The sequence below is a fragment of the Kaistella faecalis genome (assembly GCF_019195395.1).
Lineage (GTDB): Bacteria > Bacteroidota > Bacteroidia > Flavobacteriales > Weeksellaceae > Kaistella > Kaistella faecalis.
The window spans coordinates 917,486-1,125,769 of the sequence record NZ_CP078067.1 but is presented as its reverse complement, the minus strand read 5'-3'; the positions used below and the strand labels follow the sequence as shown (position 1 = coordinate 1,125,769).

General features: G+C 40.1%; 204 protein-coding genes, 2 tRNA genes, 2 pseudogenes and 1 riboswitch (1 of these 209 running past the window's edge). Of the genes and pseudogenes, 127 read left to right on the top strand and 81 right to left on the bottom strand.

Features of this window, described 5'->3' with window-relative positions; all coding sequences use genetic code 11:
* Window positions 1-220 precede the first annotated feature (220 nt).
* A complete protein-coding gene (locus KTV93_RS05415; protein ID WP_218250286.1) occupies window positions 221-1,825 on the bottom strand; it encodes a BamA/TamA family outer membrane protein in 1,605 nt (534 codons plus the stop codon).
* 207 nt (window positions 1,826-2,032) lie between these two features.
* Between KTV93_RS05415 and nadD the strand changes: the two genes are divergently transcribed.
* The 3 genes from nadD (at window position 2,033) to KTV93_RS05400 (ending at window position 5,632) form a co-directional block, all read left to right on the top strand.
* Window positions 2,033-2,617 (top strand): nicotinate (nicotinamide) nucleotide adenylyltransferase, encoded by a 585-nt coding sequence (gene nadD / locus KTV93_RS05410; RefSeq protein ID WP_218250285.1) that lies wholly within the window; start codon window positions 2,033-2,035, stop codon window positions 2,615-2,617.
* 25 nt (window positions 2,618-2,642) lie between these two features.
* Window positions 2,643-2,987 (top strand): DUF3817 domain-containing protein, encoded by a 345-nt coding sequence (locus KTV93_RS05405; RefSeq protein WP_218250284.1) that lies wholly within the window; start codon window positions 2,643-2,645, stop codon window positions 2,985-2,987.
* Between the two features lie 356 nt (window positions 2,988-3,343).
* Window positions 3,344-5,632: a TonB-dependent receptor domain-containing protein gene (locus KTV93_RS05400; protein WP_218250283.1), complete on the top strand. Its 2,289-nt coding sequence runs from the start codon at window positions 3,344-3,346 to the stop codon at window positions 5,630-5,632.
* 77 nt (window positions 5,633-5,709) lie between these two features.
* Here the strand turns inward: KTV93_RS05400 and ctlX are convergent, their stop codons facing one another.
* Window positions 5,710-6,636 (bottom strand): citrulline utilization hydrolase CtlX, encoded by a 927-nt coding sequence (ctlX, locus tag KTV93_RS05395; RefSeq protein ID WP_218250282.1) that lies wholly within the window; start codon window positions 6,634-6,636, stop codon window positions 5,710-5,712.
* Window positions 6,637-6,707: 71 nt separating this feature from the next.
* Between ctlX and KTV93_RS05390 the strand changes: the two genes are divergently transcribed.
* Complete coding sequence (locus KTV93_RS05390; protein ID WP_218250281.1) at window positions 6,708-7,370, top strand: copper homeostasis protein CutC; 663 nt, start codon at window positions 6,708-6,710, stop codon at window positions 7,368-7,370.
* Between the two features lie 11 nt (window positions 7,371-7,381).
* On the opposite strand, the gene KTV93_RS05385 is transcribed toward KTV93_RS05390, so the two are convergent.
* Window positions 7,382-8,296, bottom strand: coding sequence for a dimethylarginine dimethylaminohydrolase family protein (locus KTV93_RS05385; RefSeq protein ID WP_218250280.1), 915 nt, complete (start codon window positions 8,294-8,296; stop codon window positions 7,382-7,384).
* A gap of 285 nt (window positions 8,297-8,581) precedes the next feature.
* Here KTV93_RS05385 and KTV93_RS05380 point away from each other — a divergent pair, with 285 nt between their 5' ends.
* Window positions 8,582-10,090, top strand: coding sequence for a trypsin-like peptidase domain-containing protein (locus tag KTV93_RS05380; protein WP_218250279.1), 1,509 nt, complete (start codon window positions 8,582-8,584; stop codon window positions 10,088-10,090).
* A gap of 31 nt (window positions 10,091-10,121) precedes the next feature.
* On the opposite strand, the gene KTV93_RS05375 is transcribed toward KTV93_RS05380, so the two are convergent.
* From KTV93_RS05375 to KTV93_RS05365, 3 genes are read right to left on the bottom strand one after another with little or no spacing between them, the layout of a single operon-like run.
* A complete protein-coding gene (locus KTV93_RS05375; RefSeq protein ID WP_218250278.1) occupies window positions 10,122-10,580 on the bottom strand; it encodes a hypothetical protein in 459 nt (152 codons plus the stop codon).
* Window positions 10,581-10,961 carry a RidA family protein gene (locus KTV93_RS05370; RefSeq protein WP_218250277.1) on the bottom strand — a complete coding sequence of 127 codons (381 nt, stop codon included), beginning with the start codon at window positions 10,959-10,961 and terminating at the stop codon, window positions 10,581-10,583.
* Window positions 10,962-11,008: 47 nt separating this feature from the next.
* The gene (locus KTV93_RS05365; RefSeq protein WP_218250276.1) at window positions 11,009-13,600 is read right to left on the bottom strand and encodes a putative LPS assembly protein LptD; all 2,592 of its coding nucleotides are present in this window, start codon (window positions 13,598-13,600) and stop codon (window positions 11,009-11,011) included.
* A 55-nt stretch (window positions 13,601-13,655) separates the two neighbouring features.
* On the opposite strand from KTV93_RS05365, the gene KTV93_RS05360 reads away from it, so the two are divergent.
* The 6 genes from KTV93_RS05360 to KTV93_RS05335 all read left to right on the top strand — a co-directional run bounded on the left by KTV93_RS05360 (window position 13,656) and on the right by KTV93_RS05335 (window position 16,564).
* Window positions 13,656-14,939, top strand: a complete 1,284-nt coding sequence (locus KTV93_RS05360; protein ID WP_218250499.1) for an N-acetylmuramoyl-L-alanine amidase family protein — start codon at window positions 13,656-13,658, stop codon at window positions 14,937-14,939.
* Window positions 14,940-15,000: 61 nt separating this feature from the next.
* A tRNA-Glu gene (locus KTV93_RS05355) sits at window positions 15,001-15,072 on the top strand.
* Window positions 15,073-15,160: 88 nt separating this feature from the next.
* A complete protein-coding gene (gene rpsT, locus KTV93_RS05350) occupies window positions 15,161-15,415 on the top strand; it encodes a 30S ribosomal protein S20 (RefSeq protein WP_218250275.1) in 255 nt (84 codons plus the stop codon).
* 17 nt (window positions 15,416-15,432) lie between these two features.
* Window positions 15,433-15,504, top strand: a tRNA-Glu gene (locus KTV93_RS05345).
* A 64-nt stretch (window positions 15,505-15,568) separates the two neighbouring features.
* Window positions 15,569-15,979: a type II 3-dehydroquinate dehydratase gene (locus KTV93_RS05340; RefSeq protein ID WP_218250274.1), complete on the top strand. Its 411-nt coding sequence runs from the start codon at window positions 15,569-15,571 to the stop codon at window positions 15,977-15,979.
* Window positions 15,980-16,090: 111 nt separating this feature from the next.
* The gene (locus KTV93_RS05335) at window positions 16,091-16,564 is read left to right on the top strand and encodes a hypothetical protein (protein ID WP_218250273.1); all 474 of its coding nucleotides are present in this window, start codon (window positions 16,091-16,093) and stop codon (window positions 16,562-16,564) included.
* Between the two features lies 1 nt (window position 16,565).
* Here the strand turns inward: KTV93_RS05335 and KTV93_RS05330 are convergent, their stop codons facing one another.
* Together KTV93_RS05330 and KTV93_RS05325 are read right to left on the bottom strand one after the other, a co-directional pair.
* On the bottom strand, window positions 16,566-18,398 hold the full coding sequence (locus KTV93_RS05330) for a monovalent cation:proton antiporter-2 (CPA2) family protein (protein ID WP_218250272.1): 1,833 nt from the start codon (window positions 18,396-18,398) through the stop codon (window positions 16,566-16,568).
* Window positions 18,395-18,916, bottom strand: a complete 522-nt coding sequence (locus KTV93_RS05325; protein ID WP_218250271.1) for an NAD(P)H-dependent oxidoreductase — start codon at window positions 18,914-18,916, stop codon at window positions 18,395-18,397. The genes KTV93_RS05330 and KTV93_RS05325 overlap by 4 nt, the downstream gene beginning before the upstream one ends.
* 79 nt (window positions 18,917-18,995) lie before the next feature.
* Between KTV93_RS05325 and KTV93_RS05320 the strand changes: the two genes are divergently transcribed.
* The gene (locus KTV93_RS05320) at window positions 18,996-20,147 is read left to right on the top strand and encodes a hypothetical protein (RefSeq protein WP_218250270.1); all 1,152 of its coding nucleotides are present in this window, start codon (window positions 18,996-18,998) and stop codon (window positions 20,145-20,147) included.
* Between the two features lie 11 nt (window positions 20,148-20,158).
* Here the strand turns inward: KTV93_RS05320 and recJ are convergent, their stop codons facing one another.
* Window positions 20,159-21,868 carry a single-stranded-DNA-specific exonuclease RecJ gene (gene recJ, locus KTV93_RS05315; RefSeq protein WP_218250269.1) on the bottom strand — a complete coding sequence of 570 codons (1,710 nt, stop codon included), beginning with the start codon at window positions 21,866-21,868 and terminating at the stop codon, window positions 20,159-20,161.
* A gap of 105 nt (window positions 21,869-21,973) precedes the next feature.
* Window positions 21,974-23,596, bottom strand: coding sequence for an ABC-F family ATP-binding cassette domain-containing protein (locus KTV93_RS05310; protein ID WP_218250268.1), 1,623 nt, complete (start codon window positions 23,594-23,596; stop codon window positions 21,974-21,976).
* A gap of 164 nt (window positions 23,597-23,760) precedes the next feature.
* On the opposite strand from KTV93_RS05310, the gene smpB reads away from it, so the two are divergent.
* The 3 genes from smpB to KTV93_RS05295 all read left to right on the top strand — a co-directional run bounded on the left by smpB (window position 23,761) and on the right by KTV93_RS05295 (window position 26,595).
* A complete protein-coding gene (gene smpB / locus KTV93_RS05305) occupies window positions 23,761-24,219 on the top strand; it encodes an SsrA-binding protein SmpB (RefSeq protein WP_218250267.1) in 459 nt (152 codons plus the stop codon).
* A 77-nt stretch (window positions 24,220-24,296) separates the two neighbouring features.
* On the top strand, window positions 24,297-25,757 hold the full coding sequence (locus KTV93_RS05300; RefSeq protein WP_218250266.1) for an OmpA family protein: 1,461 nt from the start codon (window positions 24,297-24,299) through the stop codon (window positions 25,755-25,757).
* Between the two features lie 97 nt (window positions 25,758-25,854).
* Window positions 25,855-26,595 (top strand): YebC/PmpR family DNA-binding transcriptional regulator, encoded by a 741-nt coding sequence (locus tag KTV93_RS05295; protein ID WP_218250265.1) that lies wholly within the window; start codon window positions 25,855-25,857, stop codon window positions 26,593-26,595.
* Between the two features lie 60 nt (window positions 26,596-26,655).
* On the opposite strand, the gene KTV93_RS05290 is transcribed toward KTV93_RS05295, so the two are convergent.
* Window positions 26,656-26,946 carry a GNAT family N-acetyltransferase gene (locus KTV93_RS05290; protein ID WP_218250264.1) on the bottom strand — a complete coding sequence of 97 codons (291 nt, stop codon included), beginning with the start codon at window positions 26,944-26,946 and terminating at the stop codon, window positions 26,656-26,658.
* Between the two features lie 39 nt (window positions 26,947-26,985).
* Window positions 26,986-27,738 (bottom strand): RDD family protein, encoded by a 753-nt coding sequence (locus KTV93_RS05285; protein ID WP_218250263.1) that lies wholly within the window; start codon window positions 27,736-27,738, stop codon window positions 26,986-26,988.
* Window positions 27,739-27,760: 22 nt separating this feature from the next.
* Between KTV93_RS05285 and KTV93_RS05280 the strand changes: the two genes are divergently transcribed.
* The 7 genes from KTV93_RS05280 to KTV93_RS05250 are packed head-to-tail and all read left to right on the top strand — an operon-like array spanning window position 27,761 to window position 34,541.
* Window positions 27,761-28,768 carry a stage II sporulation protein M gene (locus tag KTV93_RS05280; RefSeq protein WP_218250262.1) on the top strand — a complete coding sequence of 336 codons (1,008 nt, stop codon included), beginning with the start codon at window positions 27,761-27,763 and terminating at the stop codon, window positions 28,766-28,768.
* Window positions 28,725-29,690, top strand: a complete 966-nt coding sequence (locus KTV93_RS05275; protein ID WP_218250261.1) for a DUF4013 domain-containing protein — start codon at window positions 28,725-28,727, stop codon at window positions 29,688-29,690. Before KTV93_RS05280 ends, KTV93_RS05275 begins: the two co-directional genes overlap by 44 nt.
* On the top strand, window positions 29,680-30,477 hold the full coding sequence (locus tag KTV93_RS05270) for a DUF4129 domain-containing protein (protein WP_218250260.1): 798 nt from the start codon (window positions 29,680-29,682) through the stop codon (window positions 30,475-30,477). The genes KTV93_RS05275 and KTV93_RS05270 overlap by 11 nt, the downstream gene beginning before the upstream one ends.
* 5 nt (window positions 30,478-30,482) lie before the next feature.
* On the top strand, window positions 30,483-31,646 hold the full coding sequence (locus KTV93_RS05265) for a DUF4350 domain-containing protein (RefSeq protein WP_218250259.1): 1,164 nt from the start codon (window positions 30,483-30,485) through the stop codon (window positions 31,644-31,646).
* 55 nt (window positions 31,647-31,701) lie between these two features.
* Window positions 31,702-32,721: an AAA family ATPase gene (locus tag KTV93_RS05260; protein ID WP_218250258.1), complete on the top strand. Its 1,020-nt coding sequence runs from the start codon at window positions 31,702-31,704 to the stop codon at window positions 32,719-32,721.
* A 21-nt stretch (window positions 32,722-32,742) separates the two neighbouring features.
* On the top strand, window positions 32,743-34,065 hold the full coding sequence (locus KTV93_RS05255) for a DUF58 domain-containing protein (RefSeq protein WP_218250257.1): 1,323 nt from the start codon (window positions 32,743-32,745) through the stop codon (window positions 34,063-34,065).
* Between the two features lie 56 nt (window positions 34,066-34,121).
* A complete protein-coding gene (locus tag KTV93_RS05250) occupies window positions 34,122-34,541 on the top strand; it encodes an OsmC family protein (protein ID WP_218250256.1) in 420 nt (139 codons plus the stop codon).
* A 69-nt stretch (window positions 34,542-34,610) separates the two neighbouring features.
* Here the strand turns inward: KTV93_RS05250 and KTV93_RS05245 are convergent, their stop codons facing one another.
* Window positions 34,611-37,223 carry an MGH1-like glycoside hydrolase domain-containing protein gene (locus tag KTV93_RS05245; protein ID WP_218250255.1) on the bottom strand — a complete coding sequence of 871 codons (2,613 nt, stop codon included), beginning with the start codon at window positions 37,221-37,223 and terminating at the stop codon, window positions 34,611-34,613.
* 110 nt (window positions 37,224-37,333) lie between these two features.
* Window positions 37,334-37,437: riboswitch (SAM riboswitch) on the top strand.
* A 53-nt stretch (window positions 37,438-37,490) separates the two neighbouring features.
* On the opposite strand from KTV93_RS05245, the gene KTV93_RS12580 reads away from it, so the two are divergent.
* From KTV93_RS12580 to metF, 7 genes are all read left to right on the top strand, one after another.
* Window positions 37,491-38,435 (top strand): alpha/beta fold hydrolase, encoded by a 945-nt coding sequence (locus KTV93_RS12580; protein WP_218250254.1) that lies wholly within the window; start codon window positions 37,491-37,493, stop codon window positions 38,433-38,435.
* Window positions 38,436-38,437: 2 nt separating this feature from the next.
* The gene (locus KTV93_RS12575; protein WP_218250253.1) at window positions 38,438-39,979 is read left to right on the top strand and encodes an ACT domain-containing protein; all 1,542 of its coding nucleotides are present in this window, start codon (window positions 38,438-38,440) and stop codon (window positions 39,977-39,979) included.
* 23 nt (window positions 39,980-40,002) lie between these two features.
* A complete protein-coding gene (locus tag KTV93_RS05230) occupies window positions 40,003-41,163 on the top strand; it encodes a trans-sulfuration enzyme family protein (RefSeq protein WP_218250252.1) in 1,161 nt (386 codons plus the stop codon).
* Window positions 41,164-41,413: 250 nt separating this feature from the next.
* On the top strand, window positions 41,414-42,424 hold the full coding sequence (locus KTV93_RS05225) for a homocysteine S-methyltransferase family protein (protein WP_218250251.1): 1,011 nt from the start codon (window positions 41,414-41,416) through the stop codon (window positions 42,422-42,424).
* A gap of 30 nt (window positions 42,425-42,454) precedes the next feature.
* Complete coding sequence (locus KTV93_RS05220; RefSeq protein ID WP_218250250.1) at window positions 42,455-42,829, top strand: four helix bundle protein; 375 nt, start codon at window positions 42,455-42,457, stop codon at window positions 42,827-42,829.
* Window positions 42,816-45,521: a methionine synthase gene (metH, locus tag KTV93_RS05215; protein WP_230259213.1), complete on the top strand. Its 2,706-nt coding sequence runs from the start codon at window positions 42,816-42,818 to the stop codon at window positions 45,519-45,521. Before KTV93_RS05220 ends, metH begins: the two co-directional genes overlap by 14 nt.
* Window positions 45,522-45,721: 200 nt before the next feature.
* A complete protein-coding gene (gene metF / locus KTV93_RS05210) occupies window positions 45,722-46,681 on the top strand; it encodes a methylenetetrahydrofolate reductase [NAD(P)H] (RefSeq protein ID WP_218250249.1) in 960 nt (319 codons plus the stop codon).
* 40 nt (window positions 46,682-46,721) lie between these two features.
* On the opposite strand, the gene KTV93_RS05205 is transcribed toward metF, so the two are convergent.
* From KTV93_RS05205 to KTV93_RS05185, 5 genes are all read right to left on the bottom strand, one after another.
* A complete protein-coding gene (locus KTV93_RS05205) occupies window positions 46,722-47,393 on the bottom strand; it encodes a hypothetical protein (protein ID WP_218250248.1) in 672 nt (223 codons plus the stop codon).
* 93 nt (window positions 47,394-47,486) lie between these two features.
* Window positions 47,487-48,275 carry an SDR family oxidoreductase gene (locus tag KTV93_RS05200; RefSeq protein WP_218250247.1) on the bottom strand — a complete coding sequence of 263 codons (789 nt, stop codon included), beginning with the start codon at window positions 48,273-48,275 and terminating at the stop codon, window positions 47,487-47,489.
* Window position 48,276: 1 nt separating this feature from the next.
* The gene (locus KTV93_RS05195; RefSeq protein WP_218250246.1) at window positions 48,277-49,512 is read right to left on the bottom strand and encodes a 3-phosphoshikimate 1-carboxyvinyltransferase; all 1,236 of its coding nucleotides are present in this window, start codon (window positions 49,510-49,512) and stop codon (window positions 48,277-48,279) included.
* 15 nt (window positions 49,513-49,527) lie between these two features.
* Complete coding sequence (locus tag KTV93_RS05190) at window positions 49,528-49,854, bottom strand: nucleotide pyrophosphohydrolase (protein WP_218250245.1); 327 nt, start codon at window positions 49,852-49,854, stop codon at window positions 49,528-49,530.
* Between the two features lie 3 nt (window positions 49,855-49,857).
* Window positions 49,858-51,240, bottom strand: a complete 1,383-nt coding sequence (locus KTV93_RS05185; RefSeq protein ID WP_218250244.1) for a hypothetical protein — start codon at window positions 51,238-51,240, stop codon at window positions 49,858-49,860.
* 183 nt (window positions 51,241-51,423) lie between these two features.
* On the opposite strand from KTV93_RS05185, the gene KTV93_RS05180 reads away from it, so the two are divergent.
* The 6 genes from KTV93_RS05180 to KTV93_RS05155 all read left to right on the top strand — a co-directional run bounded on the left by KTV93_RS05180 (window position 51,424) and on the right by KTV93_RS05155 (window position 56,424).
* The gene (locus tag KTV93_RS05180) at window positions 51,424-51,675 is read left to right on the top strand and encodes a type B 50S ribosomal protein L31 (protein WP_218250243.1); all 252 of its coding nucleotides are present in this window, start codon (window positions 51,424-51,426) and stop codon (window positions 51,673-51,675) included.
* Between the two features lie 94 nt (window positions 51,676-51,769).
* Window positions 51,770-52,930: a GlmU family protein gene (locus KTV93_RS05175; protein ID WP_218250242.1), complete on the top strand. Its 1,161-nt coding sequence runs from the start codon at window positions 51,770-51,772 to the stop codon at window positions 52,928-52,930.
* 72 nt (window positions 52,931-53,002) lie between these two features.
* Window positions 53,003-54,358 (top strand): oxygen-dependent tRNA uridine(34) hydroxylase TrhO, encoded by a 1,356-nt coding sequence (trhO, locus tag KTV93_RS05170; RefSeq protein ID WP_218250241.1) that lies wholly within the window; start codon window positions 53,003-53,005, stop codon window positions 54,356-54,358.
* Window positions 54,358-55,605, top strand: coding sequence for a peptidase U32 family protein (locus KTV93_RS05165; RefSeq protein WP_218250240.1), 1,248 nt, complete (start codon window positions 54,358-54,360; stop codon window positions 55,603-55,605). Before trhO ends, KTV93_RS05165 begins: the two co-directional genes overlap by 1 nt.
* Window positions 55,605-55,835, top strand: a complete 231-nt coding sequence (locus KTV93_RS05160) for a ferredoxin (protein WP_218250239.1) — start codon at window positions 55,605-55,607, stop codon at window positions 55,833-55,835. The genes KTV93_RS05165 and KTV93_RS05160 overlap by 1 nt, the downstream gene beginning before the upstream one ends.
* 1 nt (window position 55,836) lies before the next feature.
* Window positions 55,837-56,424, top strand: a complete 588-nt coding sequence (locus tag KTV93_RS05155) for a 5-formyltetrahydrofolate cyclo-ligase (protein WP_218250238.1) — start codon at window positions 55,837-55,839, stop codon at window positions 56,422-56,424.
* On the opposite strand, the gene KTV93_RS05150 is transcribed toward KTV93_RS05155, so the two are convergent.
* Window positions 56,361-56,945, bottom strand: a complete 585-nt coding sequence (locus KTV93_RS05150; protein WP_218250237.1) for a hypothetical protein — start codon at window positions 56,943-56,945, stop codon at window positions 56,361-56,363. The genes KTV93_RS05155 and KTV93_RS05150 overlap by 64 nt on opposite strands.
* A complete protein-coding gene (locus KTV93_RS05145; protein WP_218250236.1) occupies window positions 56,929-58,098 on the bottom strand; it encodes a hypothetical protein in 1,170 nt (389 codons plus the stop codon). Before KTV93_RS05145 ends, KTV93_RS05150 begins: the two co-directional genes overlap by 17 nt.
* A gap of 181 nt (window positions 58,099-58,279) precedes the next feature.
* Here KTV93_RS05145 and KTV93_RS05140 point away from each other — a divergent pair, with 181 nt between their 5' ends.
* Complete coding sequence (locus tag KTV93_RS05140) at window positions 58,280-58,549, top strand: hypothetical protein (protein WP_218250235.1); 270 nt, start codon at window positions 58,280-58,282, stop codon at window positions 58,547-58,549.
* 60 nt (window positions 58,550-58,609) lie between these two features.
* On the opposite strand, the gene KTV93_RS05135 is transcribed toward KTV93_RS05140, so the two are convergent.
* From KTV93_RS05135 to KTV93_RS05110, 6 genes are all read right to left on the bottom strand, one after another.
* The gene (locus KTV93_RS05135; protein WP_218250234.1) at window positions 58,610-59,377 is read right to left on the bottom strand and encodes a TrmH family RNA methyltransferase; all 768 of its coding nucleotides are present in this window, start codon (window positions 59,375-59,377) and stop codon (window positions 58,610-58,612) included.
* Window positions 59,378-59,397: 20 nt separating this feature from the next.
* Window positions 59,398-60,876: a DNA recombination protein RmuC gene (locus KTV93_RS05130; RefSeq protein ID WP_218250233.1), complete on the bottom strand. Its 1,479-nt coding sequence runs from the start codon at window positions 60,874-60,876 to the stop codon at window positions 59,398-59,400.
* Between the two features lie 50 nt (window positions 60,877-60,926).
* A complete protein-coding gene (locus KTV93_RS05125; RefSeq protein WP_218250232.1) occupies window positions 60,927-61,415 on the bottom strand; it encodes a YciI family protein in 489 nt (162 codons plus the stop codon).
* A 53-nt stretch (window positions 61,416-61,468) separates the two neighbouring features.
* On the bottom strand, window positions 61,469-62,647 hold the full coding sequence (gene pncB / locus KTV93_RS05120) for a nicotinate phosphoribosyltransferase (RefSeq protein WP_218250231.1): 1,179 nt from the start codon (window positions 62,645-62,647) through the stop codon (window positions 61,469-61,471).
* Window positions 62,648-62,734: 87 nt separating this feature from the next.
* Window positions 62,735-63,211: a Dps family protein gene (locus tag KTV93_RS05115; protein ID WP_218250230.1), complete on the bottom strand. Its 477-nt coding sequence runs from the start codon at window positions 63,209-63,211 to the stop codon at window positions 62,735-62,737.
* An 81-nt stretch (window positions 63,212-63,292) separates the two neighbouring features.
* Window positions 63,293-64,924 (bottom strand): leucine-rich repeat domain-containing protein, encoded by a 1,632-nt coding sequence (locus KTV93_RS05110; RefSeq protein ID WP_218250229.1) that lies wholly within the window; start codon window positions 64,922-64,924, stop codon window positions 63,293-63,295.
* Window positions 64,925-65,004: 80 nt separating this feature from the next.
* Here KTV93_RS05110 and KTV93_RS05105 point away from each other — a divergent pair, with 80 nt between their 5' ends.
* The 8 genes and pseudogenes from KTV93_RS05105 (at window position 65,005) to KTV93_RS05070 (ending at window position 78,161) form a co-directional block, all read left to right on the top strand.
* Entirely contained in the window at window positions 65,005-66,399 is a 1,395-nt protein-coding gene (locus KTV93_RS05105; protein WP_218250228.1) for a hypothetical protein, read from the top strand.
* Window positions 66,400-66,481: 82 nt separating this feature from the next.
* Entirely contained in the window at window positions 66,482-67,999 is a 1,518-nt protein-coding gene (locus KTV93_RS05100) for a hypothetical protein (RefSeq protein ID WP_218250227.1), read from the top strand.
* A gap of 123 nt (window positions 68,000-68,122) precedes the next feature.
* Complete coding sequence (rpsL, locus tag KTV93_RS05095) at window positions 68,123-68,536, top strand: 30S ribosomal protein S12 (RefSeq protein ID WP_031503575.1); 414 nt, start codon at window positions 68,123-68,125, stop codon at window positions 68,534-68,536.
* Window positions 68,537-68,561: 25 nt separating this feature from the next.
* The gene (gene rpsG / locus KTV93_RS05090) at window positions 68,562-69,038 is read left to right on the top strand and encodes a 30S ribosomal protein S7 (protein ID WP_122027051.1); all 477 of its coding nucleotides are present in this window, start codon (window positions 68,562-68,564) and stop codon (window positions 69,036-69,038) included.
* Window positions 69,039-69,044: 6 nt separating this feature from the next.
* Window positions 69,045-71,162: an elongation factor G gene (fusA, locus tag KTV93_RS05085; RefSeq protein ID WP_218250226.1), complete on the top strand. Its 2,118-nt coding sequence runs from the start codon at window positions 69,045-69,047 to the stop codon at window positions 71,160-71,162.
* Between the two features lie 19 nt (window positions 71,163-71,181).
* Window positions 71,182-71,487 carry a 30S ribosomal protein S10 gene (gene rpsJ / locus KTV93_RS05080; RefSeq protein WP_031503579.1) on the top strand — a complete coding sequence of 102 codons (306 nt, stop codon included), beginning with the start codon at window positions 71,182-71,184 and terminating at the stop codon, window positions 71,485-71,487.
* Between the two features lie 255 nt (window positions 71,488-71,742).
* A pseudogene (locus KTV93_RS05075) lies at window positions 71,743-73,880 on the top strand (TonB-dependent siderophore receptor).
* A gap of 456 nt (window positions 73,881-74,336) precedes the next feature.
* Complete coding sequence (locus tag KTV93_RS05070) at window positions 74,337-78,161, top strand: Ig-like domain-containing protein (RefSeq protein ID WP_218250225.1); 3,825 nt, start codon at window positions 74,337-74,339, stop codon at window positions 78,159-78,161.
* A gap of 80 nt (window positions 78,162-78,241) precedes the next feature.
* Here the strand turns inward: KTV93_RS05070 and KTV93_RS05065 are convergent, their stop codons facing one another.
* Window positions 78,242-79,933, bottom strand: a complete 1,692-nt coding sequence (locus KTV93_RS05065) for a tetratricopeptide repeat protein (protein ID WP_218250224.1) — start codon at window positions 79,931-79,933, stop codon at window positions 78,242-78,244.
* 345 nt (window positions 79,934-80,278) lie between these two features.
* Between KTV93_RS05065 and KTV93_RS05060 the strand changes: the two genes are divergently transcribed.
* From KTV93_RS05060 to rplQ, 29 genes are all read left to right on the top strand, one after another.
* Complete coding sequence (locus tag KTV93_RS05060; protein WP_218250223.1) at window positions 80,279-80,761, top strand: low affinity iron permease family protein; 483 nt, start codon at window positions 80,279-80,281, stop codon at window positions 80,759-80,761.
* Between the two features lie 261 nt (window positions 80,762-81,022).
* Complete coding sequence (rplC, locus tag KTV93_RS05055) at window positions 81,023-81,649, top strand: 50S ribosomal protein L3 (protein WP_218250222.1); 627 nt, start codon at window positions 81,023-81,025, stop codon at window positions 81,647-81,649.
* Complete coding sequence (gene rplD, locus KTV93_RS05050) at window positions 81,640-82,269, top strand: 50S ribosomal protein L4 (protein ID WP_218250221.1); 630 nt, start codon at window positions 81,640-81,642, stop codon at window positions 82,267-82,269. The genes rplC and rplD overlap by 10 nt, the downstream gene beginning before the upstream one ends.
* 3 nt (window positions 82,270-82,272) lie before the next feature.
* Window positions 82,273-82,563 (top strand): 50S ribosomal protein L23, encoded by a 291-nt coding sequence (gene rplW, locus KTV93_RS05045; protein WP_218250220.1) that lies wholly within the window; start codon window positions 82,273-82,275, stop codon window positions 82,561-82,563.
* 17 nt (window positions 82,564-82,580) lie between these two features.
* Window positions 82,581-83,402 carry a 50S ribosomal protein L2 gene (gene rplB / locus KTV93_RS05040; protein WP_218250219.1) on the top strand — a complete coding sequence of 274 codons (822 nt, stop codon included), beginning with the start codon at window positions 82,581-82,583 and terminating at the stop codon, window positions 83,400-83,402.
* Window positions 83,403-83,404: 2 nt separating this feature from the next.
* Window positions 83,405-83,683, top strand: a complete 279-nt coding sequence (rpsS, locus tag KTV93_RS05035) for a 30S ribosomal protein S19 (RefSeq protein WP_028122169.1) — start codon at window positions 83,405-83,407, stop codon at window positions 83,681-83,683.
* A gap of 2 nt (window positions 83,684-83,685) precedes the next feature.
* Window positions 83,686-84,087 (top strand): 50S ribosomal protein L22, encoded by a 402-nt coding sequence (gene rplV, locus KTV93_RS05030; protein ID WP_218250218.1) that lies wholly within the window; start codon window positions 83,686-83,688, stop codon window positions 84,085-84,087.
* Window positions 84,088-84,094: 7 nt separating this feature from the next.
* Complete coding sequence (gene rpsC / locus KTV93_RS05025) at window positions 84,095-84,838, top strand: 30S ribosomal protein S3 (protein ID WP_218250217.1); 744 nt, start codon at window positions 84,095-84,097, stop codon at window positions 84,836-84,838.
* 82 nt (window positions 84,839-84,920) lie between these two features.
* Window positions 84,921-85,346, top strand: a complete 426-nt coding sequence (gene rplP, locus KTV93_RS05020) for a 50S ribosomal protein L16 (protein WP_218250216.1) — start codon at window positions 84,921-84,923, stop codon at window positions 85,344-85,346.
* A gap of 9 nt (window positions 85,347-85,355) precedes the next feature.
* Window positions 85,356-85,547, top strand: a complete 192-nt coding sequence (gene rpmC / locus KTV93_RS05015) for a 50S ribosomal protein L29 (RefSeq protein ID WP_218250215.1) — start codon at window positions 85,356-85,358, stop codon at window positions 85,545-85,547.
* A gap of 10 nt (window positions 85,548-85,557) precedes the next feature.
* On the top strand, window positions 85,558-85,815 hold the full coding sequence (gene rpsQ / locus KTV93_RS05010; protein WP_088263399.1) for a 30S ribosomal protein S17: 258 nt from the start codon (window positions 85,558-85,560) through the stop codon (window positions 85,813-85,815).
* The gene (gene rplN / locus KTV93_RS05005) at window positions 85,815-86,183 is read left to right on the top strand and encodes a 50S ribosomal protein L14 (RefSeq protein WP_031503404.1); all 369 of its coding nucleotides are present in this window, start codon (window positions 85,815-85,817) and stop codon (window positions 86,181-86,183) included. Before rpsQ ends, rplN begins: the two co-directional genes overlap by 1 nt.
* A gap of 18 nt (window positions 86,184-86,201) precedes the next feature.
* Complete coding sequence (rplX, locus tag KTV93_RS05000) at window positions 86,202-86,528, top strand: 50S ribosomal protein L24 (RefSeq protein WP_218250214.1); 327 nt, start codon at window positions 86,202-86,204, stop codon at window positions 86,526-86,528.
* A gap of 12 nt (window positions 86,529-86,540) precedes the next feature.
* On the top strand, window positions 86,541-87,092 hold the full coding sequence (gene rplE, locus KTV93_RS04995) for a 50S ribosomal protein L5 (protein WP_218250213.1): 552 nt from the start codon (window positions 86,541-86,543) through the stop codon (window positions 87,090-87,092).
* A gap of 3 nt (window positions 87,093-87,095) precedes the next feature.
* Window positions 87,096-87,365 (top strand): 30S ribosomal protein S14, encoded by a 270-nt coding sequence (gene rpsN / locus KTV93_RS04990; protein ID WP_088358792.1) that lies wholly within the window; start codon window positions 87,096-87,098, stop codon window positions 87,363-87,365.
* Window positions 87,366-87,482: 117 nt separating this feature from the next.
* Window positions 87,483-87,881, top strand: coding sequence for a 30S ribosomal protein S8 (rpsH, locus tag KTV93_RS04985; RefSeq protein ID WP_218250212.1), 399 nt, complete (start codon window positions 87,483-87,485; stop codon window positions 87,879-87,881).
* Between the two features lie 17 nt (window positions 87,882-87,898).
* Window positions 87,899-88,444, top strand: coding sequence for a 50S ribosomal protein L6 (gene rplF / locus KTV93_RS04980; protein ID WP_218250211.1), 546 nt, complete (start codon window positions 87,899-87,901; stop codon window positions 88,442-88,444).
* A gap of 17 nt (window positions 88,445-88,461) precedes the next feature.
* Window positions 88,462-88,809 carry a 50S ribosomal protein L18 gene (rplR, locus tag KTV93_RS04975; protein WP_218250210.1) on the top strand — a complete coding sequence of 116 codons (348 nt, stop codon included), beginning with the start codon at window positions 88,462-88,464 and terminating at the stop codon, window positions 88,807-88,809.
* Window positions 88,810-88,827: 18 nt separating this feature from the next.
* On the top strand, window positions 88,828-89,349 hold the full coding sequence (rpsE, locus tag KTV93_RS04970) for a 30S ribosomal protein S5 (protein ID WP_088469637.1): 522 nt from the start codon (window positions 88,828-88,830) through the stop codon (window positions 89,347-89,349).
* A 10-nt stretch (window positions 89,350-89,359) separates the two neighbouring features.
* Window positions 89,360-89,536, top strand: a complete 177-nt coding sequence (rpmD, locus tag KTV93_RS04965; protein WP_031503420.1) for a 50S ribosomal protein L30 — start codon at window positions 89,360-89,362, stop codon at window positions 89,534-89,536.
* A gap of 77 nt (window positions 89,537-89,613) precedes the next feature.
* On the top strand, window positions 89,614-90,060 hold the full coding sequence (rplO, locus tag KTV93_RS04960) for a 50S ribosomal protein L15 (RefSeq protein WP_218250209.1): 447 nt from the start codon (window positions 89,614-89,616) through the stop codon (window positions 90,058-90,060).
* Window positions 90,061-90,069: 9 nt separating this feature from the next.
* A complete protein-coding gene (gene secY, locus KTV93_RS04955) occupies window positions 90,070-91,449 on the top strand; it encodes a preprotein translocase subunit SecY (protein WP_218250208.1) in 1,380 nt (459 codons plus the stop codon).
* Window positions 91,450-91,456: 7 nt separating this feature from the next.
* Window positions 91,457-91,672 (top strand): translation initiation factor IF-1, encoded by a 216-nt coding sequence (infA, locus tag KTV93_RS04950; protein ID WP_031503426.1) that lies wholly within the window; start codon window positions 91,457-91,459, stop codon window positions 91,670-91,672.
* A gap of 137 nt (window positions 91,673-91,809) precedes the next feature.
* Window positions 91,810-91,926 (top strand): 50S ribosomal protein L36, encoded by a 117-nt coding sequence (rpmJ, locus tag KTV93_RS04945; protein ID WP_007839480.1) that lies wholly within the window; start codon window positions 91,810-91,812, stop codon window positions 91,924-91,926.
* A 9-nt stretch (window positions 91,927-91,935) separates the two neighbouring features.
* Window positions 91,936-92,313: a 30S ribosomal protein S13 gene (gene rpsM, locus KTV93_RS04940; RefSeq protein ID WP_055041710.1), complete on the top strand. Its 378-nt coding sequence runs from the start codon at window positions 91,936-91,938 to the stop codon at window positions 92,311-92,313.
* 12 nt (window positions 92,314-92,325) lie between these two features.
* Window positions 92,326-92,715: a 30S ribosomal protein S11 gene (gene rpsK, locus KTV93_RS04935; RefSeq protein ID WP_088469642.1), complete on the top strand. Its 390-nt coding sequence runs from the start codon at window positions 92,326-92,328 to the stop codon at window positions 92,713-92,715.
* 18 nt (window positions 92,716-92,733) lie between these two features.
* A complete protein-coding gene (gene rpsD / locus KTV93_RS04930; protein ID WP_218250207.1) occupies window positions 92,734-93,342 on the top strand; it encodes a 30S ribosomal protein S4 in 609 nt (202 codons plus the stop codon).
* Between the two features lie 31 nt (window positions 93,343-93,373).
* Complete coding sequence (locus KTV93_RS04925; protein ID WP_218250206.1) at window positions 93,374-94,369, top strand: DNA-directed RNA polymerase subunit alpha; 996 nt, start codon at window positions 93,374-93,376, stop codon at window positions 94,367-94,369.
* A gap of 6 nt (window positions 94,370-94,375) precedes the next feature.
* Window positions 94,376-94,909 (top strand): 50S ribosomal protein L17, encoded by a 534-nt coding sequence (rplQ, locus tag KTV93_RS04920; protein ID WP_218250205.1) that lies wholly within the window; start codon window positions 94,376-94,378, stop codon window positions 94,907-94,909.
* Between the two features lie 85 nt (window positions 94,910-94,994).
* Here rplQ and KTV93_RS04915 read toward each other — a convergent pair whose 3' ends face one another.
* On the bottom strand, window positions 94,995-95,423 hold the full coding sequence (locus KTV93_RS04915) for a hypothetical protein (protein ID WP_218250204.1): 429 nt from the start codon (window positions 95,421-95,423) through the stop codon (window positions 94,995-94,997).
* A 174-nt stretch (window positions 95,424-95,597) separates the two neighbouring features.
* Here KTV93_RS04915 and eno point away from each other — a divergent pair, with 174 nt between their 5' ends.
* From eno to KTV93_RS04895, 4 genes are all read left to right on the top strand, one after another.
* Window positions 95,598-96,890 carry a phosphopyruvate hydratase gene (eno, locus tag KTV93_RS04910; protein ID WP_218250203.1) on the top strand — a complete coding sequence of 431 codons (1,293 nt, stop codon included), beginning with the start codon at window positions 95,598-95,600 and terminating at the stop codon, window positions 96,888-96,890.
* Window positions 96,891-96,972: 82 nt separating this feature from the next.
* Window positions 96,973-98,259, top strand: a complete 1,287-nt coding sequence (locus KTV93_RS04905) for a citrate synthase (RefSeq protein ID WP_218250202.1) — start codon at window positions 96,973-96,975, stop codon at window positions 98,257-98,259.
* A 252-nt stretch (window positions 98,260-98,511) separates the two neighbouring features.
* Window positions 98,512-101,004, top strand: coding sequence for a phenylacetic acid degradation bifunctional protein PaaZ (paaZ, locus tag KTV93_RS04900; RefSeq protein WP_218250201.1), 2,493 nt, complete (start codon window positions 98,512-98,514; stop codon window positions 101,002-101,004).
* A 1-nt stretch (window position 101,005) separates the two neighbouring features.
* On the top strand, window positions 101,006-101,692 hold the full coding sequence (locus KTV93_RS04895; RefSeq protein WP_218250200.1) for an SMUG2 DNA glycosylase family protein: 687 nt from the start codon (window positions 101,006-101,008) through the stop codon (window positions 101,690-101,692).
* Window positions 101,693-101,813: 121 nt separating this feature from the next.
* Here KTV93_RS04895 and KTV93_RS04890 read toward each other — a convergent pair whose 3' ends face one another.
* Entirely contained in the window at window positions 101,814-102,638 is an 825-nt protein-coding gene (locus KTV93_RS04890; protein ID WP_218250199.1) for a T9SS type A sorting domain-containing protein, read from the bottom strand.
* 38 nt (window positions 102,639-102,676) lie between these two features.
* Here KTV93_RS04890 and KTV93_RS12475 point away from each other — a divergent pair, with 38 nt between their 5' ends.
* The 3 genes from KTV93_RS12475 to KTV93_RS04880 all read left to right on the top strand — a co-directional run bounded on the left by KTV93_RS12475 (window position 102,677) and on the right by KTV93_RS04880 (window position 104,390).
* The gene (locus KTV93_RS12475) at window positions 102,677-102,808 is read left to right on the top strand and encodes a hypothetical protein (protein WP_256119011.1); all 132 of its coding nucleotides are present in this window, start codon (window positions 102,677-102,679) and stop codon (window positions 102,806-102,808) included.
* An 80-nt stretch (window positions 102,809-102,888) separates the two neighbouring features.
* Window positions 102,889-103,653 (top strand): enoyl-CoA hydratase/isomerase family protein, encoded by a 765-nt coding sequence (locus KTV93_RS04885; protein WP_218250198.1) that lies wholly within the window; start codon window positions 102,889-102,891, stop codon window positions 103,651-103,653.
* Between the two features lie 11 nt (window positions 103,654-103,664).
* A complete protein-coding gene (locus tag KTV93_RS04880; protein WP_218250197.1) occupies window positions 103,665-104,390 on the top strand; it encodes an SDR family NAD(P)-dependent oxidoreductase in 726 nt (241 codons plus the stop codon).
* 1 nt (window position 104,391) lies between these two features.
* Here KTV93_RS04880 and KTV93_RS04875 read toward each other — a convergent pair whose 3' ends face one another.
* Together KTV93_RS04875 and aspS are read right to left on the bottom strand one after the other, a co-directional pair.
* The gene (locus KTV93_RS04875) at window positions 104,392-106,665 is read right to left on the bottom strand and encodes a GH92 family glycosyl hydrolase (protein WP_218250196.1); all 2,274 of its coding nucleotides are present in this window, start codon (window positions 106,663-106,665) and stop codon (window positions 104,392-104,394) included.
* Window positions 106,666-106,736: 71 nt separating this feature from the next.
* The gene (gene aspS, locus KTV93_RS04870; protein ID WP_218250195.1) at window positions 106,737-108,491 is read right to left on the bottom strand and encodes an aspartate--tRNA ligase; all 1,755 of its coding nucleotides are present in this window, start codon (window positions 108,489-108,491) and stop codon (window positions 106,737-106,739) included.
* Between the two features lie 124 nt (window positions 108,492-108,615).
* Here aspS and KTV93_RS04865 point away from each other — a divergent pair, with 124 nt between their 5' ends.
* Window positions 108,616-109,107 (top strand): thermonuclease family protein, encoded by a 492-nt coding sequence (locus KTV93_RS04865; protein WP_218250194.1) that lies wholly within the window; start codon window positions 108,616-108,618, stop codon window positions 109,105-109,107.
* Window positions 109,108-109,171: 64 nt separating this feature from the next.
* Window positions 109,172-109,468: a 30S ribosomal protein THX gene (locus tag KTV93_RS12545; RefSeq protein ID WP_218250193.1), complete on the top strand. Its 297-nt coding sequence runs from the start codon at window positions 109,172-109,174 to the stop codon at window positions 109,466-109,468.
* Between the two features lie 35 nt (window positions 109,469-109,503).
* On the opposite strand, the gene KTV93_RS04855 is transcribed toward KTV93_RS12545, so the two are convergent.
* Entirely contained in the window at window positions 109,504-110,169 is a 666-nt protein-coding gene (locus KTV93_RS04855) for a DUF937 domain-containing protein (protein WP_218250192.1), read from the bottom strand.
* 95 nt (window positions 110,170-110,264) lie between these two features.
* On the bottom strand, window positions 110,265-110,774 hold the full coding sequence (locus KTV93_RS04850; RefSeq protein WP_218250191.1) for a DUF2480 family protein: 510 nt from the start codon (window positions 110,772-110,774) through the stop codon (window positions 110,265-110,267).
* A gap of 44 nt (window positions 110,775-110,818) precedes the next feature.
* Here KTV93_RS04850 and lpxB point away from each other — a divergent pair, with 44 nt between their 5' ends.
* From lpxB to KTV93_RS04780, 14 genes are all read left to right on the top strand, one after another.
* A complete protein-coding gene (lpxB, locus tag KTV93_RS04845; protein WP_218250190.1) occupies window positions 110,819-111,925 on the top strand; it encodes a lipid-A-disaccharide synthase in 1,107 nt (368 codons plus the stop codon).
* A gap of 54 nt (window positions 111,926-111,979) precedes the next feature.
* Complete coding sequence (locus tag KTV93_RS04840; protein WP_218250189.1) at window positions 111,980-113,749, top strand: ComEC/Rec2 family competence protein; 1,770 nt, start codon at window positions 111,980-111,982, stop codon at window positions 113,747-113,749.
* A 149-nt stretch (window positions 113,750-113,898) separates the two neighbouring features.
* On the top strand, window positions 113,899-114,561 hold the full coding sequence (locus tag KTV93_RS04835; protein ID WP_218250188.1) for a succinate dehydrogenase cytochrome b subunit: 663 nt from the start codon (window positions 113,899-113,901) through the stop codon (window positions 114,559-114,561).
* Window positions 114,562-114,619: 58 nt separating this feature from the next.
* On the top strand, window positions 114,620-116,632 hold the full coding sequence (locus KTV93_RS04830) for a fumarate reductase/succinate dehydrogenase flavoprotein subunit (protein WP_218250187.1): 2,013 nt from the start codon (window positions 114,620-114,622) through the stop codon (window positions 116,630-116,632).
* Between the two features lie 22 nt (window positions 116,633-116,654).
* On the top strand, window positions 116,655-117,422 hold the full coding sequence (locus KTV93_RS04825; protein WP_218250186.1) for a succinate dehydrogenase/fumarate reductase iron-sulfur subunit: 768 nt from the start codon (window positions 116,655-116,657) through the stop codon (window positions 117,420-117,422).
* Window positions 117,423-117,573: 151 nt separating this feature from the next.
* Window positions 117,574-119,121, top strand: a complete 1,548-nt coding sequence (locus KTV93_RS04820; protein ID WP_230259212.1) for a TlpA family protein disulfide reductase — start codon at window positions 117,574-117,576, stop codon at window positions 119,119-119,121.
* Between the two features lie 174 nt (window positions 119,122-119,295).
* Complete coding sequence (rlmD, locus tag KTV93_RS04815; RefSeq protein WP_218250185.1) at window positions 119,296-120,705, top strand: 23S rRNA (uracil(1939)-C(5))-methyltransferase RlmD; 1,410 nt, start codon at window positions 119,296-119,298, stop codon at window positions 120,703-120,705.
* 13 nt (window positions 120,706-120,718) lie between these two features.
* Window positions 120,719-121,198, top strand: coding sequence for a DUF6452 family protein (locus tag KTV93_RS04810; protein WP_218250184.1), 480 nt, complete (start codon window positions 120,719-120,721; stop codon window positions 121,196-121,198).
* On the top strand, window positions 121,164-121,823 hold the full coding sequence (locus KTV93_RS04805; protein ID WP_218250183.1) for a DUF6048 family protein: 660 nt from the start codon (window positions 121,164-121,166) through the stop codon (window positions 121,821-121,823). The genes KTV93_RS04810 and KTV93_RS04805 overlap by 35 nt, the downstream gene beginning before the upstream one ends.
* A gap of 252 nt (window positions 121,824-122,075) precedes the next feature.
* Window positions 122,076-125,009, top strand: a complete 2,934-nt coding sequence (locus tag KTV93_RS04800) for a reprolysin-like metallopeptidase (protein ID WP_218250182.1) — start codon at window positions 122,076-122,078, stop codon at window positions 125,007-125,009.
* A gap of 201 nt (window positions 125,010-125,210) precedes the next feature.
* Window positions 125,211-126,002, top strand: a complete 792-nt coding sequence (locus tag KTV93_RS04795) for a hypothetical protein (RefSeq protein WP_218250181.1) — start codon at window positions 125,211-125,213, stop codon at window positions 126,000-126,002.
* Window positions 126,003-126,142: 140 nt separating this feature from the next.
* Window positions 126,143-126,892, top strand: a complete 750-nt coding sequence (locus KTV93_RS04790; RefSeq protein WP_230259211.1) for a DUF6759 domain-containing protein — start codon at window positions 126,143-126,145, stop codon at window positions 126,890-126,892.
* A gap of 70 nt (window positions 126,893-126,962) precedes the next feature.
* Window positions 126,963-127,640, top strand: a complete 678-nt coding sequence (trmB, locus tag KTV93_RS04785; RefSeq protein WP_218250179.1) for a tRNA (guanosine(46)-N7)-methyltransferase TrmB — start codon at window positions 126,963-126,965, stop codon at window positions 127,638-127,640.
* A 16-nt stretch (window positions 127,641-127,656) separates the two neighbouring features.
* A complete protein-coding gene (locus tag KTV93_RS04780; protein ID WP_218250178.1) occupies window positions 127,657-128,289 on the top strand; it encodes a DUF6759 domain-containing protein in 633 nt (210 codons plus the stop codon).
* A 110-nt stretch (window positions 128,290-128,399) separates the two neighbouring features.
* On the opposite strand, the gene rpsB is transcribed toward KTV93_RS04780, so the two are convergent.
* From rpsB to KTV93_RS04760, 4 genes are all read right to left on the bottom strand, one after another.
* Entirely contained in the window at window positions 128,400-129,167 is a 768-nt protein-coding gene (rpsB, locus tag KTV93_RS04775) for a 30S ribosomal protein S2 (protein ID WP_218250177.1), read from the bottom strand.
* A 199-nt stretch (window positions 129,168-129,366) separates the two neighbouring features.
* Window positions 129,367-129,753: a 30S ribosomal protein S9 gene (rpsI, locus tag KTV93_RS04770; protein ID WP_218250176.1), complete on the bottom strand. Its 387-nt coding sequence runs from the start codon at window positions 129,751-129,753 to the stop codon at window positions 129,367-129,369.
* Window positions 129,754-129,758: 5 nt separating this feature from the next.
* Window positions 129,759-130,214, bottom strand: a complete 456-nt coding sequence (gene rplM, locus KTV93_RS04765; RefSeq protein ID WP_027376676.1) for a 50S ribosomal protein L13 — start codon at window positions 130,212-130,214, stop codon at window positions 129,759-129,761.
* Window positions 130,215-130,386: 172 nt separating this feature from the next.
* A complete protein-coding gene (locus KTV93_RS04760; RefSeq protein WP_218250175.1) occupies window positions 130,387-130,719 on the bottom strand; it encodes a hypothetical protein in 333 nt (110 codons plus the stop codon).
* 173 nt (window positions 130,720-130,892) lie between these two features.
* On the opposite strand from KTV93_RS04760, the gene KTV93_RS04755 reads away from it, so the two are divergent.
* The 3 genes from KTV93_RS04755 (at window position 130,893) to KTV93_RS04745 (ending at window position 138,486) form a co-directional block, all read left to right on the top strand.
* On the top strand, window positions 130,893-134,255 hold the full coding sequence (locus KTV93_RS04755) for a methylmalonyl-CoA mutase family protein (RefSeq protein ID WP_218250496.1): 3,363 nt from the start codon (window positions 130,893-130,895) through the stop codon (window positions 134,253-134,255).
* A gap of 78 nt (window positions 134,256-134,333) precedes the next feature.
* Window positions 134,334-137,267: a T9SS type A sorting domain-containing protein gene (locus KTV93_RS04750; protein ID WP_218250174.1), complete on the top strand. Its 2,934-nt coding sequence runs from the start codon at window positions 134,334-134,336 to the stop codon at window positions 137,265-137,267.
* 91 nt (window positions 137,268-137,358) lie between these two features.
* Window positions 137,359-138,486 (top strand): serine hydrolase domain-containing protein, encoded by a 1,128-nt coding sequence (locus KTV93_RS04745; RefSeq protein ID WP_230259209.1) that lies wholly within the window; start codon window positions 137,359-137,361, stop codon window positions 138,484-138,486.
* Between the two features lie 2 nt (window positions 138,487-138,488).
* Here KTV93_RS04745 and KTV93_RS04740 read toward each other — a convergent pair whose 3' ends face one another.
* A complete protein-coding gene (locus KTV93_RS04740) occupies window positions 138,489-139,418 on the bottom strand; it encodes an MBL fold metallo-hydrolase (protein ID WP_218250172.1) in 930 nt (309 codons plus the stop codon).
* 86 nt (window positions 139,419-139,504) lie between these two features.
* On the opposite strand from KTV93_RS04740, the gene ruvC reads away from it, so the two are divergent.
* Window positions 139,505-140,059: a crossover junction endodeoxyribonuclease RuvC gene (ruvC, locus tag KTV93_RS04735; RefSeq protein WP_218250171.1), complete on the top strand. Its 555-nt coding sequence runs from the start codon at window positions 139,505-139,507 to the stop codon at window positions 140,057-140,059.
* 47 nt (window positions 140,060-140,106) lie between these two features.
* On the opposite strand, the gene KTV93_RS04730 is transcribed toward ruvC, so the two are convergent.
* The 4 genes from KTV93_RS04730 to KTV93_RS04715 all read right to left on the bottom strand — a co-directional run bounded on the left by KTV93_RS04730 (window position 140,107) and on the right by KTV93_RS04715 (window position 144,286).
* Window positions 140,107-140,640: a hypothetical protein gene (locus tag KTV93_RS04730; protein ID WP_218250170.1), complete on the bottom strand. Its 534-nt coding sequence runs from the start codon at window positions 140,638-140,640 to the stop codon at window positions 140,107-140,109.
* Between the two features lie 16 nt (window positions 140,641-140,656).
* Entirely contained in the window at window positions 140,657-142,066 is a 1,410-nt protein-coding gene (locus KTV93_RS04725) for a hypothetical protein (RefSeq protein WP_218250169.1), read from the bottom strand.
* A 276-nt stretch (window positions 142,067-142,342) separates the two neighbouring features.
* The gene (locus KTV93_RS04720; protein WP_218250168.1) at window positions 142,343-142,876 is read right to left on the bottom strand and encodes a hypothetical protein; all 534 of its coding nucleotides are present in this window, start codon (window positions 142,874-142,876) and stop codon (window positions 142,343-142,345) included.
* Window positions 142,877-142,894: 18 nt separating this feature from the next.
* On the bottom strand, window positions 142,895-144,286 hold the full coding sequence (locus tag KTV93_RS04715) for a hypothetical protein (protein WP_218250167.1): 1,392 nt from the start codon (window positions 144,284-144,286) through the stop codon (window positions 142,895-142,897).
* 217 nt (window positions 144,287-144,503) lie between these two features.
* On the opposite strand from KTV93_RS04715, the gene KTV93_RS04710 reads away from it, so the two are divergent.
* Together KTV93_RS04710 and KTV93_RS04705 are read left to right on the top strand one after the other, a co-directional pair.
* The gene (locus KTV93_RS04710; protein WP_218250166.1) at window positions 144,504-145,598 is read left to right on the top strand and encodes a DUF4407 domain-containing protein; all 1,095 of its coding nucleotides are present in this window, start codon (window positions 144,504-144,506) and stop codon (window positions 145,596-145,598) included.
* 87 nt (window positions 145,599-145,685) lie between these two features.
* On the top strand, window positions 145,686-146,945 hold the full coding sequence (locus KTV93_RS04705; protein WP_230259208.1) for an MFS transporter: 1,260 nt from the start codon (window positions 145,686-145,688) through the stop codon (window positions 146,943-146,945).
* 3 nt (window positions 146,946-146,948) lie between these two features.
* On the opposite strand, the gene KTV93_RS04700 is transcribed toward KTV93_RS04705, so the two are convergent.
* The 4 genes and pseudogenes from KTV93_RS04700 to KTV93_RS04685 form a co-directional block, all read right to left on the bottom strand.
* Window positions 146,949-147,527: an SCO family protein gene (locus tag KTV93_RS04700; protein ID WP_218250165.1), complete on the bottom strand. Its 579-nt coding sequence runs from the start codon at window positions 147,525-147,527 to the stop codon at window positions 146,949-146,951.
* On the bottom strand, window positions 147,528-148,364 hold the full coding sequence (locus KTV93_RS04695; RefSeq protein WP_218250164.1) for a formylglycine-generating enzyme family protein: 837 nt from the start codon (window positions 148,362-148,364) through the stop codon (window positions 147,528-147,530).
* Between the two features lie 44 nt (window positions 148,365-148,408).
* A pseudogene (gene nirK / locus KTV93_RS04690) lies at window positions 148,409-149,428 on the bottom strand (copper-containing nitrite reductase); the annotation flags it as partial.
* 136 nt (window positions 149,429-149,564) lie between these two features.
* Window positions 149,565-150,008, bottom strand: coding sequence for a DUF6759 domain-containing protein (locus KTV93_RS04685; protein WP_218250162.1), 444 nt, complete (start codon window positions 150,006-150,008; stop codon window positions 149,565-149,567).
* Between the two features lie 199 nt (window positions 150,009-150,207).
* Between KTV93_RS04685 and KTV93_RS04680 the strand changes: the two genes are divergently transcribed.
* Window positions 150,208-151,110: a T9SS type A sorting domain-containing protein gene (locus tag KTV93_RS04680; RefSeq protein ID WP_218250161.1), complete on the top strand. Its 903-nt coding sequence runs from the start codon at window positions 150,208-150,210 to the stop codon at window positions 151,108-151,110.
* Between the two features lie 73 nt (window positions 151,111-151,183).
* Here KTV93_RS04680 and guaB read toward each other — a convergent pair whose 3' ends face one another.
* The 13 genes from guaB to hutI all read right to left on the bottom strand — a co-directional run bounded on the left by guaB (window position 151,184) and on the right by hutI (window position 161,687).
* Window positions 151,184-152,644 carry an IMP dehydrogenase gene (gene guaB, locus KTV93_RS04675; protein WP_218250160.1) on the bottom strand — a complete coding sequence of 487 codons (1,461 nt, stop codon included), beginning with the start codon at window positions 152,642-152,644 and terminating at the stop codon, window positions 151,184-151,186.
* A 229-nt stretch (window positions 152,645-152,873) separates the two neighbouring features.
* Window positions 152,874-153,395, bottom strand: coding sequence for a DUF4252 domain-containing protein (locus tag KTV93_RS04670; protein ID WP_218250159.1), 522 nt, complete (start codon window positions 153,393-153,395; stop codon window positions 152,874-152,876).
* A gap of 26 nt (window positions 153,396-153,421) precedes the next feature.
* Window positions 153,422-154,684 (bottom strand): DUF4252 domain-containing protein, encoded by a 1,263-nt coding sequence (locus KTV93_RS04665; protein ID WP_218250158.1) that lies wholly within the window; start codon window positions 154,682-154,684, stop codon window positions 153,422-153,424.
* A 47-nt stretch (window positions 154,685-154,731) separates the two neighbouring features.
* Window positions 154,732-155,397 (bottom strand): hypothetical protein, encoded by a 666-nt coding sequence (locus tag KTV93_RS04660; RefSeq protein ID WP_218250157.1) that lies wholly within the window; start codon window positions 155,395-155,397, stop codon window positions 154,732-154,734.
* Entirely contained in the window at window positions 155,372-155,881 is a 510-nt protein-coding gene (locus KTV93_RS04655; RefSeq protein WP_218250156.1) for an RNA polymerase sigma factor, read from the bottom strand. Before KTV93_RS04655 ends, KTV93_RS04660 begins: the two co-directional genes overlap by 26 nt.
* A 159-nt stretch (window positions 155,882-156,040) precedes the next feature.
* Entirely contained in the window at window positions 156,041-156,454 is a 414-nt protein-coding gene (locus KTV93_RS04650; RefSeq protein ID WP_218250155.1) for a PaaI family thioesterase, read from the bottom strand.
* Window positions 156,455-156,499: 45 nt separating this feature from the next.
* Entirely contained in the window at window positions 156,500-156,706 is a 207-nt protein-coding gene (locus tag KTV93_RS04645; RefSeq protein WP_218250154.1) for a hypothetical protein, read from the bottom strand.
* A 4-nt stretch (window positions 156,707-156,710) separates the two neighbouring features.
* Entirely contained in the window at window positions 156,711-157,859 is a 1,149-nt protein-coding gene (locus tag KTV93_RS04640) for a 3-hydroxyacyl-CoA dehydrogenase NAD-binding domain-containing protein (RefSeq protein WP_218250153.1), read from the bottom strand.
* Window positions 157,860-157,940: 81 nt separating this feature from the next.
* The gene (locus KTV93_RS04635; protein WP_218250152.1) at window positions 157,941-158,738 is read right to left on the bottom strand and encodes an enoyl-CoA hydratase/isomerase family protein; all 798 of its coding nucleotides are present in this window, start codon (window positions 158,736-158,738) and stop codon (window positions 157,941-157,943) included.
* Window positions 158,739-158,815: 77 nt separating this feature from the next.
* Complete coding sequence (paaD, locus tag KTV93_RS04630; RefSeq protein ID WP_425256093.1) at window positions 158,816-159,280, bottom strand: 1,2-phenylacetyl-CoA epoxidase subunit PaaD; 465 nt, start codon at window positions 159,278-159,280, stop codon at window positions 158,816-158,818.
* Between the two features lie 27 nt (window positions 159,281-159,307).
* Window positions 159,308-160,114: a 1,2-phenylacetyl-CoA epoxidase subunit PaaC gene (paaC, locus tag KTV93_RS04625; RefSeq protein WP_256119088.1), complete on the bottom strand. Its 807-nt coding sequence runs from the start codon at window positions 160,112-160,114 to the stop codon at window positions 159,308-159,310.
* A gap of 28 nt (window positions 160,115-160,142) precedes the next feature.
* Entirely contained in the window at window positions 160,143-160,424 is a 282-nt protein-coding gene (gene paaB / locus KTV93_RS04620) for a 1,2-phenylacetyl-CoA epoxidase subunit PaaB (RefSeq protein ID WP_218250150.1), read from the bottom strand.
* A gap of 39 nt (window positions 160,425-160,463) precedes the next feature.
* The gene (hutI, locus tag KTV93_RS04615) at window positions 160,464-161,687 is read right to left on the bottom strand and encodes an imidazolonepropionase (protein ID WP_218250149.1); all 1,224 of its coding nucleotides are present in this window, start codon (window positions 161,685-161,687) and stop codon (window positions 160,464-160,466) included.
* A gap of 149 nt (window positions 161,688-161,836) precedes the next feature.
* Here hutI and ruvB point away from each other — a divergent pair, with 149 nt between their 5' ends.
* Genes ruvB through coaE form a run of 5 tightly spaced genes read left to right on the top strand, consistent with a single transcriptional unit; the run spans window position 161,837 to window position 165,635 of the window.
* A complete protein-coding gene (gene ruvB, locus KTV93_RS04610; protein WP_218250148.1) occupies window positions 161,837-162,859 on the top strand; it encodes a Holliday junction branch migration DNA helicase RuvB in 1,023 nt (340 codons plus the stop codon).
* A gap of 15 nt (window positions 162,860-162,874) precedes the next feature.
* Window positions 162,875-163,483: a tetratricopeptide repeat protein gene (locus tag KTV93_RS04605; protein ID WP_218250147.1), complete on the top strand. Its 609-nt coding sequence runs from the start codon at window positions 162,875-162,877 to the stop codon at window positions 163,481-163,483.
* 25 nt (window positions 163,484-163,508) lie between these two features.
* Window positions 163,509-164,138 (top strand): FMN-binding negative transcriptional regulator, encoded by a 630-nt coding sequence (locus KTV93_RS04600; protein WP_218250146.1) that lies wholly within the window; start codon window positions 163,509-163,511, stop codon window positions 164,136-164,138.
* Window positions 164,135-165,001: an MBL fold metallo-hydrolase gene (locus tag KTV93_RS04595; RefSeq protein ID WP_218250145.1), complete on the top strand. Its 867-nt coding sequence runs from the start codon at window positions 164,135-164,137 to the stop codon at window positions 164,999-165,001. The genes KTV93_RS04600 and KTV93_RS04595 overlap by 4 nt, the downstream gene beginning before the upstream one ends.
* 1 nt (window position 165,002) lies before the next feature.
* Entirely contained in the window at window positions 165,003-165,635 is a 633-nt protein-coding gene (gene coaE / locus KTV93_RS04590) for a dephospho-CoA kinase (protein WP_256119001.1), read from the top strand.
* A gap of 68 nt (window positions 165,636-165,703) precedes the next feature.
* Here the strand turns inward: coaE and KTV93_RS04585 are convergent, their stop codons facing one another.
* Window positions 165,704-171,361 (bottom strand): T9SS type B sorting domain-containing protein, encoded by a 5,658-nt coding sequence (locus KTV93_RS04585; protein ID WP_218250144.1) that lies wholly within the window; start codon window positions 171,359-171,361, stop codon window positions 165,704-165,706.
* A 204-nt stretch (window positions 171,362-171,565) separates the two neighbouring features.
* Between KTV93_RS04585 and KTV93_RS04580 the strand changes: the two genes are divergently transcribed.
* Complete coding sequence (locus tag KTV93_RS04580) at window positions 171,566-172,831, top strand: alkaline phosphatase family protein (RefSeq protein ID WP_218250143.1); 1,266 nt, start codon at window positions 171,566-171,568, stop codon at window positions 172,829-172,831.
* Window positions 172,832-172,888: 57 nt separating this feature from the next.
* Here KTV93_RS04580 and KTV93_RS04575 read toward each other — a convergent pair whose 3' ends face one another.
* The 10 genes from KTV93_RS04575 to KTV93_RS04530 all read right to left on the bottom strand — a co-directional run bounded on the left by KTV93_RS04575 (window position 172,889) and on the right by KTV93_RS04530 (window position 184,223).
* On the bottom strand, window positions 172,889-173,947 hold the full coding sequence (locus KTV93_RS04575; RefSeq protein WP_218250142.1) for an NAD(P)-dependent alcohol dehydrogenase: 1,059 nt from the start codon (window positions 173,945-173,947) through the stop codon (window positions 172,889-172,891).
* Between the two features lie 95 nt (window positions 173,948-174,042).
* Complete coding sequence (locus KTV93_RS04570) at window positions 174,043-174,804, bottom strand: TIGR03915 family putative DNA repair protein (protein ID WP_218250141.1); 762 nt, start codon at window positions 174,802-174,804, stop codon at window positions 174,043-174,045.
* Window positions 174,804-176,060 (bottom strand): putative DNA modification/repair radical SAM protein, encoded by a 1,257-nt coding sequence (locus KTV93_RS04565; protein WP_218250140.1) that lies wholly within the window; start codon window positions 176,058-176,060, stop codon window positions 174,804-174,806. Before KTV93_RS04565 ends, KTV93_RS04570 begins: the two co-directional genes overlap by 1 nt.
* 114 nt (window positions 176,061-176,174) lie before the next feature.
* Complete coding sequence (locus tag KTV93_RS04560) at window positions 176,175-177,668, bottom strand: alpha-amylase (RefSeq protein ID WP_218250139.1); 1,494 nt, start codon at window positions 177,666-177,668, stop codon at window positions 176,175-176,177.
* A 160-nt stretch (window positions 177,669-177,828) separates the two neighbouring features.
* Window positions 177,829-178,248 carry a pyridoxamine 5'-phosphate oxidase family protein gene (locus KTV93_RS04555; RefSeq protein ID WP_218250138.1) on the bottom strand — a complete coding sequence of 140 codons (420 nt, stop codon included), beginning with the start codon at window positions 178,246-178,248 and terminating at the stop codon, window positions 177,829-177,831.
* 191 nt (window positions 178,249-178,439) lie between these two features.
* On the bottom strand, window positions 178,440-179,114 hold the full coding sequence (locus tag KTV93_RS04550) for a YceI family protein (protein ID WP_218250137.1): 675 nt from the start codon (window positions 179,112-179,114) through the stop codon (window positions 178,440-178,442).
* Between the two features lie 98 nt (window positions 179,115-179,212).
* Window positions 179,213-180,823, bottom strand: a complete 1,611-nt coding sequence (locus KTV93_RS04545) for an MFS transporter (RefSeq protein ID WP_218250136.1) — start codon at window positions 180,821-180,823, stop codon at window positions 179,213-179,215.
* Window positions 180,824-181,975, bottom strand: coding sequence for an HlyD family secretion protein (locus KTV93_RS04540; protein WP_218250135.1), 1,152 nt, complete (start codon window positions 181,973-181,975; stop codon window positions 180,824-180,826).
* 12 nt (window positions 181,976-181,987) lie between these two features.
* Window positions 181,988-183,298 carry a TolC family protein gene (locus KTV93_RS04535; RefSeq protein WP_218250134.1) on the bottom strand — a complete coding sequence of 437 codons (1,311 nt, stop codon included), beginning with the start codon at window positions 183,296-183,298 and terminating at the stop codon, window positions 181,988-181,990.
* A gap of 91 nt (window positions 183,299-183,389) precedes the next feature.
* Window positions 183,390-184,223 (bottom strand): helix-turn-helix domain-containing protein, encoded by an 834-nt coding sequence (locus KTV93_RS04530; RefSeq protein WP_218250133.1) that lies wholly within the window; start codon window positions 184,221-184,223, stop codon window positions 183,390-183,392.
* Between the two features lie 234 nt (window positions 184,224-184,457).
* On the opposite strand from KTV93_RS04530, the gene KTV93_RS04525 reads away from it, so the two are divergent.
* The 7 genes from KTV93_RS04525 to KTV93_RS04495 all read left to right on the top strand — a co-directional run bounded on the left by KTV93_RS04525 (window position 184,458) and on the right by KTV93_RS04495 (window position 194,235).
* Window positions 184,458-185,828, top strand: coding sequence for an ATP-binding protein (locus tag KTV93_RS04525; RefSeq protein WP_218250132.1), 1,371 nt, complete (start codon window positions 184,458-184,460; stop codon window positions 185,826-185,828).
* 37 nt (window positions 185,829-185,865) lie between these two features.
* Window positions 185,866-186,519 (top strand): response regulator, encoded by a 654-nt coding sequence (locus KTV93_RS04520; protein ID WP_218250131.1) that lies wholly within the window; start codon window positions 185,866-185,868, stop codon window positions 186,517-186,519.
* Between the two features lie 631 nt (window positions 186,520-187,150).
* The gene (locus KTV93_RS04515) at window positions 187,151-188,656 is read left to right on the top strand and encodes a tetratricopeptide repeat-containing sensor histidine kinase (RefSeq protein ID WP_482183701.1); all 1,506 of its coding nucleotides are present in this window, start codon (window positions 187,151-187,153) and stop codon (window positions 188,654-188,656) included.
* Between the two features lie 12 nt (window positions 188,657-188,668).
* Window positions 188,669-189,307: a response regulator transcription factor gene (locus KTV93_RS04510; RefSeq protein WP_218250129.1), complete on the top strand. Its 639-nt coding sequence runs from the start codon at window positions 188,669-188,671 to the stop codon at window positions 189,305-189,307.
* 96 nt (window positions 189,308-189,403) lie between these two features.
* A complete protein-coding gene (locus KTV93_RS04505) occupies window positions 189,404-191,290 on the top strand; it encodes a hypothetical protein (RefSeq protein WP_218250128.1) in 1,887 nt (628 codons plus the stop codon).
* Window positions 191,291-191,366: 76 nt separating this feature from the next.
* Window positions 191,367-191,813: a hypothetical protein gene (locus tag KTV93_RS04500; RefSeq protein ID WP_218250127.1), complete on the top strand. Its 447-nt coding sequence runs from the start codon at window positions 191,367-191,369 to the stop codon at window positions 191,811-191,813.
* A 70-nt stretch (window positions 191,814-191,883) separates the two neighbouring features.
* On the top strand, window positions 191,884-194,235 hold the full coding sequence (locus KTV93_RS04495; protein WP_218250126.1) for a T9SS type A sorting domain-containing protein: 2,352 nt from the start codon (window positions 191,884-191,886) through the stop codon (window positions 194,233-194,235).
* Here KTV93_RS04495 and KTV93_RS04490 read toward each other — a convergent pair.
* Together KTV93_RS04490 and KTV93_RS04485 are read right to left on the bottom strand one after the other, a co-directional pair.
* Window positions 194,178-194,612, bottom strand: a complete 435-nt coding sequence (locus KTV93_RS04490) for a hypothetical protein (RefSeq protein ID WP_218250125.1) — start codon at window positions 194,610-194,612, stop codon at window positions 194,178-194,180. The two genes, KTV93_RS04495 and KTV93_RS04490, sit on opposite strands and share 58 nt — an antisense overlap.
* A gap of 38 nt (window positions 194,613-194,650) precedes the next feature.
* Complete coding sequence (locus KTV93_RS04485; RefSeq protein WP_218250124.1) at window positions 194,651-195,037, bottom strand: rhodanese-like domain-containing protein; 387 nt, start codon at window positions 195,035-195,037, stop codon at window positions 194,651-194,653.
* A 284-nt stretch (window positions 195,038-195,321) separates the two neighbouring features.
* Here KTV93_RS04485 and KTV93_RS04480 point away from each other — a divergent pair, with 284 nt between their 5' ends.
* Together KTV93_RS04480 and KTV93_RS04475 are read left to right on the top strand one after the other, a co-directional pair.
* Entirely contained in the window at window positions 195,322-195,744 is a 423-nt protein-coding gene (locus tag KTV93_RS04480) for a DUF6078 family protein (protein WP_218250123.1), read from the top strand.
* A gap of 302 nt (window positions 195,745-196,046) precedes the next feature.
* Entirely contained in the window at window positions 196,047-196,373 is a 327-nt protein-coding gene (locus KTV93_RS04475; RefSeq protein WP_230259207.1) for a GIY-YIG nuclease family protein, read from the top strand.
* Here KTV93_RS04475 and KTV93_RS04470 read toward each other — a convergent pair.
* Window positions 196,341-196,517, bottom strand: coding sequence for a hypothetical protein (locus KTV93_RS04470; protein WP_218250122.1), 177 nt, complete (start codon window positions 196,515-196,517; stop codon window positions 196,341-196,343). The genes KTV93_RS04475 and KTV93_RS04470 overlap by 33 nt on opposite strands.
* A 188-nt stretch (window positions 196,518-196,705) precedes the next feature.
* On the opposite strand from KTV93_RS04470, the gene KTV93_RS04465 reads away from it, so the two are divergent.
* A complete protein-coding gene (locus KTV93_RS04465; RefSeq protein ID WP_218250121.1) occupies window positions 196,706-197,152 on the top strand; it encodes a hypothetical protein in 447 nt (148 codons plus the stop codon).
* Window positions 197,153-197,233: 81 nt separating this feature from the next.
* Window positions 197,234-197,596 carry a rhodanese-like domain-containing protein gene (locus tag KTV93_RS04460; protein ID WP_218250120.1) on the top strand — a complete coding sequence of 121 codons (363 nt, stop codon included), beginning with the start codon at window positions 197,234-197,236 and terminating at the stop codon, window positions 197,594-197,596.
* A 17-nt stretch (window positions 197,597-197,613) separates the two neighbouring features.
* On the opposite strand, the gene KTV93_RS04455 is transcribed toward KTV93_RS04460, so the two are convergent.
* The 7 genes from KTV93_RS04455 to KTV93_RS04425 form a co-directional block, all read right to left on the bottom strand.
* Window positions 197,614-198,066 carry a methyltransferase family protein gene (locus tag KTV93_RS04455; protein ID WP_218250119.1) on the bottom strand — a complete coding sequence of 151 codons (453 nt, stop codon included), beginning with the start codon at window positions 198,064-198,066 and terminating at the stop codon, window positions 197,614-197,616.
* Between the two features lie 21 nt (window positions 198,067-198,087).
* Window positions 198,088-198,684 (bottom strand): Tll0287-like domain-containing protein, encoded by a 597-nt coding sequence (locus tag KTV93_RS04450; protein WP_218250118.1) that lies wholly within the window; start codon window positions 198,682-198,684, stop codon window positions 198,088-198,090.
* Between the two features lie 72 nt (window positions 198,685-198,756).
* Window positions 198,757-199,359: a TlpA family protein disulfide reductase gene (locus KTV93_RS04445; RefSeq protein WP_218250117.1), complete on the bottom strand. Its 603-nt coding sequence runs from the start codon at window positions 199,357-199,359 to the stop codon at window positions 198,757-198,759.
* Window positions 199,360-199,379: 20 nt separating this feature from the next.
* Entirely contained in the window at window positions 199,380-200,087 is a 708-nt protein-coding gene (locus tag KTV93_RS04440; protein WP_218250116.1) for a thioredoxin domain-containing protein, read from the bottom strand.
* Window positions 200,088-200,090: 3 nt separating this feature from the next.
* Window positions 200,091-200,387: a thioredoxin gene (gene trxA, locus KTV93_RS04435; RefSeq protein WP_218250115.1), complete on the bottom strand. Its 297-nt coding sequence runs from the start codon at window positions 200,385-200,387 to the stop codon at window positions 200,091-200,093.
* Between the two features lie 40 nt (window positions 200,388-200,427).
* Window positions 200,428-200,685, bottom strand: a complete 258-nt coding sequence (locus KTV93_RS04430) for a hypothetical protein (protein WP_218250114.1) — start codon at window positions 200,683-200,685, stop codon at window positions 200,428-200,430.
* Window positions 200,652-202,043, bottom strand: a complete 1,392-nt coding sequence (locus KTV93_RS04425) for an MBL fold metallo-hydrolase (protein WP_218250113.1) — start codon at window positions 202,041-202,043, stop codon at window positions 200,652-200,654. The genes KTV93_RS04430 and KTV93_RS04425 overlap by 34 nt, the downstream gene beginning before the upstream one ends.
* 276 nt (window positions 202,044-202,319) lie before the next feature.
* Here KTV93_RS04425 and KTV93_RS04420 point away from each other — a divergent pair, with 276 nt between their 5' ends.
* Complete coding sequence (locus tag KTV93_RS04420) at window positions 202,320-202,949, top strand: Crp/Fnr family transcriptional regulator (RefSeq protein WP_218250112.1); 630 nt, start codon at window positions 202,320-202,322, stop codon at window positions 202,947-202,949.
* Window positions 202,950-203,012: 63 nt separating this feature from the next.
* Here the strand turns inward: KTV93_RS04420 and dinB are convergent, their stop codons facing one another.
* Window positions 203,013-204,095, bottom strand: coding sequence for a DNA polymerase IV (dinB, locus tag KTV93_RS04415; protein WP_218250111.1), 1,083 nt, complete (start codon window positions 204,093-204,095; stop codon window positions 203,013-203,015).
* 837 nt (window positions 204,096-204,932) lie between these two features.
* On the opposite strand from dinB, the gene KTV93_RS04410 reads away from it, so the two are divergent.
* The 6 genes from KTV93_RS04410 to KTV93_RS04385 form a co-directional block, all read left to right on the top strand.
* The gene (locus KTV93_RS04410; protein WP_218250110.1) at window positions 204,933-205,568 is read left to right on the top strand and encodes a Crp/Fnr family transcriptional regulator; all 636 of its coding nucleotides are present in this window, start codon (window positions 204,933-204,935) and stop codon (window positions 205,566-205,568) included.
* A 130-nt stretch (window positions 205,569-205,698) separates the two neighbouring features.
* Window positions 205,699-206,541: a DUF5777 family beta-barrel protein gene (locus KTV93_RS04405; protein WP_218250109.1), complete on the top strand. Its 843-nt coding sequence runs from the start codon at window positions 205,699-205,701 to the stop codon at window positions 206,539-206,541.
* A gap of 12 nt (window positions 206,542-206,553) precedes the next feature.
* Entirely contained in the window at window positions 206,554-206,907 is a 354-nt protein-coding gene (locus tag KTV93_RS04400) for a c-type cytochrome (protein ID WP_218250108.1), read from the top strand.
* An 18-nt stretch (window positions 206,908-206,925) separates the two neighbouring features.
* Window positions 206,926-207,471, top strand: coding sequence for a YceI family protein (locus tag KTV93_RS04395; RefSeq protein ID WP_218250107.1), 546 nt, complete (start codon window positions 206,926-206,928; stop codon window positions 207,469-207,471).
* Window positions 207,468-207,992 carry an ankyrin repeat domain-containing protein gene (locus KTV93_RS04390; protein WP_218250106.1) on the top strand — a complete coding sequence of 175 codons (525 nt, stop codon included), beginning with the start codon at window positions 207,468-207,470 and terminating at the stop codon, window positions 207,990-207,992. The genes KTV93_RS04395 and KTV93_RS04390 overlap by 4 nt, the downstream gene beginning before the upstream one ends.
* Before the next feature lies 1 nt (window position 207,993).
* Window positions 207,994-208,284 carry the start of a T9SS type A sorting domain-containing protein gene (locus KTV93_RS04385; protein ID WP_218250105.1) on the top strand. The gene runs 471 nt beyond the window's last position, so the window shows 291 of its 762 coding nt (coding positions 1-291); its start codon is at window positions 207,994-207,996; its stop codon lies beyond the right edge, outside the window.

Sequence of the window (208,284 nt, the reverse complement as noted above, 5' to 3'; positions counted from 1 at the left end):
TCATCAAGTCCCATAGTCAGTAGGAACTTTATCTGATTCTACAACTTAAATCTACAATATTAGAATCCTTAATTTCCGCATTGAATAATAAGCTGTTTAATCATATTTTTAAGCAGAATTAGCAGCTTAAAAAGGATGTGATTCCTTAAAGTTAATGTGTTATGTGATCGTTTTTAGAAATACAAAGCTTGCTCCTTATAGTAAATAGCACTAAGCTTAATTAAAATCTGCTCAGAATTCCCCAGTGAATCTTAGTGTCGCCAAACCTTACAGCGTTACCGAATTCGTTTCCGTTCGAAATCTGAAAGCTCATTAAGCCAATCGGTAAAAAGAAATTGAACCCCAATCCCAAACTGTATAATTTAGGCTTTACATTTAAACTTCTATTGTTAAGTGCTCCATATTGCCCAAAAACATCAAAGAAAGCCTGATTGTTGACCAGGTAACGGTATTCTGCAGTTCCGAAATAGTAGAAGTCTGCCAGCAGTGCATTTTCATTAAAACCCCGGAAAGAATTCCATCCGCCAAGCCGCAGTAATTCATTAGCTGCCAGTTCATTTTGTGAGTTTATTAGAGCGGTTTCGCCCTTCAGATTTAAATAATGGCTACCTTTTAGATGAAGATTTCGCTCACCGGAGAAAAAGATATTATTTTGGGTTACGCTGGAGTTTTCTTTTGAATAATGAGTGGAAATATAGTCAGCTTCTGCGCGAATACGGATTTTATATATAAAAAGGTCTACTTCTGAAGGTTCGGTGTAATCATACCAAACACCTACCCCTTTTTTGGCGAAATCCTTTCCTTGTACGTAGAGGGAATCCATTACGGAAGAAGTTTCAAAAGTTCCCCGTAATCCAATTTTTTGGCGGTTACTGAGATGAAGATATACACTTGGCAGAAACTTCACGGTTGCAAAAGTAGAATCCTGACGGTAAATATTCATATTTAAATTCAGGCCGATATTTGACTGAAGCAAATAAGGTATGTCGGTTTTTACATCAAATGTCTGAGCTTTATCCGGATTTCTTTGCCAGAATATGTTTACTGTTTCAAAGCCGTTGAACATATTCCTGAAATTCATATTTAAACTTCCGTTGAGTGAAAATTTCTCGCTCTTATCGTTTCCGAATCCGATAACTCCATCAAAAGAATTCGATTTTCTTTTCTGCATGAACAGGAAAATCTGTGTAGAATCCTTTGTAAAAAGAGTTTGCGGCGGTTTGTCTAACAAAATAAAAGGATGATTTTGCAGGGACTGATTAATCTGAATTAAGTTTTTGTCGTCGTAAACCCTTCCCAGGAAGTCTTTATTTAGATTTTTTATAAAACGTTTCGGAACCTTATCGTAACCTTTAAGCACAAAGCGGTTTATTTTTCGCTGATCACCTTCTACGACTGTAATTTCGATCTGCGGAATGTTGTTTTTCATACCTAGAAATTTAGATTTAACCCGGTTAAAAGCAAAACCTTTATTCCTGTAGTCATTACTTATTTTGTTCTTAAGTGAATCTAAGTTTTTAGTGTAAAATTCTGATTTAAGTCCGGATGTTTGGGCGATATCTTCAGTGATCTTTACAACTGCTTCATTAAAATTTATGCCTTTGTCAAAATAAATCTCAGTTTTGCTGTCTCCATTAATTACTTTTTTAAGCTCTGTGAGATAGTAGCTGTTTTGGGACAGTGAATCCAGGAATTTTACAGCAGCCAAAGAGTCTTTGACTATCGTTTTTTTGTTATCCTGTACATCGATAAGCCAATATTCTTTCTGCTGTGCTTGCACAAAAAAACATAGAAATAAGACGATTATATGGAAAAGTGATTTCAATAAAGAAGTTTAAAAATTGGAACTCAATTTACGTAAGTTTATTATACAGATGAAATATATTTTTTGGAGGTTAACGCGTTTGTTTTTAATCTATATCATATATAATTGTGTTTCTAAAGGCTTTTGGTTTCGGGCTAAAAATTAATTCTTTACCTTTATTGCTTCAATCAATTGTGTAGAAATCCATCTTGTTGTCACCGTGTTTTTATGAAGAAAATAGGTTTGTTTTTCGGAAGTTTCAATCCCATTCATATTGGTCATTTAATTTTGGCGAACTATATTCTCGAAAATTCTGATATGGATGAACTTTGGTTTGTTGTAAGCCCCCAGAATCCTTTTAAAGACAAAAAATCGCTGCTCAAAGATCATAACCGCCTAGATATGGTGCAGTTGGCCATTAAAAATTATCCGAATATGAGAGCGTCAAGTGTGGAGTTCTCGCTGCCTAAACCCAGTTATACGATTGACACGCTGGCTTATCTTCATGAAAAATATCCCGATTATTCCTTTGCACTGATTATGGGTGAAGACAATCTGAACGGACTGACAAAATGGAAGAATTCTGAAAATTTAATAGCAAATCACCAGATTATTGTTTATCCGCGCGCTTTTGAAGGGGAGAAAAAAGATCATGAGTATTTGCAACACGAAAATATCTCGCTAATTAAGGCTCCGGTGATCGAGATTTCAGCTACAGAGATCCGGAGTATGATAAAAGCAGGAAAAAATGTGAGACCAATGCTGCCGCCGGAAGTTTTTGAATATCTCGACGGAAGCGCATTTTATAAATAGAAAGAGACCAATACAGTAAGAAATTATGAACATCATAGAAAATTTTTTCGCTAAATATCCTCAGGATAAAATCGTGAAATGGTTTAAGCAGGTATGTCTTGCGGAAGCAATTTCATGGTTTTTCCTCTTCTCGGCCATGGTATGGATAAGATACGATAGAGAGGGAATTCTGCCTACAATTTATATCATCATTGTAGGAAACATTCACGGACTGTTTTTTACATTTTATCTGCTGCTGCTGCTGCCTGCAAGGAAAATTTTTGAGTGGGATGACGAGGATACCGTTTTTGCACTATTGGCTGCTTTTTTTCCTTTTGCAACCATCTGGGCAGATAAAAAACTTGGCAGATTTGACAGAGAAGGAAATTAAATATTTGAATTTCTGAAAGAAAAGATATCATGTAAAAGTGGAAGTTAACTTCCACTTTTTTTTATGAGGCGTGTAACAAAAGCATGTCTTGTGTTGTCTAATTGATAGGACAGTAAATTTTTTATAAAATTATTTAACTGATAATCAGAACGATAAAAGTTGAATTAAATTTATTTTACTACTTTGTATTGCATATTACTAAAATAAATATATATCTTTGCAATGCAAAACTAAGAATTCAGAAAACTAATAATCAAATTAAGAAAGGAGGAAGAAAAAACTAATAACTGCTTAACTGATAACCAAATCAAAAACGAATAACCATCATCTTCCTTCTTTCTTTTTAAAATTTAACCATGAAAAAACTTATTATTTCACTTTCACTTCTTACAGGAATTATAACCTACAGTCAGGAGACACCAAAAACGGATTCTGCAAAAGTGCAGAATATACAGGAAGTTCTGATGACTAAGAAAGTCTTCAAAAAAGAAAGCGACCGGTTCGTATATGATATTTCAAATGCACCTGTTGCTAAAGGAAATACGACGTTTGATATTCTTAAGCAGACCCCTCTTATTTCCAGCACTGATGAGAGTACCTTAAAAATCGCAGGTAAAAATAATGCTGTAATTTATATTGACGGCAGAAAATCGAATATGGATGCCCAATCTCTGGCTCAATTTTTAAAAAATACTCCAGCTGAAAATATTCAGAAAATAGAAGTTATTACAATGCCTGGAAGTGAATTTCAGGTGGATGCTTCAGACGGAATCATCAATATTGTAATGAAGAAAAAAATGACTAACGGTCTTAACGGAAACATGAGGATGGCGAGTACTGCAAATATTTACAGCGACAACTCAGGCAGTTTTTCAGCAAATTACCGAAAGGATAAGTTGGGAGTCTCAGCCAATCTGTCAGGCGGCGAAAATATCAGAGCCCAGTCCTACATTTTGAAAAACGGAAACAGTAATGCCACTAACGAATCTGTAGGAGACATTGTTGATCCTAACCAAAATCTCGGCGGATATCTGAATATCGATTATCAACTGACCGAAAAATCCAATGTAGCGTTAACCTGGAATACCTGGGCAAACAAGAGTTATAATTCTACGGTAGACCTTTTTAATACCATTAGAACTCTGGAAGGTAATATTTGGAAGACCAATTATACGAGGTCCAAAAATAAAGAAGATGCCCGCTCGTACAACAACAGTCTGAATCTGAATTATGAACTGAAAACCGACAGCCTGGGAAGTAAATTGAATTTGAACGCCGCATACTTAAATTATAAGAGATTCCAGACGACTGAAAATAATACTTTTGTTTCCACAGCAAACGGAACAGATCTGTATAAATCAAAGTATGTGGAACAAAATCTTCCCCAACTGATTGATAATTTTTCCGGGATGGCAGACTACATTCAGAAGTTTAATAAAGATCTCACCATTTCTGTAGGAGGAAATTACAACAAAACCAAAACGGATAATGATACCAAAAGTATAACTTCAGTACTAAATGAAGACGAATCTTTAGCCGTGCTTTACGATGAAAACGGAATTTTATTAGATAATCCGAAAAATGAGCCGAACCATTTTCTTTACGACGAAAATATTTATGGCATTTATCTTACTGTTGAAAAAAAGTTCTCCGACAAATTCTCCGGAAAGGCGGGTACACGTTATGAAATTACCAAAAGTGTGGGAACCTCCGACAATGCACAGGATATAAGCCTTAGACGTATCGAACGTAATTACAGTAATGTATTGCCTTACATAAGTCTGAATTATGCGATCAACGATAACAATAATCTTTCATACGCGTTTTCCAGCAGAATGAGGAGGCCAAGTTTCTGGGAGATTAATCCTGTGAAGAATATTCTTACCGAGAACAATTATGTACAGAACAATCCGTTTGTAAAGGCTTCTTCATCTTACAATCATGAACTTACTTATATGTTCAAGAACTCTTATTTTCTTATTTTAAATCACTCTCTGCAAAAAGATGTCATCACGCAGGTTCCGTTGCAGGGAATTCCGGTTCGTGCCGATGGTAAGGAAGAAACGCGGAATCAACTCCGCTATATCCGCACCAATTTTGGCGATAAGCAGGAAATGTCGGCAATGTTCGGTATTCAGAAGGCTTTCTTCAAGCAGGCGTGGACTACCAATTTTAATATTGGCGTTCAGCACAACAGAAATAAAGGAAGCTTAAGTGTGGACCCTACAACCGGAGATATTTTCCCGATGTATACCAATAACACCAACTCAACAAGTTTTGTGATTCAGATGAACAATAATATCCGTTTGGATCAAAAGAAAACCTGGTTCGCAGGAATAAACTTCTTTTATGTTGACCAGCAGCAGATTGAACTCGGAATGCTGAAAGATCTTGCAAGTCTGGATCTGAGTATAAAAAAGATATGGAATGCCTGGACTTTTACCGTGAACTTAAATGACATCCTGAAAACAAATATTGTTGAAGTTGAAGATTATCAGCAGAACGGTAACTATAATTATGTACAGAACAATATGTACAGACAAAGTGTCGGTGCAAGTATTGTATACAATTTCGGGAACCAAAAGGTTAAAAAAGTAAGAAACATCGAGAATGCATCAGATGAAATAAAGTCCAGAACCAGATAAATTTTTTCTAAACTCAATTATATTTTCACAAAAAATCCTCGGAATTTTTTCCGGGGATTTTTTATTGAACCATTTTGTTACTTACTCTTCGGCAAAAACACTTCCGCCAACATGCATCTTGCGCTTCCCCCGCCATTTGTTTCAATTGTATTTAAATCTGAATGGATGATTTCGCAGTATTTCTCTATAGCTGATATCTGTTCGGCAGCCAGTGATTTATACGCGCTTTCGCTCATTACTAAAAATTTATCACCGTCGTTATTTTGTACCTGAAGCATATTCCCGGCGAACTGCTGCAGCTGATCTTCGGAGATTTCAATGATTTCTTTTCCGGACGATTTTATAACTTCTTGAACTTTTTCACGCTCCAGTTCATCATCAATACATTCCAGGCAAATCACCACAAATTTATCGGCCACACACATCATTACATTCGTATGATAAATCGGCAGTCTTTCGCTGCCGGCATTCTGATAGGAATGAAAAACAACAGGCCTGAAACCGAATTTCGTACAAAACTGTCGGAAAAGTTCTTCATCTAACCTCAGTGAAACAGAACCGTAAGCAATTTTATGGTCATGATCGAAAATCATACTTCCGGTTCCTTCCAGAAATTTTTCCTGATTTTCAAAGTGGGATAAATCATCGATTTCTGAAATTTCAAAACCATTATCTTTAAGGATTTCTAAAATATCAGTACGGCGCTCAACCCTTCTGTTTGGTGCAAACATCGGGTACAGAACAACTTTGCCGTCGCTATGGAAACTTACCCAGTTGTTTGGGAAAATCGAGTCGGGAGAGTGTGGCTCCAAAGTATCTTTTACTGTAATAACATTAACTCCTTTACTCTTTAATTGAGCAACAAAATTGTTGAATTCCTGGAGTGCTTTGGTCTGGGTGTCAGCATCTTTCTGCTCGATCTGAAAGTAATTATTTTCCGCTGTCTGGGAATTGTATCCGAAAGCGACAGGTTCTACCATCAGAACGGTGCTGGCTGTTTGCATAAAATAGGGTTTTTATTAGTATTGATCTGCTATTGAACAAAAATACTTAAATTTATAGATATAAAAAATCCATGTTAGAAATTGCCTGTTTTGAAATCACTTCTGCTGAAACTGCCTTGAAGTCAGTTGCCGACCGGATCGAATTTTGCGCTGATATCGCGCTTGGCGGAACTACTCCCGATTTCTATGAATTCCTTCACCTCAAAAGAACTTTTAATACTCCGGTTTATGTAATGATCAGGCCAAAAGGAGGTTCGTTTTATTATTCCGATGCCGAATTTACAGCAATGAAAAGCAGTATAATTACTTTCAGGGAAGCGGGAGCTCACGGTTTTGTATTTGGAGTTTTAAATGCGCACAGCGAAATTGATGAACAGAAGAATTCTGAACTTCTTACACTTGCCGGCGATGTCCCCTGCACTTTTCACCGTGCTTTTGACCGGACACCGGATCTGGAAAAATCCATTAAGACATTAATAAGGCTCGGTTTTAAAACAGTTTTAACTTCAGGCGGAAAACCCACAGCGATTGAAGGGAAGGAAAACCTTAAAAAACTGATAGAAAAATATGGTGACCGGATTGAAATCCTGATTGGCGGCGGAGTACGTTCAGAAAATATTTCGGAACTTAAAGAGTTTACCGGCGGAACAAGTTTTCATTCGTCCGCAATTTTAAAGTACGAGTCTTTTGCCAGCGATGACGAAATTAAGAAACTTAAAATGCAGAGTTCTTAGCGGGTTGATATTTATTCCCGGGCAAGAGGTAAGGTAGAGCAACGCAGCAGACCTCCCATCTTCGATATTTCGCGGTACGGAATTTCCTCCACCGTTATCCCCCATTCACCTCGAAGATGATTGTTCATTCTGGTAAATGAACTGTCGGAAACTACAATATTTTCGGAAATCGAAAAGATGTTAGGATTCATTTCGAACATTTCCTGCTTCGTAACATGGAAGCAGTTTTCTTCTCCGAAAATGTCAATCAGAAGCCTGTAATCGCTCTCATCCACAAAGCCGTCTTTATAGATGATACATTTATCTTTCCCCACCGGATTGAAAGTGCAGTCCAGATGTAAAATCCCCTGGAACGGATCAGTATCGTTTTTCTTCAGTTCAAGATCTATGATTCTTTTCTTTGGGAAATATTCTTTAAGGATTTCAATCGCATATTCGTTGGTCCTGGCGGTTTTAAAGTTTCTGTAATCTTCAGAGAAGCAGGTTCCGATGAACAGAAAATCATTCCACACAATCACGTCACCACCTTCGATATGAGCGGTGTCGGGCAGATTTATAATTTTCTTCCAGCCTACTCGCGCAAATATTTTACGGTACGCATCCTGCTCATCGTATCTGTCTTGAATGATATTAGAGATAATCATTTTATCCTCAATAACAAAGGCAACATCGCGGGCAAAAACCTGATTGTAATTTTCAATAAGATGCGGGCGGTAAACTTCCACGCCGTGTTTCAAAAGTACTTTTTCGAACTCGGTCATCTCGTGAACGATGTCATTCTCTTTTGGATAAGTCCCGTTTTGGAGTGAGTGATAAGACTTCGCATCGAAGCTTTCTTTTAGAGAATGTGGGGTGCCAATGGAATTTGGCATTCCGAGTACAACAGATTTAAGTTTTGAGGTTTCGTTATGGATATTGAGTTTCATAGTAAAATGTGATGGTCCCAAATTTAAACAAACGAATTGATTTAAGAAAATTTTTGATTCCGGTACATAAATCCTAATTTAAAAGAGTATCTCGCGCAGTGTGACAGAATGTCATTTTCTAACTTCAGCATAAAATTTGTATCAAATATGAAAATATAATTAAAATCTTATAATTGTTGTTAATTTTTAGTTAAAACTGAAACAGACCGCTTTTCGTCAATACTTATTAAGTGCTAAATTTGATGCAATAAACAAATAAGAAAAATATTTAAATAATTTATGAAGATGACAGATACTCTTAAAAAACTTATTCCCTACGCTGTTGTTGGGGTAATCTCCGGAGCTACAACTTTCGGAGCGATCAATTTTTTCAATGTGCAGAATGAGGATTCACAGTTCTCTTATTTCGCACCCAAAAACAGCGATGCAAAGTATGCATCGTTTAATATGACCGGAGTTGGCGATGACTTTGTAAAAGCATCAAAAATGACTGTTCCGGCGGTAGTAAGTATAAAAAATTATTCAAATAGAACCTCTCAACGAAGCGAACAGGATTTGTTTGATCAGTTCTTCGGCAATCCGTTTGGCGGACAGCCAAAACAGCAGCAGGTTCCAAAAGACATGCCTTCTGGAATGGGTTCCGGAGTCATTATTTCACCAGACGGTTATATTATTTCCAATAACCATGTAATAGCGGGGGCTACTAAACTGGAAGTGGTGCTTTCAAACAAAAAATCATACGTTGCAAATCTAGTGGGGACTGATCCGACTACAGATATCGCACTTCTGAAAATAGAAGAAAAAGGCCTGCCGTACCTTAATTTTGCCAATTCTGATAATGTGGAAGTTGGGCAGTGGGTGCTGGCAGTCGGAAATCCGATGGGTCTGAATTCTACGGTAACTGCGGGTATTGTTTCTGCAAAAGGAAGAAGTATTGATCTTTTAAGCCAGCAGTCCAGAACACCAATCGAAAGTTTTATTCAAACTGATGCAGCGATTAATCCCGGAAACTCCGGAGGTGCACTGGTGAACCCGAATGGCGAACTGATTGGTATTAATTCAGCGATTTCATCTAAAACCGGGTATTACGAAGGTTATGGTTTTGCAGTGCCTTCTAATCTTGCGAGAAAGGTAGTGGAAGATATTAAGCAATTCGGTTTGGTTCAAAGAGGATTTTTAGGAGTTGAGACCCTCGATCTTTCTGACCAGAGACAGGTTGCCAATTACAATCAACAGAGAAAAACCAATCTTAAAGCTGGCGAAGGTGTTTATATTATTAATGTTTCTGAAAAAGGAGGTGCCGAAAGTGCGGGTCTGAGATCTGGAGACGTCATTACAAAAGTTGACAACACCGCAGTGTCCAGCTATTACGATCTGTCATTCGCCGTTGGAAGCCGCAGACCGGGAGATAAGGTAGCAGTAACTTACCTTAGAAATGGCAAATCGAACACCGTAAATGTTACGCTGCGTGACCAAAAGGGAGGAACATCTTTCAGAAGTAAAGCAGATTTAACAGTTACTGAAAAAATAGGGTCAGATTTCGAACCTTTAAGCGAACGGTTTAAAACTGATTACGGTTTGAACAGCGGTGTAATTGCCAAGAATGTAGCTGAAGGAAGCGAAATGGCAAAGATCGGTGTTGTAGATAATTATATCGTTATTGAAGTTAATGGAAAGCCGGTAAATTCCCAGAAAGATGTTGAAAAAATTCTTCAGGGATACAGTGGAAACGTACAGGTGAAATATGTTGATGAATACGGAAGAATTACCACAAGAGGCTTTAAAATGCCCTAATTAAATAGTAAAAAAAAGAAACGCAACTTGATTAAGTTGCGTTTTTTTTGTGCTGTAGTTTTTTTAATCTTTTCTTTTTCCGTTCATAAATCACTTCTGTAATTTTACCTCCAATCCATGAAAAAGGGAAGAAAGTCAAAAAGATTAAAATCTTATAAAATGTAGGATGGTAAGGGAAAATAATAATATCGAGCATCGCGATGAAAAGCAAAATAAAGCCGATTAATATCGCGTAGGCTACCTTCGCATACTTCACAATAATTGCTGTAATAACGCCCCCCACAGTTGCAGCGATTCCCGATGAAATCAGGAGTGCAACATAAAAGTAGGGTTTGTTTTTCATCGCTTGCAGAAGCTGTTCCCAATGACCGAACGGAGCATACTCATCATAGGTAATCCATGATGAATTCAGTCTTACACCCAAAGAAATTATGAGCGCTGCAACAGCGAGACCTACTAAAACCGCAATGGTGTTCCGAATGAAATTCATTTAAAACTGATGTGCAATCATTGAAATTTCAATATCAACATTTTTTGGAAGACACGAAACCTGTACAGTTTCTCTTGCCGGATAACTTTCAGCATCCAGGTACGAGGCATAAATATCATTCATTACCGCAAAATCATCCATGTTTTTAAGGAAAATAGTAGCTTTTACCACATTTTTAAAAGTCAAACCTGCTTCTGTTAAGATCGCCTCAAGATTTTTCATCACTTGATGAGTCTCTTTTTCAATGCCTTCTTCAAGTTTACCTGTTTGGGGATTCAGTGGAATCTGCCCGGAAATGTATAAAATTCCGTTGGCAAAATTAGCCTGCGAATAAGGGCCAATTGCGGCTGGAGCTTCAGAAGTAGAAATTATTTTTTTCATAACAATAATATTGGCAAATATAAAACTAATGTTTAAACCTTTAAAATTTAGAAGGGAGCATTTGGTTGGGTAAAACTACGGTCCTTATATTTCAGGGCGTCGCGAAGGATATTCGCCTTGATTCCGATAAAGAAATCGTAGACTTTATACTGTCCATAAGGGATCCAGTTAAAATTGATGGTAAAACTTCGTTGATCGCGGGAAAAACCTAACTGAGTATTCGCAATTTCTTTTGAAATGACGTCGTAATACAGGTTTCCGGTAATATTCCAGAACGGCGTAAGCTTTATACTGCCGTCTAACCCCACGGATGCCATTTTATTACCAAAACGGGTCAGACTTCTGGTATAACTGTACTGAGCATTAATGTTTAAAGTCCAGGGCTGGCTGAACCGCGCATAATTATCATCATCAAAATAATAATCCTCGTTACGGATTTCACCTTTTTTATTGTATTTTTTAGATAGATCTTCTTTATCTTTCTTCTGGAATATTTCGCTGCTCAAAGGGTAAGAAAGCTGAGCATTGAAGCCCTGAACACTAAAGCGCCCAAAGTTTTCGGTCCGGATTCCGGTGTCCTCACCAGGTGCGAAAATAATTTGGTAAGGTTCCAGATTTAATCCGGTATTAATATTAAGTTTTTCGAAAACCGTGGTCTGTCCACTGAAACTGAAGATCGACCATTTATGCGTCGGCGCTGCAAAATTATAATTGGTGTTGAAATTTAAACTTTCAAAGATCTTAATCTTTTTGATGCCGGTAGAATCTTTTTTAGACCGTACTTTCATCTCCAAGTTATTATTCACCGATAAACTCAGCGCCTGAACCAGCCCTGAATTTGGTGAGCCGATGATTCCGCGGTCGAAAATCGAATAAGGAGTCATCTCTCCACGGTCATTAGCGTAATTTTTATAATAGCCAAAACCTGGTGTCGAAAAATCCGGAGAGTAGCTGAAACCAATTTGCGGCGTCAACATGTGACGAATTGCCTGTATTGACGAATTTTTCTTGAAGTTCAGCATTCCGTAAAGTACAGTCTGCAAGCTGGCTCCCGTGGAAAATGAAGAATAGCCGGCAATCTTTTTATTCATAATATCATCAACACGGTTGGTGATTGGGTTGTAACTTCTTGTGAGCGTTTTTGTCGTTAAAGCATTGTCAATATTAGCTGATAGCGAGAAGGTAAAATACTTTGCAATCGTTGTATTGGTGCCAAGTGTAATATTGTTTTTCAGGCCGGTCTGCATTTTATCCCACATTGCCGGGGTGAAAAGTTCGCCTTCGTTGGTCTGTACGTAATTATTAAAATTCAGACCTGTATTTACTGTAATGTTTTCAAGAAGACCCTGCCTTACGCCCGTTTTAGGTTTAAATAAATAAAACTGGTTAATAGCAACATTCAGCACCGGCAGTTTTAAATCTGCCAATCCGGTGGAAAAATTCTGTGAGTAAGATGAAGTTCCGGTAATCGTAACCGGAAGCGTGAGAAACCTTTTAACCACACTTACACTCGAGTTTTGCTGCGCGTTAAGATTGTTCTGATTGAATGCGTAATTATTGTTTACGGTATTGTTATAGAATTTATTACTCACCACATCTACTGACGCTGAAAATGTAAGAAACGGGTTCGCTTTACTGTCCTGCTGATGGCGCCACGCAATCCTGTACGTACGGCTTTTGGAATAATCTGATAAACCTTTGATTCCACGCACAGTGTTCCCCACATCTGCAGAAAAGTTCCCGGAGTAGCGGTAATTTTTCTTGTAATTCATTTCCGGCCGCAGATTCCAGCTTCCTTTAGTATAAATGTCTGCAAGAATTTTCAAATCAAAATGTTCCCCGATAGGTTGATAGTATCCAAGGGAATTCAGGAAAAACCCGACATCCTCTCTTTCTCCAAAACTTGGAATCAGAATTCCTGCGCTTCTTTTATCTGAAAAAGGAAGTATCGCAAAAGGCATGATGAGTGGGGTGGGTACCTGCTCTATGTACATCTGAATCGGTCCCGTAATCACTTGCGATTTGTCTTTCCCTTTAATCAGTTTAATGTTTGGCGCGAGCAGATAATAATCGGCAATCGTGTCTTTTTTCTTGATGAAATATTCGTCGGTTGTATATTTTCCGCGACGCATGAAGAAAACAGAATCGTTGTATTTCTTGGTCTTTTCAGCGATAATTACGCCCTCGCTTTCTTCTGTTCTTGCGTTGAAGGCAATTGCCTGGCGGGTTTTGATATTGTAAGTAAACTCGTCGTATTCGTATTTTTTACCGCCCTGTACCGCAACTGCCGGATTTTTTATTCGTCCCAAAGAATCGAGTTCACCTCTTGCAAAAATCATCGATTTATTCCAGTCGATGGAAATATAATCGGCGTCAATCTGCATATCCTGATATTTTACCTGCGCCTTCTTATTAAGATAGGTCATCTTTTTGGGTATATCATTACGGATGTTGTCGGCTTTTGTTTCTACCACAGCTTCAAGTTGTTCCTGAGCAATAATAATTGTATCTGCCTTACGAATAGTATCATTAACTATCTTATTTTCAGGCAGAATTTGAGCATGCGTATGTGCTAAAAAACTGTTAAAAATTAGGATAATTAGAATTTGTAATATATTTTTGAAGCCGGTTTTGACCAAAGCGATATTTTCTGTAATTTGTGGTCAAAATTAGCATAATTTTTAAAATGTAATGATGATTGACTATAGTTTTTCTTTTAAAAAATATTTTTTCTTCTTTTTCATCCTTTTTTTCTCAATTACAAGTGCTCAGAAAAAATTCACGGTAGTTTTAGATGCCGGACATGGGGGATCTGATCATGGCGCAAACCGCAATTATAGTGAAACGGGGACTTTGCGGGAAAAAGACGTAACTCTTGCCATCGTTTTGAAATTGGGAAGAATGCTGGAAAAAAACAAAGACTTTAAAATTATTTATACCCGCAAAATCGACGAGTTTCCGTCACTTACAGAGAGAACTACTCTGGCAAACAGGAGCAAGGCGGATCTTTTCGTATCGGTACACTGTAATGCGAGCACCAAGACTGCACCGTACGGAACCGAAACATTTGTGCAGGGACCAGATCAGAATAAAACAAACCTGGAGGTGGCAAAAGCAGAAAACGATGTAATTTTTCTTGATGAAAGAGACAGGGAAATGTTTGCTTCCTATGATCCTAAATCACCCGAATCCTTAATTGCGCTGAAAATTCAGCAGAGCAAGTATTTGGAAAGCAGTCTGCTTTTCGGCAGTTTTGTAGAAGGGAATTTCGTAAAAAAGAACAAAAGATATTCGCGTGGTGTTAAGCAACAGAATTTACACGTTTTAAGGCTTAACGCCATGCCGTCTGTATTGATTGAGACTGGCTTCATCAGCAACTACGATGACGCCATGTATCTGGCTTCCGAAAAAGGACAAACAGAGATTGCAGAAAGTATTTATGATGCAATTACCGATTATAAGAAAGCGATTGACAGAAATGCCACTGCAGCACCTAAGGCCGAGCCGGTTCCTGAGGAAAAACCTCTTAAGAACGATTTCAGAATCTTACTGATGTCTTCGCCTTCGAAGTACAATTCTGGTGATCCTGCGCTGAAAGGGCTTAATTATGTTCTTCCAATTAAGGAGAATGGGCTGTATAAATATTACTATGGCACAACCAACATGGCATCGGTGCGGGATAATAATCTGAAAACGGCTAGAGATGCAGGGTTTAAGAATGCAACATCCATCTCATTCATTCCTAACCAAAAGTTGGGAATAGGCTATTATACTTTAGAAATTGCGGTAAGTCCACAAAAGTTGAGTTCTAACTCAGCGGTGCTCAATACGCTTAAAAATGTGAACCGCGTCAAAGAAAACGGAAGTTTTTATTATACCTACGGAAAATTTTCAAGTCTGGAAGAAGCGGTTAAAGAGCAGAAAGACATCGAGTTGAAGGGTGTAAAAAATACAGTTATTCAAAAAGTATTGAAATAACGTGCGCAGTAGTCTTGCAGGATTGAAAGTAAATTTATATTTTTGCAGTCCTCAAAACAAAGGCCTATTCGTCTAGTGGTAAGGACTCAAGATTTTCATTCTTGCAACAGGGGTTCGATTCCCCTATAGGCTACAAAAGATGAAAATTTAAAAAAAAAATTAAAAACTATTTGGTGCGATAAAAATATTTTATATCTTTGCACCCACATTTAGGAAACGATATGGCAAATCATAAATCAGCTCTGAAAAGAATCAGACAAAGCGAAAAGAAAAGATTAAGAAACAGATACTATCACAAGACTGCTAGAACAGCTTTGAAAGGTCTGAGAAATGAAGAAGATAAAAAAGTTGCAGCAGAACAGTTGCCGTTAGTGATCTCTTTGTTGGATAAATTGGTGAAGAAAAACATCATCCACAAAAACAAAGCTGCTAACTTGAAAAGTAAATTAACTAAGCACGTTAATAAATTAGCGTAACCTTATAAAAGACGCACGGCCCGTTCGTCTATCGGTTAGGACCTCAGGTTTTCATCCTGGTAAGAGGGGTTCGACTCCCCTACGGGCTACTTAACTTCCGAAATTAATTTTTCGGAAGTTTTTTTATGTTTATATTTGATAAGTTTTTATTTTATGAAGATACTTATACTTAACGGTCCAAATCTTAACCTTCTCGGAACCCGGGAACCTGAAATTTACGGAGATGTTTCTATGGAAGATTATATGAAAGATCTTCAGACTAAATTTCCCCAGCATGAAATACACTATTCTCAGTCTAATGTAGAGGGCGAAATAATTAATGTGATTCAATATGACGATTTCGATGCTTTGATTGTGAATCCGGGAGCCTTCACCCATTATTCTTACGCAATTGCAGATTGCCTTAAAAATATTTCGAAACCTAAAGTAGAAGTTCACATCAGCAATATTTACAAAAGGGAAGAATTCCGGCAAAAGTCGGTTACTGCATCGCATACGGATGGTGTCCTCAGTGGTTTCGGGCTGAAAGGATATGAGTTGGCTATTATTAGTCTAGGAAGTTAAATCCTAATAATACATCGCATAAAATTAAAGTTTTGAGCGCCTGCATTATTTTATATTTTATAAGAAGGAATGATTCTTGCAAATCCAAAAGCATAAACTATTATGAAAAAAATGCTTCACCTACTAACTTTTGCTGTACTTGCTTCCTGCGCTAAAGAAAAGGAAACTGTAGAAGTGCAGAACGCTACCGAAAATGTGATTAAGTCTGTGGACAGTTCACGAACTTCTACCATGCAAAATGCTGAATACGCGCCAGCATTTAAAATTATTCCTCTAGATATTGCGCCGGAAAAAGGTCGTTCTGTTTTTACGCAGGATGGCAAAACGCTCTTCTATTTTGACCAAAACTCCAATAAAGGTGTGATAAGAATTGACGGAACGGATTACGTACTCGACCGTTTTGACTTCAATGAAAACAATTACTCGCTATATGGCAATGGGGTAGTAATAGAGGCTACTAATGGCGATTTTAAGGAAATGGTAAGCGACTGTCTACACGGTAACTTCCCAGAGGTAAAGGTTTCAGTTAACGGTAAAGTTCTTAATCTTGTCAACATAAGTCTTCAGGACTGTCCCGCGTACTGATTTAAATCTCCTCATTATCCGTCCACTGTGATTCATCGAATGACTGGCTGTCTTCCGCAAGAAGTTCGGCTTCACGCTCCAGAGATTCCTTCACGGTGAAAGTAATTTTATCTTTCAACTGTTCTTTTGCGAGTTTCTTTACCATCGCTTTATCTATCACCATGAATCTTTTTCCCAGTCTTCTCGCTGCATAGGACCGCATACCTGTAGCTTTTAAGATGTCTACTGCCATGTCTACTGCTGTCCCTAAAGTCTCCCTGTAAATATTGTCAACGCCGTTGTTATAGAAATCGTACGCATCGAGCCTGTTCTTTGCACGGACAAATATTTTCAGTTGCGGATAATTTTTCCGGGCATATTCCAGAATAAATTTATTCTTTTCAGGATCGTCCAGACATAAAATCAAAAGATCGGCAGTTTCTGCACCGGCAGACCTGAGAATTCCGGGTTTAGTGGCATCTCCAAAATAGACCTTAAAATGATTTGACTTCAATAAATTAACCCTTTCGGCATCGTTGTCCAGAACCGTTGCCTGTATTCCGTTTACGCGCAGCAGCCGCCCAACAGTACTTCCAAAATGACCGAAGCCTACGATAATTATTTTGCGCTCTTTAATAGGTTGTATCGTCTCAGAATCATGAGTATCTGTAATGAAATGAGGTTCTATCAGTTTTTCATTTATAATGAGTAATACAGGCGTAACACACATTGTAATGGCAGTTATTGCCATAAGTTGTGCGTTGAGTTCGGGATTGAGAAGATATAATTTGGTGGAGTAGTTTACCAGTACAAAAGAAAATTCCCCGATTTGCGAGAGTGCAAAAGCTACGATTAAATTCTGATTCAATTTAAGTTTAAAAAATTTACCCACCCCAAACAGTACTGCGAATTTCACGATGAGTACAATCACCGTGGTAGTGAAAATGAACATTGGATCCTTTAGGATTACAAAAAAGTTTATGGTCGCGCCCACACTGACAAAAAACACTGCCAGAAGAAGACCTTTAAAAGGCTCAATCTGGCTTTCTAATTCGTGCCGGAATTCACTTGTAGCAAGCATCACTCCGGCGAGAAAAGCTCCCAGCGCAGGACTCAGACCTACCGATGCCATCAGTTCTGAAACACCGATTACGAGAAACAGTGATGAGGCGGTAAGCAATTCATTCATTCCGGAACGAGATACATAGCGTAGAAAAGGCACAAAAACATACCGTCCCAGGATTATGAGAATTAAAACTCCTATAATAATTGAAAAAGGTTGAAGCCAGTCGGGCAAGTATTGCAGCAGGATCTCATGCTCATTATCTTCGGGTCTTTTTGCCAAAACCGGTAGAAGTGCCAAAATCGGAATGACCGACATATCCTGAAAAAGCAGGATGGAGAATGATGCTTCGCCGGCATCGGTAAGGAAGATATTTTTTTCTTTTAGAGTCTGCAATACTATCGCGGTGGATGAAAGCGCAAAACAGATTGCGGTTACCAAAGCCTGATCTGTTTGCCATTTCGCAAAATAGAAAATCCCAAAAAGAACAATTATTGTAATAAGCATTTGGCTGAGACCCATTCCGATAATTTTCTTGCGGATTTTCCAGAATTTTTTCGGTTCAAACTCAAGGCCTACAAGAAAAAGCAGCATGATTACACCGAATTCTGTCGCGTGCATAATATCATCAGAGTCTTTTCCTGTAAGTTTCAAACCGAATGGGCCAATAATAATTCCACCTAGAATAAATCCGATAACTGAACTGAGTCCCAACTTTCGAACAAGCGGAACCATAATAATCGCTGCACCCAGAAATATGAGGGCGGTCATTGCCAGTGAATTTTCGCTCATGGTGTACGCAAGGTTTTCCGGATTTCTGTTGTATATTTTGCTAAATCTACCTCTGTTAATTCGTCGGCGTTATGTATCGCCAGTATTTCCTTTACTTGTATGCCGTTTACTTTCAGGGAAAGAATAAGGAATTTCATCAGCTCCGGAACCGTGGTTGTATAAAGTCCGTCTGGAGAATAATTTTCTTCTTTGCCACCTAAGGTTACAATTATGAAAGCATCTTTATTCTGTAACGGATGATTCTGTTCCGCCATCCATTTGATATCGAAAACTTCGTCAATCCAAAGTTTCAGAAGCGGAGGGCAGGTGAACCAAATCAATGGGAAATGAAACACCAACCTTTCATATTCACGGATTCTCTTCCTTTCGCGAAAACTTGCAATATGAAAATCTGGATATTCTTCGTACAAATCTTTGAAATCAACATTGTCAAGATTATCATAGGCTTTTACTAACTCTGCATTGGCATGTGAGTATTCGAAATGAGGATGTGCAAAAATGATCAGCGTCTTTTTCACCAACTAATGTTTTTATAAAATTATGAAAAAATCAAAATCATAACTGTTTATCACTGAAAATTATTCTTATTTTTGAGATATGAAGGTAGTACAAGTCGTTTCAGATCATCACGCTAAAATATTTCTGAATTTCCCTGCAGCACTTTTTGCTGATGACAAAAACTACATCCGCCCGCTCGATAAAGACATTGAGGCGGTCTTTAATCCCAAAAAAAATAAATTTTTCCGCTTTGGTGAATGTGAGAGATTTCTCTTCTACAACGAAAAAAATGAAACCATTGGTAAGATTGCAGTTTTTATTAATAAAAAATACCGACAATCACAGCCAACAGGCGGAATAGGTTTTTTCGACTGTATTAATGATCAGAACGCCGCCGATTTCATATTTAATTTTGCTAAAAACCGCCTTCAGGAAAAAGGTATGGAAGCGATGGACGGACCGATTAATTTCGGAGAGCGCGACCAATTCTGGGGTCTTTTGATCGATGGCTTTTCGGAGCCGCTGTATGCCATGAACTATAATGCCCCTTATTACCAGGAGCTTTTTGAGAATTATGGTTTCAAAATCTACTTCAATCAGTTGTGTTTCGGTAGAAAGATTCATGCATCTGTAAATGAAAATTTTGTCCGTATGCATGATAGAATTTCTAAAAACCCCGCCATTTCCGCTAGAAGAATGAAGGTGAATGAGCTGGAAAAATTTGCTGCGGATTTCACGGAAGTTTATAACAGAGCCTGGGCCAGTCATGGAGAAGGCAAACAACTTACTAAGGTACATACCTTAAAACTTTTTACTACACTTAAGCCTGTAATTAATGAGCATATTTCCTGGTTTATTTACGAAAATGAAAAACCAATTGCAATGTGGATGAATATTCCCGACCTGAATCAATGGTTTAAATTTCTCGACGGAAAATTTGGATTATGGCAAAAACTGAAATTTTTGTGGGTGAAGAAATTCAAAACCAACAAAAAAATGGTAGGATTAGTTTTTGGAATCGTTCCCGAATGGCAACGCAAAGGTATCGACGGATATATGATCTGGGAAGGCACGAAACATTTCCGGAAAACCACGCAGTTTGAAGACTATGAAATGCAGTGGATTGGAGATTTTAATCCGAAAATGATCAGGATTGCCGAGAATCTCGAAACAGAAGTTACCAGAAAATTAGCAACTTACCGATATCTATTTGACAGAAACAAAGAGTTCGAAAGGCATAAAACGCTTTGATTCTAAAAAGCTTAGTTGAACTTCACGTCACGGATATTCAGGTAGTAGGTAATATTGCCTTTCCAGTGATTTTCTTCTGCGGTGAATGCGATATCAAACGATTTCTCCCTGAACTCTTCAGCATATTTTCCAAGTTTAAAGCCTACGCATTCGATATTTCTACCCGATGATTCCTGGCGGATGTAGAATTTAATGTGACTGTTGTCTTTACCCATTGTTTTGACGTAGCCGGCAACTTTTTGGTTTTTCAAGACTAAAACAGGTTTCATATTGTGAGGTCCGAATGGTGCCAGTTTTCTGTGAAAGTTAAAGAAATCCTTGTTGAGGTCATCGATCTGCACAACTGAATCAATTTTTATACTGGGTTCTTTTTGATGTTCCTGAATTTTTTCGGCAACTATTTTTTCGAACTTTTCCCTGAAGAGTTCGAATTTGGCTTTTTCCATTGAAAGTCCGGCAGCTGCAGGATGTCCGCCGAATTTCAGGAAAAACTCAGAGCAGTTTTCGAGTGCATCATGCACGTCAAAATCAGCAACAGATCTTGCTGACGCCACCATTTCGCCGTTATTCCCATCGGTAAAAACCAAAGTGGGCTTGTAATAAGTTTCAATAAGTCTGGAAGCTACGATTCCGATAACGCCTTTGTTCCAGCTTGAACCATAGACTACCGTCGTGAAATTCTGAAGCTGGCCGGTTTCCTCGACCTGTAAAAGGGCCTCGGTTGTGCTGCTCATATCCATTTCGCGGCGCGAATCATTCAATGTAATGATATCGTTCACTATTTGCTGAGCCTGTTTCAGATTGTCTGATACCATCAGTTCAACCGCAGCTTTCCCGTGTGAAATTCTTCCGGCAGCATTTATTTTGGGAGCAATTTCAAAAACAATATTGGAAATTTCAAAAGTGGCCAATTTGTCTTCCGGGATCAGCATTCTTAATCCTAAATTACGGGATTTGCGCAATACTTTCAGTCCCTGTTTTGCCAACACCCGGTTTTCTCCGGTCATAGAAACAATATCTGCTGCGATAGAAATTGCAAGTAAATCTGTAAGTTCAAAAAGTTCTGCCTCGGGAATCTTATAAATGGTATTTAATCCCTGACAAAGTTTAAAGCCAACTCCACATCCTGAAAGTTCCTTGAATGGATATCTGCAGTCATTTCTTTTAGGATCGAGAACAGCTACTGCCTTTGGAATTTCTTCTCCAGGTAAATGATGGTCGCAGATAATAAAATCCACTCCGCGTTCTTTAGCATATTCAATTTTATCGATTGCTTTAATGCCACAATCCAGCGCAATAATTATAGAGAAACCATTTTCTTTTGCGAAATCGATTCCTTCTGTGGAAATTCCGTACCCTTCAGAATTTCTGTCGGGAATGTAAAAATCGAGATATTTTTTATCTACAATCTTGCTGAGGTAAAGGTACATGAGCGCAACAGCGGTGGTTCCGTCAACATCATAATCGCCGTAGACCAAAATTTTTTCGCCATTTTCAATTGCTGTCGCAATACGGTCTACAGCAAGCTGCATGTCTTTCATGAGGAAAGGATTGTGAATATCGTTGAGGTTGGGTTTAAAAAATTCCCTTGCTTTTTGATAGTTATCAATTCCTCTGAGAACGAGAATTTTGGATTCAAACGTGCCAAAACCAAGCGAGGAGCTTATTCCATCAACAATATCTTCATCTGGTTCAGGTTTGTATATCCACTTTTGACTCATAATCTCACAAAAATACAAAAAAAGGATGGAAGAGGAGCGAGGGCTTAAAGCAAAAAAACCGCTCAATATTTTGAACGGTTTTGTTTGTTTTAGAGTGCTTACAGTTTAAGAATACATCTGCTGCTGAAGTTCTTTTACTTTTTTATCTGCTAGATATTCGTCATACGACATTTCACGGTCGATGATACCTTTTGGAGTTAATTCGATGATTCTGTTACAAACTGTCTCAAGCATTTCGTGATCATGAGAAGCCAACAGAACTGTTCCTTTAAAATTGGTTAATGAGTTGTTGAGGGTTGTAATACTCTCCAAATCCAGGTGATTCGTTGGTTCATCTAATAAAAGGACATTTGCCTTCTGTAGCATCATTCGCGAGAACATGCAACGCATTTTTTCACCGCCGGATAGTACGGTACAGGATTTTAAAGCTTCATCACCGGAGAATAGCATTTTTCCCAGGAAACCTCTCATGAATTCCTCATGTCTTTCTTCATCGTTTTTTGTAAACTGTCTTAACCAATCTACTAAATTGATGTCTTCCTGAAAGAAACTGGTGTTATCCAGTGGCATATAAGACTGTGTAGTTGTAATTCCCCAGTTGAATGAGCCTTTGTCAGCAGTAGTGTTGCCACCAAGAATTTGGAAAAATTCGGTAATGGCCAAACTGTTTTTAGACAGGATTGCTACTTTATCACCTTTTTTAAGGTTCAGATCGATATTGGAAAAAAGAAGTTCACCGTCCTTGGTTTTTTCAAGGCCTTTTACCTCCAGGATCTGGTCACCGGCTTCACGCTCTGTATCAAATATAATGGCAGGATATCTTCTCGAAGATGGCTTAATGTCATCGATGTTCAATTTATCGATCATCTTTTTTCTTGCAGTTGCCTGTTTTGCTTTCGCAACGTTAGAAGAGAATCTTGCGATAAAGTCCTGAAGTTCTTTCTTCTTTTCCTCTGCCTTTTTGTTAGCCTGCTGACGCTGTCTTGTAGCCAACTGAGAAGCTTGATACCAGAAAGTGTAATTACCAGTGTAAAGATTTAACTTAGAATAATCTAAATCCGCAATGTTGGTACATACTGTATCTAAAAAGTGACGGTCGTGAGAAACTACAATAACGGTGTTTTCGTAAGTTGAAAGGAAATCCTCCAACCATGAAATCGTTTCGATATCCAGGTCATTGGTAGGTTCATCAAGAATTAAAACATCGGGATTCCCGAATAATGCCTGCGCAAGAAGTACCTTTACTTTATTTTGGTTCTCGAGTTCACCCATCATTTGATAATGCATCTCGTCTTTAATTCCTACATTTGAAAGCATTGTCATCGCATCGGATTCCGAATTCCAACCTCCCATTTCGTCATAAATAACGCCAAGTTCGCCTGCTTTGATGCCGTCCGCATCCGAAAAATCTTCTTTAGCGTAAAGAGCATCCATTTCTTCTTTGATTTCGAAGAGTTTTTTGTTTCCTCTGAGTACGGTTTCTAATACTGTGAAGTTATCGTAAGCAAAGTGATCCTGTTCTAAAACAGACATTCTTTTGCCGGGCTCAAGGGAAACGTTACCAGTGGTTGGGTCCTGCTGGCCAGTAAGTATTTTAAGGAAAGTAGATTTACCGGCTCCATTAGCGCCGATGATTCCGTAGCAGTTTCCTTTGGTAAACATGATGTTCACTTCGTCGAAAAGTACTCTTTTTCCGAATTGTAATGATAAATTAGATACTGTTAACATATAGTTTTGTAAATTTGGCGCAAAAATACGAAAAGAAATCGGGTTTTGCATTCGATTTAAATTTTCAGTTAAACGGAGGTGATTCACCTCTTTAAGATTATGAAAAATTTCGTTAAAAATTCTTAAAATTAACATTTATATCCGGCAAAGGTTTTTGCACTGAAATGAAGATAGAAAAAACAGTTAACATTTTCAATAAGCGGGCCCGATTCGAATATGAAATTTTAGAAGAAATCGAGGCTGGTATGGTGCTTACGGGTACAGAGATAAAATCTTTGCGATCTTCTAAAGCAAGTATTACGGAATCGTTTTGTCAGTTTATTGATGGGGAATTATACATCATCAATATGATGATTGATGAGTATAAATTAGGAACATTTTATAATCATAAAACAAAAAGGGAACGGAAATTGCTCTTGCACAAAAGAGAGCTGCAGAAGTTTGAAAAAAAACTGAAAGATGTTGGCAACACTATAATTCCTCTTAAGTTATATATTAATAACGCAGGGAAAGCCAAGATTCTTATCGCACTTGGGAAGGGTAAAAAACTCTTTGATAAAAGGGAAAGTATCAAAGAAAGAGAAAATAAGAGAAATCTTGATCGTATATTAAAGAAAAGTTAAAAAAACTCTAATATTCTTTGTTTATAACGAAAAATTATATTTATTTTGCATTATCAATTATTTAATCATTTAATTCTATGAAAAATCTAAAATTAGGAATTTCAGCATTGGCACTTACTGTTGCCTCTACTGTTTTCGCTCAGACGACCAGCAACCCGTGGCTTATCGGTGTTGGTGCTCACGGAGTAAATCATGTTGCAGCTGGAGGACAAGTGGGAGACTTTTTCCCACGTGCTTTTGGCGGTGGAGATGGTGGCGAGTTGTATAATATCGACAACTTTACAATTACACCTCCCCTTTCAAAATTAACTGTTGCAAGAAATTTAAACAAGTACTTAGTTCTTGATTGGCAAACTTCTGTAGGGAATGTTGACAATAAGAGAATCGGAATGGGGAAAGAATTCTTCCTTATGACAGGTTTAGGTCTTCAGTTCAAATTTAACGGACTTTGGAATGAAGATTCTTGGTTTGATCCTTATTTAAGAGTAGGTGCAAACTATTTGAGACATGATTATTCAGGTGTAAACTTCCCATTAACTGATGTTAACGGACAAACCTACTTAGGGTTTGCAGATAACACACCTTCAACTCAGAGAAGAAAAGATCACTTTACTGTAGCAACAGGATTAGGGTCTAACTTCTGGTTAACTAAGAATTTCGGTCTTGGTATCCAAGGTGATTATGTATCAACTCCAATTGATAAATCTGATGTCGCTAACTTCTGGCAAGCTTCTGCTTCCCTATTGTTTAGATTCGGTAACACAGACAGAGATAAAGATGGTATCTTAGATAAAGATGATTTATGTCCAGATACTCCAGGTTTACCTGAGTTCCAAGGTTGTCCTGATACTGATGGCGACGGAGTTCCAGATAAAGATGATCAATGTCCAGATGTTGCTGGTCCAGTTGAAAACAACGGATGTCCTTGGCCAGATACTGATGGAGACGGTGTTGTAGATAAAGATGATGCTTGTCCAGATGTTGCTGGTCCTGCTGAAAACAATGGTTGTCCTTGGCCAGATACTGACGGAGACGGAGTATTAGACAAAGATGATGCTTGTCCTACAGTTCCAGGTCTTGCTCAATACAACGGTTGTCCAAAACCTAAATCTGTAACTGCAACAGAAGTAGAAGCTGAATTGAAAAATATTTATTTCGATTTCAACAAAGCTACTATCAAAGCTGAATCAGGCCCAAGATTGGATGCTGCTGCTACAATTATCAAAGCAGATCGTGGTAACTACTTGTTAGAAGGTCAAACTGATAAAAAAGGATCTGAAGCTTATAACCTTAACTTGTCTAGACAGAGAGCTGCATCAGTAGTTGCTGCATTAGACGCTAGAGGTGTTGATCCAAGTGATCTTAAATCAATCGGAGTTGGTGAAGCTAAAGCTGTAGTTCCAGAAACTGCAACAGACGCAGAAAGACAACAAGATAGAAAAGTAGTTGTAAAAGCAATTGAAGATGCTACAGAATGGGCAACTTATCAGAAATCTGATATTCCTGTGAAGAAAGCACCTGTAAAAAAGAAAAAATAATTAATTATTTTTCTAGATAAATGAACGCTCTCAGTAATGGGAGCGTTTTTTTTTGATATAAATTCATTATTTTTGCAATTATTAATTCGTTAAAATTATGGGACGCGCATTCGAATACAGAAAAGCTTCAAAAATGGCCCGATGGGATAAGATGGCCAAAACGTTTTCAAAAATTGGAAAAGATATAGCACTTGCAGTTAAAGCCGGCGGACCTGATCAGGATACTAACCCCGCGCTGCGCCGATGCATTCAGAATGCAAGAGGTGCCAACATGCCAAAAGACAACGTAGAACGTGCGATCAAAAAAGCCAGCGGTGCTGACGCAGAGAACTATGAAGAAATTACCTACGAAGGTTACGGCCAGGGAGGTGTCGCTTTTTTTGTAGAATGTACGACAAACAATCCCACACGAACCGTTGCAAACGTAAGAGCGATCTTTAATAAATTTGATGGAAACCTAGGGAAGAACGGAGAACTGGCATTTATTTTTGACCGAAAAGGAATCTTCTCTATCGATAAATCTTCAATTAAAATGGAGTGGGATGATTTTGAAATGGAAATGATTGATGGCGGAGCCGAAGATGTTGAAAGTGATGATGAAGAGGTAATGATTACAACCGCATTCGAAGACTTCGGAACGCTTTCCCACAAACTTGATGAGTTGGGTATTGAAGTTAAAAGTGCCGAATTACAGCGAATTGCTAATAATACAAAAGAAGTAAGCGAAGACCAGTTCAAGGCAAATATGAAAATGCTCGACCGTTTCGAAGAAGATGACGATGTACAGAATGTTTTCCATAATATGGAAATTACCGATGAATTAATGGAAAGTATTTAATTCACGGTATCCTCTAAGAATAAAAAAAACTCAAAGATTAGCTTTGAGTTTTTTTTATTTTTATCGCTGAAGCAAGATGTCGTCAACATCATTCATCCGGTTCATTACTGACCGTGCGTAAGAACAATGCGGATAAATTTTCCAGTTATTTTCCCGGGCGAATTTTATTCCTTCTTCCACCAGGTACTTTCCCATACCCCGACCTTCAAATTTTGGATGAACCAACACAAATGAAATAATCAGTTTGCTATCGTCAGGGAAAATCGTGTAGGTAAGTCTTCCGATTTCCTCTTCATCGTTGTTCAGGGTAATTACTCCGCCGTTTCCGGATCGTTTATTTTCGTATTTCATATCTTTTTCTTTTTTGGATATTTAAATATACTGAAAATTTTAATGATCCTTCCCGGTGTAAAAGTTATAATCTTTAATGATGACATTAATGAACTGCCTTTCGGTGAATTTTACCGAGTCTGGCTCTAACTTCAGTATTTCCTTAATTTTATTAGAAAGCTTCGAGATAACCTGTCTGTCATCAATTTTAAGGGCCTTCTGGTAATTTTCTTTGATAATCCTAATGTCGTTGTCGGAAAGTGCAATAACCTGCGGAAAAACGGGTTTATAATCTTCTTTAAGATTTTCCAGGATCGTATGAGAAATATTGACTTGACTTTTCAGCGAAATAACAGCTGTGCCCGAAGCGATGTCTCCTAAACGCTGGTTGTTTTTCGATACAATCATGCTTATTAAGCCGATAATTCCTGAATTTGAGAAAACATCAATAAGACGGAAAAACCAGCGCATCAGATAATCGCCGAAACTTGCCTGAATACCATCTATTTTTACCACCTTAATTTTCATAAGTTTCTTCCCGAAAGTCTGTCCTTCCATCAAACTTTCGCAAACCAACGTGTAGATATGAATCGGAAAAGTAATAAGAATTATGATTGCCATTCTCGACCAGCTATCAAACTGATCCAACAATTGTCCCAGGTTAAATAACCGAAAAAAAACGAAATACATCAAAAGCACATAAGCAGCTTTTATTAATAAATCTACAAGAAAAGCCACTATTCTTTCGCCGATACTCGCTGTATTGAAATTTATGTTTACATTTTGTGAAGTATTTATAGCGATGAGCGACATATTTTTATTATTTTAGCTTCGTATGAGAGAGGTTGCATTTATAAAGCAAAATAAAGAAAAATGGTTGGGAATTGAGCGCGTAATTGAGGGAAAAATAAAAAAAAATCCTGATGATCTTTCGTCGATGTATATTAACCTGGTGAATGATCTTTCCTTCTCGCAAACTTACTACCCAAAAAGCAAAACCACCGTTTATCTTAACAATCTTTCCTCCCTTATTTTTCAGAAAATTTATAAAACCAAAAGAGCAGAACAAAATCGGCTGCTTTATTTTTATAAGACTGAAGTTCCTCTCCTTATGCATCAGTACAGGCGTTATCTGTACTACGCTTTTGCTTTTTTCATTCTTTTTACTTTAATAGGTGTTATTTCGGCGTATTATGATAAGGAATTTGTAAAAATTATTCTGGGTGAAGAATATGTAAATAAAACCATTGAAAATATCCAAAAAGGAAATGCTGTCGGGGTTTATCAGCAGGGATCTAATTGGGGAAGCACGATTGCAATTACTTTCAATAACCTTAAGGTTGGAGCCATTCTTTTTCTCTACGGAATTTTTGGCGGCGTAGGAACCCTATTCGCGTTGCTGCAAAACTGTATTATGCTGGGTTCTTTCCAGTACTTTTTCCACGAGCACGGGGCATTGAAAGACAGTGCAAAAGGCATCTGGGTTCACGGTGTTTTCGAAATCTTCAGCATGGTAGTAGAAGCGGGTGCGGGATTAATCCTGGGTGCATCTATTTTGTTTCCTAAGACTTATTCGCGTTTCAATTCATTTAAAATTGGGTTTAGAGATGCGTTCAAAATATTTTTAAGTACCGTTCCATTTACTATTATTGCAGGAATTCTCGAAGGATATGTTACAAGATATGCACTGCAGATGCCAGTTTTTCTTAATATCCTGCTCATCTTTGGATCCCTTTCTCTTATTGGTTTTTATTATTTTATTTATCCATATATTGTTTCAGCAAAAACACCATTAAGCCATGCAGTTTTACCAGAAAAGGAACTTCGGAACCATCGTAAGTGACACTTTCACTTTTTTTAAAGAAAACGGAAAAAATTACTTCAAAAATTACATTTTTATCAACGGACTGTTGCTGATTCTTATGGTGGCAATTTTCGTTTTTGGATATCGCGAATTATTTTCTCAGATCCTGGGATCAAATACTGCAGGCCAAAGTTATTACTTTGAGGCTTATTTTGCGGAGAACGGCGTCATGCTTATCATTGTTTCCTTGCTGGTTTTTATGCTTTTTATGCTTGTAACAATGGTCTCATATTCGTATCCCATTTTATATTTAAAAAGGCTGAGCGAAACCGGAAATAAAAACATAAAAGCTGATGAGTTGCTAAGGGATCTAAAAAACGGTTCCGGAAGATTTTTAATACTTTTCCTGGGGTTAATTTTTATTGTTACTCCTTTGGCGGCTATTGTTATTGGGTTTTCTTATGTTTTAGTTTTGTTATTAATAGGTGTGCCTCTGTTGATTTTGGCGATGCCGACGCTGATGAATGTTGTTAATTTTTTAATGTTCGATTACCTCCATACCCGAAAAGGTTTTTTCGAATCTTTAAGTTATGCCTTAAGATCCCAGTTTTCTTATCAGAACACTAATGAAAAATCACCTTTCTGGAAATATTGGGGATCGACATTAATCATGTATTTAATTATTCAGATAATTATGTCTGTTTTCACGGCAATTCCCATGGTCATTTTGATAGGGACGATGTATACCACTCAGCAAGCTGGTGGAGTGCAGGAAAATCCGTTTGCCGGAACATTGGGCATTCTGTTTTTCTTAATTTATGGTGTTGCAATTTTAGGGTCGTTCTTATTAATGAACTTTATGTTTGTAAGTTCAGGACTGCAGTATTACGACAGCAGAACAGATCTTCACAGGAAAGTTGGATTTACGGAAATCGATACCATTGGCACTAATGCAGGGTAAATTCACATTTTTATTTTTCATCATCGCTTTCTCCTTTCTGTTTTCTCAGGAAGGGAAAATTCCCGTGTCTCCCGATATCGATATTGTAGATTCAGCTGCAGTTTCTTTAGAAGATCAGATGGTTTCCACAGATTCTGTGTTAAAGCTGCGTCAGCCTACAGATAATGTGGTCTTTCCTAAAACATTTGACGCGAAATTTCAATCTGCATATCAGGGCGAAGAATTCGATTACACTAAAATAAAGCCAAGAGAATCTCTCTGGCAGAAAATGCAGAAATCAATTAAGAGAATACTCGAAGCGGTTTTTGGAGATATCGATCCGAATAAAACTGGCGATTATGCCGCAATCATTATGCGGGTTTTTGCCATTACCATTATCGGATTTGTTCTTTATTTCTTAATCCGTTTTTTAATGACCAAGGATGGGAATTTCTTTTTCAGCAGGAAAAACAAAAAAGTTGCTATCACGGGAGAGGATCTGCATGAAAATATCCACGATATTAATTTCGCTGAGGTAATCAGTTCTTTCGAAAAACAGAAAGATTACCGTTCGGCGATCCGTTACAGGTTTTTAATGGTGCTGAAAAATTTGGCTGATAAAAAGCTCATCAACTGGAATCCCGAAAAAACAAACAGAGATTATTTCGCAGAACTTAAAAATGCTGATTTAAAAGACCGTTTCAGTGAATTGATCTATATTTTCGATTACGTTTGGTATGGCGAATTCGAAATTAATGAAGACAACTATAATCATTTTAAAGAGAAATTTTTAAAATTTAAAGCTTAAATTTTTTGAACAAGACTTTCAAATTATACGGTATTATTTTCCTCATCGTTTTAGCGGTGTTGGCTTTGCTGGAGGTTAATAAAACGCATATCACCGATTGGCGGAAGAATTTTGATGTCGATAAAAAGACTCCGTTCGGTTTATTCGTTTTCAATAAAGAAGCCAATCGCATTTTTGATAATAAATTAAAGAAAGTTCAGCATTCCCCTTTCGATTATTATAAAAACAGCAAGAAAACTCCGCATAATATTTTGGTAATAGTGTCTGAAATTGATGATGTTTCCTGGGACAAAATTCTTGATCAGGTGGAGAACGGATCTGATTTAATGCTTTTTTCTGAAAGGTTTCCTAAGTATTTTTCGGAGGGTTTTGGTTTTCAGGTTTTATATGAAGCTTATGGTGAGAAGAACGTGTTATCGCTCACCGATAAAAAATTTGTAAATGATTCATTGGTTTTGGATAAACTTCCGTCCGAAAGAGGTTTTCTGAGAATTAATGAGGCCGATGAAATTTTAGGCGGAAATGTAACCTTAAAGGGCAATCACCGCGCTAACTTCATTAAAATAAATTACGGCGACGGAAATATTTATCTGCACGCCGAACCTTTGGTTTTAACGAATTATTACTTACTGATTCCGGGGAACGAGAAATATGTGCAGAATGTTTTTTCCTATCTGCCAAGCCGGGAGACTATTTGGTTTTCAGAAAAAAATGAAACGTCTACGGAATCATCCTCTCCAATGCGTTTTATCCTTTCGAAACCTGCACTCCGATACGCCTGGTGGTTGCTATTGGGCGGACTGGTGCTTTTCGTTATTTTCAATGCAAAGCGGAAGCAGAGAATTGTTCCGGTTATCGAACCGCTCAAAAACAAATCGGTCGAATTTGTGAAAAGTATTGGCAATTTGTACCTTCAGGAAGGCGATTTTCACGATATGATGGCTAAAAAAGCACAGTTTTTTCTGAATAAAGTAAGAATGGATTTACTCATTGATACCCAAAATCTGGACGGAGATTTTACTCATAAACTTCAACTGAAAACAGGAAAAAGTCTAGAAGAAATCAATGAAGCGGTAACGCTGATCAAAAAAGGGCAGGATCCGTATGCCAGCGTGATGAAGGAGGATTTAATAAGAATGAATCATTTATTGGATCAAATTTTAAAATAATTAACGCTAAAAGGATTCGTGATAAGTGCGGACAATTTTGGTAAAAAAAACAGATATGGATAACTTAGAAAATATTCAGGAAAATACAGACAATGTTAATTCTGCACCGGAATTTCACTCAAGAATTGATATGACTGAACTTCAGCAAAGTTTGGAAAAAGTAAAGACTGAAATCGGAAAAGTAATTGTCGGCCAGGAAGCGATGATAGAGCATCTATTGGCAGCTCTTTTGTCCAACGGTCATGTTTTGATTGAAGGCGTTCCCGGTGTTGCGAAAACCATTACGGCAAAATTGCTTGCGAAAACGATAGATGTCGGTTTCAGCAGAATTCAGTTTACGCCGGATCTGATGCCTTCAGATATTTTGGGAACTTCTGTTTTCAATGTTAAAAATTCTGAGTTTGAATTTAAAAAAGGTCCCATTTTTTCAAATTTTATTTTGATTGATGAAATCAACCGTTCGCCTGCAAAAACGCAGTCTGCGTTATTTGAGGTGATGGAGGAAAGGCAGATCACGATGGACGGAACGCAGTACGAGATGCAGGAACCGTTTCTTGTTGTTGCAACGCAAAACCCAATCGAGCACGAGGGAACTTACCGTCTTCCTGAGGCGCAGCTGGACCGTTTTCTTTTCAAAATAAATGTTGGTTATCCCAATCTTTCGCAGGAAGTCGAAATCATTAAAAACCAACACGAAAATAAGCTGGAAGATAAAACCGATGCCGTACAGAAAGTAATCACAGGAATTCAGCTGAAAAATTATCAGGATATCGTAAAAAACATTCTTGTTGAGCCGCAGCTTTTGGAATATATCGCTAAAATTATTGTGAACACAAGAGAAAATCAGTTTCTGTATTTAGGAGCTTCACCGCGTGCAAGTTTGGCTTTGCTCACCGCTTCCAAAGCTTTTGCGGCAATCCGTGGAAGAGATTTTGTAACTCCGGAAGATATCAAAGAAGGAAGCTATGCCGTTCTACGTCACCGAATCATGGTTTCGCCGGAACGAGAAATGGAAGGTTTAACTGCTGATGAAATCATCCGTCAGATTTTAGAAACCATTGAGATTCCACGATAATCTGTGCGTGAACTTTAATAAATGAAAAACCTTTACCTCAATAACCGTATTTTCTTCCTGCTTTTCGGAGCGGGATTTACTTACGTTTTGGCGTTTTTCTTTCCGGTTTTGATGTGGGCAGCTCATGGATTTTTAATTCTGATTTTTATCGCAACTATTATTGATTTTCTGTTGCTTTTTAATCAGAAAGACGCGGTCTTGGCGCAAAGAATTCTTCCGGAGAAATTATCAAATGGCGACAGAAATTCTGTAAAAGTAGATGTGAAAAACACTTATCCTTTTCAGATCAAAATTAAGGTGATTGATGAAATTCCATTTCAGTTCCAGAAGCGTGATTTTTTAATTGAAAGAACCATTGAAACCCAAAAAAATGTATTTTTTGAATATTTTCTTGAGCCTAAAGAAAGGGGAGAATACAGTTTCGGCAACCTGAATGTTTTTGTAAAATCACCGGTTGGCTTGGTTTCGCGAAGATTTACCTTTCAGAAAGACGCAGTTCTTCCAAGTTATCCTTCATTTATTCATTTACGAAAATATGAACTGATGGCCTTGCAGAATGAATTTTTATTGGGCGGAATTAAAAAAATCAGGAAGTTGGGTCACACGATGGAGTTCGAGCAGATTAAAGAGTATGTTCCGGGAGATGATGTGAGAACAATCAACTGGAAAGCAACATCGAAACGGAATCAGTTGATGGTCAATCAGTTTCAGGATGAAAAATCGCAGCGGATTTTCATGCTGATTGATAAAGGAAGAACCATGCAGATGCCTTTCAATGGGCTAAGTCTGCTAGATTATTCAATTAATGCAACCATGGCTTTAAGTCATATCATCCTCAAAAAAAGTGACCGCGCCGGAATGATGACTTTCTCCAAAAAAACCGAGAATAAAGTTGCGGCAGATAACAAATCGGGACAGCTGAAAAAGATATCTGAAGCTTTGTATAATGTTCAGACTAACTTCTACGAAAGTGATTTCAGCAGGCTATATCAGGATGTAAAATTCAGTATTGGGCAGAGAAGTTTAATTTTGCTTTTCACTAATTTTGAAACGCTTGATGCGGTAAACCGTCAGATGAAATATCTTCGCGGAATTGCCAGGAATCATTTGCTGGTCATTGTATTCTTCCAGAATTCTGAATTGCAGAATCTCATTCATAAAAATCCTGAAAACATGCAGGAAGTATATGACGAAATTATCGCGGAAAAACTGGAGTTTGAGAAAAAACTGATCATTCAGGAACTCCGGAAATATGGAATTTATACCATTTACACGCTTCCCGAAAATTTAAATATCGAAGTCATTAATAAATATCTGGAAATAAAAGCGCGCGGGATTTTGTAATTTTGTGAGGTAATTAGGTACTATAACAGCTTGAAAAGTTTTTAAAATTTAAATTAATGAAAATCACTCTCAACAGAATTAACGACGATTATTTATTCGAATGTGCAAACCAGGCCGGCAACAAAATCCTGCTTGATAATACGTCACAACCCAACGCACAGGGAGTTTCTCCAATGGAAAGTGTTTTAATGGCTGTTGCAGGATGCAGCGGAATCGACATGGTTTCTATCCTGAAAAAACAGCGACAGGAAATTACCGCTTTTTCAGCAGAAGTTGAAGGCGAACGTGTTCAGGTGGATGAAGCGAAACCTTTTAAATCTATCACAGTAAAGTTTTTTCTAAAAGGAGACATTGATCCTAAAAAAGCTTTGAAAGCCGCAGAACTTTCTTTTGAAAAATACTGTTCGGTTTCCAAAACCATTGAGCCTAACGTTACGGTAGATTATGAAGTGTATGTTAACAGCGAAAAAGCATAAAAAAGTCCGTAAGTTTCTACAACCTGCGGACTTTAGCTATGTTCTCATACAATCTCTTGAAGTAAATGTCTACGACATTTTTGGCTTAATGAGTTTGGCTACGGTTGCAGTCCATCCTGTTTGGTGAGAAGCACCAATTCCCATTCCTGTATCGCCGTTAAAATATTCATTGAACATGATGTAATTCTTGAAATGTTCATCATGATTAAGGAGTTTGTTTCCGCCATTAAAGGCACGTTCGCCATTTTCGTTCTGAAGAAATATCGAACAGAGTCGTTGGCTCAGATTGTCTGAAACAAACTCAAGATTTCTCATCTCTCCGCTGTTCGCAGGATATTCTATCTGAAGGCTTTCACCGTAGTAATAATGGAATCTCTGCAAGCTTTCGACAATCAGGAAATTGATTGGAAACCAGATCGGTCCGCGCCAGTTGCTGTTCCCGCCAAACATACGGCTGTCGCTTTCTGCGGGCGTGTATTTTACGGTAAAATTCTGTCCGTCAACGGTGAACTTAAAAGGCTCATCTTCATAAATTTTAGACATGGAACGGATTCCATAGTCGGAAAGAAATTCTTTTTCATCAACCATTCTTGCCAAAACCCTTTTAAGTCTGGTTTTTCGTAAGATACTTATCAGATGTTTACCGCCTTTACCTTCAACTTCCCAATGCGAAACCAGATTTGCAAGTTCTGGTTTGTTCTTTAGGATCCAGTCCATTCTTTTGGTGAAATTCGGGAGCTTTTCGAGGGTTTCGTGCTCGATAATCTCTACCGCGAACATGGGTATAAGTCCTACGATGCTTCTTAGTTTTAAGGAGATTGAGTCACCGTCATTTAATTGTAAAACGTCGTAGAAAAAGCCGTCTTCGTCGTTCCACAGCCCGCCTTTTGCACCCCCAATGTTTTCCATTGCTTCGGCAATATAAAGATAATGTTCAAAAAATTTGATGGCCATATCTTCGTAAACCGGATTATAAAGCGCAAGTTCCATTGAGATCCGCATCATATTCAGCGCGAACATCGCCATCCAGCTGGTTCCGTCGGCCTGTTCCAGATGATCCCCATTTTTAAACTGCATATTTCTGTCGAAAGCGCCAATATTATCAAGTCCCAAAAAACCGCCTCCAAAAACATTGTTTCCGTTCTTGTCCTTTCGGTTTACCCACCAGGTAAAATTAAGGAGCATTTTCTGAAAAACACTTTCCAGAAAAGGAATGTCGGGCTTCCCGTTCATTTTCTCATCAATTTTAAAAACCCTGAAGGTAGACCATGCGTGAACCGGCGGATTTACATCGCTGAAATCCCATTCATAAGCAGGTAACTGCCCATTTGGGTGCATATACCATTCCTTCGTAAGCAGTTTTAACTGATTTTTAGCAAAACCCGGATCGAGCAATGCAAAAGGCACACAGTGAAAAGCCAAATCCCACGTCGCAAACCAAGGATACTCCCATTTATCGGGCATCGATATAATATCCTTATTCTGCATATGCCGCCATTCCCGGTTTCGGACAAAATGATCGAAATTCCGCGGCGCATCATATTTCGGATCACCTTTCAGCCATTTCGAAACGTTGTAGTTATAAAACTGCTTGTTCCATAAAAGTCCGGCGAAAGCCTGGCGCTGGATGTTTTTTTCTTCCTCGTTTCTGATGTCGCACTGTATTTCCCCATAAAAGTCTTCAGCCTCATTTTTTCTCAGGTTAAAAATATAATCAAAATCAAAGAACGCATTCTCCATATCATGCGGACTTAACCTGAAATCAAAGCTTTTGCTTTCACCCGCCTCAAGTTCTGTATCAATAAAGAAGCTTGCTTTTGTTCCGTTTTTATCAGGATTTACTGTATTGTGGTTCCCGTGCACTAAAAAGTCATTAATGCCGTCTTTGAAGAACTTCGCGTCAGATGTTAGACTTTTAATTTTTTCGTAGTTGGTCTCATTGTCGCAGAATAGTGCTTCGGTATCAGGATTTCTGGAATAAAATTTCGTCTGGGAAATGGAATCGTGCTCAATATCGATAACACCTTTAACTGAACTTTTTAGTTGTGGCTGGTAAGTTCCATGACCCCAATTCCAGTTATTCCTGTACCACAGCGTCGGAAGAATTACCAATGGTGCTTTTCTTGTGCTTCTGTTAACCGCGGTTACACGGATGGCAAAATCATCATGATTGATTTTTGCGTACTCGATAAAAAGGTCGAAATATTCGTTTCTGTTCAAAATTCCGGTATCAACAAGTTCAAATTCCGGATCGCTTTTTGATCGGCGGGCATTTTCGTAAATCAGCTGTTCGTATGGAAACTGTTCGATAGGATACTTGTAGATCATCTTCATATAAGAGTGTGATGGCGTATTTTCTAGATAATAGAAGATTTCTTTGATATCCTCGCCATGGTTTCCCTCATGATTACTGAGCCCGAAAAATCTTTCCTTAATCATTTTATCCTTGCGGTTCCAAAATGAAAATGCAAAGCACAAAAGCTGCTTATCATCACAGATTCCCGCAATTCCATCTTCATTCCAGCGGTACGCTCTGCTGATAGCGTCATTATAGGTGGTATGCCCCCACGCATTTCCATTGTGGCTGTAATCTTCCCTTACAGTTCCCCATTGTCTGTTGCTCACATACGGACCCCATTTCTTCCATTGCTCGTCAAGCATTCTCTCTCTTTCAGCTATCATATTACAAATTTCAGTTGCGAAATTATGAAATAAAAATCTTTCCCATTTCTCTCGCGTTTAGAAAAAATACCTTACTTTTGCTGCAGATTTTGTTCATTTACATATTGAAAATGTTATCAAGAAAGGTGGAGAGATAAGACTCTATGAAACCTTGGCAACCCTTCGGAAACGGAGAAGGTGCTACATTCTTACCCAATTTGGGTGAAGATAACAGAAACTTTTTTTACCATTCTCAGGTAGCATTTTCAATTTTAATTTTATTATAAATTGAAAACTCCGCTACAAAATATCATTCTTCAAAACTTTAAATTAAAATCAGGAAAAATCCTTGATATTAATTTGTCCTACCACATTTTCGGTCGTGATTTATTTTCTGCACCCATTATCCTCATCAATCATGCCTTAACCGGAAACTCCAATGTGTCGGGCGAAAAAGGCTGGTGGAGAACATTAGTGGGCAAGGAAAAAATTATTGATACCGAAAGATTTACTGTAATCTGTTTCAATATTCCGGGGAATGGTTTTGACGGAATTTTAATTGAAAATTACGAGGATTTCAAAACAGTAGACATTGCCAATATTTTTTTAGAAGGTTTGAATTTCCTAAATATCAACCAACTTCATACGCTTATCGGCGGATCTTTGGGCGGTGCAATTGGTTGGGAAATGCTGACTGTTGAGCCAGATTTGGCTGAGAATTTTATCCCCATTGCCTGCGATTTCAAAACTTCAGATTGGCTTCATGCCCAATGCCTCGTTCAGAAATTTTTACTTAATCAAAAAGAGGAGCCTTTGCAGAAAGCCAGAATTCACGCCATGTTATGTTACCGGAGTCCGGAGTCGATGAATGTCCGTTTTAAGAATGAATTTGATACAGAAAAAGAAATTTTAAAATCGCACGACTGGCTCAACTTTCATGGAAAAAGTTTAAACGAGCGGTTTAGTTTAAGTGCGTATCATTTAATGAATCATCTTTTGATGAGCATTAACGCTGATACAAGAGTTCTTAAAAACATAAAAGCAGATATCCATTTAATTGCTGTGGATTCCGATTTGTTTTTTCCTGCTTTTGAAATAAAAAAATGTTACGGTCATCTCATCAAAACCAAAGGAAATACTTTTTACCACGAGATAAATTCAATGCACGGGCACGATGCTTTTTTAATGGAATATGAACAGCTGAACGGAATTTTAGAAAAAATAATTAAGTAAAAATGACAACGAATAATAATCAGATCAAAGTGTTGAAAAACCGCGCGATCATCAAATTTGAAGGTAAAAATTTCCTCGGTGAAGTAGGCGTGGACGGAAGAATTTTCAAAGCACTGACGTATGCAAGAATTAGTGTCGGAGTAATTTCGCAGCAGGCAATTGAAAACGGAATCTCTGTTTTGGTAAGTGATAATGATGCGGAAAATGCGGTGAACTGCTTAATTAACGAGTTTGAAGAGGAAAGAAAATCCGGAAAAGTAAGTATGATTTACAGCATTAGTAATGTTTCTGTGATCGGTTTTGTTTCCAAAGATTTCAATAAAATCATGTCTGAACTTGCCCGAAACAACATCTTCCCGCTGATCCTGAATCAGGTTGCAGCCGAAAACCGCGTGAATATTGTGGTCACCTCTTCACAGGACGAAAAAGCAAAAAATATCATCGAGGCAGAAATTTTCGCGAAGCCCAAAACTGTTCATCTTGCAATTATCGGTCACGGAAATGTAGGGAAAACCTTAATAGAACAGGTTTTGGAGAATGCCGAAGAAATCAGAAACAGAAAGAAAATTGATCTGAAAATTGTTGCGGTAGCCAATTCCAAAAAAATTGCCCTTAATAAAGCAGGTTTTAATGAAAACTGGAATGATGAAATTCTGGTGGCAGAACGCCCGTCAAAAGTAGAAGAATTGATTTCTTTTTCGCAGCAAAATCAGCTGGAAAATCTGATCGTTGTTGACAATACAGCGAGCAAAGAATTTGTGAAAAACTATCCGGTTTTGGCGGAAAACGGTTTCGATCTGGTTTCCTCAAACAAAATCTTCAATACACTTCCCATTTCAGATTACCGGAATTTCCGCCACATTCTGGCGAAACGGAATAAAAAATATCTTTATGAGACCAATGTCGGTGCAGGTTTGCCCTTAATTGACACCATTAAACTTTTGCATTTGTCGGGCGAAAATATCACAAGGATTAAAGGCGTGTTTTCAGGTTCACTGAGTTATATTTTCAATAATTTTTCAGTGCGTGACGAGAAATTTTCAACCATTCTGAAAGAAGCAATGGAAAAAGGGTTCACCGAACCGGATCCGAGAGAAGATTTATCCGGAAATGATGTTGCTAGAAAACTGCTGATTCTCGCAAGAGAGCTTGATTTAATTAATGAATTTAAAGACATCGACGTAGAAAACTTAGTTCCAAAGCAATTAAGAAATATCAGTAATTCTGAGTTTTCTTCGAAGTTAAATGAACTGGACGAAATCTTTGAAAACATCAAAAATGGCCAGGCTGAAAACCATGTTTTGCGTTTCGTTGGTGATTTACATGGCGATCTGCAGCAGGAAAAAGGACTTCTGGATGTGAAGTTGATTTCCGTCCCGGCCAACTCTGCGCTTGGACAGTTAAAAGGCTCTGATTCTATATTTGAAATCTATACCGAAAGTTATGGCGAAAATCCGATCGTGATCATGGGAGCCGGAGCCGGAGCAAAAGTTACCGCAAGAGGAGTTTTCGGAGACATTTTAAGACTTTCAGAAAATAAATAAGAAATAAAACCACTCACAATAATATGTCAGAACATTTTGAAACCAGCGCAATCCGCATTCAGTCCGAACGTTCACAGTTTGATGAGCATTCCACACCTATATATCTAACTTCAAGTTTTGTTTTTGAAGATGCAGAAGATATGCGGGCGAGTTTTGCGGAAGAAAAGCAGAAAAATTTATACAGCCGTTTTTCAAACCCAAATGTGAATGAATTCACCGAAAAAATGGTAAAACTGGAAGGCGCCGAAGACGGTTATTCCTTTGCAACAGGCATGGCGGCAATTTATTCCACATTTGCAGCGTTGTTGAATTCCGGTGATCATATTCTGAGCTGTCAGTCGGTATTCGGTTCTACGCACACGCTTTTTACCAAATATTTCCCAAAATGGAATATCGAAACAACCTATTTTAAAGCCGACGAAACAGATCTGGAAAAATATTTAACTCCAAATACAAAAATTTTATATGTCGAAACGCCAACCAACCCGGCCATTGAAGTTTTGGATTTAGAATTTTTGGGAAAATTTGCCAAGAAGCACAACCTGATTTTCATCGTTGATAACTGTTTTGCGACGCCTTATCTTCAGCAGCCGATAAAATTTGGGGCAGATTTGGTGGTTCATTCTGCGACAAAATTAATTGATGGGCAAGGCCGCGTTTTGGGCGGAATTGCAGTCGGCAGAAAAGATCTGATCCGGGAAATATATCTTTTCGCCCGAAATACCGGACCCGCAATGTCGCCTTTCAACGCCTGGATTTTAAGCAAAAGTCTTGAAACGCTTGCGGTTCGCGTAGAAAAACATTGCGAAAACGCACAAAAAATTGCCGAATTTTTGGAAACTCATCCCAATGTCTCCTTGGTGAAATATCCTTTCCTGAAATCGCATCCCAATTACGGGATTGCTAAAAATCAAATGAAACTGGGCGGAAACATCGTTGCTTTTGAAGTGAAAGGAGGCATCGAAGCCGGCAAAAACTTCCTGAATAAAATAAAAATGTGTTCCCTGTCCGCAAATTTGGGTGACACCAGAACCATTGTTACGCATCCTGCTTCCACAACGCATTCCAAACTTTCTGATGAAGAGAGAAATGAGGTGGGGATTACCGCAGGCCTGGTGCGCTGTTCCGTAGGTTTAGAGCATGCGGACGATATTATTGAGGATTTAAAGCAGGCCTTAGATTAGAAGTAGCAGAATGTTCAGGAGCAGGAATATTCCCGCTCCGAAGAACGACCCGTCCCGCTCTTCGCTATATCTTTTTGCTTTAAGAGAAATGTGTTTTCAATGGAAATTCTTTAAAAAGCAAAAAAGGATGCCGCTGCGATCGGGGCTAAAAATAAATTTCAGTTCTTCGATTCAAACGAAAAAAAACAGTTCCAAAAGGAACGACCGATACTACAACGTTAGAATTTATTCTAATGAAAAAAATAATAAAATGAAAAATTCAGAACATTTATATAAAGCGATTTCCGAACGAATCCTCGTGCTCGACGGAGCGATGGGAACGATGCTTCAGCGTTACAAATTTGAAGAAGAAGATTACCGTGGCGAAAGATTTAAAAACTGGGAACATCCTTTAAAGGGAAACAATGATTTACTTTCGCTTACGCAGCCGCAGGCAATTGAAGAAGTTCACCGCAAATATCTCGAAGCCGGTGCGGACATTATCGAAACCAACACTTTTTCCGGAACTACTATTGCCATGGCAGATTATCATATGGAGGATTTGGTGTATGAACTCAATTACGAATCTGCAAAAATTGCAAGAAAAGTTTGCGACGAATTCAGGGCAAAAAATCCGGAGAAACCTCGATTTGTCGCAGGTTCTATTGGGCCCACCAATAAAACGGCAAGTTTAAGTCCGGATGTTAATGATCCCGGTTTTCGGGCGATTACTTTTGATGAGTTAAGAATTGCTTACAAACAGCAGTCAGAAGCGCTTTTAGATGGCGGCGCAGATATTCTTTTGGTAGAAACGGTTTTCGATACGCTCAACGCCAAAGCTGCTCTTTTCGCCATTGATGAAATTCAGGACGAGAGAAATATAAAAATTCCAATCATGGTTTCCGGAACGATTACCGATGCTTCCGGTCGAACTTTAAGCGGACAAACTGCAGAAGCATTTTTAATCTCAGTTTCACATTTAAATCTTTTAAGCGTTGGTTTCAACTGTGCTCTTGGTGCAGAACAGCTTACGCCGTACTTGGAAACGCTTTCCAGTAATTCCGAATTTTATATTTCAGCCTATCCCAATGCCGGACTTCCAAATGCTTTCGGGCAGTATGATGAATCACCGGAATTTATGGCGGAACAGATTAAAGAATACGCCGAAAAAGGTTTAATCAATATCATCGGTGGCTGCTGCGGAACCACGCCGCCACATATCAAAGCAATCGCTGATTTGGTGAAAAATTATGAACCCAGAAAAGTAGTTTTTAGTGTGTAGTGTTATGTTTTTAGCTTTAAAAAATCACTTATGAGTTTTCAGGATTTTACCAAATTAGAAGTTTGGATTTCGGCAAGGAAAGTGACTAATTCCATTTATAATATTACCAAATTATTTCCTCAATCTGAGATTTTTGGTATTACAAATCAGATGAGAAGAGGCGCTGTTTCTTTTCCTTCCAACATTGCCGAAGGTTGTGGGAGAAGCACGACAAAAGGGAAATTAGTCTTTTTCTATATTGCAAGAGGTTCTCTTTTCGAACTGGAAACCCAGCTTTATATTTCATTAGATCAAAAATTTATCAATGAAATCACTTTCAGTGAGGTTCTGGAAGAAATTCAAATCTCAAAAAAATTGCTGAATGGTTTTATTAACTACTTTAAAAAATTAGATGATGCAAAATAAGGACGAGCTATATACCAAACACCAAACACCAAACACCAAATACCTAAAATTATCCGGTCTCGAACCTTTAATTATAACGCCCGAATCCAATTTTATTAACGTGGGGGAAAGAACCAATGTAGCGGGTTCTAAGAAATTTCTCCGTTTAATCAAAGAAGAAAATTTCTCGGAAGCACTCGATATTGCACGGCATCAGGTTGATGGCGGAGCACAGATTCTCGATGTAAATTTTGATGACGGACTTCTGGACGGAAAAGCCGCCATGGTTAAATTTTTAAACCTAATTGCTTCGGAACCGGATATTTCCAGAATTCCGATCATGATTGATTCTTCAAAATGGGAAATCCTGGAAGCCGGTTTACAGGTTGTTCAGGGAAAATGTGTGGTGAATTCCATCAGTCTCAAAGAAGGCGAAGAAGAATTTAAAAATCACGCAAAGAAAATAAAACGTTACGGCGCTGCGGTAATTGTAATGGCTTTTGACGAAAACGGACAGGCAGATAATTATGACAGACGGATTGAAATCTGCAAACGATCTTACGATATTTTGGTCAGCGAGATCGGTTTTCCTTCGGAAGATATTATTTTCGATCTCAACATTTTTCCCGTTGCCACCGGAATGGAAGAGCACCGGAGAAATGCACTCGATTTTATTGAAGCCACAAAATGGGTAAAAGAAAATCTTCCTAATGTTTCGGTAAGCGGCGGTGTTTCCAATGTTTCCTTCTCTTTCCGCGGAAACGACCGGGTGCGCGAGGCCATGCATTCAGTTTTTCTGTATCACGCGATTAAGGCAGGAATGAATATGGGAATCGTGAATCCATCGATGCTGGAAGTGTATGACGAAATCCCCAAGGATTTATTGGAATTGGTTGAAGATGTAATGCTTGACAGGAGTGATGACGCTACGGAAAGACTTCTTGAATATTCTGAAAGGGTAAAATCAACAAAAAAAGAAGTCACAGAAGAACTCGAGTGGCGGAAAGAGCCTTTGCAGGAAAGAATTACACACGCGCTGGTGAAAGGAATTGACCGTTTCATTATTGAAGATGTAGAGGAAGCTCGACAGCTTTCTTCAAGACCTTTGGATGTTATTGAAATTAATTTGATGACCGGAATGGGCGTTGTAGGCGATCTCTTCGGAAGCGGAAAAATGTTCCTTCCTCAGGTTGTGAAGTCCGCCAGAGTCATGAAAAAAGCTGTGGCTTATTTGCAGCCTTTTATTGAAGCTCAAAAAGACCAGACCCAGAAAGCGAACGGAAAAATCTTAATGGCAACCGTAAAGGGCGATGTTCACGATATCGGTAAAAATATTGTGAGCGTAGTTTTGGGCTGTAATAATTATGAAATCGTGGATTTGGGAGTGATGGTGCCGGCTGAAAAGATCATTCAGGCAGCGATCGAACACGAGGTGGATGTTATTGGTCTAAGTGGATTAATTACGCCAAGTTTAGATGAAATGGTGCATGTCGCGGATGAACTTCAGCGTAAAAACTTAAAGTTCCCATTAATGATAGGCGGTGCAACGACATCTAAGGCTCATACTGCGGTGAAAATTTTCCCAAAATATTCGCAGCCTGTAGTTCATGTTAACGATGCTTCCCGTGCCGTTGGCGTTGTATCCCAGCTTTTGGATAGAAACAGCGAACAGTTTAAAGCTGATCTGAAGATCGATTACGAAGATTTCAGAGAGAAGTTTCTTAACAGGCAAACTGACAAAGAATATATTACCATCGAAGAAGCCAGAAATCAGAAATTCAAAATAGACTGGGAAAAAGAAGAAATTAAAACTCCTAATCAGCTCGGCATTCACATCATCGAAAATCAGGACTTAAAGGAACTTCTTGATTTTGTGGACTGGACACCTTTTTTCAGAAGTTGGGAACTTTACGGAAAATATCCGCAGATTTTAACCGATGAGATTGTTGGTCAACACGCGACAGAACTTTTCAGTGATGCACAGAAAATTTTAAATAAAATTCTGGAGGAAAAACTCTTTACGGCAAAAGGAATATTCGGAATTTTTCCTGCAAACTCACTTGAAAATGATGATGTTGAGGTGAATGACGAAAACGGAAATGAATTGGCGATCTTCAGGACGCTTCGCCAGCAGCACAAAAAATCAGAAGGCAAGGAATATCTGGCTCTGAGCGATTTCATTGCGCCCAAGACCTCAGGAAAACAGGATTATGTCGGGGCTTTCTGCGTTACTACAGGTTTCGGTACTGAAGAATTGGCTCAGAAATATTACGATGATCAGGATGATTATAATGCGATTATTGTAAAAGCTTTGGCAGACCGGCTTGCAGAGGCTTTCGCGGAGTTTTTGCATCATAAAGTCCGAACAGAATTCTGGGGTTATGCAGCAAATGAAAACTTGGAAAACGAAGATTTAATTGCAGAGAAATATTCAGGAATCCGTCCGGCACCGGGATATCCAGCCTGTCCGGATCATTTGGAAAAACTTACCATTTGGGATTTGCTGAAAGTGAAAGAAAATATTGGAGTAGAACTCACCGAAAGCCTCGCGATGTTTCCGACAGCTGCAGTTTCGGGATATTATTTTGCGAACCCAAAAGCCAAATATTTCGGCGTGGGAAAAATCGCCGAAGACCAACTGAAAGACTTTGCAGAAAGGAAAAATATCGATTTGGAATTTGCCAGAAAATGGCTAAGCCCGAATCTGGCGTAATTCCCGCACGATAATAAAAATATTTAAAAAAAACGAAAAACCCTAGCCCCGATGGAAGTGGCATCCTTTTTTGCCGGCAAAATTTTTCAATTAAGGACAAATATTTCTGGCAAAAAAGATATAACGGACAGCGGGAAAAAGCTTCAAAAATATAATAATTAAAGACTGAGAGATTGCTTGGCTTCGCTCACAACTACAAAATGAAAATTACAGAACATATAAAAAACGCAAACGGAAAAACATTATTCTCCCTCGAAGTTGTTCCTCCCCAAAAAGGAATGGGCATCGAGGATCTCTATAAAAACATTGACCCTCTGATGGAGTTTAAACCTCCGTTTATTGATGTGACCACCTCGCGCGAAGAATATATTTATCTCGACAAAGGAAACGGCCTGATGGAGCGTAAAATTACCAGAATGCGTCCCGGAACGCTGGGTATCTGCTCTGCCATTCAGCATAAATATAATGTGGATACCGTTCCTCACGTTTTATGTGGAGGGTTTTCGATGGAAGAAACCGAGTATTTGCTGGTCGACTGTATGTATCTGGGAATCGAAAATGTAATGGCGTTGCGTGGTGACGCGATGAAAGGGCAGCAGTATTTTGAACCTTCGCCGGGCGGACATAAAAATGCGATGGATCTGGTAAATCAGATGAATGATCTCGGTCGCGGAAAATATCTTCATGATGACGGAAAAATCTGCGATGAGCAAAATAAATTCTGTATCGGTGTGGCGGGTTACCCTGAAAAACACATTGAGGCGCCGTCAATGAATTATGATTTGAAATGGCTCAAAGAAAAAGTGGACGCTGGAGCGGATTATGTCGTAACGCAAATGTTTTTCGACAATAAAAAATTTATTGAATTTGTAAAACAGGCGCGGGAAATTGGGATTAATGTTCCTATAATTCCGGGAATAAAACCAATTGCGGTTAAAAGTCATTTACAGATGCTGCCAAAAGTTTTCAAAATTGATCTGCCGGAAGATCTGATTTCTGCCGTAGAAAAAGCAAAAGACAACACCGCAGTAAAACAGATTGGCATTGAATGGGCGATTAACCAGTGCCGCGAACTGATGGATTTTGGAGTTCCGGTGCTGCATTTCTATTCTATGGGGAAAAGCGATAATATTAAGAAAATCGCAAAAGAGTTATTTTAACAAAAAAGAGGTGAAAATAACTTTTCACCTCTTTTGGTTTCTATTGGTTTAAGAACTTTCCCAGTTTTACCAAATCAGGTTCACTGTTCAGTTTAATCTTATTGTTTTTCAGAAAGTCGTTCAGCGCCTCCTTTTGGGCCGGGAAACTTCCAACCAGATCTTTTGTATTTTTGGGAATTCTCACCATTCCATCTTCAGTTTTAATGAAGTAAATGGGTTTCAATGTTTCAAATTTTGCAGGTGTGCCCGGAATCATTGTATTGGGCGCGGGAACTGCATCGTGAAATTTGGTGATCACTTTCTTCAGAATCCGGTTTTTACCAGATACAATTTCGAAAAAATAGCCGGCAAACTCGTCGCGGGTATTGACCAAAACTAATGTTTTACCATCCTCAAAAGTGAATTTAGGATAGGATTCTTCTCTGGGGATTTCGTAGACATCGTTGTTTGCTACGATTTCTACGGTATCGAGAAAGGTATTATATCGGATAGGAACCGAAGACGATGTATCACCAACTCTTGCGTTTGCAAAACCGGCAGAATAATAAGGAATCCCGTCGATATCCGAATATTTTATTTTCTGCTTGCCATTGTTTACTTCATCGATGAGTTTATCCCATTTTGCATTTCTGGCGATTTCGCTCACGCTGATCTGTTGAGCCTGAAGCGCTAACACGGTAAGCAAAGATAGTAATGTGAAAAATATTTTCATTTTTTAAGTTTTGGGGTTGTACACAAATATACATTATTTGGAATATGTACGGAGACAAAAATTACATGCTGACAAAGCTATATAATTATTTATCTAATCCATCTGGTTATACTTACGCATAAGGTTTTCATAAAAATTCTGAGGAAGGATCCATTTCAGTGGAACGCCAATTTTCTGTCCGAACTTACCAAAATAGTAATGCGCTTTCCACGATTTTTTGGTCAGCAGTTTTTCAATGTAAGCAGCAACTTCTGCTGGTTCTGTGCCGTTATCAACATGAGCATTCATAATTGCGTAAATTTTATCGAAAGTCTTTAGGTAAGGTTCAGAAACTTTTGTTTTTACACGGTTTTCAGCAATTTTTGTTTTAATGTCACCTAGATGAAGTGTACAGACATCAACGTTCCAAGGCGAAACTTCGTAACGGATCGCTTCTGTCACTTTGTCTAGTGCTGATTTTGAGGCAGAATAAAACCCACGGAACGGCAATCCCATTTCACTTCCAATACTCGAGATGTTGATGATTTTTCCGAGTTTCTGTGCACGCATTGATGGTAAAACAGCACTCATCATTTGAACAGAACCTACTAAATTCAGATTAAATAATTTAAGGATTTCTTCCTGCGTGGAATCTTCTACCGCTCCAACCATACCCATTCCGGCATTGTTAATCAGGACATCAATATTTTTTTCTGTCTTTAAAATTTCCGATATGGCATTCTGAACCTGCAGGTTTTCGGTAATATCTGTCGGAATTGTTTTAAAATAGGCGGATTCTACATTTTTGCGGCTTAATCCGAACACGTTGTGTCCCTTTTTGCCCAAGTATTCCGCTAATGCGAATCCGATACCTGTAGAAGTTCCGGTAATTATTATTGTCATTTTACGAGTCGGTTTTGTCTGTAAGTGCTCTGAAATCCTGCCAAAAATCAGGATAGGATTTTTCAACAACTTCAGGATTTTCAATCTTTAAATCTTTAATAAGGCAAAAGGGAGCGAAACTCATTGCCATTCTGTGATCGTTATACGTTTCGATCGATATATTCTCATTAGGTTCGAAAAATTTCACGGAATGGATAGAATCTTCGGTGATTTCGGCGATACATCCGATTTTAAACAGTTCATTCTTCAGTGCCAGCAAGCGGTCGGTTTCTTTTACTTTCAAAGTTTCGAGTCCGGTAATTTCAAAAGGAATATTCATAGCAGTTGCAGTTACGCAAAGGGTTTGTGCAATATCCGGACAGTCATTCATATTTAATGAAATAATTTCAGGGAAATTAAAATAATTTTCGGGCAGCAATGAAATCCTAGATTCTGCACCTTCGGAAATCGTATTTACGCCGAAAAATTTCCAGTAGATTTCTTTAATGATAGAATCTCCCTGGAGAGAATAGGGCTTAAAGCTTTTTAAGTTAATGGTTTCGCGGGAAATAGCCGCCAGTGAATAAAAATAAGAGGCCGAGCTCCAGTCGCTTTCCACGACGAATGGAATGCTTTGAGACTGCTTCTCTGTATGAATATTGGGATCTATTTTAATGATATTTCCTTCCCAATGATTGGTTATTCCCACAGTACGCAGGATTTTCAAGGTCATTTCAAGGTACGGTCTCGAGGTGATTTTTCCGTTAAGCGTTATTTCCAGACCGTTTTCAAGCTTGGCAGCAATCAACAATAGCGATGTAATGAACTGGCTGGAAATATGAGCTGGAATCGTGACGCTGTTTTTTTGAATCTTTTTTCCGGTGATTTTCAACGGCGGATAGCCTTCTTTTTCAAGGTAAGAAATTTCGGCACCCAAATGCCGTAACGCATCGACCAGAAATTTAATCGGACGGTTTTTCATTCGCTCAGAGCCTGTTATGACCACAGTTTTACCTTCCTGGATCGCACAATAGGAAGTGAGAAACCGCATCGCAGTTCCGGCGTGATGAATATCAATTCTTTCGGAATTACTCTGCAGAGCAGCTTGAAGCAACTGGGTATCCTGAGAATTCGACAGATTTTCGATGATAATGTTTTCAAAAAGCTGATGCAGAATCAACAAGCGATTCGAAATGCTTTTCGAACCGCTTATTTCTATAGTTTTGTTCCCAATAACTCTGGATTTTTCTAAAAACATTTAATAAGTTATGTGTTATTTCAGTTTCTCGTTATTCTGGTGACGTGCTGAATCTCTTTCGGTTTTAAGTTTCATTTTCTTATCGAAAGCTTCCTGCAGGTTGGTTCCGGTTTGGTTGGCCAAACATAAAGTCACGAATAAAACATCGGCCAGTTCTTCGCCCAAATCCTTGGTTTTATCGCTTTCCTTTTCGCTCTGTTCACCATATCTTCTGGCTATAATTCTGGCAACTTCGCCTACTTCTTCGGTCAGCATTGCCATGTTCGTGAGCTCGTTGAAATAACGGACCCCCACAGTTTTTATCCATTCATCTACCTCTTTCTGAAGTTTGGTAATTTCCATATATTATTGATATGCACCCATCGTTGGGGAAGCGGTTCTGGAAATTTTCACAACGTCTAGAGGAACCGTCGCAGCTACAGCAGTACTTCCTTCCCCCTTCGCAGGCGAATCTTCACTTACCCTTAAATTCATTTTTTGGGTAAAATAATTCATAAATTTCGGATCCTTATTCGTAATGGAATTTGCAGTTGCGTAAGTTGCTTTTGCACCGTACTTAAGCAGCGAATAATTGAATTCTGTGGTAAAAACCTGCCCGGAAATTGGTTTAAGTTCAACCATGTTTTCAGCGTAACCGTAAATAATTGAATTATTCACCTTTAAAGTTAACGGCCCGTTTTCCAAAGTTGTTCCGTTCTGGTATTCGTTGGTTGCATAAATTCCGAGACCGGGAAGCGCAGCGTTAAAGTCCCAGTAATTCGCCAAAGTGGAATGCGTGATATTGTAATTTCCGCCTTTGAAAATCCCCACCGCTGCTTCGCCACAGTTATTCATAACTAAATTTGATGCATTGATGTTTGATTTCACTGCGAAAATCCCGTATTCCTGGAAAGTGTGAACTATGGTGTTGGTGATTACTGCCTGTGTTTCGTTCATTTCCAGACCTCTTGTTCCGCCGAAAACTTTTGCATAATTCATATTAAGGTGAGAACCGGTTTCGAATCTAATTCCGTTCCAGTTTTTCGGGATGGTATCGTATCTTGAATCGTTTCTGTCACCACGGAAGATTACTTCCTGATTCAGATCTCCCAGCACATTGAGGTTCGCATTTTTAGAAATCTTCAAACCGCTGTTTTTATGGAAATATACTTTCGTTCCTTTCTGAATATCTAAAGTTTTGCCCTCGGCAACCGTGAGGTCGCCAAAAATTATTTTTGCTTTTTCCTTCGTCCAGTTGGTGTCTGTATCTAAAACATTAGGATTTGTTTCGCTCTGAATATAGAACTCCGCATCCTGAACTACCGAAAATAAGGTTACATGCTGGTTTCCTGCGGGAGTTTGGATCTGAATCTGGTCTTCTGCAATCGCTTCGGGCGCGTTGGCAACCGGCGCAATTTCTACAAAAACATATAGACTGTCTTTTTTTCTCAGCGGAATATTGCTGAAATCGGTACCGGCTTTCCCATCCACATTAATTCTGTAAAGAGAAGAAGAGCCGCTTTGCAAGGCAATACGCGGAATCATCACATCCTTATCTTCGTCATTGTAAATTTTCACCGCATAAGTTTCGGATCTCACCTGGTTGTACACGGTATCCAGAAAAACGGTATCCGCCGAAAAACGCAGCAGTTGAGAAGGACTGTCGAAGGTGATGTCGTCTCTGTTGCACGATACTGCTGTTAACAGCATCCAGAATGAAAAAGCGAAAAGGATTTTTATTTTATTCATTGAATGAGCGGAATAGATATAAGTTTCAAATTTAATTAAAAATGTTGAACCTAAAAATTTTAAAATTATCAATCTGAGTATTTGCAGATTAAAAAATTAATTGTACTTTTGCCGTCTAAAATTAGCAGAGGAATATCCATTACTACTTCTGAAGCAAAACTTTAATTTATTAAAATTTTTATTATGAAAAACGGAATCCACCCGGAAAACTATAGACTTGTTGTTTTCAAAGATATGAGTAACGACGAGATGTTTCTTTGCAAATCTACTGCAGATACCAAAGATACAATTGAATACGAAGGAGAAACTTTCCCATTGGTGAAAATGGAAATCTCTTCAACTTCTCACCCATTTTACACTGGTAAAGTGAAATTGGTTGATACTGCAGGTAGAGTTGATAAATTCATGAACAAGTACAAAAAATTCTCAAAATAATATTGAGGTTTTTTACCCATATAAAGGTCTTTCAGGTTTCTGAAAGACTTTTTTTATTGTAATTTTGAAATCATAGAACTTAAATCTTATTTTTATGCAGCTTGTTTTTTCTGATGCCCAGTTCTGGGAAGATTTTTTACCGCTTACTTTCACACGACCCGTAGCAGAAATGCGTTGCGGCATTTTAACCTTCAGCGAAAGATGGCAGAAACTGTTAGATATAAGTTCAGTTTCGTTTCTCACGGAAGACTATCTGCAGGAAAAATTCAGAAAACCCGAAGATGTTGAAAGTCTGTTTGTTGTTCCTAATTTTCTTCCTGAGGCTGAGGTTTTAAAGCAGATTAAGGATTTGAAATTAGGCGAAGCTCTTGTATACGAAAACGAACTCTTGGCCGCCAGAATCAATATGAAGAATTTTTCTCTGAACCAAATCGAGAAAATGACCGATGTTCACGAAGGCGTGCTTTTCTTCAAACAACCGACGGATCTATTTTCATACAACGAAAAAGCCATCAATTTCGATTTTGAGTTGCTGACAAGAGGAAGAGTTTCCGCCGAACTGTCAAATACCAATGGCTTCCTGGGTGAAGCACAGGATCTGTTTATTGAAGAAGGCGCTTCTGTAGAATTCTCAACTTTAAACACCAAAACCGGGAAAATTTATATTGGCAAGAACGCAGAAGTGATGGAAGGCTGTAATCTTCGTGGCCCAATCGCGCTTTGCGAAGAATCGAAGTTTAATTTGGGAGCAAAAATTTACGGTGCAACCACCATCGGTCCACAGTCAAAAGTGGGCGGTGAAGTGAATAATATTGTGATTTTCGGATATTCCAATAAAGGTCACGATGGATTTATAGGAAATTCCGTGATCGGCGAATGGTGTAATCTCGGTGCAGACACCAATTCATCGAACCTTAAAAACAATTATGCTGAGGTTAAACTTTGGAATTACAGAACCAAAAGATTCGCCAACACAGGTTTACAGTTTACCGGATTAATTATGGGCGATCATTCGAAAAGTGCGATTAATACACAGTTTAATACAGGAACAGTAGTGGGAGTGGCAGCCAATATTTTCAAAAGCGGCTTTCCGGCCAACCTGATCGAAAGTTTTTCCTGGGGCGGAATGAAAGGCGATGAAAAATTCAAACTTGAAAAGGCGTACGAGGTTGCCGAACTCGCAATGGCACGCAGAAAAGTTCCATTTACCGAAAAAGACAGGAATATTTTAAAATATATCTACGCCGAATATTAATTCCGCGGGTTTTTCGGCAAAGCTCAAATTGCGTATCTTTACAAAAATTTTCTCACTTAAACCGTTTATAGCATGCAACTGTACAACACTTTAAGCGCAGAAGAAAGAGCTCAGTTAATTGATGAAGCCGGTAAGCAGCGCCTTACTTTGTCTTTCTATGCGTACGCCAAAATCTCAGATCCCAAAAAATTTCGCGACGAATTATTTATAGCCTGGAACGCACTCGATGCATTAGGCCGTATTTACGTTGCCCATGAAGGAATCAATGCTCAGATGAGTATTCCTGCAGAAAATCTGGAAGCTTTCCGCGATACGTTGGAAGTATACGATTTCATGAAAGGAATCCGCCTGAATGTCGCTGTAGAGCATGACGATCATTCGTTTTTGAAACTTACGATTAAAGTCAGACATAAAATCGTTGCCGACGGTTTAAACGACGAAACTTTCGATGTAACCAACAAAGGAGTTCATTTAAAAGCTAAAGAATTTAATAATTTACTCGAAGATCCGAATACGATTGTGGTTGATTTCCGTAATCACTACGAAAGTGAAGTCGGTCATTTCGAAGGCGCGATTACTCCTGATGTCGAAACGTTCAGAGAAAGTCTGCCGATTATCAACGAGCAATTACAGGATTTTAAAGAAGATAAAAACCTTTTAATGTACTGTACTGGAGGAATCCGTTGTGAAAAAGCGAGTGCTTATTTCAAACATCAGGGGTTCAAAAATGTATTTCAGCTTGAAGGCGGAATCATCGAATATACGCGCCAAATCAAGGAAGAAAATATTGAAAGTAAATTTATAGGGAAAAATTTTGTGTTCGATCACCGCTTGGGCGAGAGAATTACAGACGATATTGTTTCCCAGTGTCACCAGTGCGGAAAACCGTGTGATAATCACACTAACTGCGCGAATGACGGCTGTCATTTACTTTTTATCCAGTGTGATGAATGTAAAGCGGCGATGGAAAACTGCTGTTCGGAGGAATGTCAGAATATTATTCATTTGCCTTTAGACGAGCAGATTAAATTAAGAAGAGGAATTCAGGTTGGAAATAAAATTTTCCGGAAAGGTAAATCTGAGGCTTTGAAGTTTAAAAAGAGCGGTGATCTTCCAAATAAACCTTTGGCAAAAGCTGAAACAACCAATATCCGCCAAAAAATTTCGGTGAAAAAAGTTCTCCTCGGAAAAGCTGAACATTACTATACAAAATCTAAAATTGCTCAGTTTTTAATTGAGAATGATGAGCTTTCAATTGGAGATAAAGTTCTGATTTCCGGTCCAACAACAGGGGAACAGGAAATGATCATTACTGAAATTTTCGCGAACGGAAACTCGTGTGAGAGCGCGAAACCCGGAGATCAAATTACTTTCCCCATTCCTTTCAGAATTCGCCTGAGTGATAAATTATACAAAATTTTAGCGTAATGACAGCAAGAGGAACGATAGAGTTGATGTCACCTGCAGGTGATTTTACTTCGCTGCAGGCAGCATTGGATAACGGTGCGGACTCGGTTTATTTTGGAGTTGAACAGCTGAACATGCGGGCAAGAGCTTCCATGAATTTCACTATTGATGATTTGCCGGAAATCTCCAGAAGATGCGCTGAAAAGGGCGTAAGAACTTATCTCACTTTAAATACAATCGTTTACGACCACGATTTATCAATCATTAAAGTGCTTTTGGATAAGGCCAAAGCCGCAAATCTTACTGCGGTTATTGCGATGGATCAGGCGGTGATTTCTTATGCGAGGCAAATAGGAATGGAGGTTCATATTTCCACCCAAATCAATATCACTAACATAGAAACCGTGAAATTTTATGCGCTTTTTGCGGATACAATGGTGATGAGCCGGGAACTTTCCATTTCTCAAATCAAAAAAATCTGTGATCAGATCGTTAAAGACGATGTTCGTGGTCCATCAGGAAATTTGGTTGAGGTTGAAATTTTCGGTCATGGAGCTTTGTGCATGGCGGTTTCCGGGAAATGCTATTTGAGTTTACACTCTCATAATTCATCCGCAAACAGAGGTGCCTGCAAGCAGAATTGCCGTAAAAAATATACTGTAATCGATCAGGAATCCGGCTTTGAAATAGAGCTTGATAACGAATATATGATGTCGCCGAAAGACCTTTGCACCATTGGCTTTTTGGATCAGATCAATGATGCCGGCGTGAAAGTTTTAAAAATCGAAGGCCGCGGAAGAGCCCCTGAATACGTCGCCACCGTAACTAAATGTTACAGAGAGGCAATCGACGCACTAGCGGACGGAGCTTTCAGTCAGGAAAAAGTTGACGAATGGATGAAACAGCTGGGAACTGTTTACAACAGAGGATTTTGGGACGGTTATTATCTCGGTCAGAAACTGGGCGAATGGTCCGATACTTCCGGTTCAAGTGCTACGCAGAAAAAAGTATATGTAGGAAAAGGCAGGACATTTTACGCCAAATCAAATATTGCAGAATTTTTAATCGAAGCTTACGATGTCAATGTAGGCGACCGCGTTTTGATTCAGGGACCAACAACCGGTTCTCAGGAAATGGTTCTGGAAGCGATGCAGGTAGATCAAAAACCGGGTGATTTAAAAGCTTCGAAATCTGATATTATTACATTTAAGACAGATTTCAGAATACGCCCTTCAGATAAACTTTATAAAATCGTTGAGAATAACTGATGGTGATTGTTACGCTGCAGCGCGAAAAATGTATCGGGTGTAATTACTGCGTCGAATTCGCGCCCGAATATTTCCGGATGTCGAAGAAAGACGGGAAATCTGTACTGCTGAAAACTGAGGACAGAAAGGGTTTTTATACTTTGAAAACACCTCATTATTCGGCTTTTGAAACTTGTGAGAAAGCTGCGAAAGCATGTCCCGTAAAAATAATTTCGGTAAAAGAAATCTGATATGATAAAATCTGAAATCAGGAAAAAATATCTTCACAAGCGTGAAAATCTGTCGCAAGGCGAGGTTACGAATTTATCAGAGAAAATATTTAAAAATTTCACTGAAAAATTTGCGCTTAAAGAAAATCTGAAAGTTCACTGTTTCCTTTCCATTCCCGAAAAAGGCGAAGTCGATACGCAGTTGTTTTTGAATGAATTTTTTAAAAATAAGATACGTGTTTTCGTTCCTAAAATATATAAGAAGAAATTAATTTCGGTAGAAATCACACAAGAAACCCCTTTATTAAAGAATTCGTGGGGAATTTCAGAACCGGAAAGCAATGAAGATTCTAAAGAGAGAAATTTTGATTATGTGCTGACGCCACTGCTGTATTGCGATATCCACGGAAACAGGGTGGGTTATGGAAAAGGATATTACGATGGTTTTTTCGAGACCGTGAGTCCTGAAACATTAAAGATTGGACTGAACTTTTTTGGGCCGGATGAAAATATTGACGACGTTTGGGAAAATGATATTGCTCTCGATTATTTGATAACACCTGCAGAAACACTGTCTTTCTTAGGAACTGCGTCAAAATCAATAAAATAGAACCTGAATTCCTTCTTGAATTTTACAGGAAAAAGTTTCAGAATATATTGTGCATTCTTTTCAAAAGTACCGATTGATCTGTTTTTCTGGTCAAAATATTCTACCTGAAATTTTGCAAAATCTAAGGTATCGGTTCCGATAATTTTTTTGCTAACCTCGATGTTTCCAACTTTGGCCGTTTTTACTTTAAAACTGTCGAGTTGCTTTAAAATAGGTTGAAGTTTTGCAGAATCATCTTCTACAAAGTAACTTTTCATTTGCGAGTAAATCACAGAATCAATCTCTGTATCACGGTTCCCGGATGTATATAGCGTTGAAAGATCGAGTAATTCCTGGATCTTCTGTTTTGTAATAAAGGAAATGGCCTGTGCACTGTCCATTTTAGTAACGGGATAAGAAACGGTGTTATTGTTTTTTCTAACCTTCTCAAGATCAGACAATTCGGTGGTTTCTTTAGTGCACGAAAGAATGATAAAAAACAGGGCCACGAGCACTGTTGAGACTTTAATTATTTTTTTCATCGGTGTCGATTTTAAATTTAATCATTACAATTTTGCCTGACTTATCGGTTTGGGTATCAATTACTTCCAGTTTTTCCAAAGACGTTGATGGCAGGGTAACCAGATTGATATAGCGCTGCTTATCCATTGTTTCCACGCCGTAAAACTGGTTATCGAAGACCTGATAGATTAAAGCCTGATCGCTGATCAGATAATTGAGACTAATCCTTTTCTTCTTTAAATCTTTCAGGGATTTTGAATAGTAGAAAAGCATAATTGCGTAATCGTTAGGCTTCAGTTCAATGTTTTCTGCTTCCGGCGCTGTCTCCAGATTTCTTTGAATGGTGTCGGTCCGGTAATAAGGCGACGAGACAACCATTGTAAGTGTTTTGGATTTTGTAGTGTAAACGAACGGTTCGTTAGGTTTTGCTACATATAGAATCGGAGTTTCGTTGTCTTTCAGGATTTGAACTTGAAGTTCGGCATTTATTTTTGAGTTTCTGTCCGCATCAATAAAACTGTAGTAATATTTTTTACTGAAAATTTCATCTTTAAAACCTAAAAGCCCAACAAGTACCGCCAGAATTGCAGAAATTCCCAGCCAGATATACTTTTTTACAAGAGATAAAGTTGTTTTACTGTCGCTCTCATCATAGGTCGATAAATTTGTGCTTTTTGATTTAACTGTTTGATTATCAGTTAATGATTTTTGTAAAATAGAATTTTCGTTAGGGATATATTCCTCTTTTTGAGGGGAAATTTGAATTTTTTCTGACTTCTCGGAGTTGTGCTCTATTATTTCTGCATTTTCAACCGATTTTTCCAGTTCTTTGATTTCCTCTTCTTGTAAATCTTCATAGTCTTTAAGAATTTCATCTGCGAAAAGATGGTTTTTTTTAAAGTCGTACCAAGACACGTATCCTGCATAAACAGAAAGGATATTGAGCATATCAATACGCGGAAGTTTCGTGACTGGAGAGTTTTTAAAGTAAGTGTAAAAAGACTTTTCGCTGATGTTTCCCTTCGCTTTTTTTCTCAGGTCTTCCTGGAAATAAATGATATCAATTCCCTTCCATTTTGAAATATCATCAAACGAAGGGGTGTGATCTGCCAAATATTGAGATTGAACCTCGGATTTCAGCTGTTCAAAGTGTAATAAATCTAAATCGCTCAATTGCTATAAATTACGTAATGAATTGATTATCAATATTGTTTTTTTGTAAAACTTTTTTACAAATATATTACAATTAATTTTCTAACACAAATTTATTTACCGCTATACCTTTGTCCTGTTCGAAATGATAAATGAGAACACAAAAAAGAATTTTAAACAAAACAATTAAATTTAATTTATTATGAAAAAGTCATTATTCGTAGCTGGTATCGCTGCTTTAGCTCTTGTAGCTTGTAAAAAAACTGAAACTGTAGAAACTGCTAACGCAACTGATTCTGCTGCTGCTGTAACTGTTGATTCTGCTGCTGCTGTAGTTGATTCTGCTGCTGCTGTTGTTGATTCTGCTGCTGCTGTTACTGCTGAAGCTGGTGCTGCTACTGTAGAAGCTGCTGGTGATGCTGCTAAAGCTGCTGGTGAAGCTGCTACTGATGCTGCTAACGAAGTTAAGTAATTAACTCACCAAGCTTAAAAAAATAACCGTTTCTCCCAGAGAAGCGGTTTTTTTTTGCTCTTAAGTTAACTTTTGCCGGAGTATTTCGTAACAGCTTATCGCTACGGCATTGCTTAAGTTCAGTGAGTCGATACTTCCTGACATCGGAATAAGCGAGTTTTTCCCTTTACCCACCCAAAAGTCACTAAGACCGGAATGTTCTGTTCCGAATATCAGTGCACTGCGCTGTTTTAAATCTTTTTTATGTAGATGCTCAGCACTTTCATCCATTAAGGTCGTGAAAATATTAAAACTGTTTTGCTCCAGAAATTCATAAAGTTCATCGTTACCTGACTGGAAGAAGTTCATTCCAAACAAGCATCCAACACTGGATCGGATTACATTCGGGTTGTAGAAATCGATTCTTGGATCAGTAATAATTAGCGCATCAATTCCAAAAGCTTCGCAACTTCTCAGTATTGCGCCCAAATTGCCCGGCTTTTCAATACTTTCAACAATAATAAGTGAAGAATTTCCTTTTGGCTTAAAGTCTTGAAGGTTTGGATTCTTTGTTTTGAAAATACCGATTATTCCTTCCGAAGTACCACGGTAAGCAATTTTTTCGTAAACTTTCTCTGATACCAAATGTATCTTCCCTTTCGGAAAATCTTCATTAAATATACTTTCACAGATATAATAATCCTGTACCTCGAATCCAAATTTGGCAGCTCTTTCATTTTCCTGCCGTCCTTCTACCACAAAACTACCGGACTTCTTCCGAAATCTGTTGTCTGTAATAAGGCGGGTAAGGTTCTTTATTTTCTCGTTCTGAAAACTTTCAATTAACATGGTGCAAATTTATATAATTTCTAGTCGTTGAAATCAATTTGATTTTCAGCATTTTCTACCAGCACAGAAGACAGCTTTTTTCTGTTTTTTGCCCCAAGCTGCTTTAATTTTTCAGTTTGCGCAACAAGATTGTCGTTCCCAGTGGCTAACTGCTTATAAGCATCGTTATAAGAGTTTCTTGCCTGATCGATATTTTTTCCGACCTTCTCCAGATTCTCTACAAAACTCACGAATTTATCATAGAGTTTACCGCCGCGCTCAGCAATTTCCAGAGCGTTTGAATTTTGATCTGCGCGTTTCCATACGTCAGAAATTAGCTTCAGATAGGCGATAAGATTCGTCGGACTTAATAAAATGATGTGTTTGTGATAAGCGTAGTTCCAAAGCTGAGAATCAAAATGAACCGCTGCAAGAAATGCGGGTTCTACTGGAATAAACATGATTGTAAAATCCAGCGAATCTTTCAAATCATCATATTTCTTCTGCGAAAGCGTGTCAATATGCTTTTTTAATGCAGCAACATGAAGCATTAAATTTTGTTTTCTTTCTGCCTCGTTTTGCGCAGAAACCATTCTTTCGTAAGCATTAAGCGACACTTTTGAATCAATTATTACAAGTTGATTTCCTGGAAGCTTCAGCACGAAATCTGGTCTCTGGTTTTCTCCGTGCTCGTTTTTAATAGTGTACTGGGAAAAATATTCTCTGTCTTTGGTAAGTCCTGAATCTTCCAGAATCCGCTCCAGAATCATTTCTCCCCAATCACCCTGAGTTTTGGTCTGTCCTTTCAACGCTGCAGCAAGATTATTTGCTTCCTGACTCACTTTACTTGTTTGCTCCATCATCAATTTGATGGTGCTGTTAAGGGAAAATCTTTCGCGCGCCTCATTCTCATACACTTCATTTACGCGCTTTTTGAAAGTCTCCAGGTTTTCACCCAATGGTTTGAGTAACTGATCCAGATTTTCTTTATTGGATTCTGTGAATTTTCTGGATTTCTCTTCGAGAATTTCATTGGCGAGATTTTTAAACTCCGTTTTTGCGGTTTCCTGAATCTGTTCAATTTCTGCCCTTTGAGTTTTAAGAGATTGCTGCAGACTGCTATTAATAGCAGAAAGTTCAGCATTGCGTGCGAAAATTTTCTGGTTTTCAGTGGTTAAGAATTCAATTTGAGCGTTCTGTTTTCCGGCGATTTCTCGCTGTTCCCTGAATTGATTCTGAAGTGAAAAATAATCTGCGGAAACGGTTGCCATTTCATTTTTGAGATTGTTTAGAATTTCTGTCTGCTGGAGATTGGTTATCTTTTCGGATTTGTATAAATCATTTAATTCGCTGATTTTCAGTTGTGAGTTTTGTAATTCCGCTTTTGTGCGAATGTAATTGTTGTTCATTTCATCGAAAACAGTCCGCGAAATATTTACAGATTTTAATATGAAATATAGAACAACGGCGCCTAATACTGCACCGAAAATAAATCCAACAGATAGGGAGGTGATTTCCATATTTCAAAAATAGGAAGAAAAAAGGTGATTTGATCTGTTGTGGGAAAGTTTTAAGGCGTCTCTTTCGAGATCTGTTTATGATATTTCAAATGCATAGGAATAGCTGCCGATCCGTACCAAGGCAGGATTTCGACTGTAAAGACCCCGGATTTTATCGTAGGGTCATTCTGCAGAATGGATTTGGCTTCTTCCTCGGTTTTCACGTCGAGCAAAAAGATTCCTCTGTATCCCAGATCATTTTTAGTGGCAAAAGGTCCGGCCATTTTAAGGATTCCCATTTTTTCCATTTCGGTCATATTAGAGAAGTGACCTTTGAAGAGTTTTTCTCTTTCTTTTTTATCAGTTATTATGGCATCTTTAGGTCCCGTTTTTAAAATAACCAGGATGTAATTTTTCATCCCGCGCTGATCCGCACCTAAAGAATCTGCGAGTTTCTGGCTGAATTCAGGTTCGGAAGCGGTGTTTTTCGGAACTGTGTTTTGTACATTACAGGAAATTACAAAAACAGAGAGGATAAGAAGACAAAATAGTTTTTTCATGGGTCTGGTTTTTAAATTTTTAGACTTGCAAAAATTATTTACCTGAGAGAAATCTAATCTTTAATCCTTAGAAATTCTTTTGCCAATTCAATCATTTTAGGATCGCCAGTATATTTTCCGTGTTCATCTGAAAGTTTCACGGTAGGAATCCATTCTCCGTTAACCGACTGCGCTGCGATGAGTTTCATGACAATATTCATTGGTTTTACACCGACATCATTGGTAAGGTTGGTTCCAATTCCGAAGGAAATTCCGATTTTTCCTTTACAGGCGGCTGTAATTTCAGCAACTTTTTCAAGGTTTAAACCGTCGGAGAAAATGATATATTTGAATAGGGGATTAATTCCGTTTTTTTCGTAATGCGCAATGGTTTTTTCGGTAAATTCAATGGGATCTCCGCTGTCGTGACGTACACCATCAAAAAGCTTTGCAAATTTTTTGTCGAACTGTTCGAAGAAAACCTCGGTAGTATAAGTGTCCGAAAGTGCCACTCCCAAATCCCCGCGGTAGACATCAACCCAATGCTCGAGAGAAAGCGAATTCGCCATCTTGAATCCATATTCTGCAGCATGGAACATAAACCATTCGTGAGCGTGCGTTCCGATAGGTTTCACTCCGTATTTCATCGCAAAATGTACGTTTGATGAACCGGTAAATTTTGATGATTTATTTTGTGTCAATGCGTTTACCACTAAATCGTGTACCTGATAAGAATGTCTGCGACGTGTACCAAATTCTGCGAAATTAACTCCCAGGTCATCAAGTTCTTTGGCTTTGTTCAGCGTATTTTGAACTACAGTATGGTCGGGATCCCTCTCCATGCCGTTCATCACATAATGCAGTTCAGAAATCAGAGCCAGAAGCGGAACTTCCCATAAAATCGTACGGTACCATTCGCCCACAACTGTAACTTCCAGATTATTTCCGGCCTGAACGATGTGAACTTCCGAAGGGTCATAATGGTAACCCGCCAGAAAATCGAGGTAAGGTAAATCGAGGTAAGGGCAAGTGATGCGCAGAAACTCTTTCTCTTCTTTTGTAAGTTTCATTTCTGCCATCGCATTCACGGCTTTGCGAAGTTCAACATCAAAACCTGCGGGGAAATGGTGTTTTCCGCGGTTAATGAAACTGTACTGCACCTTTTCGTTGGGGAAAAGTTTCACCACAGCATTCTGCATTGTGATCTTATAAAAATCGTTGTCGAGGATTGATCTTAACCGGACTCCGCTCATTTTTAGAAATTTCTTTAAACAAATGTAAAGATTCAAAACAAAAAATCGCCTTTAAGAAGACGATTTTTAGAGAAGATAAGCGGTTTGCTATTTTCCTAGGTACGAGTTATACATCCAAACTTCTTTTTCCTGCTCGGTAATGTAGTCGCTCATTTGGGAGTTGGTACCTTCGTCGCCGGCCTCTCCTGTAATGTCTAGAAGTTCCCGCTGCAGGTCAATCACAATCTTAAACGATGCCAGAATATTTTCCACACATTTCGTCCCGTCAGAAACTTCCTTGCTTTCTTTGATGGTCGATAGGGTCAGATAATCAGAATAGTTGTGGTGCGGTGTAGCGCCCAGTGTTAGTACTCTTTCTGCAATCTCATCGATCTTCAGAACAAGATTATTATAGAGTTCTTCAAATTTCGGATGAAGGGTGAAAAAATCATTTCCCTTGATGTTCCAGTGTGCACCTCGTGTATTTTGATAAAATACCGAATAGTTGGCCAGAAGCTGGTTTAGTTTTTCAGAAATTTTGTTGCAGTTGGTCTCGCTTAAACCGATAATGTTAGCGTTTATCATAATTTTTTACTTTATACAAAAGTAAGAAACTATAAACTCAATAAAAAATTTCAACGATTGAGATTGACTATCTCACAAATCTTAGTGTTTAATGAATTTGAACGATTTTAAACCTTCGGGAGTTTTCACAGAAATGATGTAGGTAGCACCCGGTAAATGCGCAACATTAATCCTTAAACCTTTGGAGGTGAGGATTAGTTTTCCGCTGAGATCAAAGATGAAAATGTTTTCAACCCTGGATCTGGTCGACTTTACGTTGATGAAATCTTTTACAGGGTTCGGATATACAGTTAAGCCGCCGCTTACTTCCTCTGTACTTAGATTTTTCACGAGCGTTACCGGTTCGCGGAAAAATGAAATTTCCATAAGTTCGGCAGGCAATTTTTCAAAAACGTAGGCTTCACAGGTATATTCATCAAAATCCTCATCTTCCACGTTGCTTATATAAAAACTTTCTGCAGTAGTTTTGGTTTTCTCATCCAGATTTTTAAACCATGCGAACTGATAACCATCGCCGGTAAGTGATTGAGGTAATGTTGCTGAGTTTCCCAAGTCCGCGTAAAGCGTTTTTGCTTCATCATATCTTTGAGGCGAATAGGTGAAATGTGCAAGGTTTTTTTCCTGCACCATGAAGTTTTTGATTTCCTGTTTCGTAAACCTGTTATTTTCAAGAAACGTGAGCTGAGGGATATTTGCGGGAATTTCTCCGGAAAGCTGGTTTCCGGTCAGGGAAAGCATTTGAAGTTGATTCAGCTGGAGCAATGCTGAAGGAAAGCTGCCAGAAATAAGGTTTTTATCAAGGTAAATCTGCTCGAGTTTACTTAATGGCACCAGACTTTCAAAACCACCGGAAATTTTATTGTCTGCAATATTGAGGTGTACTAATTTTTTTAATTGCCCTAATTCGGTGGGGAAAGTCGTAATCTGATTGCTCTGCAGCGAAAGCCACTCAAGATTCTTCAGGTTCGATAAAACTGATGAATAGTTGTTGGAAAAAAGATTATGGCTCACGTTCAGGGAAATTAAAGCGCTTAAAGAAGAAAGTTCGGAGGGGATCTTTGTAAGCTGATTTCCGGCGAGATTCAATTCCGTAAGTTTTATCATATTTGATAAGTTGCTGAAATTTTGGGAAATACTGTTGTTGCTCAAATTAAGCGATTCCAGATTGGTGAGTGAAGAAATTTTCTGGGGAACTGAATTGAGGCCGATTTTTGACAGGTCTAAAACTTTCAGCCCGGTAAAATTCTGCAGAAAAGTATCAATATCACCAAAGGTAAACTCATTATTCCCCACAGAAAGTTCCTGAAGATTCGAGAGCGGCAGAATAGCTGCTGTGGGATCTCCTGTTAAACGGTTGTTGCTGATGTCGAGTCTTAACAAACTGCTGAGGGAAGATACCGAAGGTGCGATTTCGCCAGTAATTTGGTTGGAACTTAAATCGAGTTTCTGAAGTTTTGAAAAGGTTGAAAGGGAAGTGGGAAAATTGCCCTTCAGCGCATTGCCGCGAAGGTTGATTTCGATGACATTTCCGTTTTTAATTTTTACGCCGTACCAGGTTTTGGGGTCTTTTTCCAGGTCCCAAGTCTGGCTCCAGTGTTCCCCATCATTGGTGTTATATATATTGACAAGCGCACTTCTCTCTGCAAAAGAAATGCTCCACTTCTGGGCGAAACATAGCTGCGACAAGAATAGAAAAAAGAGTAGTTTTTTCACCAGATTGTGTGTTTTTTGGAGTACAAATATATATTAAAACTTATAATACACCGGTTACGATAATAAAAATTTGCATATTTGTGCAGAAGAACATTTATGCTGCTATGAGGAAATATGTGTATTTGGCTGTTGCAGTAACTGTCATTTATTTTTTTCAGTCTTTTTTTCTGCCTACTGGCGGAATCGGCGCCGACAGCCTTTCTTATTTTGGGATTGCGTCGGATTTACCAGGAATAGAAACCAATCTTTTTCCGTTGGGTTTTCCGGTTTTAATTAAGATTTTCTATACTTTTTTTCAGGACTATTTTTGGGCTGGCAAAATGCTGAATATTTTTATGGTTATTTTGCTCCTGCTCTTTTCGTATTTCAGAAAGTTTTATTTCCGAGAAACCGTATTGCTTTTTACAGGTAAAACGCTCTTCTTTGCTATGAATCTTGTTGTATCAGAAGGACCTTTCATCTTTTTATTATACTTTCTGATTTATTTTTTTCATGAAAGAATCAGTGAGAAAATTGCTTCTAAACAGTTCGTTTTTTTTACCTCTGCCCTATTATTACTTCTTTTTGCCGTTCGTTATTCAGGTATCTACATATATATGGGTATTGGAGTTTTCTGGTTATGGATGATTCTGAAGAAAAAATATTCTGAGGTCCAAAAGGATTTTTTGCAGGTTTTAATAGTTGCTGGGCTGGGAATTGGGTTATATTTAAGTTTTAACCACTTTAATTTTGGAAGTTTCACAGGCGAACATCTTCGTGGAACTCCGGCACAAATCCATCCGATATACTTATTACGGAATTTTTTGGCGATGACGAATGTGACTGATCCTTTTATTGGGATTAAACCGGCTTCCAACAGTTTTATAAGTGTTGGTTTTCAGGTGGGTCTGATGATTTTTGATTTGCTGCTTCTGAAATATATCATCAGGTTAGTCCGGCAGAAAAAAGCATTGCTCCAGTTGGAGTTTCACTATCTGTTATGGATTATAGCTGCAGTATATACAGTTACGCTTTTTATTTCGGGCCTTTTCCAGCAGATCGAAGAAATGAATGTAAGGATGCTTGCAGCGGCTAACTTTTGTTTGTTCTTTTCTTTTCTGGTTATTTATTTTAAGAATTTAAGATCCGACAGATTTATTTTCGGATTAGGTTGTTTCTTTCTGCTGTTTTTAACGGTGTACAGTTTAAAAAATCCATCAAACTATCTGAGAAACAAAAGTATTATTGAGCCGCAGATGCTGAAATTTAAAGATAAAATTTATCTTTTTGATGACGAAAAAACCGTAAAGAATGTAACTGTTTATCATATTCCTGTAATCAATAAGACTTTTAATTACCAACATACCAGCGGTCAGAAAGGAGAGTGGAAGCAGTCGATCGGTGGAACCGTAAATCCACAGATTAAGTGGCTGAAATATGATACCATTAAAGATAAAAGTAAAGTTTTATATACTTCTCAGCTGATGTTGAAGTAAGACTTAATGTATGATTAAAATGAAGAATTTCCTTGTATCAGCCGCAGTTTTTTTTGGCCTCTGCATCATTTATTTTGTGATAATGACCTCCAAAACGGAGTGGAATTTCACCTATCTGCTTGATGATGCTTATATTCATCTGGCTTTGGCAAAAAATTTCGCTTTGCATGGAGTATGGGGAATGACGCCTCATGAATTTTCATCCTCGTCTTCATCACCGGTTTTTACATTTTTAATTTCAGTTTTAATGTGGATTTTTGGTAATTCTGCCCTGATTCCATTGGTTATTAATCTCCTCTGCGCTGTTAATATTCTCTGTTTTCTTACAAAATACTTCAGGCGTTTCTCGATTAAGACAAACTTTATTCTGTTATCGGTTCTTTTTACGGTTTTTTCGGCAGCTCTTCATCTTCAGTTGTTTTCAGGCATGGAGCATCTTATGCAAGTTTTGCTTGTGATTCTCAATATTTACTTCTTCACAGATTGGATTTCTGGCAATTTTACAAAAAGAAATTCACTTTACTTTTTTTATGGAACTATTTTGCTGTTGGGATTAGTGCGATTCGAAATGATGTTTTATTTTGTTTCAGTTGCTTTCTTTTTAGCTTTACTAAAGAAGTTTAGAGAATCACTTCTAATTCTGATTTTCGGCCTTGGACCTGTTTTGATATTCTGTTATTTCAATTACCAGCAGACTGGTCACTTGTTTCCGAATTCCGTTGTAGTGAAGGGCGCACGCATCGATTTCTCAGGTAATGTTTTCGAGCAGATTAAGGATATATTGCTTTCTGCACTACAAAACCGAAGTTTTTACAAAAGATGTCTTCTTCCGCTCTTATTGCTTGGCGCTTTGCTTTTTGCCGATTTCAAAGAAAGAAGATCTTTGCAAGAATTTTATCTGAAAAATTTTCTTCTGCTTGCCTGGGCTGCAACTTTATTGCTTCACAGCGTATTTGCTGATTTAAAAAACATTCTGCGGTATGAAGCTTATTTAATGGTTGCATTTGCTATGTTAACCCTGCCCCGACTTACCAGTTATTTCGAAGATTTTAAAATCGCCTCTAAAAAAAATTACATTCTTACATTTTTGGTCTTGGGAAATATCGTCCTGATGTTTTCAAAAATGGTTTTTTCTCATAAGATTTTAATGTATGGATCGAAAAATATTTACGAACAGCAAGTTCAGGCAGGTGAATTTTTGCATACTTATTATAATGATACAAAAGTAGTGGCAAATGATATCGGGGCGATGTCGTACTTTACAGATATTCATTTGTTTGATATTGTGGGACTGGGTTCGCCACAAATTATGGAGTTTAATCAAAGAGCAGATTATTCTGAGCGCGCATTTGGTAAATATGTCGGAGATTACAGCATAGAACAGAATTATCAGCTTGCAATAGTTTATAAGGAATGGCTGCGGGGCTTTGTTCCGGCTGAATGGGAGGAAGTCGCTGTGCTGACGATTGAAAGCAATGCAGTGGTCTCGCAGCCCGATGTTACCATTTATTGTATTAATCCTGCAATTAAAGAGTCTTTAGAAAACAATATCCGAAAATTTAACTGGAATAAAAATGTGAAAGTGAGGATAATTGAATAGCATTGAACTTCACAGCGTTATATTATGATAACCTTGCTTTTAAATATAAATATATTTAGTGGCAACTTATTGCAGATTAAAAAATATTACTTACTTTTGCACCCTAAAATAAAAAGCAATTAAATGCCTACTATTCAACAATTAGTTAGAAAAGGAAGAGTCGCACTTACCAAGAAGAGTAAATCGGCTGCACTTGATTCCTGTCCACAAAGACGAGGTGTATGTACAAGAGTATATACTACCACACCTAAGAAACCTAACTCTGCACTTAGAAAAGTTGCAAGGGTAAGACTTTCTAACGGTAAAGAAGTCAACGCTTATATCCCGGGCGAAGGACATAATCTTCAAGAGCACTCGATAGTATTGGTACGCGGAGGAAGGGTGAAAGACCTACCGGGAGTACGTTATCACATTGTTCGTGGAGCTTTGGATACTGCAGGAGTAAACGGAAGAACTCAAAGAAGATCCAAGTACGGAGCTAAGAGACCAAAACCAGGTCAGGCAGCTGCAGCACCTGCAAAAGGAAAGAAAAAGTAATCATTAATTTTAAAGAAACGAAACAATGAGAAAGACGAAAGCGAAAAAAAGACCGTTGTTACCGGATCCTAAATTTAATGATCAGCTGGTAACGAGATTTGTGAACAATTTAATGCTTGACGGTAAAAAGTCAATCGCATTCAAAATATTCTACGATGCTTTAGATATCGTAGAAAGCAAAAAAGGAGAGAACGAAAAAACTTCTCTTGAAATCTGGAAAGATGCTTTAACCAACGTTATGCCGCACGTAGAAGTACGTTCACGCAGAATCGGTGGTGCTAACTTCCAGATCCCAATGCCAATTCGTGCAGATAGAAAAATCTCTATGGCAATGAAATGGTTAATTAAATATTCTAAAGCAAGAAACGATAAATCAATGGCTCAGAAATTAGCTGCTGAAGTTATCGCTGCTGCTAAAGAAGAAGGTGCTGCTTACAAAAAGAAAACAGACACTCACAGAATGGCTGAAGCAAACAAAGCATTTTCACACTTTAAATTCTAATCTGAAATGGCAAGAGATCTTAAACTTACAAGAAACATCGGTATCGCTGCTCACATTGATGCAGGGAAAACCACCACTACAGAAAGAATTTTATTTTATTCCGGAAAGAATCACAAAATTGGTGAAACTCACGAAGGTGGTGCTACTACCGACTGGATGGAGCAGGAAGCTGAGAGAGGGATTACCATTACATCTGCAGCAGTAACTGTAGACTGGAAATTCCCAACCGAACAAGGCAAACCGCTTCCGGAAGCTAAAGATTATCACTTCAACATTATTGATACACCGGGACACGTTGACTTTACCGTAGAGGTAAACCGTTCACTTCGTGTATTAGACGGACTTGTATTCCTTTTCTCTGCAGTTGATGGTGTTGAGCCTCAGTCTGAAACCAACTGGAGACTTGCGGACAACTATAAAGTTGCTCGTATGGGCTTCGTAAACAAGATGGACCGTCAGGGAGCTGACTTCCTGAACGTTTGTAAGCAGGTAAAAGAAATGCTTGGTTCTAATGCAGTTCCAATCGTATTGCCTATCGGTGACGAAGCTGATTTCAAAGGTGTTGTAGATTTGGTAAAAAACCGTGCGATTGTATGGCACGATGAAAACCATGGTTCTACCTTTGATATTGTAGATATCCCGGTTGAAATGACCGACGAAGTTAGACAGTTCAGAGCACAGTTGATTGAAGAAATCGCTGCTTATGACGAAAATCTTCTTGAGAAATTTATGGAAGACGAAAATTCCATTACTGAAGAGGAAATTCACGCTGCACTTAGAGCTGCAACTTTGGATATGAGCATCATTCCGATGACATGTGGTTCTTCATTCAAAAACAAAGGAGTGCAGTTCATGCTTGATGCAGTTTGTAGATACCTTCCTTCGCCAATGGATAAGGAGGCAATCGACGGAACAGATCCAAGAACAGACGAGCCTATTTCAAGAAAACCTTCAGTAACTGAGCCTTTCGCGGCATTAGCTTTTAAAATTGCAACAGATCCTTTTGTAGGAAGACTGGCATTCTTCAGAGCTTATTCAGGAAGACTTGATGCTGGTTCTTATGTTTTGAACACAAGATCAAACAATAAAGAAAGAATCTCCCGTATCTTCCAGATGCATGCTAACAAGCAGGAGCCAATCGAGTATATCGAGGCTGGAGATATTGGTGCAGCAGTTGGATTTAAATCTATCAAGACGGGTGATACCCTTTGCGATGAAAAACATCCTATTGTTCTTGAATCTATGGTTTTCCCAGATCCGGTAATCGGTATCGCGGTAGAGCCTAAGACTAAAGCTGACCAGGATAAAATGGGTAACGCTTTGGCTAAATTAGCTGAAGAAGATCCAACTTTCCAGGTTAAAACTGACGAAGCTTCAGGACAGACGATCATCTCAGGTATGGGTGAACTTCACCTCGACATTATTGTTGACCGTATGAGAAGAGAGTTCAAGGTTGAAGTTAACCAGGGACAACCTCAGGTTGAGTACAAAGAAAACCTTACAATGTCTGCTAACCACAGAGAAGTTTACAAAAAACAATCTGGTGGACGTGGTAAATTTGCTGATATCGTGTTTGAATTGGCTCCGGCTGATGACAACAAACCAGGTCTTGAATTCATCAATGAAATCAAAGGTGGTAACGTTCCGAAAGAATATATCCCATCTGTAGAAAAAGGTTTCAAAGAGGCAATGAAGAATGGTCCTTTGGCAGGTTTCGAAATCGAAGGTATTAAAGTAACTTTGAAGGACGGATCTTTCCACCCGGTGGATTCAGATGCATTATCTTTCGAACTTGCTGCGAAAATGGGCTTCAAGGAAGCTGGTAAAAAAGCAAAACCAGTGATCATGGAACCTATCATGAAAATTGAAGTGGTAACACCGGAAGAATATATGGGTGATATCGTTGGTGACCTTAACAAGAGACGTGGTACCATTAATGGTATGGACGACAGAAACAACGCGAAAGTGATCAAAGGATTCGTTCCGCTTTCTGAAATGTTTGGTTATGTTACTACATTGAGAACACTTTCTTCAGGTAGAGCAACATCTTCAATGGAATTCGAAAAGTATGAAGCAGCTCCAACTAACGTTGCTGAATCTGTAATCGAAAAAGCAAGAGGTTAATCTTTAAATCTAAATTAAAATGTCACAAAGAATCAGAATAAAATTAAAATCTTACGATTACAATTTAGTAGATAAATCTGCTGAGAAAATCGTGAGAACGGTAAAAGCAACCGGCGCTGTGGTAAACGGCCCGATTCCTTTGCCAACGAACAAGAGAATCTTCACCGTATTGAGATCTCCGCACGTAAACAAGAAGGCAAGAGAACAGTTCCAGCTTTCAGCTCATAAGAGACTGATGGATATCTACTCTTCATCTTCTAAAACTGTAGATGCGCTAATGAAATTAGAGCTTCCTTCAGGAGTTGACGTAGAAATTAAAGTGTGATAATTTGCACTTCGCTATGATAGAAATTCCCTTTTCGCGAGAAAAGGGAATTTTTTTTGTGCCAAAATTTCTTTTTTTAAGTTGCACGATTTGCGCTTCTTGCTCATTATGGTTCCGTTTTCCATTCCGTTTTTTTTTTGTTGACTTCAGAAATATGACATTTGTCACCCCTCTAATGTTATTTAGAATAATTAAAAATAAATATATTTGTGGCATCAAATTTAAACTATGAAGAATGTATTGATGCCAGTGGTAATGCTGGTTGGACTTAATGTTAGTTACGCACAGCAAACCGAATCTCCACGTGATTCGCTAAAGCAAGCCGAAATTACGGAGGTTGAACTTTTCGGTGTGGCAAAGCAACAGCCCGTTAAACTTGAAACAATTACCCGCCTTCCTCTTAAGACACGAGATCAGATCCAAAGTATCTCCGTAGTCTCAAATAAGGTAATAGAGCAACTCGGTGGACTGACCGTTACTGATGTAGCAAAGAATATTCCCGGTGTTACCCAGTTCGGAAGTTACGGTGGTACCAAAGAAAGTATGTCTATTCGTGGATACCGCGGCGTACCCGTGCTAAAAAATGGCGTAAGTATGGATTCTGACTTCAGAACCGGATCAATGCTTACCGATATGCAGGGTGTAGAAACGGTTCAGGTTATTAAAGGTTCGGCGGCAGTTACTCAGGGGATCGGTGACGGTCTGGGAGCAGCCGGTGGAGTTATTAATGTGGTAACTAAAGTTCCGAAATTTTACAATGCAACCAATGTAGGTTTCCGATAGGCAGCTGGGATTTTTACCGCCCGACCGTAGATTTCCAAAGAGTATTGGATTCTGAGGGAAAATTCGCTGTCCGTTTCAACGGTGCTTACCAGAACAGCAACAGTTTCAGAAAATACGTGAATACGGAGCGAATCTACATTAATCCATCCATCGCATACAAACCGGATGATAAAACATCGGTTATTCTGGAGATGGATTATATGCATAACGACGTTACTCCGGATCGCGGAACAGTGAATCTTGCAGATGGCGATTTAAACGCGATCTATGAAATGCCTGACGGTAAATTCTTAGGTTTCCACACGGATAACAATAATTCAAAAACATTCAACTTCTCCTCAACAGTCATTAGAAAACTAACAGATCAGCTGAAGCTGAGAGCTGCTTATATGAACTCTTCTTATCAGCAGGACAATATTGGCGCGTCGCTCGCTACAGTCCGGAACCAGCCATGGGAAATCCGAAGACGTTCATTATCCCGTTCCCAAAGAGACGACCGCAACCAGGTTTTTCAGGCCGACTTTATTGGGGAGGATGTAAAAACCGGTTTTCTGAAGCACACTTTCCAGATTGGTTTTGATTGGAAGGAGTCTAATGTGACCACAACTTCATACGGTGCCTTAGCTGTAGATCAAATTAATGTTTTGCAGAATATCAACAATACATTACCTAATGCCGTTAATTTCGGAACGGGTACTGATGTTAATGCGAAGACTCCTTCAATCGGATTGATGGCGCAAGATCTAATAACCTGGAACAAGTACATTAAAACCCACCTTGGGATCCGTTACAGCAAATTGAACGATAACCCTGAAGGTCATGAAAGCGCAACATGGAATCCGTCTCTGGGATTAATTATTTCTCCACTGGAAAATGTGAATCTTTTCGGATCCTACACCACTACTACCAGTCTCCGAAGCGCCAACAACCGATTACTCGATGGAGGAACAGTAGGCGCCGCCGATGCATTGCAGTTTGAAGCGGGAATTAAATCTGATTGGTTGGACGAAAGATTAAGATTCAATCTGACTATTTTCGACATTAAAAATGATAACCTTTCCTACAGCATCCTTAATGCAGATGGCACCGCGACCGGTTTTTACGGTTTAGCAGGCCAGCTGCGCAGAAAAGGAGTTGAAGTAGAATTAATTGGAAAAATCTTACCGAATCTTCAGGTGATGACGGGTTGGGCATATCTCGATGCGCAATATCACAACAGCCCCGCATACGTTGAAGGTTCTGCACCGATGAACGCGCCTAAACACACCGCAAACGGATGGCTGAATTACAGATTTGATTCAGGATTACTGAACAGATTCGATATTGGCGCAGGTATTTATTATGTTGGTGAAAGACCGGTAGATGAATTCACCCAGACAACAATTGTCACAGGTCATGCCAATTCTGTAACGCCGGGACTGAAGCCTTTCTTAATGAATTCTTATACAACTGTGGACGCGCAGATAGGTTACAGCCAGAATAATATTGGTGTGCGTGTGTTCTTCAATAACATTTTCGATGCGTTGGGCTATAACTCGTACTTCAGAGGAGGTTATTTGGATCAGATTCAGCCCCGCAACTTCTCAGTCCAGTTAAACTATAAATTTTAACAATATCTAAAAGCCTAGTGAGCTTGATAAGCATTAAAATATCCGCTTAAAAAAAATATCAGGCATTGGGCAATGAATGATGTTGCGCAACATAAAGTTCCAGAAAGCGACCCCGAATCATATCATCGAAGATCCAACACTGAGTGACAACGATTAGAAATTCGGGGCTAAAAACAGAATTACGAATTATTTGGTAACCTTTGGAATTGAGGCTGAAGGTTGATTTGCCTGACAAATAATTAATTTTAATCATATCCCTTTTTCAAAAGAAAAGGGATTTTTTTTGTCGAAAAAAGGATCTTAATACACCAATTGCCGGCTTTAAGCACCGAAACAACTCTGCTATAATTGCCTGTATATTAAACATGTAAAATTTGTCCACCCCTTTGTCCACCGCCCTTTTTAGGTATTTTTTCTTAGTAACTTTAGTTTTGTTAGCAATTAAAAAAAACTATTATGAGAAAAATTTTGTTACTAATTGTAATACACCTGAGCTTTGGATATATCTGGGCTCAACATGACCTACCTCCGATTGCTAAGGATATTTCCGCGTACAAATCGCAGGCGGGGAAATCGAATGCGTTTAAAACGGTCTCCTTATTTACACAGGCCGTTGCTAACAAGCAGCAGAAATATCAGACTTCTTTTTCCGAAGGTGTCGTGTTAGAACTCAATAAAGCCAGCTTATCTTCCCTCATTCATACTAAAGATGAAGCCTTGAGTTTGACTCTTCCATTTAACAAAGGAAACATTAATGTAGAACTTTTGAAGGTTGTTCAAAATGATATCCTGGTAGAAACGAATGTTTCCGCTACTCAAAAATATTCAACGGGGATTTATTACCGTGGTATTATAGATGGTGATCATCATTCTACTGTAACGCTCAGTATTTTTGACGATAATGTAGCAGGCATTATTTCTTCGCCAAGTCTGGGTAATATCGTTTTAGCCAAAGCTAAAAACTCTGATGAATATGTTTTTTATTCATCCGCTTCATTGAAGGATAACTTTGGTTTTGTTTGCGGCACACCCGAGGACCAGGAAATTATGCCTGTGTATCCAACACAAAATATTAGTGCCGACAAAGCTTTGCATACTAATAAACGGGTTAGAATTTATTATGAAGTCGCCAATGATATTTATAGAGCCAAAGGAAGTTCCGTGGAACAAACCGTGAACTGGATTAATGCTATTCACAATAATGTAAGTACGCTATATTATAACGAAGGATTGCGGGTAGATTTGCACAAGGTCTACGTATGGACAACTGTAGATCCGTATGCAAACGAAACTAGTTCAGCTAACTTATTGCCGAAATTCCGACAAAACCGAGCAAGCTTTGACGGAGATCTGGCACACTTCGTCAACTTGAAATCTCAGTTTGGAGGCCGTGCTTATTATAGTTCTTGTACTAGCAGTAACAAACACGCGTTTTCAGGCCTATTCGATTCTTATAGTAATGTTCCGACTTATTCCTGGACTGTGGAAGTGATCACTCACGAGATTGGTCATAATCTGGGTTCGCCTCATACACAAAGTTGCTTTTGGAATGGTAATAATACCGCAATTGACGGGTGTGTGCCATCGGAAGCCAATCCGTGGAACACTTCTATTACGTGTCCTAATGGTCCTATGCCTGCGGCTAATGGCGGAACCATTATGAGTTACTGTCACACACAGCCTTCCGTGGGCATTAATCTGTCATTGGGATTTGGCACGCAGCCGGGAAATGTAATCAGAAACAATGTAGCTGCTGGAACTTGCTTCACCAGTTCAAGGATTTATTATGTGAAACCAGGAGCTACCGGAGACGGAACTTCCTGGACCAATGCCGGTAATCTAACCGATGTATTAAAATATTTGCACAATAACCAGTCGGTAAGCAATTTTAATGCTACTATACCTGTTCAGGTTTGGGTGCAAAAAGGAACTCACGTCCCTACCCATCAATATGGCGGCGGAGCGACCAGAGACAGAGCTTTTGTACTCGTGAAGGATGTACAGTTATATGGTGGTTTCAATGGTGATGAAACAAGACTGGAACAAAGAAAAACCGGTCAAAATGAAACGATTTTAGATGGCGGAAAAGTAAGCGCGCATGTAGTAGTAAGCGCAGGAGATGTTGGAGCAGCTTTGCTTGACGGATTTACAATAATGAATGGTAATGCTGTAAACGATAACAGTTTTAGCATCAACGGTCAAACAATCGATCACCGGTATGGCGGCGGAATACTGATGAACAATTCATCTCCAGCTATTACCAACAGTATTTTCAAAAATAACTATTCTGTAAACCGGGGAGGTGCGGTGTACATGCTTAATGACTCAAAACCTGTTTTTCAGAATGTAGTCTTCACCCTGAATGAAGCCGGTAGTAATGGCGATGGTGGAGCAATATATACGGATACGAATAATAACAGAGGCTTTCTTACATTGATCAACTGTACAATTGCTAATAATAAAGCCAGCGATGGTGGTGCGATCCGTTTTAATCATAATATTACGGTGAAGTTCTCGAATAATATTTTTTACAATAATACGAGCACCAATAATAGCGGAACATTAAACAGTGAGTTTTCTTTCAATTTTTCTGAAAGTGATTTCTCTACCAGAAACAGCGGCAACATTAAGTCTAATATTTTCCAATACTATACAAAAGGAGCCGATACTTACAATCAAAATCCGCAACTGGAGAATACCTATAGATTGTCAAGTTCAAGCCCGGCGATAAACAAAGGTAAAAATGAACTTTACATAAATGTGTCTGCCAATATTGTAAAATCCCCAAAGGATGTTGAAGCTAAAACGAGAATCGTAAATAGCACTATCGATTTGGGCGCATCGGAAAGACAATGCACAATATCCGCGCCGGTTACGGCGAACCAGACGATCGTGCTCTGTGGTGTAAATAAAGTAAGTGATTTAATATCTAAAATAAACTCACCCACGATATTGGTGTATGCAAGCACTACAGCTTATGATCCTTTGGCCTCCACCGCAACTCTTACCAATGGTCAGACTTATTACATTACTAAAGTCGATACCGGTGGTTGTACCAGTAGTTTAGTTCCTGTAAAAGTCAGTATTGTTGCTGTTCCTGCCGCACCAGCGGTTACACAGCCTGCAGTAATCTGCGCGGGTCAGGTCACTCTGGGTCAGCTAAGTGTCGCGGGTACCAATCATAAATGGTATAGTGCCGCAACAGGTGGAAATGTTTTACCTGCAACCACAGTTATTGAACGTAACAAGACCTATTACGTTACTCAAAACCCTAACGGTTGCGAATCGGCAAGAGCTGCTTTTTCCGCGACTCAATTCTATGATCTACCTGCCGCACCTTTAGTAACACAACCAGCTGCAACTTGTGCTGGTCAGTTCACATTGGGTCAGCTTAGCGTTACAGGTGGCAATCTTAAATGGTACAACAGTGCGACGGGTGGAAATATATTACCCGCAACTACAGTTATCGAACCTAATGAAACTTACTACGTCACTCAAAATCCAAATGGCTGCGAATCGGCAAGAACTTCGTTTACCGCGACCAGCATTTATGAGATACCCGCTGCACCAACCGTAACACAGCCAGCCGCCGCTTGCGAAGGCGCTTTAAGCTTAAGTAATGTTGTTGTTTCGGGTACGGGAGAGGTAAGATGGTACGACGCAGCTGTTGCCGGTAATCAACTGGAATCCTCTACCATTGTGAAAGAAGGTGTTACCTATTACGTAAGCAGAAGAACCAATAACTGCGAGTCTGTAAGAACATCTTTTGTGGCACTGAACATAAAGGCTTATCCTGATGCACCTACGGGAAATACCAACCAAACATTGCCTTATGGCAGTAAAGTATCAGATATTGAGATCTCAAACCCTAGTAACGTAACTTGGTATGCAACCCAAAGTGATGCTAATGCTAATATAAATCCGCTGGCAAATAATCATATTTTGGTGACAGGAAAATACTATCCGGTTTCATCCAACGGTAACTGCAGAACGATGGGAGCAGAGTTTAATATTACCATAGAGGCGGTTTTAGGCACATCCCAGGATGTTAATAAAGCAGCGGCGATCTATCCAAGCCCTTTCAGAGATGTGCTTTATGTAAAGAATGATGCAATGATTACCAATATTAAAATTTATTCGGCCACGGGCAGTTTAATTTTTAATAAAAACCTAAATGCTAAAGAATCCAGCATCAATACACAGCAGTTTCCGACAGGTGTGTATACGGTAAAACTCACTTCCGAAAACCGGGAAGTCATTAAGAAAGTGATTAAAAAGTAATTACTGAAAAATCCACATTTTTAAGATAACGACAAGTCCGCTTCAAACTGAAGCGGACTTGTTATTTTTTGCAGAGATGATTATTGATAAAGCTCGTCGAACATACCGGAATATTTTTTCCGCAAACGTTGTTTGGATTTTTTTACCGCTTCCAAGGTAACACCTAGAATTCTTGCAATTTCGGTATTTTTAAGGTCCAGCTTGGTAAGAAAGATCATCCGAAGGTTGGCTTCGGTAAGATCATCAAAATTATCAGTGATGTTTTTATAAAATTCCGGATACTCCTGCATGAAATTGGTTTTGAAAAGATCCCAGTTTTCCGCTGTCATCAGGTGAGATTGCAGGAGGCTTTGCAACACGGTTGTTTTCTCTTCCATGTAAGACTTGGAAAAATTATTGATGTTAGAAACTGTACTTTCTAGTTCTTCAATTTGTTTGTTTTTTTCTCTGAGATAAGTTTTGAAGGTATCAATGGTTTTTCGGGAAGTATTGAGTCTGTTTTCGGAGTTTGCTTTTTCAAGCATTAATGCGAGTATTTTTTTATCATATTCAGACTTGTCGATTTTATATTTGTCTTTGATACGATGCCTGAAAAAAAACACAGTAAGCAGCAGACAGCCCGAAAGTATAATGGCTAAAGTCTTTTGAATAGATGCTTTTTCGGCTTTTGATTTTTCCGCATCAATTTTTAACTCAAAAATCTCTTGCCGGCTTTTCCAGTTGATTTGATTGATATTTTCCTGCCCATCCATTTTTTTGAGGTCTTCGGAGGTGCGATCCATTTCTCTTCGTAAAAAAAGTTCCTCTTGAGCATCTTCTTTAATTTTCGCCAGCTGAAATCTCAGATCAAGTATTTCGAGCTTTTCGCTTTTGTAATAGGGGCTGGAGTCAGCTATTTTTAACGCTTCATCTGCATACTTTTGGCAATCATTGTATCGTTTTATTTTCAGATATAGTCTGGCTAATAAAGCCTTGGCAAACATCATATTTTTCTCATCCTGTATCTTTTCGGTGATATTAATATCCTTCAATAAGAAATTCTCGGCTTCGTCATATTTTTTCAGATCAATAGAGATCAGGGCACGGTTGCCCAAAATTTTTGCATAACGTAGTTTATCGTTGGTTTTTAAAGCAATTTCTTCAGCAATATTATAATGGTATCCTGCACTGTCATACTTTTTCTGATGCCAGTAATTTATAGCGATATTATCGTGCAGAGCAGATTTGATTGAGGTCGGGTTTGCAGATATTTTTTCTGCCCGCAGAAGATAAACGTTGGATTTTTGAAACTCATTAATATTATTGAGAAAATAGCCAACTTTTTTATAAGATACAGCAGGTGAAATTTTAAACTCGTAATCATTCATCTCTACGCGTTTTATATTTTTCAGAAAATACGGATAAGCGTCTTTTATCTCTCTGTAGGTATAGAGATAAAAAGCATACGAGATCTCCGACCAGGTTTGCAGATGCTGTAATTTTTTCTTTTCCGCCAGATTGATGGCTTTGAGAAATTGTGTTGTACTTTTTGTGTTTATACCTTTAGAAAGATCTGCAGTTTTTTGAGCCTCAAGATTATATACGATAATTTGTTGGATCGATTTATCTTTTAATCCGTGTTTTTTCGCCTCTTGATTTATAAACGAGACAATATCCGGTATTTTGTCGTAAGAGGTTTCTATGCCCCCAAGTATGGAATTTATCTTTTCTATCTCATTTTTTGTCTGAGCATGAGAGTGAAGGCTGAAGAATACAAAACCTAAAAAAAGCATCTTTAAGTTTCTTACTGGTAAAGCTAAATTCAAATGGATAAAAATTTAATTAGACAGGTGAAATTTCGAACGTAAAAATACATTAAAAAATAATTATTGATGGTTTTAGATTATTAATGCTCTTTTTTACGAACTTCTGATATTACTATTTTAGTAAATACAGTGCAGCAAACGTCCCATAAAAACAATAACGGTTACGGCACATTTATGGTAATGGGAATGCAGGTAAAAGTGTTAGACAGTTTGATGAACTTAGCGAAATCTTTTAGGAGATGCACCGCAGGAAGAAATCCTATTCAGATTAATAACGCTTTAATTTATCCGATTAAGAAAAATAAATAAGAAATGGAGACAAGTGAAAATAAAAGTTTTTTCGATCGCTTTTCCGATTGGTCAACTGCGGCCGCAGGCAGTCCGTCTGCTTTTTTAATTGCATTGGCTTTAATAATTATTTGGGCAGGAACAGGTCCGATTTTTAAATTTTCCGAAACATGGCAGCTGGTGATTAATACCGGGACAACAATTGTTACGTTTCTCATGGTTTTCCTCATTCAGAAAGCACAGAATAAAGACTCTAAAGCCATACAGATTAAACTGAATGAACTTATCGCCGCCCACGAAAAAGCGAGCAACAGAATTGTGGATATTGAAGACCTTACAGAAAAGGAACTCGATAAACTCCACCGCTATTATCAGAAACTTTCCGATTTGGCGGAAGAGGATACGGATATTCACCAATCGCATTCGATTGATGCCGCCGAAGATAACCACGAGCATAAAATGCGTAATAAGATCATTCAGCAGCAGATTGAAGAGGAAGATAAATAAGCTTTTCTTGACATTGGAAAAAGAAGATTAGCACGAAAAATCAGCGAAATCCTTTTGCTTTAGTAATCAACGACTTCAGAACTTCAGTTACGGCTGAAGTTTTTTGCATTTTTCGTAAAATATTTTTAACTCGCTGTTTGTCAATTCAAAAAAACTTCATACATTTGCACACTCAATTTAGGGAAGAAGTATGCCTATTTCAGAAATAGAAATCACCTAAACCTCGATTGGCAAACGTGAACTTAATATAATATATAAATAATGTCAGGTATTATTGGTAAAAAAATCGGGATGACTTCCTTGTTTGACGAAAACGGCAAAAACATGCCGTGTACAGTTATTCAGGCTGGTCCTTGCTCGGTTTTACAGGTCAGAACCGTAGAAAAAGATGGGTACAAAGCTGCTCAGCTAGGTTTCGATGACAAGAGTGAAAAGAACGTTGGTAAAGCGTTAGCCGGCCACTTCAAAAAGGCTGGTTCTGCTCCAAAAGCTAAATTGGTAGAATTCTACAACGAATTTGTAGACACTTTAAGCGTAGGAGATGAAGTGAAAGTTAACCTTTTCGCGCAAGGCGAATTTGTTGACGTAACAGGAACTTCAAAAGGTAAAGGTTTCCAGGGGGTTGTTAAAAGACACAACTTTGGTGGTGTAATGCAGGCAACTCACGGACAGCACAACAGACTTAGAGCCCCAGGTTCTATTGGTGCAGGTTCCGACCCGTCAAGAGTATTCAAAGGAATGCGTATGGCTGGTAGAATGGGTGGTAAGCAAGTTACCGTACAAAACCTTCAGGTGTTAAGAGTAGATGAAGAGCAAAATCTTTTAGTAGTAAAAGGTGCTGTTCCGGGAGCAAAAAATTCTTATGTAATTATCAGAAAATGGAACTAGTAGTATTTAATACATCAGGAAAAGAAACCGGAAGAACTGTTCAGTTAGACGAAGCGATCTTCGGAATTGAGCCTAACCAGCACGCGGTTTACTTAGAAGTGAAACAATACCTTGCTGCACAAAGACAAGGAACACATAAATCAAAAGAAAGAAGCGAAATTACAGCTTCTACCAAGAAACTTAAAAAGCAAAAAGGTTCTGGTTCTGCAAGATACGGTGATATCAAGTCGCCAACTTTCAGAGGTGGAGGTAGAGTTTTTGGTCCAAAACCAAGAGACTACAGATTCAAACTGAACAAAGCTTTGAAGAGATTGGCAAAAAAATCTGTGCTTTCTCAGAAAATGAGAGACAATTCTATTAAAGTTCTTGAAGCATTCAACTTTGATGCTCCTAAAACTAAAGAATTTATCACACTGAACAACGCATTAGGATTTGAAGGTAAAAAATCACTGTATATTTTACCGGAAGCTAACAAAAATGTATATCTGTCATCAAGAAACTTACCTAAAACTACAGTATTGACTTATAACGAGATCAGTTCTTACGATTTGGTACACGCTGGCGAGATTGTATTTTTAGAAGGTGCTATCGAAAAATTTCAGGAAAACTTAAGAAAATAAATCATGTCTATTATTATTAAACCTATCATTTCAGAAAAAGCAAACTATCTTACAGATTTGAGAGGAGCTTATTCTTTTTTCGTGAATACGAAAGCGAATAAAATCCAGATCAAAAAAGCGATAGAAGAGGCTTATGGTGTAAAAGTAGCAGACGTAAGAACAATGATTTACGCTCCTAAAGTTTCATCGAAACACACCAAAAAAGGACTACAGGTTGGGAAAACCAACAAAATGAAGAAAGCAGTTGTTTCCCTTGCAGAAGGTGAAGTGATTGATATTTTTGCAACGAATTAATTAAATAATCAATAGTAATGTCTGTTAGAAAATTAAAACCTATCACCCCGGGACAGAGATTCAGAGTTGTTAACAACTTTGAGGAAATTACTACCAACAAACCAGAGAAGTCTCTAACCGTTGGTATTAAAAAGTCAGGTGGTCGTAACAATACTGGTAAAATGACCATGCGTTACACCGGAGGTGGACACAAACAAAAATACAGAATTATCGACTTCAAAAGAAACAAGTTTGATGTTGAAGGAACGGTAAAAACTGTAGAGTACGATCCAAACAGAACAGCTTTCATCGCGCTAGTTGAGTACGCAGACGGAGAGAAGAGATATATCATCGCTCCAAACGGTATCAAAGTAGACCAGAAAGTAATCTCAGCGGATACTGCAGAACCTAATGTAGGTAATGCAATGAAATTGAAGAACATTCCTTTGGGAACTGTTGTTTCTTGTATCGAATTGAGACCTGGTCAGGGAGCAGTTATGGCAAGAAGTGCAGGATCTTCAGCACAGTTAACTTCAAGAGACGGTAAATACGCGATCGTGAAATTACCTTCAGGAGAATCCAGAATGATCCTTACTGAATGTATGGCAATGATCGGATCTGTTTCTAACGGCGACCACCAGCTTACCGTTTCCGGTAAAGCAGGTAGAAGCAGATGGTTAGGAAGAAGACCTAGAACAAGACCAGTTGTAATGAACCCAGTTGATCACCCAATGGGAGGTGGTGAAGGACGTTCATCAGGAGGTCACCCAAGATCTAGAAACGGTATGCCGGCTAAAGGTTACAAAACAAGAAAGAAAAACAAAGCGTCTAACCGATTTATCGTATCTAAAAGAAAATAATTATGGCAAGATCACTTAAGAAAGGACCTTTCATTCATCATACTTTAGATAAGAAGGTTCAGGCAAATATAGAGTCTAATAAAAAGACAGTAATTAAAACTTGGTCTCGAGCGTCAATGATCTCTCCGGACTTCGTAGGACAAACCATCGCAGTACACAACGGGAAATCTTTTATCCCGGTTTATGTAACTGAAAACATGGTAGGTCACAAGTTAGGCGAATTTTCTCCGACAAGATCTTTCAGAGGTCACGGTGGTAACAAAAATAAAGGAGGTAGATAATCATGGGATCAAGAAAAAGAGAAAGTGCATTAGCACGTAAAATAGCAAACCAGGATGTGGCAAAATCGTTACATAATGATTGCCCGTCTTCTCCAAGAAAGATGAGATTGGTTGCTGATATCATCAGAGGAGTTGAAGTTGACAAAGCTTTAGCTATCCTTAAATTTTCAAAAAAGGAAGCTTCTAACAAATTGGAGAAAGTTCTTCTTTCTGCAATGGCTAACTGGCAGACAAAAAATGAAGGAGCTGATATCGAGGAGGCAAACTTAATCGTAAAAGAAATTATGGTTGATAGTGCTAGACAATTGAAGAGACTGAGACCTGCACCACAAGGTAGAGGACACAGAATCAGAAAAAGATCTAACCACATTACGTTAATTTTAGGCACTAAAGACAACAAATAATCAAGGTATGGGACAGAAGACAAATCCAATTGGTAACAGATTAGGTATCATCAGAGGATGGGATTCGAACTGGTTTGGTGGTAAAAACTACGGCGACAGAATCGCTGAAGACTACAAAATCAGAAGATACCTTGAAGCTAGATTATCTAAAGGTGGAATTTCAAAAATTTATATTGAAAGAACCCTGAAATTAGTAACAGTAACAATCACCACTGCAAGACCGGGACTTATCATCGGTAAAGGAGGTCAGGAAGTTGATAAACTAAAAGAAGAATTAAAAAAGATTACCGATAAGGACATCCAGATCAATATCTTCGAAATCAAAAGACCTGAACTTGATGCAGTATTAGTTGCTGACAGTATCGCAAAACAGATTGAAAATAGAATTTCTTACAGAAGAGCTGTGAAAATGGCAATTCAAAGCACCATGAGAATGGGAGCTGAAGGAATCAAAGTTCAGATCTCAGGTAGATTGAACGGAGCTGAGATGGCAAGAAGCGAATCTTTCAAAGAAGGAAGAATCCCATTGTCAACCTTCCGTGCAGATATCGATTATCACATCGGTGAAGCACTTACACAATACGGAAAACTTGGTGTAAAGGTTTGGATTATGAAAGGTGAGGTTTACGGTAAAAGAGATCTTTCCCCATTAGTAGGACAACAGAAAAAAGCACCTGCAGGTAGAGGCGACAGAAACGAGCGCGGCGACCGTGGTGAAAGAGGAGACAGAAGACCAAGAGATAGAAAATAATTAATGAAATTTTAGAGGACAGTTTTAAATGACCGTTACTTTTTTAAAAGCTAAAATCTAAAATCTAAAATTCCTAGAAATTATGTTACAACCAAGAAGAACCAAATTCCGTAAAGTTCACAAGATGAAGATGAAGGGAGTTGCCCAAAGAGGGAATCAACTCGCTTACGGAACTTTCGGGATCAAAGCTAACGAAGGAGCTTGGATCACTGCAAGACAAATTGAAGCAGCGCGTATTGCTGCAACAAGATATATGAAAAGAGAAGGTCAGTTATGGATCAAAATATTTCCGGACAAACCGATTACTAAAAAACCAGCCGAAGTAAGGATGGGGAAAGGTAAAGGTGCTGTGGAATATTGGGTATCGGTAGTGAAACCTGGTAAGATTATGTTTGAAGTAGGTGGAGTACCTTATGAAGTTGCCAAAGAAGCACTTCGTTTAGCGGCTCAGAAACTTCCTGTTACTACAAGATTTGTAGTTGCTAACGATTTTGTTCAACCTCAATAATTTATTAAAATGAAAAAAGCTGACATCAAAAATCTAAGCGCAGGAGATATTCAAAACAAGTTGACTGAAGTAAAAGCAGATTTCAATAAAATGAAATTATCGCACAGCATCAGCCCGATTGAAAATCCTATTCAGATTAGAGACATGAGAAGAACAATCGCTCGTCTGGAAACTGAATTAACACTAAAACAACAATCATAATTTTCCTTTTATCATGGATAGAAATTTAAGAAAAGAAAGAATCGGAATCGTTTCTAGCAATAAAATGGAAAAGACCATTGTTGTAAGTGAAACGACGAGAGTAAAACACCCGATGTACGGTAAATTCGTTCTAAAAACGAAAAAATATACCGCTCATGATGAGAACAACGAGTGTACTGAAGGCGATACAGTATTAATTACTGAAACAAGACCTTTAAGTAAAAGTAAGAGATGGAGATTAGTAAGAATCATTGAAAAAGCTAAGTAATGTTACAAACCGAATCAAGATTAAAAGTTGCTGATAACACAGGTGCAAAAGAAGTACTTGTAATCAGAGTTCTGGGAGGAACCAGAAGAAGATATGCTTCAGTTGGTGATAAAATCGTAGTTACTATCAAAGATTCTACACCACAGGGTAACGCAAAAAAAGGAACTGTTTCTAAAGCAGTTGTAGTAAGAACTAAAAAAGCAGTTCGTAGAAAAGATGGTTCATACATCAAATTCGACGATAACGCTTGTGTTCTTTTAAACGCAGCCGGCGAAATGAGAGGTACCCGTGTATTCGGACCTGTTGCCCGTGAACTGAGAGATAAAGAATATATGAAAGTCATTTCATTAGCTCCTGAAGTACTTTAATTTTAAAATTTACAGAAAATGACAAAGTTAAAAATCAAAAGAGGAGATAACGTAATCATCACTACCGGTAAGAAAGAAATTAAAGGTAAAACAGGTGAGGTTATTGAAGTGATCAGAAAAGAAGGCAAAGACGCAAGAGTAATCGTTGCAGGTTTAAATATCGTTAAAAAACATACCAAACCATCAGCAGGTAACCCACAAGGCGGAATTGTAGAGAAAGAAGCATCAATCCATATTTCCAACGTTATGCTTATCGACAAAAACGGTAAAGCAACCAAAACAGGATCCAAGGTGGAAGGTGATAAAAAAGTAAGAGTTGCTAAAACAACCGGTGAAACTTTATAATTATAAAAGACGATGGAATATATAGTAAGACCAAGGAAAATATATAAAGAAAAGATTGTTCCTGCGATGATGGAAGAATTTGGGTACAAATCTGTTATGCAGGTACCTAAATTAGAAAAAATCGTTATTTCACAAGGTTTAGGTGCAGCTACTGCTGACAAGAAAATTGTAGATTACGCAGTAGAAGAACTTACAGCAATCACCGGTCAAAAAGCAGTTGGTACAATCTCTAAGAAAGATGAGGCTGCCTTCAAATTGAGAAAAGGAATGCCAGTAGGAGCAAGAGTAACTTTAAGAGCTGATAAAATGTATGAGTTCTTAGACAGACTTACTTCTTCAGCGTTACCACGAATCAGAGACTTCTCTGGTATCAAAGCTGAAGGTTTCGACGGTAGAGGAAATTACAACTTAGGAATCACTGAGCAAATCATTTTCCCTGAGATCGTAATCGATAAAGTAAAGAAAATCCAGGGGATGGACATTACTTTCGTTACTACAGCGAAAACCGACAAAGAAGCAAAAGCATTATTAACGCATTTTGGTATGCCTTTTAAAAAGAATTAAAAGATGGCTAAAGAATCAATGAAAGCGCGTGAGCGCAAAAGAGAAGCTACAGTAGCAAAATATGCTGAGAAAAGAAAAGCTTTGAAAGAAGCCGGAGATTACGCAGCATTGCAATTATTGCCGAAAGACGCTTCACCTGTGAGATTACACAACAGATGTAAATTAACAGGAAGACCAAGAGGATACATGAGAACTTTCGGACTTTCGAGAGTAACCTTCAGAGAAATGGCCAACAAAGGTCTTATCCCAGGTGTTAAAAAAGCTAGTTGGTAACAATTTAGAATAATCGAGACAGTAAAGTTGTTTTTGGCGATCCGCGACCAGCCCAGCTAAAAGCCAGTCGCCAGAAACAAAACTAACTGTCATAAACCAATAATTTAAAATAGAAAAATGGTAACAGATCCAATTTCAGATTTCCTAACCAGAGTAAGGAACGCACAAAGCGCAGGCCATAAAGTGGTGGACATTCCTGCATCGAAAATCAAAAAGGAGATTACGAAAATTTTGTTTGACCAGGGTTATATCCTGAACTATAAGTTCGAGGATAGCGCTGTTCAGGGAAATATCAAAATCGCTTTAAAGTACGACAAACAAACCAACAAACCTGCAATCAAAAGCATCCAAAGAGCTTCAAGACCAGGTTTAAGACAATACAAAGGTTCTGAGGAACTGCCAAGAGTATTGAACGGTTTGGGCGTGGCTATTATCTCAACTTCAAAAGGAGTTATGACTGATAAAAAAGCCAGACAAGAAAAAGTTGGTGGAGAAGTAATCTGCTATGTTTATTAATTTTTAATCAAAGGAAAATGTCAAGAATTGGTAAATCAATTATAGAAATTCCCGCTAACGTTACAGTAACCGAAAAAGACGGTATGGTAACAGTGAAAGGCCCGAAAGGCGAACTTACACAGCAAATTGGCGAAGGAATCACTCTAAAACAGGAAGACGGAATACTTACTTTAGAAAGACCGTCGGATTCAAAACAACACAAAGCATTACACGGTCTTTACAGAGCGTTAATCAATAACATGATTGTGGGAACTGCCGAAGGTTTTACAAAAAAACTTGAATTGGTAGGGGTAGGATACAGAGCTTCACACCAAGGTAACAGACTGGATATGGCTTTAGGATTCTCCCACGGTATCGTGATGGATCTTCCAAAAGAAATTACTTTAGATACTTTATCTGAAAAAGGTAAAAACCCTATTATTACTTTGTCTTCACACGACAAACAACTTCTTGGGATGGTTGCTGCTAAGATCAGATCTTTCAGAAAACCTGAACCATACAAAGGAAAAGGAGTTAGATTCGTTGGAGAAATTGTTAGACGTAAAGCTGGTAAATCTGCTTAATTTTAAAACTTAAGAAAATGGCACTAAGCAAATTAGAAAAAAGAAATAGAATTAAAAGAAGAGTGAGAGGGAAAATCTCCGGTTCTTCAGAATTGCCAAGATTATCTGTTTACAAAAGTAATAAAGAAATTTACGCGCAATTAATCGACGATAAAGACGGTAAAACTCTTGCTTCAGCTTCTTCAAGAAACCTGAACGCAAAAGGTACTAAAGTAGAAATCTCTGCAGAAGTAGGTAAAGCAATCGCTGAAAAAGCTAAAGCTGCAGGTATTGAAAATATAGTGTTCGACAGAAACGGATTCGTTTACCACGGTAGAGTGAAAGCTCTTGCTGACGGGGCGAGAGAAGGCGGACTAAAATTCTAATCATTAAATTTCGGAAATATGTTAGGACTAGATAATATAGAAAAAGTAAAACCGGGAGGATTAGAACTTAAAGATCGTCTCGTTGCTGTAAACAGAGTAACCAAAGTAACCAAAGGTGGTCGTGCTTTCGGATTTTCTGCAATCGTGGTTGTAGGAGATGAGGCTGGTACTGTAGGTTTCGGTTTGGGAAAATCTAAAGAAGTTGCTTCAGCTATTGCAAAAGCAGTGGAAGATGCAAAGAAAAACTTAGTTAAAGTTCCTGTAATCAACCACACAATCCCTCACCAGACTTCTGCAAGATACGGTGGAGCTGATATCTTCTTAAGACCAGCTTCTCACGGTACCGGGCTAATCGCCGGTGGTGCAGTAAGAGCGGTATTGGAGTCTGCAGGAGTACACGATATCTTGTCGAAATCTAAAGGATCTTCTAACCCGCACAATGTAGTGAAAGCTACTTTCAAAGCATTGTTGGACATCAGAAGACCAGAGGACATCGCAAAATTAAGAGGTGTTTCATTAAGTAAAGTGTTTAACGGTTAATATTAAAACAATGGCAAAAATTTCAGTAAAGCAAGTAAAAAGCGCTATTGGTAGAACTAAAACCCAAAAAAGAACGCTTGAAGCATTAGGATTGAAAAAACTTCACCAAGTTGTTGAACACGAAGCTACACCATCTATCTTAGGTATGGTAGCAGCGGTAAGTCATTTAGTAGAAGTTCAAAAATAAGACAATAGAAAAGAGATCGGAGGCTCTAGAAATTCAGTCTCCACTCTCTAATCTTTAAATCTAAAATCTAAAAAATAATGAATTTAAATAATATAAGACCGGCATCGGGTGCAACTCACAATTCTAAAAGACTTGGTAGAGGACAGGGAAGCGGAAAAGGTGGTACTTCAGCAAAAGGTCATAAAGGTCAGAAAGCCAGAGCCGGATATTCTCAGAAAATCGGTTTCGAAGGTGGACAGATGCCTTTACAAAGAAGACTTCCTAAATTCGGTTTCAACAACGTAAACAGAAAAGAGTACAGAGCAATCAATCTTGATACCATCCAACTTTTGGCTGATGCGAAAAACATCACCGAAATTACTAAAGACATTTTAGTAGAAAACGGATTGGCTAAAAAGAGCGAAATCGTGAAAATTATGGGTAGAGGTGAATTGAAATCAGGTGTTTCAATTTCTGCACACAAATTCACAAAATCTGCTGAAGAAGCAATCGCTAAAGCAGGAGGTAAAGCAATTACTCTATAATTATTACGAATGAAAGAATTTATACAAACACTAAAAAACATTTGGAGCCTTAAGGAACTTAGAGAGAAAATACTTTTCACTCTTGGGTTAATCCTAGTGTATAGATTCGCATCTTATATTTCCCTACCTGCCATTAATATGGCCGAGGTGGGGAATCTTTTGGAACATTACCAGAACCAGGGTGGCAACAAGCAGGGAGCAGGTCTTCTTGGGTTGCTTTCTTCGTTTACTGGAGGTGCATTCAGCCGGGCGTCAATTATGGCACTCGGTATTATGCCTTATATTTCTGCATCAATTATCGTTCAGCTGATGGGTATGGCAATACCTTACCTTCAGAAATTACAGAAAGATGGTGAAAGCGGCAGAAATACACTGAACCAAATTACAAGATGGTTAACGATTGCAGTTTGTTTGGTACAGGCACCGTCTTACCTTACTTCAATTACACAGATGTTCTTGCCACACGCACAGTTCGCCTCAGCATATTATGTGCATCCGGAGTCCATTATGTTCTGGTTACCAAGCATCGTAATTTTGGTAGCTGGTTCTGTATTCGCAATGTGGTTAGGTGAAAAGATTACAGATAAAGGAATCGGAAACGGTATCTCGATCTTAATTATGGTAGGGATCTTGGCAGATCTTCCGGGAGCATTTATCCAGGAAGTTGCTACACAAACCGGCAAAGGCGGTTTAGGAACAATCATGATTTTAATTGAAGTTTTATTCTGGATGTTGGTTGTGCTTTTAGCAATCATTCTTTCCGTAGCTGTAAGAAAAATCCCAATTCAGTATGTAAGCCGTGCTCAGGCTAGAGGGGGATCAAATAGAAATTTAATGCAGGGTGCAAGACAGTGGATTCCACTTAAAGTAAATGCGTCGGGAGTAATGCCGATCATTTTTGCCCAGGCTTTAATGTTTGTTCCGGGACTTTTAACTAAAGTTGATGAGTCCAACACTTTCCTGGCAGGTTTTAAAAACGTATTCAGCTGGCAGTACAATGTATTGTTTGCACTGTTAATTATTATCTTCTCATTCTTCTATACTGCAATCACCATTCCGGTGAATCAGATGGCGGATGATCTGAAGAGAAACGGAGGTTTGATTCCTAAAGTAAGACCCGGTAAAGATACCGCTGATTATCTGGATGATATTCTCTCAAAAATTACTTTGCCCGGCTCAATATTTTTAGCTATCTTTGCAATCCTTCCTGCAATTGTGCACGGAGCGTTTGTTCAGACGGATAGATTTGCCCTGTTTTTCGGGGGTACATCGCTGTTAATTATGGTTGGGGTAATCCTCGATACAGTTCAACAAATCAATACGTATTTGCTGAACCACCATTATGACGGGTTGATGCAGTCAAAATTATCCAGAACAACAAACCCGTAATTAATAAATGGCAAAACAGAAACATATTGAACAAGACGGCGTCATTACGGAAGCTCTTTCGAATGCGCAGTTTCGCGTTGAACTTGAGAATGGGCACGTATTAATCGCGCACATCTCTGGTAAAATGCGAATGCACTACATTAAGCTTTTACCTGGTGATAAGGTAAAATTAGAACTTTCTCCTTACGATTTATCGAAAGGAAGAATCACATTTAGATACTAATTACAGAGCGATCTGCGAATTAATATAATAGAAAACGTATAAAATCATCACGGTTTTATTAGTCATTTAAATATTTAAACAAAAGGGGGTGAAACAAAAAGAGTTCATCTAACCGTTGGAAAATTAAACCAAAACAAATGAAAGTTAGAGCATCTATCAAAAAAAGAAGTGCTGATTGCAAAATTGTTCGCAGAAAAGGCGTTCTGTTTGTGATCAACAAGAAGAACCCAAAATTTAAACAAAGACAAGGCTAAAATTAAATTATGGCGAGAATTTCCGGTATTGATTTACCAAAAAACAAAAGAGGCGTTATCGGCTTAACTTACATCTACGGAATCGGAAGAAGCACTTCATCCGAAATCCTGAAAGCAGCCGGCATCAGCGAAGACAAGAAAGTCAACGAATGGAATGACGATGAATTGGCACTAATCAGAAACTACATCACTGAAAACATCAAAGTAGAAGGTGAATTACGTTCTGAAACACAATTAAACATCAAACGATTGATGGATATTGGTTGCCAACGAGGAATACGTCACAGACTGGGATTACCTTTAAGAGGCCAAAGAACAAAAAACAATTCTAGAACCCGAAAAGGAAAGAGAAAAACTGTTGCTAACAAGAAAAAAGCAAGTAAATAATCGGTAAGAATTATGGCAAAACAGACTAAAGTTGTTAAAAAAAGAAAAGTAAAAGTTGAAGCGATCGGGGAAGCACACATCCAGGCATCTTTCAACAATATTATCATTTCTTTAACGAATAAGAACGGAGAAGTAATCTCTTGGGCATCTGCCGGAAAAATGGGATTCAGAGGTTCTAAAAAGAATACTCCTTTCGCAGCGCAAATGGCTGCAGAAAATTGCTCACAAGTTGCACACGATGCAGGTCTTAGAAGAGTAAAGGTGTTTGTAAAAGGTCCAGGTGCAGGTAGAGAATCTGCTATCAGAACCATTCACAATTCAGGTATTGAAGTTAGTGAAATCGTAGATGTGACTCCAATGCCACACAACGGTTGTAGACCACCGAAAAGAAGAAGAGTATAATTTTTAGAAACTACCATTATGGCAAGATATATTGGACCTAAAACTAAGATTGCAAGAAAATTTGGTGCTGCAATCTACGGAGACGACAAGAGCTTCGAGAAAAGAAAAAACCAACCACCGGGACAACACGGTGTTAACAAAAGAAGAGGATCAAAGAAATCTGAATATGCTGTCCAGTTAATGGAAAAGCAGAAAGCAAAATACACTTACGGTATTTTGGAGAGACAATTTGCTAATCTATACGAAAAAGCGCAAAGAGCAAAAGGCGTAACAGGTGAAGTTCTGTTGCAGTTATGTGAATCTAGACTAGACAACGTTGTTTACAGACTTGGTTTTGGTAAAACAAGAGCAGGAGCAAGACAGCTGGTTTCTCACAGACACATCACTGTAAACGGAGAATTAGTGAACATTCCATCTTACTTGCTAAAAGCAGGAGATGTAGTTGCTGTTAGAGAGAAATCTAAATCTCTTGAGGTAATTGCAGATTCTTTGGCTTCTAAAGCAAACTATGAGTGGTTACAGTTCAACGACGAGACTAAACAAGGTACTTTTATTTCCGCACCGGAGAGAATCCAGATTCCGGAGGATATCAAAGAACAGTTGATCGTCGAACTTTACTCTAAATAATTTTTTCAAATTTTTGCTCAACCCAAATTATATGGCAATTTTAACATTTATTAAACCCGATAAAGTAATCCTTCTTAGTTCCGATGATTTCAAAGGTAAATTTGAATTCAGACCATTGGAACCAGGCTTCGGATTAACAATCGGTAATGCTTTGAGAAGAGTTTTGCTTTCTTCTCTAGAAGGATATGCTATCTCATCTATCAAAATAGAAGGCGTAGAGCACGAATTTTCAACAATTCCCGGTGTAATTGAAGACGTTACAGAAATTATTCTGAACCTGAAACAGTTAAGACTTAAAGCAAAATCTGAAACTGCAACAGCAGAAACAGTAACCGCTAAAGTTTCCGGACAAACTACTGTAACAGCAGGAGATTTAGGAAAATCAATTCAGGGTTTCGATATTCTGAACCCGGATTTGGTAATCTGCAATCTTAATAAAGATGTTAAATTTGAATTGACTTTCAATATTGAAAAAGGTAGAGGTTATGTTCCTTCAGAGCAAAACAAATCAAGCAACGCTCCTATCGGAACCATTGCTATCGATTCCATCTTTACCCCGATCAAGAAAGTTCAGTACAGTGTTGAAAACTATCGTGTAGAGCAAAAAACAGACTACGAAAAACTTGTTTTGGATATTGAAACTGACGGTTCCATCAGCCCTCAGAATGCTTTAACTGAAGCTTCTAAGATATTAATTTATCATTTCATGTTGTTCTCCGACGAGAGAATTACGCTTGAAACTGAAGCCGTGAAAGCATCCATCCAATACGACGAAGAAACTTTACATACAAGACAGCTCCTTAAATCTAAATTAACAGATATGGATCTTTCTGTAAGAGCACTAAACTGCTTGAAAGCTGCTGAAGTGGAAACTTTAGGAGAACTGGTTTCTTATACAAAGTCTGATTTGATGAAATTCAGAAATTTCGGTAAAAAATCTTTAACAGAATTAGAAGAATTAGTGCATGCAAAAGGTCTTAACTTCGGTTTCGACGTTGCTAAATATAAATTAGACGCTGATAAATAACAAACAATGAGACACGGTAAAAAATTCAATCACTTATCTAGAACAGCTTCTCACAGAAGTGCGTTGCTTTCTAATATGGCTTGTTCTCTTATTGAGCATAAAAGAATCAACACTACTGTTGCTAAGGCGAAAGCTTTGAGAGTGTATGTTGAACCTATCTTAACTAAAGCGAAAGAAGATACAACTCACAACAGAAGAACAGTTTTCTCTTACCTGCAAAGCAAAGAAGCAGTTACTGAATTATTCAGAACAGTTGCTCCTAAAATTGCAGAAAGAAACGGTGGTTATACAAGAATCATCAAAACTGGATTCAGACCGGGCGATGCTGCAGATACTGCAATGATCGAACTTGTAGATTTCAACGAACTTTACAACCCGAACGCTGAAGAAAAGAAAACAACAAGAAGAAGCAGAAGAACTGCAGCTCCTAAAACTGAAGCAGTTGCTGCTGAAGTTAAAGAAGCTCCAAAAGCTGAAGCTAAAACTGAAGAACCAACTGCAGAAGCTGCAGACTCTACAGAAGAAAAAGCTGCTGAGTAATACTCACAGATTTTACATAAAAAAAGCCGTTCAATTTTTGAGCGGCTTTTTATTTTACGAAGTTTTTACTTTTCTAAAATCTTTACTATTGTCCTCTTGCCTTTTTCAGGCCGATGATATTATTTCCTTGGGTGATGATGACGCTGTCGTTTTTTGAAATGATTTCGAAATCATAATTTCCGTAAACTCCCGGTCCGGCATCGGCCTTCTTCGGAGCAGAAATCGTTTTATTATTACTCCGAATGCTGATCGTATTTTCCTTATCGGTATTCCTAAACGTCACCAACGCAGAAGAACCATCTTCAGCGACATAACGTTCCGTATATTCGCCGGCCTTTATAGTATTTCCGTTCTCAGTGAGTATCGCTGCACTGTCAGTTTTTACCGGTTCTTCAGTGCTCCTTTCAACGGCAGAATCCTGCATTACAATATTTTTATTTCCTTCTGTTGATTTACTGCAACTCAGGCTGATAAAAAGCGCTGCCCCCGAAGCATATAAAACTATGTTTTTCATAACAAATTTTGTTTTTAGTACATCAAATTTACGATTACTTTTTACAAAATAAAAAATTGGTAATTATTAACGAAAGTTTAACGCCATCCTCATTAAAATCATGTTTCGAAACTCTTAAAATAGTTCAATTTTCGTTAAATTTGTAATTCAAATTAAAGTTTAAAAATCATAACTATGAGTTACATTTCTTACATTGAAGCAAGACAGATTTTGGATTCCCGTGGTAATCCTACAATTGAAGTAGATGTTTTTACGGAGAGCGGTGCAATGGGACGCGCGGCAGTTCCTTCCGGAGCATCAACCGGTGAACACGAAGCAGTAGAATTACGCGATGGCGGTTCAGATTATATGGGGAAAGGAGTTCTGAAGGCTGTAGAAAATGTAAGAGAAATAATCGCTCCTGAATTGGTAGGGCTTCCTGTGTACGACCAAAACTTTATCGATCAGATTATGATTGAGCTTGACGGCACTAAAAACAAAGGCAATCTTGGAGCAAATGCTATTCTCGGTGTTTCTCTTGCTGCGGCCAAAGCGGCGGCAACAGAATTGAAAATGCCTCTTTACAAATATGTGGGGGGTGTAAATGCAAACACGCTTCCTGTTCCTATGATGAACGTAATTAATGGTGGTTCTCACTCAGATGCGCCGATTGCTTTTCAGGAATTTATGGTAATGCCCGTAAAAGCAGATTCTTTCTCTCACGCTTTGAGAAAAGGAACTGAAATTTTCCACAACCTGAAAGCTATTCTTCACTCAAGGGGACTTTCTACCGCCGTAGGTGACGAAGGTGGTTTTGCACCTACATTTACCGGAACTGAAGATGCTTTAGATACTTTACTTCAGGCCATCGAAAAAGCAGGGTACAAACCTGGTGATGATGTAATGATTGCATTGGATTGTGCCGCGTCAGAATTTTACAAAGATGGTAATTACGATTACAGAAAATTCCAGACTCCCGATTCTGCAGTATTCAGCAGCAGTGAGCAGGTATCCTATTTGGCAGAATTAGCTGCAAAATATCCTATTATTTCCATTGAAGACGGTATGCACGAAGACGACTGGGCAGGCTGGAAAATGCTTACCGATAAAATCGGAGACCGCGTTCAGCTTGTAGGTGACGATTTATTCGTTACCAATGTTGAAAGACTTTCAAGAGGAGTTAACGAAGGTATTGCCAACTCAATTCTTGTAAAAGTAAACCAGATCGGTTCACTTTCCGAAACAATGGCGGCTGTACAGATGGCACAGCACAACAGATATACCTCAGTAATGTCTCACAGATCGGGTGAAACTGAAGATTCTACCATTGCTGATTTAGCGGTGGCAATGAACTGCGGACAAATCAAAACAGGTTCCGCATCGCGTTCCGACAGAATGGCGAAATACAACCAATTGTTGAGAATTGAAGAAGCATTAGGTGAAACAGCAGTGTTCCCTGGATTAGATGCATTCAAAATAAAAAGATAATAGATAAAATATATTACAGAACGTAGATATCATTTGCTGTTCTCTATCAATATTCATAAATTAGTAAAAAAATTTAATAATAATGTCAGATAATAAAGTTGTACTGAACTATGATGGTAAATCCTTTGATTACCCTATCGTAGAAAGCACTATCGGTGACCGCGGAATCGATATTTCTAAACTTCGGGACCAGACTGGGTTAATCACTCTGGATCTGGGATACAAAAATACCGGAGCCACATTAAGTGATATCACTTATTTGGATGGTGATAATGGTGAGTTATATTACAGAGGTTATCCTATCGAGCAGATTGCCGAGAAATCCAATTTCAGTGAGGTAATGTACTTACTTCTTCATGGTGAACTTCCTAATAAAGACCAGTTTTCCAAATTCGAAAGCGGAATTAAAAAATACAATTTCGTGGCGGATGAAATGAAGAAGATTCTAGATGTATTCCCGCGTTCAGCGCATCCTATGGGAGTTCTATCTTCTCTTACTTCAGCACTTACAGCCTTTAATCCTAAAGCTGTTGATGTTACTTCGAAAGAAGATCTTGATCACGCTGCTGAAATGTTGATCGCTAAATTCTCTCACCTTTGCGCGTGGACTTACCGTAAAAAACTTGGTTTGTCCATCAACCACGGTGATAACAGTTTAAATTATGTAGAGAATTTCTACAAAATGTGTTTCCGTCGTCCGAATATCGAATTCGAACTGGATCCGGTTGTTGTAGGAGCTCTGGATAAATTATTGATCCTTCATGCTGACCACGAGCAAAACTGTTCTACATCAACAGTAAGAATGGTTGGCTCAGCACATACAGGTTTATTCGCTTCCGTATCGGCAGGTATTTCTGCACTTTGGGGCCCGCTTCACGGTGGAGCAAACCAGGCAGTAATCGAAATGCTTGAAATGATTGAGCAGGATGGAGGCGACGTGGCTAAATATGTAGAAAAAGCTAAAAATAAAGACGATAACTTCCGTTTGATGGGCTTCGGACACAGAGTTTACAAAAACTTCGATCCGCGCGCAACCATCATCAAAAAAGCTGCTGATGATATCCTTAATTCCTTAGGTATTGAAGATAAAGCTTTAGATATCGCAATGCAGTTGGAAAGAGTGGCACTAGAAGACGAATATTTCGTAAGCAGAAAACTGTATCCAAACGTAGATTTCTATTCAGGAATCATTTACAGAGCTTTAGGAATCCCAACAGAAATGTTTACCGTAATGTTCGCATTAGGAAGACTTCCAGGCTGGATTTCTCAGTGGAAAGAAATGCGTTTACACAACGACCCAATCGGAAGACCAAGACAGGTATACCAGGGCGCACAAAAACGCGATTATGTTGACTTAAGCGCAAGATAATTTTGCAAATTCTTATACAATCCCTTTCGGTTTACCGAAGGGGATTTTTTATGGACGCCTTTTCCGGCTGTCACTACTCGCTTTTCTTTGGTAGTTTCCGCGCGGCGAAGCCGCGCGGAAACTACCAAAGAAAGAGCTCAAACATGCCGTTCCATCCGGGGCGCAACGCTGCTTACCAAACACAACTTCGCAAAAATTGAAAAATTCTGTATCTTAACACCTTTAAATTTTCAGGTATTTTAAAACTTTAGAATGAAACTCAAAAACTATATCGCCGGACACTGGATTGAAGGCACAGGAAATGAAATCCCTCTTTATAACGCAGTAAACGGAGAACTCGTAGCTGTTTCTGATACTGAAGGTCTGGATTTTCAACAGGCATTGGACTATGGAAGAACTCTTGGTTATAAAAACCTTTCTTCCATGACTTTCTATGATCGCGGCGAAATGTTGAAAAAAGTGGCGTTGTATTTATTAGAAAGAAAAAAGAAATATTACGATCTGTCCTATAAAACAGGAGCGACGCACGCTGATTCCTGGGTCGATATTGAAGGAGGCTTCGGAACATTCTTCGCTTATTCCGGTTTGGCTAAAAGAATGTTGCCGAACACGCCTTTTTGGGTCGATGGCGACACCCAGAAACTTTCCGCCAACGGAACTTTCATCGGAACTCATATTTTAACGCCGAGCGAAGGCGTTTCTGTACAGATCAACGCCTACAACTTTCCGGTTTGGGGAATGATGGAAAAACTTTCTACTTCTTTGCTTGCCGGAGTTCCAAGTGTGGTGAAACCTGCAACCCCCGGTTCTTATCTGACCAACGCGGTTTTTCAGGATATGATTGAAAGTGGCATTCTTCCAGAAGGTGCGATTCAGTTGGTTTGTGGCGAACCGGGAAATATTTTGGATTACGTTCAGGACGGAGATTCCGTGCTTTTTACAGGTTCCGCTTCCACAGGAAAAAAATTAAAATCTTTGCCCTCCGTTTCTACCAATGCGGTAAGATTCAATATGGAAGCTGATTCTCTGAATGCTTCGATTCTTGGGTTAGATGCAAAACCTGGCACACCGGAATTCGACCTTTTCATCAAGGAAGTCCGCAACGAAATGACGACCAAAGCCGGCCAAAAATGTACAGCAATCCGCAGAATTATTGTTCCTGAAAATCTCGTTGGTGATGTTCAGAATGCTTTAAGCAAAGCTTTAGACCAGACAAAAATCGGAAACCCGCTGAACCGTGAAACCAGAATGGGCTCCATCGTCGGTAAAAAAGAAATGGAAGTTCTAGAAAGCAAAATTCAACTTCTAAAAGCCGAAACAGAACTTATCTACGACGGTAAACACGAACTGGTAGACGCTGATTACGAAAGTGGCGCCTTTATGTCACCAAAAGTTTTTTATAATGATAAACCTTTCGAGAAAAATGTTTCTCATGATGTGGAAGCTTTCGGGCCCGTTTCAACCATAATGCCCTATAAAGATGCCGAGGAAGCTGCGGCTTTGGCTAAAAGAGGTAAGGGAAGTTTGGTGGGCTCTATCATTTCACATGACGAAAAATTTGTTGCTGAAACTTCCTGGAAAATGGCTTCGTCACACGGGCGTATTTTTGTATTGAACCGCGATAACGCAAAGGAATCTACAGGTCACGGTTCGCCGTTACCCACATTGATGCACGGCGGTCCCGGAAGAGCAGGGGGTGGTGAGGAAATGGGCGGTTTGAACGGACTTCATTTCTTTCTTCAGAAAACCGCAATTCAGGGTTCTCCGGATATTTTGACAGCCATTACAAAAATTTATCAGCAGGGAGCCGATAAAAAATATGCGGATAAACATCCGTTCAATAAGTATTTTGAAGAAGTTGAAATCGGTGACTCTCTGGAAACTGCCGGCAGGACAGTAACTGAAGCCGATATTGTAAATTTTTCGAATGTTTCATGGGATCATTTCTACGCGCACACGGATGCTACAAGTTTAAACGGAACCATTTTTGATAAGACAGTTGCGCACGGATATTTTATTCTTTCAGCTGCGGCCGGTCTGTTTGTCTCCGGTAAAAAAGGTCCTGTTATCGCGAATTACGGACTCGAAAATGCAAGTTTCTTTAAACCTGTTTATGCCGGCGACACCATCACCGTTTATTTGACAGCAAAAGAAAAAATCAATAAAGGCGTAAAAGGCAGAAACATACCTTCCGGAGTAATAAAATGGCTGGTGGAAGTTGTAAATCAGCGCGACGAGATCGTTTGTGTTGCTACAATTCTTACACTTGTTGCCAAAAAATCACCTTTTATTCAGTTACAGACAAAAAGTATCCAAAAAATATTAAACGGCTTGACCGAAAATTCCGAAAGAAAATTCGGAATGATGTCTCCGCAACTGATGGTAGAACATCTGGAGGAGGTTTTGCGTAATGGTTTCGGTTCTTTGGAGCCTTCTGACTTTCCTGAAATTCCGGCCGATAAAATCGAGCTGCTTCAGGACTGGATTTATACAGATCAGAAAATCAGACCTGGTGCGCAATATCCGCTCCTTAAAGAAGGTGAAGAGCTTGTATTGCGATTTAAGAATCTTACGGAAGCAAAAGAGAAGCTTCTGGAAACTTTAAAAGAATTTCTGATTTATTACCGCGAAAATCCACAAGCCGAGAATTTCCATCCGCGTTTCGGAATGCTGACCAAGGAAATGATGGAATTGTTCCACAGAAAACATTTTACTCACCATTTTGAGCAGTTTGGATTGATCTAGTATGAAAACCTTTGGGGAAAAAGTTGTCGCGTTTAATAAAGAATTAAAATATTCAGGGAAACTTCCTGATGGCTTCGACCTGCTTAATCCATTTTTTGATAACGCCGAAACGTTAACGGTGATGGCAACGTTTTACCAGAAGTTTTACAATGATCATCATCAGCGGAAATTCATCATCGGAATCAATCCAAGCCGCCACGGAGCGGGAGTTACAGGTGTTCCGTTTACCGATACCAAAAGACTGGAAAGCGCCTGCGGAATCAGGATGGAATCGGCGAGAACACACGAAGTTTCTTCCGTTTTTATGTATGACATGATTGAAGCTTTCGGCGGCGCAGAACAGTTTTACAGCGATTTCTATATCAATTCGCCGTTTCCCTTAGCCATCATTAGGAAGACGGCGAGAGGCGGTTTAAACGCCAACTATTATGATGACAAAGATCTTTTTCAGACGTTGAAACCTTTTATGATTCAAAGTTTAAAAGATCATATCAGCTTGGGTTTGGATATTTCTGAGGTCTTTATTTTAGGAAAAAAGAACGCGGTTTTTATTGAAAAAATAAACCAACAGGAAAAATTTTTCGATAAAATCACTGTTTTAGAACATCCCAGATATATTCAGCAGTATAAAAGCAAAGAGAAACAATTATACATCGACAAATATTTAATCGCACTAAATAAAGCATAATGAACAACGGATTTGTAAATCAGGAACTTAAAAATAATAACTCACCATTTAGTAATCGATAAAAACAAATAAAGCTCCCTTTGGGGAACTTTATTGTTTTAATAATGAGTTTTCCTGGAGTTTATTTTTTAATTATTTTTTTCGTTTCTGTGCCCACTTTGATCAGGTATACTCCATTTGGAAGTTCATCTATATTGGTTCTATTATGGCCATCTTTCAAGTAGGTTGTTTTTACAAGCTTACCTTCGGAACTGTATATCTGCGCTGCGTTTTTCCCGTTAATATCAATATTCAATTCTCCATGGGTAGGATTGGGATAAACTTTCAGTTTGCCAGAAATTTGTGTGTCTTCTGTGGCCAATACAATTCCGGAATCTTTCACCCAGGTAAAAGCATCTAATCCTGCGTAGACATATGCTCCACCTAGAGTAATTTGAAGTTGATCTATAACTATATTACTATAGTTTTGTCCGTTAAGATTAGTGAGGTCAATTAAAGTGTGTCCATTAGTGGAACCCAAAGAAGTGGCAAAACCTGTAGTTTTAGTTTGTGTAAATTTGGTGACACCATTTATTTTGCCGGTGACCGTAAGAGTACCCGCTACCGTTTGATTGAGACTGGTATCGGAAAGAAATATCCAAAATCTGTTTACTTTAAACAAATTGGAAGTTGTTTTAATACTGAATGATGCATTTGTAACTACATTGCCGGCGCCGGAATTGTCGATATATCTGTTGTCATTTGACGTTCCACTCCAGCCTGTACCAGGGTAGTTTCCCTGAATATCAAACCCACCGGTGTGGGTAATAATTGTAAAAATTACACCATTGTCTGTGAAACTCTTACTGCCGTGAGATTCGGTTTCAAAAGTTTCAGTACTGGTTTGTCCATACCCCATTGTGGAGAAGATAATACCTAAAAGACCGAGGAAGAAAGATTTTTTCATAATTTTTTATTTTTTATATTTTCGGATGCAAATCTAAAATGAATACAGTAAAAAATATAAAAATAGGGGTGGACAAATGGTGGACAAATGCATATGAAACAGCAGGATTGAGTTATTTATCTGATAGCGAATGGATTATAGCTGATCTTTGTTGTCGTTCTGAAAATTAATAATTCAAATAAAAAGCAATTAAATCTAACCCGATAAATAATTCATTTACTATTTTTGTTTTTATTAAAAAAAATCTAAAATGACTGACTCTGTACATTCCAATCTACATAATAATATTTGTCACATAACCTTCGGAACCGAAAAAAGCAATTCTTTACCCGGTGAAATTCTGGAATTGCTCGCTCAAACAATTTTAGATGCCGGAAAAAATGAAAATGTGAAAGCCATTTTGTTGAAATCTGAGGGTGAAAAAGCTTTCTGTGCAGGCGCAAGTTTCGATGAGCTACTTTCAATTGAAGAACTGGAGACTTCTAAAAGATTTTTTGGCGGTTTCGCAAAAGTTTTAAATGCAATGCGCAATTGCGGAAAACTTGTTATCGTTCGCGTTCAGGGAAAAACAACTGGTGGCGGTGTAGGAATTGCCTGTGCGGCAGATTACTGTTTTGCGACGAAAGATGCTGCGATGGCTTTAACTGAATTGAATTTGGGAATCGGACCTTTCGTTATCGGACCATACGTTGAAAGAAAAATAGGGAAATCAGCTTACGCTGCAATGTCAATTGACGCGGATTTCCGCAGCGCAGAATGGTGTGAAAAGCACGATGTTTATCATTCTGTTTCCTCAACTATTGTGGAAATGGATGCAGAGCTTCAGAATTTCGTGGAGAAACTTTCGCACAGAAGTTCCGATGCTTTGGCTTTGATTAAAAAAGTTTCCTGGGAAGGAACCGAACATTTTGAAAGTTTAATGCCGGAGAGAATTCACATGAGCGCAAGTTTAATCCTGGAAGATTCGGCTAAGAAAAATATTGAACTGATCAAAGAAAGGCTGAGAGCGAAATAGTTTAATTTCAAATGAACAAGGAGAAAACAGTTCTCATTTTAGGCGCCAATTCCGATGTCGCTAAACAGTGTATTTTGCAATATACAGCAAAAGGTTATACCGTTTTTGCAGCTTCGCGGGATTTAATTTCACTGGAAAATTTTATCACAAAAAATCACCTGAAAAATTCGGTTCAGGTGATGTTTTTTGATGCGGCTGATTTTTTGTCTCATCAGAAATTTTATGAGGAATTGCCCGCGAAACCTCACATTGTGATTTACGCAGCAGGATTTTTAAGACAGAATGAGCAAGCGTGCAAAAATTTCAATGATGCTTTCGAAATGATGAAGGTGAATTACGCCGGCGCAGTTTCAGTTTTAAATATAATTGCGAACGATCTTTCAAATACAAATCTTGAACGAATCATCGGTCTGTCCTCTCTTTCAGGAGTTAGAGGCAGAAAAAGCAATTATATTTATGGTAGTACAAAAGCAGCTTTCACGACTTATCTTTCGGGTTTGAGGCAGGATTTAAGTTCACGGAATATTACCGTAAATGTTTTGATCAGCGGTTACATCAGAACCAAAATAAATGTAGGTTTAAACCTAAATGAATCTTTAATCATGGAACCGGATTATGTCGCGAAACACATCGTGAACGCGGGGGATTCCTTCACCATTGTTCCCAACTGGAAATGGAAAATCATTTACTGGATTTTAAAAATATCCCCTGAATTTTTGGTGGCGAAATTACCGTAAATCAGTGTTTATCACTCATTACGAAAATAACTTTTCCTCCGTTTGCAATGTCGCTGTGCTTAAGAACATGGTTTTTAATTTCTTTTCCGTTTACCAAAATTCGCTTTACATAAACATTTTTCTCTGATTGATTTTCGGTTTTAATAGATAACGTTTTCCCGTTTTCCAGATTAATTTTCGCAGATTTTACCAAAGGCGAACCAATCTGATATTCATCGGAACCCGGCAAAACAGGATAAAAACCAAGCGCCGAGAAAACATACCACGCCGACATTTGTCCTGCATCATCATTTCCGCAAAGTCCGTCTTCTTCGGCTGAATACATTTTCCGCATAATCATCCGCACGCGTTCCTGGGTTTTCCACGCATCGCCCGTCCAGTTGTATAGATACGGAATATGATGCCCCGGTTCGTTTCCGTGAACGTAGTTTCCGATGATGCCGTCTCGGGTGATGTCTTCGTTTTTTTCGATGTATTTGTCAGCGATTTCCGTGGTGAAAATTTCATCTAAATGTTTGGAGAATTTAGTTTTTCCGCCCATCATTTTGATCATTTCGGGAACGTTTTGAGGGACATAAAGTCCGTAATTAAAAGCATTTCCTTCGATAAAACCCTGGCCGTGCGTATCCATCGGATCAAATTCTTTCTTGAAATTTCCGTCTGAAAGTTTTGGATGCATAAATCCGGTTTTGGGATTGTAAACATTGCGGTAAGACTGGCTTCTTGTCAGATATTCGGTTTCGGAATTTTTGTCGCCGGCTCTTTTTGCAATTTGCGCGATAGCCCAGTCATCATAGGCATATTCCAACGTTTTTGAAACTGAGGAACTGCTTTTGTCCTCGGGAACATAGCCGTATTTCAGATAGTCTTCAATTCCGTCATAGTACTTTAGGTTTGATGAATTCCTTGCTGCTGTTAAAGCCCGGCTTACATCGATATCGGTAGTTCCTTTCACGATTGCATCTGCAATTACGGAAACAGAGTGATAACCGATCATACACCAGTTTTCGTTGGCGTAATGACTCCAGATGGGCAAAGCTTTATGGACGCTTTGGTCGTAATGTGCCATCATTGAATGCACAAAATCGTTGTTTCTTTTAGGCTGAATAATATTGTAAAGCGGATGCAGCGCACGATAGGTGTCCCAAAGCGAAAAAATGGAGTAGTTGGTAAATCCTTCCGATTCATGAATATTTTGATCAAGTCCGAGGTATTTTCCATCAACATCTTCGTAAAGAATCGGCGACATCATGGTGTGATAAAGTGCGGTGTAGAAAGTTTTTTTATCGTTTTCGTTTAAAGTTTCCACCTCAATTTTCGAAAGTTCTTTCTCCCACTTTTCGGAAGTCTCATTTTTCACCTGATTGAAATCCCAGTGCGGAATTTCTGCGTCCAGATTTTTTAGTGCTCCGTTGGTAGAAGTATTTGAAAGTGCGAATTTGATCAGAATCTGCTCGTCTTTTTCAGTGTCAAAATCGAAATACGCCCTGATTTGTCTTCCAGCAAATTCCGGGAAGTTCTCGTTTTCATTGAATTTTCTGTAGAAGCCGTTGTATTCTACTTTTTCGTAGCGTTTTCTGCCATAACTTTTAAACGGTTTCGAAAATTTCATCGCAAAGAACACCTTTTTGGTTCGCGCCCAGCCGGTTGTCTCGCGGTAACCGACAACGGTCTGATTGTCTTCAGCCCGAACAAAAGTCCACACATTTTTAGAATCGTAGTTGTAAATATTCGACATTAAATCCAGAATAATATGCGATTCGCCTGATTTGGGGAATGTGTAACGGTGAAAACCCACCCGGTCCGAGGTGGTGAGTTCTGCTTTAATTCCATAATCATCAAGAAAGACTTCATAAAATCCAGGTTCCGCTTTTTCTGTGCTTTTTGAAAACTGAGAATGGTAACCGCTTTTCGGTTCACTAATTTTTCCGGGTTCTAAATTGAGTTTACCTGTCGTAGGCATCACAAGAAAATCTCCGAGATCAGAATGTCCAACACCGCTGAAATGGGTATGCGAAAAACCAAAAATGGTTTGGTCTTCAAACTGATAACCCGAACAGTAGCGATACGTTTCGGGATTGTATTTGCCGTCAACCGCGTACGGAACTTGATTGGTTTCCGGCGAAAGCTGCACCATACCGAACGGCGAAGTAGCACCTGGAAAAGTATGTCCCATATTTTTTGTGCCGACAAACGGATTGACATAAGAAGTAAGATTTTGAGCAGTAATCATAAGGAAAAAGGAAAAAGAAAAAAGAGAAAGTGATTTTTTCATTGCTGAATATTTGAATAAAAATAAGAAATCCCGACGAATTGCCGGGATTATAATTGGTAAGTATAAAAAGTTTATTCTTTCGTTTCTACTTTCAGGAAAAGTTCTTCAAGCTGCTCATCAGCAATCTTACTCGGTGCGTCGATCATTACATCCCGTCCGGAATTGTTTTTCGGAAAAGCAATATAATCGCGGATGACTTCGTTTCCGTCCAAAATTGCAACCAAACGGTCGAAACCTAGAGCCAGACCTGCGTGAGGCGGTGCTCCGTACTGGAAAGCGTTCATCAAAAATCCAAACTGTGCTTCGGCGTCTTCTTTGGTGAAACCTAATAGGTTAAACATTTTTGCCTGTAAATCTTTATCGAAAATCCTTACAGATCCGCCGCCGATTTCATTTCCGTTCAGAATTAAATCGTAAGCATTTGCTCTCGCTATTCCCGGATCGGTTTCCAGTAAGTGCACATCTTCAGGTTTTGGTGACGTGAACGGATGGTGCATTGCATGGTATCTTCCGGTTTCTTCGTCCCATTCCAACAGCGGGAAATCGATTACCCAAAGTGGTGCAAATTCGTTTCCTTTTCTTAAACCCAAACGGTTCCCAAGTTCCATTCTCAATGCGGAAAGTTGGTTTCTTACCTTATTTTCATTTCCGGACATCAGGAAAATTAAATCTCCTTCTTTTGCTCCGAATTTTTCTGTAATTTTCTTTAAATCTTCTTCGCTGTAAAATTTATTTACGGAAGAAGTTACAACGCCGTCATTCTGGAATTTAATCCAAATCATTCCGTTGGCACCAATTTGCGGACGTTTTACCCAATCAATGAGTTCGTCGATTTGTTTTCTCGTATAATCTGCGCAGCCTTCAACATTGATTCCGACAACCAATTCGGCGTCATCAAATATTTTGAAATCCTTTCCTTTAACCAACTCATTTACTTCCACGAATTTCATCCCGAAACGGATATCAGGTTTGTCATTACCATAATTTTTCATCGCGTCAGCGAAAGTCATTCTCGGGAATTTTCCGAATTCTTTTCCGGCAATATCTTTCAATAAAGTCGCCGTCATTCCTTCGAAGATTTCCAAAACATCTTCCTGCTCCACAAAAGCCATTTCGCAATCGATTTGGGTAAACTCAGGCTGTCTGTCTGCTCTTAAATCCTCGTCACGGAAACATTTTACAATCTGGAAATAACGGTCCATTCCGCCGATCATCAACAACTGTTTGAAAGTTTGTGGCGATTGCGGAAGTGCATAAAACTGGCCAGGATTCATTCTGCTTGGAACCACGAAATCTCTTGCACCTTCGGGAGTGGATTTAATAAGAACCGGCGTTTCAACTTCGATAAAATTCTGATCAGAAAGATAGTTCCTTACTTTCTGCGCCATTTTGTGACGGAAAATCAGTTTGTCTTTTACCGGATTTCTGCGGATATCCAAATATCTGTATTTCATTCTCAGTTCTTCACCACCATCGGTTTGATCTTCGATGGTGAATGGCGGAAGCTGGGATTCATTTAGAACAGTAAGCTTTTCAACTAAAATTTCAATTTCGCCTGTAGGAATATTCGGGTTTTTTGAAACTCTTTCAATGACTTTTCCTTCAACCTGAATCACGAATTCACGTCCGAGCTTTTTAGCTTCTTCCATTAATTCTGCAGAGGAACGGTCCTGATCGAAGACCAGCTGTGTAATTCCGTAACGGTCCCGAAGGTCGATCCAAATCATAAATCCTTTATCACGGATTGTTTGAACCCAGCCTGAAAGCGTAACATTTTCATTAAGATTTTGAAGCGAAAGCTCGCCGTTGGTATGCGTACGGAACATAAATTTGATGTTTGAAAGTTGAGATTTTATCGTGTGCAAAGATAAGTTTTTTGTACGGGAAATCAATTCACTCTGGTTTGAATCCTGCCCTAATATGCTTAGATTTACGCCTTGGCTAAAAAATATGAGGAGATTACTGTTTTTATTGTTCTGTGTGTGTTTTTACGGATTTGGCTTTTCACAGAAAATTTCGGGAAAAGTGGTGGGCGTGAAGGACGGTGATACGTTTGTAGTGCTGAATGAACATAGAGAGATCGTTGTTAGACTTGAACATATTGATGCGCCGGAGAAAAATCAGCCATATGGGGCTAAGGCAAAAATGTTCGCTTCAGATTTTTGTTTTGGAAAGACTGTTGTAGTGATTGGAAACGGCAAAAGGGACAGAAACGGAAGGTGGATCGGTGAAATTTTCTATAAGAACCAGAATTTAGGAAAAGAGTTAGTGAGGAACGGCTTAGCATGGCATTTCAAGCGGTATTCAAAAAGTGAAAATTATGCAGATCTGGAAATGGAAGCACGAAAAAAGAAACGCGGACTTTGGCAGGAAAAAGAACCTATCGCTCCGTGGGAATGGCGGAAGTTCAAAAAAAGAAAGTTTGAAATTGTAAGAATTTAGAACCCAACGAGTGTGTTTTTTGCTTAACTTTGTGTAAATCAATAACAAAAAAACAGTATTAATTATGGGAAAAGGTGATCAGAAATCAAGACGCGGAAAAGTGACTGCAGGAAGTTATGGAAAGAAAAGACCAAGAAAATCGAACTCCGTGAAAAATATTCCGGTGAAGGTTTTAGATGAAGACGATAAAAAAGCATCTAAAGTGAAAGTCAGAAAAGAAGTGGGCTATCCGAATGATAAATCTGAAAATGCGGAAATGCCTTCCGAAACCAAACCCAAAACAGCAGCGAAACCTAAAGCTGAGAAATCCGATAAGGACGCAAAGCCTAAAGCAGCAAAAACAAAAAAAACCGAAGAATAATCTTCGGTTTTTTTATTTAGTGTGAAGTGGACTTGCTATTTTCCGCCTCCCAAGATGCTTCCTAAAAGTCCGCCCAAACCTCCTTGCTGTTGTTGCTGGTTGTTACCACCACCCAAAACACTGCCCAGAATGTCATTAAGTGGATTTCCTGAAGACTGCTGAGAGCCGCCTCCAAGTACGCTTCCTAAAATATCGTTCAAAGGGTTTGAAGGCTCAGCCTGCGCCTGATTTTGTGCACCGCCCAAAATTCCACCCAGTAAATCTCCCAGTCCACCACCGGAATTTACGCCGCTTGACTGTTTTTCTTTACCAATGTAGCCCATGATCAGGGGTGCAAGCATTGCAAGAACCGGCCCTATCTTATCCATTGAAATTCCTGTATTCTGCGAAAGTTGGTTTTCAACCTGCGATTTCTGACCGCCAAAAATATGGTCCAGAATCGAGCCGCCTTCCTGCTGTCTTGCTTCAACCTGCGCTGGATTATCTAGAATGCTTCCGTCGTGATCTTTCTCGAGTGCGTTGTTTAGCGCTTCGGCTTCATTGGGATCTTCCTGGGATTTTTTTCTCAGGTAAGAAATTACCAGCGGTGCAGCTACCGCGAGAAGTGCAATAATCTGATTTTTATTGATACCGAATTTGTTTTCGGCTTGCGAGGCTACCTGATTTCCGGCATTTCCGGTGATTAAATCAATTAAGTTCATATTTTATTGTTTTGGTGTTTTTGAATGTTGATTCTCAAAGTTACCAAAATCTGTTCCTACATCAGTTTTCAACAATGATAAAAAACTGTTAAAATTTAGTTTTTAAAAATCGGAACATTAGAACAGGCTTCGCCAAACATCAGCGATTTTACGATTGGTTTAAGTTGTTCTACAAGCTCGATGTACGCGTTTTCCGGAATGTTGATGTCCGAGCAGCCTTTTACCAGAACCCGTTTGTCCGTTAAATCTGTAAAATCATAAGTCTGCACAGCACTGTGCATGATCAATACTTCTAAATCTTCGCGGTTTCCGAAAATAATTTTTTTAGCCTCATCGGTTATTTTTGCGGTAAGGAGAAAATAAGCCCAAAGCGGCACGATAGCATCAGCTGAATTGTAAATGTAGACATATGCACCTGTGAAATCCAGAGGATTGATGGCGGCAACTTTTTCGCGGAAATCTTTTTCTTTAAGAATCATTCCTTCGAAGAGAAAATCCTTCAGGTCAACACCGATTCTTCTGCCTTTTGGCACCAATTGGGAAAGGTCAAAATTCACCAGCCCACTTTCGGATATTTTATTTTTAATTTCAAAATCTTCTGACATTTTTTTATCTTTATCTTTGAGCAAAATTACAATTTTAAAACCAAGTGAAATACTATATCATTGCCGGCGAAGCCTCCGGAGACCTTCACGCATCTAATCTCATGAAATCGATTCTTCGGAAAGATCCCGAGGCGGAATTCCGTTTTTGGGGCGGAGATTTAATGACCAGTGTTGCTGGTACGGAACCGGTAAAACATTATCGGGATCTGGCTTTCATGGGTTTTCTGGAAGTAGCTAAAAACCTGAGAACGATTTTAAAGAATATTAAAATCTGCAAAAACGACATCGAGCTTTACCAGCCAGATGTGCTGATTTTGGTAGATTATCCCGGTTTTAATTTAAGAATTGCGGAGTTTGCGAAAACACTCGGAATAAAAGTGGTTTATTATATTTCTCCGCAGCTTTGGGCGTGGAAGGAAGGGCGTGTAGAAAAGATTAAGAATTATGTAGATGAGATGCTTGTGATTCTTCCCTTCGAAAAGGAATTTTACAGGAAACATCAGGTTGATGCACATTTTGTGGGTCATCCTTTGCTTGATGCTATTTCGGATTTACCAGCAATTGATGTTCAGAAATTCAAAGAAGAACATCACTTAAACGGGAAGGAAATTATCGCCTTACTGCCAGGATCCCGCGAACAGGAAGTCACCAAGATGCTGGAGCTGATGCTTTCGGTTAGGCCGTTTTTTAAGGATTATCAGTTTGTGATCGCAGGTGCGCCAAGTTTGCCTAAAGAATTCTATCAGAAATATGTTGACGATAATGTTCATTTTGTGTCGAACAAAACCTATGATCTGCTGAGGTGTTCGAAGGCCGCTTTGGTCACCTCCGGTACGGCAACATTGGAAACCGCTTTGCTCAATATTCCCGAAGTGGTTTGCTACCGAAGCAGCAGAATTTCTTACGAAATCGGTAAAAGAGTCGTAAAGAACATTAAATATATATCGCTGGTAAACCTGATTATGGACCGCGAAATTGTAACAGAGCTGATACAGCAGCAACTGAATACCGACAATCTGGTACGGGAACTTAAGCTTTTGATAGAAGGCCATGGGAGACAGAAAATGTTGGATGAATTTGAATTGCTGCGCCAGAAACTGGGTGGGAGAGGAGCAAGCGACCAGGCCGCCGATATAATTGTGAAAGGGTGATTTTACGGTGGATTTTATACGTAAAGATTGATACTTTTACGTATAAAAATCACCTTGCATAAACAACCTTTACTTATTCTCTGCATCTGTTTTATTCTTGGAATTCTTCTGCAGGATTTTGTTTCGCTGAAACTGCGGTATATTTATATGCTGCTGGGTTTCAGTTTTGTCATGCTTGGTTTTTATGTAATTAAAAATTTTTATCTGCACAGATTCCGGCATATTTCGCTGTTTATTCTCTTCTTTTCTTTAGGAATTATCGCTCATTTTCTGAATTCAAAAAAACCTCCGCTTCCGGATTTGAAGAGTAAAGAAAATATTGTTTTCAAAATCACTAAGAAACTGAATTCCAACGAAAAGAACCGCCGCTATGAAATCGTTGCGTGGAAGGAAAAGCAACCTTTTTTAAGCGTTCTTTCTGTCCCGAAATCGGAAGCTGACCTGAATTTCCTTCACTATTACAAAGCCGAAGCCTACATTAATCCGCTGCAGAAATCTTACAGTGATTTTCAGTTTGATTACGCTAAATACCTTTCCCGCAAGGATATTTATTTTCAGGCTTATCTCCCAAATTCTTTTCGCAGCGGTTTAAGAAATGATTTAAGTTTTTCTGAGAAAATCAGGCAGAAAAGACTCGAAAGTCTGGCTAAAATAGATCGGGCTAATTTCAGCAAGCGCGCCCGCGAGTTTACAAAAGGAATCATCCTCGCAGACCGCACCGAAATGGATGCCGAGACGGTTCAGGATTTTACCAAATCCGGTTTGATGCACGTCCTGGCAATTTCCGGATCGCATATGGCAATTATCTTCTGGCTGATTCTGTTAATTCTAAAATCTTTATTCCCGCCAGGATACAGAAATCACAAAATTATTATTTCGCTTATTCTCATCTGGGCATTTGCTGTATTTATCGATTACGGGAGCTCTGTGGTACGCAGCTGTATAATGATCTCAGCGTATTATATTTCGGTTGTGCTGCAGCGTAAACCTGATTTGCTGCACGCAATGGCGGTTGCGGCTTTTTCTATATTGATTTTAGATACGAATCAGTTTTTCGATGTGGGTTTTCAGTTAAGTTTTGTGGCGGTTTTCGGAATTTTCTGGCTGAATCAGCCGATTCTCAAGTACTTGCCGAAACCTAAAAACAACTTCCAGAATTTTATGGTGAACGTAGTGTCGATAAGTTTCGCGGCACAGATTGCGACGCTTCCGCTGGTAATTTATTATTTCCATCAATATTCGGGAATTTCAATTATAGCCAATCTTATTGTGATTCCGTTTTCGGAAATTATGATCGTGTTTTCGCTGTTAATGACTGTCTTGATCGAATTTTCTTTACACCTTGAATGGCTGGATCAAATTTATGATGCTGCAGTTACAGGTACTTTAAAAACCATTCACTTTTTCGCAGATATTGATGTTGCATTTTTTAAAATGATTCCGATGACACTGCCTGAAGTTTTTGTATCATTTTTAGTTGTCTGGTTTTTAAGATTTGCCATAAATAATTTTACATTGAAAAATGTTCTGCGTATTTCTTACTTTTTACTTATATTTATAGTACTTAGATTTTTAATAAACTACAAAGCGTTGCACACGAATGAAGTTCTTGAGCATTCCTATTATAAGGAAAAGATAATTTCAGTAAAAAAGAGAGATAAGGTACAGTTTGTTATGAAGATAAATGCTAATTATCCTAAAATCGAAAAGTTTGTCATTGAGCCTTATCTTACTTCCCGCAGGGCCCAGAATTTCGAGATCATTATCATCTCTGATGAGGTCGAAAAAATCGTGATTAATGGTGAAAATTTTGATTTTAAGTAAAAATAATAGTCGCAATGTCTTTGTAAATGAGTCTACTAAGTCATATTTTCTTATTTAGAAAGATTACAAACTGAAATTTTCTGACATTTCTCACCTTCGCATACCTTAACATTTTTTTAACTTTGTGGAAATTCAATTTAAACAATATTATGGCAGGATTAACAAGTTCTACTATTGGTAGAAAGTACGCAATGGCATTGTCTGCAATGTTTTTGCTCATATTCCTTATCATGCACCTTTCGGTGAATTTAATCTCAGTTTTCAGTCCAGAAGCATTCAACTCAGCTTCGGAATTTATGGGATACAATCCTTTGATTCAGTTTCTGATGCAGCCAGTTCTTGGATTTGCGGTGATTTTTCACTTCGTAATGGGCTTTGTTCTGGAACTTAAGAACAGAAGCGCAAGACCGATACAGTACGCAGTAAACAACGGTTCCGCCAATTCTACATGGACGTCGCGAAACATGATCATTTCTGGTTTGGTGGTTTTGGCTTTTTTAGGCCTTCACATGTATGATTTCTGGTGGCACGAGATCAATTTCAAGTACATTGAAGCAAACACTCCCGACAATGAAAGATTCTGGCACGAACTGCACGCGAAATTTGCTGATGCTTGGCGGGTGATATTTTATATCATCGCATTCGTTCTTTTGGGATTGCACTTGGCGCATGGTTTCCAGTCGTCTTTTCAGTCTGTAGGCGCTAGACATCCGAAATATACTCCGGTAATCAAAGCTCTTGGAACTTGGTATTCCATATTGATTCCTGCAGGATTTATTTTAATTGCAGTGTATCATTTCTTAACTCAGTAAATTTTAAGTTTTAATTCAGCATTAATTCCTTAAAGTTTATATTTTAAAATTCTTAAAAATGAGCAAATTAGATTCAAAAATCCCACACGGTCCCTTAGCGGAAAAGTGGACTAATCATAAAAATCACATGAACCTGGTTGCGCCGAACAACCGTGATAAAATAGATATTATCGTTGTGGGGACAGGTTTGGCAGGTGGTTCTGCGGCTGCAACACTTGCAGAGCAGGGCTATAATGTAAAGGCATTCTGTTATCAGGATTCACCTAGAAGAGCGCACTCCATTGCTGCGCAGGGTGGTATTAATGCTGCAAAAAACTATCAGGGCGACGGAGATTCAACTTACCGTCTGTTTTATGATACTATTAAAGGTGGAGATTACCGCGCAAGAGAGGCTAATGTTTACCGTTTAGCAGAAGTTTCTGCAAACATTATCGACCAGTGTGTAGCACAGGGCGTACCGTTTGGAAGAGAATATGGTGGGCAGCTTGATAACCGTTCTTTCGGTGGTGTTCAGGTAAAAAGAACTTTCTATGCAAAAGGGCAAACTGGGCAGCAACTGCTTTTGGGAGCTTATTCTGCCATGAGCCGCCAGATTGGGAAAGGAAGAATCAAAATGTACAACCGTCACGAAATGCTTGAGCTCGTAATTGTTGACGGAAAAGCAAGAGGGATTATCGCAAGAAATCTTGTAACCGGAGAAATCGAAAGACATTCTGCACATGCTGTAGTAATTGCTTCGGGAGGCTACGGAAACGTATATTTCCTTTCAACAAATGCAATGGGTTCCAATGTTTCAGCAGCGTGGAAGATTCACAAAAAAGGAGCGTATTTCGCAAATCCTTGTTATGTGCAAATTCACCCGACTTGTATTCCGGTTCACGGGACACAACAGTCGAAACTGACTTTGATGTCTGAATCCTTAAGAAACTCGGGAAGAATCTGGGTTCCTAAAAATATAGAAGATGCTGTGGCAATTCGTGAAGGAAAGCTCAGGGCAGAAAGTATTCCTGAAAAAAACCGCGATTATTATCTGGAAAGAAGATATCCAGCTTTCGGAAACCTGGTTCCGCGTGATGTGGCTTCAAGAGCAGCAAAGGAAAGATGTGATGCCGGTTTCGGTATTGAAAATAATGATACTAAAGAAGGTGTTTATTTAGATTTCTCTACAGAAATTACTAAAAAAGGCCGCGAGGCAGCCCTTGAGAAAAATATTCATAATCCTACAGATCAGCAGATTTATGATTTAGGGAAAGCCTGGATCGAAGAAAAGTACGGTAACCTTTTCGTGATGTACGAAAAAATCACCGGCGAGAATCCATATGTAACTCCAATGAAGATTTATCCTGCGGTTCACTATACCATGGGTGGTGTTTGGGTTGATTATAACCTGCAGTCTTCCATTCCGGGATGTTTTGTTCTAGGTGAAGCTAATTTCTCGGATCACGGAGCGAACAGATTGGGTGCTTCTGCACTGATGCAGGGTCTGGCGGACGGTTATTTCGTTCTTCCATATACGATTGCAGATTATCTTTCAGCAGATATCAGAACAGGCTCAATTCCTACCAATACTGCAGATTTCGATGCCGCTGAGAAAGAAGTTCAGGATAAGATTGATTTCTTCATCAACAATAAAGGAACACATACGGTAGATTATTTCCACAAGAAATTAGGACACATTATGTGGAATAAGGTGGGAATGGGAAGAACTCCGGAAGGATTAAAAGAAGCCATCAAAGAAATCGAAGAAGTAAGAAATGATTTCTGGAAAAATGTAAAAGTACCTGGTACCAACGAAGAGATGAATATGGAGCTTGAAAAAGCACTTAGAGTTGCAGATTTCCTTGAATTAGGACAGCTGATGGCCCTCGATGCTTTGAAGAGAGAGGAATCCTGCGGCGGACATTTCCGTTGGGATCACGCAACACCGGAAGGTGAGGCAGAAAGAGATGACCAGAACTTCAAATATGTTGCTGCATGGGAATATCAGGGAGAAGACATCAACCAGGAAGTGATGCACAAAGAAGAACTCATTTACGAGAACATCGAAGTGAAAACAAGAAGTTATAAATAATCTCCAAAAAAGTTATAGAGAAATGAGTGCAAAAAAAGGATTAAACCTGACTCTGAAAATTTGGAGACAGAAAAACAATAAATCAAAAGGACAGTTCGAAACCTATAAGATTTCCGACGTTTCCACAGAATCTTCTTTCCTGGAGATGCTGGATATGCTTAATGAAAATCTGGTGAACGAAGGTAAAGAACCAGTTGCTTTCGACCATGACTGTCGCGAGGGAATCTGCGGAATGTGCTCCCTGTACATCAACGGCAGATCTCACGGCCCGGATACGGGAATTACCACTTGCCAACTTCACATGAGAATGTTTAAAGATGGCGAAACCATCCACATCGAACCTTGGAGAAGTGCTGCTTTTCCGGTAATTAAAGATTTGGTGGTAGACAGAAGTGCTTTCGACAGAGTGATGGCAGCAGGAGGATTTGTTTCCGTGAATACTTCAGGAAACACACTGGATGCCAACGCGATTCCGGTTCCAAAAGAAGATGCAGACAAAGCGATGGATGCTGCGGCGTGTATCGGCTGCGGTGCCTGTGTAGCGACCTGTAAAAACGGTTCAGCAATGCTGTTCGTTGGAGCAAAGGTTTCTCAGTATGCTTTGCTTCCGCAGGGACGTGTTGAAGCAAAACGAAGAGTGTTGAATATGGTGAAAGCAATGGACGAAGAAGGTTTCGGAAACTGCTCGAATACCGGAGCCTGTGAAGTGGAATGTCCGAAAGGAATTTCTCTTGAAGTAATTGCAAGAATGAACAGAGAATACATTACTGCCAATATCGACAGAGGATAAAACCCTTACAAATACAGAAAATCCGCTTTCCATACCGAAAGCGGATTTTTCTTTGTTAAATTTTCACAATTATCTGATTTTAATTTTCTATAACTCTTTATATAACTTATTTTTGCTCGAAATTTAAATAAGATCGCCCGAGAAATTAAAAATGCAAAAATTTATATACAATCAAAAAAACATGAGTAAATATTTTTTCTTATTGATGTTCGCTTTCGTAGCGATGTCGTGTTCAAAAAAAGTAGAGGTAAAAGGTAACTTTGCCGGTGGTTCACCCCTCGAAAGAATCGAGTTTGTAGAAGCTTCTGGCGTTGCAACGCTTCCATTGGTTAACTTAGGAGTAGACAGCAAAGGGAGCTTCTCCGGAAGTTTCGAAGCACCTAAAAACGGAATGTATATCATGTCTTACGCCGGTAAAACAGCAATGATTTATCTTAAAGGTGGCCAGGAACTCAATATCTCCGGCCAGGCTGCAATGTTCCCGAATCAGTTTACCATTACAGGTGATGCAAAGAACAACAACGATTTCCTTTTAGAGGTAACGAAATTTATTCAGGGTTATGCCGGCAAGATCAATGTTGGTGAACTGGTAATGAAAAAAGAAGCCGATTTCCTTAAAGAAGCTGAAAAAATCCGTACCGATATCGGTAAAAGTATCGATGCAGCAGCTAAGAAAACTTCTGCCGATAACGAAGTTGTAGAGTTTAAGAAAGACGAGCTTAATGCAAGTATTCTTGGATTGATGAGCCAATATGAGGCAAACCATCCGCAGGCTACACAAAATCCTGCCTACAAAGCTTCAAAAAACTTTACAGATGCTGTAGCGAAGTTGGATACCGACAGCGACAGACTTTTGAAAACCCAGCCGATCTACAGAAATTATCTTTTGGGAAAACTCAGCCCGGAATTCCAGACTTTTGCTACCAATAAAAATACAACAGGTACAGCGCTTTCTTCTGAATTATTTGCTGAATTTCTTGATACTAAAAAGGACCTTTCTCAGCTGACCAAAGATTATCTGTTGGCTTTCGTACTTTCAAGCGGCGATATTGCCCCGGGAATGACTACCGAAAACACCAACAAAATCAACAAGATCATTAATGAGAAAATTAAGGATGCGGGGATCAAAAAAGATATGCAGCGAATTCAGTTCGTTATTGCGGGTCCAAAAGCCGGCGAAGCAGCGCCTGCAGCGAAATTAATTAAGCAGGATGGTAGTGCTTTCAAATTAGCAGATGCAAAAGGAAAACCGACTTTAGTAATGTTTTACGCATCATGGAATCCTTACATTTCCGAAGGTACAGTTCCTGTGCTGAAAGAAGTGGTAAATTTCTATAAATCTAAAATGGATTTCACTTTTGTGAATTTAGATGATACCAAAGAACAGTTTATTAAAACCAGCAACGCAATGTTAAAAGGAATTCCCGGAAACAATGTTTACGGTGAAGGCGGGCTTACTTCGCAGATTGCAAAAGATCTTGGAATTTACGGTTTCAAACTTCCTTCTTTCGTGGTTTTGGATAAAGACGGAAAAATTGCTAGCCGTTTCTTCTATAATTTGGGTGATCCTGAAATTGTAACGGTACTGGACAAACTTTCCGGGTTGAAAGCACCAACTGTTCAGCCGGAAGTTACTTTACAGAATGATTTGCTGGCTCCGCAGGCGGTTCCACAACCGGAAGCTGCTCCAACAAAATAATTTAGGCACAAAGATCTAATATTATCCCGTCAGTTTTTCTGGCGGGATTTTTTTTTAAATATATATAGTCTTTCATGCGTTTTGCCGGTCAAATTATAATTGACTTTACCTTAAATCGAATTATCGCCTCTTTTTATTTTCAAAACCTTATTTTTGTGCTCATTATAATTGAAGATGAGAAGGAAAAGTAAAAACATTGTTTTAGAAAATATAAAACTGGTTTCAGCAGGAGCAAAAGGCGTTGCAGTAGGCAGAACCGAAGAAGGTAAAACCGTTCTGGTTACGGGCGCTGTTCCGGGTGATGTGGTAAATGCCCGCGTAAAAAAATCAAAATCAAAGTATTTTGAAGCTGAGGTTGCCGAAATTATTGAAAAATCACCTTTCAGAGTTGAGCCGAAATGTATCCACTTCGGGGTTTGTGGCGGCTGCAAATGGCAGAATCTAGCCTACGAAAAACAGCTCGATTTCAAACAGGACGAAGTTTTCAACCACATCAAAAGAATCGGCGGATTTGAGGATTTCGAAACGCAGCCGATTTTAGGAAGCACCGAAGAGTATTTCTACCGCAATAAAATGGAGTTTTCCTTTTCAAATGCACGTTGGTTAACTCAGTATGAAATCTCTTCCGAAGAGAATTTCGGAAACCGCGACGCTTTAGGATTTCATATTCCGGGGATGTGGAGCAAAATTCTCGATTTAAAGGAATGCTGGCTTCAGGAAGATCCTTCAAATTTCATAAGACTTGCTGTAAAAGAGTATGCCGTAGCAAACGGACTTGAGTTTTTCGATGTGAAAGAACAGACCGGTTTTTTACGGACTTTAATGTTGCGCCAAAACTCAAAAGGGGAGTGGATGGTTCTCTTCCAGCTTTTCCGTGATGATAAAGAAAACCGCGAAAAATTATTCGATTTCTTACTCAATGAATTTCCGCAGATTAAAACTTTGGTGTACTGCATCAATTCAAAGCAGAACGATTCCATTTACGATCAGCATGTCGTAACCTATTTCGGGGAAGGATTTTTAATGGAGGAAATGGATGGTCTGCACTTTAAAATCGGACCGAAATCTTTCTTCCAGACGAATTATAAGCAGGCATTGGAACTTTATAGAAAAACTTTGGAATTTGCTGATCTGAAAGGTGATGAGGTGGTTTACGATCTTTATACAGGAACCGGAACAATCGCACAATACGTTGCCAGAAATGCAAAACAGGTCATCGGCATCGAATCGGTTCAGGAAGCGATTAATGCAGCGAAAGAACACGCCAAACTCAACGGACTTTCTAACTGTACTTTCTACTGTGGCGATATGAAAGACATTTTCAATGATGATTTTCTTGCCAACCATCCGAAAGCTGATGTCCTGATTACTGATCCGCCTCGCGACGGAATGCACCAGAAAGTGGTAGAGCAAATTCTTAAGCTTTCCCCTGAAAAAATTGTTTACGTTAGCTGTAATTCGGCGACACAGGCCAGGGATATGGCGCTGATGAAAGAGCATTACCGATTGGTGAAAATTCTTCCTGTAGATATGTTCCCCCAGACGCATCATGTGGAAAATATTGCGCTATTGGTAAAGATTTAAGTACATTTATATCATGAAATTTCTGAAAATATTTCTCCTTTCAGTATTTTTATTTACGCTCTTTTCCTGCGGAAGCGATGATGATATCTGCATAAGTGGTGAAGCCACTCCACGGCTGAAGCTGAAATTTAAAACCAAAGCCACCGGAAAAGCAAAAACTCTGGATTCTCTTTTTGTCAACGTAGATTACGGCAACGGTCAGATTCCTGTGATTGCCACCAAAACAAGAACCGATTCGGTATTTATTCCGTTGAGGGTTGATGATGCGCCATTCACTAAGATCTACGTGGGATTATCCCGGGCTGCGGTTACATCTGAGGTGAAAATTAATTACACGACCAAATCAGAGTATGTTTCGCCCGCATGTGGGATTAAAAAAGTATACGAAAATGCCAGTGCTGTTCTGGAAGTTCCCAATCCTGTTGTTGATATTGAACAAAACCAAACTCAAATTACCGATGAATCCAAGACTCATTTTTTCCTTCTTTTTTAGTTTTGTCTTTGTAATGTCGTTTGCACAGAACGAGCAGGACAGTTTGAAAGCCAAATGGAAATATGAGCCCAATTTCATGGTCGGAATTGATGTGTTGAATGCCGGAATCGGAGTGTTTGCAGAAAGAAAACTTTTTCAGGGTTTCGTGTCTTCCAAAATTTCAAAGAATATTCATGCTGTTGCCGAAGCAGGTTTTGAAAAGAATATTTACCAGAAAAACGGTTACGACGCTTCCGTAAATGGTCCTTTTTTAAAACTGGGCGCTTTTTACATGTTGGCAAAAGACAAAGAAAATGAACTGAACGGTTTTTATGCCGGTGCAAAAGCTGCCGGTTCATTTTATAATCAGGAATACAGGGCTGTTCCCGTACGGGGCTACGGCGGAAGCGAGACTTCGGTAGCATTCCCAGCATCTTCTCAAAGTTCTTACTGGATTGAAGCCACGATTGGGGGCCGGGTTCAGCTTTTCGAATCTCCTTTTTATATTGATGTGAATATGCAGCCGAGATATTTGCTTTTTTCCAGTACTCAGGTGGATATCAAGCCGATGATTGTTCCAGGTTTCGGCAAAAGTTCCGCAAAATTCAATGTAGGCTTTGCATGGAATATCGCTTATCATTTTTAAGGGCGCCAACTGTTATGTAATGAATAATTTACTCGTAAATTTTCATGCGGGTTTTGAACTCGGTTTTCTTAAATATCTTATAACGATTGGATTTGTTTTATTAATTTATATAATTTTGTACGAATTATACAATTAATCAATGGAATAGCTGACAAAAGTTTTGCGAATTAAATAAATTAATGCTATTATTATTTTGACAGTCTGAAAAAAAAAATTACTTTTGGAATTAATTCAATAAAAAATAATTAATCTATGAAGAGAATTTTTACTTCTTTACTTTGCGGATTGATGACAACGGCTGCCTTTGCACAATGGAGCCCCACGTCAATGCAGGGTGAGAAAATTCGAACGGCGTCAAACGTCAAGAGTTATTATTCCCTGGATCTTAATGCAATGAGATCGAAACTTGCCAATGCGCAGGAAACCGGCAGCAACGCTGTTCCCGTAGAAATTAAACTCCCAACCCTTAACGGAAAAATCGAAAGATTTGCAGTCTACAGCTCTCCTGTAGTGGTGAAATCTATTGCAGAAAGATACCAGTTAGGTTCATATGTTGGGGTAGGTATTGATGATCCAAATGCGATCGTAAGATTCAGTGTTGCGCCAAACGATTTCCAGTCGATGGTTGTAAGAAACGGTAATTACGAATTTATTGAACCTCAGAATACAGCTAAATCTGTTTACGGTGTTCATCCGAAAACCAATAAAACAGAAGAAGATAAAGCATTTGTTTGTTCTACAAGTGAAACACCTTTAACCAAGGCGCAAATGGACAAACTCTACATGTCCGGAAAGACTTTTACCAATAATCCTACAGATTTCAGCAAGGCTTCTGATAAAAAATACAGAACCATGCGTCTGGCGATGACTACAAACGGTGAATATACCCAGTATTTTGGTGGTGTTGCAGGTGCTATGACAGCGATTAACGCAACACTTACAAGATGTAACGGTGTTTTCGAAATGGATTTTGGTCTTCACTTAATTCTTCAGGATTTCCCGGCACTTATCTACCCTGATCCTGCCACAGATCCATATTCCACTAGTTTATCAAGCTGGAACCTTGCGGCGCAGAAAGCGATTACTGCGGTAGCTGGTGAAGCCAATTACGATATCGGTCACATGTTCGGCGCTTCCGGAGGTGGCGGTAACGCAGGCTGTATCGGCTGTGTATGTATCAGCCCGCCATTGAACGGTTCGGGTGTGCCTACTGCTAACGGTAAAGGCTCGGGAATTACTTCTCCGGCTGACGGAATCCCAATGGGAGACAACTTCGATATCGATTATGTAGCCCACGAAATTGGTCACCAACTGGGTGCAAACCATACCTTCTCAATGAGTCTTGAAGGTACAGGACAAAATGTTGAGCCAGGCTCAGGTTCTACCATCATGGGATATGCAGGTATTACCAGCCAGAATGTTCAGCAGCATTCGGATGCTTATTTCCACGTAAATTCCATCATTCAGGTACAAAATAATCTTATCTCCAAAACGTGTGATATTGAGACTTCGGTGAACAATAATCCACCGGTGATTACCGCAATGGCAGATCTCACCATCCCGAAAGGTACCGCGTTCGTCTTAACTGCTCAGGCAACTGATCCGGAAAACGACCCGATGACTTATACATGGGAACAGGTTGACAATGCGTCTTCGGGTACAACCATTGCAAACTTGGGAACACTGACCAACGGACCTACATTCAGATCATGGACTCCTACAACCAATCCGACACGTTATTTCCCTAAACTTTCTACAGTTTTAGCTGGAAATCTTAAAAATAATGCGGATTGGGAAGCGGTTTCTACAGTAGCCAGAGCGACTAATTTCCGCGTTACCGTACGTGATAATAACGCAGATGTAGCACAGAAGCAAACCCAGTCTGCTCTACAGAAAGTTACAGTACATGCAAACGGACCTTTCAAGATCACTTCTACCAAGGTGTATAACAATGCTCCGGGACCATTGACCTGGGATGTTGTAGGAACTAACGCCGCGCCTTTCAACGTAGCTAATGTTAAGATTGATTATACATCGGATAACGGTGCTACGTGGACCGTACTTGCAGCTTCTACACCAAATGACGGTACTGAAGATTTCAGCTTTGCATCTTTTCCAACCGATACTGCGCTGAAAGTTAGAATCTCTGCAATCGGTAACGTATTCTATGCCATTGCGCCTGTTACTGTTTCAGCAATTGTTGCGTGTGACGGTACTGCTCCTGCAGGGCTTAATGTTACTGCAGTTACAACAGTATCTGCTCTTGTGGCATGGGATCCTATCGCAAGCGCAACTTATATCGTAAGATACAAGAAAGCAGCAGACGCAACATGGACAGAAGTTCCGGTAAGTACCAACAGTTATACCATAACAGGTCTTGATGAGGGTACGGCATATAATGTACAGGTAGCTTCTGTTTGCACAGGTACAACCGGCACTTATACAGCAGTATCCAACTTTACAACGCTTATGCTTGCATATTGTACACTTACCTCTACTAACTCAAGTGATGAGTATATTTCTAATGTTACAATCACTGCGGAAGGAGCTGCCGGTGTCAACAGTACTTCTGGTGCATCTACGTACACAAACTATTCTACAGATCCCGCTAGATTAGTACGTTTGGCTAAGGGAACAAGTAATAATACAATCTCTGTAACTAAAGCGTGGACAGGTACGATTTATAACGAAGCAATTACTGTATGGTTAGATTTCGACAGAAGCGGAACATTTGATGCCGATGAAATCATTATGTCTTCTTCAGCGGACAAATTGACTCCGGTTACTGATACCTTCTCGGTTCCAGCAGATGCTTATTCTGGTGATAAAACAGTTGGAATGAGAGTGGCGCTCAGATTCAGTACGCCTCAACTTAGTCCTTGTGGTACTTATACTTATGGCGAGGTTGAAGATTATGCAGTATTGATTTCACCAACCTTAGGTGTGAATGACAATGTGAAAGCAAATGCTGTTCAGGTATATCCAAACCCTGCAATTGATTTGCTGAATATCACTAAAGTTTCTGATAAGACAACCTATACCATCTTCAATATGGCTGGTCAGGCTGTATCTAAAGGTAAAGTGTCTAACAATAAAGTACAGGTTTCTCAGCTCGAGAAAGGTGTTTACATGATTGCTGTTGATAACGGTGGTGAAGTAAGCCAGGTGAAGTTTATCAAAAAATAAGTTTCATTATCTATATTGTGAATCCCCGGAATACCACCGGGGATTTTTTTTGAGCCAGTTCATCCTTTTTACATTCCTTTAAAGCGTTATGACTTTGGGATTATTTAACAATTTAACCCTCAGTTTAACCTAACTTTAACCGCAAAACTGCATCTTACTGCTGTATGAATCTGTGATAAATCACTTATTTTTGCCCTCTATATGAAGAAATTTTTTCTGCTCCTCACTTTACTGCTTATCTCGAAAATGCAGGCACAGTTTTTTTCCGGAGAAATTATCATCAGAGATAATTCGGTGTATTACCTGAATCAGGTTTATGTAACCAACCTTACTTCCCAAAGTACGGTTTACACAGATTATTTCGGTGCTTTTAAGATCCCGGCGAAACCTGGCGACATCATTCGATTCACCTCAATTGTTACCGACAGAAAAGATGTAACGGTCAGCGCAGAAAACCTTCAGAATTTAAACAATTTCGTAGAACTGAAGATCGCCTATTATGATATTGAGGAAGTGGTGATCAGTAAATTTAAACCTACCGGAAACTTACGAAAAGATGTAAGCTCCCTGAAAACTGGAGAAAAGGCGCTGGCACTTCAGAAAATGATCGGATTACCGGCTCCGAAAGGCGACGGTACGCCACCACAACTCCCCGTAGCAGGGCTTGCAGGCGGAGGTCTTACATTCAGTATAGAAAGTATATACGATATCTTGTCTGGCGAAAGAAAGAAGAAAGAACGTGCACAACAGTACGAGAAAATGAACAGTGCGGTAACCGGGATCAGGAATTACTTCGGCACCGAATATTTTACCAGTCTTAAAATTCCTGCAAATTACATCGATAATTTCCTGCAGTTCGTGTATACCTCAGATAATATCTTACCTTACGTACAAAGCAATAATTACGAAGCAGTGTCGGTTTACATTGAGAAATATCTGCCAATTTACCAACGTAGACTGCGGAATTCGCACTTAATGGAGATTACGAAGTGATTTTTCGCGATTTTTAATTTTTTATGTTAAATTAAAAGTTTTATATTTGGCGGCTCGTTATTTAGGATTTAGTGTCCTGCTTTATATTAACTCATAAATTTCACTGAATGTCTTTTGTTAAAAATTTATTTTGTTTTTTAATGTTGTTGTCACTCTGTAATCTCTCTGCCCAGCGCAAAGGCAAAGATTTCAGCAATATTCTTCGCAGCTACAATATTTACGAAATTGATTCTTACCTGCGTATCGCCCACCCGGATGATCCGAAACGTTCTGTACTGAAACCACGACTTGTAAAACTGTTGAACGACTATATTAAGACGGCACATCCTGCAGATCAGAGAGTGAAGGATTTTCAGGAGAAGCTTGCTATTCTGAAACGTAAACCTTCCACAAGAATAAGTTTCGATGAGATGAATGAAATCATCAAACAAAAGCAGATCGCAAAATACCGCGAGGAATCGCAGAAAAAACCGGGCACTTATGTAACGAAATCATATGGCAGTGCGGGAACCTCTGCACCGGCCACTTCAGCAGGCGGCGCGTCCTCCGGATATGTAAATCCCGAAGAAGCAGAATTCGAGATGCTGATGTCTGTAAATCCGATCGAACATAAGAATAATACAGTAAAAATCCTTAATTCCCTTTTTGATAACGATCCCAACAGTAAAGAAAGTATCGTACTGATCGAAAACAAATCCAAGTGCAATATTATCATGAGAATTGAGGGCGTTGGCAATACAAAATACAGGCTCGCAATACCCGCAGAAAGCGATAATACCATTGTGGTGGCAAAAGGTGATTATCTATTCAGCAGCCTTCTTTGCGGTGCACAGTATGCATCACAGAAAACCGTGCAGAAAGCGGTGATGGTAGCTCTTGGAACAAAATAAATATTAAACCCATAAAAAAAGTGGGTACTGAACAATTTTATTTATTTTTGCACGTTTTTGAATGTAGAAAATGGGTAAAAATAAACTGGCAAGGTTTGCCGAGAACAGAACACTTAAGAATGTATTTCAGCCAACGAGAGAAGAGGCGCTAGACAACTACCATTTGAAAGGAAAGTGGCGAAGCGAAGTCTTCAGAAACGACAATCCTATAGTTTTGGAACTTGGTTGCGGAAAAGGAGAATATTCCGTAGGACTGGCAAAAGCATTTCCCGAAAAAAACTTCATCGGAATAGACATCAAAGGCGCCAGATTTTGGTTTGGAGCCAAAGAAGCAATTGCAGAAAATCTGACCAATGTGGCATTCCTGAGAACACAGATTGAGCTTCTGGAAGGTTTTTTCGCACAGGATGAGGTTGATGAAATATGGATTACTTTTCCGGATCCTCAAATCAAATTCAAGAGAACAAAGCACCGCATGACCAATCCGGAATTTCTGGATCGGTACAAAAAAATGCTTAAAAAAGAAGGCACAGTACATCTGAAAACAGATTCTGAATTTTTGCACGGATATACACTTGGGTTGCTGCAGGGGCAGGGCCACGAGATTATTTCTGCCCATCATGACATCTACGGAGCGCCGGAATACGAGCCGGGAACTCCGCTTTTAAGGGAAATAAAAACTTATTACGAGGGTTTATTTTCGGCGAAAGGCAAAACGATTACCTACATTAAATTTAAAATCAAGTAATTCCTGTTTCTCTTTAATGACGAAAACATTTTTTATGCTTGCGGCGTTCAGCTGCATGTCTCTTGCTGCCCAAATACAGAACAGCAATATCCTGAAAAGTACAGACGCAAAAGAAATTGAAGCGTTTCTGAAGACCGCCCAGCGCGATGATCCGCGGCGGGGCACCCTCAACACTAAATTGGCAGCCCTTAAAAAGTCCAATCAGGGAAAAACTCCCGTCCAACTTGCGACAGCGAAATCTGTAACTCCCCAAAATTCAAAGTTTGCAGACGTTCAGAATGAAGATGAAGAATTCCGCAAGCTTACCGCCGGAAACCCCGGAGCGCACGAGCAGAAAACCGTAAAACTGCTGAACCAGCTTTTTGATAATGATGTGACGAACAAAGAAGCGATTCTGCTGATCCAGAATAATTCCGGCTGTAACATGATCATCAGGGTACACGGAAAGGAATCATACAATCTCCCTGTCCGTGCTGGCGGCGAAAACTTTGTCGTGCTGAAGAAAGGGAATTATCAGCTGAGCGGCAATGCCTGTAATGCAAATTATTCATCCTCAAAAAGTATTGCCAAAAATACAGTTGTTACGTTAAGCAGCACAGGAAGCAATTTACCTTCCGGAAAATATGCACAAAACGCTGGAGGAAACTAAACTTTATGATTAAAAGGAAAATGTACCCGAGCTTTTGCCGGGTATTTTTTCTAAACAAAAAAAAGGTTCAGAAATTTTCTGAACCTTTTTCAATATCTGAAGATAAAATCTTATTCTGCAGCAGTGTCGAAATCTGCATCAGCCTCAGCTGATACTTTTTCTCCTTCTTCTTTAGATTTTTCTTTATCTGCTTTTCTTTGAGACAATCCGTCTTTGATAGAACCTGAAACTACGCTAAGGATCATATCGATAGATTTAGAAGCATCATCATTTCCTGGAATAACGAAATCTACTTTTCTTGGATCTGAGTTCGTATCAACGATAGCGAATACAGGAATACCCAATTTTTTAGCTTCGGTTACTGCGATGTGTTCTTTCATAATATCAACAACGAAAATTGCTGAAGGAAGACGAACCATGTCAGAAATTGAACCTAAGTTTTTCTCAAGGTTAGCACGCTGACGGTCAACCTGAAGTCTTTCTTTTTTAGATAAAGTTTCGAAAGTTCCGTCTTTCTTCATTTTATCAATGTGGTTCATTTTCTTAACAGCTTTACGGATGGTAACAAAGTTAGTTAACATTCCACCTGGCCATCTTTCAGTAATATAAGGCATATTAAGTTCAGCTGCATATTTAGCAACTACTTCTTTCGCTTGTTTCTTTGTAGCTACGAAAAGAACTTTTTTGCCTGCAGAAGTAATTTTTTCCAAAGCGTTACAAGCCTCGTCTAATTTTACTGCTGTTTTATGTAAGTCTACAATGTGAATACCGTTTTTCTCCATAAAAATGTATGGAGCCATATTTGGATTCCACTTTCTGGTCATGTGACCGAAGTGTACACCTGCCTCTAAAAGGTCTTTAACATTTGCTTTTGCCATGTCGCTTTTTTGTTTTTAGTTTACGTTCCGCTTTTTCGCAATCAACTTTTCTTTAGATGGGAGAAAAGTTTGGGTGCTAAACTAAACGGGGCATTTTTGCTTTTGGCTTCTTGCTTTTGGCAATCAGCTTACGGCGGTTAATGAAATTTTAAATAATTGGTGCAGCCAACGGCAAAGAGCCATTCGCCAAAAGCCAATCTTAACGTTTTGAGAACTGGAATCTCTTTCTTGCTTTCTTCTGACCTGGTTTCTTTCTTTCCACCATTCTTGCGTCTCTTGTAAGCAATCCGTGTGGTTTAAGCAATAATCTGAATTCAGCGTTGATTTCACATAATGCTCTGGAAACTCCTAATCTGATAGCTTCTGCCTGACCAGTAATTCCACCTCCGAAAACATTCACTGTCACGTCATACTGACCTGCAGTTTCTGTCAATAAAAATGGCTGATTAACTTTGTAAACCAAAACATCAGTTCCGAAATATTCCTTAGAATCTTTCTTGTTAATAGTGATAACACCAGAACCTGGTCTCACATAAACTCTTGCAACAGAAGTTTTTCTTCTTCCGATTTTATGAACTATTGACATATTAATTATTTGAATTCGTTAATATTAATAACTTTTGGCTGTTGAGCTTCATGTTTGTGTTCAGTTCCTTCATATAAATAAAGGTTGCTGAATAACTGAGATCCTAATCTGTTTTTTGGAAGCATACCTTTTACAGATTTTTCCAATACTTTTAAAGAATCCTTTTTCTGAAGTTCAAGAGCAGTCATTGACTTCTGACCTCCTGGATACCCAGTATGCCAAATGTAAGTCTTGTCAGCCCACTTGTTCCCGGAAAGGGTTACTTTCCCAGCATTCAAAACGATTACGTTATCTCCGCAGTCTGCGTGAGGCGTAAAATTCGTTTTGTGCTTTCCTCTCAAAATCTTTGCAACCTTAGAAGCTAGTCTTCCTAACGGTTGTCCTTCAGCGTCTACCACAACCCATTCTTTATTAGCGGTAGCTTTGTTAGCTGAAACTGTTTTGTAACTTAATGTATTCACACTTTTTCGTTTAACGATTAAACATAATTTTCCCTAAATAGGGTGTGCAAAGGTAGAGATTTTTTTCGGAACTGAAAATGTTTTGGGAAAGATTATCCTAAGAATTTGAAAATGATGTGGTTATTTCTTTCGTCGAACCAAAGTGATGGTCTTTTTAAGAGAATAATTCAGACTATTTTCTCAGCGATTTAGAGCTTTTAAAACTCGCAAAAATATAGTACGCCACAAAAACCATCGAAAATTTAATAACAGAAGGAACGGCTTTCTCCAGATCAAACAGGAAAATTCCTATAACAACCAGAACCGCCATTCCGATAAAAGAAATTCCCAGCTTCTGAGGTAAAGTGAATTTTTCATCATCAAGAAAATACGCCATTCCCCACGCAGCACCGAATGCAAAACCATAATAAAGATCCAGCGCCCAACCCTCACTTCCCAAAAGAAAATAATTCAGAACAAAACTGATTAATGTTCCGGCTAGAAGATAAATTAGGGCGCGCTTCATATAATATAGGTTTCCGCAAAAATATTGAATTTTATATGAATAGACAGAATTGAATATGTTTCTGTGAATTGAAATCCGGTTTTTTAAATACAAAATATTTTGAATCAGTAAGTTGCTTCCATTTTTAAATTTTATATAAATGTTTATCTTTGAAAACTATCGAAAAATCAATTATGGAAACCCAAAAATATTCCCCAAAAAACAAAATCCGTATCGTTACCGCCGCCGCATTGTTCGACGGACACGATGCTGCAATCAATATCATGCGACGCGTCATCCAGGGAACCGGCGTTGAGGTCATTCACCTCGGTCACGACAAATCTGCGGAAGAAGTGGTGAACTGTGCAGTACAGGAAGACGCCAATGCCATCGCACTTACTTCATATCAGGGCGGTCACAACGAATATTTTAAATACATCTATGATCTTTTAAAAGAGAAGAACGCGTCACACATCAAAATTTTTGGCGGTGGCGGCGGTGTAATCCTTCCCGAAGAAATTAAGGATTTAATGGATTACGGCGTAACGAGAATTTATTCTCCTGATGACGGCCGGGAACTTGGCTTGCAGGGAATGATAGATGATCTCGTACAGAAATCAGATTACGCAACCGGTGAAAACATCAGTGTTACAGATTTGGACAAAATCAATTTCGAAGATTCAAAATCAATTGCAGAAGTTATTTCTGCTGTTGAAAACTTTTCTGAATCGAAACCAGATTTAGTAAGAGAAATCGATGAAAGAGCAAAAGATTCCACCATTCCGATCATCGGGATTACCGGAACCGGAGGTGCAGGAAAATCTTCATTAACTGACGAACTGGTACGCAGATTCATCCGTTCCAATCCGGAGAAGAAAATTGCTATTATTTCAATCGATCCATCTAAAAAGAAAACGGGCGGTGCGCTTTTGGGCGACAGAATCCGTATGAATTCCATCAACGATCCGCGCGTTTATATGCGTTCGATGGCAACTCGTGAGAATAATGTTTCGGTTTCTCCGCACATTCATTCCGCTTTAAATATTTTAAAGATTGCAAAACCTGATGTCATCGTTCTGGAAACTTCCGGAATTGGTCAGTCAGGTTCCGAAATTACGGATATCGCTGATGTTTCGATGTACGTCATGACACCGGAATATGGTGCTTCAACGCAGCTTGAGAAAATCGATATGCTCGATTATGCAGATTTGGTAGCATTAAATAAATCCGACAAACGCGGTGCTTTGGACGCTTTGCAGGCGGTAAAAAAACAGTTTCAGAGAAATCATCTGCTGTTCGAGCAGCCTTTGGAAGAAATGCCGGTTTACTCGACAAAAGCAAGCCAGTTCAACGATTGGGGAACGACTGAACTTTACAATGAATTAATTAAAAAAGTAAATGAAAAGTTCGACGGATTAAATCTGAGCGGATATATCGAGCAGAATGTATCCGAAGAAACTACGATTATTCCGCCCAAAAGAGTCCGTTATCTGTCCGAAATCGTGGAAACCAACCGCGCTTATGATAAAGATGTGGTTGATCAGGCTTTGACTGCACAAAAATTATATCAGCTTCAGGGCGCAAAAAATATTCTTGAAGACGATGCAAGTTCACAGCAAATCATCGAAAAAAGATACGAGAGCATTAAAAAAGACCTCAGTCACGAAAATCTTGAATTCCTTAACGGTTGGCACAGTTTCAAACTGAGACACGAAGCCGATGAATACACGTATCTCGTTCGCGGAAAGGAAATAAAAGTGCAGACCAAATCGGAAACACTTTCCCATTTACAGATTCCAAAAATTTCTTTGCCTAAATTCCAGGATTGGGGCGATTTGATCAGATGGAAAGGTCAGGAAAATGTTCCGGGCGCATTTCCTTTCACTGCCGGAATTTATCCGTTCAAAAGAACTGGTGAAGATCCTACAAGAATGTTCGCTGGGGAAGGCGGACCGGAAAGAACCAACCGCAGATTCCATTATGTTTCGGCAGATATGGACGCGAAAAGACTTTCTACTGCTTTCGATTCGGTGACGCTTTACGGTCAGGATCCAGCGTTTCCACCCGATATTTACGGGAAAATCGGTAATGCGGGAGTTTCTATTGCGACTTTGGATGATGCCAAAAAACTGTATTCAGGTTTTGATTTGGTCAACGCGATGACTTCAGTTTCGATGACGATTAACGGTCCGGCGCCAATGCTGCTTGCATTTTTCATGAATGCCGCCATCGATCAGAATTGCGAAAAATATATTCAGGAAAATAATCTTTGGGATAGAGTAGAAGCTGCTTTAAAACAGAAATTTGATGATAAAGGACTTCACCGTCCAACTTACAGCGGCGAACTTCCGCCTTCCAATAATGGTTTAGGTTTAAAATTGCTCGGTTTAACGGGTGATGAAATTCTTGATGCTGATGTTTACGCAAAAATTAAAGCGGAAACCATCGCGACAGTCCGCGGAACCGTTCAGGCAGATATTTTAAAAGAAGACCAGGCGCAGAACACCTGTATTTTCTCCACAGAATTTGCTTTGAGGCTGATGGGCGACGTTCAGGAATATTTCATCAAAGAAAAAGTGAGAAACTTCTATTCGGTTTCTATTTCCGGATATCATATTGCTGAAGCCGGTGCTAACCCAATTTCCCAACTGGCATTTACGCTCGCAAATGGTTTCACGTATGTGGAATATTATCTGTCGAGAGGAATGGACATTAATGAATTTGCGCCAAACCTTTCTTTCTTTTTCTCCAACGGAATCGATCCCGAATATGCCGTAATCGGTCGTGTAGCGAGAAGAATCTGGGCAAAAGCAATGCGTGAAAAATACAATGCCAACGAAAGAAGCCAGATGCTGAAATACCACATTCAGACTTCCGGCCGTTCACTTCACGCTCAGGAAATCGATTTTAATGATATCAGAACTTCGCTTCAGGCTTTGTATGCGATCTATGATAACTGCAACTCGCTTCACACCAATGCCTATGACGAAGCGATTACTACGCCGACAGAAGAGTCTGTAAGAAGAGCGATGGCCATTCAGCTGATTATTAATAAAGAATTAGGATTAGCGAAAAACGAGAATCCTTTGCAAGGTTCATTTATTATTGAAGAACTGACGGATTTGGTTGAAGAAGCCGTTTATGCAGAATTTGACAGAATCACCGAAAGAGGCGGAGTTCTCGGCGCCATGGAAACCATGTATCAGCGTTCGAAAATTCAGGAAGAGTCCATGCACTATGAATGGCTGAAACATACCGGCGAATATCCGATCATCGGAGTGAATACTTTCCTTGGAAAAGACGGTTCACCAACGGTTTTGCCCGGCGAAGTCATCCGTTCCACCGAAGACGAAAAACGGCTGCAGATTAAAAACCTGGAGAACTACCAGAATGCAAATTCAGCAAACACCGAAAATGCTTTAAAACAACTGCAACACGGTGCCATCAACCAGCATAATTTATTTGAACTGATGATGGATGCGGTGAAATACTGTTCTTTGGGACAAATCACAAATGCCTTGTTTGAAGTCGGTGGAATGTATAGAAGGAATATGTAGTGATGTAATATTTTTTAATTCCAAAATCTCTTAAATTTATTTAGGAGATTTGGTATATTTGGTGAAATTAATAATTATATGAAGAAAATTTATATTTTGCTCCTTAGTTGTCTTGCATTAATGTATTTTGCGCAGACACCCCTAGATTTAAAAAAACTTTATCAGGTTAATACATTTAACGGTGGGACAATTTTTAAAACAGTTTTTGATGACGAAGCCAAAAATATTACGGTTGGCTACTCTAATGGGCCATTTACTTTGGGACCAGAAGATTTTTCCACCTCTAACACTAACAGCCTTTTTATTTACAAGACCAACAGCCAAACCGGCGAAAAAATTTGGAGTAAAAAAATTTCACCCGATTCCCACGGAAGCATCATACCTTACCTACTTTATTCGAAAAATAATTATACCTATATAGGCTTTCATTTTACAGGATTACTGACGGTAAAAGGTATAACCTATGATTCTAATGAGAAAAACTGGATGGTCGTTAAGCTTGATACAAATGGTAATATTCTTTGGGCTACCGCTACAGCACAGATGGTAAAAAGAGATTACTTTGATATAAGTGTGAATAATGAAAATATATTCGCACTTATGAACAATAATGTATTTCGAATTGATGATGTGACTGGGGAACTTCTTTCTTCTTTCTACCATGCCAATCTAGTTTTGACAACCTTGAAATCGCGAAGTGATGCTCTTTTTTTAGGAGGAAAGGCTACGACGGATTTGTCCATTGGCACTGAGTTACTGACTAAAAATGCAGCAGTTGTGATTAAAACAGACTTAGATTATAATGTTACTTCAGCACTGCAGTTTTATGGAAGCGAATCAAGTTTTAATTATATAGTGGATATTGAATTTTTAACTGATGAAACCCTAAGTTTTGTTGGGATGAACGCTAATAAGGTCAAAGCATATGGAGAGAACGGACTCGTAGCTACATGTGACTACAATATGAGTACAGAATTGCAAAGTAATTTGTATATGGGCCGCATTTCGACAGATTTCACCGATATGAAATGGTTTGGTGGCAACGCTGTGAGTTCATCATTTCCGAATCAAGGTGTAGTTCAGCTTTTTCAGTTGCCAAATAGAAAGATCAGTTTATACTACTCACCCAAGAACGTAAGTAGTGTGGTGAATAACTATAACTTCTTTAATTCCAACCACGTGGTGCCCAACAACGGCAGTATAATGATCAATTACGACGAAAACGGATATGAAACATTTGACCATGCAGTATTTATCGGTAATACTTCTAAAGGGTTTGATTCAAAAATTATCAACAGTTCAAATTATAGTGGATTGGTTACGGAAAATGTTGTAAGTGTATATGAGGCCTCTAACGCTTACAATTACCAGGTAAACTACACCCATCAAGCTCACAGTAAAAAGGGGAATATTATTCTTCAGGCAGTAGAAACTCAACCAGATGGAGGTTTCTACAGTGATGCAATTACGCAGGGAACTCTACTGAATTTTTTCGGGCAAAATATTGCTACTCCGTCAAATCAAACTTATTTGCGTATTATTTCGAAAGTTAATGCGGATGGAACCCTAAAGTGGAAGTCAGGCGTAGAAGGTATTGAAGTCTCAGGATCCAATTTATACAACCCTACAAGATCCTCAGTATTTACAAGGGTCGGAAAAAGTTTATCTGTATCACGTTGTGATACTTTTAATAATTGTAGACAATATAAAAATGATGGATATGTTGTGATGCCCGGCACTGAAGGAAAAGTTATTCTTACAGCTTTTTCAGAAAATGGCGAAATGGAGTGGATGAAAACTATTAGCGCCCTGTTTTCCAAATATTCTGTTTTTCAAAACAAAGGTGATTATTTTATTGCCGGAACTGTAAACAATTCATTTGCGATAGATAATGCTAATTACGATGTAACCGCCTGGATTGATACGGTAGTGATTATTAAGATTACTGCCGTTGGGGTAGTAGAATTTGTAAAAACATTTCCTTTTATAGACGTGTACGAACATATATTGATTTCGTTTGATGAAGATGATAATATGTATGCATTCATGGAACCAATAGATTGGGGATCAAATCCTGCTACGCAATATCAATTTGGCAACGTGATTATACCAGGCAATCCTGTTAACCCGGATCTTCTTATGGTGAAATTTGACAAGAATGGAATTGCGTTATCAGGAAAGAATTTTACTCAAAATACCGTCTCGGCAGGGGCATATTTGAGCGATGCTAAATACAATGGGTATGATTTTATTCTTTATGGAGGATTATATAGGTCAGGATCAGCAACTTATGGATTAGAAGGGCAGGCATATCAATTACCTGTGGGGATGCAGAACACTTCGGCTCATAATTTCATAGCAAAGGTTTCCAAAAGTGGTGACTTGATTTGGGAGACCCCCATTTTCTCTAAAGCGTTCGGTTATGGGAAAATTGGTCTCGATATGCAGTCAAATATATTTATTCATGGGTATTGGAAGGAAAAATTAAACATTAAAGATCAGGAAATCGGACTTTCACCAATAGACCTTTCCCTTAATGTTATAAAGTTTACTAATCAGGGAAATTTAGAATACAGCACAGAGGTTGGTACTACACCTTTTATCAGATATGGTACATCGCTGGCACCTCAAAATCTTAACGTTCATGCCCAATCTAACGGAAAAATTGTTATTTCAGGAAATACGGCAGGAACCGAAATTTTAGGTAGTGGAATTGATTATCTTAATGGAGAGAGTATATACGTGGCGTACCTTGAAGAAGAAGTACTTAAAACAGCTCATGCAAATACTCAGCAAGTATTTATCTATCCCAATCCAACTACCGATTTCATTTTTATAAAAAGCAAGAATAAGATACATAATACTGAAATCTATGATGCGTCAGGAAGAAAAATGATTGTCAAATCGATTTCAGAAAACCAGTTAGATGTTAGGAATTTGAAAAAAGGAGTTTATTATATAACAATCACCTTAGATAAAAGTTCAATTAGTTCGAAATTTATTAAAAAATAACTGAACGTAAATAGCATTCGCACAAACACCATGTCAGATTCCTGACACGGTTTTTGCTATTAAGTGATTTCAAATATAAATGAATACCGTCTTGCAAAAAATCTACTTTTATACCTGTTTTTTGTTTCTCTTCACCACCATTTTCTGCAAACAGGAGACGGAAGAGGCTGTTGCTAAAGAAATATACTTAGCGTCCGTTATCGACAGCACCATTACCGCCTTCCAGAAAAAATTACTTGCGCAGCAGATCGATTCGGTATTTTCTAAAACGAAATTTAACGGAAGTATTTCTATCGTACAGAACGGCGAAAAATTATATGAAAAGGAAAATGGAATTGAAGATTTTAAAACTAAAGCTAAACTTGACAGCAATTCGGTTTTCGCGATTGGTTCGGTGAGCAAGCAGTTTACGGCCGTGATGATTTTAATGCTGGAAGATCAGGGAAAGCTCAATACTAATGATAAAGGCTCCAAATTTTTACCCGAATTTCAAAATAAACAGTTTGAAAACATTACTGTTCATCAATTATTGAATCACACTTCCGGAATCAGCGATCTGGGAAACGGCCTTCATTCAAAACCCGGGAAGGAGTTTAATTATTCCAACAAAGGTTACCGGTTTTTAGGGGAAATTATCGAGAAAGCTTCGGGGAAATCTTACGAGGAAAATGCAGAAGAACTTTTCGGTAAGGCTGGAATGCTTCATTCTTCTACGGCTAATGTTTTTAACGGAGATCATTTTGCGGGAGCTTATCTGGGAAATCCTTCCCGCTTTGAAAGAATTGAAAATATGCCGAAACGGCTTTCCAATAAAGAAATTTCCGTCGCTGCTGGCGGAGTGTTATCCACTGTGAATGATTTGCACCGCTGGAATACTTCATTATACAGCGGGAAAATCCTAAAACCGGAAACGCTGAAGAAATTTTTGCAGAAGTCGTCAGAAAATCATCATGCGATTTTAGGCAAAGTGGGTTACGGATACGGGATTATGATTAACGAAAGGAAACAGCCGTCCTATTTCCACAGCGGTTATGTAAAAGGTTCGCCGTCACTGAATATTTATTATCCCGAAACAAAAACTTCCGTAGTAATCCTTTCGAATATTGCCGATGAAAGCAAAGGGAAGAACGGTTTTTTTGTTCCGCACAAAGAAGTGAAAAAAGTGACTGAAATTATTGAAAATGCAGTGACTGATCTTCGAAAAGAAATGATAAAATAAGTTTAACCGCCTAAAGTTTTTCTCAGCTCATCCAAAAATCCTGCAAAACGTTCCGGTGTTTTTCTGTTTTCAAAACCTGGAATGAACTGATGTTTTTCAAGAGTCTTCTCTGTTGATATTCCAGCAAGCATATTGCCGTAAACAAACTCGTTCGAAGCTTCCAGAAAATCTGCCATTTCTTTTAAATTGGATTTATTTCCTGTCGTGAGTTCCGGTTTGTTGGCGTGACCGAAAATAAAAGCCGTATCATCATCAAAGGTTTTTTGGGCTTTTTCCAGGACTTTAATCCAGTTTCTGGAATCTGAACCGTCGGCAGTACGGTAAACGGGAATCATGTTATTGAACATTAAATCTCCCATGTGAACCACATTGTCTCTCTCAAAATGATACATCACGTCACCGAAAGTATGTCCGTTCCCGAAATGATAACCGGTTATTTTTTCATTTCCCAGATCCATTTTATATTCCTTTTCGAAGAGTAATGTAGCATATCGCTGTTCGCCAAGTTTATTGCTTTTTTCCGCAGCCTTCCTCTGAAGTTCGGGAACCCGGTTGTGAGCAAGAATTTTGGTCTCCGGATCTTTAAAAGCGATGTTTCCGGAAGTATGATCACCGTGATGATGCGTGTTACAGAGATAAAGTACAGGTTTCCCTTTAACAGAAATTCCGTCTAAAACAGGCTGAACGGAATCGGGAAACTGAGAATCGATGATAATGAAACCGTCTTTCGTTTCAAAAATTCCAACGGTTCCGCCTTTGTTCGTGTATCTGCTGACATTTCCACGGACATTGGAGAGATTACCTGCACCTAAATTTAAAGGATCAAAAACAGTTCTGTTAGAAACAGATGAGGTACAGCTCAGCAAACCTGGCGCAAAAGCCAGACCTAAACCTGCGGCAAATGTGGTGGCGAGAAATTCTTTTCGGTCCATTTTCAATATTTTTATTAAAAGTAAACTTTTTTTTATAAACTCTAAGTTGAAGGAAAATTACCGATAAGTTGCTTAAATTTGCCGCAATGCAAACCGAAAAAATTATCTTGGGAATCGACCCCGGAACCACCATTATGGGTTTCGGACTGATTTCTGTCGTAAAAGGAAAAATGGAAATGATCTCGATTCACGAATTAATTCTGAAGAAGTATCCTAATCACGAAACCAAACTTAAAGTGATTTTCGATAAAACGCTGGCACTTATCGATGAATTTCATCCAGATGAGGTGGCGCTTGAAGCACCTTTTTTTGGCAAAAACGTACAGAGTATGCTGAAGCTCGGGAGAGCGCAGGGTGTGGCGATGGCTGCCTCGCTTCATCGTGATATTCCCATCACTGAATATTCTCCGAAGAAAATCAAGATGGCAATTACCGGAAACGGAAATGCGAGCAAAGAGCAGGTCGCCGGAATGTTGCAGAATCTTCTAAACCTTAAGGAATTTCCTACTAAATATCTCGATGCTTCGGATGGATTGGCAGTTGCGGTCTGTCACCATTTTAATTCAGGAAATTTGGTTTCCGATAAGAGTTATTCGGGATGGGACAGCTTTCTGAAACAGAATCCCAACCGTTTAAAATAAAAAACTCCTTCAAAAATATTGAAGGAGTTTTTTATTTTTATTAAATTTTAAGGTTGCCAGAAAGACCATTGTGTACCATTAAAAACCGCAAGTATTTTGTTTGCGGAATCATATACCATCATTCCCGGGGCGGGATTTTTAATGTTGAGGTGTGGTGACGGTACCTGTGGTAAAATCATGGCTTTATTCGGATCCGAAAGGATTAGAATCCCCGGTACCTGAGCCTGAGGTATTGCGGAAGGCCCGATTACGGTTTTTGCCGTAGGATTTTCTGCGATAATTACCAGCGGATTTACGATACTCTTGGTTTTCGCGGCATTACCGGTGAGGTTTTGCCACGTTCCGTTCCCTAATTTTAACTTCATGATTCTATCACTATGATCCATAATCAAGGTTCCGGGAACAGCGCTGGTTGCATCTGCGACTGCAACATACGGCAAAATAATCCCACGCTCTTCTGCACCGAATTCCATTGAAACCGAGGAGTTGGTTACTTCTGTTTTGGTACCGGGATTAATTATGACCTGTGCGAATATTAAAGTGGAAAATAAAAGTGACGATAGCGTTAAAAATGTTTTCATGTATTTTACTTAATAATTATAAAGAGGGACATGTTGGTGTAGTGAAAGTATGCCACGCGGGTGCAGCATCACCAGCTTTCAGCGTGTAAATTTTTGGCTGGCCGTCACTCAGGTCAAAAACCATCATTCCTTCTACAGGAATTAGGATCGCGCCGGTATTTTCTACTCGGTTAATTACAAAACCTTTGGTTTGTGATTCCAGTGCCATATGTCCGCCCTGAGCTTTTTCCGGCCAAAAATCCGGAGTGGTTGATGAAAATACGCCCGCTCTTCCCAATGCTGTAATTCCGAATTTTGTAGGGTATTTATTGACGGGATCCATCACAGGATCTCTATAACACGCACAATTGATGGAGCCCGCAGGGCTTACTTCCAAAGTTACGGTTGTAGTTGAAACTACCTGATAGGAAGTAGGTGTATTATCGTAAGGGTAAGAAACTGTTAGAGAATAAACATAGGTGCCATCGAGTGCGAAAGGCCCCAATGAAGGATCCGGAATGCTGTTGGCATCGCCAGGCGCTGTAAAACTGCCTATCAGGGGACTGAAGGTGTAACCTGCCGGTCCGCTCTCAAGTTTAAGCTCATAATTCACAGTCTTGCCTGCGGGTACAATTCCGGTAAAACCTGCGGTGAGGTTTACAGGTGTAAGGATGTCGCCCACGCAGACCTTAAGCGTGCTTAGCGAAAGTTGCGCCGCTAAACTTCCACCGTAATTATTAAGCTGCACAAATGTATATGGTGAACTTGAATCGATACACACTCCATATTCTGATTCTACCAAAGTGCCGTCGGCATTGTAAAATTTGATTTTTTGATTTCCTGTACAGCTGATCCCAAGTTGCTGTAGACCGTTAGATCCTAATCCACTTTCGGTACCAACCGCGTTGTAATCGGTAATAATAATGGAATTCCCGCTTCTAAGACCAAGTGACGAATTCAGTGCTTTGAAGTAAAATACACCACCTAAAATATAAACATTTTGTTGATCACCAAGCAGTTTAAGTTCTACGGGGCCACTTTCTAAGTTTATTCTTCCGACATTGGGTCCGGAGGATACCGATGAATATACATTCACGACAGGATTATTTGCCAGAATATAAAGATTACCGAAATAGTAAGTTTGGCTTGTATTTACCGTCACCTCCGTTCCTTGGGTTATAAATACGTTATAGTCACCCTGAGCAGTGGATGTAGTTCCCACGCCAGGTGCGGTTGTTGCAGGAATCCAGGCGCAGACACCTCCTGAACAGCTATAAACTTCCCAGGTGGAAGCTGCAGTCCAGTTACCGGTGATTTTCGAACGGTAATCTCCTTGTATAGGCGGTGTGGCAGCCTGTGCGGCGATAGAAATGGTTAGTAAAAAGAAGGCAAACTGCAAAAGTTTCAATGATAACTTTCTGTAAGAAAAAATAGAATATTGTTGCATTATAAGTTTAGATTTTTCTTTAATCATTCTGGGAATTGCTGCGACAAGCGTTCGGGAACAATATTAACCAGATAACCATCATAGATTTTATTTTTGGGATAAATATAAAGCAATTATTTGGGATATTATGTTAATTAGCTATGAAAAAAACTAATACAATGAAAACCAGCAGGTTTAATACATAAACCTTCATGCAGAATGGTAAGATATTCTAAAAATAAAATCTCCTTCAAACAATAATGAAGGAGATCTTATTTTAGAAAATAGTAATTCTTTTTAGGGCTTCCAGAATGACCATTGTGTACCGTTATAAACGGCCAACATTTTCTCCGCAGCATCATATACCAGCATTCCGGCGGCAGGATTTTTAATATTTACGTGAGGTGAATTGACTTTAGGTAAAATCATAGCCTTGTTTGTGTCAGCCAGGACAAGTATCCCGGGCACAATAGGCTGAGGTAGATTTGAAGAGCCAATGATAACCTGTGCTGCAGCGTGATCCTGACTGGTCGTGGGAGCATTTGAAAGATTATTCACTTTTGCAGCAGCACCCGTAAGGTTTTGCCAGGTTCCGTCAGCCAGTTTTAATTTTACTGCTTTGTCGGCCGGATCCATAATAAATGTTCCTGCTACAGCGTTTGCGGCAGCTGTTTCCGCCACGTACGGAAGAATTATTCCACGAGATTCATTTCCGAATTCCAGAGACACAGAATTGTTGGTTACCGAGGTTTGGATGCCGGGGTTAATTATAACCTGGGCGAACATAAAGGGTGCTGTAAGCAACCCGAAGATTGATAAAAAATTTTTCATGTATTGTGTTTTAGTGCTTTAAAGACTAGGGCAAGCCGGAGTAGAAAAGACATGCCACGCGAATAAGGAATCGCCGTCTTTCCGGGTGTAGATTTTGAGTTTACCGTCACTTAAATCAAAAATCATCATTCCTTCAACGGGAATTGCGATTGCATTGGTATTTGCTACCCTATTGATAACAAAACCTGCTGTTTGCGATTCGATGGCGATATGGCCGCCTTCTCTAAGATTTGGCCATGAATCCGCTGAGGAACTTCCGTCAGTTCCAGCTCTGTCGAATGAACTGATTCCCAATTTTGTTGGGTATTTGGCGGAGTTATCCCTTGCAGCATCTCTATAGCATGCACAAGCCGCACTGCCGGCAGGTCGCACCGTGATAGTTACCTGCTCAGTGGATGACATGGTATAACTCGCATCGAACAGATAAGATACTGTCAAAGAAAAGATATAAGTTCCTGGTATCGTAAGTGCGCCTAAAGATGGGTCCGGAATACTGGCTGCCGTACCTGGGTCGGTAAATGTTCCGTTTAAACCTGTATAGGAATAGCCGGCAGGCCCGCTGACAAGTTGAATATTATAAGTGATGATTTTACCATCGGGAATACTTCCTGTATAATTGGTTAGTAATGTTGAAGAACCCCCAGCGCATAACTGAGCAGGAGATGCAGTTAGGATAGCGGATATGCTGCCTCCGTTGTTGTTCAATGCCACAAAATTGTAGTCGGAATTGTTTCCGTTGCAGACCATATAATTTTGTGCGATCGTACCGTCAGCATTGTAAAATTTCACCTGCTTATTACCGGTGCATCCATTTTGTAAAGGTTGAAGTCCATTGGAGCCTAAAATCTGGTTTGTTCCGTTATAATTGTTAACTACAAGGGCATTTCCTCTTAGTAAACCCACAACGGTATTGTTAGTTTCGAAATAAAGAACACCTCCAAAAATAAAGATATCCTGGTCATTTCCCCACAGAAAGAAGTTTACACCGCCGTTTGGCCCGGAAAGATTAATTCTTCCCACATTTGCGCCGGAAGAAACAGCGGGCTGGACATTTGTAAGCGGATTGTTAGCTAAAATATAAAGATCGCCGAAATAATAAGTTGCACTGCTGTTAACGTTAATTTCCGTTCCAGGCGAAATATATACATCATAAGTGGCTTGGGACGCAGCTGTTGTTCCCTGCCCGGGATACTGTACTGCAGTTTGCCAAATGCTGCCATTATAAACCTCCCAGTTTGCTGCGGTGGTCCAGAGGAAAGGCCCAGTGCCCGTCTGTGTTTTTGACCGGTAATCACCCGAAGTAGCTGGCGGAGCAGATTGTGCGTAAGCTGAAAAGGATAATAAAAGTAAAATTAGTGGGAAAAGCTTTTGTATCAGCTTTCCATAAGAAAAGATAGAATTTTTTTTCATTGTGTTTTGTTTGCTTTCAAAGCAACAAGCAGCTAATTCGTAGAAGACTGCATTTGTGTTCCCGCGAAGATATAGCTTATGGTTGTCATCTAATGACAATCACGTTCAGTGTTGTAAAGTATCAAATATTTACTTGGTTAAACCTAATACTATTTGTAACATTGTTACGTTTTTAATGACAAATTATTTAAGATTTAAGCATCAAAAATTTTAATTAATGAAAAAACCTACTCAATATATACATCCTGTAAGCCACAAAATGAATTGGTTTCAGCACTTTCTGCTCGTGTGTTCAGGCGGGAATATTCATATTTTAAAAAAATCTCCCTCGGAATGGAATAAATTTGCGGGCATCGGCGGAATCGTGCTGTTCACGGCTATTTTTGCTACGCTTTCAGCGGGATATGCGATGTTTACAGTGTTCGATGATTTATGGATTTCTATCGGTTTTGCAGTTTTGTGGGGTTTAATGATTTTCAATCTGGACCGTTACATTGTTTCATCGATCAAAAAAACAGGAACATGGTGGAACCAGCTTTTAATGGCAGTTCCCCGACTTATTTTAGCGGCATTTTTAGGCATTATTATATCAAAACCTCTGGAGCTGAAAATCTTTGAAAAAGAAGTGAACAAACAGCTTAACACCATTATCCAGAGAAACAAAACCCAGCTTCAGGCAGAAATGAACGGCCGGATTCTTCAGCAAAGCGGCCCTTTCGAAACTGAGAAAAAACAGATTGCATTGAAGATCGCCGATTATCAGAAGTCTTATGATTCCGCTGCAGTGGAGCTTGAAAAAGAAATTTTGGGGAAGCAAAGCGGCTTAACCTCGGGAAAAGTAGGTTTCGGTTCCAATGCAAAAAGGAAAGCAGAACTCAAGGAGCAGCGCCGCCAGGATCTGGAAAATTACCAGAAACAAATGGTACCGAGGCTTGAATATCTCGACAAAGAAATATCTAAAGTCTATACCAACATAGAAACTGAAAGGAATAAAACCGAAACTTTTGAAGACCGATTCAATGGGTTTGCAGCGCGGCTTCAGGCATTAGATGAACTTGGGAAAAACACTCCAATCATCGGCATTGCCGCCGCTTTTATCATGGGACTTTTTATCTGTCTTGAAATTTCTCCGGTTCTCGTAAAGCTTATTTCTTCTGTCGGGCCTTACGATTATCTTTTAGATAAAACCGAAAATGATTATCGCCTTTATGCCAAAGAAAAAATTGAAAAAGGAAATGCCGGGACCGATTGGCGCATTGATGATTTTAAAGAGAAATTAGCAAAAGGAAATTCCGAAACATTTTCTGAATAAATTTCTTAATCTGTATTATATCATTCCCGAGAATAGATCGCCAACCGCCACTACTTCCTATCTTTATCGTTAAGATTTTTTGGAGAAGTGGAAGTAACATTTAATAAACGTTGGCTTATTGCCATCATGGGAACGCTTACCCATTTGGGTCTGGGAACCGTTTACGCCTGGAGTTTTTTTCAGAAACCGATTGCCGAAACCTACGGCTGGACCAACAGTGAAACTGCCTGGACATTCAGTTTGGCGATTCTGATGCTGGGAATTACCGCTGCATGGTGCGGTTCCAGAATTGAAAGATTCGGAGCAAGAAAACTGGCTGTAAGCGGCGTCATTCTATACGCTTTGGGTTATATTATTTCGTCTTTTGCCTTGAGTTCAGGCTCGCTTTTTCTGCTGTATTTCGGTTTTGGAATTGTTGGAGGAATTGGTCTTGGACTGGCTTATGTAACCCCCGTGGCGGTGGTTTTAAAGTATTTTCCCGACAAAGCCGGTCTCGTTACAGGTATGGTGGTGATGGGTTTCGGACTGGGCGCTTTGGTCATGTCGAAAGTGCTGGCGCCGTTTTTCCTTGAGACTTTTAATGAAAATCTGCCGCAGGTCTTTCTTTTTATAGGAATCACGCTTTTGTCTGTGCTCCCGTTTTTAGCTCAGTTTTTAAGGATTGAAAAAAGCAACGCAGATTTACAATCCTCGGAAAAAATCAGCGTTTTACCTTATGTTATGAAGGCAGATTACCTGATTATATGGCTGGTTTTTAGTTTCAATATCATTGCGGGAATGATTTTTATTTCGTTTCAATCTCCATTGCTGCAGGATCTTCTGAAGTCGGGAGGTGTTTTTGATATGCAAACATTAGAGGCTAAAGGTGCAACATTAATTGGAATCAGCGCGCTTTTCAACGGCATTGGAAGGTTTTTCTGGGGAAGTGTTTCTGATAAGATCGGGCGGATTGTTACTTTCCGGCTGATTCTTCTAATTCAGATTTTTGTTTTTATAATGCTTATCAACACTTCGGATGTGATGCTTTTTTCTGCGGGCGTATGTATTATTCTTTTGTGTTACGGCGGTGGTTTCGGCGTAATTCCTTCTTTAATTAAAGAAAGATACGGCAGTGCTCTCGCAGCATCTATTTACGGAATTACATTAATAGGATGGGGAATCGGCGGGATTTTCGGGCCGCAGATTACGGCGTTTATGATTGATCACTTCCCGGAAAATGCTGGGAATTATGCGTACTTCGTTGGATTGGTGCTCCTTTCTTCCGGATTGGGACTGTTATTTCTTATAAACACAAAAAATGCCTCACAAGATGTAAGGCATAAAAAAAAATCACTAAAATATAAGTAAAAGTTACTTCAGTTGATTCACAGTTTTTGCAACCGCTTCCGAATTAATTCCGGAGCCTTCTTCCTGGCTTATGAGTTCACCGTTTCGGTTGAAAACACTGATAATGTTAGAGTGTGAAAATTCAATGGGCGAAATTTTTTTATACTTCACTGCAAGAACATTCGCGAATTCCCGTGTCGCTTCTTCATTGCTTACGAGGAACATCCATGGAGCCTGATCCATATTCCGGTCAGCAGCAAATTTTTTCAGCACTTCGGGTGTATCATTGGTCGGGTCGATGGAGATGAGGACGAGTGAAGTATCATCAAGTTTATCTTTCTCAATTTTCTCATGAACCTTTTTCATATCTGCCACAAGAATTGGGCACGCAGTTCTGCAGCTTGTGAAAATCATTACCACCACCAGATTTTTGCGTTTCAGATCTTTCAGATGAAGTTCTTTACCATCCTGATTCTTCCATTTTGAATCGAGCAGAAAAATGGAACTGCCGGCGTTTTCTTTCTTCGCATTTTCCTGTTCCTTATTTTCTTTGCAGGAAAAAAGAATCAGTGCTGAAAAAAAGAAAAGAATTAAATTTTTCATTTATTTAAGGTTTTTAGCGCATCTGAAGCCTAAATTTTCAACCGTATAGTTGGCTTTAAGACTCGAGCGGAAAGCGTAGCGCATAAAAGAAGCATAATTAAGAACGTCGTTGGCACTGGTAGCTGCTGAAGCGCAGAAAAGTCCTTTGTCATCGTATTCGCCGGTTCTGGAATCACTTGTTGTCATGATAGAATTGAAGTCTTCCGTCCATTCCCAAACTAAATCGAACATATTGTATACGCTCCAATAATTGGGTTTTGAACCCTTTACCCTGTTGCGTTCGCGGAATTTTTCGTTGTAAAGATTAATAAGATGCGATGAATAACCCGGTTTGTTCCGGGCATTCGCGGTTTCTTCATCGGCCATTGCAACATATTCCCATTCATCCATCGTTGGTAGCCGTTTGCCTGCACTTTTTGCATAAGCTTTCGCGGCGAACCAGGAAACAAAAGTTACGGGCGCTTCCGGATCTGCATTTTTCGGTAAAGTTTCATCATTCTGCCAGTCTCTCAGATAAGTTTCGTCGGCGAAGATTGCTTTTACATTGCTGCGTTTCCATTTGGGATTTTTCTTAACAAAATCGAGGAATTCACGGTTGGTTACAGGTGTTTCATCGAGTAAAAAATCCGGCACTTCAACCAGCGAACTGTCCCCGCCGTAAAAAGGCTGGTATTTTCCGCCTTTAATGGTAACCATCTTCACCTCTGGATTTATTTTTACATCCTGCGTTCCAATGACTAAATTTTTCCCTGAAGTTTCGGCAACGACATCTCCGCAGCTTTGAAAAATAAAAAAGAAACCGCTGAGGTAAAGAATTGTTTTAAAAATTGCACCCATGGCAGTTTCTTTTCTATTAAAGATTTTTATTACTGAACTTTATGGAAAACTTTTGGATTTTTTTCTCCTGTAACTTTCAGTTTTCCGATAGCACCTTTGTTGAACGCTCTGAAGATAGAGTGGTCTACCAATACATATTCTCCAGGTTCCTCGACTTTAAACTCTACGATTACTGCTCCACCAGCCGGAATTAAAGTTGTTTGAACGTTTTCATTGATTTTGGTGCCGCCTTCCACATAAACTCTGTCGAAAATTTCGCCAATCACGTGGAATGAAGATGCAAGGTTAGGTCCTGCGTTTCCTACGTAAAGTCTTACCGTTTCGCCTACTTTAGCTTCGAGCATTTTGTCGCCCATCAGTGCGTTTTTCTTTCCGTTGAAAACTACATAACTTGGATTTTCGTCAACACCTTTGTCCTGATCAAACTCCTGAAGACCTTTTTCGTCGGTTTTTCCTTTGGTGTAGAATTCACTCTGCATGATGTAATATTCGCGGTCAACTTTAGGCAATCCGCCTGCAGGTTCCACTAAAATTAAACCGTACATCCCGTTTGCAATGTGCATTGGAACCGGCGCTGCCGCACAGTGGTAAACAAAAAGACCGGGATTAAGTGCCTTGAAATTAAAAATTGCAGTTTTTCCGGGGGCAACGTTAGTCGCTTCAGCACCACCGCCAGGTCCGTTTACGGCATGAAGGTCGATATTATGTGGCATTACGCTGTTGCTGGCATTTTTAAGGTGTAGTTCAACTTCGTCGCCAACGCGGATACGGATGAAAGTTCCCGGAACGGTACTGTTGAATGTCCAGAATTTGTAAGTAACGCCATCGGCAAGTTCGCCTTCTTCTTCGGTAGCTTCCAGATGTACGATAACTTTTTTCGCTGCGCGGTCTCCGATTGCGCCTGGAAGCATTGGGGGATTAAGTTTCTGTTGGGTTTCTGTTTCACCGCTGACTTTAATCTCCATTGCGTTTTCGGTTGAAGTTGCCGAAGATTCGGTCGGATTCTGTTTACATGCCTGAAGTGCTAAAAGGGCGAGAGCAAAGCTTGTGATAATCTGTTTCATATATAATTTAATTTAGTGACATCTTAATAGGACAAAGTTATCCTAATTAATTTGTTTCTGAAAATTGTGGATCATGAGTTTTATCACTTTAAGCATTCGGATAATGCTTGCGATAGTTTTCAGTAAATCACCAGAATTAATTTGCAGTGAGTTTCAGAATAAGCGGCTCAGTAATCGATTTCTGCGAATAATACTTGGCTTCACAAACATTTGATTTCAGCGTGTAATTTCCTTTGGCAATTTTAAAGTGATTTTTACCGTTTCGGGGAATTGGAAGATTGTAAATTTGACTTCCGTTTACTGCCACCAGCCTTACAATAATGTTACAGTTCGAAGTGTTCTCGATAACTGTTGCCGTATAGGGATCTTCCGGCTCGGGATCGTTCAGGAGATAGGTGAGGACCTCTGCGGTCTTCTGCTTTTTGTTGACCTGGTCTTTTTCCATCAAATCGGCAAACTCTTTATTTTCATTTGGAATTACCGCAGTCGGGGTGCCGGGTTGGTAAACGGGAAAGTTTGATGGTAAAACATCGCACTGAATAAATAAGAAAAGGAGCGCAGCTACGCAAACGTTTTTCATAGATCGGTGTCATTTTTATATGCAAAACTAACTATTAATTAAATACAACAATATTTAGTCCAGTCAAGATCAAAATAAAACTGCTATATTTTCATTATTTTCGGGAATTTAATATAAAAATCACCCCTAATCATAAGGATTTCTTGTGAAACCGAGTATTAAAGCATATTTTAGCGCCCAATTTAAATATTTATATACAATGAAGAGATTTTTATCTATTGCTTTGACTGTAGGTTTTGCAGTAAGCGCATTTTCGCAAAACTTATGGAGCGACAATTTTAATTCTTACAATACCGGGAATCTGGGTACACAGGGTGGCTGGGAAAGGTTTGGTGGTAGTAATGCAATGGCAAAAGTTGCTAATATTGATGCTGATCACGGAAAATCTTTTCAGTTCGCAAGTACAGCTGCTAATGCTGATGGTATTTTTATTTTCCATGATACTAAATGGTCCACAAGAACATCATCGAATGGCATTTTTGTAGCAGAATTTGATATGTATACAGGAAGTACATCTGCAGAAATTCAGTTTTATGATGTAGACTCCGATTATTATGTAATTGCTGATCTCTATATGAGTCCTACCAACGGTGTATTTTTGGCTGACCAGGATGATTTCGACAATGATGAAAGTGGGATCGAGTTGCCTTTAGCAGTTACAGCAAATACCTGGTACAAAGTTAAATTTACTTACGATGTAATGGGTACTGGTGAAATGACTGTAACTATTAATGACGTTACCTATGGACCTTACGAAAAAATGTCTGGTTGGTTTCCTACAGAAGTTGATTTCGTAGCAAGCGGTACTAATAATTCCGGATTCGACAACCTTAAAATAAGTGCTGTTGAAACATTATTAGCGGTTTCTGATGCCTCTGTTAAATCTGTTGTTTCTGTTTATCCTAACCCTGCAACAGATGTAATCAATATTAAATCTGCTAAAAAGATTGTTGATGTTACGTTATTTGACCTTTCAGGCAAAGTAGCTAAGAAGTCTACTGAAACTACATTTAACATTGAAAATCTTGCAAAAGGTTCTTACGTGGTAAAAATTAATTATGCTGACGGATCTACTGAAAGCAAAAAAGTGATCAAAAAATAATTAACTAGGTTTTGAAACAAAAGGGCTGCAGTTTTCTGCAGCCTTTTTTTTTATTTTAAATTAATCGAAAATTTTATAGCGAATAATTCGGAGCCTCCTGAGTAATAATCACATCGTGCGGATGAGATTCTTTTAGACCGCTTCCGGTAATCATGACCATTTTCCCATCTTTCTGTAAAGTATCAATGTCTTTTGTTCCGCAGTAGCCCATTCCGGCACGGATTCCTCCGGTTAGCTGAAATACCACTTCTTCTAATTTTCCTTTGTGTGGAACTCTTCCTTCAATTCCTTCGGGAACAAATTTCTTTGCTTCACTTTGGAAATATCTTTCTTTACCGCCGCGTCTCATAGCAGATAGCGATCCCATTCCCTGATAAGCTTTGAATTTTCTTCCCTGAAAAATAATTTCTTCGCCCGGTGCTTCATCAGTTCCGGCAAGCAGAGAACCCAGCATCACGGCATTCGCGCCGGAAGCAAGTGCTTTTACGATATCACCGGAAAGTTTGATTCCGCCATCAGCAATTACCGCTACATTTTTAGTTTTCGCATATTCAAAAACATTATAAATCGCGGAAAGCTGAGGAACACCAACACCTGCGACCACTCTTGTTGTACAGATAGAACCTGGGCCAACACCTACTTTCAGGATGTTTGCACCGGCTTTAATTAAATCTTTTGCGGCATCTGCGGTGACAATATTTCCGCCGACGATATCGAGGTCAGGAAAACTTTTACGAATTTCCCTGATTTTGTCCAGAACCCCTTTTGAATGTCCGTGTGCAGAATCTACTGCGATAATATCAACACCTGCTTTTACCAGTGCAGACACACGGTCCATCGTGTCTTCGCCAACGCCCACTCCGGCGCCTACGATCAGTCTTCCGTTTTTGTCTTTATTGGCGTTAGGATATTCAAGCTGATTGTCGATATCTTTTATCGTAATTAAACCTACCAGTTTAAATTCTTTGTCCACAATCGGAAGTTTTTCCACGCGGTTTTTAAGTAAAATTGCTTTCGCCTGTTCAAGGTTGGTCTCTTTATCAGAAGTGATGAGTTTGTCTTTAGTCATCAGTTCTTCCACCTTTGCATCGAGATTTTCCTGGTATTTTACGTCACGGTTGGTAATGATTCCAATAAGTTTGTTTTCCTCATCGACAACGGGTAACCCCGAAATTTTAAAGTTGGCCATCATTTCTTTAGCCTGAGCCAATGTGTGGTCTTTTGATAAGGTTACAGGATCGGAGATCATCCCGTTTTCTGAGCGTTTTACACGGTATACCTGAACGGCCTGTTCGGCAATCGGCATGTTTTTGTGGATGAAACCGATACCGCCAACTCTTGCCATCGCAATTGCCATTTCGCCTTCGGTAACGGTATCCATTGCAGCGGAAACGATTGGGGCGTTGAGGGTGATTTTGTCGGAAAGTCGTGATTTTAGAGAGACCTGATTGGGCAGAACTTCAGAATAAGAAGGGATGAGAAGCACGTCATCGAAAGTGATGGCAGTTTCTACGATTTTGTTGTGAATAGACATCTTTACTTTCTTGCAAAATTATGCTTTTTTTTTGAAAGTGAAAACTATGGTTTTATTAAGCGTGATTTCATTAGAAGACGGTGGTAAAATAGCCCTGATGGAGCGGCGTGTCTGAGCTCTTTTTTTGGGCGGCGGCGAAGCCGCCGCCCAAAAAAAGCGAGTAGCGACAGCAGGTTCCCGGCGCCAAAAAAAATAACCACAGGAAAATCTGCAGTTATTTTAATTTAATTTATTTGGAAACAAGTTTTTTTACATCTTTCCTTTCGGAGTAATTGATAATTCTCGAAATGTCATCGGCGGTAAATTTTCCCGAAACATCTACAAAAACCAATTCGCTGCCTGAATGTACCGTGATCATCAGTTTTTTAATGACATCCCCGCTTTGTTTTGCCTGAAAATTGACGGTTTCATTTTCTTTCTTTACCGTCATCCATTCTTCGAAGCGGTTATTGGTAAGATATTTGGCAAAATCTGCCAGCATTGTTTTGTTGCCATTCTCAACCGTCATCACTTTAATATCGGAGATTTTTTTGATGAGGCTGATGAGTTCTTCGCTTTCTCCGTCTTCTTTCAGGGCCTTTTTAACCATTGGTTTAGCGAGAAACATCGGAACATTTATACTGGTAAATTTAGCGTCTTTATAATCGTAATGCTGATTATCAAAAAATCCCATTTTTGGTGTGCTGGAAACGATGCATGATTGTAGTGAGAGCAAAAGCACCGCAGCGAATAAGAAAGCAATATTTTTCATGGTTGTTTGTTTTTTAATTTTACGGTCTAATTTAAAGGTTTAATGCTTGCACCACTCGAAGTTTTGGTCCCTCCATTTTCAATTTTAGGATTTCCTTTGTATCTGATTGTGGCGCCGGAACTTGCACTGCCGCTCAATGCCTCTGTGGCCTGAACTCGCAAATTAGATCCGGATGTTGCTGAAACCGTGGCCGATTTTGCTATAAAATCATTGGCATTGCAGCTTGCGGCACTGGTAAGATCGAATGATGCGTTTGCTGTTTTCCCAACAACCGTGGAACTTGAACCGCTTGTTCCTGTAAGGATGAAACTTTGCGACTGAACATCCAGTTTGGCGGTCGAACCGGAAGAAACTGCGACATCAACTGTTTTTTCAGCAATTACGTCAGCGTTAAGATTGGCGCCGGACGAAACTTCTGCTTTGAAATTATTTTCTTTAATCGTGTTTACAGTCATCAAAGATGCACCGGAGCTTACGTCTACAGAAGAAAGTCTCGGCGCTTCCACGGTAACCAACAGTTTTTTAAAGTTTAATTTCTTATTGTTTTTGTTGTTGATGGAAATTACCAGGATTCCGTCTTTTACTTCTGTCGAAACATATTCCTGAAGATTAGGATCGGTCTCTACAACCACCGACTGGTTATTTCCTTGGGTAAAATTCACTTTAATCCCGCTTGAGGCTTTAATTCCGGTAAATTTTCCTACGCTGCGCACCTGGGTAACGCCGCCTGGACTTACGTTTTCAGTTACTAATGAGGATTTGAGGGAAGTATTCTGGGCTTCATTCACCAGTTTGTTCACGTCGTCTATTGAGATTTTCCCGTCGAGCATCATCAGAACCGTATTTCCTTCAGAATTGATGCTTAAAAGCAGATTGTCTAAAATCCCATTGGTAGCGTCAGAAGACAGAAATTTAATTTTATTGTCTTTGCTGTTCACGGTCATCAGTTCCTCATACTTCAGATTTTTGATGGAGTTGGAAATATCGCTCTGAAGATTCTGGAACATGTTCAGCTGCTTGATTTCATCTGTTCCTTTGGTTTCAGGTTTCTCCACAATAAGAATTTTAAGACCGTTGATTTTGCTTAATAATGGTTTAATCTGGTCAAGTTCAGAATCATTAATGTTCAGCTTGTTCAGCATATTAAACATCGGCTTGGCGATTTTGATGGAGGTTACGCCATCAGTTTCCTGATATTTTTCGAAAAGCTGGTCAAGTTTGTCTTTCTGTGCGTTTACCGTGGTAAAAAATGAAAATAAAAGGGCGAATATGAATATTGTTTTTTTCATGATAATTTTTTTTAAAAGATGAAACGATGATTCATCTGGATTAATGGTTATTCGTAGTCGTTTAGGTTGTGTAGCGCCTCGGTTTGCGCTACCGTTTTGGTTACATTTTCCGACAGGATACGGAAGGAATATTTCGCCAGATCAATTGCTTCCTCTTCGCTCTCGATTTTCTGGCCGTTAATGATCACGTAGTTAGATTCGTAGTTTGAAGCTTTCTCCGTGGTTTTTTTTGCAGATTTTACCTGAGTGTCGTTCTGAACGAATACAGGCCTCGGGTTTCTTTTAATTCTTCCTCTTTTTGGGAGGATTTTATCCATCACATCTTCATCGCTGCTGATGTATGCCGAATCGGTAACTAAGCTGTCTGAAGCTACATTTACAGAGTCATTCGTGTGGATTGCGACAAATTCATTACCGTTTCCGAAATCGTCTTTTTGTTTCAGTATTTCGTTTTTCACCAAATCATTCTGTTCCTGAATGCTGCTTGGTTGTATAAATTTAAAGAACGCTCCCACTGAAGCAAGCAGTACAAGACTTGCCGCAAGCCAATAGAATTTCGGGAAAGATGCGCTTTTCTTTTCTGAAATTTTAATGACAGGTTTTTCTTCTTTTTCAGCTTCCGCCAGAAAATCCTCAAAATCCCATTTCATCTTTTCGTCCCTGAGTTCCTGGAAGATTTCGTTGTATTTATCCTGTGATCTGTCGGTTTTCATAATTCATTAATTGTGTGATCTGTTCTTTAATTTTCTGCCGGGCCCGCATCAGATTTACTCTTACTGCGTTTTCTTCCATCTCCAGCATTTCTGCGATTTCCGAGATGTCGTACTCTTCTACATCTTTCAGGTGAATCACGGCTTTCTGTTTTTCCGGAAGCTGCCTGATGAAATCCAGAATGTGTTCTTTCAGATTATTGGTCTCGATCTGGTAAAGCTCACTTCGGTGAAGTTGAAAATCTGCAAAACCCATTTTCACGTCGTGATGCTTTAATCTGTTCAGGCATTCATTTTTTACCGATCTCATCGCATAGGATTTAATGTTTCCGAAAGCGGCAATCTCTTCTTTTTTCTGCCAGAATTTCACCATCAGATCCTGTACAACATCTTCGGCTTCGTCACTGCTCATCACGAATCTTTTCGCAAAACGGTACATCTCATCCTTGAGACAGAATACCGTATCCTTGAAAATTTCGTGAGTCATAGCTTAGTTTATAGGTAAGACAACGAAGTTCGGAATTTTGTTACATCGAAATAAAAAAAACTTCAAAAATTGTTTTTGAAGTTTTAAAAATTCAGCTTTATCAGCCGTATAAATTCTTTTATATTCCCGCTGATTGTCCGGTCAGGCAACTTATAATGTTTACAAATCCGTCACCTTTTTATCAATTTTATATACTGTTCCCCGGAAAGTTGCCACCAAGACCTTATGTTGGTTGGTGATAGAAATATCATATACACCGGTTTTTCGCGTATCGGATATTAAAATACTTTCAGCGGTTAAAGTATCGCCCAGCCTCACGGCTTTTGTAAAGTTCACCGAGCAGTGCAATGCCACAGAAGCATCATTCGTATTGTTGCTTGAAAAAGCGAGTGCAGAATCCGCGAGGGAAAATGTAACGCCTCCGTGAACGGTTCGAAGGCCGTTGATCATTTCTGCTTTTACAGGCATTTCGATCAGGCAGTATTTTTCGCGGACTTCAATCAGTTTTATTCCCATCCATTGCGAGAATGCGTCCTGATTGAGCATATATTGGGCGAGTTCAAGTGGTGACATATTAATTCGATAATTCGTTAATTTGAAATTTAATTCCGGATTATTCTAAGACTGTTTTCTGGTGCTGAAAAAATGTTTATAACCGACAAAAACAACCACCACGGCAAGTGTAATTAACCATTTTTCCTCAAAAAACGTCATAAAATCCTGATCGGAATTCAAAAGAAATTTGGTCATAAAAAAACTGAGGATGGTAAGAATAATAAATGAAACTGCCACGGAAACAAGTGCAGGAAGTATTTTTGGATTCATAATTTTAAATCTTTTTTAGTTGCATTTTCTTTAACAAGGGACTTTGGCGGTAACGCTCTTCCTGGTATTCTTCGTAGAGGTTTTGAAGCGTTTCTGAAATGTTATCAAAACCGATTTCCTTTCCCCATGCGAGTAAACCTTTCGGGTAATTTACTCCTTTTTGCATAGCAAGTTCCAGGTCGTCGTCATTGGCAATCCCGAGTCTTTTTGCTTCTACCGCTTCATTGATAAGCATTGAAATAATTCTCATGAAAATCGTTCCGTACAGTTCTTCATCTTTTTGAGGAACTGGCTTTTCAGCGTTTTCGGAATAATCGTAAAAGCCTTTTCCGGTTTTTCTTCCCAGTAATTTGGCCTCGCTCATACGCTGCTGAAGCAAACTGGGTTTATATTTAGGATCGTAAAAATAATCCTGATAAACAGTTTTGGTAACAGAAAAATTGATGTCGATTCCAATTAAATCCATCAGCTCGAAAGGTCCCATTTTGAAATTTCCCAAGCTCCGCACCGCATCATCAACCTGTTCAGGGGTCGCAATATTTTCCTCTACAATTCTTAGTGCCTCACCGTAAAACGGTCTTGCAATCCGGTTCACAATAAATCCGGGAACATCTTTCGCAATAACCGGAATTTTGCCCCAGGTTTCCATTAAAGTATAAATCTCCGGAGCTAATTCTTCTTTCGTGAGAAGTCCGGGAATTACTTCTACGAGAGGCATCAGCGGCGCAGGATTAAAAAAGTGAATTCCGATAAATCTTTCGGGCTTTATAAGTTCAGCCTGAAGTGAAGTAATTGAAATAGATGAAGTATTACTCGAAATAATGCACTTTTCTGAGACGATTCCTTCAAGGTCCTGAAAGACTTTTGTTTTAATTTCTTTATTTTCGATGATGGCTTCAATCACTAAATCGCAGTCTTTAAGACCGGAAAGATTTGAGCATGCTTTGATGCGCTTGAAGATTTCTTCACTTCTCTCAAGTGAAATTTTCTGCTTTCCGACCAATTTGTCCAAAGTCTCCTGCAGATTCAGCAATGATTTTTCCGTCTGAACTGAATTCGCATCATAGAGAAAAACTTCGCATCCAGCCGTCGCTGCGACCTGCGCAATGCCGATTCCCATGGTTCCGGAGCCGATTATTCCTATTTTATTCATTTTTGTACAATGTAAAATGTACAATGTAGAATGTATTTTTGCCGCACATTGTACTTTATACATTTTACATCATACACTGATTTATTTTCCCTGATAATTTGGCTTTCTTTTGTCTAAAAACGCTGCGACACCTTCCAGAAAATCAGCGCTTTCCGCAGCTTCCTGCTGAAGGATTCCTTCCAGATCAAGCTGCTGGCTTAAATTGTTATCATAAGATTCGTTGAATGCTTTTTTGGTTAAGGAAATTGCTTTTGTTGGCAAATTGGAGATTTGTTCTAAAATCCCCATCGAATTCACCATAAAGTTTTCATCTTCAAAGACATCGGCAATCAAGCCCATGTTTTTTGCTTCTGTAGCAGAAATTTTCTTGCCCGTAAAAGCGAGGTAATTTGCCTGCTGACGGCCCAAAAGTTTTGGCAACCAATAGGTTCCGCCTGTGTCAGGAATCAAACCGATATTTACGAAAGCCTGCGAAAAATAAGAAGATTCGGTCGCTAAAGTAATGTCACATATCAATGCCAACATCGCACCGGCGCCTACTGCGGGCCCATTCACCAAGGATATAACGGGTTTTCTGCATTTTGCGATTTCCTTTACCATAGGATTGTAATAATCGATCACAATTCTCTGGATTACTCTTTCGTCATCGTCGCCACCGTAAGACATTGCATCTTTAAGATTCTGACCCGAGCAGAACGCTTTTCCACGTCCGGAAATGGCGAGACACCGTACTTCGGGATTTTTAGAACCTTCGTGCACGAAACTCCGGATTTCTTTCAGCAAAGTTTTGTTTAAACTATTGTATGTTTCTGGCTGATTGAGGTAGGCGATTTGAAGTTTGCCTTCAAGGTGGGTTTCTATTTCGAGATGAGTGTACATGTTATTGGGTTTATATTTGCTCCAATTTACCAATATTTTTTAAGTCCGAAAGAATTAAAACTATGCAGTAAATTAAATCAGTGGCATTTAAAATAATCGAAAGGTTCCAGGCAGTCATTGCACTGATAACTTGCTTTGCAGAGGGTAGAACCGAAACGGCTGATCTGTCTGGTGTTTTCCGAGCCGCATCTCGGACATTTTTTTGGAATGTTGAGGTGATCTTCATGAGACCCTTTTTCCGGCGGTGTAATTCCGTACACGCGGAGTTTTTCCCGAGCCTCATCGGTAATCCAGTCCGTCGTCCAGATGGGAGAGATTTTGGTAATTACTTTAGCGGTAATTCCTTTTTCCTTAAACAGTTTAATAATATCCTCTTCAATATTAAACATTGCGGGACAGGCAGAATAGGTGGGAGTAATCACAATTTCAGCCTCCCGATCAGAAATCATTTTCGCTTCCCGAACAATCCCCAGTTCCACGATGTTGATCACGGGAATTTCAGGATCCGGAATCTCGGAAAGAAGTTCTAATAGATAATTCAAAATAATCTGATAACAATTTAATTAGTTTTACCACACACAATTCGGATACGTTCTCTGCATATACTGAAGTTCACATAAAATAAATCCGAAATATTCCGTGTGATAACCGGTTCTGGAACCTTTCTGCATGAATTCGATTTCCGGGATTTCCATACCGAAATTCCGGAAATCTTCGGCAACTAAAAATTTCCAGTTTTCATAGAGATCCTGCGCATTTGGTGCAATTCCGAGATGGCCCAGATCCGTTTCGCCTTCGGTTTCTGCAAACATTCCGGCAGTATATTCCCAAAGGTTTTCCACGGCGGTTTTGAGTCTTGTTTGGCTTTCTTCGGTTCCGCCTGCAAACATTTTGATCCACGTCGAAGTGTGGGTATAATGGTATTTTACTTCTTTCAGAGACTTTTCGGCAATCGCAGCAAGCTGTTCATCGCTGCTTTTTGTCAGAATCATATACAGAATTTTCTGATATAGGGAAAAGAAATACACTTTCAGCACTGTATTTGCGTAATCCCCGTTGGGTAATTCGGAGAGCTGGCAATTCAGATATTCTTTTTCCAGACGCAGAAAAGCAAGGTCATCCTCGGTCTTTCCCTGGCCCTGAATCTGGGCTGCATATTTGTATAAATTATTAGACTGTCCCAGATAATCCAGGGCAATATTCGTAAGCGCGATATCTTCTTCAAGATACGGTCCCTGACCCGTAAGTTCGCCTAAACGCTGGCCGAAAATCAAAGTATCGTCGGCAAGTTTTAAGATATAATTATAAAGTGGATTCATTGTTATTGTTGGGTGTTGGATGTCAGGTGCTGGATGATTGGCATGGTCAAAAAACATCTGACCTCCCGCTTCCAGCATCCAACATTTACATATTTTTCACATCGTTCGGAATCTGATAAAAAGTAGGGTGACGGTAGAGTTTATCATCAGCAGGATCAAAAAAAGCTTCTTTGTCTACCCCTTCAGATGTCACCATATATTTGCTCGGAACGACCCAGATTGAGGTACCTTCCATTCGGCGGGTGTATACATCTCTCGCCGCCTGAAGTGCAGTTTCTGCGGTAGCCGCCTGTACTGTTCCCGCGTGTTTATGGGATAATCCGGGTTTTGTCTGGATAAAAACTTCCCATACATCTAAATTGCTCATTGATTGTTTTTTTAATGCTGATAAAGATAAATTATTTTTTTAAATCTTTTCCCCGTCGATATAGACATGTTCGGTTTTCAAACTGCCTTGCTGATAAAATACATTCTGAAAATTATCGGTTTTAAAAGTGACGAAATCTGCTTTCTTACCTTGTTCTAAAGTTCCGCGATCTTCTAAACTTAAAGCAAAAGCCGAACGGAAGGTAATTCCTGCCAAAACTTCTGCGGTAGAAAGTTTCTCAAAAGTCGCCAAAATGGAAGCCTGAGTAATTAAATTCCCCATCGGTGCCGAACCGGGATTCCAGTCGCTTGCAATGGCTAAAATTCCGCCGGCATCCAGAATTTTTCTGGCAGGCGTAAATTTTTCACCCAAACCTAAACTTGCTCCGGGAAGCGCAACAGCTACGGTTTCTGAATCTGCTAAAAACTGAATATCTTCGTCAACGGTCGCTTCCAGATGGTCGGCAGATTTTGCTCCAACTTCCACCGCGATCCTCGAACTTCCCGCCGTGAACTGATCAGCATGAACAGTGATTTCGAAATCCATTTCTTTCGCTTTCAATAAAAATGCTTTACTTTCTTCCGGCTGAAAGGCTGATTTTTCAATAAAAATATCAACACGGTTTGCGAGATTTTCTGCTTTTACTTTAGGAAGTACTTCATCCAGAATATAATTCAGATATTCTTCATTTTTTCCTTCAAAATCTCTCGGTTTTAAATGAGCGGATAGACATGTGGGAACTAAAGTCGCTTTTGTAAGACTTTGCGCTTTTTTGATGACGCGGAGCATTTTAAGTTCGTTTTCTACATCCAGTCCGTAACCGGATTTTATTTCGATGGTTGTAATTCCTAAGGAAATCAAAAAGTTGATTCTTTCTAATGTTGTTATAAGAAGTTCTTCTTCCGAAGCGTTTCTGGTATGCTGAACTGAACTCCAGATTCCGCCGCCGCTTTCTGCAATTTCAAGATAAGTTTTCCCGGCATTTCTCATTGCAAAGTCATTGGCACGGTTTCCGCCGAAACAGATGTGGGTATGGCAATCGGTAAATGCCGGTAGTGCGACCTGTACTTCATCAATAATGTCGGTTTTGATATCCGGAAATTCAGACTGCAGGTCTTTAAAATTTCCTGTTTTTCGGATGATTCCGTTTTCGGAAATAATTCCGCCGTCTTCAATGATTTCAATCTGATTATCGCTTAGTTTTCCACGTAAAGGAAGATTGGCAAGTGTAACAATTTGTTTAAAAGGACCAATTAGTTTCATAGTGGTAAATTTAATGTTTAAACCCAAAACACAGCAACTTTTTTCTGAATCTTCAGAATGCCAGCTTATAGCGCACCGATTCTTCGCGGCTTAGTTTTCTTAATTTCAATAAAAAATTCTACCTTTGAAAATATACAAATTAAGAATAAATGCCCGATTTTTTGCACGCAGATAGAGAGAATTTTTCGGATGATGAACTGATGCAGGAAGAAAAAATCCGGCCCCAAAGTTTTCAGGATTTTGCCGGACAAAGGAAGACTTTAGATAATCTGGAAGTTTTCGTGGCGGCTGCCAAAAACCGTGGCGGCGCGCTGGATCATGTTCTTCTTCACGGTCCGCCGGGACTCGGAAAAACCACTTTAGCAAATATCATTGCAAACGAACTGGGAGTGGGATGTAAAATTACCTCCGGACCGGTTTTGGACAAACCCGGAAGTCTTGCTGGATTACTGACTAATTTGGAAGAAAACGATGTTCTTTTCATTGATGAAATTCACCGGCTTTCTCCTATTGTAGAGGAATATCTTTATTCAGCCATGGAAGATTATAAAATCGACATCATGCTCGAAACCGGACCGAATGCACGTTCTGTACAAATCGGTTTGAATCCTTTTACTTTGGTTGGAGCGACGACAAGAAGTGGAATGCTGACCAAGCCTATGCTCGCCAGATTCGGAATCCAGAGCAGACTGGAATATTATACGATCGAACTTCTAGGGATGATTATCGAAAGAAGTGCGCGGGTTTTGGGAGTGAAAATCTACGAAGACGCCGCACTGGAAATTGCCAGAAGAAGCCGCGGAACTCCGAGAATTGCAAACGCGTTGTTAAGAAGAGTCAGAGATTTCGCGGAGATTAAAGGAAACGGAGAAATCGAGATAGAGATAACCAAATTTGCCCTGAATTCATTAAATGTCGATGAGTTCGGACTTGATGATATGGACAATCGTATTATGCGCGTGATGATTGAAAACTTCCGCGGGAAACCGGTTGGGATTTCGGCTTTGGCGACATCGATTGGAGAGAACCCGGAAACTTTGGAAGAAGTTTATGAACCGTTTCTCATTCAGGAAGGTTTCATTATCAGAACGCCGAGAGGAAGAGAAGTGACTGAAAAAGCTTATAAACACCTCAATATTTCGGTTCCGAAACGACCTGATACGCTATTTTAAACTATTTTTTTATTTATGAAGCAAATTTTAGCTGTAATCATATTTCTTCTGTTTAATGCGTGTGCCTCTAAAAAGGATACTCAGTATTTGCAGCTTGGAAAGGCAGAAATGGCCAATCAGCATTTTGATGAAGCCGCAAAATTATTTACTAAATCGATAGAAAAAAATCCCGCAAACGCCGAGTCGTTCTTTGCGCGTGGACTGAGTTACAATTTGTTGAAGGATTTTGAAAGTGCTGTGTCCGACTTTAACCAGGCAGAAAAATTGGGCTACACCGATGCAAAACTCTATACATTACGATCCTTTGCGTACAATATGACCGAAAAAAATGATCTTGCCCTTCAAGATCTGGACAAAGCAATTGAAATGGATCCTGATTCATACGCAGGAAATTATTATAACAGGGCAATGCTGCAGCTGTCATTGAAAAAGCCTGATCTGGCTATGCTGGACTTAAACAAATATGTTGAGGCAACACAGGATCCTAACGGATATTTTGCCAGAGGAAAAATTGTTTTAGGTAAAGGCGATCTGAAAAGCGCTTGCGAAGATTTCAAAAGAGCAATTTCTTTCGGAAGTACCGACGAAGAACTGCTGAAAATATCTGATGCGATCTGCAAATAACTATTCATAAAAGTTACCGCCCAATATGTACATTCCCAAAATCTACAGAAGTGAAGACTCGGAGCTGATGAAAGAAATCATCAGTAAAAACGGTTTTGCCCTTTTGATTTCAGATCAGGAAAAACTGGCAGCAACACATTCCATGTTCTTGATGAATGAATCGGATGAAGGATTTTATCTGGAAACGCATATTTCGAAAGGCAATTTTCAGGCGAAAGTACTGAAAGACGGGGATGAAGTTTTATGTGATTTTCTCGGTGCGAACTCTTATATTTCCTCTTCGTGGTACGACCACAAAAACGTTTCGACCTGGAATTATGAAGCAGTACAAATCCGCGGAAAAATCAAACTGATGACGGATGAAGAACTTTATGAACACCTGCGGAAGCTGACATTCAAATATGAAAAACCTCAGAAATGCCCCATGTTGGTAGAAAATATGGGCGAAGAATATGTAAGGAAGGAAATGAGAGGAGCTTTCGGAATCAATATTTTTCCAACAGAAATTCATATTGCCTCGAAACTCTCACAAAACCGGGATGAGGTGAATACCGAAAGAATAATCAGCAGTTTAAAAGAAACCCATCACGCGGATTCAATAAAAATCGCTGAGAAAATGAAAGAAAATTTAGAAATCACAAAACAAAATATATGAAACTCTATCCTATACAGTGCGGAAAATTTAAGCTTGATGGCGGTGCCATGTTTGGCGTCGTCCCGAAGACCATCTGGGAGAAAACAAATCCTGCAGATGAAAGAAACCTAATTGAACTTGGGACCCGATCACTTTTGGTAGAAGACGGAAAAAAATTAATCCTTATCGATTGCGGACTCGGAAACAAACAGGACGAAAAATTCTTCGGACATTATTCTCTTTGGGGCGACGATTCCCTGGATAAAAACCTGAAAAAATACGGCTTTGTACGCGAAGATATTACCGATGTCTTCCTCACTCACCTTCATTTCGACCACTGTGGTGGCGCGATTGAATGGAATGATGACAAAACCGGTTACCGTCCCGCTTTTAAAAATGCGCATTTCTGGACCAATGAAGAACACTGGAAGTGGGCAACACAACCCAATCCACGGGAAAAAGCAAGCTTTCTGAAAGAAAATATACTCCCGATGCAGGAAAGTGGTCAGCTTAACTTTTTGCCGACTCCGAACAACGGAAATTACGGTTTCGCACCAGACCTTAAAATGGATGTGATCTTTGTAGACGGACATACCGAAAAGCAGATGCTTCCCGTAATTCAGTATCAGGAAAAAACCATTGTTTTCGCGGCCGATTTAATCCCGACAGCCGGGCATATTCCCCAAGTTTATGTAATGGGTTACGATACACGTCCGCTATTGACGATGGAGGAAAAAGCAAAATTTCTGAAGCAGTGTGTAGATAATGAATACCTGCTCTTTTTTGAACACGATGCCCACAACGAACTTGCCAGTCTGAAAATGACTGAAAAAGGGGTTCGTCTTGATGAAACTTTCAGCATGAACGACGTTTTTGGATATTAAAATGATGGAAGATCCAATACAGAATTCTGAAACCGCAACCCAGAAAATTGTCGGGTTAACCGGCGGCATCGGTTCCGGAAAAACTACGGTGGCCAAATTCATAGAAGAAGCAGGCTTTCCGGTTTATTATTCTGATGACCGCGCCAAAGACATTGTAAATGTTGATGAGGATTTAAAACAACGCATCATCAATCTTTTAGGGCAGGAAGCCTATGATGAGAACGGTTTTTATAACCGCAGATATGTTGCAGAACGGGTATTCGGTAATCAGGAATTATTGCTGAAACTCAATTCTTTAATTCATCCTGCTGTTAAAAATGATTTTGAAAGCTGGGTAGGAATTCAGGATGCTGAATTTCTCTTTAAAGAAACCGCTTTGCTGTTCGAATTAAAACTGAATGAAAGCTGCTATCAATCAGTTCTGGTAACCGCCGATGACAATATCCGAATTAAGCGCGTGATGGACAGAGATGGCAAGACCTACCGCGAAATCGAAGCGGTGATGGACAAACAGATGCCTGAAAAAGATAAAATAAAACGTGCTGATTTCATCATTTTTAATAATGATGGGATTGAAGAGCTGAAAACAGAAACTGAAAAGATGCTCATAAAACTCACCGCCTCAAGCGAATGATAATAAAATTCAAAAATAAAAAACCTGAATATCCGTGGAATTCAGGTTTTTTTATGAAATTGTTTTTGCTATTCTCTGTTCTTTACCAGTACCCAGCCGCTGTATTCTGTAACGGTGCTTGATCCCGGTTCCTTCCATTTCATAACATACCAGAACGTTCCGGTACCCATACTTTTTCCGGATATTTTACCATCCCAGGTAAATCGGTTGTTTTGATCTCCGGTGAAAACCAGTTTACCATAACGGTCATAAATCTGCAGGAATGCTTCCTCTTTTTTCAGTAGCGCAGAGTAATTCAGCACGTCATTAATGCCGTCTCCATTGGGGGTAATCGCATTGTAAAGTTCAATAACATTTATGGTCGCTGTCACAGGGTTACAGTTGTCAGCAGAAATTACGGACACAATGTGGTCGCCGCCTCTCACGTTGGTGAATACATTGGAGGATTGATATGCGCCGCCGTCAATTGCATACTGATAAGGCGCGTTTCCACCTGTGGCAGTCACGGTTACCGTACTTCCCTGTATTACAACACCAGTGATTTCCGGAAGCGAAACTGCAGTCACAGAAACTGTCTGTCGGTAAGTACATCCATTATGCGTAAGATCTACCCAATAATTACCCACCGGCACGGTTACATTTGGAGTTGTTGCGCCTGTGCTCCACAGGTATGCATCGAATCCCGGACCTGCATCCAACACAGTTGTAGTTCCCGGACAGATTTGCTGGTCTATAAGTTGTGTTGATTCTTTCGGAATCTGAATAGTAACCTTTAATTCCCCAATAACATCACAGAAATTATTTTTATGGAATCTCAGATAATAAGTTCCGTTTCCATTAACGCTCACCTGATTCGAAATTGAATTGGTCTTATTGTGCGCATCAGCCAATGTCTGGTAATAGGTGGCGGTTACTCCGGTATCTGTGGTAAACTGTTGTCTGTAATTCGCCAGGTTAACCGTTTTAACTGCATCGGAATCATCATCGCATTCTTTTACGGTAGCACTCGGCTGCAACAGTGGCACAGAATTTCCGACTTTGAAATCAATCTGTTTTACCTCGGCCCCACAAACTGTAGAATAAGCTCTTACAAATACCGTGGCTGCTGTTGTATAGGTCCAGTCGTTAGGCAACAAGGTTCTGAAGTCTGAGAAAAGCGAGTATTCTACTGTAAAAAGCGCAGCGTTCTGTACGATCAGTGGTGTTATATCAGAGAATTTCACATTAATGATGCCATCAAAATTATCATCACATTTCACCGCATTATATGCCGCGATATTCCACTGAGGTTTCGGTGAATCTGTTACCGTTACGGTCTGCCTGTAGACACATCCTGAAGCGTTGGTAAGGTCAACCCAATAGTTTCCTGCACCTACATTTACTGTGGGCGTGTCAGCGCCTGTGCTCCACAAAATGGTGGTATATCCGGTTCCGACATTTAAAGTTGTTGTTGAACCCTGACAAACATTTACCGTCGCCGGAAGTGTTGTGGAAGGGGTTCCGGCTTTCAGTTCCATATTTAAAGTACCAATCACATCGCAGAAACCTGTTTTCTTGAATCTGTAATAAAAAGTTTTGTTTCCGGTAAGTGCCTGTGCAGCACTTATTGTCGGAGTGTTTGCCTGAGCGTTTGCCAGTGTTGCGAAATATCTTACGGTAGCAGCTGCATCGGTGATAAATAAATTTCTATATGTTGCGAGGTTGATGTTTTCCGTACCGTTCACATCATTGTCGCATACAGTTACTGTGTTCGTAGGAGTAATCAGAGGAAGTCTATTCCCTATTTTGAAATCGATCTGTTTTCCTTCAGCCGGACAAACTGTTGAATACGCTCTCACAAAAACCGTGATATCTGAAGAATACGTCCAGTCGTTCGGCAGAAGTGTAGTGAAACCCGGTGAGAGTGAATATTCCACGGTAAACAGCGCCGAGTTCTGTACAATCAGCGGGGTAATGGTTGAGAATTTCACATTAATGATGCCGTCGAAATTATCATCACAGTTCACTGCATTGTAAGCCGCCATATTCCATACTGGTTTCGGAGAGTCCACCACTTTTACGTTCTGTCTGTAAACACATCCTGAAGCGTTGGTAAGATCAACCCAGTAATTTCCTGCACCCAGGGTTACCGTCTGAGTGGTAGCACCGGTACTCCAGGCAATTGCGGTATAACCGGTTCCGACATTTAAAGTCGTTGTAGATCCCTGACACACATTTACCGTTGCCGGAAGTGTGATAGAAGGAGTTGCCGCTTTCAGCTCCACATTTAAAGTCCCGATTACGTCGCAGAAACCTGTTTTCTTGAATCTGTAATAAAAAGTTTTGTTTCCGGTAATTGCCTGTGCAGCACTGATTGTCGGAGTATTTGCCTGAGCATTTGCCAGCGTTGCGAAATATCTTACGGTAGCAGCTGCGTCGGTGGTAAATAGATTTCGGTACGTTGTCAGATTGATATTTTCCGTACCGTTCGCGTCATTGTCACAAACTGTTACGGTGTCGGTCGCAACAATCAGGGGAAGCGTATTCCCAATTTTGAAATCGATCTGTTCTCCTTCAGCCGGACAAACCGTTGAATACGCTCTCACAAAAACCCGGGTATCTGCAGAGTAAGTCCAGATGTTAGGCAAAAGTGTCCTGAAGTCCGAGAAAAGTGAATATTCCACGGTAAACAGCGCAGAGTTCTGTACGATTAGCGGTGTAATGGTGGAGAATCTCACATTAATGATGCCGTCGAAATTATCGTCGCAGTTCACCGCATTGTAAGCCGCAACATTCCATTGTGGTTTCGGCGAATCGGTTACCGTTACGGTCTGTCGGTAGGTGCAGCCATCAGCATTGGTGAAATCGACAGTATAAGTCCCGGCACCTGCAATAATTGTTTGGGTGTTGTCTCCGGTGCTCCAGAGAATTCCTGTGTAACCCGTTCCTACATCCAATGTTGCTGTACCGCCCTGGCAAACAGTAACATTTGCCGGAAGTGTTGTTGACGGGGTAGCTTTTTTAAATAGAATATTAAGAACACCAATTTCATCACAGAATCCAATTCTCGAAAATCTGTAATAAAAGGTCTTGTCTGCAGTAATGGTCTGATTTGCTGCAATAGCCGGTGTATTGTTCTGGGCGTTTGCTAATGTCGAGAAGAATTTCACAGTCGCTGAAGTGTCGCCGGTGAACATCGAAAGATAGTCATTAAGGCTTATGCTTTCTGTGTTGTCCAGGTTAGTGTCGCAGACGATTTTTGACTGCGGTGTAGTAACCGTGAATTTAGTGCCGATTTTGAGCTGAATTTCTTTAATTACAGGAGGACAGCCATTCGGTGCATCCACTCTGATCCATACAGAAGTGTTGCCTGTAAAAGAGAAAATCCCTGTAATGTTATTATTCAGACCGGCAGTTGCTTTTGGAAGAGTATCATAATATTTCACCACAAAGTTGGAAGCCTGTACCAAAACGACCGGGGTAATTGTAGCCAAATCAACCTTGTAAATTCCGTCGATCTTTCCGTCCACATCTTCATCACAGTGTAATTTGGTATAAAGATTTTCCTTTACCTCGGGCGCCAGTTTTGCACGCAAATCAATTTTTGCCACGGCAACGCAGCCGATACTGTTTTTAATACGGACATATACTGAGGTATTCGCTGTGGTATATCCTGTGAAATTAGAAATCCTCTCCGCAGCGATATCATTTTCAGCCCCGTTCTGCGAGGTGAAATAAGTCTTGGTAATATCGGTGTCAGGAGAAACCGGAGCGAGGGATAAGTTATAGGTAGCGATACCTGTAGTTGAACATTCTTCCAGAACCCTGTTGTATTTCTCGATCATTTTAATAGTGATCTGCACGGTTTCGCAATCCGGAATCGGTCCGATTCCACAGAAGGAAAATTTAAAGGTATCGGTTCCGCTTACGCCCGGATTTGCAGTATAGGTTATTTTTCCGTCCGCAGCAATGTTCAGTGTTCCTTTTGTTGGCGGTGTTACGACCTGAACGGTGGAAGGATTTACTGCCTGGCTGCTTAAAGCAAATACGGGGGTGATGGTCTCGGTGCCACAGCTGTTGAAGTCGTAATTCGTAAAGGTGGTGCAGTTATAGAATTTGAAATCCTGGGTCTGTATTTCTGCACACGATCCCTGTTTTACTTTTACGGCATAAATCCCTGCCTGTGGCGGAATATACGTAAAAGTATTGTTGGTTCCCGGAGCCGGACTGTACGTTCCGTCGGGATTTTTAATCAGCCATTCGTAAGAATCGAAACCTTCAGTCACCTCAAGTTTTACTCCCGGCAAACACTCGCCTGCAGTTTTGGTAATTAAAGGAATTGCAGAAAATCCTGCAAAATAACCGCCGTAGCCAACGGCGTCGTCTCCTGCTGAAATACCGGCAGTAACAGCTTTGGAAGAAAAGACAGCGATATTTCCATACACCCCAGGTATGGAGTAGGTAACCCAGTTAGGATTTCCGGTTACATTAAATGGTCCATTTAGGGCACTGAGCACCATTGATGTACCGTTTCTTTTTACATCAATGGTGGCACCGCGTTCAGTGATGATATTCAGCTTGGTTGGTATATTTAAAATACCGCTAGAATTAGAATTGGATTCGAAAAAATTCTCATCAATCAGGCCAATTTCATCAATCTTCTTAGGCAGATAACAGTTTAGTGGAGGAATATAGTTAAACCCGCCGGTTGCAATTATAGAAGAGCCGGGATCCCCAGCAAGTAATTGGTAAACATATACATTCTTATTGGTAGTAATGCGCATGTTATAGTGATTGAAGGCCTGTAAAATATATGCGCTGTTGGGAGTTTCATAGTATTGTCCCGCATTTATTACCGCCACGGGTGCTATACCATTATTCAGATATATTTCGGTGTTATCTTCTGTAGCTACAATCATTGCTTTTTCCATGCCGGAATTGGTATCTCCGTTGCCCTTCATCAACACAAATTCCTGGCCCAGTTTATCTACCGGAACGCCCTGATCCATTAAGATATCTGTACTGTTGGCATTGGTTGAAACATACTGCCCGTTAAAATTTCCATTGGTGATCGTAACCGGTTTATCCGATGTTATTTTTGATCCGATAAAACTGTCTTTATTTTGATATTCGTATGAGATTCCATCTATAATATACGATTGCCCTCTGTTAAGCGTGAAGGTAAAACTGTTGCCTACAATACCGGGAGGGGTTGCGGAGAAAACGGTACCTGGCTTAAACCCTGCGACTGTTACGTTTGTGTTGTCTTCGGTCGCCATCACACTTGCCATAAAATTGCTGTTACCGTTATTTACTGTTTTTCTGGCCACAGCCATCACCGCCCGGAACTCGGTCCCTATGCCTGCTGTTCCTTTGGAGGTTAGTATTTCCGCATGATTGAAAATGGAAAACCTTAAACTCGCAAAAAAAGGTTTATCACCTTTCACATAAATACCTTTTGATACAGATCTGAATAAATCCGATTGATTGGTGGTGATAATATAACTACGGTTCACATTGAATTTACCAGGATTATTTTTGCTGATATTTACCGAGCCGATAAGTGTATTATTGTTATACACATCCACCTTAAACGGAGTTGTTTCATTCGTAGACATGTAAATAGTTTGATAATTAGAACCGTTTACCGCACGGTCCACCATCGGCGCAAACCAGTGTTCGCGGTCGAGTTGTGCCGTGGTGGCTATGGATAAAAAGGCAAAGAGAAGAAGTAGAATTTTTTTCATGGTAAAATATAGAGTTCTCTACAAATGTAATATTTTATTAATAATTTCTAAAATTTAGTTAATAAATGTTAACTGTATTTGGGTGAATTGAGCTTTTTGATTGTTGATGCCTGAATTTTATGTTAACTTTTTTCTAACCCATATTACCTGAACTTAACCTTATCCCATTACAATTTCATTTAAATTTGTAGGATAAATACCATTATGAAACGTTTATTTTTAGGATTCTTTATCGTGCTGTCTGTGTTAGGATTTTCCCAGAGTGATACGGCACAAATTGTCGTTGCGGACAGGAAAAATACACCGCAGGCACTTACAAAACCTTATGTAATTTTAATCTCAGCCGACGGATTCCGGCATGATTATGCTAAAAAGTATAACGCCAAAAACATCCTGAAACTGGCAGAAAACGGTGTTTCAGCAAAGGCCGTAATTCCCAGTTATCCCTCGATTACAGGACCGAATCACTACACGATGATTACGGGACTTTATCCTTCTCACACCGGTTTTGTTGATAATTATTTCTACGATAAAAAAAGGAATGATCTTTTCGGGATGAGCATGCAGTCAAAAATATCCGACGGGTCCTGGCTCGGCGGCATGCCGCTCTGGAGTCTTGCCGAACAACAGGGACTGCTGTCAGCTTCTTTATTTTGGGTAGCTTCAAACAGCGACGCCGGCGGGATAAGACCTACTTATTATTACGATTATCACGAAAAATTTACAGCGGATGAAAAAATCAATATTGTCCTGAACTGGCTGAAACTTCCCGAAGAAAAAAGACCGCATTTCATTACCTTTTATTTCCCTGAAGTTGATAAAAACGGACATCTGTACGGATCTGAATCTCTGGAATTACAAAATGCTGTACAGTTTGTCGACGACGCTATCGGTAAACTGATTGAGAAAGTAAATGAACTGCAGCTTCCAAATGTGAATTTCATTTTTGTATCAGATCACGGGATGATTGATGTAGATATAGAAAGCACACTTGAAATTCCGGCTCTGCTTCAGGATAAAACCCGTTTCATTGTTAACAATGCACAGACTTTGCTTCGCATTTCGGTAAAAAATGAAAGCGAATTGAATCAGGTTTACCGTAACTTAAAGAAAAATAAAACCAGGGATTACGAAGTCTATCTCACTGAAAAGTTCCCCAAAAGATTACATTACCGCACTACGGATGACAGGTTTAACCGCATCGGTCAGATTTTACTCGTACCTCACGCTCCAAAAATTTTTCTCGAACCTAACGCACGCAAGACGCCAGGCAAACACGGCTATAATCCTTTCAAAGTTCCGGAGATGAAGGCAAGTTTCGCGGCTTCGGGACCGGCTTTCAAAAAAGGGAAGCGAATAGGGCAGTTCCGTAACGTCAATATTTATCCGATGGTAGCCGAAATTCTCGGACTGAAAATCACAGAACCTATCGACGGAAAAAACTGTACGGCAAAGAAAGTCCTTAAATAATATTCAAAAAAAATCCGGCTGAATGACTGCCGGATTTTTAATAAATGTTTATCGAATTTAGCCTTTAAGACTTTGCATATCGATAACAAACCGGTATCTCACATCACTTTTCAGCATTCTTTCGTAAGCCGTGTTAATGTCCTGCATGTTAATCATTTCAATTTCCGGAAGAATATTATGTTCACCGCAGAAATTAAGCATTTCCTGAGTTTCTTTAATTCCGCCTATTACAGATCCTGCAACAGATCTTCTGCCCATAATCATGGATGGAGTGAAAAGTGCATCATCCATTTTGCCGATATAACCCACCAAAACCAAAGTTCCATTCACATTTAAAGTAGTTATATAAGGATTGATATCATGATCGTAGGGAACGGTGTCGATAATCAGATCGAATTTTCCTTTTGCAGCCGCCATTTCGTTTTCGTAAGTGGAAATCACCACCGCATCAGCGCCTAAATTTAAAGCATCCTGAATTTTATCGGGGCTTCTCGAGAATAAAGTCACTTCAGCGCCCAGACCTTTTGCCAGTTTAATCGCCATGTGACCCAAACCGCCCAGACCTACAACGGCCACTTTCGAACCGGGACCTACATTCCAGTGTTTCAGCGGAGACCAAGTTGTAATTCCTGCGCAAAGCAATGGTGCCACCGCTTTCAGATCGAGGTTTTCAGGAATCAGTAATCCGAAGGCTTCATCAACAACCACTTTTTCAGAATATCCGCCGAAAGTATGTCCTCCCAAAAACTGGTCTTTGCTGTTGTATGTTCCAGTGGAACCGTTCAAACAGTACTGTTCAAGATCTTTTTTGCAGCTTTCGCATTCTCTGCACGAATCTACCAGACAGCCAACGCCGGCCAGATCGCCGACCTTGAATTTGGTAACTTCGGAACCGATTCTTGTGATTTTCCCAATAATTTCATGGCCCGGAACCGAAGGGTATTTAGTTCCGCCCCAGTCGTTTCTTGCGGTGTGTAGGTCGCTGTGACAAACGCCACAGTACAGAATATCAATTTCAATGTCTGTTGGCCGCACATCGCGTCGCTCGATCTGCATTTCCTGTAAGTCTTTATCTTTCGCCTCGGTTCCGTAAGCTTTTACCTGCGTTATACTCATGTTTTTTCTGTTTTTTTATTGTTGTAATGAAAGATCAAATTTACTGAAAACAGTGGAGTAGTCTTCTATTAAATCTTTCTTAAAATTCATAATAATTAAAATTTTTCCGTGAGATATTTCCAGTAACGTTTCGGGACATGCTGCACGTGAAGTTTCAGGTTTTTTCTTGCTGGGATATTGGTTTTTGTAAAATAACGCTGCCAAAGTTTCTGGTATTTTTTCTCTTCTTCGTGATGAAGAAGTTCGGAATTTCTAAGAGTACTGAACTGTTCCGTTTCGGGATAGAAGAATTCTGTATGTTGCAAATCATACACGATACCGAAATTTCTTTTCAGGTCATAAATCATCCATTTCTGGTCTGCGTAGCGGTCTTTGAAAAACTTAAAACCCACAGGAAGTACGTTGAAATCAGGCTCAATCTTCGCAAAAAATGTTCCGTCTTCCAGTTTTTCAAAACGCACAAATGCATGCAGTCGGTGAATTTCGCGACCCATACTTTTGCATATTTTCGAAATTTCCATGATATCGGAATCGGCAAAGTTCTGCAGAATATTTTCCTCCGGATTTTTAACCGACTGTTTTACTGCGGAAAGAATTAAATTTCCCGAGTCAGGTCTTTCGGAAAGATAGACAAGCAGAAGCTGCTTCACGCCGTTTTTTCCTAAATTGTTTTCTAGTTTTTTAATGACACGGTCAGCTTTTTCGCTGTCGCTGATGGCTTTATGAAACTCAGAAAACATATCTTCAGCGTAATGCTCCGCGCTTACGATTTCCACAGGTTCGAACCGGTATTCGAAAACCTCGAAAACAGCGGTCATTAAACCTTCAAAAGAACCGTCGTACACTAAAGTCGTCATCAGAAAAGCGAAAGCTGCTGGGAAAAAGGATTCTGGTATTTCGAATTCATTCCGGACAGGATAATTTTCCTGAAATTCTGCTCATCGATAAACCGGTTGAAAATATTGGTGCTTTCAAATTCTACAAAATATTTGGCGCGGTTTACGGCTACGCCCATTTTTTTCAGGTGTTCAATATTCAGTTTCTGGAATCTTCTTGCCATTAAAATTTTGCCAACAGATTTAGTTCCGATGCCCGGAATTCTTAACAGCATCTCTTTGGAAGCAGTATTGATATTCACCGGGAATTTTTCGCGGTTTCGCAAGGCCCAGGCTAATTTCGGATCGATTTCCAGATCAAGAAAAGGATTTGTGGGATTCAGAATTTCATTCGCTTCAAAACCATAAAATCTCATGAGCCAGTCCGCTTGGTACAGTCGGTTTTCGCGCTGCATCGGAACCTGGGAGAAAATTGAAGGGAGTCTGCTGTCCTCCAACACGGGCACGTAACCGGAGTAATAGACCCGTTTCATATTGAAATTCTGATAAAAATGATTCGCAACTTTGATAATTTTCAAATCGGTTTCATCCGTTGCGCCGACAATCATTTGGGTGGATTGTCCTGCGGGAGCAAATTTCGGAACTTTCCTGAAGATTTTTTTCTCCTCTTTGTATAAGATCAGTTCATTTTTTACCAGACTCATCGGTTTCAGCATTTCTGAATGCGACTTATCGGGAGCCAGAAGTTTCAGGCCTTTTTCCGTAGGAATTTCAATATTGATTGAAAGGCGGTCGGCGTATAATCCAGCTTCTTTCATGAGTTCGTCGCTCGCGCCGGGAATTGATTTCAGGTGAATATAACCGTTAAAATTATGTTCGAGTCTCAATTTTTTTGCAACGCGAACCAGCCTTTCCATCGTGGTGTCGGAGTCTTTAAAGATTCCTGAACTTAAAAATAAGCCTTCGATATAATTCCGGCGGTAAAAATTAATGGTAAGATCCACGACTTCTTCCACGGTAAAAGCGGCGCGTTTTACATCATTGGTTTTTCTGGAAACACAGTATGCACAATCATAAATACAGTGGTTGGTCAATAGAATTTTGAGCAGCGAAACACATCTTCCGTCTTCGGTATAGGTGTGACAAATTCCGGAAGCATGGCTGTTGCCTAAACCTCCCTTGTTTTTCCGGTTGCCTCCGCTGGAAGAGCAGGAAACATCGTACTTGGCTGCATCTGCAAGTATTTCAAGTTTTTCCTGAATGCGCTCAAAATTCATTTTATTATGTTAAGTTGAAAAAACAAAAATAGTAAAATAATATCTAATAAATTAAAAATTAGAATATTATTATACCATTTATTTTCGCGTGTCAAACTTCCTTAATTATACTTTTTAGGAATGTATTTCGCTATCTGGTTTTGGAACCCAAACACTCACATTTCCCGCAGGTACCGGAAAGATTCCCCAGCCGTTTTCATCAATGGTTACCTCATCGGGAAACCAACCCAGGAAATCGTAAAAGTTTTTACCGGCATACTGCGAGCCCATTTCCATGGGTTTTTCATACGCCTCTTTATTGCTTAAAACCACAGCGCAAACCGGATGTTCATTATCACCTTCGCGAACCCAACCCAAACAGTTGGCGTCTTCAAAATAATCACGCTGAGCGCCATAGGCAAACTGCTTTCTGGCTTTTAAGAGTTCTTCAATTTTTTCAACCTTATTCAGAAATATTTCCTGGTCGTTGCCTTCTTTGTCTTTATCGGTATAATGACCTCCGAAAAGATCCGGATAAAATACACAGGGATAACCACTTTCTCTGAGTAAAATCAGGGCGTAGGCGATAGGTTTAAACCAGTATTCTACGGGCGCTTCCAGTTCCTGCAGAGGCTGGGTGTCGTGATTGTCAACCACGGTTACGGATAAAACAGGATTGGACTGGGTGAGGGTTTCATCAAAAATCGTCCTTAAATCATAATGTTCCCCTGCAAGCGAAGCCTGATGAAAATTATGCTGAAGCGAAGAATCAAACAGACTCATACAGCCCTCAGTGGCTTCAATATATTTTTCCAGTAAATACAGTTCGCCGGGCGCCCAGTATTCACCAACGGCAAAAATGTTCTTGCCGGTATTAGACCTCAGCAGCTGAAGCCATTCTTTGTAAAATTTTGGAGACTGGTGTTTTACGGCATCCAACCTGACGCCGTCGAACTTAATCTGATCATGATACCAGACTGCCCAATTGTTCAGTTCTTCCCGCACGAAAGGGTTTCGGTGCTCGATGTCGTTATACATCAGATAATCGTAATTGCCTTTTTCGTCATCAATCATTTCTTCCCAGCCGTCACCGTGATCGTGGATAATCTGGAAAATTCCCGGTTCTTCGCCTTCAGCATAATCTACGCCGGAAAAGCAGTTGAAATCCCACTTGAAATCGGAATATTGGTCGCCACGTCCCGGGAACGTAAATTTCGTATAGCTTTCAATCTCGAAAGGTTCGGAAATATTTTCCTGGCGGTTTTCGGGATTTACTCTTACGGCGTGAAATTTCTCTTTTTCGTCGCCTCCGGCTTTATGGTTCAGCACAATGTCGGCGATGACAGAAATTTCTTTTTCCTGAAGCCTATTACATGCTGCAATATACTGTTCTCTGGTTCCGTATTTTGTGGGGATGGTGCCTTTCTGGTCAAATTCACCTAAATCGTAGAGGTCATAAGGATCATAACCTACGGAATAACCGCCGCCATCGGCCTTGTATGCTGGCGGAAACCAGACCGCTGAAATTCCCAGTTCCTTCAAATAGTCGGCAGCCTTAGCAGCTTCGTCATATAATTTACCGTCTCCATCGGAATACCAGTGGAAAAACTGAATCATCGTCGCATTCATAGTTAAAGTTTAATACCACCGCATGAGCAAAAATCATCCCAATGTGAAATTATGTACCGCAGCAGTTTCTTTTATATTCTTTTCAGTTTTTTATTCGCTATCGTATCCTTGCTTTCTGGAGTTATTGCTTTTTATCAAAATTCATCAGTTTATATGAGTATTATTCTGTTCTGTATTCGCCGTCGCCGTGTTTTCCCCAAAACTGAATCCGGTGAGCCGATACTTTGATCAGGCAGATGCCTTCGGTCTCAATCCCATCCGGGAACCACATTTCAAGACCTTTTACCCATTTTTCCTCAAGCATTTTTCGGTTTTCTGTTACGCTTGCCATGCCATAGCAGTCGACAAAAGTCATATCATCCGTCTGGAAGATCAGTGAAATCATCGGATTGTTTTCGATCTGTTTGACTTTGTTGGAATCCCGGTACGAAAAAAACCACGAATCTCCGTCGTATTCAACTTCTCCGTTGTTGCTCATGGGGCGGGAGTGGAGCGTGTTGCGCCCGTCTTTGGTCACCATCATGCAGAAATCAAGGTTTTTCATCATGGCTGCTACTTTTTTTAACGATACTTTTTCCATTGGAATGAGGTTTTTAGTGTTATTGATTGCTTTTGCAATAAAAGATTATTTTATCCGTAACAGTAATCAAATTTTTTACCAAAAATTAAAAAATAGTCTGTTAATGTACCTTAATGTCTTCAAGATGCTGAATATAAACCATAAAAAAAGACCACAAAAAAGCGGTCTTTATGATTTTGGTTAACAGGAGATTATTTACCTGCAACTACGTTAAGTTCAAGATCAACCTCCTGAGAGATCATCCAGTCTTTTGGATCTCCTTCAGTACCGTAAGCAAGTCCCCAGTCCTGTCTGTTGATGGTGAAGTTTGAAACAAGGGTTAATCCGTTTTCAGTAACCTCCACTTTTGCAGGGAAGCTTACGTTTACGGTTTTATCTTTAATAGTAAGGTTTCCGCTCACTGTTTTGTTGGCGCCTGCCACTTTGCTTTCGGTACCTGCAGCAAGCTCCTCTACTTTAGTGATGTCGAATTTCACGCTTGGGTATTTTGCAGTATCAAAGAAATCTGCGCTTTTCAGGTGACCGTCTAAATCAGCAGAAGTTTTTCCGTCGCTCATTGCAGGATCAACCGCAGCCGGGTCAGTAGTTAAAGTGTTCAGGTCTGAAGTAAGGCTTCCGGATACCAGGTTTCCGTTTTCTACAGAAAATGTTCCTGCGGTTTTAGTAGTTCCGAATCTTGGGTTCAATCCGCCTTTATGATAAGCCGTCCATTTTACAGTAGTGCTGTCGGTGTTTACGGTAAAAGTTTCTCCGGTTTGTTCAGCTACAGCCTGCTCAGTTGCAGTGGTAACGGTATCGGTTTTTGATTCTTTACAAGATACAGCAACCAGAACTGCAGAAAGGGCCAAAATTGATAATTTTTTCATTGTATAAATAATTAGTTGTTAATTCGGTTGCAAAAGTAGCCTAAGGAATCGGTCCCCAAATTGATGTATGATAAGAAACGCTCAGGAATTTTTAAAGTTTACATAAAAGAACCCGCAGCATCTTCCAGTTCTTCAACCCGTTTCCGAAGGATTTCTTTATTCGCTTGTCTCCGTCTTTTCGATCCATTGAAGCGTGCTTTTGTCCAGCGGAATCTTGTGAATCTCAGTTTTCCGAAATGATGCTGAAGCACATAGATCATCATTCCAATGGCAGCAATCGAAATCAGACCGTATATTTTTTTGTTGGCGACCAGGATCGCATTGAGCTGTAAACTTTTATAGCCCGACAGCACCATTTGCGGTGACATCAGATTACCGTCCATGTAGACGGCGAGATTATTCACGCTTTGCCACTGGAACTGATACTGCAGCCAGGAGAAGAATGAGGAAAATACAGCCGTAGCCACAAAACTCCGGAAAACCAGAATAAGCCCAATCGCCTGAAGCATTTCTTCCATCTCCAGTTTGTCCAGAATATAAAACCAAACAGCGATAAAGAGCGCACTTAAACCGTAACCTTTCAGAATCATAGGCAGCAGCCAGCTTTCGTAGTTCAGTTCCGAAACCATCATAAAGTACATCATCACGGTATTCAGAAAAAACGCCGCAAAACCGGAGAAAATAAACATCTTTAAAGGTCTTTCATTTTTAAACCAGTAAAATGCAACCACTCCAGCCAGAATTACCCCCGGAACCATCATCAGATTCAGCGAAGCATTGGTTATCATATCATAGCCCAGAATTCCAATAGTATAGGTATTCTGCAACGAACCGGCGCCCAGAAATACACCGGTGAAAAGCAGCATTAGCAGACCGCTCTGGACGTTGCTTTTGGTGAAAATTCCGAATGAAACATAACTTCTCCTCAGCGTAAGCTGCCTCAGGGCGAGCAGTACAAAACTGATGAGCGTTCCCCAGAATGAAATACGGATATGTTCGGCTTCAAACCAGTTCAGCGTCTTGCCGAATGACAGAAAATAGGACATGAAGAGAAAAGTGGCGGCAAAAAAGACCGTGCTCAGCCAGTCGATCTGGGAGAAGGGCATTTTGCGGGCAAACCGCTGGTTGTGCTGGAAGATCACGACAATCAGGATTATAAGCAGACAAATGCCTGCAGTCAGCAGATGAGCGTATTGCCAGGTTGTATGGTAGGCGAGTTTGGCCAGATAATATCCTGAAATATTTCCTGCGATAATAGAAAACGGATAAAAGACCGCATAAAATTTACCGCGTTTTCCGTCCGGACTCAGAATAAACATCAAAGGCAGAATGAATTCCATCATCATGAACATTTTGAAGAATCCCATAAGGAATGAAGCGGCCACAATAATTTCAGGGACTTCCGTTGTACCAATCACGAAGGACAGCAGCGCGGTTACTGCCAGCGAGACAATCATAATCTCCTTAGTGCGGAAACGCATTTTCACCCGTAAAACCAAAGGCATCGAGGTTGCCATTCCGATAAACGATGCAAAATTAGCCATCATCATAAACTCCGGCATGATGCCCAAATCGCCTACCATCAGGCTGATGTTTCCCGTGTTCACAGGATTGATGGACATAATGAGCGTGGTAAAAATAAGGATGAGTAAAAGCTGTACCGGTTTGGGAACCCAGTCTTTAAACAGCCCTTTGTTGTAATCAGACATTTATTTGATTTTGTTTAAGGTCACATTCACGTTCATTCCTGCACGCAGCTGATCCAGATCTTCTTTTTTGTTAGCTGAAGTAAACTCAATCCTTACCGGAATCCGCTGCTGTACCTTCACGAAGTTTCCTGTAGAATTGTCCACCGGAACATTGGAATATTTGGATCCCGTTGCCGCCGAGATGGCTGTGACTTCACCTACAAGCTTTTTTCCGCCCAAAGCATCCACAGTGATATTGATTTTTTCACCGATTTTCACACCGGGCATCTGGCTTTCCAGGAAGTTCGCGGTCACCCATTTCTGGCCGTTCAGTACAATGGTTCCCAGTTGTTGTCCGGGTTGCACCAGCTGCCCTTCATTGATGAGTCTTCTGCCCATAATCCCGTCGTAAGGTGCGGTAATTACGGCATAGGACAGGTTGATTCTTGCCATGTCGAGCATGGCAGCGGTTCTTTTGATTTCCGCATCATTTACCCCAAGGCGACTTCGGGTTTCACCGGTGGCAAGCGATGCGGTGTTTTTCTGGCTGATGAGGGTTTCATAGGCGGCGCGCGTGGCATCGTATTCGGTCTTTACCTGATCAAACTGCTGTCTGGTCACCGCTTCGGAAGCCAGAAGGTTTCTGTACCGGTTCAGATTCTGTTCGGCATTCCACAGTCTGGCTTTCGCGCCCGCAATATTGGCATTGGCCACATTCACGTTATTTGAAACTGTATTCACGGCAGATGAGGTAACATTTCTCGAAGCCAGCGCATTCTGGTAGGCTGCTTCTGCCTGCGCAAGCTGGGTGCGGATTTCCCTTTCATCCAGAATCACAAGCGTGTCACCTTTTTTTACGGCCTGGTGTTCGTTATATTTAATCTCTTTGATATATCCCGCCACCCTTGTGTTCACAGGATTGATGAATTCTTCTACCTGCGCAGAGTTCGTGAAATTATCTTCGTTCAAATGGAAATAATTCGTAACCAGCCAATAAAATCCGCCCACTGCAACGGCGAACACGAGGAGATTGATGACGGTGGTTTTCACCCGGTTGGATTTTTTCTTTGCTTTTTTTGAAGCGGTGTACGCTTTTTCCACACCCGGTGTGGTGGAAATCTGTGTTTCAGTTACTGACTGAACAGGTTCTGTAGCGGTATTTTTTTCTGACATCTTAAGTAGTTTTTATAAGGTTCCTGTAGTTTTTATTAAATTGTAGTACTGGTACTGCACGTTGATTTCGCTGTTGGCGTACTGAAGCTCGGCTTCCAGTTTGGCGTTCGTGGCATCGGTCATATCGGCCTGAAGCGCCAGTTGGTTCAGGTATTTGGCTTCAATGATTTTATAGTTTTCATTCGCCAGTTCTTCGCTTTCCTTGTAGAGCTTTGCCTGTTGTACTGCTTCCCGCCATTTCAGATATGCCGCATTGGTCTGTACATCGAGATTCTGCTGTTGAAGGACGAGAACGTCTTTGGCCTGAGTCAGCTGAAACTTTCCGAGCTGTTCTTTTTCTTTGGTCTTATACAGGTTGTCGATGTTGTAGCTGATAGAAACTCCCGTTTGCCACGTATTGGTGTAGAAATCCTGCGTAGGTATTGTACTGGTCACCGGTCTGGCCATGCTGTAGCCGCCAAAAGCCGCGATGGTGGGCATTTTATCGGTTCTGATGATTTCGATGTTTTTACCCGCCATCTCGATGCCGGTTTGGGCCGATTTCAGAGCGGGGTGGTTCTGATGCGCCAGCTCCTGATAGTACTGCAGTTCCCGGGATTCACCCGCATCACTAAAAGAACCGGAAGGTTTAATAAGGACATCGGGTGCAAGGCCGATGGCGGTGGCCAACTGGTAGTTCAGCGCGGATCGGTTATTGTCCAGAACCAGAATTCCCTGTTCCAGATTTTTCATTAAAAGTTCCCCGCGGATGATTTCATTGCGCGTCACCATACCCTGTTTGTAAAATTTCTTTACGTTATCCAGCCTCTGCGTAGCGAGTTTGCGGTTGTTGAGGTACACGTTTTTCTGGTTGATGATTTTCTGGATGTCCAGATACGTCGACATCACCAGAAATTTGATGTTCTGCGCATCTTTCTCATGATCGAGTTCCGCGAGCTGTTCCCGCAGTGCTGAGATTTCAATGGATTTTTTTACGAGTCCGCCTTTAAAGATCAACTCAGAAGCCTGCACACTGTAAGTGTTGCCGAAATGCGGCATGTTGATGGTGGCTACTTTAGACAGGTCTTTGTCCAGAATCAGCGCATCACCAAGATAAAACGCGTTGGCGGAAGCGGTAATAGAAGGCAGTTTCTGCAGTTCCGCGATTTTGGTCTGCTGTCTGGCGATCTGTATGTTTTCTTTCGAAAGTTTAAGTTGGGTATGGTTTTCCAGAGCCAGCTGCACCACTTCCTCCAGAGTCATGGTTCGCTCTGTAAGCTGGGCGTTGGCGGTGGAAAAAAACAGACTCAGGACTACCAGAGTCATTTTATTTTTTAGGATCATAGGTTCCGTGATTTTTAACGGGACAAAGGTACTTCAGCAGCACACCCGATAAAATGACGGAAAGAATGAATAAAATGTTCAAAAGTAAGATTTAACCCCGGAAACGTTTTCGATAAGCGTTGGGGCTTTCGCCGGAATGTTTCTTGAAAAAGTGTCCGAAGGAATACTGGTCACTGAATTTCAGGTTAAGTGCAATCTCGTAAAGTGACTTTTCTGTGGTGGATAACTGAGCTTTGGCCTCCTTCATCACAAAAGCTGCGATGATCTGTCCCGCGGTTTGTCCTGTCACCTCTTTTAGAACAGCGGTAAGATGTCTGGAAGTAATAAACTGCTTATCAGCGTAGAAACTCACTTCCCGTTCCTCCAGATAGCATTCGCCTACGTTTTTAAGGAACTGCAGCGCGATTTCCTGCTTTCTTGAAATTTTATCTTTGGAGAATCTTGAGGCATGGGCAATCATATCGCCAAACATGTAAACAGTTGAAGAAAAAAGGTGACGGATGATTTCGTCGTGGTGCGCGGAGGGTTCCTGTTTCTCCAGCACACTTTTCAAAAGATCGGTAGTTTTCCAGATACTGTCGAAAGGCTGCCGCTCCAGCCGAAAGTGGCGCAGGAGTTCGTTACGGAAATATACGAAGGCATTCAGGCGGTTGATTTTCAGAGGCAGTTTTTCGGTGTATTCCCGTGAAAATGCGACCAGCAGCAATTCCAGATCATCGCTGATTTCCAGAATTTCATAGACCCGGCGTGAATCGATGAGGGCTACATAATTTTCGTTCAGTTCAATCCTCTCAACGTTTTCAGTATAAACAACCCGTCCTTTTTTCAGGATGAAAAACGCTGGATTTTTAGGGTGATAGGGATATCCGATTTCAATATAATCGAAGATGTTCTGCGCGTCAAATATCTTTATTGGGTTTTCCAAGATCGGCATTTTAAGCAAAGTTAAGAATTTAGCCCAGAAGTCTTGAGAGCGGTCACTTCAATCCTTCGATCCCTCCAGGGTTTGGGTCATGCCCAACATTCCGTCCCACGATGCCTGTTTCGCCCGAAGGCCGGATACCGGCTCCATTAGACTGTAACCTCAAACTCGACCTTAACCTTAACCTCTCCAAACAAAATATTTTATATTTTTATCACGGATAAATATCCTTACTGTATGAACATCAATTTTCAAGACCCGTGGGTGCTGGTCCTCAACATCACCGTAATTGTTATCCTTACGCTGCTGATTATTCCGACCTTACTTAATACGAAGGAAAAATTAGGGGTAAGGCTTTCGTTCTCGGCCATTTTTATCATTGTTGCGGTAAACTGCATGGCCAATCTGGCCCTGTTTTACACTCAGGATGTGGCTTATTTCGATTTTCTCTTTCTGCAGGCGTTTATTCCGTTACTTTTTGGGCCGGCCATCTATTTTTATGTGTTGCTGAACAATGGCGGAGAAATCAAAAGACCCTGGATTCATTTTATTATTCCATTTTTGGCCATTCTGTACGGAATTTATCATGTTCAGATGGATGAGGGAGATAAAGTGCGGGTTTTCCGGGAAGTGAACGCGGCCCAGAATCTTTCGTACAATATCCTAAACATACTGGTAATGAGCATCCCGCTGATCTATTTTTACTTTTCAAAACGCTATCTCAAGCGTCTGCATATTCAACCTGGCGATCCCCTGGCTATGCTCCAAAAGATCAAAATCCAATGGTCGCACGAATTCATCAATCTTCTTCTTTTCTGCGTTTTTTCTTTTCTTGTGATTATAATTGTTGCTACCTACTTTTATCAGGTGCCGCAACCTTACCTGGATCTTATCGGGATGCCCATTTATTTTCCGCTGATTTATGCGGTGATCGCGGTGCGGAGTAATATGATCTCGAAACAGCTGGAAATGCAGTACGCAGTTTCCAAAGCTGAGGAAGACAACCGGCTTCGCGATCAGCGCATCGCCATTTCGCGGGACCTTCATGACAATATAGGCGCCTATGCCACCAGCCTGATTTCAAAGATCGACTATCTTGCGGTGGAGGAGAAAGCTGGGAAGGGAGCACTGGAGGACCTCCGGGAACATGCCGAAAGTATTCTGGGTCTGCTGCGGCAAACCCTCTGGGTGCTGAACAATGACACCATCACCGTAGAAGATTTTTATGATCATGTAAAGCAGTACGCGCTGAAAAGCTTCAGAAACAGCGGCATAACCCTCCGTTTTGAGGAAGACATCAGGGACAACCGGATTCTGCCATCAGAAATCACTATAAACCTTTTCAGAATCCTGCAGGAAGGTCTGCAGAATGTAATGAAACATTCCGGTGCCACCGAGGCCGAACTTTATATGATTTCCCGGGATACGGTAAGAATCAGTTTGCGGGACAACGGAAAAGGATTTATTGCGGATGATCATCATGAAGGCTATGGGCTTGGAAATATAAAGGCCAGAGCCGCAAATATCGGCTTTACTGCAACACTATCATCAGAGGAAGGTAAGGGGAGCATTCTGGTTCTGGAAGAAATACGCCCAACCGCGTATTGAAAGCCGGAAGTCATTTAACTAATTTTACATCAAAAACATGAGACTCGCAATCGTTGACGACAGCTTCCTTAACCGGAAAACCCTCAAGGAAAAGCTTTTGCCTTACGCGGAAGTGGAACTCGTGCTGGAGGCAGAGAACGGTGCTGATTATCTGGAAAAACTGAAAGAACTTGCACCGGCTCAACGTCCGCAGATTGTACTCATGGACCTGGAGATGCCTTTGCTGGACGGGATCTCGGCTATTTCAATCTCAAAAGTTAAATATCCTGAGCTCAAATTTATTGTGCTCACCATCTACGAAGATACCGACCGTATTTTCGAGGCCATAAAGGCGGGTGCCAACGGCTATCTGCTGAAGGAAGACAAGGCCGTGAATATTGTGGAAGCACTGGAAAGTGTGCTGAATTACGACAATATCCCCATGAGTCCGGCCATTGCGCGAAGTGCCATGCGTCTTTTATGTGAAGAAAACCGGCCCAACATCACCCCTTCCGAAAGCCAGCTGCTTTCCGAGCGAGAAATGGATGTCCTGAAACTGATGGTGAAAGGGCACCGCTATTCCGACATCGCCGCACAGCTCTTCATCAGTCCCAATACAGTGCGTACTCATGTGAACAATGTGTATAAGAAGCTTCACCTTTCGTCGAAGAGCGAGATGATGGAGCTGGCGCGTAAAAATAACTGGCTGTAAGCCGCTTAGGGGTGATTTGCAGAAATACGCTCAAAAGCGTATTTTTAACTTACACCAGTTTGTACAACTTTGTCCTGAGTCATCATGCCGGAAAAAGAAGGCCGGAAAGAACAACTGAAATATGAAAACAGCTCTCCCCACGTCCTGTTCAACTCACCGAAAACCCGCCGGTTACCGTAGATTATATGAATTGCGGCTGACCAAAGTCCTTGGCTTACGTGCGTTATTCTTAGTGTTTTTATTTGCGTTCCCTGTTCTACAGGCACAGAATCTTTCTGAGGTCATCAGCAACTTAAAAGCAGAACTCACCAAAAATCCTGACGATAAGAAACGCGCATCGGTGTATGCTGATCTCACCTGGTATTACGCCAGTGTTTCTGTGGATTCTGCCCTCAACTACGGTAGAAAAGCCATTGCAGCCACCGAAAAACTTCAGGATTCGGTATTGCTTGCCCAGGTTCACAGCGATCTGGGAGCGGTTCATTTCCGGAATAATGATTTTAAGAAATCCGAACAGCATTATCTGAAATCCTATCAGATCCGGAAAAAGCAGAAGAATGCTGCGGGAATCGCCAAACTTAATAATAACCTTGCTTCCGTGTACCAAAGCAGCTTTCAGTACACCAAAGCGATGAAAATGTATCTGGAAGCTCTTAAATATTTCGAAGCAAAGGGTGATGCCAGAAATGCAAACATTACAAAGGCGAATATCGGGCTTCTGTTTGTCGATCTGAAAGACAATCCGAATGCGGTGAAATATATCGGTGAAGCCGTAAAATATTTTGAGTCTCAGGAAAGAAGCGTGGAAATCGAGAACAAACTCTGCGAAAATTATCTGAACCTGGGAAAAGCATTCCAGATGCAGAAAAAATATGCGGAGGCAGAACTGCAGTATCAGAAAAGTTCGGAGATCTGTAATAAAGTAGGCAACAAACAGGGTTTTTCGTTCGCCAACAGAAACCTGGGCAACCTGTATACCCTTCAGCGAAAAGATTCCCTGGCCGCCGTAAACCTGCAGGTGTCTCAGGAAGTGCGCGAAGAATTCAATTCCAAAATCGATCAGGAAAGCAACAGTATCGACGTCGCGCAGCATCTCATTGTACAGGGAAAATATCCGGAGGGAAAGCGCATGCTTTTAAAAATCCTGCCGCTATTCGAAAAGGAAAATTCAAAGGAAAACCAGCTTTCCACCTACAAACTGCTTACCAATGTGTATCATCACCTGGCAAAGCCGGACAGCGCAGAGTATTATTTTGAGAAATACATCGCGCTCGATAATGAGCTCGTGAATGTCGGAGTAAGCAGCAGCACGGCAGAGCTCGAAAAGAAATACCAGACCCTGAAAAAAGACAGTGAAATCCTTCAGCAGAAATCCAAAATCCTGAAAAGAAACGTGGCCCTGCTCTCGCTGGTAGGCGTACTGCTGCTGGCCGCAGTGTTCTACCGCAACCGGCAGCACCGCCAGAAAGCCGAACTCCAGAAAGCCATTCTGCACCAGCAGGATCTGGCCACCAGGGCGGTCATTACAGCGGAAGACAATGAGCGCAAAAGAATGGCCAGCCACCTTCACGACGGTGTTGGGCAGCTTTTAACGGCGGCCAACATGAATGTGAGCGTGCTGAATGACTATAAAAATGATTCGGAGAATTTTAATACGATCATTCACAGGACTTCCGGTATCCTGGCAGACGCCATCAACGATGTCCGTACCCTTTCTCATCAGATGATGCCTAACATGCTCATTAAAAATTCGCTTACCAATGCCTTAAGAGATCTTATTGAGAAAATCTCATCGCCCAAACTTACCGTGAACCTTCAGATTGAGGGGCTCAACAACGATCTTGACCAGAATATCCAGGTTACGCTCTACCGGATCATTCAGGAATGCATCAACAATACCATTAAACATTCAGGTGCTGATAAAATTGATATCTCCGTCATCCAGACCGACCATAGGATCACCACAGAAATCGCAGACAACGGCAAAGGCTTTGACCCTGCGAAGGTGATGGACAAGAGAGACGGCCTCGGACTTCAGAATATGAACGCACGCATTGAACTGCTGAAAGGGCAAGTGCGTATTGACAGTTCGGCGGGCGAGGGCACCCGAATATTCATCCAGATTCCAACCGTTTAAAGGAGAGGCGTTATGAAAGTCGTTATCATTGATGACCATCAGATCATTATCGACGGGATTGAAATGCTTCTCGGTCTGGAGAAAAACATTTCGATCCTGAAAACCTATACCGATGCCTTTGATTTTCTGCACGAACTGAGGGCAGAAGAAATACATCCCGATCTCATCCTGATGGATTTGATGATGCCCACGATCAACGGATTTGAATGTGCCAAAATCCTTAAGCGGGATTTCCCGGGAATCAAAATCATTATCCTCTCGATGAACTGCGACCCGAAGACGGTTTATGAACTGACAGAAAAAGTAAAGATTGACGGTTATCTCTCAAAAAAAATAAGCCGCCAGGATCTGGTGAAAGCTCTGAAGGATGTACATTTAGGATATATGCACCTCAGCACCGAGGCAGAGACCGCGCTGAAGCAGTTTCAGAGCAAAGTCATCGATTATCCGGAAATAAAACTCACGCTGCGGGAAAAGCAGATCGTGAAACTGATGATCGATGGGTGTACCAATAAGGAGATTTCCACCGCTCTTTTCATCAGCGAAAGCACGGTAGAAACCCACCGCAAAAACATCTACCGAAAAACTGAAACCCATTCCGTTCCCAAGCTTATTCAGGCCGTAGCTGATCTCGACCTGCTGGCCGAATGAGCTTAAAAATTTCTCACCTGCCGTCCTCAAAATACCCACTGCCGGGTAGATCGCCGTGTGGCTTTTGCTCTACCTTTACCGCAACAAAAAACCCAAATGATGAAAAAAAAATCTCTTCTGTTTGCATCGTTTGTACTGGCAGGTTCGTTTGCGACTGCGCAACAAACGACTTTCAATGTTCTTGAAAAAGATTACGAAATTTCCCGCAAAGCCAAGAAAGGCTATCTGGGTGGTGTAGAAGCCAAGGAAAACGGCGGTTTCGAGATGGTGTACTTTCTGCCCTCGAGCCGGAGAAAAGTGAAGGTGGAAGCCTATACGTTCGACAAAGATGCCAACCTTACCAACACCATGAAAGACGAGTGGGATGTAGAAAAAGTAAAGAAAAAATGGAAATTCTTCAACTTTAAAGGCGATGAATATACCACGACGGCAGCTTCTGTAAGCACCAACCTCACAGGAAAAATGATGTTCAAAAAGCGTGAGATCAAGGCAAAATACAACTGGCTTGCCGGGGATTACGTGAAGAGAGTGAAACTGCTCGACCGCCAGAAACTCACCAGTGAAAACGGTGAAGAGTACCTTTTCAGCGGCGCGTACGAGGTAGAACGGGACAGCACGATTTACGCCCTGGCTTATCCTTATACCAAAGGTGCGGCCATGCAGAGCCTGGATCTGGTGAAGATTTCGAATACGGGTGAGTCCAGAAAAATAGCGTCCGTTGCCACGCCAAGCCCTGTAAAACCTATATTCTCTAAACCGCTGCTCGATGAAAATAGCCGCGATGTTTCGAACGATGATTTCCCACGGGACTGGATCGTGGTTCTGGCACCTACCAAAATCTATGGCAAAGGCAGCGCAGGAAATCCCAATCAGCTGACTTATCTCCGGATTTCTCCGGAAGGAAATGTTAAAGAGCAGTTCAATTTCACGGCGCCTTCCGCAGGATACCGCATCCTTAATGCTTATGCAAAAGGAAATGAGGTAATCCTGTACGGTATGGGCATTAAAAAAGAGGGCAAGTATGCCGATGAAATCTTAGGAGCCACTGTATCTCCATCCAGTATGGATGATAATGAGCAGGCGGCGGCCAAGTCCACCGGCGGTATGCTGGGCGGCCTCGGGAAAATGGCCAACATGGTTTCCGGAAAAGACGATATGGCACCGTCTCAGCAGTCGCTGGACAATGCTTTGGATGAAAAAAAATATGATGACTTCATTATCGCCAAGATTTCCGGGCAGCAGCTGTCGGTGATCAGAGCCACGCCTATGGCAGAACTGAACAGCAAAGCTGTAGCCGGGCCCGATATGAAGAAAGCCCTGGAGTTCGACGGCAAGAAATTTGTGACCAATAATTTCCAGATACTTAAAGATGGCTCCATGATGCTGAGTGTTCAGGATTACAAGCCCGAAGGAAAAGGAATCGGTTTACCTGGCGGTAAAATGCTGGGCGCACTGGCCGGAGTTTCCACCAGCAGAAGCGGCGACAGCTACGACCGGATTTACAAAGGAATGTATCTGCTGCACTTTTCACCGGAGGGCAATCTTGTAAGAAATTATACGGTGCAGCTGGATCAGAAAAACAAAAAAGGATTCTTTAACAATTCACCCATGACGGCAGATAATTTTCCTGCCATCGGTTATCTGATCGAAAGTAATGACGGCAAGTCAGTAAACTGGGTGATGGAAATTGTAAAAGCCATTGATGTGGATACGGATGTAAGCACCTTCAGTAATTTCTTTTCAGGAACTTCCACAACTACTACAACCAAATCCTATTCTCCTTTCTACAGCATTGAATATGGCAAGCTCGACCTGGCTACCGGCAAATCTTCGGAATTCAGAACGCTGGGAGACCTCGAGAAGAAGAAATACTACCTGTACCCTAAGCATAACCGACTGCAGATTGGTGATTACACGTACTTCTTCAGCGAAACCCCTAACGGCGACCGCTTGCTCGTTTCGAGAATGGACGTTAAACAGTAAAACCGGGAAGGTCATTTAGTTTCGAAGCTGTGAACCGGCATCTTGTGTCAGTGAAATCATTTTAAAAACTCCTCTTATGAAAAAGTTACATTACCTGTTTTTTTCTCTGTGTTTAGTCACCTTACTGATGACGGGATGCGAAAGAGACAGTGAGCCGGGAAGCACCACACCGCCTGCCTCCGCAGGATTTACCTGGCGTGAGAACTCCACCACGGCACCCCTTAAAACCGCAGGATCTTCGGAAGTGCGTACGCAGTACAAATCTATTTTTGCCTTTACGGGTGCCACGGCAACTTCGGGAACGGTGTTTGAGTTCAACCTTTCCGGAGTTGCCCCTGCGACCTATCCCGTAAATGCCACCAATGCGTTTTATTTTGACGGAAATACGGCTACTCCCGCAACCGGCGAAGTCGTCATCACCGCCAATGCGAACGGCAAGGCTTCCGGTACCTTCAAGGCCACCTGGACGAGCGGAACCGTTACCTCAGTGTACGGCACCTTTACAGATATTCCAGTGAAATAAATTTTGATGTATTCCTACCCTGGCGGACCCTGAAATCCGCCGGGTTTTTTACCTTTTAAAATATTCAGACATGAAAAAAATTCTACTTTTCAGTTTAATGATGCTGGGCATTACAGGCAGCGCCCAGCTTACAATTGTGAAAGACGTATCTGCAACGGGTTTAAGACCTACCGATAACGAGCATTTCATCTGGCAGAACAACCGCTGGAACGGTAAACACTACTACGGGGTAACGGTATCGCCCAGTGTCGCTATAGCAGTAACCGACGGAACCGACGCTGGAACAAAGGTGATTAAAAATTTAGGGCATTCCGGTGTTCTAAGCGCTGCAATAAAGGCCATAATTCCCGCAAAGGATCACTTTTATATTCACGTCTATGTATATAAAAGTTACAGTCCCTATGTTCAGTATGATGAACTCTGGAAGTCGGATGGTACAGACGCAGGAACTGTATTGCTGAAACGGTTCGATGAACGGGGAGCGACTACTGAAGGCATATCCATCACCACTGACCAATATGAAGCAGCAAACCGCTCCCTCAGTGGTAATGAAATGTACTTTTACGGATATACAGGCAGTAATGGCAGAAAAATATGGAAAACGGACGGCACTGCTGCTGGTACCTCAATGATTGCTGATAAATCCGCTAATGCACTGACAAGACTGAATGATGACGTTTATTTTGCTTCCGATTTTAAATTGTGGAAAATCAGCGGCACTACGGGAAGCGTAGAACTGATTGATGTTCCGAATATTTTTATTGTAGCTACTATGCGCATGGCGGCGTTTAAAAACAAACTCTATTTTATGGGTTTTGATGAAACCAATGGGGTAGAGTTATGGTCCTCCGACGGTACGCCTTCCGGAACAAAAATTTTTACCAACACCTCGCCGCTTACCAATAATGTGTACAGTCTCACGACTTTTAATCTCACGTCCACGGATGATTATCTCCTCTTTTCAACTTTGCATAACGCTTCCGACAACACCCGGCATACGCTATACCGCACCGATGGAACGCTCGGCGGCACCGTGCAGCTTTCGCCTGCTGACGCCGTAGATGCGGGAACGAGTTCGGGCTCCATGTTTTCCAAAACCAATGAGAATTTTTACTGTTTTAATATGAACCAGAAAACCATCTTCCGGACCAATTATCAGGAAAACGGTTACTTAATTGTTTCTACAGGTGCCTATAACGCAGGAAATCTCGTCGATTATAAAGGTACTGCCTGGTATGCTGGTGGAACCGCCAGTATGTCCGGAAATAATGATTTCGCGGAACCGCACCGCACCGACGGCATTCAGACCGTAAAAACCTTTGATATCATTACGCTGATGCAGGGAACTAATAACATCGGCTCCAATCCTTTTGGCTTTCATGAATTAAACGGGAATCTGTATTTTTTTGCAGGCCTGGGAAATGCGATGAAGCTGTACCAGTTTCAGGGTGACTATACCTTCAACAGGTCAGCCGGCAATTCGTGGAACGCTCCCGCCAACTGGAATACTGGGGTGGTGCCGCTTTCTTCTGAAGACACTCTGGTTCCTGCTGGTTCGGATGTTGAAATTTCATCTGCAGCATCAGCAAGAAATCTTGCGCTCAATGCGCCACTTCATATTGTTTCCGGCAGTTTAAACCTTGCAGGGGACTTAAATTTAAATTCAAGAATTACGCTGAATAACAATTCTGTGAATCTCAAGGGAACATCTTCCAATATCATCGGCGGTAACACCAATAATTACATCGTCACCAACGGTACCGGCACCGTGAATGTCGAAAATGTAGATGCCGGTCGGGGAATGGTAAACCTTCCGGTTGGGACAGCCAACAATTACAATCCTGTAACGCTGGCGAACTCCGGAACTTCTGATACTTTTTCAGTGAAAGTCTCTGAAGGAATTGCCAACGCGCCAGGCGGTGCGGTGAATGCAACCTGGGACATCTCCGAAGGTACCCCAGGCGGAAGCAATGCCACCATCTCACTGGGCTGGAATGGTTCACAACAGAACGGAACCTTTAACCCAAACAATGCGACCGTCGGACATTATGTAAACGGAGCCTGGACGGCTGAAAACTCCGGTGCGGTGAGCGGCAGCAATCCTTACACCATTACCGGAAGCAGCATCAGCAGTTTTTCTCCTTTCGCGGTGATGAATCTTGGTGCACTCGCAACTGCAGATCCTCTGAAAAAGAACATCTCCGTATATCCGAATCCCTTCAGGGAGGTACTTACCGTTACTGCAGAGGATAAAGCCACCGTACATTTCTACGATATGACAGGCAAAATGGAGGGCAGCCACGCTTTGGTGAAAGGAACCAATGTGCTGAACCCGACAGCACTCAAACCCGGCGTTTACCTGTATCAGGTGAAAAACACTTTAGGAATGGTGATGGCCTCAGGCAAAGTGATTAAGAAATAATAATCATGGAAAAGCGGAGTGATTGGGAAGAGTGTTGCTCCGCTTTCATCACGCTTTGGCTTTGGGTAAGTCAGTACATTTTTTAATCCTACAAAACCGGCTGATGACTGTTCAGCTGGTTTTCTTTTCTCAGAACTGAGGGGTTTTGTTGCAGACTTGTTCGGGACTCCTTGCGGAACTGTTGCGAAAACACCCTTCTTTTGGCAAGGATCCGGCAACAACTCCGCAACAACTCCCGAAGAAAATGGGAAACGATTCCTAAGGTTTCTGATGGAAAAGGATAGCGGACGTCGGGGCTTCGTGGACCCCAGTTGGTGGCACTGTACTTCCTCCAGGAGGATGTACCCGTTGCCGCAGATGGGGCAAACAAAGATCAATTTTGCTGCGGCCGAAGTAACTTACATGCGGCACGTGATTATGCGTCCTCGGAAGGCAATCCCGCTTCTTTCCAGGCTTTCATTCCGCCCTCAAGATGGGCTACATTTTCAAAACCCATCTGTTTCAGGGTTGCGGTAGCCAATGCCGACCGACCGCCAGACGCGCAGTGCAGAATCAGCCTCCTGTCCTTGCTGAGTTCCGGCTTGTGATAGGGCAGACCCGAATCCGCATAAAACTCCAGCATACCCCGTGGGGCGTGTACCGAACCGGCTATCCTGCCGCTTTCCTTTAGTTCATTGCCCTCACGAATATCAATGAGTGTTGCACTTCCGTTCTGCAGTTCCTGCTGTACCTGCTCAGGAGTCAGGTTGTCGATCTGCTGTTTTGCCTGCTGCACCATTTCGGTGGCTGATTTTGCTTCCATAACTTGATTTTTAAGGGGTTACAAACTCAAAGTTAGGATTTATTACTGAATTCCGGTGTCAGTAACCCCTCAAAGTTTTGAGTATTTTTCCCCATTGTGCAGCATCTTCATTTTGTCTGTTGGTTCCAGAAAGCGACGATCGGGTACATGATAACACGGATCCTTCGAGCCTCAGGGTCCTCAGGGCCCTCAGAGTCTGTTGCTACGTCAAATAAAATACGCTAACCATTTGAAAGTCTGGTCTTTTTTGAATAATATTGTAAGACTCATCTAAAAACATTCCCATGCTAACCTACGAAAGCTTTCCATCCCACTTTCACCACTGCATGCTCAGCGAATGTCCGCACAGTGCGGTCTGCCTGCGTTTTCGGGCTTTCACGCTTGCGCCGCAGCAGATTACCACTTTTAGCCTGCTTAATCCTTCAGCGCTGAAAAGCCAGGATCTTTTAAAATGCAGATGGCTTTATAAGGCCGAACCGCAGCTTTATACCCGCGGGCTGAGCAGCGTACTCGAAAGACTGCCGCATGCCACACTGGCGACAATCCGAACGGAGCTTATCTTACTGATGGGCCACAGCACGTATTACCGTCATCTCCGCAACGAACGGTGGCTGGATCCTGAAACCCAGCATCATATTCAGGAGATCTTCCGTAAGCATGGTGTGGAGGAGTTTCTGGTGTATGGTGAGACCCGTTTCGCAGTGTGAAGTTCATTCTGTACGGACGAAAATACAGTTTCACTATAGTGAAACAAAAGTTTCAACCGTGTGAAATAAAAGTTTCACTGGTATGAAACAAAAGTTTCAGTAGGATGAAACAAAAGTTTCACCGGTACGAAACAAAAATGTAAGCGGTAGAATCTCATCGCTTGACGCGTCGCCCGCGGTCCGGAATCTGTTCAGGATCACAGATGGTCAGTGACCGATACCTGAGGCACCCGAAGGCGGAGGATACACAATCTGATTTACGCGGAGGCTGCAAATATTAAACGATAACCATGAAAGGCTACATGTACATTTTACTTTGTTTAGACGGAAGTTATTATACAGGAAGCACCAATAACCTGGAGCTGCGCCTGGGCCAGCATCAGGCGGGTAAAGGTGCCAACCATACGCGAAAAAGACTTCCGGTTAAACTTATTTATTACGAAGAGTACAGCCGTATCGATGATGCTTTTTACCGCGAGAAACAAGTACAGGGCTGGAGCAGAATAAAAAAGAAGCACTTATTAACGGGACGCCGGAACTCTTACCGGAGCTGGCCATTGCGTACCGTGATATTGGTAATGGTGGCTTCGAGAGCCTCAGCCACCGATAGCGCCTCCATTGACCATTGAGCCCAATGACCCTTCGAGAGCCTCAGGGTCCGGAGCTGTTGCATCATCAAAGAAATTCTGACCGATGCCTGAGGCACCCGAAGGTGGAGGATCCCAACTCCACAAACCTGTCATTTTCTGCCTGTTTTTTATTTTCACTTTCATGAACTATCCATGAAGTATCCATGAAGTATCCATGAATGGGACTGGGGTTTGACCCGTCCTAAACTCACAATATAGATTAATAAATAAATCCTGATATCACTGTACAAAAATAACTGATAATATTGAATTGCAGCCGGTTGAATTTAAGTTCAAAAAACATTAATACATTTACAGCAAAACAATTTCCTATGACCCAACGTTTCTCGAACCAGAATCATCGCCTGAGCCATTTCCATGATCACGTGGATGTGGTATGTCCGGGTTGCGGGAAGAAGGCCACAGCAAAAGCAGACCATGAAAAAAAGGAAGTCCGGCTCTACTGTCTTCACTGCGGCTATTCAAAAATCGCCGGTACAGCAGTTGAAGTGGTGGGAATAAGCGGGCATTCAGTAATGGCAGCTCACCATTATTTCGAGGCGGAGTTGTGGTACACGGCACCTTTTAAGAATGAAGCGTTCGTCGCATTTAACCGCGAACATCTGGATTATCTGGAAGCTTATATTTCTGCCATGCTGCGCGAACACAAAGACCGCACCCACTTTACCCTTCTTGAAAAACTGCCGCGCTTTTACCACGAAGCGAAAAACAGGGATACCCTGCTGAAGCTTATTGCCAAGCTTAAAAACAAAAAATGAAACTCAGAGTATTTTTATTTCTTTATGTAACCAAGGTAACAGGAAACCGAAGGGATTTAAACGAACTTTGTAAAAAAAGAAATGAACAGCATTTGCCCCTCCCATCTTTCTTCGTCAGGAGAAGATTTTTTGCTTCTCGATATCCGCGAGCGGTTTGAATTCAATACCTACCGCGGAGTTTTTCCAAATCTGAAGAATATCCCTTTCAGTGAATTCGATGAGGAACTTCCGACTTTGGATAAAAACAGAAAAACGTTACTCATCTGTAACAACGGCCTGCGCAGCAGAACAGCGGTTCAGTTTCTTGCTGAAAGGGGTTTTGCGGACGTATCATCCGTGATGGGCGGTCTGGTGAAATGGCAGCAGAACGGTCTGCCGATGACGGGTACGCCGCCGGATTTCATATCGCATTCCTTATCAGATTCTAAGGAATGTTTTGCCTGATAAATCAGCGATTGAACTTAGAATAATTTTGGGAAAAATCTTCCGGTCCTCCTGCGGTAGTACACATAGGTGGTATATTTCTTTATGAGCTGCTTTTCCTCGTAAGTGGATTTCAGATAGAAAAGAAGCAGCAGACCGAAGGCAATGATGAGTTTGTGTACAGACCCGGTGCCTGCTGCATATCCAAACACCAGAAGGATGATACCGGTATAAATCGGGTGTCTTACCCATCGGTACAGGCCGGATTCAATAAGTTCGGCTCCTTTTTTAGGCGTCGGAAAAACGGTAAGGCTTCGGTTCAGGTGAATTACCGAAAATACGGCGATGGCGAGTCCGAGAACCGCCAAAGCCATTCCCGAAACGGTAACCGCAGCCGGAACTTTCACCCTTGGAAGCCATTCAAAGACATAGCCGGCGAAAAGCATCAACTGCAGCCCTACGAAAATATAATCCTGCGCCGTTTTCTTCATGGCCATAATTTTGAGATGAGGTTACGGATTCACCGCAATGCTGAAAATCCCTCTCAGTTCATCCACGCCATAACCGGTGGCTTTGTCTTGCGGGTAAAGGGATTTAATTTTCTTGTGGGTTTGCTCGGTCATTTCTTTGCCGGGTGTTCCGTGGCACTGTAGACACATGGCGTTGGTGACGATCGGGGAATAATAATAGCCGTCTTTCAGGAGGCCTTCAGGCATTTTACCCGCGGCCAGCATGGCTTTATAGGTGGTGATGACCGCGAGTTCTGAAGGATTTGATGCATTGTCGGGATTCCGGTACTGATCCGACACTCTTTTAATCCTCACGTCATATTTTTTTGAAATACTGTCCGTCAGCGGTATTGCATTGATGTTGCAGAATTCCAGTGCGTTTTCGGGCCCACCTTCGGCGACTTTCTGTTTCAGTTGAGAGCCGAGGAGCTGCTGGGCTTCCGCAGCGTAGTTTTTCAGAATTTCCCCGTCCGGAATCGCTTCACTTTTCCCCGCCGGTATTTCAGTTGTTGTGTTTTCAGTGACGTTGGTCTGCTCTTTCTGGCAGCTTAAAGCCGTGATTAAAAAAGCTCCAACTGCAAAAATGGTTACCTTGTTCATGGTTGTGTTTTTTTGTTAAAATATTAAAATATGTCAATCAGATTAATTTATAAGAGACCGATTTTTGGCTTATTATTCACTTAAAAGCCCGTCAATCTCTTTAAAAAAAGTAGCTTTGCTGTAATCCGCCATTCCGGCGTGGTGAAGCCTGATTTTTCCGGTTTTGTCGAGCACCACTGTTGTCGGAAGTGACCCGTTGAAATAAGCCGAAGGAATATTTCCTGCCGGAACAAGGAACGGGATCGTATAATTTTCTTTTTTCAGATAGTTTTCACCCAATGAAACCTGGTCATCCAGATTCACGGTAAGGAAAACGACGCCCGGATTGTTTTTGTATCTATCGTAAAACTTCTGGATCGAAGGAAATTCAGCCCGGCAGGGCGGGCACCATGAAGCCCAGAAATTCATAAACACCACTTTCCCTTTCAGGTCTGCAGTACTGATCGTGTTGCCGGACTGGTCTGCCACGGTGAAATTTTCAGTAATGGTGTTAGTATCGCCGGCTTCGGTCTCCTTTTCAGTTTTCTTTTCCACGCTGGAATTCATAATTCCTGTAGAAATAATCTGTCGCATGAACCAGGCTTTCGCGTCGGGACTTACCAGCAGCAGGACAAAGAGGGCAAAAAGTATTGCGGTGCTCCAGTTTTTCCTGAACCATATTTTAATTTTCTCCATTTTAAGGTAGTGTTTATCTGTTATTTCAGGAGTTGTTTTCGGACTTCGGCTTCTTCTACAAAGCCCAGGCTCTCCCAAATGATTTCGTTGTTTTTATATAATTTAAGAACCGGCAGGGCAGAAACGTTCATCGCTTTGCACAGTTCCGTATTGTCGTCGGCATTCACCCTCACAATTTTTACTTTTTCGGGCATTTCTGCAGCGATTTTGCTGAGGTAAGGTTCCATCTTTTTACACGGCGCGCACCAGTCTGCATAAAAATCAACCAGAACGAGGCGGTCGCTTTTCAGCTCCTCATTATACTGCTGCAGGCTCATGCCTTGCGTAGCTGCTGCGGATTTTACCTCCGGCAGGTTTTTGCTGCGCCAGTCCATCATTCCTCTTTTCATTTCATAGATTTCGCTGTAACCCATTTCTTTCAGCTTTTCTGCTGCCGCTGCACTGCGGGGTCCACTGAGACAGTACACAAAAATGGGTCTTGAAGGATCCAGGGTGGCTGCTTTTTCTGCGAAATCATCTGCATTCCAGTCGATATTTACTGCATTCTGAAGGTGCCCCTTTTTGTATTCGCTCAGTGTTCTTACATCCACTACCTGTGCGTTGGGCGTTTTTTTCAGTTTTTCTGAAAACTCAGTGGCTGTAAGTGCTGGGATGCTCTCTGTGTTCTGCGCTTTGCTGCAGCCCGTCATAACCAGAGCGAAAATTGCGATGATGATGCTTCTGTACATATTTTAACTGTTCTCTTTGATTAAACGTTCGAGTTCTTCGGCAGGAAAAACACCGGACTGTTTCCATTTTACTTCTCCGTTTTTAAAGATCACTAGGGTAGGAACACTTCTGATTCCGTATTTTGCTGCAACGCCCTGGTTTTTATCGACATCGATTTTAATGATGGTCGCCTGGTCGTTCACCCGTTTTTTTAGGTCTTCCAGAATGGGTGCCTGCATTTTGCACGGGCCGCACCATTCTGCAAAAAAGTCTACCAAAACAGGTTTGTCCTGACTGATTAGTTCGTGAAATTTTGACATGTCTTTTACTTTATTTTGATTTTACTTCTTCGAATTGTACTTAATCCGTATTCGAGCCGGATGATTTACGGTCCGGAACCGCACAGTTCCCGCCGGCACAGCAGCCGATGTTCAGCAGGGGCATGATGATCATTGCCGCCGCAAATATCGTCATGAACCATACCCCGGTTCTGATGGCTTCTGTCATCAGGAAGAGGCCGAGTGCGAGACGGAGAATGCGGAAGATATTCCAGTTTTTTGTGATATTCTGAATCATTTTTGGTTTTAAGATGTTACATGATTTTCTTTTTCGCGCCATTCCTTCATCCCACCGGAATAGTTTTTTACGTTATTAAAACCGTTTTTCTTTAAGAGCGAGTAGGCAATTGCGGAACGGTCGCCGCTTTGACAGTGAATCACCACCTGTTTGTCCCTGCTTATTTTATCTAGGTTTTGAGGAAGCGTTCCTACAAAAACATTTTTCGCGCCTTCAATATGTCCATCTTCATATTCGGTTTTTCCTCTTACATCTACGATCTGAACATCTTCTCTGCCAAGATACGTTTTAAATTCTTCGATCTCAATAACGTCAGCTTTCTGGAGTTCAATACCCGGTAAATTAACGTCGGAAATAAATCCCGCAATACGATCGAGGCCGATGCGCATGAGTTTTCTGGTAATTTCATCCATTTCTTCTTCGGGAGCTACGATCATGAAATCCTCCTCATAATTCAGAAGCCAGCCTGCCCAGGTACTCAGGGTTCTGTTGTTCTGGATATTGATGCTCCGGGGAATGAAACCCTTCGCAAATTCAACCTTATTCCGCGTATCAATAATTTTTACTCCTTCATGGTATTTTTGTAGAAACTCGGTTTCAGAAAGTTTCGGATGTTTCGGAACTTCGATCAGTAAAGGCCTTTCAATTTTATTGAGCTTTTTCATCATTGCAAAATACTTCGGCGGTTCCGGCTGACCTTCCAGGAGATACTGTACAAAACCTTCTTCATCACTTTCGAAGCGGAATGCCCAGTTACTGATTTTCTCGTAACCAACAGTAGAACTTGGAACGGAGCCCAGCGCTTTTCCGCAGGCTGATCCCGCACCATGTCCAGGCCATACCTGAATGTGTGGCGGCAGTTTTGAAAAATCCTGTACCGACCGGTACATTTCGTGTGCACCTTTTTCCTGAGTTCCTGAGATTCCGGCGGCTTTTTCGAGCAGATCCGGACGACCGATATCGCCGACAAACACAAAATCTCCGGTGAAGATCATCACGGGTTCATCTGTTGCAGGATGATCGGTCAACAGAAAACTGATGCTTTCGGGGGTGTGGCCGGGAGTATGGATCACCTTCAGCGTAAGATTTCCTACTTTGATTTTATCACCATGCTTTAAGCCTTCATGTGGAAATTCATACTGCCAATCCGGGCCGCCCTCATCAGAAAGATAAAGTTGAGCACCGGTAATTTCTGACAGTTCACGGGAACCCGAAAGAAAATCCGCGTGAATATGTGTTTCGGTAATATGGGTAATGGTTAGATTGTTTTCTTTTGCGATCTGAAGATAGGTGTCAACATCGCGTTTAGCGTCAATTACAATTGCTTCTCCTTTTGCCTGGCAGCCGATTAAATAACTGCCCTGCGCTAAACCTGTATCATAAATGTGTTTGAAGAACATCGTATATATTTTTTAAAGTGGTTTTTGGTTTTAAAGTATCAAATCCGGTACCTTATTTTTAATGGTAAGATTCATTTCAGCAACGTTCATACCTTATGAAATTTCATAGATAAGCTATTCTCCTTTAATCTCTTTTCCGTGATGCAAAGTTACTCTAACAGAATTCAGCCGAAGGTAACATTGGTTACTTAAAACTAATCATGATGTTCCGTAAAACTGAAGATGGCCAGCGCCTGATAACTGATAAAGAGCGGCAGAATTTTGTATTTTTGTAGAATGGAAATCACAGAATCGGTAAAAGAACTTTTTGAACCTGAATTAATGGCTGAAATTATGGCCGTTGGCAGAAGAAAAACTGCTGAAGAAGGCGAGGTGATTATCAGCATCGGTCAACAGTTGCTTTATATGCCGATTGTAATGCAGGGCACCGTAAAGGTATCTATGATGCAGCCCGACGGGAGGGAACTTTTAATGTACTACCTGAATGCCAGCGACGGTTGCGCAATGTCATTTACCTGCTGTATGCAAGAGGCGAAAAGTGAAATCATGGCCGTGGCAGAGGACGATGTGGAAATGTGGATGATTCCGGTCGAGTACATGGATTCGTGGATGAGCAAATATCCAACATGGAAAGACTTTGTGATGCGCACGATGCAGAACCGCTTCGTTGAGATGTTGAAGGCTTTGGATATGGTGGTTTTCAATGGTCTGGATGTGAGACTTATCAACTATCTCAGAGAAAAATCCAGAATATCCGGAAAAACAGTAATTAATGTGTCTCATGAAGAGATTGCGAATGACCTTGCAAGTTCACGCGTAGTCATCAGCCGGCTTCTGAAAAAACTTGAAAACGACGGAAAAGTTCTGCTTTACCGCAACCAGATTAAGCTGCTGAAAGATTTTTAACCAGCTTCGCACCAATACTGACAACAGTTCTGTTTTTGAATTGCATGGGTCTGAAGATTTCCATCACTCAAATTCTTCGAAAGGGATTTTGAGCTGAACGGAAATCTGTTTTTTTTCCTGGGTGTTGAGGTTGGAAAGTGAAAGTCCAAGCAAGCGCACGGGTTTGTCGAAAGGGCGCAGTTCCCAGAGTTTCTGCGCGGTTTCAAAGAAATCCGTAGAACCGTCAAAATATACTTCCTGGGTTTTGCTGCGCGTGTATTGGGTGAAATCTTTGTACTTGATTTTCAGGGTTAAAGATTTTCCTTTGATTTCTTTTTTCGCCAGCCGGGTTTCGAGTTCTTCACTGATGAGTTGAAGCTGCCTGAAAACCGAATCTTCATCAAGGAGATTATCCCAGAACGTTTCTTCCACCGCAACACTTTTCTGAATGCGGTGTGGTTTTACTTCACTTTTATGAATTCCACGCACCACATTATAATAATAGTTTCCCGATTTCCCAAATAGACGGACGAGTTCTTCCAGCGCCTTTTCCTTGAGGTCTGCACCTTTAAAGATGTGCATTTCGTGCATTTTATTGGCGGTAACTTTTCCGATGCCGTAGAATTTTTCTATCGGAAGTTCCTCCATGAACTCCATGATTTGTGTTGGATGAATGGTTTTCTGTCCGTTGGGTTTGTTATAATCTGAAGCCACTTTTGCCAGAAATTTATTCACCGAAATTCCTGCGGAAGCAGTGAGTCCCGTTTCTTCGAAAATCCTTTGTCTGATTTCTCTTGCGATATCATTGGCGGATTCAATTCCTTTTTTATTTTCAGTGACATCCAGGTACGCTTCATCCAGAGAAAGTGGTTCTACCAAATCGGTATATTCATAAAAAATTGCCCGGATCTGCTGCGAAATTTCTTTGTAACGCTGAAATCTTGGTTTTACCACGATGAGGTGGGGGCATTTCTCGAGCGCCAATCTCCCCGGCATTGCAGAACGGATTCCGAATTTTCTGGCTTCGTAACTAGCCGCTGCTACCACACCATAATGCCCGCCTCCCACGGCAATGGGTTTTCCGCGGAGTTCCGGATTGTCGTGCTGCTCCACGGAAGCGTAAAACGCGTCCATATCGACGTGGATGATTTTGCGCTGGGGAATCATGAAGCAAAATTAAGAAAATTGCTTTTCTGAAAAGGGCATAAAAAAAACTGATGGTCCGGCAAGGGGATTATTTGCAAATCTATTTGCTGAATCATCAGTTAAGCTTCACTTCTTGCTTCAACTTTAAGTACTGACTTCAAAAATATTGATTCCAAAAAACTGCCTTTCGGTTCGTTTTTATCATCGTTTCATCGATAAACACTTTAAGTTTCAACGTTGATGTGATTCCGGACTTTTACCTGTTTGCTGCAGACTTAAGATTCAGTTTTGCAACATCGTCTTCTTCTGAGACTGGTAAAAACCTTCTTTCACCTCGTAAGTTCCACTTTTTATTCGGTACACCAGTTTTAATTGAGAAAGTACCTGTCGGATTTTTCTTTTTTCAACTCTGTGTGTACCTCGCCTTTTTAGTCGTGCATCAGTAAAGAATATCGGATTTTGAGTCTCCGGGTTTTCAGCTTCTTCCTTTCGGTTTCCAGTTGATTGCCTTAACTTTCAAATTTCCTGAGCATCTTTAAAGATTTTAAGCGTGAAATTTTTGCTGTTAAGCTTCCGTTCAGCTCTGCATTCTGACTTGATTGGTGATGTAAAAATACTACGATTAGATCCTTAAAAGCAAATAAAACGGCTTTTAATTCTCACGTTCTATCAACTGTTTGTTTACAATGAAATGTGAATATCTATCTGTTTACCAGAGTATTAAATAGAAGGTTATGAACGAATTCACAGTCAAGTTCTGTAATGCATAGTTTTTTTAATATTTACGTTTTACGGGTCAGAAATAATGATTTAAAAACCGCAGTTATCAATATAATATATAATTTTATAGAAAAAATCATGAGCAGCGACTTTACAATCGAGCAGCCTTTCCGCTTTCTTGGAAATGATTTCCAGGATGAACTGCGTGAGAAATCTATCGTTCAGAAATTCGGTCCCAAAACAGAATTGATGCAGGAAGGCCAGCGGGTGAAGTATGTCCCGATTGTTTTGAGCGGTTTGGTGAAAGTGTACACGATGAGCAGTGACCGCGAACTTGTTTATTATTTTGTAAGGCCGGGACAGAGTTGTATTATGACATTTTCAACAATTTTTAAGGATGGGATCAGTAAGGTTTTTGCGTCCACTGATGAGTCTTCCGAGGTGATGCTGATCCCGGTACAGCATATGAAAAAATGGATTATCACTTATCCGGAAATCAACCAGTTCTTCTACAGAGAATATGATTTAAGATATGCCGAGATGATTGATATGACATACAAAGTAGTTTTTCACCGCCTGGACCGGCGGGTCATGGACTATCTTCAGAACAAGATAGAAATTACCGGAAAAAACCCTGTAAAAGTTTCGCATAAAGAAATTGCCAACAGTCTGGGAACTGCCCGCGAAGTCGTAAGCAGGATCCTGAAAAAATTCGAACACGAGGGAAATGTCCGGCAGGATGTTGCTGGTATTGAGGTTGTTAAATCCCTGTGACTTTAGTCACCGCTTTTTTACTTTTTTAAGATATAAATTTGTTAGGCCTTTCGTGCAGGTCGACAAAATAAGTCTCTGCGCAGGTTTCTTGTGCCGGGAAAATGTTGGTTTAATCTTAAAAAAGTATTTAATGATACAGAAATTTACATTTTTGCTCTTTATTTTTACGGGTTTTGCAGCATTTTCACAGGAAGATTTACTGAAGGAGATCGACACAGTAGCGTCCGCAGAAATTTACCAACCCAGTTTCAAGGCGCTTCAGATTGTAACAGGACAATCAACAAAGATGCCGGCTGAGAAAGAATTTTATGTAGATATTTCTCACCGTTTCGGTGATGTAAGCGATGGGTTTAAAACTTTTTTTGGTCTTGATCACGCTACAACCAAATTGGGAGTAATTTATGGTTTAACGGATGGCATATCGCTTAGCGCTGCCAGACATACGTATCAGAAAACGTATGAATTTGGCACAAAATACCGGTTGCTGAAACAGGTGGGCGAAATGCCTTTTGACGTTGTTGGATATCATGTTATCGACATTAATTCCGAACTTGACCGGGATAATTATCCAAACCTGAGGTTCAGCGACCGTATGGCCTATTTGAGTCAGATCCTTATTTCCCGAAGATTCTCTGAAAGTTTCAGTATGCAGTTAACGCCTACTTATATCCACAGAAACCTCATAAATCCGGAGATTGAGAACGAAAATCTTTTTGCAGCAGGAATTGGCGGCAGATATAAAATATCAAAAAGAGTTTCATTGAATGCTGAATATTTTTTGAACATGGAGGATAAAAATTATTATAAGAATCCTTTATCTGTGGGAATGGATATTGATACGGGCGGTCACATTTTTCAGTTGGTTTTTACGAATTCGCAACCGATTACTGAAGTTGGATACATCAGCAACGCTACCGGAAACTGGGAGAAAGGTCATTTCTTTTTCGGCTTCAATTTATACCGTGTTTTCTAAAGAATCAGCATCATGAAAAAACCGTTTAACCTATTAACGATCCTCGCTTTTTTTGCAATTCTCGGTTGTGATACCCGGACTTATGACGACATTTCAGAGAAAGTAACTCTTCCTGCAACGGTAACTTATACAAATGATATTAAACCGCTGATTGCTACCAACTGCACGGTATGCCATTCGCCCGGTGGAGCGTCTGGATTCTTTCCGCTTACGGATTACACGTTGGTTAAAAATGCTATTGATAATATTCTGGACAGGGTACAGCGGCCTAATGGGGATCCGCAAAAAATGCCTCAGGGCGGCAGTTTGTCTCAAAGTAGTATTGATCTTTTGAAAAAGTGGAAGAATGACGGTTTAAAAGAATAATTAAATAAAATCGCAACAATGTATAACAGACTCATCATTTTAGTAGCCTTGATTCTAGGAAATCTTGCGTTTTCACAGAAATACAGTACCAAGACCGGAACCGTACATTTTGAAGCAAATGTTCCGCTTTTCGAGGATGTAGATGCTAAAAATTCAAGCGTAGCGACTGTTTTAAATATAAAAACAGGTGATATTGCAAGCATCGCAATGAATAAGAACTTTAAGTTCAAAAGTGCACTCATGGAAGAACATTTCAATGAAAATTATGCTGAATCTTCAAAGTATCCGAAAGCAGTTTTTGTAGGAAAGATTGAAAATTACAATTTGGAGGAGCTTAATACTTCGCCCCGCAGCTATACGGTATCAGGATCACTTACATTTCATGGCGTGAAGAATAACGTTTCATCCACGGCACAAATTTACCGTAAGGATGATAAAATTTATATTTCAGGAAAATTTTCTGCAAAACCTGCGGAATATAATATCAGCATCCCAAGTGTAATTAAAAAGAAGATTGCAGAGACCGTGAATGTGGATTATAATTTTGAACTGGAGAAAATATGAAAACCGCTCTTTCTTTAATCATACTACTGATAGGCGTAATGTTGATAAACGCTCAGCAGAAAGATGTTTTTGATGTAGCGAGATCCGGAACAGTAGAAGAAATGCAACAGCTGCTTAAACAAAACCCGGATGTGATTAACAGCACAAATTCTATGGGTTTTTCTCCCTTGATTCTGGCCTGCTACCGTGGCAATACCAATGTTGCAAAATTTTTGATTCAGCATGTAAAAGATATCAATTACAAAAGTCCTGAGGGGACCGCTCTAGCAGGTTTGTGTATCAGGTATCATAAGGAACTTGCTGAAGCACTTCTGGCTAAAAAAGCTGATCCGAATATTGCAGATGCCAATGGCACTACACCGCTCATCTGGGCAGTAAAAACAGGAAACGAAGAGTTGGTGAAAATGCTGCTGCAGTACGGCGCTAAGAAAGAACAGCCGGATCACATGGGAATTAAACCCTTTGAATATGCTGTGCAAACTCAAAGAGAAAATATTATTAACCTTTTAAAAATGCAATAAAATGAAAAGAAAACTTTTACTTATTTTATCAAGTTTTTGTGCCTGTATTTTAATCGGTGCACAATACAGTTCAGGAGCACCTTTCCTCGTTGGAACTACAGGGGTTTCTGTAAAGATGGAAACAAAGCCAACTATGGTAAGACTCACACTTTCAGGCCCCAGTAACTCGTTTCTGGGACTCGGAGCTGGAGATGAAGGTATGGCATCAGGAGCCGACGGATTTATTTACAACTCCGCTTCTGCAAGGGACTATACATTCAACGGAGTTGGTGTAACGCCATCAGCAGATGCT

What these genes read in the sequence shown, in the direction of transcription:
- guaB (WP_218250160.1), bottom strand. Translation starts at nt 152,644, where the DNA reads ATGTCTATTCACAACAAAATCGTAGAAACTGCCATCACTTTCGATGAC.
- KTV93_RS04535 (WP_218250134.1), bottom strand. Translation starts at nt 183,298, where the DNA reads ATGATCCTAAAAAATAAAATGACTCTGGTAGTCCTGAGTCTGTTTTTT.
- KTV93_RS04485 (WP_218250124.1), bottom strand. Translation starts at nt 195,037, where the DNA reads ATGGAAGCAAAATCAGCCACCGAAATGGTGCAGCAGGCAAAACAGCAG.
- fusA (WP_218250226.1), top strand. Translation starts at nt 69,045, where the DNA reads ATGGCAAGAGATCTTAAACTTACAAGAAACATCGGTATCGCTGCTCAC.
- KTV93_RS05115 (WP_218250230.1), bottom strand. Translation starts at nt 63,211, where the DNA reads ATGATAAACGCTAACATTATCGGTTTAAGCGAGACCAACTGCAACAAA.
- KTV93_RS04700 (WP_218250165.1), bottom strand. Translation starts at nt 147,527, where the DNA reads ATGAAAAATTTAATTCTTTTCTTTTTTTCAGCACTGATTCTTTTTTCC.
- KTV93_RS05180 (WP_218250243.1), top strand. Translation starts at nt 51,424, where the DNA reads ATGAAAAACGGAATCCACCCGGAAAACTATAGACTTGTTGTTTTCAAA.
- rpsB (WP_218250177.1), bottom strand. Translation starts at nt 129,167, where the DNA reads ATGGCAAAAGCAAATGTTAAAGACCTTTTAGAGGCAGGTGTACACTTC.
- rpsN (WP_088358792.1), top strand. Translation starts at nt 87,096, where the DNA reads ATGGCTAAAGAATCAATGAAAGCGCGTGAGCGCAAAAGAGAAGCTACA.
- KTV93_RS05385 (WP_218250280.1), bottom strand. Translation starts at nt 8,296, where the DNA reads ATGAAACTCAATATCCATAACGAAACCTCAAAACTTAAATCTGTTGTA.
- rpsL (WP_031503575.1), top strand. Translation starts at nt 68,123, where the DNA reads ATGCCTACTATTCAACAATTAGTTAGAAAAGGAAGAGTCGCACTTACC.
- KTV93_RS05275 (WP_218250261.1), top strand. Translation starts at nt 28,725, where the DNA reads ATGCAGTTTTACCAGAAAAGGAACTTCGGAACCATCGTAAGTGACACT.
- KTV93_RS04455 (WP_218250119.1), bottom strand. Translation starts at nt 198,066, where the DNA reads ATGAAGAAAACGGCGCAGGATTATATTTTCGTAGGGCTGCAGTTGATG.
- KTV93_RS04835 (WP_218250188.1), top strand. Translation starts at nt 113,899, where the DNA reads ATGGCAGGATTAACAAGTTCTACTATTGGTAGAAAGTACGCAATGGCA.
- KTV93_RS04555 (WP_218250138.1), bottom strand. Translation starts at nt 178,248, where the DNA reads ATGGAAAAAGTATCGTTAAAAAAAGTAGCAGCCATGATGAAAAACCTT.
- KTV93_RS04480 (WP_218250123.1), top strand. Translation starts at nt 195,322, where the DNA reads ATGCTAACCTACGAAAGCTTTCCATCCCACTTTCACCACTGCATGCTC.
- KTV93_RS04750 (WP_218250174.1), top strand. Translation starts at nt 134,334, where the DNA reads ATGAAGAAAATTTATATTTTGCTCCTTAGTTGTCTTGCATTAATGTAT.
- KTV93_RS05135 (WP_218250234.1), bottom strand. Translation starts at nt 59,377, where the DNA reads ATGTTAATTGAAAGTTTTCAGAACGAGAAAATAAAGAACCTTACCCGC.
- KTV93_RS04670 (WP_218250159.1), bottom strand. Translation starts at nt 153,395, where the DNA reads ATGAAAAATATTGCTTTCTTATTCGCTGCGGTGCTTTTGCTCTCACTA.
- KTV93_RS04790 (WP_230259211.1), top strand. Translation starts at nt 126,143, where the DNA reads ATGTTGTTGTCACTCTGTAATCTCTCTGCCCAGCGCAAAGGCAAAGAT.
- KTV93_RS04580 (WP_218250143.1), top strand. Translation starts at nt 171,566, where the DNA reads ATGAAACGTTTATTTTTAGGATTCTTTATCGTGCTGTCTGTGTTAGGA.
- KTV93_RS04760 (WP_218250175.1), bottom strand. Translation starts at nt 130,719, where the DNA reads ATGAAGCGCGCCCTAATTTATCTTCTAGCCGGAACATTAATCAGTTTT.
- KTV93_RS04890 (WP_218250199.1), bottom strand. Translation starts at nt 102,638, where the DNA reads ATGAAAAAATCTTTCTTCCTCGGTCTTTTAGGTATTATCTTCTCCACA.
- KTV93_RS04725 (WP_218250169.1), bottom strand. Translation starts at nt 142,066, where the DNA reads ATGCAACAATATTCTATTTTTTCTTACAGAAAGTTATCATTGAAACTT.
- KTV93_RS04395 (WP_218250107.1), top strand. Translation starts at nt 206,926, where the DNA reads ATGTATAACAGACTCATCATTTTAGTAGCCTTGATTCTAGGAAATCTT.
- hutI (WP_218250149.1), bottom strand. Translation starts at nt 161,687, where the DNA reads ATGAAACTAATTGGTCCTTTTAAACAAATTGTTACACTTGCCAATCTT.
- KTV93_RS04850 (WP_218250191.1), bottom strand. Translation starts at nt 110,774, where the DNA reads ATGTCAGAAGATTTTGAAATTAAAAATAAAATATCCGAAAGTGGGCTG.
- KTV93_RS04795 (WP_218250181.1), top strand. Translation starts at nt 125,211, where the DNA reads ATGAAGAAATTTTTTCTGCTCCTCACTTTACTGCTTATCTCGAAAATG.
- aspS (WP_218250195.1), bottom strand. Translation starts at nt 108,491, where the DNA reads ATGTTCCGTACGCATACCAACGGCGAGCTTTCGCTTCAAAATCTTAAT.
- KTV93_RS04465 (WP_218250121.1), top strand. Translation starts at nt 196,706, where the DNA reads ATGACCCAACGTTTCTCGAACCAGAATCATCGCCTGAGCCATTTCCAT.
- KTV93_RS05150 (WP_218250237.1), bottom strand. Translation starts at nt 56,945, where the DNA reads ATGAAAAAAATAATTAAAGTCTCAACAGTGCTCGTGGCCCTGTTTTTT.
- rplX (WP_218250214.1), top strand. Translation starts at nt 86,202, where the DNA reads ATGACAAAGTTAAAAATCAAAAGAGGAGATAACGTAATCATCACTACC.
- KTV93_RS04715 (WP_218250167.1), bottom strand. Translation starts at nt 144,286, where the DNA reads ATGAAAAAAAATTCTATCTTTTCTTATGGAAAGCTGATACAAAAGCTT.
- KTV93_RS04410 (WP_218250110.1), top strand. Translation starts at nt 204,933, where the DNA reads ATGAGCAGCGACTTTACAATCGAGCAGCCTTTCCGCTTTCTTGGAAAT.
- KTV93_RS04430 (WP_218250114.1), bottom strand. Translation starts at nt 200,685, where the DNA reads ATGGCGCGAAAAAGAAAATCATGTAACATCTTAAAACCAAAAATGATT.
- rpsC (WP_218250217.1), top strand. Translation starts at nt 84,095, where the DNA reads ATGGGACAGAAGACAAATCCAATTGGTAACAGATTAGGTATCATCAGA.
- rplV (WP_218250218.1), top strand. Translation starts at nt 83,686, where the DNA reads ATGGGATCAAGAAAAAGAGAAAGTGCATTAGCACGTAAAATAGCAAAC.
- KTV93_RS04425 (WP_218250113.1), bottom strand. Translation starts at nt 202,043, where the DNA reads ATGTTCTTCAAACACATTTATGATACAGGTTTAGCGCAGGGCAGTTAT.
- KTV93_RS04600 (WP_218250146.1), top strand. Translation starts at nt 163,509, where the DNA reads ATGTACATTCCCAAAATCTACAGAAGTGAAGACTCGGAGCTGATGAAA.
- rplE (WP_218250213.1), top strand. Translation starts at nt 86,541, where the DNA reads ATGGAATATATAGTAAGACCAAGGAAAATATATAAAGAAAAGATTGTT.
- KTV93_RS04665 (WP_218250158.1), bottom strand. Translation starts at nt 154,684, where the DNA reads ATGAAAAAAACAATATTCATATTCGCCCTTTTATTTTCATTTTTTACC.
- KTV93_RS04905 (WP_218250202.1), top strand. Translation starts at nt 96,973, where the DNA reads ATGTCAGATAATAAAGTTGTACTGAACTATGATGGTAAATCCTTTGAT.
- KTV93_RS04475 (WP_230259207.1), top strand. Translation starts at nt 196,047, where the DNA reads ATGTACATTTTACTTTGTTTAGACGGAAGTTATTATACAGGAAGCACC.
- nadD (WP_218250285.1), top strand. Translation starts at nt 2,033, where the DNA reads ATGAAGAAAATAGGTTTGTTTTTCGGAAGTTTCAATCCCATTCATATT.
- rpsS (WP_028122169.1), top strand. Translation starts at nt 83,405, where the DNA reads ATGGCAAGATCACTTAAGAAAGGACCTTTCATTCATCATACTTTAGAT.
- KTV93_RS05200 (WP_218250247.1), bottom strand. Translation starts at nt 48,275, where the DNA reads ATGACAATAATAATTACCGGAACTTCTACAGGTATCGGATTCGCATTA.
- rplR (WP_218250210.1), top strand. Translation starts at nt 88,462, where the DNA reads ATGGCACTAAGCAAATTAGAAAAAAGAAATAGAATTAAAAGAAGAGTG.
- KTV93_RS04800 (WP_218250182.1), top strand. Translation starts at nt 122,076, where the DNA reads ATGAAGAGAATTTTTACTTCTTTACTTTGCGGATTGATGACAACGGCT.
- rplN (WP_031503404.1), top strand. Translation starts at nt 85,815, where the DNA reads ATGTTACAAACCGAATCAAGATTAAAAGTTGCTGATAACACAGGTGCA.
- KTV93_RS05100 (WP_218250227.1), top strand. Translation starts at nt 66,482, where the DNA reads ATGACCTCCAAAACGGAGTGGAATTTCACCTATCTGCTTGATGATGCT.
- KTV93_RS05125 (WP_218250232.1), bottom strand. Translation starts at nt 61,415, where the DNA reads ATGAAAAAACTATTTTGTCTTCTTATCCTCTCTGTTTTTGTAATTTCC.
- dinB (WP_218250111.1), bottom strand. Translation starts at nt 204,095, where the DNA reads ATGATTCCCCAGCGCAAAATCATCCACGTCGATATGGACGCGTTTTAC.
- KTV93_RS04550 (WP_218250137.1), bottom strand. Translation starts at nt 179,114, where the DNA reads ATGAAAAAATTATCAATTTTGGCCCTTTCTGCAGTTCTGGTTGCTGTA.
- KTV93_RS04875 (WP_218250196.1), bottom strand. Translation starts at nt 106,665, where the DNA reads ATGAAAAAATCACTTTCTCTTTTTTCTTTTTCCTTTTTCCTTATGATT.
- rplW (WP_218250220.1), top strand. Translation starts at nt 82,273, where the DNA reads ATGTCTATTATTATTAAACCTATCATTTCAGAAAAAGCAAACTATCTT.
- KTV93_RS05270 (WP_218250260.1), top strand. Translation starts at nt 29,680, where the DNA reads ATGCAGGGTAAATTCACATTTTTATTTTTCATCATCGCTTTCTCCTTT.
- rplD (WP_218250221.1), top strand. Translation starts at nt 81,640, where the DNA reads ATGGAACTAGTAGTATTTAATACATCAGGAAAAGAAACCGGAAGAACT.
- infA (WP_031503426.1), top strand. Translation starts at nt 91,457, where the DNA reads ATGGCAAAACAGAAACATATTGAACAAGACGGCGTCATTACGGAAGCT.
- KTV93_RS04440 (WP_218250116.1), bottom strand. Translation starts at nt 200,087, where the DNA reads ATGTACAGAAGCATCATCATCGCAATTTTCGCTCTGGTTATGACGGGC.
- KTV93_RS04460 (WP_218250120.1), top strand. Translation starts at nt 197,234, where the DNA reads ATGAACAGCATTTGCCCCTCCCATCTTTCTTCGTCAGGAGAAGATTTT.
- KTV93_RS05255 (WP_218250257.1), top strand. Translation starts at nt 32,743, where the DNA reads ATGAAAAACCTTTACCTCAATAACCGTATTTTCTTCCTGCTTTTCGGA.
- KTV93_RS05330 (WP_218250272.1), bottom strand. Translation starts at nt 18,398, where the DNA reads ATGAGCGAAAATTCACTGGCAATGACCGCCCTCATATTTCTGGGTGCA.
- KTV93_RS04570 (WP_218250141.1), bottom strand. Translation starts at nt 174,804, where the DNA reads ATGACGACTTTAGTGTACGACGGTTCTTTTGAAGGTTTAATGACCGCT.
- KTV93_RS05400 (WP_218250283.1), top strand. Translation starts at nt 3,344, where the DNA reads ATGAAAAAACTTATTATTTCACTTTCACTTCTTACAGGAATTATAACC.
- KTV93_RS04825 (WP_218250186.1), top strand. Translation starts at nt 116,655, where the DNA reads ATGAGTGCAAAAAAAGGATTAAACCTGACTCTGAAAATTTGGAGACAG.
- rpsK (WP_088469642.1), top strand. Translation starts at nt 92,326, where the DNA reads ATGGCAAAACAGACTAAAGTTGTTAAAAAAAGAAAAGTAAAAGTTGAA.
- rpsE (WP_088469637.1), top strand. Translation starts at nt 88,828, where the DNA reads ATGTTAGGACTAGATAATATAGAAAAAGTAAAACCGGGAGGATTAGAA.
- smpB (WP_218250267.1), top strand. Translation starts at nt 23,761, where the DNA reads ATGAAGATAGAAAAAACAGTTAACATTTTCAATAAGCGGGCCCGATTC.
- KTV93_RS05190 (WP_218250245.1), bottom strand. Translation starts at nt 49,854, where the DNA reads ATGGAAATTACCAAACTTCAGAAAGAGGTAGATGAATGGATAAAAACT.
- ctlX (WP_218250282.1), bottom strand. Translation starts at nt 6,636, where the DNA reads ATGCAAACAGCCAGCACCGTTCTGATGGTAGAACCTGTCGCTTTCGGA.
- rpmJ (WP_007839480.1), top strand. Translation starts at nt 91,810, where the DNA reads ATGAAAGTTAGAGCATCTATCAAAAAAAGAAGTGCTGATTGCAAAATT.
- KTV93_RS04820 (WP_230259212.1), top strand. Translation starts at nt 117,574, where the DNA reads ATGCAAAAATTTATATACAATCAAAAAAACATGAGTAAATATTTTTTC.
- KTV93_RS05165 (WP_218250240.1), top strand. Translation starts at nt 54,358, where the DNA reads ATGACAGCAAGAGGAACGATAGAGTTGATGTCACCTGCAGGTGATTTT.
- trmB (WP_218250179.1), top strand. Translation starts at nt 126,963, where the DNA reads ATGGGTAAAAATAAACTGGCAAGGTTTGCCGAGAACAGAACACTTAAG.
- rplB (WP_218250219.1), top strand. Translation starts at nt 82,581, where the DNA reads ATGTCTGTTAGAAAATTAAAACCTATCACCCCGGGACAGAGATTCAGA.
- rpsT (WP_218250275.1), top strand. Translation starts at nt 15,161, where the DNA reads ATGGCAAATCATAAATCAGCTCTGAAAAGAATCAGACAAAGCGAAAAG.
- KTV93_RS05155 (WP_218250238.1), top strand. Translation starts at nt 55,837, where the DNA reads ATGATAAAATCTGAAATCAGGAAAAAATATCTTCACAAGCGTGAAAAT.
- recJ (WP_218250269.1), bottom strand. Translation starts at nt 21,868, where the DNA reads ATGAGTCAAAAGTGGATATACAAACCTGAACCAGATGAAGATATTGTT.
- secY (WP_218250208.1), top strand. Translation starts at nt 90,070, where the DNA reads ATGAAAGAATTTATACAAACACTAAAAAACATTTGGAGCCTTAAGGAA.
- KTV93_RS04595 (WP_218250145.1), top strand. Translation starts at nt 164,135, where the DNA reads ATGAAACTCTATCCTATACAGTGCGGAAAATTTAAGCTTGATGGCGGT.
- KTV93_RS05405 (WP_218250284.1), top strand. Translation starts at nt 2,643, where the DNA reads ATGAACATCATAGAAAATTTTTTCGCTAAATATCCTCAGGATAAAATC.
- rpsM (WP_055041710.1), top strand. Translation starts at nt 91,936, where the DNA reads ATGGCGAGAATTTCCGGTATTGATTTACCAAAAAACAAAAGAGGCGTT.
- KTV93_RS04645 (WP_218250154.1), bottom strand. Translation starts at nt 156,706, where the DNA reads ATGAATCCAAAAATACTTCCTGCACTTGTTTCCGTGGCAGTTTCATTT.
- KTV93_RS05205 (WP_218250248.1), bottom strand. Translation starts at nt 47,393, where the DNA reads ATGAAAATATTTTTCACATTACTATCTTTGCTTACCGTGTTAGCGCTT.
- KTV93_RS05220 (WP_218250250.1), top strand. Translation starts at nt 42,455, where the DNA reads ATGAGTTTTCAGGATTTTACCAAATTAGAAGTTTGGATTTCGGCAAGG.
- KTV93_RS05260 (WP_218250258.1), top strand. Translation starts at nt 31,702, where the DNA reads ATGGATAACTTAGAAAATATTCAGGAAAATACAGACAATGTTAATTCT.
- KTV93_RS04805 (WP_218250183.1), top strand. Translation starts at nt 121,164, where the DNA reads ATGAATCCAAGACTCATTTTTTCCTTCTTTTTTAGTTTTGTCTTTGTA.
- KTV93_RS04640 (WP_218250153.1), bottom strand. Translation starts at nt 157,859, where the DNA reads ATGAATAAAATAGGAATAATCGGCTCCGGAACCATGGGAATCGGCATT.
- KTV93_RS05295 (WP_218250265.1), top strand. Translation starts at nt 25,855, where the DNA reads ATGGGACGCGCATTCGAATACAGAAAAGCTTCAAAAATGGCCCGATGG.
- KTV93_RS04495 (WP_218250126.1), top strand. Translation starts at nt 191,884, where the DNA reads ATGAAAAAAATTCTACTTTTCAGTTTAATGATGCTGGGCATTACAGGC.
- KTV93_RS04605 (WP_218250147.1), top strand. Translation starts at nt 162,875, where the DNA reads ATGAAGCAAATTTTAGCTGTAATCATATTTCTTCTGTTTAATGCGTGT.
- trxA (WP_218250115.1), bottom strand. Translation starts at nt 200,387, where the DNA reads ATGTCAAAATTTCACGAACTAATCAGTCAGGACAAACCTGTTTTGGTA.
- rpsI (WP_218250176.1), bottom strand. Translation starts at nt 129,753, where the DNA reads ATGTCAATAGTTCATAAAATCGGAAGAAGAAAAACTTCTGTTGCAAGA.
- KTV93_RS05245 (WP_218250255.1), bottom strand. Translation starts at nt 37,223, where the DNA reads ATGATAGCTGAAAGAGAGAGAATGCTTGACGAGCAATGGAAGAAATGG.
- KTV93_RS04880 (WP_218250197.1), top strand. Translation starts at nt 103,665, where the DNA reads ATGAACAAGGAGAAAACAGTTCTCATTTTAGGCGCCAATTCCGATGTC.
- KTV93_RS04520 (WP_218250131.1), top strand. Translation starts at nt 185,866, where the DNA reads ATGAGACTCGCAATCGTTGACGACAGCTTCCTTAACCGGAAAACCCTC.
- rplQ (WP_218250205.1), top strand. Translation starts at nt 94,376, where the DNA reads ATGAGACACGGTAAAAAATTCAATCACTTATCTAGAACAGCTTCTCAC.
- KTV93_RS04525 (WP_218250132.1), top strand. Translation starts at nt 184,458, where the DNA reads ATGAACATCAATTTTCAAGACCCGTGGGTGCTGGTCCTCAACATCACC.
- rplP (WP_218250216.1), top strand. Translation starts at nt 84,921, where the DNA reads ATGTTACAACCAAGAAGAACCAAATTCCGTAAAGTTCACAAGATGAAG.
- KTV93_RS05065 (WP_218250224.1), bottom strand. Translation starts at nt 79,933, where the DNA reads ATGCTTTTTTTAGGTTTTGTATTCTTCAGCCTTCACTCTCATGCTCAG.
- rpsG (WP_122027051.1), top strand. Translation starts at nt 68,562, where the DNA reads ATGAGAAAGACGAAAGCGAAAAAAAGACCGTTGTTACCGGATCCTAAA.
- rpmD (WP_031503420.1), top strand. Translation starts at nt 89,360, where the DNA reads ATGGCAAAAATTTCAGTAAAGCAAGTAAAAAGCGCTATTGGTAGAACT.
- rplC (WP_218250222.1), top strand. Translation starts at nt 81,023, where the DNA reads ATGTCAGGTATTATTGGTAAAAAAATCGGGATGACTTCCTTGTTTGAC.
- KTV93_RS05390 (WP_218250281.1), top strand. Translation starts at nt 6,708, where the DNA reads ATGTTAGAAATTGCCTGTTTTGAAATCACTTCTGCTGAAACTGCCTTG.
- KTV93_RS05070 (WP_218250225.1), top strand. Translation starts at nt 74,337, where the DNA reads ATGAGAAAAATTTTGTTACTAATTGTAATACACCTGAGCTTTGGATAT.
- KTV93_RS04855 (WP_218250192.1), bottom strand. Translation starts at nt 110,169, where the DNA reads ATGAACTTAATTGATTTAATCACCGGAAATGCCGGAAATCAGGTAGCC.
- KTV93_RS04925 (WP_218250206.1), top strand. Translation starts at nt 93,374, where the DNA reads ATGGCAATTTTAACATTTATTAAACCCGATAAAGTAATCCTTCTTAGT.
- KTV93_RS05280 (WP_218250262.1), top strand. Translation starts at nt 27,761, where the DNA reads ATGAGAGAGGTTGCATTTATAAAGCAAAATAAAGAAAAATGGTTGGGA.
- KTV93_RS04405 (WP_218250109.1), top strand. Translation starts at nt 205,699, where the DNA reads ATGATACAGAAATTTACATTTTTGCTCTTTATTTTTACGGGTTTTGCA.
- trhO (WP_218250241.1), top strand. Translation starts at nt 53,003, where the DNA reads ATGCAACTGTACAACACTTTAAGCGCAGAAGAAAGAGCTCAGTTAATT.
- KTV93_RS04810 (WP_218250184.1), top strand. Translation starts at nt 120,719, where the DNA reads ATGAAATTTCTGAAAATATTTCTCCTTTCAGTATTTTTATTTACGCTC.
- KTV93_RS05225 (WP_218250251.1), top strand. Translation starts at nt 41,414, where the DNA reads ATGAAAAATTCAGAACATTTATATAAAGCGATTTCCGAACGAATCCTC.
- KTV93_RS05285 (WP_218250263.1), bottom strand. Translation starts at nt 27,738, where the DNA reads ATGTCGCTCATCGCTATAAATACTTCACAAAATGTAAACATAAATTTC.
- KTV93_RS04505 (WP_218250128.1), top strand. Translation starts at nt 189,404, where the DNA reads ATGATGAAAAAAAAATCTCTTCTGTTTGCATCGTTTGTACTGGCAGGT.
- KTV93_RS04720 (WP_218250168.1), bottom strand. Translation starts at nt 142,876, where the DNA reads ATGAAAAATTTTTTATCAATCTTCGGGTTGCTTACAGCACCCTTTATG.
- KTV93_RS05380 (WP_218250279.1), top strand. Translation starts at nt 8,582, where the DNA reads ATGACAGATACTCTTAAAAAACTTATTCCCTACGCTGTTGTTGGGGTA.
- pncB (WP_218250231.1), bottom strand. Translation starts at nt 62,647, where the DNA reads ATGAGCGGAGTCCGGTTAAGATCAATCCTCGACAACGATTTTTATAAG.
- KTV93_RS05335 (WP_218250273.1), top strand. Translation starts at nt 16,091, where the DNA reads ATGCTTCACCTACTAACTTTTGCTGTACTTGCTTCCTGCGCTAAAGAA.
- KTV93_RS05160 (WP_218250239.1), top strand. Translation starts at nt 55,605, where the DNA reads ATGGTGATTGTTACGCTGCAGCGCGAAAAATGTATCGGGTGTAATTAC.
- rplF (WP_218250211.1), top strand. Translation starts at nt 87,899, where the DNA reads ATGTCAAGAATTGGTAAATCAATTATAGAAATTCCCGCTAACGTTACA.
- ruvB (WP_218250148.1), top strand. Translation starts at nt 161,837, where the DNA reads ATGCCCGATTTTTTGCACGCAGATAGAGAGAATTTTTCGGATGATGAA.
- KTV93_RS04655 (WP_218250156.1), bottom strand. Translation starts at nt 155,881, where the DNA reads ATGACTCACGAAATTTTCAAGGATACGGTATTCTGTCTCAAGGATGAG.
- KTV93_RS05375 (WP_218250278.1), bottom strand. Translation starts at nt 10,580, where the DNA reads ATGAATTTCATTCGGAACACCATTGCGGTTTTAGTAGGTCTCGCTGTT.
- KTV93_RS04450 (WP_218250118.1), bottom strand. Translation starts at nt 198,684, where the DNA reads ATGAACAAGGTAACCATTTTTGCAGTTGGAGCTTTTTTAATCACGGCT.
- rlmD (WP_218250185.1), top strand. Translation starts at nt 119,296, where the DNA reads ATGAGAAGGAAAAGTAAAAACATTGTTTTAGAAAATATAAAACTGGTT.
- KTV93_RS04695 (WP_218250164.1), bottom strand. Translation starts at nt 148,364, where the DNA reads ATGGGTGCAATTTTTAAAACAATTCTTTACCTCAGCGGTTTCTTTTTT.
- ruvC (WP_218250171.1), top strand. Translation starts at nt 139,505, where the DNA reads ATGCAAACCGAAAAAATTATCTTGGGAATCGACCCCGGAACCACCATT.
- KTV93_RS04650 (WP_218250155.1), bottom strand. Translation starts at nt 156,454, where the DNA reads ATGTCACCACTTGAACTCGCCCAATATATGCTCAATCAGGACGCATTC.
- rpmC (WP_218250215.1), top strand. Translation starts at nt 85,356, where the DNA reads ATGAAAAAAGCTGACATCAAAAATCTAAGCGCAGGAGATATTCAAAAC.
- KTV93_RS04685 (WP_218250162.1), bottom strand. Translation starts at nt 150,008, where the DNA reads ATGAAAAACGTTTGCGTAGCTGCGCTCCTTTTCTTATTTATTCAGTGC.
- KTV93_RS05250 (WP_218250256.1), top strand. Translation starts at nt 34,122, where the DNA reads ATGAAAATCACTCTCAACAGAATTAACGACGATTATTTATTCGAATGT.
- KTV93_RS04915 (WP_218250204.1), bottom strand. Translation starts at nt 95,423, where the DNA reads ATGAAAAACATAGTTTTATATGCTTCGGGGGCAGCGCTTTTTATCAGC.
- KTV93_RS04510 (WP_218250129.1), top strand. Translation starts at nt 188,669, where the DNA reads ATGAAAGTCGTTATCATTGATGACCATCAGATCATTATCGACGGGATT.
- KTV93_RS04755 (WP_218250496.1), top strand. Translation starts at nt 130,893, where the DNA reads ATGGAAACCCAAAAATATTCCCCAAAAAACAAAATCCGTATCGTTACC.
- coaE (WP_256119001.1), top strand. Translation starts at nt 165,003, where the DNA reads ATGATGGAAGATCCAATACAGAATTCTGAAACCGCAACCCAGAAAATT.
- KTV93_RS05320 (WP_218250270.1), top strand. Translation starts at nt 18,996, where the DNA reads ATGAAGGTAGTACAAGTCGTTTCAGATCATCACGCTAAAATATTTCTG.
- KTV93_RS05340 (WP_218250274.1), top strand. Translation starts at nt 15,569, where the DNA reads ATGAAGATACTTATACTTAACGGTCCAAATCTTAACCTTCTCGGAACC.
- KTV93_RS05130 (WP_218250233.1), bottom strand. Translation starts at nt 60,876, where the DNA reads ATGGAAATCACCTCCCTATCTGTTGGATTTATTTTCGGTGCAGTATTA.
- KTV93_RS04540 (WP_218250135.1), bottom strand. Translation starts at nt 181,975, where the DNA reads ATGTCAGAAAAAAATACCGCTACAGAACCTGTTCAGTCAGTAACTGAA.
- KTV93_RS04420 (WP_218250112.1), top strand. Translation starts at nt 202,320, where the DNA reads ATGGAAATCACAGAATCGGTAAAAGAACTTTTTGAACCTGAATTAATG.
- KTV93_RS04470 (WP_218250122.1), bottom strand. Translation starts at nt 196,517, where the DNA reads ATGAAAGTGAAAATAAAAAACAGGCAGAAAATGACAGGTTTGTGGAGT.
- KTV93_RS05360 (WP_218250499.1), top strand. Translation starts at nt 13,656, where the DNA reads ATGATTGACTATAGTTTTTCTTTTAAAAAATATTTTTTCTTCTTTTTC.
- rpsJ (WP_031503579.1), top strand. Translation starts at nt 71,182, where the DNA reads ATGTCACAAAGAATCAGAATAAAATTAAAATCTTACGATTACAATTTA.
- KTV93_RS05195 (WP_218250246.1), bottom strand. Translation starts at nt 49,512, where the DNA reads ATGTTTTTAGAAAAATCCAGAGTTATTGGGAACAAAACTATAGAAATA.
- KTV93_RS04680 (WP_218250161.1), top strand. Translation starts at nt 150,208, where the DNA reads ATGAAGAGATTTTTATCTATTGCTTTGACTGTAGGTTTTGCAGTAAGC.
- KTV93_RS04730 (WP_218250170.1), bottom strand. Translation starts at nt 140,640, where the DNA reads ATGAAAACATTTTTAACGCTATCGTCACTTTTATTTTCCACTTTAATA.
- KTV93_RS04635 (WP_218250152.1), bottom strand. Translation starts at nt 158,738, where the DNA reads ATGTACACTCATCTCGAAATAGAAACCCACCTTGAAGGCAAACTTCAA.
- KTV93_RS05300 (WP_218250266.1), top strand. Translation starts at nt 24,297, where the DNA reads ATGAAAAATCTAAAATTAGGAATTTCAGCATTGGCACTTACTGTTGCC.
- KTV93_RS05290 (WP_218250264.1), bottom strand. Translation starts at nt 26,946, where the DNA reads ATGAAATACGAAAATAAACGATCCGGAAACGGCGGAGTAATTACCCTG.
- rpsD (WP_218250207.1), top strand. Translation starts at nt 92,734, where the DNA reads ATGGCAAGATATATTGGACCTAAAACTAAGATTGCAAGAAAATTTGGT.
- KTV93_RS04400 (WP_218250108.1), top strand. Translation starts at nt 206,554, where the DNA reads ATGAAAAAACCGTTTAACCTATTAACGATCCTCGCTTTTTTTGCAATT.
- KTV93_RS04830 (WP_218250187.1), top strand. Translation starts at nt 114,620, where the DNA reads ATGAGCAAATTAGATTCAAAAATCCCACACGGTCCCTTAGCGGAAAAG.
- KTV93_RS04585 (WP_218250144.1), bottom strand. Translation starts at nt 171,361, where the DNA reads ATGAAAAAAATTCTACTTCTTCTCTTTGCCTTTTTATCCATAGCCACC.
- KTV93_RS04885 (WP_218250198.1), top strand. Translation starts at nt 102,889, where the DNA reads ATGACTGACTCTGTACATTCCAATCTACATAATAATATTTGTCACATA.
- KTV93_RS04865 (WP_218250194.1), top strand. Translation starts at nt 108,616, where the DNA reads ATGAGGAGATTACTGTTTTTATTGTTCTGTGTGTGTTTTTACGGATTT.
- KTV93_RS05230 (WP_218250252.1), top strand. Translation starts at nt 40,003, where the DNA reads ATGTCAGAACATTTTGAAACCAGCGCAATCCGCATTCAGTCCGAACGT.
- rplO (WP_218250209.1), top strand. Translation starts at nt 89,614, where the DNA reads ATGAATTTAAATAATATAAGACCGGCATCGGGTGCAACTCACAATTCT.
- KTV93_RS05140 (WP_218250235.1), top strand. Translation starts at nt 58,280, where the DNA reads ATGAAAAAGTCATTATTCGTAGCTGGTATCGCTGCTTTAGCTCTTGTA.
- KTV93_RS04545 (WP_218250136.1), bottom strand. Translation starts at nt 180,823, where the DNA reads ATGTCTGATTACAACAAAGGGCTGTTTAAAGACTGGGTTCCCAAACCG.
- KTV93_RS05060 (WP_218250223.1), top strand. Translation starts at nt 80,279, where the DNA reads ATGGAGACAAGTGAAAATAAAAGTTTTTTCGATCGCTTTTCCGATTGG.
- rpsH (WP_218250212.1), top strand. Translation starts at nt 87,483, where the DNA reads ATGGTAACAGATCCAATTTCAGATTTCCTAACCAGAGTAAGGAACGCA.
- paaC (WP_256119088.1), bottom strand. Translation starts at nt 160,114, where the DNA reads ATGTTTTTTGACCATGCCAATCATCCAGCACCTGACATCCAACACCCA.
- eno (WP_218250203.1), top strand. Translation starts at nt 95,598, where the DNA reads ATGAGTTACATTTCTTACATTGAAGCAAGACAGATTTTGGATTCCCGT.
- KTV93_RS12575 (WP_218250253.1), top strand. Translation starts at nt 38,438, where the DNA reads ATGACAACGAATAATAATCAGATCAAAGTGTTGAAAAACCGCGCGATC.
- KTV93_RS05185 (WP_218250244.1), bottom strand. Translation starts at nt 51,240, where the DNA reads ATGAATAAAATAAAAATCCTTTTCGCTTTTTCATTCTGGATGCTGTTA.
- KTV93_RS04780 (WP_218250178.1), top strand. Translation starts at nt 127,657, where the DNA reads ATGACGAAAACATTTTTTATGCTTGCGGCGTTCAGCTGCATGTCTCTT.
- KTV93_RS04500 (WP_218250127.1), top strand. Translation starts at nt 191,367, where the DNA reads ATGAAAAAGTTACATTACCTGTTTTTTTCTCTGTGTTTAGTCACCTTA.
- KTV93_RS04660 (WP_218250157.1), bottom strand. Translation starts at nt 155,397, where the DNA reads ATGAAAACCGACAGATCACAGGATAAATACAACGAAATCTTCCAGGAA.
- KTV93_RS12475 (WP_256119011.1), top strand. Translation starts at nt 102,677, where the DNA reads ATGAATACAGTAAAAAATATAAAAATAGGGGTGGACAAATGGTGGACA.
- KTV93_RS04560 (WP_218250139.1), bottom strand. Translation starts at nt 177,668, where the DNA reads ATGAATGCGACGATGATTCAGTTTTTCCACTGGTATTCCGATGGAGAC.
- KTV93_RS05175 (WP_218250242.1), top strand. Translation starts at nt 51,770, where the DNA reads ATGCAGCTTGTTTTTTCTGATGCCCAGTTCTGGGAAGATTTTTTACCG.
- KTV93_RS12545 (WP_218250193.1), top strand. Translation starts at nt 109,172, where the DNA reads ATGGGAAAAGGTGATCAGAAATCAAGACGCGGAAAAGTGACTGCAGGA.
- KTV93_RS05370 (WP_218250277.1), bottom strand. Translation starts at nt 10,961, where the DNA reads ATGAAAAAAATAATTTCTACTTCTGAAGCTCCAGCCGCAATTGGCCCT.
- KTV93_RS04895 (WP_218250200.1), top strand. Translation starts at nt 101,006, where the DNA reads ATGAAAACCTTTGGGGAAAAAGTTGTCGCGTTTAATAAAGAATTAAAA.
- KTV93_RS04515 (WP_482183701.1), top strand. Translation starts at nt 187,151, where the DNA reads ATGAAAATGTATCTGGAAGCTCTTAAATATTTCGAAGCAAAGGGTGAT.
- paaB (WP_218250150.1), bottom strand. Translation starts at nt 160,424, where the DNA reads ATGAGCAATTTAGATGTATGGGAAGTTTTTATCCAGACAAAACCCGGA.
- KTV93_RS05310 (WP_218250268.1), bottom strand. Translation starts at nt 23,596, where the DNA reads ATGTTAACAGTATCTAATTTATCATTACAATTCGGAAAAAGAGTACTT.
- KTV93_RS04445 (WP_218250117.1), bottom strand. Translation starts at nt 199,359, where the DNA reads ATGGAGAAAATTAAAATATGGTTCAGGAAAAACTGGAGCACCGCAATA.
- metF (WP_218250249.1), top strand. Translation starts at nt 45,722, where the DNA reads ATGAAAATTACAGAACATATAAAAAACGCAAACGGAAAAACATTATTC.
- paaZ (WP_218250201.1), top strand. Translation starts at nt 98,512, where the DNA reads ATGAAACTCAAAAACTATATCGCCGGACACTGGATTGAAGGCACAGGA.
- KTV93_RS04740 (WP_218250172.1), bottom strand. Translation starts at nt 139,418, where the DNA reads ATGGACCGAAAAGAATTTCTCGCCACCACATTTGCCGCAGGTTTAGGT.
- KTV93_RS04565 (WP_218250140.1), bottom strand. Translation starts at nt 176,060, where the DNA reads ATGAATTTTGAGCGCATTCAGGAAAAACTTGAAATACTTGCAGATGCA.
- KTV93_RS04575 (WP_218250142.1), bottom strand. Translation starts at nt 173,947, where the DNA reads ATGAGTATAACGCAGGTAAAAGCTTACGGAACCGAGGCGAAAGATAAA.
- KTV93_RS04710 (WP_218250166.1), top strand. Translation starts at nt 144,504, where the DNA reads ATGAAAAAACCTACTCAATATATACATCCTGTAAGCCACAAAATGAAT.
- metH (WP_230259213.1), top strand. Translation starts at nt 42,816, where the DNA reads ATGATGCAAAATAAGGACGAGCTATATACCAAACACCAAACACCAAAC.
- KTV93_RS04390 (WP_218250106.1), top strand. Translation starts at nt 207,468, where the DNA reads ATGAAAACCGCTCTTTCTTTAATCATACTACTGATAGGCGTAATGTTG.